Genomic DNA, 206,482 nt, shown 5'->3' on the forward strand with positions numbered 1-206,482 from the left:
CTTTGTGTTGGATTTTAATTCAGTAGTAAAAACCTTCGTATTCTTTTGGTATTTTAGCACTTCAGATGTTTTTGCTCTTTTTAAAACTAAATGTTGCTATTCTTGTTTTTGAGTTGTTTTTATCAAATATTTCAACATACATGTTTGAAATATTTTCTGCTCAGATTCTTAAATAAAAGAAGTGTTTGTTTAAATTAGGAAATAAACCTAAATCTCTAACAAAATGTGTTTGAGAATCAATTCTTTCTACGTTTTGAGCAATTTGTTGATATTGTCCTTTGTATTTGATCATAATATTCTCCTTTTCTTATTAAATATAATAATACTTTTTTTGATATTTTAGCACATATTTTTGATTTTTTTGTAATTACAAGAAAAATTATAACTCTTGGTATAAAAACGCCTAAAATATGCATACAGCACATTTTTTAGCAAAAACAGAAAAAGAAAAAATGACTCTTTATTGAGTCATTTTTTAGTTTCCGCCACCATCTGCAATCATTTCTTTGGCTTTTGCTAGTTCAACGCTGAAGAAGGATGTAACCCCTCTTTTTTGCATTGTTGCTCCAAATAAGTGATCCACTTTTGTCATTGTTCCATGACGGTGTGTAATAACGATGAATTGTGTTTCTTTTTTGAGTGATTGCAGGAACTCTGCATAACGAATAACGTTTGCTTCGTCAAGCGCCGCTTCTACCTCGTCTAAGATACATAGAGGGATTGGTTTTGCTTTAATGATAGCAAATAACAGTGAAATAGCAATAATTGCTTTTTCTCCCCCTGAGAATAATTTAAGGTTTTTAACTGATTTTCCAGGAGGTTGTGCAATGATGTCAATTCCTGTTTCAAGGATGTTTTCAGGGTCTGTGTATTGAACTTGAGCATCCCCTCCACCAAACATTGTTTTAAACACTTCTCTGAAGGCTTCATTAACAATCGCAACTGTTTCTTGGATTTTATTAACAATGATTTTATCCATTTCAGCAATCGCTTCAAGAATTGTGTTTTTAGCCTCTGATAACTCAGCTTCATTTTCTTTTAGTGTGTTGTATCTTTCTTCAACTTCTTCACACTCTTGAATTGAGTCTAAGTTAACATGTCCTAGTTCCTTGATTTCTTTTTGTAGTTGATCTACAAGAATTCTAGCTTCTTCAATTTCTACTTCTAATTTAAATGATTCTTGAGCCATTTCAAGTGTCATTTGATAGTGTTCAGAAAGTCTTTTTCTGTTTGATTCAATTACATAAATCGCTTGGTTTTTTTCGTTTATAGCTTTTGAGTTAGCTTTTGAAAGGTTGTATAAGTGATTATCAACTTCAATTTTTTCTTTTTGTAGAGGTTCTAATTCAGCATTGATGCTTGTAATTAGATTTCTCTTCATTTTAACTTGAGAATCAAGTTCTGTTTTCTTTTGTTCAAGGTCGATGATACTTTGAGTAATTTCATCAACTTTTGAGTTTTCTAAATCTTCTTTTGAGAATGATTCAACTTGAGTTACTAAAATATCTACTTTGTCGTTTAAATCAGCTCTTTTTGCTTTAGTTTCGTTTAGTTGTGACTTAAGAGCTGCAAGTTCTTCAATAAGTTGTTTTTTCTTTGTTTCTAATTCAACAACAGAAGTTTCGAATTTTTCTTTTGCAGCAAGAAGTTGTGGAATAATCTTTTTAAGTTCATCCATGTTTTTGTCAAGTTGCAATAGTGAGTTTTTGTTGTCGTCTTTTGCTCCTCCTGACATAACTCCACCAGGTCTGATTAAGTCTCCATCAAGAGTAACAATCATGTATCTTTGTTGTAGTAATTTAGATAGTTTGTTAGCATCTTCAATTGTTTGAGCAACAATGATGTTTCCTAATAAGAAATCTCTAACATTTTTGTATTCATCTTCTGTATCAACTAATTTAGAAGCTAAATCAATAAATCCTTTTTGTGTTTTAAGAGCCATGTAGTGCTCGTTTTTAAACTCTTTTGGTTGAACTGAAGACATTGGAATGAATGTAGCTCATCCACCATTGTTTTGTTTTAGGAAATTAATTGTTTTAACAGCTGTTTCTGAAGTATCAACAACAATGTGTTGTAGAGCATTAGCTAAAACTGCTTCAATTGCAGGAGCAAATTCTGATTCAACTTTAATTAAATCAACAACTCTTCCTTTGTATCCTTTGAATAAAGAAGAGTTTTCCATAATTGTTTTTGTACCTTTGAAAAGGTTTGTTTTGTTTTCTTTGTGTTCTTGGAGCATGCTTAATCTTGTTCTTGATTTTTCTAGCTCACTTGAAGCATAAGAAGTTTTGCTTTTTAGTTCATTCAATTCTTTTTCAATAGAAAGGGAATTTTCTGTCTTTTCGGCAATTTCTGCACTAATTTTTGACTCAAAAGATTTGAAAGCTTCAATTTTAGCATTTGCTGAAGCAAGCTCTAATTTAATAGCTTCCATTTTTTCTTTAGGTGTTGCAATAGCACGACCTTCGATGATATCTTGTCTTCTGATTGTGATTTTTGAGTGTCTAATTTGTAATTGGTTTAGTTCTTCTGAAATTTGCTCTAATTTAGATCTAATAGCAAATTCTTCTGTTTCATATTGAAGCTTTTTAGAGTTACTTTCTTTCATTTTAGTATCAATTAAGCTTCTTCTTGATTCTAATCTTTCGTTTTCATCAGCTGTTTTTGAAAGTTGATCATTTAGATATTCTAATCTGTTTGTAAAATCATGTAAATCGTGAACGATTAAACCAACTTCAACTGATTTAAGTGCTTCTGATTTTTCGATGAAAATTTTAGCTTTTTCAGCTTGCTTTCTTAAAGGAGCAAGTCTTTTGTCAAGCTCAGAAATAATTGTTCTAACTTTGTCTAAAGCTTCTTCTGTTGTGTCTAATTTTCTTAGAGCTTCAACTTTTCTAGCTTGATATTTAGATGTTCCTGCAGCTTCTTCAATAATTGCACGTCTTTGTTCTGGTGAAGCTTCTGCAATATCTGAAATTGTTCCTTGAGAAATAATAGCTAATGAGGATTTTGAAATCCCTGATTCCATTGCTATTTCTTTGATGTCTCTGAATCTTGCTAATTCTCCATTAATGTAGTATTCATTTCCACCTTTTCCTCTGTGCATTACACGGGAAATTGTGAATATTTGGTGTGGAACAGAAACTGCTCCATCTGAGTTATCGAATGTTAAAATAACCTCTGCTTTGTCTAATTCTTTAACAGTTTTAGAACCAGCAAAGATAACATCTTCCATTTTGTCTCCACGAAGAGCTTTTGATGATTGTTCCCCTAAAACTCATCTGATGGCGTCGTTGATGTTTGATTTTCCTGAACCGTTAGGTCCAACAATTCCAACAACTCCTCCATCGAAGTTTAAAACAACTTTATCAGCAAAAGACTTAAAACCGTGTGCTTCAACTTTAATTAATTTCATAATTACTTACCTTTCCTAAAAGTCTCAAGAGCCCTAGTTGCAGCAGCAACTTCAGCTTCTTTTTTGCTTTTTCCTTTTCCTTTTCCAAAAATTTGGCCATCAAAGATTAATTCTGCATAGAATAAATCTTTTTCTTTTTTTACAACATATTCTCCTGTTTGTTTTGTAAGAGATTGCATAATTTCTTGAAACTCTGTTTTTGGATCTTTTTTAAGTTCTTTTCTTTCTTTTCATATTAAATTATAAAGGGTTTTTTCCAAGAAGTAATCTAATTTTTTTTCTCCTTGATCTAAATAGATTGCGCCAGTTAGTGCTTCAAATAAATCAGCACACACTTTTTTGTTTTCAATTATTTCTAAAGACCCTTTTGAAACTCTCATAAACTGACTCAATTTGAGTTGTTGAGAGATTCTGGCAAGAGCGTTTGTGTCAATGATTTGCGATCTTTTAACACTTGCTTGTCCTTCATCAAAAAGTTTTAGTTTTTGAAAAATAAAGAGCGTGGCTTTGAAGTTAACTAATGCATCCCCTAAAAATTCAAGCATTTCATAATGTTTTTGATCTTTGTGTTCGTTTGAAAAAGATTTGTGAGTGAATGCTTGGATATAAATTTCTGGATTTTTGGGTTTTATTTGAAATTCTTTTTCCAGAAAAGCCATCAAATCAGCCATTATTTTAGCGCCTCTTTAACTTCCGCTAAAACATTTGATTCAACAGCAATTTTAATTTGATTTAGAGCACCTGTATAAGCTTTAGTATCTGAAGAACCGTGTGCTTTTAAAACAACACCATTAACTCCGATTACTCAGGCAGCTCCTACATTTCTGTAATCAAATTTTTCTTTTACTTCTTTAAAAGCCTTTTTAAGCATTAAAGCAGCTATTTTTCTAAAGAAGCTTGAAGTAATTTTTTCTTTTAAAAATCTTGAAAAGGTTAAAACAGTTCCTTCAAGACTTTTTAGAGTGATATTTCCTGCATAACCATCAGCTAAAGCGATTTCAATATCACCTTTAAGAATGTCTCTTGGCTCAATAAATCCTTTATAATTGATTTTTGAGTTTTGTTTTAATAAAACATTAGCTTCTTTATGGTAATCAAATCCTTTGTAGTCTTCTGTACCAATATTAATAAGTCCTACAGAAGGATTGTCATATTTAAATAAGTGTTTGTAGAAGATTGAAGCAATAATTCCTCATTGTTCGAAGTACTCAGGTTTTACTTCTAAATTAGCACCTGAATCTAATAATAAAAAGAATTTATCATCTTTTGCTGTTGGAATCATTGGCATAAAAGCTGGCCGAGATACATTTTCTAATCTCTTTAGTTTTAGTGTAGAAAGACTTAAATAAGAAGCTGAATCACCAGAAGAAAGGATAGCATCAACTTTGTTTTCAAGCAATAAATCCATTGTAACAGACATTGATGTAGTTTCTCTAGCTAAAGCTCTGATGTTTGTTTCATTTTTTTCAACAACTTTTTCAACATTTATAATTTCGATTTGCTCGCTATCTTGTGTTAAATATTGTTTGATTTCTTGTTCGTTTCCTACTAAAAATATTTTATAATCAGGGTTTTTTTGAATAAAAAGCAAAGCCGATTCAACACCTGGCTTTACTCCGTTATCATTTCCCATTAAGTCAAAAGCAATTTTTTTCATTATAAACTCCTATTCAATAGCAATTAAGAAGTGGTATAGTTTTTGTTCACCGTTGTTAATTTCCACTTCAACGTCGTAATTTGTTTCAATATAGTTAGCAACTTCTTTGGCATCCACTTTTGTAGCATCAGTTCCAAAGTAAATAGTTACTAATTCACTGTCCTTTTTGATCATTTTGTCCACAACTTTTTTAGCTGCATCAATAAATGATTCAACAGAAGCAACTACTTTTCCATTAGCAATAGACAAGAATTGTCCTTCTTTAATTTTAACTCCGTCTAGCTCTGTTGTTCTTGAAGCTGTTGTAACTTCTCCTGAATCAACAGATCTAATAGCATCTTCCATTAATTCTTTGTTTTCTTTTCAAGAAGATTCCTCATTGAAGTTGAAAATAGCACTAATTCCCTGTAGTTGTGTTTTTGTAGGAATAATTACTACCTTTTTATCTGTAATTGTTTGTACAGCTTGTTGTGCACTTAACATAATGTTTGAGTTGTTTGGTAAAACAAACACACACTCAGCATTTACAGACTTAATAGCTTGAATAATATCGTTAATAGAAGGGTTGTTTGATTGTCCACCTTCTATAATAAAGTGCGCTCCATTTTCTTTCATGACATTGATGATTCCTTGCCCTGTATTACATGAAACAATACCTGATTTAACCTTTTTAGCATTGTTTTTAGAATCATCTGCAATGTTTTTAGATTCATTAGCTTGCAGTGTCATGTTTTCTGATTTTATTTTAATAAACTCACCGTATTTTTGAGCAGCATTTAATAAATTACCTGGTTTTAGAGCGTGTCCATGAACCTTAACTCAATCACCATCTTGCACAACTACTAAAGAGTTGGCATATTTTGAAACTTGAGCAACTAAATCATCCTTAACGAATTTTTTAGGGTTTTTTAACTCGATAATAAACTCTGTACAGTAACCAAATTCACCATCATAAATTTCAGTATCACTAACAAATTCAGAAATATTTACCGCTTCATCACTGATTTCAACAGGAGAACCAATTAAATATTTGTGCATTCCTTCAAGAACTAAAATAAATCCTTCACCACCAGAGTCATTAACCCCAACTTGTTTTAGAACTGGTAGTAAATTTTGTGTGTTGTTTGAGCTTTTTTTAGCAGCTTTAATTGCTAACTCAAAAATTCCTTCTATAGAAGTTTTTGGTGTTATTGTTTTTTCAAGAGTCTCTGTAGTTTCTCTAATAACTGTTAAAATTGTTCCTTCAATTGGCTTTAAAACTGAAGAGTATGCTTTTGTTGTTGCAGCTCTGAAAGCTTCAACTAATTGAAATCCGTTTACTTCGCTTTTTGATGCAAAGGAATCGGCAAAACCTCTGAAAATTTGAGAAAGAATAACTCCAGAGTTACCGCGAGCACCTAAAAGCATATTACGAGAAATTGTTTGAGAAATCTCTCCAAGATTTGTGTTTGTTTTTTGTTCTAATCCTTTTACACCTGAAGAAGCAGTAATCGCCATATTGCTTCCTGTATCACCATCTGGAACTGGAAAAACATTTAGTGCATTAATTTTTTCTTTTCCGTTAGTTAGGTTATTAACCCCTGAAACTAACATTTTTAAGTATAAATCCCCGTTAAGCATATTCATTTATATCTTAACCCCTTTCACTTGAACATTTAAAGTTCCTAATTTTAGTTTGTTTTGTTGAAGATAAAAATCTAACAATGATCTAATTTCTTCAATCACAGTTCTGGCATTTGCTGAAAAAACCAAAATGATACCTAAATTAATTTTTAAACCATTAATTCCGTCCATAATCACAATTGATTTATCTCAATCTTCTTTTGCTAAAACTTGAGACTCGTTTTGATCTGAATAATCGATTTCTGAAAATCCATAAACACCTGGAATAGATGATATTTTTTCTAAAATCTGTCTTCTTAGTTCTTCAATCATAGTGTCTCCTTCTTTATAAATGATTTTTAAATTATACTAAAAAAATTTATAATTGGGCATTTTTATTAAGAAAAAATTCTCACTTCTTCAAGCCTAAGTTTGAAAATAGTGAGAATTTTTAGTTTTAGTTGTTGTATTTTTGGTCGATTTTTTTCATCACTTCATCATCACAAATGATGTTTAAAGTAACTTTTTTAAGATCATCTTTAACAAAAATATCTTTGATTTTAATTGAAAAATGTTTGTTTTCTGTTAATTCTTTTAGTTCATTAATTGTTTGTTCTAGTGAGTCTTTAAGACCTAAACTGAAGGTAATATCACGAGATTTTAGAGGGTCGCTATTGTATTGTTCAAAAACAGCAACTTTGGACTCAAAAGCATCTAAATTAATTTCTGCAAAATAAGCATCTGAAACATTTAAATATGGAGAAATTTTTCCGATTCACCCCACTAATGTGTCATTATAGAAAATTTTTGCACTTACTCCTGGGTGGAATTGTTGTTCTGTTGCTCTTTTGAAAACTAGTTTTGAAGAAACATTATTAATTAAAACTTGTTTTAGATCATTAAATGATTTTGTTGTTGAAGCAAGAGCTAAAACGTTTTTGTATTCATTAACTGTTCCAATTTCAAAAATGTTGATATCTTCCATTTTTCTTTTTTGATTGTATTCAATAACTTCAGCTAATGAAATTGCAAGTGAGTTTCTAATTTCTTCTCTTTCTTTAGAAACGAAAGTTTGAAGGCTAATGTTGTTTTTAAAATCAAAAGGATTGAAAACATTTTTTTCTTTTGAAATTAATGTGTAAGTTCAAACTTCTTGGAAACCACATCCAGAAATGATTTCTTTAGTATCAATTCTTTTTTGAACTTTGAATGTTGTTAGAGCAGGTTGAGAACCTTGTAGTTCATAACTGTAGAATCTCATAACTTCTTCTAACATATCATCCATATCTTCAATATCATGACGATATGAAGGGATAAACACTTTGTCATCTTGGAATTTAAATCCTAAAATTTGCAGTGAATCAAGAACTTTTCTAAATTTCCCCATTCCTGAAATGTTAAATCCTGTTAGTCTGTCTAAAAATTCTTTGTCAAAAATAAAGGATTTTTGTGTATTTTGCTCAAAATTAATAGGAGCAGAGAAGTCGCTTAAGCGGTTTGATAAAAACTTGTGAGCTAACTCCATTGTTCCATAAGAAATCTTTTTAGAAGATTGTTTAAAAGCATTTGAGTCAAGTTTTAGTTGCTTTTGAGTTGCTCTAACGTCTTTGATTGGGAAGTTTCCGATTTCAAAAATAACTTCTTTTGAATTTGAGTCAATTCCTGTTTTTTCCCCACCCATAACACCAGCTAAAGAAACTACTTGGTTTTTAGAATCGACAATTCCTAAAGCATTTTCAAAGTTTATTACTTTTTTACCTAAAATCTCAAATTCTGATGAGAATAATTGAGGTTTAATTCCTAAGTTAATTTTTGATTTGTCATAAGCATGCACAGGCATTCCTGTCATGATTAATGTTAAGTTAGTTAAATCAACAATTGGGTTAATTAGTTTGATGTTTGATTTTGTTAATAATAAAGAATCTTTTAAGCATAATTTGAAACTTGGATCAACTTTTGCTTCTAAACCGCTTAATTTTCCGTGTCCATTTTCGATTTTGAAGTTTGATTCAAAAGTTGCTTTTGTAAATTCTAAATCATTGAAATTTTCAAGGAAATAAGCGGCTAATTCTCTTGCCATAACTAAATAAGAATTAGCATCTGAACGGTTAGAAAGGATTTTAATATCAATTAAATAATCATCAATTGAGAAGTATTTAACGGGGTCTAAATTTAAGTCAACTTCACCAAAAGTAAAGATTCCTTCTTTATATTCGTCTCAAACATATTCTGGATTAAATCCAAGTTCATTTAAAGAAACAAGCATTCCTTCAGACTCGATTCCCTGAAGAACTTTTTTGTCAAAAACCATTTTTCCATTTGTTGAACCTGGAACAAAAGCCATTAAATAATCACCTTGTTTAACATTAGTTGCAACTGTTTGAATCACACGATCTTGATCTGCAAACTTAATTTCACAAACGTTTAATTTGTCTGCATTAGGATTTTTGTAGATGTTTTTTACATAACCAAATTTAATACCTTGAACTTCGCTGAATTTTCAGTAGTCTTCAACCTCAAAACCAATTGAGTTAATGGCTTTGATGATGCTTTGAAGTTCAACTTTTTCAATGTTTGCAAGTTGTTTTAGTTTATTTAAAGAAAAAATCATTATCTATCCTTTCTGAATTGATTTAAAAATCTTAAATCGTTTCTGTATAGTTCTCTAATGTCTGAAATTTGGTATTTGATCATTGCAATTCTTTCAAGTCCGATTCCAGCTGCAAATCCGTTCATATCGTTTGTGTACCCTGCTTTTTCTAAAACTTTTTTATGCAGCATTCCAGCACCTAAAATTTCGATTCATCTGTTTTTATAGAACACATCAACCTCTACAGAAGGCTCTGTAAAAGGGAAATAAGAAGGTCTCATTCTGATTTCAACATCAGATTCTAAAACGTATGATAAAAAGGATTTTAGGGTTCAAACAAGGTTTTTGATGTTTAAATAACCTACTGAAACAAAGTCAACTTGAGTAAATTGGTGAGAGTGTGTTTGATCATCTTCATCATTTCTATAAACTTTTCCAATTGAAAATTGAGAAAAGGCTTCATTTTTAAACATTTCAAGTACTTTTGCACTTATTCCTGTATTGTGAGTTCTTAATAGTGTATTTTCATCGATGTAAAGAGAATCTTGCATTTCTCTTGCTGGGTGATCTTTTTCGATGTTTAGTCTTTCAAAGTTGTATTCATCACTCACGATTTCGCTGTCATAAAATCTAAAATATCCATTTTCTAAGAATCAAGTTTCAATTCTGTTTGCAACTAAAGTAATTGGGTGTAGAGATGAAGAAGAGCTTAATGGCTCATTAACATCAACTCATTCATTTTCAATTTTTTCTTTGATTTTTTGTTCTTCAATTCTTTTTAGAGCATCTTGAAACTCTTGTTCCGCCTCTTCTTTTAGTGCTTTAATTTTCTTTCCAATTTCAGCTTTTTCAGGACCTGAAACTGTTTTTAGTAAGTTTGTAAGTTTAGAAATTTCACCTTCTGGACCATAAAACTTGTTTTTAGCAAGCTTTAGATCTTCAAGTGTTTTAATGCTTTTGTAATCCATAATTCCTCCGTAATTTCTTTAATTATACTTTAATCTCAAAGCTAAAATCTCATTTCTTTTCTTAATTCTCTTTCTTGGTCTCTTTTTTTGATAGTTTCTCTTTTATCTTGTTTGTTTTTTCCTTTTGCAAGAGCGAGTTCAACTTTAATTTTACTTTTAGGAGTTCAATAGAGACTTAAAGGAACTAATGTAAGTCCTTGTTGTTGCTGTTTGTCTTTGATTCTCTTTAATTCTTGTTTGTGTAAAAGGAGTTTTCTTGATCTGATTTCATCACCTTTTACAGCCATATAAAGGGAAACGTGCATGTTTGATAAATATAATTCGTTGTCTTTAAAATAAGCAAAAGACCCTTTTAAATTAACGTTTTGAGCTCTAATTGATTTAACTTCTCAGCCCATTAAAGAGATTCCACACTCATATTTATCTAAAATTTCATAATCAAAATTAGCTATTTTGTTTTTGGTAATTATTTTCATTTTATTCTGATTTTAGTTCCCTTTGTCAGATTTTTTCTGTAACTTCTTTGAAAGTCATTCTAAAGTTTAAAACTTCATTTAGAGCAAAAACGATTGGTAAATCAATGTTTTTTCTTTTTGCAATTTCAATAACTGAATTAATTGCTGTTAAACCTTCAACTGTAGTTTGTGTTGAAAGTGCTTCTTTTCCCTGTTCAATGAATTGTTTTCCAAAACTAAAGTTTCTTGATAGAGGTGAAAGTGCTGTAACAATTAGATCTCCAATTCCTGTAAGACCCATCAGTGTTGTATCTTGACCACCTAGTTCTTTATTAAATCTTCTTGCTTCTGCAAGTCCTCTTGTCAAAAGAGCGGCAGCTGTGTTAATTCCATAACCAGAAGCATGTAGCATTCCTGAAGCAATCGCTAAAATGTTTTTATAAGCTCCACCAACTTCTGAACCAATCTCGTCTGTTTGTAAATAAGTTCTAAAATAGTCGTTGTTAAATAATTTTTGTACCTTTGAAGCCTTAGAAAGATCATTTTCTACTAAAGCAACTGCTGTAAGTTGCTCTCTAACGATTTCTTCAGCATGTGAAGGACCTAATAAAGAAACTACAGCTTCTATATTTTCATTTCCTTTTGCTTCCATTTTTAGCCCTTCTTGTAAAGAAAGATTAGTTCCTGGATAGAATCCTTTTGCAGCATTTATAACACTTACTTTAGAATTTAAATTAGCTAAAATATCTTTAAAAACAACATTAGCAAACTTAGATGGAATTGCAAAAACAATATAACTCACACCATCTAAAGCTTCTTTTAGTGAAGTTGTTGTATTAAATTCAGGTAATTTTGTTGTTTCTGGGAAATATTTTGTGTTTTTTCCTTCTTTTAGATCACTTAATTCCTTTTGATCAATTCCATAAATTAAAATATTTTGAAAACCTGAATCATAGATTACTTTTGCAAGAGCTGTCCCCATAGCCCCTGAACCAATAATTGTTATTTTTTCCATATTTTCTCCTTTATAAATATATTTATAATATTATAAACTAATTATTGATTTAAACTAATAATGACGCTATTTTTTATTGCAAATTTTAATCTTAAACACAAATAAATAACAATTGTCTAAAAATACTTTATTTTTACTAAAATACAGGATTTATGCATATTTTAGTTAAAATAAAAGCGTGCTTTTAAACCTAATTTGTCTTATTTTTTCACTTTTAATAAGATTTATTTTTCTTATTTTTTCTTTATTTATTATAATTTAAATTAATATGTTAGATTTTTTAGGAAAAAGAATACAAAAAGCTATGGAAAAAGCTTCTGTAAAAACAGTTTTACAGGAAGAAGATATTTTAGCAATTACAAGAGAAATTAAGTTAGCTTTATTAGAGGCTGACGTTAATTTAAGTGTTGTAAAAGAATTTATAAAGGAAGTAAAAGAAAAAGCAATTGGTTCAGAAATTATTGGTAAATTAAACCCTGGACAACAAATGGTAAAAATAGTTCATGAAGAGCTTGTTAAGATTCTTGGAGGTAAAACCAAAGAACTTAAATTATCAACTCCAAGAACTGTAATTATGATGACTGGGCTACAAGGTTCTGGTAAAACAACATCAACAGCAAAATTAGTTCACTACTTTTTAAAGAAAAAAGCAATTCAAAAACCTTTAATGATTGCAGCAGATATTTACAGACCTGCAGCGATTGATCAATTAATTGTTTTAGGAAAACAAATTAACATTGATGTTTATAGTGAAAAAGATAACAAAAGTGCTGAAGACATTGTAACAAACGGACTTAAAAAAGCCAAAGAAGAAAACTATGATTTTGTAGTAATCGATACAGCAGGTCGTTTATCTATTGATGAAAAACTAATGCAAGAATTAATTAACATTAAAGAAATTGCAAGACCAGATGAAATCTTTTTTGTTAGCGATTCGCTTTCAGGACAAGACATCATCAATGTTGCAAAAACTTTTGATGAATATCTAAAACTTACAGCATCAATTATTACAAAATTAGACTCTGATGCAAGAGGTGGAGCTGCCTTTTCAATTGCAAAAATAATTAACATCCCGATCGCATTTATTGGTACTGGAGAAAAAATTTCAAACTTCGATCTATTCCATCCAGACAGAATGGCAGACAGAATTTTAGGAATGGGAGATGTTTTAAGCTTAATTGAAAAAGCTGAAGAAGTAATCGATAAAAACAAAGCTGAAAAACTTGGTAAAAAGTTTTTAAGCGGAAACTTCAACCTTGATGATCTTCTTGAATCACTTGGACAAATGAAAAAAATGGGTAAATTCTCAAAATTACTAAAACTAATTCCAGGATTACCAAAAAACATTGACCTAACCAAAATGGACGGAGTTGATGACAAAATCAGATTATATGAAATCTTAATTTCTTCAATGACAATTGAAGAAAGAAAAAACCCAAAACTTCTTAAAAACGCTTCAAGAAAAAACAGAATTATTAAAGGTTCTGGACGTTCAAACCAAGAATACAATCAACTTGTAAATGAATTTGAAATGTTTTCAAAAAGAATGAAAGAAATGTCTAAAAACGGTGGCGGAGGTTTAATGAATCTGTTTAACAAATAAACAGGCTAATAAAATTTATGAGATTTGAAACTCTTTCTTTAGCTATAATTTGTGCTTTAGCAAGTTTAGCTCTCTTTATCTTTTCAACAAAAAGAATGTCAACTTCTTTAAAAACTTTAGGAAATACAAAGTTTAAAAAGATTCTAAAGTCTTTATCAAAAAATAACTTTATTGCTCTAATTATTGGAGCATTAATTACAACACTCATTCAGTCTTCTGATGGTGCTGTAGCCCTGATTATGGGGCTTTTAGCAGCTAAATTCATTGGTTTAAGAGTTGCTATTGCCTTTTTATTAGGAGCAAATATCGGAACTGCAACAACTTCTTTAATTGTTTCGTTCCAGTCAGCCTTTGCATTCACTGATTATTTCATTTTATTCATGGTAATTGGTGTGTTTGGTTGAATATTAGTTAAAAAAGATAATTTAGTAAATGCTTTCTTAATTATCTTATCTATTGGTATGATTTTCTTTTCACTAAAAGTTCTTTCAAGTGCTTCTAAAGAAATTGTGAAATCAGATGGCTTTAGAGATATTATTAGTGTAGTTGCCAAAAACCCTTGATTATCCTTTATTTTCTCTTTTGGACTTACAGGAATATTGCAATCATCATCAGCAACTGTAACACTTTATCAAATAATTTATAACGAAAGCACATCAGTTTTAAGTCTTAATTCAGCAATTGCTCTTGTGTTTGGTTCAAACATTGGAACAACTGTCACAGGGCTAATTGTAGCGTTTGCATCTGGTAATGCAAACTCCAAAAAAATTGCTCTTGTTTGAGGATTGACCAATCTCTCAATATCACTATTATTACTTCCTTTCTTATATCCATTTAGCTACTTTGCAGATCTAATAAGATTAATGATTCCTGATAGCCAAAAAGCACTTCAGTTATCTATTTCTCACTTACTATTCAACATTTTATTAGTAGCAATTTTCTTCTGATTAATTAAATATCTTGAATTGCTAGTTAATAAAATTGTTAAAGACAAAAACGCAGGTGATGAGTTCAATATTATTCTTCCAGTTGAACTAATCAAACAAAACACCTTTTTAGCCCTTAGTTCAGCTAAAAAAGCACTTTATACACAAGCTTTAATTTCTAAAGAAGGTATTTCTTTAATTGAAGAATACATTGAAACAAGAAGTTCTAAAGCAACAAAGCGTTATCAATACTTAGAGCAAGTAATTGAAAACACAAGAACTTCTATTTATGATTATTTAATCAAAATCAGCTCAACAAATCTAACTAAAGCAGAAGGAAAACTTCACCTCTCACTTATTTTATCAGCTCGTTCAGTTGATAAAATAATGGGACTTGGACAAAAGATTATCGAAGAGTTTGCTAAAGTAGAAAATAGCAAATCAGAAAACGGTTTTGAACTTGAAGAAGAAATTCTCACAGAATCAAAAGAGTTACTCAAAATCATTAAAACACTTCTTTCTAATGCTGTTGATCAATTAGATGAATACACAAAAGAAAAAGGCGACTTCATTGACAAACTAAAAAACAACCTTGATGCTTTAAGTCTTGAATTTTCAAAACTAAATATTGAAAGACTTAAAACAGAAATAGGTCAAAAACAGTTAGAAAAAGATTTTGATTACAGTCGTCTTTTAAGAACTTTTGAAAGGATTGCTCACCACTGTCAAAGAATTAATTCTTACATCAAAGACACTCCAATCAAAATTAAAAAACTTTCCAAAAAAGAGGAAAAATCCTTTATTGAAGAACAAAATCAATAATCAAAAAAGTGCTTTTGTAGCACTTTTTTCTATTTGTTTCAGTCGATTATTTCTCTGTTGTTTTGCTCTAAAATCTCGTTGATCTTTTTGAAAACACGTGAGTTTTCAAAACTTCTACGATAGCTCAATGGCGAAGGATGGGAAAGCTTAATTATTATTTGATTAGACAAATCAATTTCTTTTTCAATTTCCTGTGCTTTAGCACCTAACAAAAGGAAAATTGTGTTATTTTGGTTTTGAACAATGAAGTCTAAAACAGCCTTTGTAAATACTTCTCAACCTAATTTATAGTGGCTTCCTGGTTGTGATTCACTAACACTCATAACTCTGTTCAAAAGCAAAACACCTTGTTTTGCTCAGTTGGATAAATCAGCATCTTTTTTAGAAAAATCGCTGTAATCTTTCTTTATTTCTTTATAGATATTAAAAAGGGATTTTGGTAATTTTGTGTCTTGAGAAGAAAATGCTAAACCATCAGCTTGATTTGGCTGGTGATAAGGATCTTGACCTATAACAACGACTTTAAGATCATCAAAATTAGTAACCTCAAACACTCTTAATAAATCCTTTTGTAAAGGAAAAACAGTGTGTTTTAGTCTAATTTGGTTGATTTGAGCAAGCAAATCAATAAAGTATTTTTTTGCGTATTCTTGTTCTAAAAAGTCTTGCATTGTTTGTTTTGTAATCATTTTTATCCTTTTGTAAATTATATAACTTTATCTAAAATTTAAAAAAAGAATAAAAAAGGAAGCAGTAGTCAACTGCTCCAAGTAAAATTTATAAACCTTTATTCATACACGACCACATCGATAGCTAGTCGATGTGTTAAGTCGGGATTTCTCCAAAGACCTTGCTTATGACTACACTTTTCCTGATTCTCAGTCTTGCCCTAGCACAGAAATGTTATATTACTCTCACGAGTTGTCAACAGGAAATCACAGTTGGTATCGTCCCAAAGTTGCCACCACAGCAATCAATAGACCTGCAACCCATTTTGCTAAGCTATTTAAGATCTATAAACCTTAGTTCCACTATATACTCTTCGACAATACAATGCCTATGAAGCTATTCCAAACTCGAGCATACATGCCTTATACGCTAAGACGTATTATTCAGCCACTTTTTATACTAATAACCCATTTTCTTAAGTTCTTTTTCTTTATTTACTCAACCTTTATTAACTTTAACATTTGTTCTTAAAATGATTTTAGTTCCAAAAGATTCTTCTAGTTCCGCTCTTGAATTAGCTCCAATTTTTTTGATCATTGAAGCACCTTTTCCAATTACAATTCCCTTTTGAGAATCTCTTGCAACATAAATTGTACAATCAATTTCAATCACATCTTCTTGTGATTCATTAAAATCATCAATCACTACAGCAATATTGTGTGGAAGTTCATCTCTTAAAAGATTAATTGCGTTTTTTCTAATAATTTCTTTTGCAATAAAACGCATACTTTTATCTGTGATGTCTTCTGTAGAATAATATGCATTATCTTCATAAGCATACTTTTTAATTTCTTCAATTAAGTCTGTTAGTGTTTGTTTGTAGTTAACAGAAGTACCTAAAATTGTTTTGAATCCAAGTTCTTTTAGTTGAGCTGCTTTTTGATCTAGTTCTTCTTTTTGATCAACTAAATCAACTTTTGTAATTAAAGCAATTTTGTTTTCAATACCGTTTAATTTTTCAATAATTAAACGATCACCTTTACCAATTTCTTCGTTTGCTGGTTGTAAAAATAAAACTAAATCAGTTTCTTTAATTGCATCAAAAGAGTTTTTGTTTAGGATTTCACCTAATTTTTGTTGGTTTTTGTGAATACCTGGAGTATCAACAAAAACTATTTGATAACCTTCTTCATTATAAATTCCATTAATTTGATCTCTTGTTGTTTGTGGTTTATCTGTAACAATTGAGAGGTTGTAGTCTAGAATTTCGTTTAACAAAGAGGATTTACCAACATTAGGTCTACCAACGATTGAAACAAAGCAAACTTTCATTATTTAATATCTTCCTCTTGGATTGGGAATGGAACAAGTTCTAATACAGTGTTTAGTCTGTATTTTCCATCATTTGTGTATTGATAAACTTTACCATCTAATGGCATTAGTTCTGTCATTACTTGTCTACATCCAGCACAAGGAGAGATGTAGTTATCGCTTTTGGAAATGATGTGAATTTCTGTTATTTCTTTAGCTTTGAAACCATATGAAATAGCTCCAAAAAGTGCGCTTCTTTCAGCACATAATCCAGAAGGATATGCAGCATTTTCAACATTAACACCATTTCATTCTTTACCGTCTTTGTCTTTTAAAATGGCTGCAACTGCAAAGTTTGAGTAAGGTGAATAAGAATTTTTTAAAAGTTTTATTAGTTTTTCGTACATTATCTGTAAATCTCCATTTTTTTCATCATATTATCAACATGACGATTCATTTCGTCTTCTTCTTCTTTTGTTAAGTGATCAAACCCAAATAAATGAGTTAATCCATGAGCAAATAAATAGCAAAATTCTCTTTTAACTGAGTGTCCATATTCTTCAGCTTGCGCTCTTACTTTTTGATGAGAAATGATTATTTCGCCAATTGGGGTAAAATCAAGGAATTTAAAGTCATCAAAGTTTGTTGGAAAAGAAAGAATATCTGTTGCTTTGTCTTTGTTTCTTGTGTTTTTTGAAATCTCTCTAATGTGTTCGTTGTCTGTTAATAAAACGTCAACAGAGATATTTTTTTTGTGCTTAAATTCCTCTTTTGCAAGGTTAAGAATCTGCTCAAATTCCTTTTTGTATCTAAAAGGATAGCTTGTTTTATTGAAGAAGTTTAATGTGTTTGTTTTCATTATTTAAATTATAGCATTTACAGACAATAAACAGCTTATTTTTTATCAAATAATGCTTTGTATTCTGAATATCCTCTTGCATCTAGCTCATCATAAGCAACAAATTCTAATGATGCAGAGTTAATGCAGTATCTTAAACCGCCTTTATCTTTTGGTCCATCTGTAAAAACGTGTCCTAAGTGTGAGTCTGCATTTGTAGATCTAACTTCTACTCTTGTCATGTTGTGGCTGTAGTCCATAACTTCGCTTAAAATGCTTTTGTCAATTGGTTTTGAAAATGCAGGTCATCCACATCCTGAATCAAATTTATCATCTGACATAAATAGTGGTGTTCCATCCACTATATCTACATAAATACCTTTTTCAAAGTGTTTATCATATTCGTTACTAAAAGGTCTTTCCGTATATGATTCTTGAGTTACTTTGTATTGTAATTCACTTAATTCTTTTAGTCTTTTTTCTTTTTTGTCTTTATCCATAATGTCTCCTTAAATTAAAATATAGTTATTTAATATATAACACAAAAGCAACTAAAAGTAACTAAAAGAACAAAAAATAGCCAAAAACACACAAAAAATGCAACTTTTGGACTACAGCAAGCTCAAGTACTAAAAAAACAGCAAATTATGCTTTTGCTGTTTTTGGTGTGTTGTGATTGTTTTTAAGAACTAATTCTTTGACTGTTTTAGTAAGTTCAACTCCAATAAATGGAATGATTCCAAAAATAAATGGAATTCAGAAAATTCAGTTATTTGATGTTTTAACATAGAAGTTCATGTTGAAGACACTTGAAAGTCCTGGAATGTAGCTTACTGGTAATAAAACAATAATGCTTACTACAAAGGCAAATAAAACGAATTTGATGTCATTTCATTTTTGTTTGTATAGAGACTCTGAACTTCTTAAAATAATTGAGTTTAGTGATAATATAAATCCTAAAGTCATAAATGCTGATAAAGAAGCTAAATGATAAGCATCTTTACCAAGTTCACTATTAATTGAATCTTTGATTACATTAAAATCAAAGCTTGATAATCCACTTGCTGCTCCTAAATAGAATGCACTAAGTGTTAGTGTTGTTGTAATAATTGATAATAAAGCAATTTTAATAATCATCTGTTTATCTAAAATGGAAGCATTTTTAGAAACGGGTGGTTGATTCATTAAATTGTGTTTTGCTTCATTAAGACCCAGTGCAATTCCTGGAAATGTTTCTGAAATAACATTGATTCACAGGATTTGCAGTGAGGATAGTGGATTTGTGTTGAAAATCAACATTCCTAATAGTGTTACTAATAGAGCTGTTAGGTTTGTTGTAAATAAGAAGATCATCAATCTTTTAATACTATAAAGGATTGATCTTCCTTCTTTAACAGCCCCTACAATTGTAGAGAAGTTATCGTCTGTTAAGACCATATCTGCTGCTTGTTTAGAAACATCAGTTCCTGTGATTCCCATTGCACAACCAATGTCGGCCGCTTTTAGTGCTGGAGCATCGTTTACACCATCTCCAGTCATTGAAACTACTTTGTTTTTTGATTGTCATGCTTTGACTATTCTGATTTTGTCTTCAGGACTTACCCGAGCAAAAACAGCATATTTTTCAATATTTTGAGCAAGTTCTTGATCGCTCATTGCTCTTAGTTCTGCTCCTGTAAGAACTAAATCATTTTCATCTTCAATGATTTTAAGATCTTTAGCAATTGCTTGAGCTGTGTTTTTGTAGTCTCCTGTGATCATCACGGTTTTAATTCCAGCTTCTTTTGCAATTCTAATTGAGTCTCTTACTTCTTCACGAGGAGGATCAATCATTCCGATTAATCCTACAAATTGCATGTTTTGTTCTATGTTATCTGAACTAAGATCGCTTGGAATTTGATCTCATTCTCTAATTGCAAGAGCAAGCACTCTTAGAGCTTGGTCTGCAAATGAGTGATTAACTGTTTCATAATCATTTTTAAAGTTGTTTGAGCGTCCAAAAATAACATCTGGAGCACCTTTTGTAATTGAGATATATTTATTATCTTGTTTAATAAACACAGTCATCATTTTTCTATCTGAATCAAAAGGTAGTTCAGCTAGTCTTTTGTATTGTTGTATCAATTGATTTTTGTCAATTGAGTTATCAAGTCCATATTGTACAATGGCTGTTTCTGTTGGATCTCCAACTAAAACAACTTCATTGTTTTCGTTTTTGTTGTAGTTGGCATCTGTACATAAAATAAACTTTTCAAAAAAGTCTTTTTGATTAGTTGTATCTGTTGTATAGAAATCAACAACTTTCATTTTGTTTTGAGTTAGTGTTCCTGTTTTATCAGAACAGATAATTGAAACATTACCTAATGTTTCTGCTGCTGGTAGTTTTTTAACTAAAGCATTTTGTTTTGCTAGTCTTTTAACTCCAAAAGAAAGAATAACTGTAACAATTGGAACTAAACCTTCAGGGATTGTTCCAATTGCAAGAGTAATCGCAATAATTATTGCTTTTGATCATCCAGTTGCTCAATTTCCTGAAGCAACTAAGAAAATGTAAATAAAGAATGTTAAAACACATAATAAAGCTGATGCAATACCAATGTTTTTAGATAGCTTTGCAAGTTTTGATTGCAGTGGTGTTAATTTTTCTTGTTCTGCATTTAAAAGGTTGGCAATGCTTCCAAGTCTTGTTTGCATTCCAATGTTTGTAACAAGAACTTTTGCACGTCCATTGATTACAAAAGTTCCTGAATAAACTTGTGTTTCTTCTGAAACTTCTCAACTAAATTCATTAGGTGAGATGTTCTTTTTGTAAACACTTAAGGATTCTCCTGTTAGAATTGATTCTTCAACTTCTAATTGGGCTGAGTTGATTAAAATTCCATCAGCTCCAATTGTATTTCCTGCTTCTATTAAAAGAATATCACCAACTGTAACATCTTTTGTGTCAACAATGATATCTTGGCCATTTCTGATTACACGTGATGTTGGGGAACTCAGCGACATCAGCGACTCAATTGATTTTTCTGCTTTATTTTCTTGTATTAAACCAAAGATTGCGTTTAATACAACAATAAAGAGAATTACAAATGGTTCTACATAACTGACAACTACTTCAATTAGTGGTCTTGGATGTCCATAAATTGATTCATAAATTGCTATTCCTAAAGCAAGTGCTGAAGCAATTAATAATAAAATAATCATTGGTTCAACAAATTGCTTAAGAAACTTAATAATTAAAGGGGTTTTCTTTTTATTTGTTAATTCGTTTTTACCATATTTTTGAATTTGGTTTTGATATTGATTTTGATTTAGACCTTTATCTAAATCAAAATCTTTAAAACCATTTATATTTAAATTATTTTTTTCCATTTTTTCTTTCTGCTGCTTTTAGTAAAAAAGCACTGAATAGTTTATGTGGGTTTAGTGGTCTTGCTGTAAATTCTGGGTGGTATTGAACTCCAATATAGAAATCTTTTGATTTGTCTTCACAAGACTCAACCAGTTTTAGTTCTGGATGGTATCCAGAAAAACTGAAGTTTTCATCTTCTAATAAAGGAATGAATTTTTCTTGAATTTCATAACGGTGACGGTGTCTTTCAAACACAGTTGTAGTTTGATAGTATTTTGCTATCAAACTATCTTCTTTAAACACTGTTTCAGAAGCACCTAATCTCAGCGTTCCTCCCATTTGATCATCAGCGTTTTTTCCTTTGATGAAATCTAAAACATAAACTTCTTCTTTGTTATCTGTTGCAAATTCTTTAGAAGTTGCATATTTAAATCCTTTTAGTCTTGCTTGAGCAACTGACATTGCTTGCATTCCTAAACATATTCCAAATGTTGGAATATTTTTTTCTCTTGTGTATGTTGCTCCTAAAACTTTACCTTCAAATCCTCTGATTCCAAATCCAGGAAGGATTACAACTCCATCAGCATCATCTAAGATTGCTGATTTGTTTTGATCACTTAAATCGTTTGAGTCTACATATTCAAGCTTAATATCATAACCTAAATCAATTGCTGATATCTTAAGAGCTTCATTAATTGATTTATAAGCATCAGAAAAACTTGTGTATTTTCCAAGCATTTTAATTTTAAGTTCTGCTTTTTTATCTTTTTCTACCTTACTTGCAAATTCACTTCAAGCTTTTAGATCTGGTGTTCTTTGTTCTAGATTAAAATAATCTAAAACAATTGAAGCAGCATTTCTTTTTTCAAGATATAGAGGCATTTCATAAACATTTTTAAGATCTGGTGCAGCAATAACATTTTTGGAATCAATAAATGTTGCTGTTGCAACTTTATCTAAAATTGCTTGATCTACTTCACTATCTGCTCTAAGCAGAATCATATTTGGTTTAATACCCATTCCTCTTAGTTTGTTAACAGAATCTTGTGTTGGTTTGGTTTTGAAATCACCTGATGTTTGTAAAAATGGCACATATGTCACATGAATGAAAAATGTGTTTTTTCCATCATTTTCATTCCCCATTTGTGCAATTGCATAAATAAATGGATTTGATTCAATATCTCCAACTGTTCCACCGATTTCAACAATAACAAAATCTGTATTGTATGTTTTTTCAATATTTTTAATTACTGAAATTATTTCATTTGTTACATGCGGAACATATTGAACTGTTTTTCCACCATAAAGTCCTTTTCTTTCTTTTTCAAAGATGTTAGAAAGAATTCTACCACTTGTGTAGTTTGATTCTTTTGAAAAGTTTTCATTAATAAATCTTTCGTAGTGTCCAAGATCTAAATCTGTTTCACCACCATCAGCTGTAACATACACTTCTCCATGTTCATATGGAGACATAACACCTGGATCGATGTTTAAATAGGGATCTAGTTTTAAAACAAAAACACTATATCCTCTTGATTTTAATAAATTACCTATTGAAGCTGCAGAAACCCCTTTACCGAGTCCTGATAAAACTCCTCCTGTTATAAAAATAAATTTTGACATTTTTCCCCTTTATAAAGTAATATTTAAATTATACAAAAAAAGAGCAATAATGCCCTTTAATTGATGGAATTTAGATGTTTATGTTTTTAACTATAAAAATAGTTAAAATATTAATTATTATTTAAAGAATAAAATTCTTTAAATCTATTATAAGTTTAATTGCTTTGTTTTGGTCTGACTGTTATTTGAGTTTTTGATTTATCGAATGTTCTATTAGCTCATTTACTTAAGTGTTCAGGAACTGATATTGAAGTTAGGTTGTTATCAGCAAAAGCAGATTCGTCTATTGTTGTTACTGAATTCGGGATTTCGACTGAAGTTAATTTGTTATTAGCAAAAGCATATGGGGCTATTGTTGTTACTGAATTCGGGATTTTGACTGAAGTTAGGTTGTTATGAGCAAAAGCAGATCAGGCTATTGTTGTTACTGAATTCGGGATTTCGACTGAAGTTAATCCGTTAAACTCAAAAGCATATGAGGCTATTGTTGTTACTGAATTCGGGATTTTGACTGAAGTTAGGTTGTTATGAGCAAAAGCAGATTCGGCTATTGTTGTTACTGAATTCGGGATTTCGACTGAAGTTAATCCGTTAAACTCAAAAGCATATGAGTCTATTGTTGTTACTGAATCTGGGATTTTGACTGAAGTTAGGTTGTTATCAGCAAAAGCAGATTTGGCTATTGTTGTTACTGAATCTGGGATTTCGACTGAAGTTAATTTGTTGTTTTTAAAAGCACTTTCTTCTATTGTTGTTACTGAATCTGGGATTTCGACTGAAGTTAGGTTGTTATAAGCAAAAGCAGATTTGGCTATTGTTGTTACTGAATTCGGGATTTTGACTGAAGTTAGGTTGTTATAATCAAAAGCAGATTCGGCTATTGTTGTTACTGAATCTGGGATTTCGACTGAAGTTAATTTGTTATTAGCAAAAGCAGATTTGGCTATTGTTGTTACTGAATTCGGGATTTCGACTGAAGTTAATTTGTTGTTTTTAAAAGCACTTTCTTCTATTGTTGTTACTGAATTTGGAATATGAACTTTTTCTATTTCTTGATTCTCATATTTATTTTTCTCTATTGTTAGTGGTAAATACTGATTATTAATTGAAACTCTTAAACTAAATTCTTGAGTCGCCTCTACTCCATGTCTGTCTCTGATTCAAACTATTAATTTGGTTTTATCTTCATTTAGATCAAATTTAAGGTATAAATCGTTTGGGCTTGGATATTTTTTAGTTTTGGAAATAAAACCTGTGTGATATAAATATTTTACATTTATTGTTGGCTTGAATGAAAATAGTTGATTACTTGGGGAATTGCCTTTATTTGCAATCCCAAGTGTTTGGGTTTTCTCAAAATATGCCAATCGATAAGTATGTGGTTTTAAGATTACATTTAAGTTATTAAATGAATTTTTAAAATGTTCTTGTCAACCACCTATAGGTACTAATGAATTCGCTAATTCATTTGAAGTGTAAGATCATTCTTTTGAATCTGCAAATTTTAATCTAACTGTTATTTTTGTCTTTGTTTCATCAAAATTTTCATAAGCTCATCCACCTAAATGTTCAGGGACTGATATTGAAGTAATATTGTTATTAGCAAAAGCATTTTTGCCTATTGTTGTTACTGAATTCGGGATTTCGACTGAAGTTAATTGGTTATCACGAAAAGCATTGTCACCTATAGAAATAAGGCTTTTTGGAAGAAACAGTTTATTTATTTTTTTTCCTAGAACACGTAAAGCATGGAATTCAATTTTTTTTACTTCGATTTTACTTAAATCTAATTTATAAAATATTTCATTTTCTTCAGTATATCCAATGAGATAATCTTTAATTTTTCCAGTTTGTATTTGTTTTTCTAATCATGTGTCATTTAAGCTGTCAATTTTGTTTTGTGAACACGAAACAATAGCCATTGAACTAATTGCCATTGTTGGAATAATAAAGTTTATTAATTTCTTTTTCATAGTAATCCTTTAAATTTAATTTTTTATGTTTAATGTCTTGAAAAAATCAAGAGAGCTTTTGATCAGTGGTGCATCAAAAGTTATGTTTTCTTTTATATCTTCTACAATTTCTTCCCAATTTTTAATTTGATTCTCTTCTTTTTTTAATCTTTTTGTTTTCATAACAAATAGTGTTATAAAAGGGATTAAGAAAATAAAAAGAAAAGCTGGTAATATTATTTCTATATAGAAATTTGGGACAATATGTACAAATCAAAATAATTTAAAATTCGGAAAATCTCAATATGTGAAATTCATGTTTATCCTTTCTTTTAATTAGTTTTAATCTTTATTCTTCATTTCTATTTCATATAAAATTTCAGCAATTTCTTCAATGGAATTACACTCAATAATTTGATTTTTAATATTATCATTTTCAAATTTAGAAAATAAAAACCTTTTATAATCTTTTAAATTTTCACGATATATTTCAATTAGACCTTGATCTCCGAATTCAAGCCTTTTATCTACACTAAGGTTTTTTTCAAATTCCATTTTGAATTTTTCTATTAAAACTTGTTTTGATATTATGTTTTTTATGACTTTTTCATTTTCTTTTTGTGAAAAGTATAGAAGTCTATTTTGTTGTCAACTTGTTGAACTTTTGAAATATTGTGAATAATTTTTTGTGTTTAAAGTACCTCTTTTTATGCTTTTTCTAAAAAGATAGACAAACTTTGTGTAATCAAAATTTACACTCTCTTTTTTGCATCTTTTAACTTCTTCCTTCAAAAGAGGGTTTCTAATAATATTCATTCAAACTTGATTTATTAATATGTAAAAAAACATAATTATAAATATTACGATTGCAACTTGAAACATGTAATCTTTTGCAAATATGTTCTTAATATAAAACGATCGTACGACATTGACCGAAAAAATAATAAAAACCGGCAGAAGAATTAATATGTAATAAATCGAATAAATTCAATTAACAGTTCCAAGCGGTAATCTTATTAAAAGCAATCACACAGGAATTAGCTTTTTTGATTTTTTTTGTTTATTTTTCATAATTCATAACCTTTCATAATTTTTTGCTAATAAAATTTTGCGTTATCTAAAAATAAGTTCATTATAATCTAATGTGTCATAAATAATTTTAATATCTAATTCTTTTAAATATATAGTTAATTCTTTAAATACAATTACACAAAAAGTAAGAACAGATACAATAATAAATAAATACGCTACATAAGATTTAAGTTTATGAATTAAGTAATTAAAATTTTTTTGAGTTTTTTTATTAGACATGAAATGCCTCCTTTTATTTTTATAACTTTAAATGTTTTTAAACATTAATAAGAAATTAATGTAAGTATTAATTTCTTTAATTCAATGTATTGATTTTAATTGCCCGTAATTTTATAGTAAACTCTTGGCTTTGACGGTATAAAATAGTAGTTTTACCATTTTACATCTTCTGAATTTTCTGATTCACTTTGATTTTGAGTATATGTTATATATTCACTAACTTCTTCTTTTTTTTGATTGTTGTTCTTTTTTTTCTTTAAAAGATATGACACAACAATTATTCCTATAATAATAAATGTAGACACTATTGAGCCTACTATCACAATATAAAGAAGTATTTCATCTATTGTCATAATTTAATCCTTTTCTGTTTCTTTTTTATTTGTGTTTTCCTCTTTTTGAGTATCTTTATTTTCTTGATTCTCTATTAAAACTGGTAAATAAAAATCAGGAGAAATCAATATAAAACTACCTTTTTCTAAGAAGAATAAATCATTTTTAACCTCATCATTGAAAAAATATACATTTTCACTAACTTGCTTAATATCTTTTACATTTGTTGTTCTGTGCAGCAGTACATTTTTTAATTGCGAAATAATTGTACTTTCTATTTGATGCGGCCGTTGCGAAGCAACGATTAAAAATAAGTTATATTTTCTACCTTCTCTTGCTATTTTTTTAAATAGTTGAGAAATCTTATTTATAAAATCATTTGTATTATTTTCTATACCCTCAAATAAATTCTGGAATTCATCTATTATAATGTGAGAGCTCTTTTTATTAGTTTGATCGGTTGTTTCGAGTTTTTCTTTTAATTGCCATAAGCAAATCAAGTATGTAATTATTTGTTTCATACGTCAATTTTCATTTGCTAAATTAAAAACTATTTTATTTTCATTTTTAAGAATAAATTTTTCTTTTAAATTTCAAAATTCCTCTAAATGTTTATAAGTTTGAATTAATTCCTCAAATATAAGAAGTGTTTTATGATCATAAAAATAATCTGTAATATAATCATTATCTTTAATTCTTTTCATTTCATAAGATATAAAATTTAAAAGTATATTTAAAATTTTTAGGAATATGGTTTTTTCTATTTTTTTATCTAATATTTCACGTTCTAATTTTTCATAAATTGACTTTAGGTATTTTTGTCATTGTGCTTTACTTGTTTGAAAATCCTTGATTTCTTCATAGCTTACTTGTTCTATATTTTCAGAATTATTAATATAATTTAATAATTTATTAGCAAAATCATTTACATTAGAATCATAAGGATTACCGAATATTAGATTTAGAAATTCACTACTTATTGCTGAGTTTTTTATATTTTCTAAATCTTCTTTATCAACTTCATTTTTTTCACTAGATTCTAAATCAGAAAATTCGCCTGTAGTATCAATAATAATAAATTCTGTGTTCTTCTTAATTTCGGCTTTTTTGTTTGCTTGTTTAATTAATTGCTTAATAGTTGTTGTTTTTCCACTACCCGTAACTCCGAAAATACCAATATGTGACAAAAGGAAATTTTGGTAATTTAGAGTTAAATTACTATTAAGTTCCTTTATTATTCCAAATTCAAAATCATAATCACTATTTCCTTGATTATTTCTTGTATATATTTTTTTAACTTCTTCTGTTTTTATAGGGACAACATTGTCAAATAAAAATATATTATAATTATTCCCTAATCTGAAATTTCCTTTTTCATCTATTTCTCCAATTACTTCTGTAAATATTTCTCTTTGTGAATCATAAAAATATTCATAAGAATCTAATTCATATTTTTTGTTTCCCTTTATATAACTCTTAAGAATTTTCAAAACGACTATTTTATAACCATGAGTAATTCCAATGAATCCGCCAACTTTTAAAGACGAAAACCTTTCACCTTTATATATAATGTGTCATGCTGATGAAAACTGTTTTTTTACTATTAAAGTAACATTTCTTGCTTCAAGGTAAGAGACTCTACCTATTATTGGTCTGTCTTGATTGCTCATTTAAAAATATTCCTCATATTTTTGTTGAAAGAAATTAATTAAGCACTTAAGAGTTGAACCTCTAATGTGAGAGCTATGCACTTTACACTTAAAATGAGATTTATTAATTTTATCTTCATCTGGAAAATAATGAATAATAAAGTTTTTGTAAATTGAAAATTCATTATTAACTTTAAGATAATCACTTTCAGAATAAGCGAAAAAATAAACAGTAATGGAGTTATTTTGTAATGATTTTTTTATAATATCTTTTATATGAATATCATCCATGGAAAATCCAAAAATTATTAATATACTTTGTTCTTTTTGTATTTCATAACTAAATTTCCTTATTATTTGATAAAACTCATTTGTTAAAGTTGTATCTTTAAATTTTTCAACAGAAGGAAATACAATTGCTTGTTTTTGTAATCAATCATTTAATTTATCGATATCCTTTTTAATTTCAACAATATTTTTTATTTTTTGTTCACTATTAGAAATAAGTCCGTTTTCATCTATTTCATTAATAAGTGATATTACTAATTTTTTATTGATATATTCACTTTTTAATTTTGAGTTTATTTTTTTTAATAGTTTTTCAAATTTCTTTAGTTGTTCTGAAGTACTATTATCATATTTTACTTCTATTAAATCATTGTCTTTTTTTCAAGATAAAGAACCATGCATTTTATATAAATTTATTGTTGAAACTTTGTTAAAAAATAAATCAAAATCGCTTTTCAAATATATTTTTATGTCATAGTTTTCTATTTTAAAATATTTTTTAGATATTCCATAACCACCATCATTAAATTGTAGATAACTATATTCTCTTTCGATTCTACTAAATTCATCTTCAAATCACAGATCATAATTTGTAGTAAAAATATTTATTTCTTTTGGCGAAAAATTATTTTCAGTTCTCAAGAGTTTGATTAATGAATTAATAAATTCCCTTCTATCCTTTTCATGTTCACATTCATTTTTTTCATTTTCTGTTTTGCCTTTTCAATTTTTATATGAATTTGATATATATAAATAAAATGCAATTTTTATTAATTTTAAATTATATTCACTATCACCATCTTTGTTATTCGCTTTGTTGATTACAATTTTATTTATTTTTTGTTCCAAAGATTCTAATATCTTTTTTGTATTTTTATTATCATCATCTTTTTTTATAATAAGAGTTGGAATAATATCAGCTAAAAACCCAGAACCTATTAATAAATTTATATTCTTGCCTCTTAACAGGTTCGAAGAATCTCTCTCATGCTTAAAATCAATATTTTTTTCTTCACTTGGCATAATTTTCAAAATAAATCTTAATTCATGGTAAATTAAAATTCATCTCCTTTCACTTCTTTGAGAAAATCATACAAAAAAAAAAAAAAAACAAAGCAATAACTTAATATAACTAATTATTGTGTTTCTCTTTATTCCCTTTTTTCTAAAAAACAAAAAAGAGCATTGATGCTCTTTAGTGTTATATTGTTTAGTTATTGATTCTCTATTTGTTCTGTTTTAGCAATCATTTTAGATATTAATTCTTCAATCTCTTGTTTGCTTAGAGGTTTGAAGTTATCATATGCTTCTTGATATTGTTTTTCTTCAAGTTCATTTTCTAATAAATACTCTCAAGCAGTTATTAGATCATCTCACATATAATCAATAGGAGAAGAAAACTTCTCTTTTAATTTCATTAATTTATTAATTTTGGTTTGGTTTGTTGTTTTAGAAATTAATAAATCAATTAATTTAACTGAAACATATTTGAGTTGGGACTCAAGTTGTGAATCAACTTCAAATAAAGCGAAGCGATCGTTTTTGATGTTATCGATTACTTTGTGAGAGATATTGATAATATCTTTTTGTCTTAAGATATTACTTTGAAAAAACTTATATGGATCAACATCAGTTTTTTCAAATTGTGATGCATCACACATATATATTTTTGAAGTATCTACATATGAATCATTAATAAATAAACCATTGATGTTTTCTTTATTATCACTCTTTAAAACTTCATATTCAAAATCAAAATAATCCTTTTGAAGTATTGAAGTTCTAGCGCTAATAAAAAATACTTTTGATGTTGGTTCATGATAGAAAATTGCAATTAAGCAATTTTCTATAGATGATTTATCTAAATCCTTGAAAATCAAAGGATTTAAAATAACTAAAGGTTTGAGATAAATTTTGTAATTTAGCTCTTTTGCAATTTTTTTAATATCATAAAGTTTCATATTTCCTCCAATTAAATTATAAAACAAAAACAATAACTTCTTGATTTAAGAAGTTATTGTTAATAGATTATTTTTTAATTAAATTGATTTCTGTTTTTGAATCAAAAGCAGCTTCAAATAATATTGTTTCATTTGTATCTGTATTGGTTTTGATAATAGTTTTATAGTTTTCTGTTTCTATTACTTTGCAATTTTCATTTTCATTTAGTTTAATATCAACAGAAGAAATGTTGTTGTTAATAAAAGCAAAAGCATCAATTCTTTTCAAGTTATTAGGAATATCGAGGCTGGTGATTTTATTGTTATAGGCTTATTAGTTAGAATTTCTTGTTATTGATACGTCTTTGTCAAAAGCATATTCTTCTATTGTTGTATTTGCTGAAACGGAAATATTTTTAATTTGATTGTTAGCAAAAGCTGATTTTTGAATTAACTCAACTGAATTAGGAATATCTAATGATGATATTTTGTTATTTTCAAAAGCAGAATATTCTATTGTTTTTACTGAATTTCCTATTTTTAATGAAGTTATTAAGTTATTAGAAAATGCACCACTTCTAACGATTACTACATTATCTGGAACTTCAATTGATGATAATTTGTTATCTCTAAATGTTGAATCACCTATCTCTTTAAGAGAACTTGGCAGTTTTATCGATGTTAATTTATTATTAGAGAATGCACTATTTTCTAATTTTTCAATTGTTTCTGGTAGTTCAACTGAGCTAATTTCATTATTAGAAAATGCAGAACCTTCGATTTTGGTTATTGATTTTGGCAATACCAATTTTTTTATACTATATCTATCATTTGATTCAAAAAAGTTATTTTGACTAAGAAAATCAGAAACATTAAAATCAATTACTTTTGTGTCTAAAACACTTAAATCAAGTGTAAATGTTTTAGAATTATTGTCAACATCTTTAATAATTTGATTTTTTAAATTGTTTTTCTCTTTTAAAAGAGTTCCTTTAAGAAATTTTATTTCTCCATTTTTTCATCTTATAGATGCAAGTTTGTCATTATTTAAGAAGGAAGAAGTTGGATCTTTTTCAATTGAATTAGACATTTTAACTTCTTCTAATTGATTTTGAGAAAACGCTGATTCTCCTAAACTAACAACTGAGTCTGGAATGTTTAAAGTCGCTATTTGGTTACCGCTAAAGGCAAAGTCTTTGATTTCTTTAACCGAATCTGGGATTTCAATTGTTGATATTCCAGCATATGAAAAGGCACTTATTCCTATTTTTTCTACAGAATTAGGAATTATAAGTGTTGAAATTTGATTCTGTTCGAATGTTCTATCCTTTATTTCTGAAAGCGAAGATGATAGTTTTAGATTTGTAATTCTATTACTTAAAAAGGCAGATTCTCCTAAGTTGGTTAAAGTATCTGGTAATTTTAATGAAGTTATTAAATTACTTTCAAAAGCTTTAATTCCAATTGTTTTAATTGAATTAGACATTTTTAAATTAGTAATTCTATTTCTACCAAAAGCTTGATTACCTATGCTTTGCAGAGAATTCGGCAACACCAATTCTTTTATTTCATTATCAAAAAACGCTTGTTCACCAATGTTTTCTAATCCTTCAGGTAAAAGCAATTTATCAATTCTTCATAATCCTTCTCAAGGATTTGAAAAAGGCGTTTTTATATAATCTGAAATTTTGAAATCGATATTTTTTATGTTTAAATTAGATAAATCGAGAGTGTATCTTTTGTCTCTTTTGTTAATATCTTTCACTATATCTCGAGTATTGTTTTCAAAATCAATTGTTTTTAAAATGGATTTAAGTATCGTTTCTTTATTTTCTCCTCTTGTTACAGATTCAATAACTTCAGAATCAGATATTGAAGAAATTTTATTTCAATCTTGCAATTGTCAATTTGGAATTTTTATATTTATTAACGGATTTTTAAAAAATACTTCATTTCCAAGAAAAATAACAGAATTTGGGATAGTTATAGATGATAAATTATTATTTTTGAATGCAGAAGCGCCTATTGTTTTAACACTTTCTGGAATCTCAATAGTTTCAAGTTTATTATCAGCAAAAACATTGTTTCCAATCTCTTCAAGTGTTTCTGGTAAAATAACTTTTTTCATACTATAAACAATTCTTTGATTATTTTTGTTATCATCAATATATGTTTTTAAAACATCTGATATTTTAAAATCAATAGATTTCACATCAACACTTGAGAGATCTAATGTAAAGGTTTTTTCTTCTTTATTTTTATCCTTTATAAAATCTTTATCTGTTCTGAAATTTATATTTTTTAAAATTTGTTCTAAATCGGTTTCTTCATTTTGATTCGAATCTGCTTTTTCAATTTTGTTTATAAAATTACAACTCATTGTAGATAAAACAGAAAATGTAGTTAATGATAAAAGAGTTAAAGATAAATTTCTTTTTATTTTTGTTTTTTTCATATTTAAGTCCTTTTTATTAATATATAAAGATTATTTGTGTTTGTAATAAAGTAGATAATATCTAATTTTGTTTAATAACCAAAATTGCAATAGACTATTGCAACTCTATTCGGTTTTATTAAATCAATTATCTAAAATTGCAATAATTTCATTTTGAACTCTGAGGGTTCTTTCTTCAATATCACTTATAGTTCATATGTCTTTTTCTTTATTTTCTCTGTTAAATTTTAAAACATATAGAATTGAGCTTTTTTCATACTTTTCATGTTTTCCACTTAAAAAGTGATTACTTGCTTTTGAGTTAACTGGTTTTTCTAAAGGTAGTAGATTTCCTATTTTTTTAATACAAGCATCTACTTCTTTCTTTGTATTTGCTCCTAATTTTTCAACAGATATTCCATCTCAATTTCTTGGTAAAATATGCTCAATTTGTGTTTTTTTAGGTAATAGTTCTAATTGTTCTTCAGAACTATATGCAAAAATTCTTAAAATTAGTGATGTTATGTTTATGTGAGGAACAATTATTTTTTTCTTGAAGTCTTCGTTACTTTCAAACGTAAAAGCAAAATCTGGCTCCATTGAATTTACTATATTTGCATTTAGTTTTAAAATGCCAGCTTTTATTCCGTTTAAAGATGGAACTTCAACATATTTTCTAACTACTGTATAAATTAGTTTTCCTAAAAATTTATCAAACTTTTCTTCAAATTTTTCGTTTGAAGAATGTGTTAAATAGAATGTTATTACAGGATATTTTCAAAACTCATTTGGATATAAATATAAAATATCTAATTTTTTTAATATTTCCAAATTGCTTGTTCAATTCTCTCCTTCAATTTCTTCATTTTGAACAATAACATCAAAGAATTTACTTATTCTTTTTAGTGTTTCTAGGACATTTTTGTCATACAATCTAACATTTCCATCATTTTTCTTTTCAAGGAAATATTTTCTGAGACCTGGTGTTGTTGTACTTATATCATTTTCTAATGCTCTAGAATAAAACATGTAGTAAATAAATAATTTTTGAATTGTTTCGCCGGACTCTCTTGCACTTTCATTTAAACTTTTTCAATCTTTCAGGAATTTATCTTTTTCTTCGCCATTCTCTTTGTTTTTAAATATATTAGCTTTAAAAATATCTTCGTCGCTTAAAGGTATTCCTCTATCATTTAATGTTGAAAAGATTAAAAGAGCGCTTTCTAAATTATTTACTTCAATTGTAAAAAATCTAGTGTTTTGGATAATTATTGTATAGAAATCAATAAGTCCTTGTTGATTTTCTGATGATAATTCTTTTATTCTTTTTAGAAAATGAAGATAATTTCTTGTGTAATTATCTTTGCTCTTTTCGTCTATTTTTTTGCCATTAATTATGGATTTAAAAATAGATATATTCTTTTCTTCCATTACATTTTCATCAAGATTTAAAAGCATTTCTTTTGGTTCTTTTGGTTCGTTTGTTAAATTATCAATAACTCATAGAATTGATGAAATCTTTTCCATTAAGGTATCAATTTTTTTGTCTTTTATCTCGTTCTCTTCTAAAAGTGTATAAATTGCTCTTGCCAGTAAAGTTACAGTTGTAAGTCTTTGTTGACCATCAATAATTTCTAGTTGAGTTTTTTCATCGTTTAGGAACATGACTAAACTACCTAGGAAATAAGTGTTTGTCCCTTTTGGATCACTATTATTTTGATAAAACGATCAAAGATCTTCTAATAATTGGTCGGCGTTATCAACATCTCAAGAATAAGGTCTTTGATAATTAGGAATGAATAATTTTCTTTCCTCTTTTAGAGATTTAAATAAATCTAAAATTGAATATGTTTTAATATTACTAAAATTTTCGTTCATTTTTGTTTTCCTTTTTTGTTTTTTTGTTTATTATAATTACACCAGAAACAAAAAAAAAAAAAAAAACAAGTAATGTAAATTACTTGTAATAACATTTTGATTTTTACGGTATTAATTTTGTATTGATTTTGTTTTTTGTTAGTTAAAATTATTCTTCGTCTTGTTCTGTTTCTGTGTCTGTTTCGTTTTCTTGTTCTTGTTCTTCATTGTCATCTTCTATTCAAAATTGAGGTTTTTGGATTTCTGGAGCACCTGCTCTAGTTAAACCTCCTCTGTAAAGCATTCTTAGTCCAAATCAAGGCATACCAGTCGGGAAATCTTGTCCTCTATACGCCCTTTTGCAAACGGCTTCTGCAAAATCCACACAAGCATCACAGATATATTCAACATTTGATGAAATAGTTTTAATTAAGCATGTTGATTTTGTTTTTTTGCCAATTTTGTCTCTACCGCAAAAATCACATTTAAACATTTCGTTCATTTTTCTCCTTGTTTATAATTTGATTTTTACTTTAAAGTTATACCACAAAATTTTAAATAACCTTAAATTTTGTGTGTTAACAACTCAAAAACGCTATTTCAACAACTGCAACAAAAAAACTTAACAATTGCTTGTTAAGTTTGTATTAGACTTAATTTAGTAAATTTAGTGATACTTTTTGTTGTTCTATGTTTATATCTTCTATTTCTACATCGATTGTTTGATTAATGCTTAAAACATCTTCAATGTTTTTAGCATTTAATTTAGAGATGTGTAAAAAGGCATCATTTTTTAGACCTATTTCAACAAAAGCACCAAATTCTGTAATATTTCTTACTATTCCTTTGAATTTCATTCCTTTAGTAATTTGATCAATTGTTTTTGTATCATTTCTTAAGATTGGATCTTCAAAATCATCTCTGTAATCTCTTAATGGATTATTAAGAGATTCAACAATTAATTTAGTTTCAAAGAACTCAATTTCTGTTTCTTTTGATAACTTCTCTAAATTCTTTTGTGAAGAGTCAATATTGATTTTGTCTTTATTAAAATCAATATTGAGGTGTTTTAGTAATTTATATGTGTTTGCATACATTTCAGGGTGAATTGAAGTTTTGTCAAGAAATTCTTTTGATTCTTTAATTCTTAAGAATCCAGCAGCTTGCTGGAATACTTTTTCGTTTATTCCCGAAACTTTTAGTAAATCTTGTCTGTTTGTAATTGGTTTTTTCTCGACATATTCTCTTAATTTTTTAGCTATTCTTAAATTAAATCCTGAAATGTGAGTTAGTAGCTCAACAGAAGCTGTGTTGACATCGACTCCAACTTTGTTAACACTACTTTGAACTACATAATCAAGCTTTTCTGAAAGCACTTTTGGAGCAATATCGTGTTGGTATTGTCCAACACCAATGCTTTTAGGATCAATTTTAATTAATTCAGATAAAGGATCGATGTTTCTTCTTGCAATATTGATCGCAGAACGCTGTTCTACTGATAAATCAGGAAATTCTTCGATTCCTTTTTTAGATGCAGAATACACAGAAGCACCTTGTTCTGGAGTGATTATGAATTGAATATTAAGTTTTTGTTCTTTGATTAATTTTGCAATAAAATCAGCACTTTCTCAACTTGCTGTTCCGTTTCCTACAGCAATTAAGTCAATTTTGTATTTATTAATTAGTTCTATAAGTTTTTGTTTAGCTTGCTCTAAATCTGCTGCATTTCTTGGTTTAGTTGGGTAAATAACAGCAATTTCAAGTACTTTGTTATCTTGATCAACTACAGCAAGTTTACATCCAGAAACATAAGCTGGATCTCAACCTAAAATAACTTTGTTTTTGATTGGTTTTTGTAATAAAACTTTTTCAAGATTAAAAGCAAAAATTGAAGCACTTTTGTCATGCGCTTTTTGAAGTAGTTCTGAATAAACTTGGTTTTCAATGCTTGGAATTAAAAGTCTTTTCAGACCTGATTTAACAGCATTTTCAATGTGTTTTGCACCTTCTCAATCAACTTTTTTAGTGTATTTGTTAATTGCTCATTGTTCTAAAAAGTCTTTTTTGTACTCAAAAGAAAAAGAAATTACTTTTTTATCACTAGCGCGATCAATTGCCATTATTTGATAACTTTGAATAAAGGCAATTGGTTTTGAAAAAGCATAATAAAGCTTATATTTGTTTTCTTCATCTTTTTGTTGATCTTTAAGTTTAGTAACCAATTTAGCATGCTTATAAAGCAATTCTGCTCATTTATCCCTTAAAACAAGATCATTAGAAACAACTTCTGAAATGATGTCTTCTGCTCCTTCAAGAGCTTCTTCAATAGTATTAACTTCTTTTTGAGGATCAATGTATTTTTTAGCTTCTTGTTGAAGGTTGATGTTTCTTGGGATTTTGAGAATAATTTCAGCAAGTGGTTTAAGACCTTTAGCAATTGCTACTGCTGCACGTGTTTTTCTACCTGAAGCATAAGGTTTATAAAGGTTTTCTAACTCAACCATTTTTTTGGTTGCAATAATGGCATCTTGAAGTTCTTTTGTTAATAATTCTTTTTCTTTTAAAGAATTAATAATTGCTTCTTTTCTTTCTTCAAGTTTATAAATATAGTGATAACGATCAAAAATGGTTTTGATTTGAACTTCATCTAAACCATTTGTAAAATCTTTTCTGTATCTGGCAATAAAAGCAATTGTGTTATCTTGCTCTAATAACTCAATTACTCTATTAATGTATTTGTAATCAATTGAAATTTCTGCTGAAATTTCTTTGATTACTGCTTCTTTTAAAGTTTCATTTATTTTCATTTATACCTACTTTTTCAGTTCTAAAAGGAAATAGTTTCTTTTTCCTTTTTTAATTAATGCATATTTAGACTCAAACATTGAAGAATCAACTAATTGGTCTTCTGTTTGGATTTTTTGGTTGTTCATTGAAAGAGTTCCAGCAGCCAAAAACTCCCTTAATTCCCTTTTAGAAGAAACAATTTTGTTTTCTAAAAGGATGTTGCAAATTAAATCAGTTGCTTTAGCTTCAAAAACAGGAATTGAGTTTTTTAGTTGATCTAAATCACTTGCTTCAAGTTTTGAAAAGTCGCTGTTTGCAAAGAGAATTTCTGTAATTTTTTGAGAATTAAGTGCTTCTTTTTGTCCGTGAATATCTTTAATAACTTCATAAGCTAAAGTTTTTTGAGCTAATCTTTGAGCTTTGTTTTGATTGTGATTTTCTAATAGAGAATTAATTTCTGATAAATCTAAAAAGGTTAGTCTTTTTAGTAATGTTTCAATTTCTTGATCATCAGAGTTTAAAAGAAATTGGTACATTTGGAAAGGTGAAGTTAGGTTTTTATCTAATCATAAAGAACCACCGCCTGTTGATTTTCCATATTTTTGACCATTTTTATCAACTAAAAGGTTAGTTGTAAAGGCGAATGATTTGTTGTTTTCTCCGTGTTTTTTTCTGATGATTTCTGTTCCAGAAACAATGTTTCCTCATTGATCAGAACCACCCATTTGACCCACAACATTTTTAGTTTCATATAAAACATTAAAGTCTCACCCTTGGATTAGTTGGTATGAAAATTCAGTAAAAGAAAGTCCACTTTCAAGTCTTGTTGCTACAGAATCTTTTGAAAGCATATAACTTACATTTAAGTATTTTCCTACAACTCTTAAGAATTCTAAAATATTCATATTTTTATAAAAATCATAGTTATCAACTACTTCTAGTCCAAATGATTCAAGTTGTTTGATAATTGCTTTTTTGTTTTGCTCTACTTTATCAAAATCTAATAATTGTCTTTCTGCATTTTTAAAAGAAGGATCACCAATCATCGCTGTTGCTCCACCAATAACTGCAATTGCTTTAATTCCTGCTTTTTTCAGTCTTAAAAGAGTATTGATTTGAACGTAGTTTCCTAAATGCAATGAAATGGCAGTAGGATCAAAACCTCCATAAATTGCTTCATTTTCTTTTATTTCTAAAAATTTTTCTTCACTTGTAATGTTATTTAATATTCCTCTTTGTTTAAATTCTTCTAATAGTGCTTTTTTCATATTTGCTCCTTTATTTTAAATTATAAAATAATCCTCTTTGTCTTAAAGATAAAAAATTGCAGTTAGCTGCAATTTATTATTTTCCAAGACAGAAATTTTTAAACATCGAATCTAATAATTCTTCGTTATCTGCTTTTCCTGTGATGTTAACTAAATCTTCTCAAGCTTTTCTTAAATCGACAATTACAACATCGGGTTCAAAACCAGACTCAAGACCTTCTATTGTTCTTTCGATAGCTAATAAAGAAGATTTAATTAGTGATAATTGTCTTATGTTAGTAATTACTTTTTCATTGTTTAAGTCAATGTTTTTGTAGTTTTCAATTAGCTTTGTTTCAAGCTCTGAAATATCGTTATTTTTTGCTGAAATACAGGTAATTCCTGTATTTTCAACATTTTGTAGTAAGTCTTTTTTATTAATTACTTTGATGTATTTTTTGTTTTTTGAAAGCTCTTGGATTTGTTTATCAAAATCGTTTTCAGATTTAGTTCCATCAACTAGATGAACAACAATTTCTGAGTCTTTGATTTGTTTTAGAGATCTCTCGATTCCGATTTTTTCAACAACATTAGTTGCATTTCTGATCCCTGCTGTATCTTTGACAATAAAAGGGATATTTTGGAGTAAAAAAGAACCTTCAACAACATCTCTTGTTGTGCCTTCTTCATCAGTAACAATTGCTTTTTCTTCGTTTAATAAAGCATTTAATAAAGAGGATTTACCGGCATTTGGCTGTCCAACTATTGCAATTTTGACACCATCATAAATTAAACGAGATCTTTCAGATAACTCAACAGTTTTTTGTAGTTCTTGTTTGAGATTTTTAAGTTCTGGAAGTAGTGTTTCTGTTGTAAAAACATCAACATCATCATATTCTGGGTAGTCAATATTAACTTCAATTGTTCCAATTAATTGCAGCATTCTTGCAATTAATTGATTGATGTAATTACTTGTTTTACCATCAAATTTTTTGATTGAAGCCTGTGTTTGTGCTTTTGTTTTAGCATGAATTAGATCGTTAATTGCTTCAGCTTTAACTAAATCCATTTTTCCATTTAGAAAAGCTCTTCTTGAAAACTCTCCAGGTTCTGCAAGTCTTGCTCCATTTGCTAAAACTAGCTCAAGAATTAGATTTGTGTTAACAATACCACCATGAGCATTAATTTCTACTGTATCTTCACCAATAAAGTTGTTTTTTCCTTTGAATCAAAGAACTAAAACTTCATCAATTAGTTCATCTCCATTTTTGATTCAACCATAAGTAATTTCTTTATCTTGGCCAACTTTTCCGCTAAAGATTTTTTTAACAATTTCAAAAACATCAGGTCCTGTTAATCTGATGATTGAAATTGCTTGATTAACTTGACCTCCTGAAGAAATTGCAGCAATGTTATCAAACATTTTAGTATCCCATTTTCTTTTCGTATTCTTCTAATGTTCCTCTAAAGATAAAAGAAGAATCTGATTTGATTTCTAAAATAACATTAGAAACATTTTTAACTAAAGCTCTGTTGTAAGTTGTAAAAATCATTGAAGCTTTGTATTCTTGCAATCCTTCAATTACAGAGTCGATTGATTCTGCATCAAGGTGATCGAGTGGTTGGTCGAAGATTAAGAAGTTAGATTCTTTAAGCATCATTCTTGAGAACATTAATCTAGCTTTTTCGCCCCCTGATGTAACTTTAACGTTTTTGAAAACTGAGTCTCCACCAAAAAGCATTCTTCCTAAAAAACTTCTCATTCTTTGATCGGAATTATCTTTGTTTGCTTCTTCTGTGTTTTCAATTGGTCATTTTGACAATCATTCCATTAAGTTTTCATCTTTTTCAAAGTATTTAGCATTGTCGTTTGGGAAGTATTCTGGAGTAATTGTAGAACCTCAAATAACTTCTCCTGAAGTAGGTTTTTCTTTACCCATTAAGATTTCTAATAGTTTTGTTTTTGCAATGTCATCTTCTCCTAAAAGAACCATTTTTTCTCCAGGTAAAATATCAAATGACAGATTATCAAATAAAACTTCTTGTGTTTCTGGATTTGTGTATGAAAGATTTTCAACTCTTAAAATTTGTTTTCCAGGTTGTTTGAAAATATCAAATCTGATGAATGGATATTTTCTTGATGAAGGTTTGATTTCTTCAAGAGTAATTTTTTCTAGTGATTTCTTTCTGGAAGTAGCTTGTGATGATTTAGAAGCGTTAGCTGAGAATTTAGCAATAAAGGCTTGAAGTTTGGCAATTTGCTCTTCTTTTTTAGCATTTGAGTTCTTTTGCATTTCTCTAATAAGTGCTGAAGATTCTTTTCAGAAGCTGTAGTTCCCTGTAAACATCTTTGCTTCTCCAAAGTCAATATCAACAATATTTGTACATACTTGATCTAAAAAGTCGCTGTCGTGAGAAACGACAATAACAATATTTTGGTAATCAACTAAAAAGTTTTCTAATCACTTAATTGCTTTAAGGTCTAAGTGGTTAGTTGGTTCGTCCATGATTAAAATATCAGGATTTCCAAATAAAGCTTTTGCTAAAAGTACCTTAACTTTTTGTGAAGCTTTAAGCTCGCTCATTTTTGCATCTCATTTTTCTTTTGGGATGTCAAGACCTGATAGAAGGATTTGAGCATCATTTTCAGCATTTCATCCACCCATCATTCCGAATTTTTCTTCTAGTTCTCCAGCTCTTGTGTAGTCTTCTTCAGTTGCATCTGGATTTTCATAAATTGCATTTTTTTCTTGTTGAATCTTGTAAAGGTCTTCATTTCCCATAATTACAACATCAGTAACATTAAAGTCATTGTACATGTTGTGATCTTGGCTTAAAACAGAAATACGTTGGTTTTTTCCTTTAACAATTTCCCCTGAACTTGCTTCAACTTGTCCTGAAATAATCTTTAAAAAAGTAGATTTTCCAGCACCATTTGCCCCGATAATTCCGTATGTATTACCTTCTGTAAATTTTAAATTAACATTATCAAATAATTTTTTGTCATAAAAGATTTTAGACAAATTTTTAACTTCTAACATAATAATCTCCTTTGTTAAATATTAATAAAAATTGTACTACAAAAAGCACTAAAAGGTTAATAAATGCTTCTTTTTTATATTTATAGAGCAAGTTTTAAAACTTCAGGCTAAAAAGTAGTATAATTTATTTGATATAAACACAAGGAGAAAATATGAAAAAAGTTAAATTTTTAAGCATTATTTTAGGATTAAGCCCACTTGCTTTAAGCAGTTGCTCTGTTCCTGCACTTTTTGCACAACAACAAAATCCAGGAACTAAAAAAGATGATGATGAAATAGTTTACGACAAGTCAATAGATGACAAAATTAAACCTGATTTTATCATCAATTTTTCACCAAAACATTATGAAGAACATAGATGAAATTCATTTTATTCAAATTATGAAGATTTTGAAAGAGACATTATAAATTTTGATAGAAATACTCAAATTGATGAGGATTGATTCTCTAAAGATAAAGGAATTGGAGACAAAAATAGTAGAAAATATGAAAAATGAAAAGAAATTCAAAAACAACTTTCAACAAGATTTAATAGAAAATTCTTTGAAACTAATTTCTTGATTCTTGATTGATTTGATAGATATAATAGATTAACTGACTTAACAAAAGATGATAAATCTATTTCAATAACAAAAACCACTTTCTTTAGATCTCCATATGTAACAACAGACATTAGAACTGTAGATCCTGATTATTCTACCAACTTTGAAAATATCCACATCGATGATAGACTTAGTTCAACAGCTTTTTATTCATTCAAAAAATCTGATTTTAAATCAAATAAAATTAAGATTAACAAAAAAGGAATAGATTATTTTTATAAAGATGAGGACTCTATAGGTAAAGCAGAAGATGAAGGAAGTTTTTACGCTTACATCACCCAACCAGCAAGAAAAATAGAACAATATAATTTCGAAATAAAACCAGACGGAGTTTTAAACTTTGTAATTCCTGATTGATATCAAAATCCAAATTTACAAATAATTAGAGATTTTAATACTTTTAAAGAAAATATAGCAAACTTCAGCGATCAAATCAATAGAGAAGATGCGTTTTTAAATTCACTAAAAGGTACAGAAAATTCAGAAAAAGTAAAACAACAACTTCTTGAAAAATTCAATGAGGATTTCTTTAAAAAGAATTTCTTAGTATTATCTTTCCAAAACTACAATAAAAGAATTACTTCTTTAAATACAGAAGAATACAGAATTTCACTTGCAGAAACTAAATTTGAAGGTTATTTTGAAAATTCAAATAAAAACATTTTAACCGAAGCTAAATTCGATACATCGCTAAGTTTTGTACACGATCAAAGATTTAATTATACTGTATTCTATGCACTCAAAAAAGAAGACTTTGATTTCGAAAATCTTCACTTTGTAAAAGAATATATTGCTTATAGTCAATATAGAAATGAAAATCGTTTCGAAACATTGTTTGACTTCTGAATTAAAGACAAACCAGCGCCACAAGTAGAATTAGATGGAAGTGTTGACAATAAAGACACAAAACAAAAACAACCAGAAACAGAAGACAAAAACAAAGATCAAAAATCAAACGAAGATTCAAACACAACTACTGATATCAAAAAAGAAGATGTTGAGTCCAAATAAACAAAAATACAGGATTTTCCCTGTATTTTGTTTTTTAAATTGTTAATTTATCATAAAAGCAACAATTCCTGGAATAATAAAACTTAAAGGATAAGCTGATAAAAATATTCAATTAAATAACCAGAACTTATGTGGTTTCTCAAAAGAATAGAGTGCAAATAGAAAACAAGTAACTAAACTATAAATTTGTATTTCTGGCATCAGCTTAAACAAATAAACTCAAACAAAATTAATTATTATAAAACCTAAAATAAAGAAAATTTTAAACAAAATTTCTTTATATTTTAGTTTAGAAGCAACTAAATAACAATAGAAACCAAAGATAATTATTGCATATCCATATGACTGATAATCAATATTAAACAGATAGTTTAGTGAAGAAAGTTTAGAAATATTAAACTCAAAAGCAAACAGACAAACAAAGATCGCTAAAGAAACAATAATTCCCAAATACAGGTTTTTTCTGTGTAAATAGGCACTAAACACGCCCAAAAACAGAATAAACATAATATTTAAATATTGTGGTCTTAATCCGCTTACTGCATTAAATTTTGACAAAATCAAAATCACAAGCTGTATTGCAACTGCTAAAAACAGAAATCTTAAAACATAATAAAGTGGCCTTGAAGAATTATTAATTGCTATTATTGATAAAAAAGCAAAAATAGGAAATGCAATTCTTCCAACAATTCTTAATCACTCTAATTCAGGATAAACTATATAACCAAAGTGATCAATAAACATTGTCACAACAGCAATTCATCTTAAAATTGTTGAGCTTAAAAACTTTCAAGAAAATGTTTCAACATCAAACTTAAAAATGTTGAAAAAGGACTTAATAAACGCGTTTTTTAAGTCAATTAAATCACTTGTAAACATTTTAGTTATCTTTTGTTTTATTGAAATTTTCATTTAGCACTCTTTCTATTTTATTCATTTTTGAAATTCTGCTTCACTAATTATTTCGATTTTATCACCATTCAATTCTAATACTTTTTTGAGTCTTGGAGATATTTTACATTCTAAAAAATTTCAGTATTCTTTCATTCCGAGAATTAAGATATCAATTTTAGGTCTAACATAAGAATCGGGAATTGCTCCTAATGAGTTCACTATTTGAAGAGCTTCCATTTCAGACATTGTATAAAATTTTTCTCCAAAAACAACACGTTTTCCTTTTCAAAATTTTTCAAGTTCCTCTTTTGTTTCAAAACTCCTTTTCTTTTTTTGTTTTAGGAAAGTTTTAAAATTAAAGAATTTTTGAGTTTCTTCAATTAAAATGGAATTTTTATAAATTTCTGGACCTTTTTCTTTTTTAAGAATATCAAACAATTCTTTAGTTGAAATAACATCATCTAAAGCTCTATGGGTGTTTTGCGATAATTCAAAATAATTAACTAAAGTAACTAATTTATGATTTGGTAAAAAATCAAAATACCTTCTTGCATACTTTAAAGTATCTAAATGTGAATTTTCAAGTTTAGGTTCTAAATAAGAATTTATAAATCTAATATCAAAAGTAACATTGTGTCCAATTAAAATATCTCCTGAAATAAAATCAATAACTTCCTGTTTTAGATCTTCAAAGTGCTTTGCATTTTTGAGCATCTGATTTGTTATTCCGGTAATTGATGTAATCATTCATGTAAGTGGTTTTTTGGGTTTAAATAATTTACTATAGCGATCAACAATTTCATTATTTCTAACTCTTACAATTCCAACCTCAATTATCTCATCTCTTCCTGCAACAATCCCTGTAGTTTCTGTATCGATAACACAATAGTCCTTAATTTCGGATAAACTAATTAAAGTCTCTGCCATATTTTTTCTCCTTTATAATCACTTTAGTGCTCTTTTTGCTTTGCACAAAAATTCTTCTAATTTAATTTTAACAAATCTAACCATCTATTTAGTTATTTTGGTTATTTATATTAAAATTAAATAATGAAAAACAAAGAGTTTTGAAAAGTATTTTGATTTATTATCAAGTGTACATTTATTGGATTTGGTGGCGGAAACGCAATAATGCCAGTTATTAAAAAATATGCTGTGGATCAGTATAAATGGTTAGATGATGAAGAATTTAACAATGCAATAGTTGCTGTAAATTTAATTCCAGGACCTGCAGTAATTGAAATGATTTCTTATATAGCAATCAAAAAGTTAGGAAAAGTTTTAGGAATTATTGTAACTTTGTTAGCAATAATGCCTCATGTTTTAGTTGTAATGGTGCTTTTTGTTTTAAGTTCACTATTACCTAATAAGTATTTATTTGTTTTAAATATCGGAGTTATGCCTGCTTTAATAGGTGTTGTGTCTGCTTTTGGTTATCGTTATTTAAAAACATCTCAAAAAGCACTTTCTTTACCGATTTGAATTTCTTTATTTTTAATTACTGCTGCATTTTGTCTTTTTGTTCCAGCACCTTTTAATCTGCCTGCAATTCCTTTAGTTGTTGTTATTTTAATTGTCTTTATAACAGAATTTATTAGATCTAAAAGGAACAAAAAATAATGATATTAGCAATTTTAGTTTCTTTATTAAGTGTGTTTATTATTGGTCTGATTGTCTTTGGTGGCGGACAGGTTTTTATGCCAATATTTAGTTCCTTTTGAAGCTTTATTTCAGACACATTTAATTTAAATATTACACAAGAAAAAATCGATTTAGTTTTTACAATTTCCAACTCAACTCCAGGTGTTGTTTCAACCAAATTTGCAGCATTTACAGGGATTTTAGTATCAAATGGAGCTTGATGAGGTTGAATAGTAAGCTTATTTAGTTATTTAGTTTTCTGTCTGCCTTCAATCTTTATGATGCTTTTATCTATAAAGCTAATTTCAAAAAGCAAACAGAATAAATACCTTGCAAATATGATGAAATTTATTAACCCTGTAGTTGCCGGAATCTTGATCTCTTTAGCAATTCAGTTGCTCATTTCAACCATCTTTGTACAAATGCAATTTAACAGCTCTTTTGGAAACTATATAAGTTTCAAAAATACAGAAAAATCGCAGTTTTTCAGTGGTTGAAGATTTATTGCTCTGTGTATTTGAGTGCCTGTTTTTGCTGTATTTTCCTTTATTTACTACTACAAAAAGAAACCTTTATACTATTTATTTATTGGCGGAATAATAAGTGCCTTTATTATTTTTGAACCTTGATTATAGGAGAGTTATGCACGACTTTTTTAAACAAAGAATTAAAAATGAAGTCCCAGATCTTCCTGGGGTTTATTTATGAAAAAATGCACAAAATAAAATCATTTATGTTGGTAAAGCATTAAGTCTTAAAAAGAGAATGAGACAGTATTTTGAAGGTTCAAAAAACTCAAGATGAACACCAAAAATGGTTGAAGAAATAAAGGACTTTGAAATCAGAATTGCAAAGAATGAAAAAGAGGCTTTTTTATTAGAAATCAAGCTAATAAATCTTTATAATCCACCTTATAACATCCTTCTTAAAAACAACAACAAATACCCTTATTTACAAATCAAAAAGAATCCAAAAAACATTGAAATTGATATTAAATTCAACTTCAATAAAGCAGAAAATGTCTTTAGTTATGGCCCTTTTCCTCCTGGCTATGGACTTAGAGTTATTAGAACCTTTTTAGAAAGTGAATTCCTTTATAAAGATGGCTTTAAAATTAAAGACACAGACTGAAAAGATGCTGAAATAGATACAGTTTTCGAAAACATTAAAGACACCTTAAATCTCAAAGATAAAGGATTTATAGGGCTTTTAGAACAAAGAATCAAAAAATTTGAAGAACTTGAGTTATATGAAAAAATCATTGATCTCAACAAAATAATTGATTCACTAAAGAAAAATCAAGAACAGATTCAAAACATTCAACTCGAAACTGATAAAGACTTTGATGTTTTAGTTTTTAGAGAAGACTCAAAAACTTTCTTTGCTTTTCTTTATTCTTATCGTTTAGGTGTTTTTAAAAATACCTTCAATGAATCTTTTTCTAAAAACACAACTTTCGAAAGTTTCTGTGCTCAGTTTGTTGAAAAGTACTATGAAAGAAATTACATTCCTGATAAAGTCATTTTAGAATCAAGTTTAGAAGACTTTGAGTTTGAGTTTTCAAACATTAAATCCAAAATAACTTTTCCAAAACAAGGTAAGTTTAGAAATGTTTTGGATTTTGTTATCAAACAAGTTGACTCAAATGATTTAGAAAGCATACAACAAAACTCAACAAAACAACAAAGTGTTTTTAATGAACTTAAAGAACTTCTTTCACTAAAAAAACTTGAGAAGCTTGTTATTGTTGATAATTCCTTCCAAATCAACAATAAAGCCGTAACTTTTGTAATGGCAATGGATGTTTTCGGAAATATCTCAAGTAAAAATTTCTTTTATTACCATCCTACTTCAGAAGTTGCTGCAGATATTAAACTTATGGAAATTGGACTTGATAAATATATAAATTCAAATAAATTTATTAATCCTGATTTAATAATTGTTGATGGCTTTGATTTACAAATCAACACTGCTGCTTCTGTTTTAAGTAAAAACAAGATTAAAAACATTGCTCTAGCGGGTTTAGTAAAAAATGAAAAACATCAAACAAGTCATTTAATTGATGAATTTGGGTACAAAAAAGAAATTTCAGATGATCTTTTTAGATATTTATCATTTATTCAAATTGAGGTTGATAGAATAGCCAAAGCTGCCTACAACAAAAGAAAAAATCAAACAATGCTTAAATCCTAGAAATAATCTAGGATTTTTGTTTTGTTGATAAATCAAATAAAAAATGCAAAATTATACTCCAAAAATCTAATTTTTTTCACTTTTTTTAATTTTGGACAAAAAAATTGCAAAATTTAGCATATTCTAATGAACAAAAAACCAATTTTTTTAACTTTTTTGGTTCAAATACTATAATTTTCTTAAGGTTTTCAAAATTTTGAGTATATCTTTTGAGGCCTGAATAATTTATCAAATAGATAAAAGGAGACAAAATGAAAAAATTACAAAAAAGTTTATTAGTTTTAAGTAGCTCATTTGCAGCAGTGCCATTAGTAGCATTTTCATGTTCACCAACCGCACAAGCTTCAAAACCTGGAAATACACAAACACAAAAAGCTACAAATCAAACAATAGACCCAACACAATATGGAGTTGCTAAATTAGCTGAAAATATTAAAGCAAGAGAATTTTTATACCCAGCAGCAACTATTGAAAACTTTTTAGATAAGGATGGAGTATTCACTTTTGGTTTACACGAAAAACCATTAGAAAATGCTAAAGGAGAATGAGTTGCATTAGCTACTGAAGTAAAATCATATAACAATAATGAATTAGTAGCAGGTTCAACACCAATTAAAGCTGAAGCAACAGCTGATGAATCAAAAGATCCATTAAAACACGAACCTCGTTTAACATTTAAATGATCAAAAGCAACAAACAACGAACTTAAAGCTGGTTCTTACTACACATTTATTTTCTACAAAAAAGATGGAACAGAAAAAATCGTTTACAGTAAAGCTAACCTTGATGGAAATAAAGACATTTTCCCAGTTAAATACACAAACCACTCAATCGACTTAAAAGCAAATGGAATTAATCTAAAACCAGGATTTAAAGAAAGAACTTTCTTATATCCAGCAGCAACACCAGAAAACTTCTTAAATGAAGACGGAGTGTTTAAATTTGGATTACATGAAAAACCATTAGAAGGAGCTGAAGGAGAATGAGTTGCTTTTGCTACAAAAGTTAAATCAGCAACAGACAACACAATTTTCTCTAAAGAAACACCTGTTGTAAAAGCTGAAGCAACAGCAGATAAAACAAAAGATCCATTAAAACACGAACCACGTTTAACATTCGAGTGATCAGCGGCTAAAGGAAATGCATTAGAAAACGGAGCTTTCTACACATTTATTTTCTACAAAAAAGATGGTTCAGAAAGAGTTGTTTATAGTGCAGAAAATCTAGCAGGAAATAAAGACATTTTCCCTGTAAAAGCTTCTAACCAAAACATTGATCCTACAAAACACGGAGTTGCTAAATTAGCAGAAAACATCGATGTAAGAAAACTTCTACACCCAGCAGCTGTTGAAGAAAACTTTTTAGACTCAAATGGCGTATTTAGATTTGGTCTACATGAACAACCATTAGTTGGCGTTGCAGGTGAATGAGTTGCTATTGCTTCTGAAGTTAAATCAGCAACAGACAACACTTTAGTAGTTCCTCAAACTGTAAAAATTGCAACAGCAACAGCTGATGAAACAAAAGATCCAATACAACACAAAAGACGTTTAGACTTCGTTTGATCAGAAGCTAATGGAAACAAATTAGAAGAAAACAAATTCTACACATTTGTATTCTATAAAAAAGATGGAACACAAAAAATTGTTTTCGGAGACGAAAACATTAAAACAAACAAAGATATCTTCCCAACAGACAAAAAAGCAAAAGCACATGAAGAACTTCCTGCTGCTAAAACAACAACTACTCAATCCTAATAAATTTTGTATAATGAAAAACTTAACAACCAAGCAGTTGTTAAGTTTTTTAATTGAGAATTTCTTCCTTCGAAATCCTGATGTATTGGCCTTTTTGTAAATCATTTGGCAATTCTAAATTATGAAATTTAATTCTTTTAAGAAATAAAACGGTGTAATGAAAAGCACTAAACATTCTTTTTACTTGATGAAACTTGCCTTCTGAAATTACTAAATTACAGGTTTTTTCTGTAATTATCTCTAATTTTGCTGGTTTTGTTAATTTGTCTTCTTTGATGTCAATTCCTTTTGCAAAAGCATCTATTAATTCTGGTTTTAGTTCTTTATCTACTTCAACATAGTATGTTTTTTTTACGTGTTTAGATGGTGACAATAAATCATGACTTAACTCACCATCGTTTGTGATTAATAAAAGACCTTCTGTATCTAAATCAAGTCTTCCTACTGTGTGTAAATCTGAAATATTTCTATCTTCTGGATTAAGCAATTCAAAAACAGTTTCGTGCAAATTATCTTTATTTGCACAAACATATCCTTGTGGCTTATTCATCAAAAAATACACATTTTTTCCTTTATAAAGAATTTTATCGTCAATTGCAATTTCATCTTGTTGTTGATCAACAACAACTAATGATGAAATAATGTTTCCGTTTAGTTTTACTCTTTTTTGCTTTATTAAATCCTTTGCTTGTGAGCGGGAAAATTGAGTTTTAGAAGCTATTACTTTTTCAATTCTTTCTTTTTTCATTAACCAACTAAAGCCTTAAGTATTTCTTCTCTTTTTTGTTTTGATTGCAGTCTTTCAATGATTTCAAGAGCAAAATCAATTGAGTAATAAGCACTTCTTCCTGTAATTACTTTGTTATCAACCACAACTCCATTGTCTTTGTAATTTTGCCCTTTTAAAGATGCATTAGGAAAAGCTGTGTAGTTGATTGTTTGATCAAAAACTTTCTTTTCAAAAAGAGCATTTGGAGCATCACAAATTGCAAAAACTCATTTGTTTTCATCCAAGAATTTCTTTAAAAGATCTAAACTTTTTTGATCAGTTCTTAAGTGAGTTGCACCTTTTCCGCCAGGAACAAAAATGGCACTAAATTCACTAAAATCACTTATTTTCTCTGTTTGCAGATTTACAAGTTTGTGCTGTCCTGTGTATGTTTTAGTTGTGTTGGGGTTATAAAATACAATTTGATCAAAGGTTTTTGCTCTTTCTAAAGTAGAACATACAGCAATCATTTCATAATCCTGAAATTCATCTAAAACTAATACTAATAATTTATTCATTTTTCTCCTATAAACTATCTATTACTTTTTTAAGTTGTTTATAAAGTGCTTTATCAATTGTTGAGTGTGAAGCTTCATCAACTAAAAATAGTTGTGAGTTTTTAAGTTTTTTATGTAAATCATAAGCTGCTTTTGGTTTACACACAACATCTTGTCTACCGTGAATTATAAAAGTTTTTATGTTCTCTATTTTGTGTGCATTATCCAAAATGAAGTTATCACTTTCTAAAAAACTTCTATTAACAAAATAATGAGATTCTAAAAGAGCAATATCAAGCATTTCCTGTTGAACTTTCGAAGTAACTTCAGGGTGTTTGTATGTTTTAATTGAAACTAAACAAGACTCTCAAGAAGAAAAGATTTCAGCCGCTTTGTGTCTTTGTGGGCGTTTTGGATCTTTGAGAATATTGTAGTAATTTTCAATGATGCTTAAATCCGGATTGTATTCTTTTTGATTCTTTATGAAACTGAAATAGTGATCAAAATAATCAGGATAAAATGTTTCAGCCCCTTCTTTTTCATACAGAAAATCAACATCTTCTTGTCTTGCTAAAAATACAGCTCTTAATAAAAGAAAATTAGTATTTTGAGGGTATTTAATTGCATAGAGTAAACTTAAAGTTGTGCCTCAACTTCCGCCAAAAAGCCCTATTTTATCGATATTTAAGTGCTTTCTTAATTTTTCGATATCTTCGATAAGCTCTTGTGTGTTATTGTTTTTAAGTTCATTTTGAGGCAAGCTTTTACCACAACCTCTTTGATCAAATAGAACAACTCTGAATTTATTGAGATCAAAAAGTTTAATTGCTTTTTGACTCATTCCTCCACCAGGTCCACCATGGACTACAAATACTGTATTTTTGGCATTTTTGCCATAAACTTCATAGTAAATTTTGTGTAATGAATCGACTTGTAAATAATTTTTTTCTACTAAATTAGTCATATGTTACATTTGTTAGCTTTCTTAAGTATATAATGAATCATTGCATTGTTTTTTCTAAGTCTGGTTGGTTGTTTTTTACTAAAAAGTTTTTTTCTTTAGCAAGGTTGTATAAATTATTGTAAATTTCTGTTTCGTCTGTAGTTGGTTCTAGATTGAGTTCTCTTATTTTGTGAGGATAGTACTCAGAAAGAAGTTTATAACCGAAGTTAAAAAACTCTTTTTTAGGTATTATGTCTGGCTTGATTGAACCAATTATTGCAAGCTTAATTCCAATTAGTTGATCCTCAAATTTTGGTCACAAAATTCCTGGTGTATCTAATAATTGAATATCACCTGCATTTATTCATTGTTGCCCTTTTGTAACCCCTGGCATGTCTCCTACTTTTGTTTTTGAACCTGAAATATGGTTAATTAAAGTGGATTTTCCGCTGTTTGGAACTCCCATAATAAAAACTCTTAAACGAGGTTTTAATAATCCTCTTTTTAAATCTTTTTCTCTTTTTTCTTTTAGTTGCTCATTAATTGAGTTTAAAATTAGTTTTTTAGATGAACCTTCTTTTAAATTAACAAAGACAACTTTAGAATTAGAGTTAGAAAATCTTTGTTGAATTTTGTCAATCTTTGAGGCATCTGCCATATCTTTTTTCGTCACAACAAAAAGACGAGGTTTCTCTGGCGAAATCTTGTCAAATTCTTCGTTGTAGGAGCTAATTGGTGCTCTTCCATCTAAAACGATAATAAATAAATCTGCTAAAACTTGTTTTTCTTTTATTTGTTTGAGTGCTTTGGCCATGTGGCCTGGAAATCATTGTATCATAACTTAAATTATACTATGTTGGTCTCAAAAAAGTAAAAATACAGGAACGAATTCCTGTATTTTTGTTTGTTTTGGTTGTTTGAATTACTGAATTATTTAATAATTTCTGTAACTGATCCGGCACCAACTGTTCTTCCACCTTCACGGATTGAGAATTTTGTACCTTGTTCAACAGCGATAGGAGCGATTAGTTCAACTGTTAAGTCAACGTTGTCTCCTGGCATAACCATTTCTCTACCAGCTTCAAATTTAATTCCACCTGTAACGTCTGTTGTTCTGAAGTAGAATTGTGGTTTGTAGTTTTGGAAGAATGGTGTGTGACGTCCACCTTCTTCTTTTTTAAGAGCATAAATAGCTGCTTTAAACACTGTGTGAGGAACGATTGTTTTTGGTTTAGCAATAACTTGTCCTCTTTCGATTTCTGTTCTGTCTACTCCACGTAGTAGAACTCCGGCGTTATCTCCGGCCATAGCTGATTCAAGGTTTTTTCTGAACATTTCAATCCCTGTAACAACTGTTTTCTTAGGTTCAGCTTTGTATCCAACGATTTCAACTTCTTCGTTAACTTTAACTTGTCCTCTTTCAACTTTACCTGTAGCAACTGTTCCACGTCCTGTAATTGTGAAAACGTCTTCAACAGCCATTAAGAATGGTTTATCCATTTCTCTAGCAGGAGCGTCGATGTATGTGTCAACTGCGTCCATTAGTTCGTAGATTTTTTGTTCTCATTGAGCTTGTCCATCTAGAGCACCTCTAGCTGATCCTCTAATAACTGGAGTGTTGTCTCCATCAAAATCATATGAAGATAATAGATCTCTAATTTCCATTTCAACTAGATCAACCATTTCTTCTTCACCAGCTAATAAGTCTACTTTGTTTAAGAAAACAACGATTTTTGGAACTCCAACTTGTTTTGAAAGTAGGATGTGTTCTCTTGTTTGAGGCATTGGTCCATCTGTAGCAGCAACTACTAAGATAGCACCGTCCATTTGTGCAGCCCCTGTAATCATGTTTTTAACGTAGTCAGCGTGACCTGGACAGTCAACGTGTGCGTAGTGTCTTTTTTCTGTTTCGTATTCGATGTGAGCTGTGTTAATTGTAATTCCACGTGCTCTTTCTTCTGGAGCAGCATCGATTGAAGCGTAGTCTTTAGCTTCAGCTAGTCCTTTTTTAGATAAAACAGTAGCAATAGCAGCTGTTAAAGTAGTTTTACCGTGATCAACGTGACCGATTGTACCGATATTTACGTGTTCTTTAGATCTATCAAAATTTAATTTTGCCATATTTCTAATCCTTTCATTTTTAAAAAAATTGTTATTTTAAATGCATTTAAAACCAACCTTAGAATAGTCTTTCAGCTATTTCCCATCCATATTTAAATGCTCTGTAATGTCCTTATTTGTAATTACATTATATATTTTACCAAAAAAAGCAAAATTCAAAAATTAATAACAAAAAAGCTACCCGTGGTAGGGGTAGCCTTTTTCTGTTATTTTATTATTATCTTATGAAAATATTTAATCAAGTTTTGAATTTTAATTCTGATAGTGAATTAAATTATTGTAAGCATGAAGTAAAAAGGAGTTAACAAAACTTTATTATATGAAACTTCAATTTGATAATGAACTAAATAAAACAAATCTATATGTATATGTATAAGTAATTATGATATTTTGCATAGAGTTTTAATCTATGCGAAATTATTATAAAACTTTTTTTTTTTTTGCAAAAGAAATTAAAAAAAGTTGTTTTTTGGCCTAAAATTGCACTTTTTGGAAAAATGAACTTTTCTCAAAGTTGCTAATTATCAGAGTTTTCATCCATTTCAGCTCTGTATTCTAAAATCAGATCTCTGATCTTGATTGCGTTTTCATAATCTTGTTTTTCAACGTATTCTTGTTTTTTGATTTGTAGCTGTTCAATGATGTTTTCAATGTCTTTGTTTGATTGAATATGTTTGCTTTTTTTCTTTTTAAGAATCTCATTAACAAATGGATTTTCAATTGGATCTGAAATTGGCTTGATGATTGTTTTTGGCACAATATTGTTTTTGGTGTTGTAAGCGATTTGAATCTCTCTTTTTTCTTGATTATCTTTGATTGTTTCTGCAATTGCTTCGTTGATATTATCAGCAAATAAAATCGCTTTTCCATGATCATTTCTAGCAACACGCCCAATCATCTGAATGAGTGCTGTTTTAGATCTTGAAAAACCAGCAACATCAGCTTCTGTGATCATAATCAAAGAAACTTCAGGTAAATCAATCCCTTCTTTTAAAAGGTTAACTCCAACAACAACATCATAAATTCCTTTACGCAGCTTTCTTAAAATTTCATTACGCTCAAAAGTTTTTAGTTCAGAGTGTAAATAAGCTGACTTGATTTTTTTAAGCTCAAGAGCAGCCGATAATTCTTCAGATGCTCTTTTAGTTGCTGTCATGATCAGTGTTCTTTCTTTTTTGTCAATTTGACTTTGCAGTTCTTCAAAGATTCTGCTAAATTGATTTTCTGTTGGAGCAACTTCAATAACAGGATCTAAAAGACCTGTAGGACGAATAATTTGTCTAACGATCTCACCGTTTGTTGTTTCGAGTTCGTATTCTCCCGGAGTCGCTGAAATAAAAATAGTTTGATTCTTAATTTCTTGAAATTCAGCAAATTTTAAAGGACGGTTATCAAGAGCTGAAGGAAGTCTGAATCCATAATCCACTAATTTTCTTTTTCTTGAGTAATCTCCTTCATACATTCCATTAAGTTGTGGAACTGTAATGTGAGACTCATCAATAAAAATAAGGGCATCTTCAGGTAAATAGTCCATTAAAGTATAAGGTTTTTGACCTTCTGATCTACGATCAAAGTGCCTTGAGTAGTTTTCGATTCCTGAACAAAATCCAAATTCAGCTAAAGAGTCTAAATCTGTTGTAACTCTTTCTCTAAGTCTTTGTTCTTCAACTAATTTGCCATTTTGCTTGAAATATTCTAGCCGCTCTTTGAGTTCTTCTTTGATTGTTTCAATAGCAATATTCAGTGTGTTTTGGTTGACTGTGTAGGCTTCTGCAGGATAAATTGTGTAATTAAAAAATTCACCTGTGATTTTTTTAGCAGATGGTTCGATTGTTGAAATTTTTTCAATTTCATCACCAAAAAAGTCAATTCTGACATTGAAATCGCTACTTCAAGAAGGAGCGAGTTCAACAACATCGCCTTTGACTCTTAAAAATCCTGGAGCAGGATTTTCAAGTGTTCTTTGATAACCTATTTTGATTAGTTTTTTGATGAAATCACTTCTTGAGATCTTTTCATTTTTTTCTACATAAACAAAGTTTGAAGCATATTCTTCAGGATTAAGTGCACCATAAATTGCAGCAACAGAGGAGACAATAATTGTATCTCTTCTTGTTTTGATTGCATTCATCGCTGACATTCTCATTGACTCTAAATCTCAGTTTGTTTTGGAACTTTTTTCACGATATTGATCAGTTGCAACAGAGTAATATTCTGGACGATAAAAATCGAAATGCGAAACAAAATACTCAACTTTGTTGTTTGGGAAAAGTTGTTTCATTTCTGAAAAAAGTTGCGAAGCTAAAGTCTTGTTGTGAGAAAGAATAATTGCAGGTCTGTTTGTTTCTTTAATAATGTTGGCCATTGTGAAAGTTTTTCCACTACCTGTTACCCCTAATAAAACTTGGTGTTTTTTATTTTGGTTTATTCCTTCTACAAGTTCTTTGATTGCTTTAGGTTGATCCCCTTTAGGTTCATTTTTTGAATTAAGTATAAACATAAATAAATTATAAAGAAAATTGCTTTTTTAACTAATAGTTAATAAAAAAATCAAAAAGATTAGGATCTTTTTGATTTTTGTGATTTTCTTCATCTTTTGAAGTCTTTAATGTAGCATGTTTCTTTGTCGTATTTGATTCTTAAAACTGCTTTTCAAAATAGTGAAAGACCTAAAGGAATTGCAAACGCTAAAACAAACATTAAAATGTCTAAAACAACTACTACACCGATATTTCCGCCTTTGTAGAAGAAAGGTTTTAGGAAATTACCAAAGGTATAAACTACAACTCCCTCGTTTAATGTTCCTTTGTAGTATGCATATGTTGAGAAATAAAGCACTAACATAAACACAAAGTACAGAAAGACATAAAGGCCAATGTAAAATAAAACTTTGTTGTTAATTGTAATTTGTTTTCTTACTAAAATTAAGATAATAAATCCTAATATTGGGTTAATTGCGTGTGTAATTAAAGAGTTAATTGATTGATAAACGTTTTTTCAATCTGATGTAAAAGCAATTAGTGTTCAGTAAATAATGAAAGTAATTGTAATCAGTGTTACAGTACCAAAAAGTGCTTTTTTGATTCACTCATTATTATAAAGACCAAAACACACAAGTGCTGTTCCTAATAAAAAGTTTGATTGATAAGTAAAGTAGAATAAGCTGCTTAAGTTTAAAAATACAACTTGCATTCTTAATGGCTTAACACCCGCTCTATCGAAACTGAAGATATCGATAAAAGTGAATATTGTTGTAATTGTTAAAACAAACAATCCAAAGATAAAAGAAAGTAATTTAACTTTGCTTAATTTTAGATTGTGAAGACCAAAATTTTTTGTCATATTTCTCCTTATTTTTTTGCAGAGAATTTATTCTCTGTTCCTTTAAATAGCCTAATTATATTAGATTTGTGAGAAAAGATTACAAAAAAGTGTGAAATTAAGACTACTAATGGATTGATTCAATAAAGATTTTCGTGTCCTAATGGTCTTCAGTTGAATCAACCTAAAGGTCCTAAAATAAATCAAGGAGCAAAGGAAATTGCGATTAAAACTATTGGTACAAAGATTGATCCAACTGAAATGTATCTTGTTCAAAATACAACAGCCAAAAAGAGAATTACTCCAATGATTGTAACAATTAGGTTCATTGAGATGATTAGACCTAATAAGCTTGCAGCACCTTTTCCACCTTTAAATTTAAAGTATAAAGGTCAAATGTGGCCAATTACAACTCCAAGACCTCCAATTTGAGGCACTAAATAAATTAGTGAGCTTGCATAAATTGGTGAGCTAGTTGCGTATGTGTTTACTAAAGAAACACTAACAACGACTATAAGTGCCTTCAAGATATCAAATATAAAGATTGGTAAAGCAAACTTTGCTCCATAAACTCTGAGTGCATTTGTTGAACCTGCATTGTAAGAACCTTTTGTTCTGATGTCTTCTTTTCTTTTCTTTCTACTGAAGATAATTGAGAGGTTAATAGAACCAACTAAATAACCTATTACTAAAGCAACGAAATTTGCTAATATCATTCCTAAAATACTCATTTTTTCCTTTCTAACCTATTGCAAGGTCTTCTTCTAAATAACTGTATTTACTAAATTTGTGATTATTGCTTCCTCATACAAGTACTGTTGATGAAATTCCTAATTGTCCAAAGAACATTACTGAAACTAAGATTAGCTTGCTTGCTAAATTGAGTTGAGATGTAAGACCAGTTGTTAGTCCGGATGTTCCGAAGGCTGAAGAAACTTCAAAGAAGATGTGAATTGAGTTGTAGTGTCTTTGTCCATCAATTGGTTTTCAAGGAATGTTTCCTCCTAAAATGTCAAACGATGTACTTAAGACAATTACAGAAATAAAGCACATAATCAGCGAAACAAACAGAACTATTGAAGCCTGATTTACTGTTTTTTCATTGATTTTTCTTTTGAAAACGTGTGTGTAATCCCTTCCTCTCATTCTTGAAAGTAAGTTTAAGAAAATAAGGGCTAAAGTGGTAGAACGAATTCCTCCTCCTGTTGAAGATGGTGAAGCACCAATGAACATCAATACAGATAATAAAATAACTGAAATGTCATTTAAATTATAAAGATCCATTGTTGCAAACCCAGCACTTCTTGTTGAAAATACAGCAAAAACCAGTGCAAATATTTTATCAAAACCACTTCCATAATTATAACCTTTTGTACCATTTCCTCAGTATAAAGGATCTGAAGAAGCACTGTGTCAAAAGGAGCTTGGTGATTTATCTAATAGTTCTGAAGGAATTATTAGAGCAATTCCTACAAATGCAACTAAGAAATAAGTTAATAGTCCAACTTTTGAAAACAGAGAAAACTTGTGTCTGTTTTTGTGTCTTTTGAAAAGAGACACAAAATACATATAAATATCAAACACAACTGGATAACCAATTCCACCAATAATTAATAATCCTAATAATCAAATTTGAATAACGTGATTTGAGTAATAAGGTGCTAGCGAGTGTTCTCCAATAATATCAAAACCTGCATTATTAATTGCTGTAATTGAGTGGAAAATTGCAAATCTTAAAGAAAGATTTAAGTCCCCTTTTGGATTATTAACAAAAGAAGCAGCTTCAAAATTTCCATCCATAAAATAAAACATAAATGTTAAAGCGATTGAAGAAAAAATGATTAATACCAAAATAACACTAACAGAAACCAAAATTACTCTTTTGATCTCTCCTAAACTATTGGAACTTCTTTCTAAAGCTAAAACATCCCTTTGGAAGATTCCGAGCTTAACTCCAAAAATATAGTTGATAATATAGACTTTGATCGCAAATACACCTATACCACCAAACAAAATTAAGATGGCAATGACGGCCTGTCCAAATATCGTCCAAGTTTTTCCTGTTGCAGCAACCACTAACCCTGTGTCACTAAAAGCAGAAGCTGCTGTAAATAAAGAATCTCAGTAGCTTACTGAATTTTTGGAAACTTGAGATATATCAGATCAAAGCAATAAAGAACCGGTTATAGTTATTAAAAAATAAACAAGAAACACATATCAAATTTTTCCAACCTTACGGTGAAACTTATGTCTTAAATTGACAAAAAAATAAATAAGGTCTCTAAACTTGAAACGATTTAGTTTTCTTGTTTTAGTTTTTCTATTTCTTTTTCTTATTTTTCTCATATTGTTTTAAAATTATATTAAAATTAATAAAATAAAGCAAAAAAACATCAAAAAATTGAAAATAAGCTTTAATTTTTTGTTTTTTATAAAAGTTTATTGGCTTTTTGCTTTTTTTATTAAAATTAATTAGAGGTTTATATGAGAAGAAAAAATCAGGGAATATGTGTTATTGGAGCGGGTCGTTTTGGACAAGCTGTAATTTCACAACTTTTTAAATTAAATAAGCAAGTAATAGCCATTGATAAAGAGGAAAAGAATTTAACTTTTGTTAAAGATTCAACAGTTGCTACTTATGTAACTGATGCTGCTGACTTAAAAGCTTTAGAAGCTTTAGGAATCGGAGATATTGATACAGTAATTGTTGCTCTAACAGATAACATTGAAATTATTGCAGCTCTTTTAGAACTTGGAATAAAAAATATTATTGCAAGAGCTAACAACCACAGACATGCACGTGTTTTACAAAAAATCGGAGTTCATATGATTGTTAGACCAGAAGAAGAAGCAGGAATTCGTACAGCTCTGTTTGCTACTAACAAATCATTCTTAAAATACACAAATGACCTACAAGAACTTGGAGATGGTTATGTAGTTGGTTCAGCAACCTTAACCTCTTCAAAACTCTTTGGAATCAGTCTTAAAAAAACTAATTTCACTTCTTTAAATGTTATCGTTGTTATGGTTAAAAGAAAATCAAATTCTTTCTTACCAGATGGTAACTTTAAATTAGAAAAAGATGACTTGGTTACTTTTATTGGTAAAGTTGACGATGTTATTTCAGCCTTTGAAATGATTTCAGATCCAAATATTGAAAAAAATACACAAAAAAGCGAAGAAAAAATCTAGTGCAAACTAGATTTTTATAATACGATTTTTTCTATTTCAACATCAGATTCAAAGCTTGCTGAGTCTAAAGTACTATTATCAAAGTTAATTTTTAGTTCTTCGTTTTCTCCATCTTCAGACTCAAAAACAATCTTTTGTACATTGCTAAATTCTTTAAATCCAAAAAGATAATTTAAGTTAAAAAATTCAAATTCCACTGTGTGCGTGTTATTTTTGAAATCTTTATGATTAAGTTCAATTGTTTTAAATGTGGTTTCTTTTTGATTTAAAAACACAAGATTCTTTGTGTTTTTAAAGATTAGTGTGGTTATGTTTTTATTTTCTCAAAAAGGATTTGAATAAAGCTCAATATAAGGATTCTCAAAGGTTATTGTTTCAATTTCATTAGATATAAAAGCATCTTCTTCAATTTCTGTGATGTTTTCTTTAATTACTAAATTTTTGATTTTATTAAAACCAAAAGCAGAGTTTTCAATCACACTAATTTTTGAGTTTAAATTAAGTTGTGAAATCTTATTAGACTCAAAAGCGGATGTTCCAATTTTCTTTAAATTAGAATTAAATACAACTTCTGAAATATCATTGGACATAAAGGCTGAAAACTCAATTTCTTCTAAGTTTTTAGGAAGGATCACTTTAAAAATCTTTTGTTTTAGTTGTGCTGCAAAGGCAAAAGCTTCAATTTTTGTGAGTTGTTCTAAAGAACTTAGGTCTAAAACTCCTTGTTTATAAAATTTGCTGTTTGATAACAATTCTTGAGAATTTTCTTTATTTATTACTTTCATTTTTGCTCCTTTTTTATTGTTTTAATAAATTGTAGCACTTTTTATTTGATTAATCAAAAAGCTGTAGTTATTGACATCTTTTGACAATTTTTTTATGGACTAAATTAGGAACTTTTCTGTATTTTTTCCCATATTTTTCCTTTTTAGGCCTATTTTGGCAAAAAATTTCTATTCTAGAGAGAAAGGAGGTGAAAAATGGATACAAGCAAACTTAAAAAACTATCAGAACAAGACTGCAATGAAATCGGCGGAGCTGGTTTTGCTGCTATCGTTCCTTTTATTCCTTTAATCGTTAGTTCTATAGCTTCTTTAGTTGGTAGTTTTAAAAGTTTAGTAAGCTCTTCTGGAGAAATCAAAACAAAAGAAGGATTGACTCAAAAATGAGATAATCCTTCAAATGCTCCAAAAGAAGCAAAAAGCTCTGTTACACCAATATATTTCATTTATTAATCAGCTTTAGAGTCCTTTTTTTGTAAGTTTTTGTATAATTTAAATATGTTTAACAAAAAGATAATTAAAAACATTGTTTATTTCTCTTTTTTAGCAATTCTTGCAATAATGTTTGCGCTGCTGCTTTTTGCTTTTGTAATGTACATTATAGATAGCCCTAGAAAATGAACTATAATCGTTTTATCAGTTTTATATATCATTAATATTAGCTCAATTGTTTTCGTTTTTTTACAACACAGAAATAGTGAATCAAAATTCTCTTGAATCTGTGTAATGGTCATTCTTCCCTTTCTTGGACAACTACTCTTTTTAATTTTCGGTAGAAAATATCCCCTAAGAAAATCAGAGCTAAAATACTACAAAGACAGACAGGAATATCTTAAAAAAGATTCACCACACCAAGACGAACTACTAAACAGATTTTCTAACTTAACACAAAGAGAAATCAAAAGTTTCAACAGTAAACTAATTAGCGATGGTTTTGAGTTTTTTGAAGATCTTTTCAATGAAATTCAAAATGCTAAAAAGTATATTTTTATTGAAATTTTTATTATCAAAAAAAGCTTTGTGTGAAAGGTGCTTAAAAAACTTCTTTTAGAAAAAGCAAAAGAAGGTTTAGAAATAAGATTGATCTTTGATCACTTTGGAAGTTTATTGGTAACACAAAAAGAAATAGAGCAACTTGAAAAAGCAGGTATCAAAATTACTATTTACAATAAAGTCTTCTTACCTCTAATCAACTCAAATTCCTTTTATAGAACACACAAAAAGATTTTTATTATAGATGGTAAGACTGCTTACATCGGCGGAAACAACATCAGCGATGAATACATTGGTTTTTCAGGCAAATACGGTTATTGAATGGATACTACAATTAAAATTGAAGGTGAGATCATTCAAGAAGTTATAAATTCTTTCATTAAAGACTGAAACAGCTGAAAACCAAAAGTTTCAAAAGACACAATGGATATTGAAAATTATCGTCAAAGTTATGAACCACAAAATTCTAATTTAGGTCTTGTTATTGATGGTGGTCCTGATATAGATTTTTCAGTTCTTGAAGTCTTTTTATTACAATTAATTTCAGGTGCAAAGAAAAGTATTAAAATTTTCAGTCCCTATTTAATTCCTACACAAAGATTGTTTTTAGCACTTAAAGAAGCTCTTTTAGTTGGTGTTGAAGTTGAAATCTATATTCCTGGTTTGTTTGATAAAAAATATGTTAAACCAGTTACAATACAATTTGCAAAACAACTTCAGTTTTTTGGAGCAAAAATATTTGAATACAATAATATTTTTGCTCACTCAAAATCTTTAATTATAGACAACGAACACGGTTATATTGGTACTATGAATTTAGATTTCAGAAGTTTATTTTCTCAATACGAAATAAATATTTTATCTAAAGGTTCTTTAATAAATGATTTCATTGATTATGTTGAAAAATTAAAAAACGAAGAGGTTATAAAGGAAATATCCCTTAAATCAACTAAGAAAAGTTCTCTTTTACAGAAATTAATAATCGAGATTTTTAAACCTTTACTATAAATGTGGTAAAATTTTTATATATTTTAAAAGAGAGGTTTATATGGAAAAATTAACAGTAGTTATTACTGACCCTGTTGGATTACACGCAAGACCAGCATCAAAAATTGCAGGAATTGCAAGTAAATTCAAATCAGACATTAAATTAATTTCAGGAGAACAATCAGCAAACGCTAAATCAATTATGAACATTATGGCTCTTGCTGTTAAACAAGGACAAGAAATCACTCTTGAAATTTCTGGAGACGACGAAAAAGAAGCTCTAGACAAAATCAAAGAAGCAATGGTTGAAAACAACCTAATATAATTTCAAAAACTTTCAAAACCCAGTCAAACTGGGTTTTTCTATTATCGCAATAGAAAAAATCAACACGATTTTGTGTTGATTTTAAATTTTGATCATTTCAAATTTTGAAGGATTTGTTTTTATTGCTTGTTCCAGTTTTTTCTTGAATGAATTTGGATTGTTGTCTGTTTCAAAACCAAAGTAATCATAGTCAAATGAGCTTAATAAACCAAAACCATAAGAATCATCTCCTACATTTTGCATAAATAAAGCAACCATTTTTCCGTTTTCATCATAAACAACACTTCCAGAACCTCCAGAGATTAGATCATATTTAAGTTTTCTTGAAGCATCATCGCTTTGAATGAAAGTTCTGAAGTGTCCGTATTTAGCAAATTCTGCTGCTTGATCGCTAAGTGTTATAGATTCAATTCTGTTAACAATATGTTCTCTGTATCTTCTTCCTGAAAAACCTGCATGTGCATCTAAAGGGAAACTACCTAAGTAAAGCTGTACATAGTCATTTTCATTTAAATATTTGGTTTTTTCACTTAATTCAAGCGGTTTTAGATTTTTTCAGTTTTCTAAATAATTTAAAACTCTTGTGTTGTTTGAACTTTTTGCACTTTCAATTAAAGGAGCAATGTCGATTATTGAGATTGAAATATCAGCATGTTGACGACCATCATTTTGCTTTGTTCCATCCCTTTTTGTTTGGTCTTGTGATTGTCAGAAGTTAAACTCAAATGAGCTTTTATTTACAGGAATTGAAATTTCTGAACTTGCATTTCTTACTTTTGAGTCCTCAAAATCCGCAATTAAGAATTTTTTAAGAACTTGAGAATTATCTCAACGAGTTTGGAGAATGTCACTAACGTGTCTATTTGTTATAAAGTAATATCTTTGATCACTTGGATCGGATGGTTTTACTTTTGAGAGCATTGTAGATGTTCCTCCACCCACAACAAATACTCTTTTTCTAATTTCTTCAAAGAAAGAATTAGATTCATTTGGAAGCACTCTTTTTCCATTTGCAAAGGATAAATCAGTGTTTAAAGAATAAAAGTTTCCGTTTGAAGACAGTTTAGCACTTGGATCATTTTCATAAATTACAGATGATAAAGAGAAGTTTTCATCCTTATCTTCATCACACATATAAGCAATATCAACAACAGTTCCAAACTTAGATAAAACAAAGTTATTTGCTGATTTATTTGAATCAAAATCAAACCCTTTGTTTCCGGCATGAGAACTTAATTTAACCTTAACAACAAGCTCGTTTTTGTCGTTTATAAAGGATTTATACTCTACTGGAAGTTGAATTGAGTAATCTTGAGTATAAGTTGTTGGTTCTGTATTTTTAGTTTTTAATAACTCTTCAATATCGTTTTCAATTCTAAAAATCTTTTTTTCTTCAAAATCAAAACCATAGTCATTATTTCTAGATAAAGAAATAAAGTTTAGATTAACTTTTCTATCTCTAAAATCTTTTTCTATAAAGGAATTTATGTTCTTTTTGAAAATAAATTCATTTGAGTTTACAAGATTAATTTCATTGTCTTGAGCATAAGAAAGCATTATTTTTTGTGAGTATTTTTCTAAATTATCAGCTGATTTAAATCTTACTTTTAGATCAGGAATTATTGAAGATGAAGGTGCTTTTTGAGAATCATAATTATATTCAGCTCATTTTGGTAAGTTTTGCTCTGGAATTGCTGAATAAAAGCTTTTAATTACTTTTCTCATTTCTGTATTAAAGTAGTTTTTTATTTGATTTAAGTTGTTTTCAGACTTTTGAACTACTTCGTTGGCAGGAAATTCTTTTCTATCAAAAATTTGTTTAATATTTGATATTTCGCCAGAAATACTTGTTGCACTTTCTTTTGAAAAAGTCTGTGGTTTAGGAAATTTATACAGAGTTTTTTCGTTTGATTTTGTTTTAAAATCAATTGTCTCAAAACTTAAGCTTTGACTATTGAAAAAGACTTCTCTAATAGAATAATTTGTGTTAGATTCTAAATTTGGTAAATCAAAATCAATGAAGTTTCCAGAACTATATTGATTTTGAAATTCAATTATTTCATTTGAGTTATCCTTTTTAGAAATTACTAATCTAAAGTTTTTTGTTTTTTCATTTTTGACATCTGCTTGAGCAAAATTCAGTCTTAATTTAGCGCTATTAGTTTCAGTTTCTAAAACTTCAAAATTCTTAACTGAAAATACATCTTCTTTTGAATCTTCTTTTGTAGTGAAATTTTTGTTTAGGTTTTCTAAAGAAACTTCTGTTGTATTTACAATTAGATTTTTGATTACATATTCTTTTTTAGCTTCTAGTTGATTAAACTCAAAATTTAAGAAGTTATTCCCTTGAGAATATTGAGCTGTTGCTGTAAATTCAAGATTTTGATCTTCAGCGGGTGAGATTATTAGTTTAAAAGTGTTTTTTGATGCATCTTTTAAGTTGTGTTTACTAAATACAAAACCAACTTTTGCACTTCTTGATTCGATGTCGTAAACTGAAAGTTTTTCAACCTCAAACGAGTCTTCTTGCACAACTTCACTTTGTTCTTTTTTAGCTACTTTAATAGCTGGAATTGTTTTTAGGTTTTCAAAATTAATTGTTACACTTTGATTTTGAATTGAAACGTTTTGGATGCTAAATGTTTGTTCTTGCTCTTTAGAAAGAGAACTTAAATCAAAGGTTGCTTTATTATCTAAAATAAGTGATTTTAGATCTGTGTTTTCCTTTGTTGTTGTGTTTTGAAGTGTTATTTCAATCTCAAGTCCATTTAGAGAATCGTCTGATTTCAAAGTTAAATCAATCTCTGTTTTTGGTTGTTCTGGATTTGCAGATAACTTGTCTGCAGCTAAAACAACAATTATCTCTTCTTTTGTTTTAAAAGACTTGTTTTGAGCGTTTACAAAGGAATAAAGTGTATTATTCAACTTAATTTCTTTAATTTCATATTCGCTATTGGAATCTAAATTAAATAGACTAACTTCGATTTTGTTGTTTGCTAACAAACTAAAACTTTCAACAACAAATGTTCTAGTTAAATCGCCTTTTTTGTAGTAACTTAAATAAAATGGTGTTTGTTGAGTGATTGTATTTTGAGTTGTTGTAAGTGTGATTTGTGCTGATTTTGTTGTTGTTTCAAAAGAACTTGAAGTTATTTCGTACTTCTCTGTTATTATTGGTTCTGGTTGTTTTTGTTGCTGTGTTTGTTGTGAATTACAGGATAAAACAGCACTAATCGGAAGTGCAATGATTGGCATAGCTCATAGTTTGATGTGTTTTTTATTCATTTTTCTACCTCTAATTTATTAAAAAATTCCTTTTAGTTTTTCTATTTTACTAAAAGGAATTTAATTATTTATTTGAAATTTAATAACTATTTTATCTTAGTTTATGCTGATGATTCTAACTGTGAATTTATCTCCTGAGTATTTATCACCAGAATCCATTTCAGTTGTATCTCCAACTTTTTGTCCTAAAATAGATTGAGCTAACGGAGAAATGTTTGAGATTTTGTTTTCAAATGGGTTTGCATCTAAAGAACCAACAATTTTAACTTCAAGTTCTTGTTTTTCTAATGTTTTTGTGTTTGTTAATTCAATTCTAACTAAAGAACCAATTGCAACGGAACTTGAGTTACTTTCTGAAATAACTTTAGCTCTTGAAATAATGTTTTCAAGTTCGTGAATTCTTGATTCAATTTGCCCTTGTTTTTCTCTAGCTGCATCATATTCAGCATTTTCAGAAAGGTCACCTTGATTTCTGGCGTCTTTAATATCCTCAATAACTTTTGGACGTTCAACCTCAATTAAATGCGCTAATTCCTTTTGTAGCGACTCAAGACGATCTTGGGTTAATAAAATGTCATTTGTTTCGTTTTTGTTTTTCATTATGCTCCTTTATGATCATTTATTTTATTTAGACAAAATAATATTATAATTTTACCAAATTTAAGCAACTATCAATAAAAAAGTATCACTTAATTTTTGAAAGTGGTATTTTATGTTGTTTTGTTTTAGTCAATCTTGAATTTCTTTTTTATCTTTTTTGTGGAAATTGTTTCTAATCATTAGCATTCCGCTTGTTTCTAAAGATGAAAAATATTCTTTTATTTCTTGAGTATTAGTGTGTTTATCACAGAAAATAAAATTTCATTTTTGAGTACTAAAATCACTTGTGATTTTTTGCGAATCAAAGGGAAAATCAGTGTTTTTGTATAAATCTGTAAATATTTCTATGTTGTTTTTAATAGCTATTAATTTGTTGTTTAGGTTTGAAAAATGGAAATCACTTACTCCAAAAGCTAGAGGATTTTCTTCAATAAAAAGATTGTTTTTGTAATTATTTTTATTAATTGTATTTAAAATAAATTCAAAATCCTCAACAACTCAAGAATTGGTTTTGATATTGTCTTGAATCTTTTCATCTAGAAGAATTTCTTTTTCAACACTAAATTCTTTTTCAAGTTCTTTAAATTTTTTAACATCTTGAGATACTTTTCATCTTAAAAATCCTCATGTTCCAAAACCTATAAACAGAACAATAAACATTGAAGCAATTAAAGTGTATCTTAATCACTCAGGCATTATTACTCTTCATCCTCTTCTTCTGGTTGTGTTATTATTTCTGTGTAAGGATCAAATGGTTTTCCATTTAAAATAAAGTTATTTTCAGCAAAATAAGCTTCAAGAAGTTCAGAAGCTAAGTCAACCATATCTTCTTCGATGTCTAACATTGTTTCACCATCTGGAGCAGCTTGAAGACAAATAACTTCTTTTGTTTTAGTTAAAAAGAAACTAAGAGTTTCACCCACTTCTTCATAGCTAAATAAGATTATTAACTCTTCGCTTGAGTTTCTTCCTTGTCCTTCAAAATCAATAACAATTCTTCTGTCTTTGTCATCTAAATTAATTAATTCTTTTTTTTCTACATTCATTTTTATAACCTCATTAAATAGTCGTCCAAGATTAGTTGGGCAGCTAGTTTATCTTTGTGTTTTTTTCTTTTTTTTCTAGAAAGTCCTGCTGAAATCATTATTTCTTCAGCTTTTTTAGTTGTTTCTCTTTCATCAATCAAGACAACTTTTTGTTCAAAGTTGTCTAATAGTTTTTGATGAAAATCCTCAACCATTAGTGTTCTTTCGCTTTTAGCTCCTGTCATTTTGGTTGGATAACCTAAAACAAAAACATCAATATCGTATTCTTGTACATACTTTTTGATTCTTTGGATTACTAAATCAAACTGATTTTCTTCAAAAAAGAAATTTTCAAGTGCGCTTGAAATAATTCCTAAAGGATCTGAAATTGCAAAACCACAAGTTTTAGTTCCTAAGTCAATTCCTAATTTTCTTTTGATCATTATTTAATAGCTTGCTTAATTAGTGATTCGAGATTTTGTGTTGTTGATGATGAACCTTGAGAAATGATGGCATTTCCTCCACCATTTCCACCTACAACAGCAAAGATTTTGTTTAAGAATTCTTTTGAGTCGTATTTTTTAGATGCAACGCAAATCAGTGATTTTGCTTCTGAAACAGACACTAAAACAATTAGAGAATCTGGGTGTTTTTCTCTTAGTGTTGCTGCAAGTGATTTTAGAGCTCCTGCAGGAATTTCTAAGTTTAAATAAGTTTGAATTCCGTTGATTTCTTCAAAAGAGATATTTGAGTCATCTAAATCAAAAGAAGATTCTTTTTTGGATAATTCTTTGTTGTCTTCTCTTGCTTTATTAATTAGTTGTTTAAGTTCAGCTAATTCTTTTTCGCTGTAGTCAACAAGTTTTAGTTCTAGTTTATAGTTTGAGTCTAATTTTTTGTTTTTTTCAACAATTGCATCAAATAGTTCTTTTTCTTTTGCAATTTCTTGTTTTATGTATTCATTAATTACAGCATCTGATGTGATAGCTCTAATTCTATAAACCCCTGTACCTTTGTTTTCAACATTTGTAATTTTAAAATTTTGAATTAATTCTGTGTTTGGAATGTGTGTTCCTCCACAAAGATCAACTGTAATGTTTTTAAATTCTACAAGTCTAACTTTTTCTGGGTCCATGTACTCTGTTTCTTCAAGAGTCATAATTGCATTCATTTTTTCTGCTTCTTTGATTGAAGTTTCTAGATATTTTCTGTCTGTTGCTGATGCAATGTATCCTTTGATTCTGTCTTCAATTTCTTGAATTTCTTGTTCTGTTGGTTTTGAGTCAAGAGGGAAGTCAAATGTTAATCTGTCTTCGTTGTTGTCAGAACCTAATTGTTTAATAAAGTCTCCATATTGAACTCTTAAAGACTTAAATAATAAGTGTGTGGAAGAGTGGTTTCTTTCAAGGTTAAGTCTGTTTTTCTTTAAAACAAAGATTTCAACTTCATCTTCTTTGTTTAGCTCACCTTTTATGATGTGAACGTTGTTTCTGTATTTGTCTTTAAAGATTTCAATTACTCTGTATTCTTTTCCGTTTTGAATAACAATTCCTTGGTCATGTTTTTGACCTCCGCCTGTTGCATATAAAACAGTTTGATCGAATATAACATAACTAATTTCATCTTCATTTGTTTTTTCAACTTCGTGTTCTGAATTTGCTAAAAACACTATTTTAGCCTTTGTAGAGAAGTTTTCATAACCAATAAATTTAGAAATTTCTCCAGGAACTAAAGCTAGTGAATTAACCACTTTTTTCATTCCTTCTTTTTTAGCACCTCTTGATGCTTCAGCATGTTTTTCTTTATAAATTTCAAATTGTTTAATGTCTAAAGAAACGCCTTTTTCAGCAAGAATTTCTTGAGTAAGCTCGATTGGGAAACCGAAAGTTTCAAATAACTTAAACGCTACAGCAAAATCAAATTCTTTTTTGTTGTTTTCTAACTCTTTTTCAAGTAATTTTTGCCCTTGTTCAATTGTTTGAGAGAATAAAATTTCTTCATTTTTAATAATTTCAGAAACTTTTTCCACATCAATATCATAAGGTAAAGAATCTTTAACAACACTTGTTAGTGTGTATAAAAATGTTTTATCTTTGATTCCAAGTTGCAATCCAGATCTGTACGATCTTCTGATTAGTCTTCTGATGATGTAACCTCTAGAAACGTTTGAAGGTTCAACTCCATCATTTATAGCATTAACAATTGCTCTGATGTGATCTGCAATAATTTTGAATTTAATATTGATTTTTTCTTGTTCAGGATCTTTTTTGAAGTAGTTTTCTCCATCGTATTTGTAGTCTGAAATTTTTTCAATTTCTTTAATAATAGGTTGGAAAAGGTCAGTGTCGAAGTTTGTTGGAACGTCTTGTAAAATAGAGACAAGTCTTTCAAAACCAGCACCAGTATCGATATTTTTCTGTGCAAGTTCTGTGTAATTGTTTTCTCCATCGTTATTAAATTGAGAAAATACTACGTTTCAGATTTCAATAAATCTGTCGTTTTCAATATCTTCTTTTAATAACTCAATTCCTCTTTTATCAAACTTTTCTCCACGGTCATAAAAGATTTCTGTACAAGGTCCACAAGGTCCTGAACCAACGTCTCAAAAGTTTGTATCTCTTGTTCCTTTAATTAAATGAGAAGGATCAACTCCTAAAGACAGTCATTTTTCTTTTGTTTCTTGATCTTCTTCAAAGTAAGTAAAGTAAATTTTGTCTTTGTCAAATTTTAGAACATCAAAAATAAACTCATAAGCCATCTCGATTGCTTCAGGTTTAAAATAATCACCAATAGAGAAATTTCCAAGCATTTCAAACATTGTGTGGTGTCTTGTTGTAACTCCGACGTTTTCAATGTCGTTTGTTCTTAGTGATTTTTGAGAGTTTGTTAGTCTATTTTTTGGTGGTATTTTTTTACCTGAAAAATAGTCTTTTAAAGTTGCTACTCCTGAGTTGATTCATAAAAGAGATGGATCATTTACAGGTACTAATGATTTTGTTTCAACGATTAAGTGTCCTTTTGATTCAAAGTATTTTAATCAGATATTTCTAATTTCTTTTGAAGATAACATTTTTGCTCCTAAACGTATGTAATTTGTTTGTTTTTTCTATATATTTTATTTATTGTAGCTCCTCCGATACATTGTTCACCATCGTAAAATACGATTTGTTGTCCTGGAGTTACAGCTTCAGAACCTTGAGGATAAAATACTCTAATTTCATTATTTGGCAGTAATTCAACACTAACCGGAACATCCTCTTGTCTATATCTAAATTTTGCACTTAAATTATTTGGATTAAAGTTTGTTTCGTTTAAATTTAAATTAATGGCATCAAGTTGATCTGAAATTAATCACTCTTTTTCACTTGCTGGTGCTACGAAAATTTGTTTTTTAGAAATGTCATGACCTACAACAAAATAAGGTTCTTTCATTCCTCCTAAATTAAGCCCTTTTCTTTGTCCGAGTGTGTAATACATTGCTCCAACGTGTTCCCCAACTTTTTCTTTTGTTCTAATATCTAAAATATTGCCAGGTTGTGAAGGGATGTAGTTTTGTAAAAAGTCTGTGAAGTTTCTTTCTCCAATAAAGCAAATTCCTGTAGAATCTTTCTTTTGAGCTGTTATTAAACCTAGTTCTTCTGCAATTTTTCTTACTTCTGTTTTTTCTAAATCAGCAAGTGGGAAAATTGTTTTTGCAATTTGAAAATTATTTAATTGAGCTAAGAAATATGTTTGATCTTTTGATTGATCTTTTGCTCTGTATAATTTTCCACCTTTGCTTTTTGCATAGTGTCCCATTGCAATATAATCTGCATCAAATTCTTCTAAAACATAGTTTAAAAACTTGTCAAATTTAATGTATTTGTTGCATAAAATATCAGGGTTAGGAGTTCTTCCAACCTTGTATTCTTCAATAAAATAACTAAAGACTTGATCTCAATATTCACTCACAAAATCCTTTCTGAAAATAGGAATATTAAGCTTTTTAGCTACCGCTTGAGCATCTACTCAATCTTCTTCTTGCGGACAATAATCTGAGGGAAGATTATTTCCTAAAATGTCGTTATTAACAATAGAATCTCAGTTTCTCATAAATACTCCAATGACTTCATGTCCTTGTTTTTTGAGTAAATGTGCAGCAACTGAAGAATCTACTCCCCCTGATAAACCTATAATTACTTTTGCCATAATTAAAATTATATAAAAAAAGCAAAAAATACTGATTTAATAATATAAAAATTTCACTTTTGATAATTTTTGAGATTTTTTAGCGTCTTATTTTAATTTTCTTTGTTTGAATTACAAAATTTAAAAACACACAAATTAATGTGTGTTTATAAATTAATGAAATAGTAGAAAAGCAATCAATCCACTTGAAACAACAAATCACACAAGAGCAGCATTTTTAAAGAAAGTTGTTTTTGTTCTTGTGTATTTTGAAGCCAATTTGGAATCAATTTTGATAATTGATTGAATATTTCTGTATTTATCAAGCCGTTTTTCTCCTAAATAAACTGTTAATAAAACAGCAGAAGAGAAAATGTTTGGAATAATTCAGAACAGAACTTTTTGAGAGAAAGTTAAGATTTTTAGTGAGTTTGTAACTACTAATTGATCGTTTGTAGAGAAAATTCCTTTGAAAATAACTGTTGTTAGTCAATCAGATGAACCGACTCCTCCAGGAGCTGGAGAAAGGTTGTTAGCCATGTTTAAGAGTGCTTGAGCAGACTGGAATGAGAAGTATCACTGAATAATTTCTCATGTACTTTTATTTGAAATAATTGAAGGATTAATTAAGATAATCATCGGAACTGAAAAAGCTACTAAAAATGGGAAGATTTTGTAAAAAATCATACATTCTAAAAAGAATTTTCAGTCTTTAAATAACTTTGTAAATCCTGCTTTGAATTCCTTAAATTTATTAATTAATAAATATCTTTGTCTTTCTAGATTTAAATAATGATATCTAGGATCATTTCGTTTGATAATGATTACCAAATTAATAATTCAACGTTGAAGTGTTTTAAAAGTAGAAATAAAAAGAATAATCAAAAATAAAACAACATTCAATAAGATACCGAGAACTATAAAAATAAGTGTAAATATTTTTTCTGTATTTAAATCTGTAAATAAAACATCATAAAACTCAAAAATACCAATTGGAATAAATATTAAACTTATTAATAAAACTGCAATTTGATGATAAGTCCCTGATACAGCAAGAGCTGATGCTATTTTAGGTTTATAATAACCTTTCTTTTGTAAATATCAAAACACCCCTAAATCACCACCAAATGAAAAAGGAGTAATTGATTGGATGATCGTAGTAATAAATGAAGAGATGAGTGCATGTCTATATTTTATGTGTTCATTTTGCTTTGCAAACATCCTTTTAAACATTAATGAACCAAGTAAATAATAAAAGAACATTGAGAAAATAAAAATCAGCGTTATAAAGCGTTTTTTATAGTCTTCTAAAAATATTTTATAGAAAATTTGAAAAATATCTTTTTCTGTTCCTTTTTCACCATCCACTTTATAGATTGTAAAGAATAAAAAGACAAAAATACCAATTATTATCAATAAAAAACTTGAAAATTTTAAAATATTTAAAAGTTTGTTTTTATCATTACTGTAGTTATTTTTAGTTGCAAAAGTTTTAAAGTAATTAAATATTTCTTCTTCTTTTTTAACTATTTTAACAAGCTCATTTTTTTCTGAAAATACAGAAAAAACCTGTATTTTCAACTGATTTTGCAGCTTATTGTATAAAACAATAATTGTTTGTCCGTTTTCTAAAACTAAAGAAAATTCAGTTCTTCTTTTGTTTGTGTTTAAGACTTCTCTGTTGATGTTTGTTCTTTTAATTTTATGTCCAGCAATTTCTTTTTTCTCTTTAATTTCTTTAATGAAATTTGTAAAGGAACTAAAGGAAACTTTGAATTCCTCAAAGGTATGAGATTCTCTTTGATGATTTTCATAAAATTCGTTTATTACATCAAAAACATTTTTGTTTTGAGAATCAAAATATTCAATTGCTTTAAGACTTAAAAGTGTTGAATAGATATCGCTGTGTCCTTCAATTTTGTCATCTTTTTTAGAGAGTAGGTGTATTTTGTTTGCATAAACTAAAACATCTCCATCTCTAATTTCATCTTTGTTTTCTGCAATTCACTGATTTACATCATCAAATTCAGCGCTTTGAACAATAAAATCGCCATCTTTTTTGAGTAATTCTCTTAAGTAATTTGTTTTGTGGTTCTTAAAGAAAACATGAATTTTAGTTCTTTGAGTATCTTTTAGTAATTGTGCTTTAATTTCTTTTATATAACTCAAAGCAATTGCGTTTTGTTCATTATTTAAAATTTCAAGATATTTTTGTTTTTTGTCTCTGGCAAAGATGATTTTTTCTCTTCTGTATTCATCAATAAATACAAACAAATCACTTTTATGCTTATTTTCTTTATAGACTATGGTTCTCAGTGTTCTTTCAAGTTTAATAACTTTTTTTTCTTTTTTTGAGACTTTAAAGTCATTAAAAGAAACATTAGGAGAGTAAGATAAAAGTTCTTTGTATTCATCTTTACTATCTGTGTAAAAAGAAGTTTTTTTTGCAAAAGTAGGTAGATAGTCTTTGTTAAGTTTAATATCTTCTACTTTTATTAAATTAATTGTTTCTGTAATTTTTTCTAGATGTTTATTTTGTTCAATTTTTAAGAATGTTTGTAAGTCTTTTGTGTTAAGAAATTTTTGTAGGTTTTGAGAAATTTTATTAATTCCATCTTCATAAAAACGAATTTCATAAAATTGACTTATTTTGTTTTTAACAATCGAAATTGAAAATGAAAATTTGTTGTTAAAGATAATTTCTTCAACAAATTTTTTGGAGTATTCTCCTGTTCTATTTAGCTCAAATAAAGAGATTTCAGCAATATCAGAGAGAACATTAACAAAAATTTCTTTAAAAGCATAACTAAAATCATCTTCATCACTATAAATAAAGATGTTTTGATTTTTCAGTTCGTTTTCTTCTATAAATTTCTTTAATAAAAGTGCTTTAAAATAAATAATATTTTCATTGATTTGTTCTTCGTTAATCCCTAACTCAGCCATTAGTTTTGATGAGATAATATCTACATTTTTAAATTTGTTAGTAGTTAATAAAATTGAGTCATCAATTGAAATGGTTTGAGTTTTAATTAAAGGATTTAATTCATCTCTAATTCCGGTGTCATCCATCTATTTTACTTCCCTTTGTGATCCGAAAAGATCAAATGCTTCTTCAAGTCTTTCTTCATCCATTGCTTCAGCTGTTTCTTCAACAAATTGATCAAACTCTGTAAACTTTGGTAAATCTTGTAGTGATTTTAGTTTGAAGTAGTCATAAAATCTGTTTGTAATTCCGTATAAAGTAGGTTGTCCAATTGTTGGTGAAATCCCTACTTCTTCAATAATTCCCATTAGTAATAGAGAAGCCATAACTTGATCAGAAATAACACCTCTAATTGCACTAACCATTGAACGTGTAACTGGTTGTTTGTAAGCAACAATAGCAGCAACTTCAATTGCAGCATTTGATAATTTACGTTTTCTTGTTACTGTAACAAGTTCTGAAAGAGCGTTTTTAACTTCTTCATCATCTCTTGTAGCAAACTTAAAGACATCATTAAATTCAACAACAAAGATTCCTCTTTCAATTTGGTTAAATTTTTCTAAAAAGCTTTTTAGCAGTCTTCTTGCTTCGTTTACTGTATTTAATTTAAACACATGTTGTAGTTGTTCAGAAGATAAACCTTCTTCACCTTGCATATATAATAAAGCTTCAATAATTTTATTTTTCATAGTTTGGTCCTTTTTCTATTTTGATAATTCCGAATTGTTCTTCTTGAGTTAAGATAATTTCTTCTTTTCTACTCATATCTAAAAGAGCGATTAAAGTAATAACAAAGTGTTTAATTGAAGGTACTGAGAAAATCATTTCAAAAGTAACTTTCCCGTGTTTTTGGAATAATTCTCTAATCATATTCATTTGTTCTCCAGGAGTAACACTTACACTGTCAATCTTGATTTGTCTTAATTTTTCTGCATGAAGTCTTTCGAACATCATTGTAAGAATTTGTGTAAGTTTTGTTTTTGAGGAGTTTCCATCAACTTTTGTTCTGTCAATAGGTCTTATGAAAGGATCTAAATCAGAAGGTTTTTTGATGTGAATGTTTTGACGCAGAGTTTCGTGTTCTCTAAGTAGCTCAAAGATAGGCTTGAATTGTTGGTATTCAGCAAGTAGTCTCAATAGTTTTGCTTTATCCTCTTCAATTTCTTGCTTAATAACTTCATCTTTTTCAGCAAGTAGCATTTTTGCTTTTAGTTGAATTAGTGTAGCAGCCATAACTAAATAATCAGCAGCTATTTCAAAGTGAGAATCCTTTATGTTTTGAATAACACGCAGATAGTCTGTTGCTAATTCAGCTAAGTTAATATCGAAAATATCAACGTTTTTGTCTTTAACTAAAGTTAAAAGTAAGTCCAGAGGTCCATTAAAGTTTTCGATGTTAATATCAGCGTTGTTTAATGGTTTTGCTTCTTGTTCAGCGTTTTCAATTAGTTCTGGATTTTCAATTTCATTACTTATTTCTTGATTTGTTAAATTAGTCATAATCTATTTTTTCTTTCTTTCTGGTGTTGAAACTTTGTGTTTAGTTAAAATAACGTTTTTAGTTCTGTCAGCAATCGCTTCGTTTGTTTGAGCTGAAAAAGTAGAAGGTTTAATAGTTGGATGGAAAATAACTTCAACTTTTAATTTTCCTTTTCTTTTTGAATCGAAAACTTCACCACTATTGTTAATTGTTACAGGAACAATTGGTAAAAACATTTTTCTTGCAACTCTAAAAGCACCTGCTTTAAACTCTTGAATATTTCCATCTTGAGTTCTTGTTCCTTCAGGGAAAATAACTCCATAAGTCTTATTTTCTTTTACGAAGTTTCCAAAAGCATCAATTGTTTTTAGAGATTCTCTTGGTTTAAGTCTGTCAATGAAAAATGTGTCAATTAAGTTTAAAACGCTTCTTGAAACTCAATTTTCTTGAAGTTCTGTTTTAGCAAGAAAAGTTAAAATTTTTCTTGGATCATCTTTTGTTTCAAGATTTTCTTGTAAAGCTTTAAACAGTAAAAATGAATCAGAATTTGAAACGTGGTTGGCAATTATTAAGCAACCCCCTTTGTTTGGAATGTTTTCTTTTCCTTGTATTTCAATTTCTACATTATGCATTTTAAGTGCTTTAATTGCGTATTTTAGAATTAAATTGTTTCTAAATTGTGGTGTTAATTCGATTTTTCCTTTTTTGTACTTTTTAGCCATTCTTTTTAGCTTCAATAAACGAACTAATCAAACTGGACTAAGAACTATTCTTTTCAGTGTTATTGGCATCTTTAATCTCCTTTTTGATTACAAAAGCAATTACAGTGTCATTTTCTTGCGATGTTGAAATTTCAAAATTTTTAAAGGTATAAATTCTTTCTTTTTTTTCTATTTCAATTTTGCTAAATTCATAGAAAGAATTGTCAGCTTTAAAAATCGCTTCCTTGATTGCTCATCTTTTTGCAAGAAACTCTTCTTTATGCTCTGTTTTTTTGTATTCTCTAATTTCTTTTTCTGTAAGGATTTTTTCAATAAATCTATCTGTTTTTCCTTTGAAACGAGAAATTGAGGTAATATCTACTCCTATCATAACTATTTTTAAATTATATACTTTTTTTAGTAAAAAAGTTAAAAAATACATATATACAGTTAATATTTTTGTAATTAAAGTTTGCAATTTTTATTGACAAAAAGGCCATTTATTAACATAGCAAAATCAAAAAAACGCGGAATTTTTTAGGAACAAATACAGAAGTTTTCCCAAATTTTTCCTTTTTAGGCCGCTTTTTGCGATTTTTTTCTATTCTTATATGTGCAAAGTAAAAATAGAGGAATGATACTGGAGAATATAATGAATAAGACGATTAAGTTTTATGAAGACAATGATATCGGGGTTTTTCACAAGAAAAATCTTGATGTTCAGTTTTCAAAAGTTAGCTCAAATAACGAGCTAAAAAATGCTGTTATTTCTAAAAAAAGCACCGTGGACTATTATGGAGTTCATAAAGGTATTTTTGTGTGCTTTGAGGCCAAAAGTACAAACGAAACAAACTTGCCTTGACAAAACATTAAAGAACACCAATTTAATTACTTAAAAAAAATACACAAACACGGAGGCTTGGCATTTTTCATTATATTGTTTAAAAATTTAGAGCGGTTTTTTATATTACCTATACAAAAACTGGACGAATACAAAAATGAAGGGAGTTTAAGTTTAAATTTTATCGAGCAAAATTCGATTGAAATGGAACTAATGTTTCCAGGGATTATTGATTTTGTTTCTGTAATCGATAGTTTATTTTAAATTATCGTTGTCAAATAATAGATCTTTAAATTGCTTGGATGCCTTGAATTTAGGCACTCTTCTTGGAGGAACTTTGTATACCTCTCTTGTTTGTCAATGAGTTGTTTCTCTTTCTCTTTTTATAACAGAGTCAAAAGAACCAAATCCAGCAATTAACACTTTTTTGTTTTTAGCAACCTGAGAAGAAATGGTTTCTAAAAACATATTTACACAGGTTTCTACTGTTTTATAATCTAAATTTGTTTTGTTTGAAATTTTTTGGAGAATATCTTTTTTATTCATTGTTATCTTCCTTCGTTTTTATTTCTTAGAATAAGCTTGATTGGAGTTCCTTTGAAATTAAAGTATTGTCTAAGTTGATTTTCAATATATCTCATGTATGTAAAGTGAGCATAATCTTTGTTATTAACAAATAAAAGGAAAGTAGGAACTTTGGCTTCAACTTGTTTAATGAAGGAAATTTCAAGTCTTTTACCTTTTAATGAAGGGGCAGGTTGAGAAATTTGAATTTCAACAAGAACTTCATTTAAAAGGTTTGCAGGGATTTTTCTTTCAAGATTTTCTTTAACACTCAGAATTTCTTCTTTTAATTTTGAAAGTCTATCTGAATTAATTGCGGAAATAAAAACAATTGGAGCTCAATCTAAAAATTTATAGTTTTTTCTCATTTGTTTTTCAAAGTTAACCATTGTGTTTGTATCTTTAGAGATTAAGTCTCATTTGTTTACAACTAATATTATTGGTTTATTTTCTTCAAAAGCATATCCTGCTAAACGAGAATCGAAGTGACTTAATTCTTGTGTTGCATCAATAACAATAAGTGATAAATCAGATTCTTCTAAAGAACTCATCGCTCTCATTAGTGCGTAGTGATCTACTGATTCAACAAGCTTAGATTTTTTAGAAATACCAGCTGTATCAATTATTGTGAAGTTTTGATCACCAATAGTTAAATCAGAACTAATAGAATCTCTTGTAGTTCCTGCAATAGGAGAAACTATTGATCTATTTTGTTGTAAAAGAGCATTTAATAAAGAGGATTTACCTGCATTAGGTTTTCCAATGATAGAGAGTTTAAAATTGCTATCGCTTTCTTGGTCAGAAAAATCTAGATGATTTAAAACTTCATCTAAAAGATCTCCAACTCCTTCACTGTGCATTGCAGAAATAGGGAAATAATTTTCAAATCCTAATTTGTAAATTGAGTAATCAAAATCTTTATTTCCTTCTAATTTATTACATGCAACAATGATTGGTTTACCACTTTTTCTTAGTAAATTAACTACATAAAAATCATCTTTATCTATCTCTACACGACCATCAAGAATCAACACTATTACTTTAGCTTCTTCAATCGCAATTTGTGCTTGTGTTCTTATTTGTGTTTGAAAGTCTTTTTCTTCAACTTCAATTCCACCTGTATCAATAACTTTAAATTTCTTTCCAGATCACTCAACTTCTTCATATAAACGATCACGAGTAACACCAGGTTGATCATAAACAATTGAAACTCTTTTTCCAATCAATTTATTAAATAACGTTGATTTTCCAACATTTGGTTTTCCAATAATTGCAACTACATTATTTTGCATTTTTCATTCTTTCTTCAACTAATTCAGATATTTCAGCAACAACCTCTTCAACTGTTTTAAAGCTTGTATCAACCCTTATTGCATCTTCTGTTTGATGTAAAGGATCTACAGCTCTGTTCATATCTTGTTGATCTCTTAATTCTATTTCTTCAAGGATTTTTTCAAAATTACACTCAAAACCTAATTCTTCATTTTGTTTAACTCTTCTTTGTGCTCTAACTGCTGGGTCAGCTCATAAAAAGATTTTTAGTTCTGCATGAGGTAAAACAACAAAAGTCGTGTCTCTTCCATCCATAATTACACCTTTGTGTGTTTTTGAGTAATTTTGTAAGAATTTAACTACTTGGACTCTGATTTCTTTGTATCTTGCAATTAAACTTGCACCTCAAGAAATTTCATCTTTTCTTAAATCTCTTGCAACATTTTCGTTGTCTAAAAGAACATTTCCCTCTTTATCAAGTGAAATATGTTCTATGTTTCAGTGACTTAAAACAAATTGCTCGTCTGCAATACTGTCATAATTTTCTTTACCGTATCTTTTGTAAAAATACAGAGCAATCGCTCTATAAAAAGAACCTGTGTTAATAAAATTTAGGCTGTATTTTTTTGCAAGAATTTCAGCAACTGTTGATTTTCCTACTCCAGATGGTCCGTCAATGGCAATATTAATTTTTTTCATTTTTCTCCTTCTCATAAATTTCTATTTTTTGAATTTCCTCTATTTCTTCATCGAATTGGTTGATACTAAAATTATATTTATCTATAAAACTGAAATCCTCATTTTTTATTTGTTCCAACTTATTTATTTGATCTAAAAGTTGATCTTCAAAATCAGTTGATAATTCTTGAAAAATGAAATTTCTAGTGTTTGTATTTTTAATTTCTAAATCATTTATTTTGTCTTCAATAGGAAAATTTTTGATGTTTGTTTGTAGTTTTTGTAAAATCGTTTTTACTTCTTTATCTTCATTTATGATAGAGTTGAAAAAATAAGAATTTCCATATATTTCTTTTCTGTATTCATCTCATTTTTCAATTCTAGAAGCAAACTCTTTTTTCATATTTTTAATTATATAGTAAATTTAAAAAAATCCCTTTATTTAGGGATTAAATTTTAAAAATTAGTTTTTGTTAAATAAATAAATTGCTTTTTGTTCTAAAGAATCCAATGTTTTTTGTGCATCTTTTTCATTTTTGTTAATTGAGAAAATATAAAGCTTGATTTTTGGTTCAGTTCCAGAAGGTCTTAAAGCAATTCATGAATTGTTTTTAAACATGATTTGAATCATATTTTCTGGCTCAATATCTTTATAACCTCTTCTATAATCAATTACACTTTCTGTTTCTAAATCAAATTTAATGGCTTTAAATTCTTCAAGGTATTTTGCTAATTTTTCTTTGTCTGAAGTATCAAAAGACACAGAAATTACTTTACTTTTTACAAAACCATATTTTTTATAAATATCATTTAAGTATTTTACAAAGGAAATTGCTTTATTTTCAGAAAGCATTTTGTAAATTGCAACAATTGATTGGAAAGCATCTTTATCATAAGACACATTATAATCAATCAATGATCCATAGCTCTCTTCAAAAGCAAACACTTTTAAGTCTTTTGTTTTCTTTTTGTATAAATCAATTTTAGGTCCAACTCATTTAAAACCTGTAGGAATAATTTCAACATCAATGTTATTCTTTTGAGCAATAATTGCTGGCAAGTTAGTTGAAACAAAGGAATAAACTAAAAGATTTGATTTTGCACTGAAGTAATTATTTGAAACTAAATAATCAAAAATTATTGTAGCAAGCTCATTTCCAGTGAAATAATAGAAAGAATTATCATCTAGTTTTTCAACTAGTCCAACACGATCAGCATCTGGATCACTTACAATTCCGTATTTAATGTTTTCTTTTTTCATCAATGCAACTAAATTATCATAAGCACTTTTAACTTCTGGATTAGGATTGTGTGCAAAAGCAAAGAATTTACCATTTTTCATTTCTTCTTTAACATAAAGACTGTTTATGTTAGCTTTTTTATTAAATAAAGGGATAATCTCTGTTCCTGTACCATGAAGTGGTGAATAAGCAACTTTGAAATCTTCTTTTTTGTTAGTTCCATAAAATTCTAATAAGCAATCAACATAGTTTTCAAAGTAGTTATCAATGTTGATAACTTTTTTGTTATCAAAAACGATGTTTCTGTTTTTGATATTTTTTTCTTTATATTTTGAGTAATCTTTGAAAAATGGAACCAACTCTTTTACTTCTAAAGGAAGAATTTGAGCACCTGTTGAGTTATAAACTTTGATTCCATTGTACTCTTTTGGATTGTGAGAAGCAGTGACATTAATAGCACCTCTTGCTCCTAGTTTTTTAACTAAATAACTTACAAAAGGCGTAGCCATTGGTTTTTTAGAACTATAAACCTTAATTCCAAACTTTTTAGAAAGAATTCAAGCTGCTAATTTCACAAACTTAAAAGAAAGATTTCTGTTGTCTCTTCCGATGACAATTCCTTCTTTTTGTATGTCTTTAAAGTTCTTAATTAAATATCTTCCATATCCCTCAAAAATTCTGTAGGCATGAAAAATATTAAGATTTTTTTCAGAGTCTCCAATAACTCCTCTAATTCCTGCAGTTCCAAATTCTAACATTTTAGTTCTCCTTTTTAAATAGTGATTCGTATTTTTGTTTTGATGGATTAATTGTTAAATAAGAACCAGAAACTAAAAGATCTGCCCCAGCTTCAAAGGCTCTATAACCTGTTAAATTATTGATTCCACCATCAACTTGAATTACTATATTAAGATTATTTTGATCAATAAATTCTCTTGCATTCTTAATTTTTTCTAAAGAATTCTCTATGAATTTCTGTCCTCCAGCACCAGGCTCAACAGACATTATTAAAAGTAAATCAAAGTCTTTAAGAACGTCTTTAATCTCTTCAAAATCTGTGTTAGGCTTAATTGAAATTCCTAATTTAATTTTGCCTTTATTTTCTTTTATAAAGGATTCAAGGGCATTTTTGTTTTCAAACACCTCATAATGAACAGTTGCATAATCTACAACTCCGATCATTTGATCAACGATTTCTTGAGGATTATAAGCCATGATATGAATGTCCATTGTGTGCTTTTGTGTGTTATTTTTTATGTTAATAATTTCTTCAAGCTCGATTGCTCTGTTTGGCACGAATTTTGCATCCATGTAATCATAATGGATTCACTCAACACCAAGATCAAACATTTCTTTTGCTGATTTAATTCTGTTATCTTTATCAATACTTAAAAGTGATGGACTAATTTTTTGCATTTTTCTCTCCTAATTTTTCTTTTAAAATCGATATGTAATTTTCATATCTCACTATTGAAATTATATTCCTTTTTACCATTTCTTTTATATTACAATCTTCATTTTTTTCTTGGTAGTGAAAACAACTTCTAAATTTACATCCTGAAGCATATTTATCAAAGATATTAAAAGCTCTGGATAAATCATATTTATCGATTTCAATTTCCAGCGAGCTAAAACCTGGAGTATCAATTAATTGTCCCCCATTTCATTCAACAATTTGAGTTACTCTTGTTGTGTGTTTTCCTCTGTTGAGTGATTTTGAAATCTCTTGTGTTTCAAAATCACTGTTTGATAGTTTATTGATTGTTGTTGTTTTTCCAACTCCGCTTTGACCTAAAAAAACACTTAATTTATTTTTGAAAACTTCTTTGAGTTTTTCAAGATCATCGCTTGTGTGATCTTTGTGATTTAAAAAGAAAATTTCATAGCCCATTTTGACATAATCTGCCACAATATCCCTGTAATTTGGTTCTAAATCAACTTTTGTAATACAGATAATTGGCTTGATTCTTTTGGACTCAATAATCATTAAATACTTATCCAAAAGAAGTGGTGAGAAGTTAGGTTCTTTGATTGACATCACAACCAAAACCTGATCAACATTAGCTATTTTAGGTCTTACAAAAGAATTTTTTCTTTCTAAAACTTCAAGCACGAGTCCTTGTTGATCAAAAAGAACTCAATCACCAACTACAGGACTTTGATTAGCGTTTCTAAGTTTTCCACTACCTCTAAGTCTGTGTTCTTTGTTGTCTTGGTCTAAAACATCATAAAAACCTGAAATTACCCTTAAAACTTGTCCTTTCACTAAAACACCCCTTTAAAAGCTAAAATTGCTAAAACTAAAACAAGTGCTACAACTAAAAAAGCACAAACAACAATTATAGTCCCTGTTTTTCCTGAAATAACATCAACAAAGCTTTTTTTCTTTTTCTTTGAAAAATCAACTTCAGGTTCATTGAGTCTTTTCGGTGAGTTTGCTGTAGTTAAATCTTTATAAAAGTCTTCTAAAGTTTTATATCTGTTTCTTGGATCTTTTGCAACAGCTTTTTTAATAACATTTATTAGTCCCTGAGGAACATTTTCTCTTAATGATCTGATGTTTGGAATTTCGGAGGATTGCTGCATTTCTTTGATTCTAACCATTCCACTCATTGAGTTTTTGTCATTAAAAGGAACTGAACCAATTACCATTTGATAAAGCAGAATTCCAATAGCATAAATATCAGCTCTTTGGTTTTTGTGTAATTCTTCTTCTGCATCTAAAGAAGATTTTGAAAAGAGTTCTGGAGCCATGTATTGCACACTTCCAATTACGCTAGTTTCTTTTGTTAAATCTGGAGTTTCTAAATCTTTAGCAATCCCTAAATCGATTATTTTAATCTCTTTTAGGCTGTTGATCATAATGTTTGTGTCTTTAAGATCTCTGTGTGCTGTTTTTTGTGTATGAATCGCTTTAACTCCTGCAATTATTTGACAACCTAAAGAAATAACTTCGCTAATGGTAAAAGAACCAACACTTTCTAGTGCTGATTTTAAGACTGTACCATCAATAAATTCAAGAGCAATTCAGTATTCTTCTTCTTGTGTATCCAAACAGTAATCAAAGACTTTCATAACATTTCTTGAGTTAATTTTTTTTGTTAATCTTATTTCATTTTCAAGTCTTTTAAGTGCTTTTTCATCTTTTGATAATTTAGAATTCATCACCTTTATAGCAACTTTTTGTCCATTTTCTTTGTTTTTAGCTAAATAGATTGCTGACATTCCACCGGCACCTATTTGACTTAAAATTTCATATTTTTGCGCTAAGTTTTTATAATTTTCTATGATTTTCATTTTATTCAACTTCCAAAATTGCAATTGTCATGTTGTCTGATGAATTGTTGTTGTAAGCAGTTTGAATTAGTTGCTGTGCTTTTTGTACTAAATTAGAATCTTTTTGAAAAAGAATATTTTCCATTATTGGCTTTTGAACATAATCATGAATTCCATCAGAACTTAAAAATATGTATTTAATATTATTAACATTTTCGTATTTACTAAAAACAGGTTCATATGTTTTTTTAGGTCCTAAAGAAGAAGTTAAATAGTGTGCGCTCGGCATTCCGCTCGCTTCATCATAAGTCATATTTTGTTTGTTTATAAAGAAATTAAGCATGTTTTGGTCTTCTGTAATTTGATAGAAATAATCACTGTATAAATAAGCTCTAGAATCGCCAACATTACAGAAAAATAGGCTATTTTCGTCTTTTATAAATAAAGCACTCACAAAGGTTGTTCCCATATCAAAAAGGGCATAATCCTTAAGAGCAAACTCCTTCATTCTGCCGTTTGCTTCAGAAAGTCCATCCATAAATCATCTTCTCAAATCAGCATCATCTTCAGGAATTTGGTCATCTTCAAATTTTTCTTTAAAGGTTTCTACAGTTATTTTAGAAGCGTACTCGCCACCTTCATGTCCACCCATTCCGTCGCAAAGAATTAATAAAATTGCCCGTTCATTTTCTAGAACGATCGCATTATCTTCATTATTTTTTCTTCTTCCTTTTTCAGAAATAACTAAAGTACTAATTTTCACCTAAAGCTCCCAAAATAATCTCTTTAATTTCTTTTGCAGCTTGCTCAGGAGTTTCATTAATAACTACATATTTGAATTTTTCTATTTCCATCATTTCTTGTTCCGCTTTTGCAATCCGGATGTAAATTTCTTCAATGTCTTCAGTTCCTCTGTTTAAAATTCTTCTTTTTAATTCTTCCATTGAAGGAGGTGCTAAAAAGATTGAAATTACAGAATCTTCCATATTTCTGTCTTTGTAGTATTGCATAACGTTTAGAGCACCAATTGTTTCAACTTCTAAAAAAGGTAAAAAACCTGCATTGTGAATGTTTACAATTTCAGACTGCAATGTTCCATAACGATTGTTAAAGTGTTCGTTTCATTCAATAAACTCTTGGTTGTCAATTCTTTTTTGGAAGTCTTCTTTAGTAATAAAATAGTAGTGAATTCCGTCTTTTTCACCTTCGCGAATCTTTCTTGTAGTTGCAGAAACAGAAAACTTAAGGTTAAGTTGTTTATCATCAAAAAGAATTTTTTCAATTGTTCCCTTTCCAACTCCTGAAGGGCCAGCTAAAATAACTAATTTGTTTGCCATAGTTTTACCTTTCTAAAAAATAAATAATTGTTTTTCCGTACTTTTTAATTTTTGTAACATTAAAGAAATTACTGAAATCTAGTTTTTGATCGTTTGTTTCAATAATTATTTTTCCAGTTTGTTGAAGAATATCATGAGCCTTAATTAATTCAAGAGCTTCAAAAATCAATTCCTTATTTTCATAAGGTGGATCGATAAATACAAAATCAAATTTTTTGTTTGTATTCATTCTAATTAAATCTACAGCAGCAACATTAAAGAGTTTTAAATTATCAACCTTGATTTTTTCTATTTCTTGTTTAATAAAAGAATAGATTTTTCTGTTTTTTTCAGAGGCATAAACTTCTTTAGCTCCGCGAGAAATAAATTCAAGAGAAATTGCTCCTGAACCAGCAAATAAATCAAGCACACTTGAGCCTTCGATTTCAAATTGGATTGACGAAAAAACAGCTTCTCTTGTTTTATCTGTTGTTGGGCGAACTATTTTTAAATCGGGTTGTTCGATTCTTCTTCCTCTTAATGATCCTGCAATTATTCTTAACATATTAAAAAATAATACCACAACTATGCAACATTTTCTTTAAGAAAATGCTTAATTTCTTCAAAAAGTGTATAATTTGCGTCATCTGTAGCAAAAGTTATGTAATTTTCGACATCAAAACCCAAATAAAAGAACCCTTTTAGCTCATTGATGTTTCTGCCTGGAAAATTTTGAGTATGCAACTTACAGGTGAAACCTCCGTTGAAAATTTGAAAATCACGCAGATCTTTTGTTGTTCCACAGACTACACAATTTTTAAAGTTTTGTTTATATCCAAGACTTTCAAGCAGCTGATATAAAACAAAAGTTTTTGCTTTTCTGATGTTTTCAAAAGTCGCTTTTTCAATCATATATTTAAAACTTTCAAAGGTTTTTTGAGTGATTTTTTCAGCTTTTGAAATTCAAAAAGAAACTTCAGAAACTTGATTTATCATCTGCATTGTTTTTGTGTAATCAACTTGTGAAATAATGTGTCCCTTTTTTAGTTTTGAGACTTTATCAGAATATCTGGAAACAAAAATCTCGTATTCTCCATAAGTAAAAGGGAGAATTGCGGCTCGATTTTTGCTAATCGGTTTTCTCACACCTTGAGCTAAAAAAGTAATAAAATGACGTTTAAAATTTTCTGTAACTATTGTAACAATTTGATCAAATTCACCATAGTCGTAAGCTTTAATAACTATTCCTCTAATTATTGTTTCCATTTTTAGACTCGAATCATCTTTTTGTATAAGCTGGATCATCAATGTGTTTTGCCCAGTCAACTTTTAGATACACAAACTCAAAAACAAAGAATTTAACAATGTCTGCAATAAAGAAAATTCAGTATGTTTGGTAAAGTTGAATTCCTTTAGGTTGAGGAACAATTACAAAGGTAATAAAGACTAATCATAGAAGAGCAAATAGTTCCATAGAGAACTCTAAAAAGGCTGTTAAATTAGTTTTTCCACCTGAAGCAATTAATCTACTTGAAGTTGCAAATCACACTCAAATAGGGTTAAATACAGCAATAACAATTAAAGTTTGTTGTAGTTGTTTTAAATAGAAGATTTGAGCTGCTTTATCACCGTTTCCAACCTCTGTAGCAAAGAATGACATTTGAGGCACAAAAATGATGATTATTGCAAGTATAGAAGATAAACTTAGTGCAACTACTGTGTGGAAACCTTTTAGCTCATTAGCATTCTTTTTAGCTGTTTCGTATTCTTTTTGTCCTAAATATTTTCCAACAAACACAGAAACATTAGAACTTAAGGCGCTGAATACAGCTAAAAAGGTTTCTCCAATTGCCCCTGCAAGTCCTAAAACAGCTGCAGCACCTATTGCTCAATCTATATTCCCCATTGTACCTTGTGGGTAGTTTTTGTTAAATAAAATATTTCTTAAAACAATTAAAATAACATTAGCAGAAAGCATTGCTGCACTGTGTAATCTTGTTAAAATCTTAATTCAAGTATCTTTTGAAATTTTAAACAAACTAAAAGGATTAATCAGTGTTTTTCTAACTTTTAGTCAAACAAAGAAAGTATCTCCAAAAATACCAAAAATCCTTGCAGCTATTGAAGCATACGCCGCTCCTTTAACTCCTAATTTAAACACATAAATTAAAAGGATGTTTAATAAAATATTAATTAATAAAGAACCTACAGAAGAAATTAATGCTTGTCTTCCATAACCGGTTTCTCCTAATAAAGAACTCATTGGTGAAGTTCATGAAAAAATAATTCAAGTAATTACAATTAATCTTAAATAATCAACAGCTTGTTGTAGTGTCTGTGGATCTTGAGTGTTTTGATAAAAAACAGAGATCATTTTTTCTGTAAAAATAAGCGAAAATACAGAAAAAATAGTGGTTACAACTAAAGTTAGCAATACACGAGCACGCATTACTTCTTTGACTTTTTCATAGTTTTTAGTTCCGTAATACTGGCCAACTAAAACAGAACAAATAATAGAAATTCCACCCATAACACCTGAAACAATTCCTGTTCATGAGTTAGCATAAGATAAAGAATCAACACCATGTTTGACTGTTGCGACCATGAAATTATCAATAAATCCGTTTAGAGAAAACAAAATACCACTCAGAATAATCGGAATGGAGAATTTTAGGTATAGTTTTCATCTTTGTTTGTTTTGAGGAAAATGCTCTTTTAAAAAAACAAAGAAATTCTTCTTTTCTTTTGTTTTCATTGCTTAATATTTTAACACAATAAACGTTTTTTAGTGTCTATAAACTCAAACATCTGCAATAAAAATTCTTTGTTAAATTTTCTTTTTGATTGTATAATTAAAAATATGAAAAGAAAAAAAGTAAAAATAGTTAAACTTCCAGATACAGTTTTAAGAGAAAAATCACAAGATGTTCCTTGACCTTTAAGTGAAGAAGATATTAAATTAGCAGAACAAATGATCGATCACATTGATTATTCTCAAGAAGAAGGACAAACAATGTACAGACCCGGAGTTGGTGTTGCAGCTGTTCAATATGGAATTCTAAAAAATATGTTTTATGTTAATGTAAACAACGGAAAAGATGACATTATTTTTAGAGATGTAATTATCAATCCTAAAGTTCTAGCAATGTCTGAAGCAGAAGTTGCTCTTCATCATGGAGAAGGTTGTTTAAGTGTCTCTGAAAAATGACCAAATCAAGAAGGTTTTGTAAAAAGAAAAAAAACAATCAAAGTGCAAGGTTATTCTTATTTTGATAAAAAAGAAAAAACTTGAACAGTTGGTGGATATGTGGCAATTGTATTCCAACACGAATTAGATCACTTGCAAGGGAAGTTATTTATTGACAGAATCGACCAAAAAAACCCTTGAAAAAAAGATCCAAAACTTGAGACATATTAAAAATGGCTTGCGCCATTTTTTTATTCAAATTCTTTAAGTCATTTATCTTTTGATTTGTCGTTGATGTTTTGGAATATTTCTGAAAAGGCTTTTCTTTCGTCTTTAGACATTTCTGGGATGTAAAGATTAATTCTAATCTTGAAGTCTCCTTTGTGTTTAGATTTGAAAGAAGGGTTTGAAGTTCCTTTACCTTTAAGAGTAATAATGTCTCCTGTTTTGTATGTTTTTAGTAACTTAATTGTTTCTAGACCATAAGGAGTTGGTACTTTGATTTCGTTTTCTAAAATAACATCAACAATTGAAACAGGAACTACAAGGTTAATATCATTTCCTGTTCTGATGTAATGTTTGTGTTCTTTGACATGGATTTCAATGTAGAGATCTCCACTTGGACCTCCATTTTTACCCATTGCTCCATAACCTGGAAGAGTAATTCTTTGCCCTGTTGCAATTCCTTCTGGAATTGTAATAGTAACTGTTTTTTCTTCTTTTGTAGCACCATTTCCACTACATTTATGACATTTTTTCTTAATTTGTTTTCCAGTTCCTTGACATCTTGAACACTCCACAGTTTGATTTATTGAACCAAAAAATGATTTAACAGTTTGATTTACATAACCAGAACCATGACAATCAACACACTCAATGATATCTTGTGGAGTTTCCGCTCCTGAACCTTTACAGTGATCACAAGTTACAAATTTATCAATTTTTCTTTTTAGTTCTGTTCCTAAAATAGAATCAATGAAAGAAATTTGGAATGTAGTAACATAATCAGCACCTCTCATTGGTCCTGTATTTCTTTTCTTTCTTCTACCTCCTGAAGAAAAGAAGTTTTCAAAAATATCGCTAAATCCAAAATCTCCAAATCCTCCAAAGCCACCAAAACCACCTTGATTCATCCCTTGATTTGGATCAAAAGCAGCATGACCAAATTGATCATATTGTTGTCTTTTTTGTGCATCAGATAAGATTTCGTAAGCTTCTTGAACTTCTTTAAATTTTTCTTCTGCTCCCGCTTCTTTGTTTCTGTCTGGGTGGTATTGACGAGCTAATTTTCTATATGCATCCTTTATCTCTTTTTCAGTTGCATTTTTTGAAATTCCTAGTACTTCATAATAATCTCTTTTATTCATAAAAAAAATTTTAGCACAAAAAGGTCTAGAGTGCTAAAATTTTTTTAATTAATTATCTACATCTGGTTTGTCAACATCTAAATCAACAAAAACAAGAGTATGATCACTGATTTTACGAACTCACTTAATTAAAGGAGAACTTTCAGATAGTTTTGTTTTGGTTTCTTGATTGATTTTATTTTTTCATTCTTGCTCGTTTAAAACGCCTTGCTCAAATACTTTAAAAATATCGTATTTTTGAGCATTTGAAGTTTTTAAGTCGCCTTTATAAAAAATCTTGTCATAAGGTTGGGATCAAGGATTATTTTCATTTGTTCCTAAACTTGTTTTGTCTTCTTGATCTAAAAGACTTGAATAGCCGCTTTTTATTAAAGGATCAAATGCTTTAGGTCCGTTTGGAGATTTAATATTAGTATCACCCATAAAGAATAAATCATTGTTATTTCCGTCTTTTTGATCAAATCAATCCATAACAGCTTTTGTTTCTAAAGCATCATTAATCTCAAACTCGCCTTGAGCTTTAAAACCGTTTCTTGCACTTTCCTCTCCTGCCTTCTTTTTAGCTCCAGGAGAATCAAAGTGTGCAAAAACTACACTAAAATCGTTTTTATAAGAATTTTTTACTCTAAATTTTGCACCATAAGGAGGTCTTGAGTAAACGTGCTTTTTAGCTTTGTTTGTGTGTGAAACTACTTCTGGGTTTGGATAAGCCATTCCTAAATCATAAGGATTTTGTGTAGCAGTATAACCAGCTAAAGGGACTTGCTCAAGAAGTTTACTTTTATAAATAATTCCTATTCTTTCTTTTTGAGACTCTCTTCCTTTTCCAAAGTTATTTTCACTTAAAATAAATCTTCATAATCCATTTGGATCATATTCTTGAAGTTTTTTAATTATATTTTCAACACCAGCATAAGAATTTTCACCTTGAATCTCTGTTAGACCAACTAAAGAAAGTTTATTATAGTGAATTATTTTTGCAAGTGCTTCTGTTTTTGCATCAATATTTCCAGCTTGATTTAAAACATTTCAGTGTCCGATTCTAATCTTCGAAAATTCTTCAGTTTTTTGGTCTTGCCCCTGTGCTGGATTGTCTTTTGAGTCATCTATTTTGGATGAATCGTCTTTTGGTGGTTCTGTAATTTCTTTGTTGTCTTTGATTTCCGAATTCCCCGAATCCTTTGGAGGTTGTGATGGTTGTTTATTGTCTCCTTTTTCAGGATCATTTGGTTTTTGAGGAATTGGTTGATTTATAGGATCTTGTGTTCTTGGTTGATTTGGTTGTTTATTTCCTTTATCATCTATGTTATTAGAGGGTGGTGGTGTCTGTTCAGGATTGTCATTTTGAGCTGATTTTTGTGTCTGGCAAGACATAAAAATAGTTGGCAAAATAGGAGCAATTGCTAAGACTTTTAGTAACTTTTTGATGATAGCCTCCACGACTAAAGGATGCTTAAGTCAATTTTAAAACTTGCTATAAATTCCTTTTTTTCTGTAAATAAATCATATTCAAATGATTTGTAATTTTCATCCTTTGTGTCGATTTTTTTTAGTAAATAAATGAAATTGATTCAGTTTTGCCCAACATTAAAAGGACAAATATTTTCTTTATTTAGTTCCAAATTAATGCTTGCATGACTTTGAAAAATATTAACTTTATTTTCAGAAAACTCAATTCTGATTTGAATTTTGTTATTTGGATCTTGAAAAATAAAAGCATCAAATTCTTCTCATTTGTCTTTTTCAAAAGCTGAATTAAAGTTAATTATTACAGGTTCTTCACCTGCTTTAGTCATAGTTGACTTAAAATTTAACATCATTTTTTTAGTCTTTCTTTGATTAATTCTTCTCCGAATAATCAAATTGCTTTAGCTAATTCTGGACCGTGTTCTCTGTATGTTGTTGCAAGTCTAATTGGCATAAATAGATTTTTACCTTTTAGCCCTGTTTCTTGTTGTGTTTGTTCGATTGCACTTTGGATTGAACTGAAACTAAATTCATTTTGTTTGAAAATGTGTTTTGTAAACACTTTTAATAACTCATCTTGAGCAGCATCAATTTCAACTTTAGCTGAATTGTTTGCATTTAAATAAATTTCTAAATCATTTCTTAATTCAGAAATTGTAACTGAGTTTTGTTTGTAAGTATCTACAAAGATTTCTAATCAATCATTTGTTTTATCTGTTTTAACATTTAATTTTTCAATTAAAAGGGAATTTTCTGTATTTTTAAGATATTGTTTTGAGAATCACTCCATTTTTTTAATATCAAATTTTGATGGAGATTTTGAAAGTCTGTTTTCATCAAACTTCTCAATAATTTCTTCATGAGACATTACTTCTGATGAATCTGCTGCTGTTCAACCTAAAAGAGTTAAAAAGTTAAAAATAGCTTGTGGTACATAACCTTCGTTTTTGTAATCTTCAATAAATTGTTTTACTGAATTATCTCTTTTTGAAAGTTTTTTACCTTCCATGTTTGTGATGATTGTTAAGTGACCAAATTCTGGTGTTTCTCAACCAAAAGCTTCATAAACTGCTAATTGTTTAGGTGTGTTTGTGATGTGTTCTTCACCTCTTAAAACATGAGAAATTTCCATATCATGATCATCAACTACAACAGCAAAGTTATATGTTGGATAACCATCTGATTTTTTAATAACTCAGTCACCTATATCATTAGAGTTAACACTTATTTCTCCTCTAACAATGTCGTTTCATTTGTATTCTGAATTTGGTTTTAAAGCTAATCTTACTGAATATTCGTTATTTTTAAATCTTTTTTCTTTTTCTTCTTCTGAAATTTTTAGTCAATTTCTATCGTATCTAAAACTAAAAATTCCTTTCTTTTCTTGCTCTTCTTTTTGTTGTTGAATCTCTTCTGAAGTATCGTAAGCTATATAAGCTTTGTTTTCTTTAATTAAAAAATCTACTAGTTCATTGTAGCGATCTAGTTTTTCACTTTGTCTGTATTTTCCGTATTTTGGATTTGGATTAATTGGTGATTCGTCAGGAATTATTCCTAATCAAGCTAGGTTGTCTAACTGAGATCTTTCTCCGCCTTCAACATTTCTTGAAATATCTGTATCTTCAATTCTTAATACAAAATCACCTTTATAATGCTTTGCAAAAAGATATGAAAATAAGGCTGTTCTAGCTCCTCCGATGTGTAAATAACCCGTTGGACTTGGTGCATATCTTGTTCTAATCTTTTTCATTTTACTCCTTCATTATCGCTATATAATTATATATGATTTAGTTCGTTTTCAGTGCGTATAGAACTAAAAAAGCTATTTTTCAATTTAAAATAGCACTTTTAATTAATTTTGATTTTATAATTTTATTAAATTATAAACACATAGCAACAAATTCAGGTGAGAAAATGGAAGATAATATTTTAGAGATAAAAAAGTTTGATCCTAAATTAAAACAGGAACTACTAGACATTAGAAAAGAAGACGAGTGATTTTACATAAATCAAGCACCTATTGAACTAATTAGATCAAAAGGTGTTAAATATAATAAAGCACTACACAAAAATGCAAAAGGAATCTACGCCTTTATAATCAAAAATACCTTTTACATTGGTAAAACAAACAGTAAAACAGGCTTTTATGAAAGATTCTATAGACACAGAAGTTCAATAAATGAATTTCATAAGGATGTTGAAATATCAGGAAGTTGATTTGAAACTTTTAAAACTGACAAATGAGCTGGAAAACACACGTATTCTAAAATGACAAGTGCAATTATTATCTTTGATGCTGATGTTGAAATTTACATATTAGAACACTCTCAAGAAAAGTACGATCCTTACTTTTTGGATTCTTTAGAAATGAAATGAATTCAAAAAACAAGTGCAATCATGCACGGAATAAATCAATTTAGAATTATTCAACTCTACTATTGAGCAAGAACTGTTGGTTCAGAATTTCTTGATAAACAGGAAAATAAGGATCTTTATGATTTAGCAGCTAAAGAACTTGAAGAAGCTGATAATAAAGTAGCAACAAATCCTAATTCTTTTTGACTAACTTTTAATTTAAGTAATGCTAAAAGTTTTAAAATGGGATTTGATAATTTATTTGGTATTGAAAACAACGAAAGTTTATTACCAAAATATTTAGAAAAAGAAAGAAAAGAACTAGCAAAAATAATTAAAAGTATGAAGGCGAACAATTCATCTAATGTTAAATCATCGATTTATAAAAGAGATTCTAAAAAAATAAATATTTTAGAAAATAAAGCAACAGAAGCATCACATAAAATAAACTCCAAACAGAGAAAAAGTGAAGTTAATGTTGCCAATAACCACCAATCAGACTACCGTAAAAGCGATTCAGATAATAAAGACAACAAACAAGCGCAAAGCAATCAAACACAAAAAGATAAGAGCTTTTTCAAAATATTTTTTTCTTTTTTCCTTTTATTGGTAATAATTTTGATAATTTTCTTTATTACTCAAGTAAGCAACCTTCACTAAAAACACACAAACAAAGAGCAAAAATTAAATATTATTATATAATTTAAAATACATTTAAAAAGGGAGAAAAAGATGAAATTTATAGATGAAGTCAAAATAAAGGTGCAAGCTGGAAAAGGTGGAAACGGAATGATTGCCTTTAGACGTGAAGCACACGTTGATAGAGGAGGCCCAGACGGTGGAGACGGAGGAAATGGTGGTTCTATTTACTTTGTCGGTGATTCTGGAATGAACACTCTTTTAACCCTTTATTTAAGAAGAATAATTAAAGGAAATGACGGGGAAAACGGAAGAAGAAAGAATCAATACGGAGCTGCTGGTGAAGATATTTACATCAAAGTGCCTATTGGAACTCTTGTGTATGATGGAAATAAATTATTACACGACATTATCTCTGAAGAACCTTATTTAATTGCTAAAGGTGGAAAGGGCGGTAGAGGAAATACTAAATTTAAATCTTCTAAAAATACAGCACCTAAAATTAGTGAAAACGGGGATTTTGGTGAAAAATTTAATTTAACACTTAATCTAAAAGTGCTTGCTGATGTTGGTTTTTTAGGAAAACCTTCAGCTGGAAAATCCACTGTTCTTTCTAAAATTTCAAACGCAAAACCAAAAATTGCTGAATACCACTTTACAACATTAGTTCCTCAATTAGGGCTTGTTAAAGTTTTTGAAGATTCCTTTGTTGCAGCCGACCTTCCAGGTCTAATTCAGGGGGCTTCACAAGGAAAAGGATTAGGAACACAGTTCTTAAAACACATTGAAAGATGTAGAGTTATTGCTCACATTGTTGACTTTGGAGATCCTTTAAAAAATCCAATTGAAGACTTTATTCAAATTAATGAAGAACTCAAAAGCTACAATTTACAACTTGAAAACAGAAAACAAATTGTAGTTGCAAACAAATGCGATTTAGAGATCTTCCAAGAAAATCTTTCTAAGTTTAAAAAAGAGTTTTCTGATTTAGAAGTTGTGGAAATAAGTGCTTTAGAAGAAAAGAATATTGATCTACTGAAAATTAAGCTATTTGAAGCTGTTAAAAAGGAAAAAACCCCTATTTTCGAAAAAACTTTCTCTGAAGTTACTATTACTTTAGAAAAATTCCACGAAGTTAAAAAGGTACATGCGGGACTTTATGAAGTAACCGGAACTGAAGTAGAAGATATCTACAACAAAATTCCAATTGTTTCACACGACAACTTAATGAGATTTAACCAAAAATTAAGAGATCTTGGTGTTTGAAATGAACTGATGGAACTTGGAATTATGCCAGGAGATACAGTTAGAATTTTTGATTATGAATTTGTTTGAGAAGACGAACAATAATTTAAGAAAGGAGACAAATGAATAACTTATATACTTTTGCACAAGAAAGCTCTTCATCAAAAGAACAAAATGGTTTTATAACCTTTATGGAAAACGTTGCAAGCTTCTTTGCAAAGCTGCAAGGAGCAGATATTTGAGTACCTATTTTATTTGTGGCACTTATTGCAATATCATTCTTAATTGGTTTTATTTTTAAACTTAAGTGAACCATTTTCAAGCTTGCTGCAATCATCTTAACGATAATTGGATCAGTGATTTTCAGTGTTTCAATTAGCAATTATTTAGGAAACAGAGAAGGGCTAAAAGCAGTTGTTTCACTTGCTACAACACTTTTTGCTTTAATACTTTATTTATCACTCAGAGCTTTCTTTTTTGTAATAAATTCAATTATTGCAACATTAGGAAAAATCTTTAAGTTTGGTAAAAAGAAAAACAAAATCAAAAAGGTTGTTTGAAGAAGTATTACAGGAGCAACAAACGCTGTATTAACAATCCCTGGAATACTTTTATTTTCTAACGTTTTATTAATAGGTTCAAAACAAACAGAAGGTGGAGGTTTCGCTTCATTTAGTAAAATTGGAGTTGGACTACTTACAGGATTTAAAGGACAAAACATTGCTGGTCTTTTAGGTGGTTTCCCTGATTTAAGTCAATTATTACAAAACTACGAGAAAATCACAAATATCATCAACAAAAAACCTTCAGAGTGAACTAAAGAAGAAAGAGAACTTGCTCAAAAACTTGCAACTGGAGTTGCTTCATTGCTAAATGACAACAGAGTAAGAGGAGTAATTATTGAAGAAGCTAAAAAACTAAAACTTAATGAAAGTGCTAAACAACCGCTTAGTGATCTATTTACTTTAGCTACAGTAAGAGTTCAATTCGAAAAACCAGAATACAACTTAGCAAACGAACAAGACAAAAAAGAAATTGCAACTAAATACTTTGCAGAAAACATTGCAAGAACATACAATGAATTAAAAACAACAAAACCTACTTTAGATGATGATGTTCAGTTAGCAACTTGACTATATACACCATTAAACGAAAAAGCTAGAGAAGAATTTAATTTATTTGTTTCTTCAGCAATTACAGATCAACAATTAAGATCAAAAATTGATGTTGATAAATCAGTTGCTGTAATCATGGATTATCTAAAAGAAAAAGAATTAGCCAAAACACAAACCAAATAAACAAAAATCCCATAAAGGGATTTTTATTTTATTCAGGGCCATAAATTATCAGTGTTCGTCTACCATCGAGTCTTTTTTTAGTGCTAAAGTCAACTGCATTTGAAGTAATTTCCAATAAATTAGATTCAAAATAATCCGGATTAGTAACTTCTTCTTTTGATTCACTTAAGTTATAAAGTGTATTAAATTCTACTTCTGAATCTATTGAAAAAGTTTTATCTAACTCGATTAAATATGAGTTTTTGATTTCATCTTTAAAAATTGCTAAATCGGAATTTTCTTCATGCGTTGTAAATTTGTTTTTTGTACCTTTTTCAAAACGACCAATTTTGTTTTCTTTATCTTTTGGCAAGTCTTTTTTGATTTTGAAATCAAATAAACGATTGAAGGAGATTTTGTTCTCTACATATCTAATAAATAACTCGCTGTAATCTGCATTATTTCCTGCAATAAACTCTTCTCTTGGCGATTCTTGAAATGCACCTCTTGAGATTCCTCTTTTAATTAAGAGTAGTTTTTTAGTTTTGAAGTATTCTTCATTGTATTTTTTGAGTAATTCTTCTTTTTCTTTTTCAAATTTAGATTTGAAGTTTTTTTCTCAAGCATCAATTAATTTATCGTACTCTTGTTTTATTTGAGGATCTGAAAAATCTTCATTTTTAAATGCTTCTGTTATTTTTCTATATTCTTTATAATCAAAATCAATCATTGATTTATCATAACCAAAAAGAGAAACAGCAGTTTTTGGTGTCTCTTCGCTGAATTTAATAATTTCTTTTAGTTCATTTAAAGTAAGAATTTCTATGTAATTTGTGTGTCCTTGTCAAACTAAAAAGCTTGTTCTAAAATCTTCTTTTTTCAATTTAATGTCATAATCACGATTGTCGCGATAAAAATCTTCATCTCTTTTTTCATAAATTGTTTGAGAAGGAGTTGGTTCAATAGGAGATCTATCATACGGCGGGGTTGGTAGCGGAATAATATCCTTTGGAGGTTCTTTTTTGTCCTTTATATATACAAAAGGTAAACAAGAAGTTAATATAGTTGGAGAAAGAATAATAGTAGCTGTTGTTAATAATTTTTTATGGATTTTCATATTTTTGCCTCCGTTTTTGATTTTGTTGCTATTGTTTTTTTATATAAGGTGAATTAATACTTAATTATTCTCTTTGCATAAATTCACTATTTTTAATCTAATATCAAAATAACAAAATTTGTGTTCTTTTTCATTTTTTGCTCTTTAAAGTTCTTTATTTGTTTAAAGTAAAGTATTTATCATTAAGAAAATATAATTAATTAAGGTAGTACAGAAATACACACAATGCATTCTTAAGATTTTTATTTAAGTTTATAAATAATTGTATATAACTTCTCCCTAACTTAAAACTCATTATTTGCAGTGGTTTTGTTATTTTTTATCTCATTCAGGAGGAACTACAGATCTGTCAGGGTCCGCAAATATTTGAACACTTCTCGGACTAAGCAATCATAAATCTTCTTTTGTTAATTTGCTAGGATAATATCCTTCATAATAATATTTTAATTTAGTGAATTCTTGTTTAGAATAAAAATCTATTGCATTACTAAAATAATTGTAATCATTTAATCCTCATTCATAATCTGAATTTTCAACATTTCATTTAAAACCATAAAGAATATTAAAAGAATAATTTGCCTTTTCATCAATTTCAAAGTTTTTATCTAATTCAACTGCAAAAGAATTTGTATTATTAATTCTAAAAATATAGTTTTCTCCAGGTTTGTCAAGAGCAGTTACTTTACCAAAGAAATAATTATCATTTAATTTTGCTGGATTTTTACTTTTGTGCAAAGCATAATCATACAACTTATTAAAACTAATAATTTTCTTTTTGTCGAAAGTATAAGTTCTAATGAAAAAACGAGAATAAGCTTTATTGTTACCTTCATAAAATTGTTTTAAAGCTGGTTTTGTGTCAAAGAATCATCTTTCTAAAAAATCATAATATTGAGATGTACTCACCCCTCTATTAATTAGAAGAATTTTTTTATCTTTAAAGTAAGAATTATCAAACTTTTTTATCAAGCGTTTTTTTTCTTCTTCTCATCTCTTTTTATTTTCTTCTAATTTGGTTTTATCTAGAGGAACAGGTTCTCTTTTTAGGTAAATTAATGTTTCTTCATTTCAAAGTTTTTCATAAGTCTTTTTAGATTTATCAGTATATTCAATAATTTCTTTAAGTTCATCTGTTGAAGAAATAACTTTAGGTTTATCCATATCTTCTCAAACTAAAAGACTATTAAATGTTGTTGTTTTGTCTAATTCCACATCATTTTTGTCAGAATCATAAAAACTTTTATTTTGATAATAAAGTCTTTCATTTTTATAATATTTTTTCTGTTCTTGTTCCTTTTGTTTACAAGCGAGTGTTAGAAATGGAGATGATAATACACATGCAGAAACTAAAGATAAAGAAATTATTTTTTTACTTTTTTTCATATTTTTTTTGCCTCCGTTTTTTGATTATATCAAATAAATTATACTACTAAATTGATGATAATTGAACTAAAATGCCTTAAAATGAATTTATTAGTTTAAAAAAATGTTAAATTTTGGTCTTTTTTTAACTTTTTGAGATTATCAAAAAAGAGAATAAAAAAAATGAAGTTTTAATAAACTTCACTTATTATTTAATTCTTTCAAAAAGGACATTTCCTTTTTGAACTACAACTTCATCGAATTTAGATCAATTTTCAAGATCTTCCATTGATAATTCTTTAATGCCTAATTGGGAAATTACTTCTTTTGATTTGTCTTTTAAGATTGGTGACATCATTGTTGCCACTGCATAAATTCCGTTTAGTAATGTATTTAAAACCACTTCTAAACGTTCTTTGTTTTCTTTTAGTGTTCAAGGAAGCGTTAGATCTACATAACCATTTAGTTGTTTTGAAAGCTGAACTACAGCTTTGTAAGCTCTATCAACTCTGAAATCATTCATTTCTGAAATAAAAGTTGCTTTTGTTTCAGAAATAGCTTTATAAATATCTTTTTCAAAATCGCTTAATTTTGATTCATGATATTTAACAGATGACTCAAATGATTGTTTAATCATTGAAATAGTTCTTGAAAGCAGGTTTCCAAAGTTGTTTGCTAAGTTTGAGTTATAAACTGCTTTAAAGTTTTCAAAATCAAAGTTTGCATCTTGTCCTACTATTATTTGTGTTGTTAAATAGTATTTAACAACTTCTGGATCGAAGTTATTTAATAACTCAATTGGATCAACAACATTATTTAGACTCTTAGACATTTTTCTACCTTGAGCATCCCTAATTAGTCCGTGTGAAAGGATTGTTGTTGGTAATTTAATATCAAGAGCTTTAAGCATTATTGGTCAGTAAATACAGTGAAAACGTGTAATTTCTTTACCAACAACATGGACAATTTCGTCTCCATTTTCTCAGTATTTTAAGTAGTCTTCGTTTTGTTCTAAAGAATAACCTAAAGCTGATACATAATTAAATAAAGCATCTAATCAAACATAAATAACGTGTTTTGGATCTTTTCTTAAAGGAATTCCTCAACTAAAAGAAATTCTTGTTACAGATAAATCTTCAAGTCCTTTATCTAAGAAGTTGTTTTCAAGTTCTCTGATTATTTGTTCTGGAAAAACAAATTTTGGATTTGTTTTTCAGTAATCCAATAATCATTCTTGAAATAAAGACATTTTGAAAAAGTATGATTCTTCTTCGATTTCAACTAATTCATCTTCGCTGACAGGGTGGTAATATTTACCGTTTTTTTCTACAGCTTGTGTTGGTGTTAAAAATTCTTCAGCACTTACTGAATAAAGACCTTTGTATAATCCTTTGTAAATTATTCCTTTTTCAAGCAACTTATCAAAAACATTAAGAACTACTTCTTTGTGTTTTAGTGAGGTTGTACGGGAAAAATAGTCATAATCGATCTTTGAAAGATTTCAAAGGTCTTTGAATTTAGCAACTTGCATATCAACAAATTCTTGTGTATTCATTTTAGCTTGCTCAGCTTTTTGTTGTATTTTTAGACCATGTTCATCTGACCCTGTTAAAAATTTAACATCATATCCCATTAGTTTTTTGTAGTTAGCAATCACTCATGCTAATGATGTTGTGTATAAATGACCTATGTGTAAATTACCTGATGGATAATAAATAGGTGTTGTTATAAAGAAAGTTTTTTTATTTTTCATATTATCTCTCCACTTTTATAGGTTTATATAATTCTTTTACTTCTTCTCTGTATTGATGTGTGTTTTTATCAAGTACATGTAAGTAAATATTTTTTTCAAATTCTGTTCCCCAGCCAGTTGCAAAACGAGCTTCAATTAAAACCAAGTTCGATTTAGCATCTTCTCTAGGATATATAAATTTTACTCTTTTTGGCTCAAAATTGTATTTTCTCATTAAAGTTACACAATCTATGAAGCGTTCTGTTGGTAAAACAAGGCTTAAATAACCTTTTTGCTTAATTATTTTAGATGATCCCATTATTAATTGCTCTAAAGTTAGCTTAATTTCATGAGTAGCAATTAATAACTCTTCTGTAGTTGCTGTTCTTGGGATATTTGTATTGACTTTGTAAAAAGGTGGGTTGCAAACAATTGCATCATATTTTAGAGCTTGCTTTTTGTTGTGTTCTTTGTAAAAATCATTGAAGTCTTTTAATAAAAGACTGATTTGATTTTGTTTGTTATTGAGTTCAACATTCATTTTAGCAAGCTCAAGTGCTCTAGGTTGGATTTCAATTGCATCAATTTTTAGTTCAGGATCTCTTTCTGAAATAAAAATTGATAAAGCTCCATTGTTTGTTCCGATTTCCAAAAGACTGTTTACTTTTCTGTTTAAAGAAACAAAGTTTCCTAAAAGAATTGTATCAACTGAATAATTAAACATTTCTTTATCTTGATAAACATAAAGATCTGAATCATAACCTAATGAGTTTTTTACTATTTTTCTATTTTTCATTTTTAAATTCTATTAGTCTAGGGTTGTGAGAATATTTTCTTCCTTCTTTTGCAAGAAGTTTTCCATTTATTTTTGTTGCATCAGCGCTGAAAGTGTTGTTGATTGTAAGCATAAATTCACCAACTCCATAAGAATCAACAGGGGTGTTTTCTGCTTCAAATTTTTTGATTTTTTCAGGCGTAAATCCTGAAGAAACAATGATTTTAACGTGCTGTCCACCATTTTCATCAAGTGCTTTTCTTAGTCTTTTGATTTGGTTTGGTGTCACACCTCATTCGTTTTCATCTTCTTTAAACATTTTATCTCTTACAGCTTTAGAAGTATCAACTCTAACTCCGTATAATTTGTCTTTAAATTCAGCTAAAACTTTTAGTGAATCATCTATAACATTGTTGTGAAAATCAACAAGAGCAATTAAAGGTTCATTTGGGAAAAGCTCATAGTATAACTTCATAACCTTAACTAAATCTCCTTCAAAGTTTTGGATTAAAGCATGTGGAATAGAACCAAAAACTACTTCTTCATTTCCTCTTGCTCCTGCATTTGTTGAGTGTGCTTTAATTCCAGCAAGTTCAACAGCAATTCCGTCTCTTTCTTGGTTTGAGTAGTGATCTGAACGATCTCCCATAAAGACAATTTCTTTTCCATTCGCTGCATCTAAACATCTTTTGGCATTTGTTGCAATTGATGTACTTCTTGCTAAAACTCCATCGATAATTCCTTCATAAACTCCGAAGTCTTTATATTTTCCTTCAAGTTCTAAAACAACTTCTCTGTTTTGAATGATTGAACCTTCTGGCAAGTATCTAATTGTGTATTTTGATGTGTCTGTTTGTGTTTTTAAAATTTCTAAAGCTTCATTCATTCCACCTAAAATGGAATCGTCGTGTCTTTGAAAAAATTGCAGTGTAACTATTGAATCTGGGTTAAAAGTTTCAATTATTTTTTCTGCTTTGAAAAAATAATTAGCTGCATAGTAATCTAATTTTTTATTCATGTTTTCCTCTTTAAAAGAATATTAATAAGTTTCACTGAAATTTAAGATTAAAATAACATTTCGTAATATCTATATTCAGACTTTACTGTCGGCTCAGGAATTCCACCTGCTCATGCTCTTAAGAGTACGATGGCTTTTACATCCGGTAGGGAAACAAACCCTGTCAGGAAACTACAAACAAATGTTTGCTCTAAAATTTTACTAAATTATTTTTATATTTTGTAAAAAAATAAAAAAACGCCCAAAGGCGTCCACAAGGGCTTGCGAATTTACAATTCGCTTAATCTCAATGATAAGTAACCTTGTGATTTCATAGCGTTCATATTAAACCTACATTATTATTATACAGCATTTTTTGTAGGATGCTCAAAAATAAACAAATTTGGCAGCATAATTTCTTGATTCTTGTTAATCTTTCTAAACATATAGTTAGCTAAAATATCAGCCATTCTAATATATGAGTTATTTTTGGAATCACAGTATTGCACAGTGATATTCCCTTTTTTATCAAACAAAGGAGGAGTGAATCAAGACTTTGAAGATTGACTAAAAATCCCTGAGAAAAAATCATTTTCAATAGTTTCTTTAAGATCATAAATTCCATTTGTTGATGTTGTGTGTTGATCTACAAAAAAATAGAAATTATATTGACCTGTTTGTGAGATTTCCTTTTTAAAAATCAATTCCTCAAAATAACTTCTTAAACCAGATTTAAAAGCAAAATCTAAATATCTTCTTTTAGATTTTTTGTTGCTCATAATTGAGTCATAAATCATTTCAACATTTACCTTTACACAGATTTTATCTACATCTTTAAGTAAAGACATAATTTGAAGTTGTTGGTTTTCTCTTAATAAACTTCCTTTTAGTTCTGTTGTATCTTCGTCGCTGAAAATAATCTTTTTAAATCTCTTTTCTCTATCTTTGAATAAAGTCTTGATTTTTGATCTCTGATTTAGATCTTTAAAAACTATTAAAGAAAAAATGAAATACTTATTTTTAGTATCTAAAACACCCGATTCATCGCTGTATATAAAAAAATTCATAGTCCTCCTTAAATGATTATACAACCCTTTTATTTTCTTAAATTCAAATAGGAAAAATTTAGGAAAACACACAGAAATTTTCCTAAATTTTTCCACTCAAATAAATCCAAAAACAGAAATTGGTGCAATTTTACTCCTAAAATTATTTTTTAGTTAATGTTTTTGGATATATATTTAAAAATTGCGTTTTTTTGAAAGAAATTATTTATATTTAGTTTTCTTTTATTTGTTAGTTGGTATTTTGATAAAATTAATACTATGAAAAAAACAACATTGAGAAATATTACAATAATTGGAGCAGTAGCTGCTTTTAGTATTCCTTTAATTGCAGTAGGTAGTTATCATTTTGCACAACAAAAAGATACAATCCATGAAATTCTGAAAAAAAATGAAGATGATAATAAAAATAATATTCTAGATGGATTTATTGGCGTTAAAGTAAGAAATGAAAATAACCCAAACAACTTCTTTCCTTCACAAGCAATTTCAGAAGAAAACAAAATTAACTTTAGAAGTTATTTATCTTATAGCATTAGCCCAGAAACTAATTTACAGAAAATATTAGAAAAAAGAGATGTAACTGTTGAGCCAATTGAAAATACAGCAAATGACTATTATGGAACTTTAGGAATTAGAATTAAAGGCTTTCAAAAAGGAACACAAACTCTTTTAGAAACAAGAGAGTTTATTGCTTCTGGTTTTAAATCTACTTCTGTTGGTGATATTAGATTTAAAAATAGAACTAAAAACAACTTTGATATCCTCCAATTTACTAAAAAAGCAAACTTAGATCAAATTGAATTAAACAAACTAAATAGTGAAAACTTCTTTAGTTATTTTAATCCTTCAGAAAACTTTGAATTTAAAGACAATAAGGTTTTATTAAAAGAAAATGAGAACTATGAACTTAAAGTAGATGTGGATACTAAAAACTACAATAAACAAGATAATTCATTAACTATTTTTGCAAGATTATCTCACTCTGCTTATCCTGATTTTTATGTTTCTAAAAAGTTTGAACTAAAAAATCTTGATTTCAAAAATAGTGCTAATATACAGCAAAATCCTTTATATTCAGCAAATATTAAACTCGAAGTAGATAATGCTTACAAAACAATTTTCCCAAGTTCACTAGCTACTTCTACACAACAAAATCTTAAAACAATTTTTCGCGTAAGTGGTTTAGAAGCTGATGATTATCAAATCGAAATTATTAAAGAATCACTTGATGATCAAACAGGAAATATTGATATTAAATTAATTGATAAAGATAAAAACACAAGAATTTTTAGTTTTAAACTCTTTTCTTTCGATGACATAAGTGAAAATATTTATACATTAACTCACATAAACAAAGAATACATCGAAAAAGCTTTTAATGTTCAAACAAACAAAGAAGAAGTTGTTAAACCTCTAAATTCAGATTCAGATTCAACACTGCGTTATAAATCAATTGGAAAAGAGTTGTCAGCTTACTTAAATACTTCTTCTTTCTGAAATCACATTTATGCATCAAATCAACAAAATATTAATAATTATCAATATTATGATCTAAAGAACTTTAAGATCATTGATAATAAACTAACTTTTGTTCTACACACCTGATCAGGTCAAGAATTTAATTTATATATTAAGTTTTCTCAAGAAGCTTCAGACACAAACAACATCACTCTTGATGCCCCAAGAAAAGATGGAAGCAATGAGCTTGCGGCTTCTAAAACATCTCAAGAAATTTTAGAAGACATCAAAAAAAGAACTCTTTCAATTCAATATTCATACTATGTTGATAAAGATTCTGTAAGAATTATCAGCGGGACTGCATGAATTTTTGATAGAGAACTTGATGAAAATGGAAAAGGCACAAATACTTACTATATAGCAACTAACATGCACGTTGTTTCTGATCTAATTAATAACTACGACAAAGTAAATTCATTTGCTTATACTTACTCAAACAAATACGATCAACTACCTTCTATACAGTCTAGAACAGCTGATGGAACTTCATACAACGAAGTATTTAGAAGATTCGATCGTCCTATTAAAACTGCAGATCCTTTTAGTAATGTAAATAATTCTCGTTATATAACTAAAGAATCTATTGAGTTCTGAAAAAATCTTGAAGTAATTCCTTTAGGACTCGATTCTCCATCTAAAGATAAAATTCTTGATTTTGCTTTAATTAAAGTAACTTTCCCAGATGACAAAATCGTACAAACAAATCCTTTCTTTTCATTCTTTAGTCCTCAAACTAAGAAAATTCAAAACATCCCAGATCAAGTAAATTACTATAACGAACATAAATTAGACTTCTTTATTAGTGACAAAATTAAGTTCCCTAAAAATGAAAGCGATCCTTTAAACTACATGCCACTACCTACTGAGTTGCACCTTGGAGGATATTTAGGGGGAGATACTTGAGTAGAAGTTTCAAGAACTCCTTATGTAGGTTATAAAAAACTAACAAAAGATGGTGCATATAATAATAAAATTTACAAACCTATTGATACTTTAATTAATTTACCAAACATCAGAAGTGGTAAAGGGATGTCGGGTTCACTTGTTTTAAATCAATATGGTCAAGTGTTCGGAATTTTCTGAGGTGGTTTCTTTGATGATGATTTCGATAAACAAGGTTTAAGCACAGGAACAGGAATTGTTGATCCTATCTCTGTTAAATTAGGAGAAGGAACAACTTCACTCTTAAGAAAATGACTTGATGAAACAAAAGACAAAAAAACAGACTTAGATGCCTTTGAAAACAAGATTAAATTCTAAAAAATATGCTATAATAATTACGTTCATATAAAAAAAGAATAAAAAATATGAAAAATTATTTTAAGTTTCTTAAAATTAGTGTATAATTTATAAGAAACTTAAACGGGGGGGTAGCGAAGCGGCCAAACGCGGGTGGCTGTAACCCACTTTCTTAGGATTCGGGGGTTCGAATCCCTCCCCCCCCACCATTTTGCCCCATGGCCAAGCGGTAAGGCAGCGGTTTTTGGTGCCGCGATGCGTTAGTTCGAATCTAACTGGGGCAGCCAATCACGAAAGTGACCTAAAGTGCTTAGGCACTTTTTTTATTCAATAAAAAAACCTGTATCAGTGTGATACAGGGATTTTTTTAAAATTTGAAAAAGAATAATCAATCGCTCTTTTTCTTGGTTCGGTTATCTCCAATTCAAACCTGACATATTTTTCTGAATATGAATAACATAGGAGAAACGAAGTATATGGAATCGAATAGTAGAAAAGCTGTAAATAAGGCGTCTTGTTTTGCGATTGGAAATCATGTTCCTATTGAAGCAAACATGAAAAAACCACTAAGAACAAAGGCAAAAATTAGAATTAAATAAAGAAAAGAAAATGTGACTTTAATTAACAAAATTTGTTTTTGACTAAGTTGTTTTGTATTTTTGACTTTATCCTTGTTTACAAAATAGAAAACATATTCATAAGTTTTTCTATCAAGAGGTGGTTCAGCTTTTTTTCTCGTTGCTAAAAATAATAAAAATATGGGTTGAATTGTAATTGAAGTTATTGCTAATAGACCAAATCCGAAAATCATGAAGGTATTTAAACTCATTCAAATTTTTTGAGTTATTCCAATAACTAGAAAAGAAAAACCTATTATTAAATATAAACTAAGTAGAGATATAAAAAGGAATTTTATTCTTTTGTTTTCTTTGGTGATGACCATAAACTAAAATACAGGTATTTTCTTTATTTTTGGAATTTGTAGTCGTTAGGAATTTCTGTGATATTTTCAAATAAGTTTGTTTTTACATTGTTTCCATATTTTTCTTTTAGAGCTTCTCTGAAAGAAGATTTTTGATTTTTACCACCACCATAAATTAAGTCATATTGTGGTAATTCATAATTTCCATATAATCCATTATAGCTTTTTCCTTCAGATCTAAATGCTGTTGATAAACCGATACGACCAGCAGCAGTTGCTGCATGGAAAATTGAAACAATTTCGTTATTTTGATTTCTTACAGAAGAACCTGAAGAACCTCCATTTGGCACATAACTTTTTGGCGCATAGTCAAGTGTCATTGGTAAGTATTTTTCTTTGTTAAAGGTTGTAAATACTCCATCTCCAACAAAGTTAGCTGTTAAGAAACTATCGATAACTCCTCTTTTATCTTTGAATGTTCTATAACCTATTTGATTACTTAAATAAGTTCCTTTATCTAGAACTTCTTTTGAAAATTCATATTTAGATTTGTTTTCTTCTTTGTTTCATTTATTGTATAAATAACCTTCTTGGTTTACTCATAAAGAGAAAGTTTCCTTAGCTGATTCATTAATATGATATGCTTGATCTGATGTTAATCCTTCAGTTAAAAAGTAATCTGTTGGACCACTTCCAGGATATCCTAAAGCATATAAACTATCTCCATTAAATTTGTAGTTTTCACTCTTATAACTAAATAGTTTTGGAGCTACTTTTTCATAGTTTTGTAAATAAGAAGTTTTTAAGAATTTAATATGATCTTCTTTTCTGTTTGCATAGTCATTTGTGATGAATTGAGCTATTTGCTCTTTTGTTCTGTTTTCTGTATCAGGATATTCCTCATAACTTGAACTCTTACTTTTTTTTCTATGAGCTACAAAAATAGAATCATAACCATTTTGTTTTTTGATTTTTTCTCTATTAGCTTGCAGTTTATCAAAATCAATTTCAATTACAGCAAAATCAGCAAACTCTTCAATTCCTTTAACGTCTTTTTTTCTTGCTTCTGCAACATAATCTTCTGGTTTAGTATTTAAAAAGTCTGTTGCTTTATAAACAATACTAATTGCACCAGAATCAAGCGCAGGTTTGTGGAATCATAGTAAATTAAATCTTTCATCATCTCTAACGAGATCAAAAGTTTTATCAAGATCTTTATCTTTGTTAATGATGTTTAATTGCACTGTTTTAAGTTGTCTATTTAAGTTATCAGCAACGTGTAAGTTAGTTCCAAAATATCATTTAGTTGGATAACTATTTGAATGAGCTGGTTTTTGGTAGTCAAGAATTCAAATAGTTCCTCCGGAAGTTCTCCCTACAGTTTGTCCATTTTTATCTTTTTCATCATAACTAATTTCCATTTGGAGAGTTTGTTTAGCTATTTTTTTGTACATATCGTTTGGTAGTGTTCTTGCTAATCCTTCAAATCTATAGAAATCGTGTCCTATAGCATCTGTAGTATTCCCTCCTTTACCAATTTCTTCACCTAATCAAGGGAAAAATCCTTTATTTTCACCTTTTTGTAATAAAGGAATATTAGAACCTTTTATATAAGAGTTTTCAAAAGTATCAAGTTTTAGAGCTGCCGCTTTTTCATTGTATGCTTTTTTGTCATCTTCAGAAACATTATTTAATTCAGTTCTATATTTTTCTAAATTTGTACCTTTTGTATTTGCATAGTGTGATTTTAAGCCTCTGATAACGATTCTATTATCAAATTCGAATTTTTGCTCATCTGTTAGTGTTTTGTATCTAAAGTAGTTAAATTCCATTTTGTCTGCTTTTAATACATCTTTTTGGTAATCATCATAGACAACAGATTTATCTGCTTCAAATCCTTTATTATTTCTTCTAAAATCTGTGTAAATAAGTCTTAATTTTTTGGATTTGCTTTGATCGCTTTTGTGTTTTAAATTTGCAGTTAAAACAAGAGAACCGAATCAGTTTGTGATATTAATTCCTTTTTGATCAAGAACAGCATCCATTTCAACGTTTTCAAGTGTGTAATCTTTTTCAAGTTTAGAATCCAGCTTTAATTGAATATCTTCTTTTTTGATTTCTGTAGGATAAATCTCTTCTTTTTTCTTTGTTGAATCAGCAGAGAATTTAACAAGATCAATTTTGTAATCATCTGATGTGTTTACAACTACTGTAAAATCACCATCAACAAAAGAACCGTGATAGTTATATTTTTGATCTACTTCATTATAAATTTTGTCAAATTCAGTTTCTTTTTTATCTGATTTGTCTTTAGAGTCTCCGCCACCGTGTTGTCCGCCGCCAGGTTGTCCTCCAGGATTTGAACCATTATCTTTATTACAAGCTACTAATAAAAAAGGTGTAGCAACTAATGGACTAGCTAAAGCCAGTAATTTATTAAATCTTATCTTCTTCATATTTTAATTATATTCCTTTATAAAATGAATTTAACAAATTAAATTTTTAAGACGATTTTTTAGCAAAAAACAGGGTCAATTCTTTATTTTTGGTTTTTCGAAGTTGATTTATTTTAAATTTTGGCACTCTTTATGCTTGAGTGCCAAAAAATGTGCTATAATATCTTCAGATAAATAAAATTAGGAGGTTATTATGAATTTTCAATTTAACGAAAACAAAAAACCATTAGAAGAGTTTGGAAGAAATTTAAATGAGCTAGCCCTTCAAAATAAATTAGATCCAGTTATCAATAGAGATGACGAGATCAGAAGAATTATTACAATATTATCTAGAAAAACTAAAAACAATCCAGTTCTTGTAGGAGAGCCTGGAGTTGGTAAAACAGCAATTATTGAAGGACTTGCAAGAAAAATTGTTGAAGGTCAAGTTCCTGAAGATCTAAAAAACAAGCAAGTTTGAGAAATCGATCTTTCTGCAATTATTGCAGGAGCTTCATACCAAGGACAATTTGAAGACAGACTAAAAAAACTGCTTAAACAAGTTGAAGAATCAAATGGTGAAATAATTATTTTTATTGATGAGATTCATATGCTAATTGGAGCTGGTAAAAACGGAAATTCAGCAATGGATGCTGCAAACATTATTAAACCTTTAATGGCAAGGGGGCAAATTAAGTTAATTGGAGCAACAACTCTTGAAGAATATAAACTTTACATCGAAACTGATGCAGCTTTAGAAAGAAGAATGCAAAAAATTGATGTAAGCGAACCTTCTGTAGAAGGAACTATTCAAATCTTAAGAGGTATCAAAGAAAGAATGGAAAACTTCCATAATGTTAAAATAGATGATGATGCTCTTATTTCTGCTGCAAAACTTTCAGCAAGATACATAAATGATCGTTTTTTACCTGATAAAGCAATTGATTTAATTGATGAAGCGAGTGCAAATGCAAAAGTTGAAATGAATTATGTGCCAGAAATCATCGAAAAACTTAACAAAGAACTTTCAGCTCTTGAGATTGAAAAATTCTCTTTAAATGCTCAAAAAAATGAAGCAAACAAAGAGAAAATAAAGGAAATTGACGCAAACATAAAACTAATTAGAGAAAACATTTCAAAGCACCAAGAACTCTTTGAAAAAGAAAAACAAAAAGTAAAAGAAATAGCGCAATTAAGATCTAAAAGAGATGATTTAAAAAATAAATTACAAATTCTACAATCAGAAGCAGAATTTGAAAAAGCTGCTAAAATTATGCATTTAGACATCCCACAAGTTGAAGCAAAAATTAGTCAGCTCGAAAACGAAAATACAACTTCTTCCCTTTTTATCGGTGATAAAGTTACAGAAAGTGACATCGCCAGAGTTGTTTCTAAATGAACTAAAATTCCTTTAGAAAAACTTGTTGAAAAAGAAAAAGATAAGGTACTAAATTTAAATAAACATCTTCAAGAAAGAATAAAAGGACAAGATGAAGCTGTTGAGTTAGTTTACAACGCTGTATTAAGATCTAAAGCAAATATTAATGATCCTTCAAAACCTTTAGCTTCATTTATTTTTGCAGGACCTACAGGGGTTGGAAAAACAGAATTAGCAAGATCGCTTGCACTAAATCTGTTTGATTCAGAAAAGCAGCTTATTAGATTAGATATGTCTGAGTATATGGAAAAACATTCGGTTTCTAAATTAATTGGTTCTCCTCCAGGTTATGTTGGTTATGAACAAGGTGGGCAACTTACAGAAAAAATTCGTCAAAACCCTTATTCTATAGTGCTTTTTGATGAAATTGAAAAAGCACACAGTGATGTTGTTAACATTCTTTTACAAATATTAGATAATGGTTATTTAAGCGATTCAAAAGGAAGAAAGATTAACTTTAGAAACACTATTATTATAATGACAACAAACATTGGAGCTAATGAGATCTTAAACAACCCTAAATTCTCTATTGATGATCTTAAACAAGAATTGCTAAACTTCTTTAGACCAGAGTTTATTAATAGAGTTGATGAAATAATTAAGTTTAATCACTTAGACAAAAAAGAAATTAAAAAAATAATCAATATTGAGTTATCAAGATTGATTCAAAGAGTTTATGAAACAAGTTTTATTACAATAAAATACAGCGATTCAATAGTTGATTATATTGCTAATAAAATCAGCGATTCTCAATTTGGAGCAAGACCTATTAAACACTTTATTAAAAGGGAAATCGAGACCTTTTTAGCAACTAAAATTATTAATCAAGAAATAAAAGCTCAAGATAATATAGAACTTATAGTTACTGAAAACAAAGTTGATTTTAGAAAAAATTAATAAAAAAAATGGCAGAGGTGACAGGACTCGAACCCATAACACACGGGGTTGAAGCCCGTTGTTCTACCATTGAACTACACCTCTACTCGGTAAATATAAAGATATTATACTACAACATTGTTTTTTTAGCAAGAAAATTCAAAAAACGAAAACAAAAACACCTGTATTTAGGTGTTTTTTGTGTTTCTATTTTTTACACTCACTTGAAAACATTAAATAAAAACTTGGAAAAATAAAGATTATTGCAAATAACAGAGATAAAGAAGTTATTTTGTAATAAGGATTTAAAAATCATTTATAACCTAAATAAACACATGTTATCAAAACAATAAAATAAACTAAGGATAAGTTTATTTTATTTCATTTGTGATCTATTGCTTTGCAAAAATCTTCTCTAAATCTTGGGTCTTTTAAGAAATGTCTTTTTAGTTTGTGATCTCTGATGTATTTTATTAAATAAAATAAAGGAACTAATATTGAAAGAAATATTAAAGCACCTAGATTTAGACCTCAATTAAGAAGTGCAATTTTGTTTTCTTGAATTAAAAAGGATAACTCAATAATTGTGCCAATGATTGATAAGGCAAATAATATTAAAAAGAAATTTCTAGCTATTTTCAGTTTCATTTTGTTTTGTTTCTGTTCCGGATTCTACACTATTTCCTGTATTTTCGGAAATATTTTCGTTTTGAGGAACTTCTGATTGTGCATCTGATTCGCTGTTTTGTTGCACTTCTTTATCTAATGCTTCTTGTTGTCTTTTCATTTCTGAACGCACAATTTCTTCATTTTGTTGCTGAATTATTTTTTCATGTTGCTCAAAAGGAATATCGTTTGGTAATCTGAAAACTGTTCCATTAATCAGTGTGTACTCTTTGTATTGTGGAACTTGCTCAGCTTGTCTTCTGGCTTCGATTTGTTGCTCTAAGTTATCAATCACACTTTGTTTGTATTCTGGAGTTAATTGAGAGTCTAAACGAACTGTTTCACCGTTTGATAAAGTGTGATATTCATAAATGATTTTCATTGCTTTTCTGTTGGTGAATAAGTGAATTGTAGCCATATCAGCACTTTCATTAATAAACTGTTCAAACTTTTTAGAAGCTTCTTCAGTAAAGATTTGGTAAGGATTCTTTTGTGAATATTGAACCAAGTTTGCTGAGTGTCTTAGTCTATCTAAAATATCAATATGACTTTGTCATTGATTATCTAGCGAAGTTAAAAGAATTTCTCTTTCTAAATTAATTGCAAGTTCTTGAGATTCATTTTCAATCATATTTACACGTAGAACATTAAAGTAAATATCATTAAATCTCTCGTATAAATATTCTTTTAGTTCATCAAAGTGGTGTTGTGATAATTCTTCATAACTAAATTCCACTAAACTAATTTTTGAGAAGTTGTCATTTAAGAATTTTGTTAGTGCGTGATAGTCAACTTCGTTATTAGCTTTTAAAATAAAACTAAAGGACATGAAGTTATCAATTGTTCTTTTGAAAATTCTTTGAATATAGTGGTCTAACACATCATTTTGAAGAATAATATCTCTTTGAGTATAAACTAAATCTCTTTGTTGTCTGATAACATCATCGAAGCTTAAAACACTCTTTCTGTTGTCGTAGTTAAATCCTTCGATTTTCTTTTGTGATCTTCTGAAGTGTCTGTGAATTGCTTTTCCTGGAATCGGATTATCATCAGCTGTTGCAAATGTTTCTTTAATTAGTTCATAGTTTGAAAAACGAGCCATTAGTTGGTCTTCGATTGAAAGGAAAAATCTTGAATATCCAACATCTCCTTGTCTTCCTGCACGCCCTTTTAGCTGGTTGTCAATTCTTCTACTTTCTGCACGATCTGTTCCTAAAACATACAATCCACCCTTTTCTAAAGCTGCAGGAGTAGGTTTGATATCTGTTCCACGACCGGCCATGTTAGTTGCTATAGTGATAGCTCCAACTTCTCCAGCTCTCGAAATAATATCAGCCTCTGATTCGTTTTGTTTAGCGTTAAGAACTGTATGTGGAATTCCTTCTTTTTTAAGCAATTCATGCAGATATTCAGATTCATTAACTTGAGAAGTACCTACAAGAACTGGTTGTTTTTCTGCATATTTTTTCTTAATTTCTTCAACAATTGCTTTGTATTTAGCTTTGAATGAACCAAAAATTAAGTCTTCGTCATCAATCCTTTGGATCGGTCTGTTTGTGTCAACAACATTAACTCTAATGTTGTAAATATCAATAAATTCCTGTTCTTCAGTTTTAGCTGTACCTGTCATACCTGCTAATTTCTTGAACATTCTAAAGAAGTTTTGGTAAGTAATTGTAGCTAAAGTTTTTGTTTCAGATTCAATCTCGAGCATTTCTTTGGCTTGTAGTGATTGTTGAAGTCCTTCTGAGTAACTTCTTCCTTCCATAACCCTTCCAGTAAAGGTATCAACTAACTCAATTTTTCCTTCTCTAACAATATATTCAACGTCTTTTTGCATTATTTTGTGTGCTCTAAGTGCGTTTTGAATTCTGTGAACTAATTCTGAATTTTCAATGTCATAAAGGTTAACTAAATTAAAGAAAGCGTTAGCTTTATTAATCCCAGAGTCTGTTAGTTTAACACTTTTTGTTTCTGCATCAATTAAATAATCATCTGGAACTAAAGTTCTTACAAATTGATCGGATGCAAAGTACATATTAGAGCTACTTTTTTCTCCACCAGAAATGATTAAAGGGGTTTTAGCTTCGTCGATTAAAATAGAATCTACCTCATCGATTAAAACAAAGTTAAGTCCTCTTTGTACCTTTTGGTGTTTACTTTTAACCATGTTATCTCTTAGATAGTCAAACCCAAGTTCTGAGTGGACAGAGTAAGTAATATCACAAGCATAAGCCTGTTTTTTTAAGAACGGATCCATTTGAGCTTTGTTAATTCCTACACTAAGTCCCATTCATTTGTGAACTTCACCCATTTCAACAGCATCACGTTCAGACAGATATTCATTAACTGTAGATACAATAACACCTTTTCCACTTAGTGCATTTAAATAAACAGGAGCAATGGAAGTAATAGTTTTTCCTTCCCCTGTTTTCATTTCTGCAACAGAACCTTGATCAAGTAATAATCCCCCTAAAATTTGCACATCGTAAGGGAATTTATTCAATACTCTTTTTGTTGCCTCTCTAACTGCAGCAAAAGCTTCGACTCTAATGTCTTCTAGTGTTTCTCCGTTCTGTAATCTTTCTTTAAATACATTTGTTTGATTTTTTAGCTCCTCATCACTCATTTGAGAATAAATTCCTCTTTTAAAATTTATTTCTTGAAGTAATTTTTGAGCAATTTTCATCTCAGTTGATGTTGTAAAAAATTTCTTTATCTTCTTTAGCATAAATTATATTTTACAACATTAGAGCTTTTTTTGTGTATTAAAAAAACTAAAAGCAAGGCTTTTAGTTAATATATATTATTTTTTAGCTGTTTCTTTTTTAGCAGCTGGTTTTTTAGCTGTTGTAGATTTTGCTTTTGATTCAGCTGGTTTTTTAGCAGCTGGTTTTTTAGCTGGAGCTTTTTTCTCAGCTTTAGCAGGAGCAACTTTTTTGTCTGCTTTTGGTTCTGCTTTAGCTGAAGTTGATTTTTTAGCAGCTGGTTTTTTGTCTTTTAATTCTCCACCTGAATATTGGATTAATCTATCGATAACTTTTCTGTTTGTAATAGGAATTTGTAGTTGTGCTTTAGAAATAACTTGTTGTGCAGCTTCTTTTGTTGTACCGTAAACTTTTGCAATTTTTTCATATTCTTGTTCGTAGTCATCTTCGTTTGCAAGAATTTTTTCTAATCTCGCTACTTCAGCAAAGATAAATGCATCTTTAAGGTTTTTAATAGCTTCAACTTCTAATTCTTTTTTGATTTGTGCGTCATCGATTTTTAGTAAGTTTTTGTATTCTTTAACAGTAAATCCTTGTTGTTTTAGGTTTGCTTCAAATTGTTTGAAAAGTCTGTCTGTTTCTGATTGAACAATTTGTGCTGCTAAAGGAATTTCTGTTGTTTTTAGAATTTCTTCAAATGCAGCTTTTTTAAATTCTGCTTTTGCTTTTTCTTCGTTTTCTCTTGCTGAAATTTCTTCGAATTTAGCTTCTAGTTCTTTAACTGTTTTAGCATTAGGAATGTTTAATGAAGCAACGAATTCATCTGTCAATTCTGGTTTATCATATTTTTTAATATTTTTAACCTTGATTTTGAAAACAGCAGGTTTTCCAGCATATTCTTTGGCGTGGTAGTCTTTAGGGAATTTAACATTAATTTCTTTTTCTTCACCTTTTTTAAATCCGATCATTGCATCTTCAAATCCTGGAATAAAGTTTCCTGAACCAATTTTTAGTTCGAAATCTTCTGCTTCTCCACCTTCAAATGGTTTTCCATCGATGAATCCTTTAAAATCAAAAGTAACGATGTCATCTTTTTTAATAACTTTTGTTTCAACTAACATTGCGTTTTGAACTAGTAGTTTGTCTACTTGAGCTTTAATGTCTTCTTTTGAAACTTTAGCTACTTTGTAAGGAATTTTAAATTGTCTGTAGTTTGCAATTTCGATTGATGGATAAACAGGGTATAAGAAAGCGATTGATAATTCATCTTTGTTTAGTTTAACAATTTCTGCTTTTGGTCTACCTAAAATTTGGTCTGTTTCCATTATTTGTTTTTGTGCTTCTTCTTCTAATTTAGGTGCAATTAAATTAAATGCATCTTCTAAAATTCTTCCTTGATTTAAGTATGATTCAACTTTTGCTTGAGGAACATGTCCTTTTCTGAATCCAGGAATTTTTAGTTCTTTAATGTTTTTTTCTCTAGATTTTGTTTGAGCTTTTTTTCACTCAATTTTATCAGCTTCAATAGTAATTTTTAGCTCTGAAGTATTTTTAAGAATTTCTCTTTTTGCCATAATTGACTCCTTCTTTTTTAATCTTTTAATATTATAAATTAATTTTTATTTTTTGCTTAAAAATCATTTAAAATATAGTTAAAATATTTAAAATGCTAGCTTTAAAATTTTAAGCTAAAATTGGTTTTAATTTAAATAAAAAAATTAAAAAAGTGTTATAATTTGAAAGTCAAGAAAAACATTGATTAAAAATATCATTTTTTTGATTTTAATGCTATAATTTAAAAACTAAACAAAACATTAAGAAAATTAAGGAGAAACATGGCAAATATTAAATCTAAAATAACAAGAATTAAAACAAATGAAAAATCTAGAGTTAGAAACAGTGCTATTAAATCAAGAGTGAGAGGAGCAATTAAAAAAGCTAAATTAGCTGCAGTTGCAAACGATGCTAACTTACAAGAATTAGTATCAAAAGCTCACAAAGAAATTAATACTGCCGTTTCAAAAGGTGTTCTACACAAAAATAATGGTTCTAGAAAAACATCAAGACTTGATGCTTTTGTTGCTAAACAGCTAAATTCAAACGCTGCCTAAGTTTTAAAACCTACTCGAAATTGAGTAGGTTTTTTAGTCCAATTTTGTATAATTTAATAGTAAAAAAGGAGTATTAAAATGAAGAAAACTAATGAATTTCCACAAGAGCTAATAAATACAATAAAGGTAGGAGACACAATCGAAGTTTTAAAAAGCTTACCAGATAACTCTGTTGATGTTATTTTTGCTGATCCTCCCTACAATATGCAACTTGAAGGTTCTCTAAAAAGATTTGATGGAAGCGATTTTAAAGGAATCGAAGGTGTTGACTGAGATTCTTTTGAAAGCGTAGAAAAATACAAAGAATTTACAAGAGAATGATTGATAGAGGCTCAAAGGGTGCTAAAAAAGGATAAATCCTCCTTTTGAGTAATTGGTTCTTTCCAAAATATTTTTATTGTCGGAAGCATTATGCAAGAATTAGGATTTTGAATAATTAATGATATTATTTGATCTAAAACTAATCCTACACCAAACTTTATGGGTACAAGATTTACAAACAAACAAGAAACACTAATTTGAGCTGTTCCTACAGACAAAACAAAGTACCACTTTAATTACAAAACAATGAAGGCACTAAATGACGGAAGACAAATGACCAGTGTTTGAGAAATCCCTGTATCAACTGGTCGTGAAAGACTAAAAGATGAACAAGGTAATAAATTACATCCAACTCAAAAGCCTGAAAAACTGCTGTACAACATCATTATTTCTTCATCTAAAAAAGGCGACTTAATTCTTGATCCATTTTCAGGAACAGGAACAACTCCAGCTGTTGCAAAAAGATTGCAAAGAAACTTTTTTGGAATCGAAAGAGATCAAAGATATGTTGATTTCTCTCTAAAAAGAATTGAAGAAGAGCAAATTATTGATGATGATTATGTTAATGCTAAATTAGATATAAAACTTCCTGTTGTAAGATTTAGAGAACTTGTAAATGCAGGTTTTATCTCCCAAGATGAAAAAATATATTTTAAAAACACAGAAATTTTTGCTTCAGTTTCAAAAGACTATGAATTAGTTTATGAAGGTAAGGAATACGGAATTTCAAAACTCGGCGGGATATTAAGCAACTTGAGTTCTAATGCGAATGGATGAGATGTTTGATTTGTTGTCAGAGACGGTCAAAAAGTTCCTTTATCAGCCATAAGAAAAGAATTTGTTGCCAAAAACTACTAAAAAACAGAGTCGCTGACTCTGTTTTTTCTATAACTCTAAAGTGATTTTGCTTTCTTCTAATTTTCTGGTTTTAACAAATGAATCTTTGAAGATTTTTCTTGCAATTCAAGCATCTTCTGTGTCGTGGTATTTATCTTCAAAATAGACAATTTCTTTAACTCCTGATTGCACGATTGTTTTTGCACAACTTGAACAAGGGAAAAGAGAAGTGTATAGAACTGAATTTTCAAGAGAAGTAATTGAGTTTAAAATTGCGTTTATTTCTGCATGAACTACATAAGCATATTTTTTGTCTTTTTCTGAATCACCTTCTCTTGTTCAAGGGAAATCTTCGTCATTTCCCGAAGGCATTCCATTGTATCCAAGAGCAATAACTCTTTTTCTTTCGTTAATAATGCAAGCTCCAACTTTTGTGTTAGGATCTTTAGATCTAAGTGCACTAAGCTTTGTTAAAGCCATAAAATATTGATCTCAGTTAATAATTTTTTCCATAAATTAAATTATAAAACAAAAAACGCAAGAACAGCGCACCCTTCTTGCTATATTAACTCGCGAAATAACACTTTTTGTGTCGGAAAATATTATCGTATGAAACATTTAGTTTCGATAATCCTCTTCTAAAAGAGAACTGTATAAATTATAGCATAAATTTATTTTTCATCAAGTGAAATCTCAATTTTTTGTTCGCTACCTTTTTTGTTTTCAACTACCTTAAATGATAAATTTTCTTCTTTGTAATTAAATTTTAAGGTTAGTTTTTTATTTGTAAGTTCTTCGAGATACTTACCAATTATTTCTTTGTCTTCTGGAATTTCTGTTTTAAGAACTTCATTGATTTTTTCTATTTTGGTTGAGTATTTAGCAATAACTTTTGTTTCTTCGATTTCATATAAATCAAGCTCATCTCTGAAGTCGTGTTCATCATAAATCTCTCCAACAAGTTCTTCTAAAACATCTTCAAAAGTTATGATTCCGACAACAGATTTATCATCGTTATTCTTTGTGACAAAGGCAAATTGTGTTCTATTTTCCTTCATCTTTTTAAGAGCTATTTTTAAAAGTGAGTTTGCAGAAACATAAGGGACTTCAACGATTAATTCATCAATATTGAAATCTTCTTTAGTTTTGTGATAAACATCTTTTAAAAGCAAGATTCCTACAAATTGTTTTTTCTTTTTGATTGGAAGACGAGAAAAACCACTTTCAATAAATTTCTTTTGAATTTTATCTAGTGAATCATCATGGTTGATGTAAGTAATATTTTTTAGTCTTACATAATGTTTTTGAAGTTTTATTGAATCAAAATCAAGAGCATTTCTTGCAAGAATTGATTCCTCTTTTTCTAAAACTCCTTCTTTATAACCGATATCTAAAATTTGTTTTAGTTCATTTTCTGTGTTTGTGACCTGATTTTCTTTTACAAATTTTGAGATTAAGAAAGTTAGAGGTCAAAATAGTAAATAAAAGAAATAAATAATTAAATAAGTTCTTTTTAAAAAGGCTAAAGGTCTTTTTCTAGCAATAACTTTAGGAATGATTTCTCCAAAAATAACAATTATTGGCGTCATTACAGCTGTTGATACAATAATTTCAAGAACATTATCTGTAATTAAGCTTGCTAAAATCGAAGAAAGTAATAATGAAGCTGCGATGTTAACGATATTATTTCCGATTAATATTGTTGAAAGAGTTGAAGAAAAAGACTCGTATCTCTTTTTAATAACTTTTTTAGCAAAGGTTTTTTTAGGATCTAAATTTTCTTCGATTTTTGCTTTTGTTACTGAAGAAAAAGCAGTTTCAGAAGCTGAAAAAAGAGCTGATAAGATTAATAAAATGAATAGTAAAATCGAAAAAACTATATAACTGACCGTGTCCATTAAAATTCCTTATCCTCTTCAAAGAATAGACCGATTTTGGCATCGAATTGCAGTGTAATTTCTCCAATTGCCCCATTACGATGCTTTGCAATTATTAATTGAGTTTCTTGAACTTCAGTTGGTGAAACTTCTTTTGTATAGTAGTTTTCTCTGTATAAAAATGTTACAATATCAGCATCTTGCTCAATAGCTCCGGAGTCTCTAAGGTCTGAAATAATAGGTTTTTTGTCTTCTCTTTTTTCAACCTCACGAGACAGTTGGGCAAGTGCAAGAATTGGACAATTAATGTCTCTAGCGAGCTGTTTTAGTGTTCTAGAAATTGTTGAAACTTCAAGTTGTCTGTTTCCATTTCCTTGACCAGAACCAACATTAACTAGCTGTAAATAATCGACTACAATTAAGTCGATTTTTTTCATTTTGGTTAGAAGTTTTTTAGTTTTTCAAACCATTTCATGAAGCTTAATTCCTCCAGAATCAGCTAAAAACAGATTGTATTTTGAAATTCTGTTTTTAAGACTGTTAGAAATCTTAACTCACTCTGCGTCTGTAATGTATTGTGGGTTTTTTAAGTGGTAAGCTTCAACAGCAGAATCAGCGGATAAAATCCTTGTTACAAGTTGAATTGAAGGCATCTCAAGGGAGAAAAAGACAACAACTTTATCTTCTTGTTCAGCAACGTTTTTAGCAATGTTAAGAGCAAATGCTGTTTTACCCATCGCAGGTCTAGCAGCAAGGATTATTAAATCACCTCTTTGTAAACCGGATGTGATTTTATCAAGGCTTTTGATTCCTGTGGAAATCCCTTTTATGCCATCTTCTGATCTTCTGGCTAAAAGATCTTTTAATAACTCTTCAGCTACTACTCTAATTTCGGCAAAGTCTTTTTGTTCTGTTCCCCTACTGATTTGCACCATTTTAGACTCAAATTCATTTAAAACCTCATCTGCTGTTTTATTTTGTTGAGCAATTTGCTGTTGTGCAAAATCAAGTGCAACTTTTGCTTTTCTTAAATTTGACTTTTCAACAAGCTCTGTCATAAAGTCATTTACTGTAGAAAATAAAGGAACGTTAGCTTCTCCGATGCTTGCAATATAAACAGCACCACCAGCTTTTTGTAAAATGTTTAGTCTGTGTAATTCGTTTGTAATTGTTACAAGAGAAATTTCTTTTGCATTGTTAAAAAGGTCTTCGATTGCTTCGAAAATAATTTGATTATAGCTAAAATAAAAATCTTCCTTTTCTAAAAAAGGAATTATTTTTGCACGATTTTCTTCTGTTGAAATTATATAGTTTAAAATCGATTGTTCAGCTTCTTCTGAGATATGGAGATTAATATTATTCATCTTTTTCTACCTTAACTCTCAGATGAGCTACTACGTCTTTATGTAATTTTACATTTAATACTGTTAGTCCCATTGAAACGATGTGTACATGGTCTTCTAAAGTATGTTTTGGAAGTTTAATTCCTAAGTCCTCAAGGGATTTTAGAACTTTTTTAGCTGTAATTGAACCATGAACTACATTATTTGTTTCTTTGAGTTTGAAGTGTAAAATCACTTTGTTGATTTCTTCGCATAGCTCTAAAGCTTTTTGTTTTTTTTCTGCTTCTTGTTTTTCAATTTGCTCAATTTTTTTGTCTAAAAATTGAGATGTTGTTTTATTTACTGGAATAGCAAATCCATTTTTGATTAAAAAGTTTTTTGCATAACCATCAGCAACTTCGATTACTTGGTTTGCTTTTCCATCTTTACAGTCTTTAATTAATATTACTTTCATTTCTCACACTCACTATTGCTTGTCTTATGTTATCTACAAATTCTTCTAAATTTTCTGTTGTGCTTTCTGCAGCTGATGCTGAGAAGTGTCCACCACCTCCAACAGCTTCAGCAATGATTTGCACGTTTGTGTTGTTAATTCCTCTGGCTGACATTTTGTATCTGTTTTGGCCTACTACTTTAGCAACTACAAAGGATGCTTTTCTTCCTTGGATGTTTAATAAAGTGTCAGCAGCCATTGATACAACGTCAATATCTACTTCTTCGTTTGTGTAGGCTAATAAAAAGCCAGGAATAACTTCTTCTGTTTTTTTAATAATCATATTAATTATATTAAAAATTTCTTCAGTCATCTTCAATGTTTCAATTGATTTAGAACTTTGTCCACCTCATTTGATTAATAAAGATGCTGCATTAAAGGTTTTCATTGATGTTGATTTTTTAAATTGGTTTGTATCCATGTACACACCATTTAGCAGCATTTGAGCTGCAAATGCATTGATTAATTTTGTGTCTGCTGTCGAGTGCAGAGCAATTATTTCTGTCACTATTTCTGAAGTTGAAGATGCTGTTGTGTCAATATATTCATTTCCTTTGTCTAAGAAGTTTGGTTTTGTTCCAATTCTGTGGTGATCAAAGATAAACACTTTTTTAGGATCACTTCCACTAAAAGCATTAGGGTTTTCAATCCTGTTTGCATCTGCTGTATCTAAAATAATTATTAGTGTATTTTTGTCTGTTAATTTATTGGCACTTGAAGGCTTGATTAGTAATTCTAAATCAATATCGCCTTTGTTATTGTTTATAAAGTGGGTTGTTGTTGCATCGTATGTGATGTTTTGAACATAAAATTCTTTTTCTTGATTTAATTTAGTTTTTGCATAGTTTTTTAGAAACATTCCTAAAGCATATGCAGAACCAATAGCATCTAAATCAGCATTTTTGTGTCCATAAAGAACAATGTTTTTAACTTCTTCTTTTGCTAAAACATCAAGCATTTTCTTAGCAACATAGTTTATTTCTGAACGACTTGAGTTTGAATCAATCTCACTGTTTGAACCGTATGTTATCGGTTTTGAACCGTATTTTAGTGTTGTAATCTGATTTCCACCACGAGTTTTAGAATATAAAAGAGCATCTTTTGCAAGTTGGTTTAATTTTCCAATTTCTCTTGCTCCATAAACAAATCCAGCTGAAAAAGTGATAACTTGCTTTGTTTCTCCTTTTGTTAAATAAACTTCTTTTTCATTGAAATGAGAAAAGTTTTTAGATCTTAATTTTTCAAAAACTTCATAGTTAGTAATTATTCAGAAACGTCCGTCAACATACTGTCTGTAAGTAAAGTTCATTGAGTTAGCAATTTCATCTAGCATTGAAACTACTGCTGTTCTGATGTTGAAGAAATCCTCTTCTCCTAAAGAAGAAAGAAGTAAGTGGTAGTTATCAATTTCAATCTCACCAATCACTATTTTTTCTTTATCATAGTTTTCAAGTAGGTTTTGATACATTGTAATATCCCTAATTGAAATAACGTTTTTTTCTCTGTATTTTTTAATTGAGTAGTTGTATCCTGAATCCTGGAATAAAACTCCATCTCCAGAAAAGTTTTCATCATCAATCTTGATTTTTTCATTAAAAATTGAGTTAATATTTTTTCCTAATCACTTTTTGGAGAAACGTTTTTCAATAAAGGAAGAAACTCAAATTATTTTTCCGTTTGTAGTGTGTAAAATAAGTCCTAAATTGTTTTCTTCAACAACTTCATTGATGTAGTCATAAAGAGAAGACTGAATTTTGTTTGATTTCAATAGAAACAATCAAAAGATTCAGACAATTAATGAAAAGATAACAATAAGGAAAAATACTGTTCCAAAAAACAGCAATTCTGCAGCTACATATTCCAATTTATATAAAATTACAAATATTGCAATTAAAATTGAAAATAGCACTATTCCCGAAAAGGAAATTGTTAGTCAAGTCTTTTTATTATTCATATATTTTAAATTATATATTATTTTGCTTTTAAATTCACAAAGTTGTTAAATTAGATTTTTGCGACTTAGTTTATTTTTTGTGTTTTTGTTGTAAAATTTTTATTATGAAAAAAATACACTTTTTATATGCTTTACCTGTAGTTTTTGCTCCTGTAGCAGCATTTTCATGCTCTTCAACTACACCTAAAGCAACTGACTATTTAAATAAAAAAGATGAACAAGGTAACTATGTAAATATTATAGATCTGAACGATGAAACACACACTTTCACTTTAGATCTTTCAAAAGAAAAAATAACACAAATTCCAGCTAAAATGTTTTTAGACAACAAAAACAAAGAATACACCAAAAAAATTAAAGTTGATGGTGCTGAAAAAGAAGTTAAATATACTCTAAATAAAATTATTTTCCCTGAAACACTTGAGTCAATCGGAAATTACGCATTTACAGGGGTTTCAGTTAGTGGTTATATTACAGAATTAGACTTTTCAAAAGCTACAAAATTAGTTTCAATTGGTGAAAATGCTTTTGAAGGAAATGAAATTAAAAAACTAAGTCTTCCTGCTTCACTTAAAAACATTCAAGCTAATGCTTTTGCAAACAATTCAATTGAAGAACTAACAATCCCTGAAAATTCATCACTAGAAACCATTTCTATCGGTGCTTTTAACAAAAATAAATTAACAACACTAAACTTAGCAAACTCTTCTTTAAAAACAATTTCTAGAGCAGCTTTTAAAGACAATGAAATTTCAAGTATAACTTTAGCTCAAAATTCACAACTAGCATTTGTTGGAGATGAAGCTTTTGCAAAAAACAAACTTTCTGCTGATGCTCAAAAAGTTCTAGAAAAAGAATCAATCAAACTTGGAAACAACGTTTTCGCTGAACAAAAACAATAAACAAAAATAGACAAAATAACTTGTCTATTTTTTATTTTCTTATAACTCAATAACTTTATCAAACTTTTGTTTTTGTTCTGTTTTTAAGTGGTGTGAGATGTAAATTATTGTTTTTTGAGTTTCTAAAAGGGTTTCTAAAATTTTTGAAGAAAGTTCGCTATTTAAGTTTGAGAGAGATTCATCGAGTAATAAAACTTCAGAACCATTATAAAGAACTCTTACTAATGCAACTCTTTGTTTTTGACCTTCTGAAAGAGAATTAGAAGCATCTAAATTAGTGATTTCTAGTTTATCTTTTAGTTCTTGATCTAAAGAGACCATTTCTAAAATTTGTTGTAATTTTTCTTTTTGTTCTTTTGAATCAAGGAGGATATTTTGTTTAATATTAAGATCAAATAAGAAATTATCAGAACCTAAATATGAGATATTTTGCTTAATAGAATTATTACTAAATTCTTTGATGTCTGTAGCGTTTAAAAGGATTTTTCCTGTATATTCGTCAACATTTTTAAGAATTAAGTTCATTAAAGAACTCTTTCCTTTTCCTGATTCTCCTGTAATTAAGACCTTTTCTCCTTTGTTTATTTTTAAACTGAAATCTTTTAGAATTTCTTTATTTTCAAAAGAGAGATTAACGTTTTGAAACTCGATTGTTTCAATTTCTTTGAGTTCTTTTGTAGCGTGATCTTGTTGAAGTTTCATATCAAATTTATCTATAATAAATTTAGATGTTAAGTAAGTTTGAAAATCACCAAAGAGTGCTTTAAAGTTATCTTTTGAGGAGTTAATTGTTTTTTGGAAAATATAAATTAGACCTAAATTTACACCAAATCTTTTGTCAAAAAATAGAAGAGCTAAAACAATTATTCCTAATAACTCCACAACTTTAACAACTGAATTGATGGAGTTTTCACTCAGCGATTCTAGATTTTCTTTTTTGTATATTGAGTTATATAACTCAAAAGTTTCTTTTTGAAATTGAGATATAAAGTAATTTTCTTTGTTATTAAAATAAAATAACTCAAATCTATCAATTAAATAAATGGCTTTTTCAAAAAATGATTCATAAGCTTCTTGTGTTTTTTGGTTCGCTTTAGCTTGCTTTTTATAAAATAGATAATTAACTAAAATGTTGATTGACATAATTAAAAAGATAATTACAAAAGCAACTCAAGTGGTTGATAAAAAGAATGAAAACAGAAAGATCATGTAGATAAAATTACTAAATATGTTAATAATTGGAAATAGCAATTTTTGACTCAAATTACTTGAGTTAAAAATAATTTGAGTGTATGCATCGGAAGCTGAAAAAGAAATTAGGGATTTGTGGTTTGCTTTTTTGAGTTGCTCTAAGACATTGAGTGATGTTGATTTAGCAATGTATAAAAACATTTTATTTTGCATTTTGTAATAAAAGTAATTAGATATTAAGTTGCTCAAGTGAGCTAATGCAATTATGGCAACAAAAATAGAAAATAAAGCAAATTGATTTAAATTAGCAATTGAAAAAGTTCCTAAAATTGAATTAATTGCATAACCTTCGCCAAAGGAGATTCACAAAGGAAGTGAAGTAACAAGACTGACTATTACAAAATATATAATGATTTTTGATTTGTCAGTTTTGATTAATTTATTCATTATTAACCTCCTTGTCAAAGTTTATTACATAATCGTAGTTATGCGAATCGTTTAGGTGATGAGTTACATTAATTAAGATTAGTTCTTTATCGCTAAAGATATTTTTTAGAATTTGATCACAATTTTCTTTATCAATATTTGATAATGCTTCATCTAAAACTAAAAGATTTTTAGATCTGAAAAAGTGTCTTGCAATGTTTAACCTTTGTTTTTGACCAGAAGAGAGATTGCTGTCTTGATCTATTTGCATTTCTAAAGGAAATTGTTGTGTATTTAACATTGCTAATTCAAGGGCTTTTTCAACTTTTTCTTGTTTATTTTGTTCTCAAAGTGCTACGTTGTTATAAATGCTTTCATTAAGTAATTTAGCTTCATTGTTTAAGTAACTTAAAGAGTTGTTTAGTGTTTGATTATCAATTTCTTTTAGATTAATATCATTGATTAAAACATCCCCTTGATAATCATTTTGTTGCTTAAGTAAAATAGAAATTAAACTACTTTTTCCACTTCCTGATTTTCCGACGATTGCATATTTTTTACCTTTTTCAAACACAAAACTAAAGTCTTTAATAATCTCTTTTTGTTCATAATTAAGACTAATATTTTTGAGTTCAATTTTGTCGATTATAAAGGAATTTCCCTGTGTTTTAGATTCTAAATCAGGCGCTTTTGAAAAAGTATTAATGAGATTTTTAAAGGAACTATAGTACTGCACAAAGTACATTATGTATCTAATTTCGTTTGTTAAAGAAACAAAGATATTAGGGAATACAAAAATTATTGCTATAGGCTCTTTTAAGAAAAATATGAAATAACCAATCAAAAAGAAATAAAGTAGATCTGCAAAGATATTAAAAGAGGAATTTATCACCTCAAGCAAAATAACTTTTGATTTTGTTGTGTCTAAATCTTTAATTCATCTTTCGATTACTTTAACAGTTAGTGTGTTTAAAGTTTCTTTTTTAGCTAAATAATAAAGAACTCTAAATCCGTTGAAAACACTCATTAAAGAAGAACTAAAATCCTCTTGATTATTCATATATTTTTGATTGATTTTTCCTGCTAAAACACTTAAAAATAAAGGAGCAATAAAGGAAATTAAAGTAATTGCAAGACCTATTAGTGATAATTTTCAACTTAAGAAAAACAGTATAGAAATATAAATAACTGAAGAAATTAAGCTAAAAATACTATTGAATCCAAGTTCAAAAATAACCATTTTGATCTCTTGAACTCTTTCTTTGAGTCAAACAAGGTATTTACCTTCTTTATTCTTTTCAACTTCAAAAGAAGGAGTTTTTGATATTGTTTTTAAAATATCATTATTTAGCTCTATACTAAATTTTCTAGATAATTTGTTGAAAATTCATTTTTTCAAAAAAGAAGCAACTACCAAAACAAAAGTTGCTATTGATAAAATAATAACTTTGTTTCAAAAATCTGAAGCATTTGATGAACTTATTGATTCAATAAAGGAATAACCAAAAAAGACTTCAACTGAAGAAGCTGCTAATACAATTGCAGAAATTAAGCTCAATAATATTACTAAACTTTTATTTGAATTTATGTATTTTTTCATTTTATCTCCTTAATTAATTAAAAAACTCTCAACCTTTTAGAAGTTGAGAGTAAATTATTTTATACCAAAATCTCTACTTAAAAAAGGTGATGAAAAATATTATTATCTGTTTTGATAATACGTTTATTCATAATAAACTTATTAATATTTTTCATTTTATCTCCTTTTGTGTAATTTAATTGTACCAAAGTTTCTTTAGTTATGAAAAAAAACTGAGAAAAATTCCCAGTTTTTTGTGTTTGTTGTTAATTATTTAACGTTTCTTTTTAGGTTGTGGAATGTTCTTTCTCCATCGTATTCAGCAGCTTCTGCTAATTCTTCTTCAATAGCTAGAAGTCTGTTGTATTTAGCAACACGATCTGTTCTTGAAAGTGATCCAGTTTTGATTTGTCCTGCGTTAACTGCAACAGCTAGATCGGCGATTGTTGTGTCTTCTGATTCTCCTGAACGGTGAGAAACAACAGCTGTAAATCCTGCTTTGTGAGCTAATTCGATTGTGTCTAATGTTTCTGAAACTGAACCGATTTGGTTTAGTTTAATTAAAATTGAGTTAATTGAACCTTTAGCAATAGCTTCTGAAAGAATTGAAGCATTTGTAACTGTTAAGTCATCTCCCATAATTTGGTGAGTTGAACCAAATCTTTCATTGAATTTTTTGAATCCTTCTCAATCTGATTCTGCAAATCCGTCTTCTACTGAAATAATTGGGTATTTTGCAAATAATTTTCCGTAGTAGTCTACTAATTCATCTGTTGTAAATTCTACTTTGTCTTTTAGGTCTGCAAATCCTTCTTTTTTAGCATCGATTGCAGCTTTTAGTTTTCCGAATGTGTATTTTTTAGTTGCTGAATCGTATAGTTCTGAAGAAGCAGCATCTAAAGCAATAGCAACTGCATTTTGTCCTGAAGTAGCTGGTGTAAATCCTGCAACTTTAATAGCTTCAACTAAGAAATCTAAAGCTTCTTCGTGTGATTTTAAGTTTGGAGCAAATCCACCTTCATCACCAACTTGTGTTCCGTGTCCTGCTTTTTTAAGTAGTTTTGCTAAGTTGTGGAATACTTTGTTTGCAACTTGTAGAGCTTCTCTAATTGATTTTGCTCCTAAAGGCATAACCATAAATTCTTGGAAGTCGATTGTGTTAGATGCGTGTTCTCCACCATTAATAACGTTTAGCATTGGAACTGGTAGTTTTCTTGCGTTTGTTCCACCGATGTATTTGTAAAGTGGTAAGTCTAGTTCATCTGCAGCAGCTCTTAAAACAGCTAGTGAAACTCCTAGAATTGCATTAGCTCCTAAATTTTTCTTAAATGGTGTACCATCTAATTTAATCATTGCTAAGTCAATTTTTCTTTGATCTGTAACTTCCATTCCTTCGATTTCTGGAGCAATAATTTCATTTACGTTTTTAACTGCTCTCATAACACCTTTTCCACCAAATCAGTTTGATGCAAATTCGTTATCTTGATCTCTTAATTCTAGAGCTTCTCTTGTTCCTGTTGAAGCACCAGAAGGAACGATAGCTGAACCAAATCCTCCTAATTCTGTTTGAACCTCAACTTGAACAGTTGGGTTACCTCTTGAATCTAAAACTTCACGTGCGTGAATACTTGTAATTCTTGACATTTTTCTCCTTAATATCTAATCTTATTAATACAATATTTTAATTATAGCACTTTAACTTTTTTTTATTGCAAAAACGTAATAAAAAAATAGGCAGCCAGAGCTACCTATTGTTATTATTTTACGAAAATTATAATAATAAAAAGAAAGGAGATTATATACCCAAACTTAGGATATTACATAAGAGGTAGAATATGTTGTTCTTTTTTAAAACTAATTTACGAAAATAAACGATAATACATATATAAAATAAATAAAATGAAATATACAATATATAAAAATATTAAAATAAAAACATCAAACAAATTTTCAATTAAATTGTGGCCTTTCGACCATTATTATTATACAACTATTTTTTCCCTTTTGTTCAAAAAAAATGATTTTTTTTGCTTTTTAGTGCTTTTAAAGTTGTTATATCACTATTTTGTACCTTATTTTTTCATTAAATATTCAAGTTTTTGAATTTTTTCTAACAAAAGCAACTCCAAAAAAACTAAACAAAAAAACAACCTGTTTTTTGAAGGTTGTTTTTTGAACTAAAGAAAACTGAAAAATTTTTGAGCACGATATTTAATTTCATCTAAAAAACCTATTATTTTTTGAACTGAGATATTTGTTATTTTTGCAATATCAATTGCACTTTTGTTTTTTAGATAAAAGAGTTCTAAAATTAAACGTTCTTCTTGATTTAGAGTCTTGAGAAATTTTTTGCAGTCTTCTTTGTGAAGAGTTCTTTCAATTTCTTCTTCACCATTTGGAATTAGTAATTCATCATTATAAGAATAGCTGAAGTTTAAGACTGTGTGTTTCTTAAGACTATATTCTTTACAATAGCATAATAGTTTTCTGTAAATATAAGTGTATAAAACATTTGAAATATCTTTTGTTGTATAGTTAACTTTAATGTGATCGATTGTTGGCTTAAGATTTTCAAATGCTACCATCAATAAATCTTCTCAAGTTAATGGAATTGATGGAAATTTTTTGAGAGCATTTCTGGACGCTGCCGTAAGTACGCCATTGTATAAATTATATTTAAATGATTTCACTTGCCTCCTAAATTTTAAATAGCACGATTCCTGTAGCTACAGAAACATTTAGAGATTGCACGCTTCCTTTCATTGGAATATAAATATTTACATCACAAAGATTTTCAACACTTTTTGAAATTCCTTTTGACTCAGAACCCATAACTATCGCTAAAGGATAATTAAAGGTTGCTTCATGAATACTTTGAGAATTGTCATTTAGTGTAGTTCCATAAATTCAAATTCCTTCTTTTTTCATTTTGGTGATTGCAGCTGATATTGAAGATACTTTAATAAATTTCATATTAATAAAGCCTCCTGAAGAAACTTTTAAAACAGTTGGTGTGATATCTACTGCTCGATCTTTAGGAATGATAATGTGATTAACACCAGCTGCATTTGCTGTTCTGATGATTGCACCAAAATTGTGAGGATCTTGAATATGATCTAAAATTAAAATTTTTTCTGGTCTGTCCTTAAAAATTGTATTTAAATCAAAAAAGTCAATATTCTTAATTTCAGCAATAAAGCCTTGATGGTTTTCCTTTGTCATTTTATTTAATGTTAATAAATCGCAAAGTTGGATTTTACTTTTTTCAAAGTTAGCAATCTCGTTTGGTCTATTTGTGTAAATTTTAATAATTGGGAAATTATTCTCGATTGCTTCTTGCACTGAATTCTTTCCGCAAATTAATTTTTTCATCTTTTCTCCTTTATACAAGTTTTTTAGTCTTAAGTTTTTCCGCTATATTTTCTTTTAATTTGTTTTCCTAAAGTTTTCCTATTTTAGCAATTTGATCTCTTAATTGATCAGCTAATTCAAAGTTTTTGTTTTGCCTAGCTTCTTTTCAGTTTGCATAGATTTCTCTGTCTTTTTGTGTTATTTTAATGTTTGTGAATTTAAAACCGAGTGTTTTTAGCAGATCAACAAAGGTTGATATTTGTTCTTTATTTTTAGATAGTTCATTAATTTCTTTGTTGGCTTGAGAAAAATTTTCTTCTTTAATTAATTCAAGAATTGTTTTAATTAGTTCTGAGTTGATTTGTTGATTAAGACCTTCAAGTTCATGATTTAAATAAATTTCTTTGTATTTATTTACTTTAGATAAATTAGATTTAAACAACTCATCACTCAGATTTACAGGTGAGCTGATACTTGTTGTTAGAACGATTTGTCTAAAAGTATCAGAGCCGTATTGGTTGCTAAAATCCTTTGCAAGCAATATGTTTTGGAGTGATTTTGACATTTTTTGTCCGTCTTTGTTTATAAAGCCTGTGTGCTTTCAGTTTTTAGTTATATTTTTGTTTTCTAAAGCGAAAAACTGGATGTTTTCATTTTCGTGGTGGGGAAAAATTAAATCGATTCCACCACCATGAATATCAATTGTTTCACCTTTAAAATAATTATGAATCATTGCAACGCACTCTGTGTGTCATCCAGGACGACCTTGGCCAAAAGGACTATCAAAAACTATTCCTTCTGTTGTCTTTTTTCAAAGCACAAAGTCTTGTGGATTTCTTTTTTGATACTCAAATTCCGAGTTTAGAGCATCATCTGTTTTTCTGTTTGAAACTGAACCATAATTGCTAAATTTTGAAACATCAAAAATCACATTTTGATCAAGGATATAAGCACTTTTATTATCAATTAATTTCTGTATAAAATCTGTAATTAATGTAATATTTTCTGTAACTTTCATGATTTTTGAAGGTTTTTGGATGTTAAAATCTTCAAGCAGATTCATGTATTCTTTATAATAAAATTCACTTATTTCTTTTTCACTTTTGTTTGTTTCAATTGCTCTTTTGATAATTTTGTCATCTATATCTGTAATATTGTGGAGAAAATCAACTTCAATACCTAAAGCTCTTTTAACTCTGTTTACAATATCAAAAAACATTATAGGACGCATGTTTCCGATGTGAATATCATTGTAAACTGTAGGACCACAAACATATAATTTTTCTATTTTCATTTTTCAAACCTCTCTTTATTTAATTCTTTTGTTAATTCATGATAATTAGGGCAGTATTTTAAAAGTAGATTATAAAAACTTTTTTTGTGATTACGATAAAAATGGTGGCTTAATTCGTGATAAATTACTGAATCAATTATTTCTTTAGACATTGGAAGAAGGTTACTATGAAATCTTAAAACATTGATTTTACCTTTTGAATTGCTTCCTCAAACATTTCTGAATAAACCGATTATAACAGAATAATCTCAATCAATTTCCATTTCTTTTTTAATTTCTTCTACTCTTGTTTTAATGTAATTTTCAAGTTTTAAAAGCATTGCTTCATAAATGTTGTTTTTAATTCCGCGGGCTGTTTTTGATTCAAATTTTAAGAAAAATCCTGGAGCAAAAAGCATATATTCATGCTTTTTAGGATCTAATTTATGTAGTTTGTATTCTATTTTTTTACCAAAAATAGTGATGTAGGATTCTTCTGTATTAACAATGTATTTCTTTTCTTTTTGACTATTGTAAATATATTGCGAGATTTGTTGTCATTCAGATTCTATTAGTATTTTTATTTCTTGTTGAGTTAGTTGTTTGTTTCAAATTATTTCTACAATACCCTGTTTTACCTTTATTTTTGAATATTTTGTGTTCTTAACTGAAAATATAACTTCTACAACTTTATCTTCAATTTCTATTTGTAGTTTTTGCATTAGTTCTTTTCAGAAAATCTTTTTAGAGTAATGTAGTCTTTACGGTCTTTTGTGATGTTTTCTTCTATGCTGTTTTTTAGTGATTGCAGTGTTTGTTCGCTGAATTTGTTTTCAAGTTTTGAACTTATGTCATAAAGCGTTTCTTGGATGGCGTTTTCTTTTATTAAAGCAACGTGTGAAGGCTTGTTTATAACTTCGATTGATTCAGTTCTTTCTGTGTAAATAATTAAAGAAATTACAGGAAAATTCCCGTTTAACATTCTTTTTATGTGTTCGATGTGCTTGTCGTTTTGTTTGATTGGATTTGCAATTTCGTATTCTTTTTTAGCTATTATTTTCTTAAATTTTTGATCTTCTGAATTACCCTTAATTACTCCATTGATTGACTTAATTTCAATTACATAAACAACTTTTGGTGTTAGTAAAATTCCATCAACTTCAAAAAGTTGATTTTTGTTGTATTTATAAAGTGCTGAAGGAATGAAAAAAGATTGATTTTTTGAAGCTCATGAACTCAGAGATTCATTAATTCTTATTTCAGCTTCTTTGCCTAACCTTTCTTGAATTGAAAGGTTTTTACCGTATTTGAGTTTTATTACTAAAAGGGAGATAAAAAATGCTAAAGTAAAAACAGCTCCAAATGTAATCAGGATTGCCATTCAAATTTCTTGATCACTCATTTTAACCTCCTTTTTAAATAATAAAATTATAGCAAAAAGAGAGCTATTTTTGCTCTCTTTTAGGTTATATTATTATTAAATAATTTTATGTAATTATTTGTGTTTTTGTAATTGGTGAACAGCTGTTCTTGCTGCTTCTCAAAGAACTTCACTAAATGTTGGGTGTGGGTGAATTGTTGAAGCAATGTCATAGATTGTTGATTCTAGATCCATTGCTAGAACAACTTCAGAAATTAAGTCAGTTGCTGATCCACCAATGATGTGGCAACCGATAATTTCTCCAAATTCTTTATCGATGATAAATTTAGCAAATCCTTTTGATTCGTGAGCTGCTAATGCTTTACCGATGAATTTGAATTCGTGTTTTGCAACAATGAAGTTTCTTCCTTCTGCTTTAGCTTGTTCTTCTGTTAGACCAACAACAGCAATTTCTGGGTGTGTATAAATACATGCTGGAACTGTTTTTGAAGAGTATTTAACTTGTTTTTTAAGAATGTTTGAAACTGCAACAACTGCATGTCTGTATGCAACGTGAGCTAACATCGCTTGCCCAACAACGTCTCCAATTCCATAAACACCTTCAACGTTTGTTTCACAGAATTCATCAACAACTAATTGTTTTCTGTCTCCAAGTTTAATTCCAACTTCTTCAAGTCCTAGAGATTCTGGAACTCTACCCACTGAAACAAGAACTAAATCAGATTTAATTGATTTTTCTTCTCCATTAACTTCATAGAAAATTTTGTCTTTTTCAAATTTTGTTGTGTTTGCGTTTGTAATAACTTCAACATTTAATTCTTTTAAGTCTTCTGAAACTTGTTTAATAATGTCTTTGTCAAGCATTGCTAAAATTGTTGGTAAGTTTTGAAGGATTGTTACTTTTGTTCCTGCTGAAGCAAAAACTTGAGCAAACTCAACCCCGATAACCCCTCCACCAATAATAGTAATTGATTTAGGTTGTTTTTCTAAATTAATTGCTTCTTTTGAAGTAATTAATTTACCTTTTTCATATCCTTCCATAAATCCTGGTAAAGGAATTTTTCTATCGCTTGAACCTGTAGCAATAATAATGTTTTTTGCTCTATAAACTTCGTTTTCAACTTTAACTTCGTGTGAACCAACAAAAGAAGCTTCACCAAAAATCATTTTAACTTTGTTCATTCTCATTAGAGCTTGAACACCTGCTGTAAGTTTTGAAACAACTTCAGTTTTCTTACCATGCATTTTTTCTCAATCAATTTTTGGTTCGAATTTTCCTAAAACCCCAAATTCATGAGCGTGTTTAATTGTGTGGTAAACTTCTGTAGTTTTTAGAAGAGCTTTTGTAGGAATACATCCAACATTTAAACAAACTCCTCCTCAGAATTCTTTTTCAATAATTAATGTTTTAAGTCCAGCTGCACCAGCTTCTTCAGCTGCTAAATAACCACCAGGACCTGAACCGATAACAATAACATCAAATTCTTCTTTTACTGAACCTTCGTATTTTTTACCTTGTTCTTTTGAAGAAGATTTTGGAGCAGATTCAACTACTGGAGCTGCTGCTTCTTGTTTTGAAGCTTGAGCTGAAGGCGCTTTGAATGCTGATAAATCAAATAGTTCGTTTGAAACTTTTACTTCACCAACAACAGATGCTCCACCTTCTGCAGGTGCTTCTTCTTTTTTAGCTTCTGGAGCAGGTGCTGAATCGGTATCTCCTGAACCATCATCAATGATGTAAATTTCTTGACCAACGTGAATAACATCACCTTGAGCCATTAAAACCTTAACAATTTTTCCTGTAGCAGGAGAAGGAATATCAGAAGTTACTTTATCAGTTTCAACAGAGAACAGGCTGTCCCCTTCTTTAACTTCGTCCCCTTCTTTTTTATAAATTTCAGCTACTGTTCCTTCATGTAAACCTTCACCGATGTCGGCAAATTTAAATTTAAACATACTATAATACTCCTAAAATTTCTGGTTTTTCTAATAATTCTTTAACTCTTGACATGAATCTACCTACTGTAGCTCCATCAATTCATCTGTGGTCAGCTGAAACAGTTAAGTTCATAACTTTTCCTGCAACAAATTGTCCGTTTTTAACTAAAACTTTGTCAATAATAGCTCCAACTCCTGCGATTGCAAGTTCTGGGTAGTTAATAACTGGTGTTCCAAATAAAGCACCTACTGAACCGTAGTTAGTAATTGTGAATGAACCACCTTGCATTTCATTTGGTTTGATTTTTCTATCTCTAGCTGCTAATGCTAATCTTGAAATTTCTTGTGCTAAATCAACAATTGTTAGTGCGTGAGCATCTTTAACAACTGGCACCATTAATCCAGCTTCTGTGTCTACAGCAATTCCTAAATTTAGAGTTGTTGGATAAACAATTTCTGAATTTGCTTCATCATATTTAGCTGCTAATACAGGAAATTCCTTTAGAGCAACTAAAATTGCTTTTGAAATGTATGGTAAAAATGTTAATTTTACACCTGTTGTTTTTTGAACATCTTCAACGATTGATTTTCTTAAATCTCATAGTCTTGTCATGTCGATTTCGTTAACTAAACTGAAGTAAGCTACTGAATCTCTTGATGTTGTCATTGCTTTTGCAATAGCTTTTCTAATAGGTGTAATTTTTTCTCTTTTTCCATCTAAAGCAACAACATTTTGTGCTTTAGCTGGAGCAGGTTGTGCAGAAGTTTGTGGATTTGCTACTGCTGGTGCATTTTTAAATGCTTCAACATCAGCTTTTAAAATTCTTCCAAAAGGACCTGTACCTTTAACTTGTGTAATATCAATGTTTAATTTTGCAGCAAGTGCTCTTGCTAATGGTGTTGAGACAATTTTATTCATGTTTTTCCTTTCTAAAATTTAAATCCTACAACTTCTTTAATTTTTGCAATAATTTTATTTTCATCAATTGCGTGGTATTTTTCTCCACGTGCTAAAGGAACTGTAATGTCGTATCCTGTTAGTCTTGTTAAAGGAGCTTTTAAGTATTCAAATGCTTTTTCGTTTACTCTAGCAATGATTTCTGCAGAAACTGAGAATGATTTAACAGCTTCATGCACTACTAAAAGTCTTCCTGTTTTTTTAACAGAATTAATAATTGTTTCTGTATCAATTGGTTTAATTGTTCTTAAGTCAATTAGTTCTACACTAATTTCTGGGTTTGTTTTTCTTAATTCTGTAAGAGCTTTAAGTGAATCGTGAACTTGTGCTCCATATGTAACTAGAGTTAAGTCATTTCCTTCTACCATCACGTTTGCTTTACCGATTTCAACTTCATAAATTCCTGCAGGAACTTCTTGTTTAAATGAACGGTAGATTTTTTTAGGTTCTAAAAATACAACTGGATCTGGGTCGTTAATAGCTGCAATCAATAGTCCTTTTGTGTCATAAGGTGTTGAAGGCATAACAACTTTTAGTCCTGGAACATGTGCAAACATTGCTTCGATAGCTTCAGAGTGGTGTTCTAGAGCTCTAACTCCTCCAGCCATAGGCATTCTTAATACCATAGGAACTGTGAATCTTCCTCTTGATCTGTTTCTGTATCTTGCAGCATGTGTCATTAATTGTTGGAAAGCTGGATAAGAGAATCCTTGGAATTGCATTTCAACTACAGGTCTTAAACCAAAAATAGCTGCTCCAACTCCAATCCCCATCATTGATGCTTCAGCAATAGGAGTATCTCAAACTCTTTCAACTCCGTGTTTTTTCTGTAATCCTTCTGTTGCTCTGAAAACTCCACCTTCAAATCCGGCATCTTGTCCTCAAAGTACAACTCTTGGATCTTTTTCCATCATTAAATCAAGTGCATCTGTTACAGCACCAATATTATTTAATGCTTTTTTTGCTTCCATTATTTAACTCCTTTTTTGTAGTAAGCTAGAGCTTCTTCTTTTTGTTCTTTTAATTCAGGTGTTAATTCAGCATATGTGTAATCAAACACTTCTTCAACATCAACGTCTAATTCTTCTAGAGATTGGTTGTAAGCTACTTTAACTTCTTCTAAAGCGTTATTTCAAATTTCTTCTTTTTCTTTTTCACTTAAGTATTTTTTGTCGTATAGATATTTTTCAATACGGTGCATTGGTTCTCATTTTTCATTTTCTTTTTCAACTTCTTCAGTTCTGTAGATTCTTGGGTTATCTGAAGTTGTGTGAGGCCCTTGTCTTCAAGTTACAAACTCAACAACAACTGGTCCTCTTCCGCTTCTTGCGTATTCTACAGCTTCTTTAATTACAGCATAAGAAGCTAAAAGGTCGTTTCCATCTACTCTAACCCCAGGAATACCTGCAGCAGCAGCTTTTGCAGCAATAGTTGCAGAACCTGTTTCAAGGTGTTCTGGTGTAGAAATTGATCATTGGTTATTGTTTACACAGAAAACTGAAGGTCATTTTCAAATAGAAGCTGTGTTAATTGCTTCATAAAATTCCCCTTCTGCAGTTCCACCATTACCAATAAATGACATTGAAACCACTTTTTTTCCTGTTAATTTAGCAGCATAAGCAATACCTGCAGCATGTGAACATTGTGTAGCAATAGGAATGTTTACAGGTAGTAAATTAATTCCTTCAGGAGTAACACTTCCTCTTTCATTACCATTTCAGTATAGCATTTGGTTTTTAACTGGCATTCCCATGTAAAGCATTGTAGCATTTGATCTAAATGCAGGAACAAATCAGTCATCTTTTTGTAGTGCCATCGCAGAAGCTACTTGAAGTGCTTCTTCACCAAAGTTAGGTGCAAAAGTAAGCATTCTTCCTTGTCTTTGTAATTGAGACATGTATGTATCTTGTTGTCTTGACAATACCATAAATTTATAAGCTTTTAATAATTCTTCTTTTGTTAATTTTGTATCGTGTCCTTTGATTAAGTTTCCGTCAATGTCTAAAAAACGAATGATTTCGTCTTTATTAAACATAACGTGACCATCTTTTATGAATTTAAAATCCATTTGTGCTCCTTATATATTTAAAATTATTAAAATAATTATATAGCATTTAACAAAATAGACGCACTATTAGAATAAAAATGCTTTATTTTGTAGTTTTTTTGAACATTTTCTTTTTAAGTTTGGACTTTTTTATAATTTGTGGTATTTATAAGCGATTAAAATAGTATAATTTAAAATAAACAAAAAGGAGATATATGAAAATTGCAATTACAGTTATTTTAGTAATCATCGGACTAGTTTCTATGGTTATTTCACTACTAATGTCGCCTGATTCAAACGGATTCTCAGGTGCGCTAGTTGGTTCATCAGATTTAGATTTATTTAAAGTATCAAAAGAGAGAGGATTTAAGAAGATTTTAAAATGATCGATGTTCACTTGTGGATTCTTATTGATTATTTTTTCACTCCTTATTAGGTTATTTTAATGTCTAATTCGAAATTCAATCTTAAAGCAATTCAAAAGCTAGTTTCACAAAGTCCAAGAGACTATATTTTTATTGCAAAAACTTTAAATATCGCAAGATCTGAAAACAAAGAATTCAGTATATTTTTAAACCAAAAACTCAAAGAATTTAAATTATTTGTTGATCGAGACTCAAAATATTACTATCCAAAAGAAGTTTTAGAGACTCAAGGAGAAATGAAACTAAATCCAAAAGGTTTTGGTTTTGTTGATCAAGATGAAGAAACATCTTTTTTTATTCCTAAACCTTACACAAACACAGCACTTGATGGCGATGTTGTCAAAATCACAGTCTTTGAAGATCCAAAAAGGCCAGGCGACTTTTTTGCTGTTGTAAATGAAATAATACAGAGAAAAGCAAGTGAATATGTAGGATTTATAAAGCAAAATGGTGACTTTTTTGACTTTGTTCCAATTGATGCAAAACTAAAAGGAAGATTTAGATGAGATCAAAAATACAGCTTCAAAGATGGCGAAGTTGTAAAAGTAAAAATAAAGGAATTTCAGAACGAAAGACTGGTTATTTCTTTAGTTAAAAGAATGGGAATGATGAGCGATGACTTCAAAGACATAGAAATGGCTGTTGAAGCTTCAGGAGTTATTCACACTTTTAACGAGCAAACTTTACAAGAAGCAAAACAAATTCCGCAAGAAGTTTCTGAAAAAGACTTGATTTCAAGAGTTGATTTAAGAAATGAAGTTATTGTTACAATTGATGGTGATGACACAAAAGATTTCGACGATGCAATCAGTGTTAAAAAACTTGACAACGGAAACTTTGTTTTAGGTGTACACATTGCTGATGTTAGTTACTATGTAAAAGAAGGTGACACAGTTGATGCTGAAGCAAGAAACAGAGGAACTTCTATTTATTTAGCAAACAAAGTTATTCCTATGCTTCCTTTTGAGTTGTCTAATGGAATCTGTTCACTAAATCCAAAAGTAGATAGACTTACTTTAACAATGGAGTGTGAAATCGACAAACAAGGAAACAATGTTTGAGTTAAATTCTATCCATCTGTTATCAATTCATATGCAAGACTTACTTATAAACAAGTTAACAGATTTTATAACAATGATCGCGATCAAATAATTGATGACAACATTGCAGAGCTGCTAAAAAATGCTCTTGAATTAACTGAATCAATTAGAAAACTAAAGAAAAAACAGGGATTTATTGATTTTGAGTTTGATGAACCAAAACTAGTTCTTGATGAACATGGAAAAACAATTGATGTTGTAATCAGAGAAAGAGATCTTAGTGAAAACATGATCGAAGATTTCATGGTTAGAGCCAATGAAAACGTCGCTGAATACATGGCTAAAAAGGAACTTCCCTTTATTTACAGAATTCACCCAGTTCCAGAAATGGAAAAAATTCAGCAGCTTAACAACGTCCTAAAATTACTAAAAATAAACGTCAATGTGCCTTTTTCGGAAGATCCAGTAGATTTCCAAAAAGCAATTGAAAAAGTTAAAGCAATTAATTTTGATAACTTTATTAAAATTAATCTTTTAAGAACTATGCAAAAAGCTGTTTATTCAGAGCAAAACGTTGGACACTTCGGATTAGCTTCTGAATTCTATACTCACTTCACAAGTCCAATCAGGCGTTATCCAGATCTGATTGTTCACCGTTTATTAAGAGAATTTGTGTTTGAAAACAACTTTAAAAATATTGACTTTTATAAAGAGAATTTACAGGAAATTGCTCTCAAAAACTCAATGAGTGAACAATCTGCACTCAGCCTTGAAAGAGAAGTATTTGCAATCAAAATCTCAGAATACTATGCAGAAAGAACTGATCAAGTCTTTAAAGCACAAATCGTTTCAATTAAAAAATTCGGTTTCTTTGTTGAACTTGAAACAGGAGCTAGTGCTTTAGTTCATGTGTCAACACTTCCAAATTCAGCAACAGATGAATATAACTGTGATGAAAATGAACTCTATTTACAAAATTCAAAAACCAAATTTACTTTAGGTCAGTGGGTTGACATCAAAATCGAATCAACAAGTAAATTTGAAGGTAAAATTAATGCCATTCTAAACTTAAATTAAGGAGAAAAATGAAAATAACAACACAAAAACTTGAAAATTTTTATCTTTTAAAAGCTGTTTTTGAAAATAAAGATTTTCCTCAATTTGTAGCTCAAAAGAATTTCAAAGTTACAGATAATCACTCTACAAAAGAATCTTATGTTTATTTTGATTCTAAACACACAAGTTTTTTAGAACTAAAAAAATGATTTAGCTCTTTTGCTTCAGCGCACTTACAAAACTATCAAATCGATTTAGAAAGCTTCAAAGAATTTGCTTCTACACAGCAACTACTAAGACTTTTCATTTCTAAATATGCTTTTGCAAAAGCTGAATTATTCAAAATGACAAATGAAAAGAAAGAAGAAGACCAAGAACAAAAAAGTGAAATCGCTTTATTAGTTAATGAAGAACTACACCAAAATCACGAGCTAATTGAAAAACTTAAATTAGTTGCTCAAAACGTTCAAAAAACAAGAAATTTACAAATCATGCCTGAAAATTTCTTAAATTCAGAAATTTTAGCTTCTAAAATTACAGAAGACTTTTCAGGAATCGAAAACCTTAAATTAACCGTTTTAACTAAAAAGGAAATCAGCGATTTAGGAATGAATCTTCTTTTATCAGTAAACAAAGGAAGTACACACGAACCAAGAGTTGTAATAATTGAATACAAAGGAAATCCAGAGTCTTCAGAACACACTTCAGTTGTTGGTAAAGGAATTACTTTCGATACAGGAGGAGTTAACACAAAAGGTTATCATATGGATGGAATGAAATATGATATGTCAGGTTCTGTAATTGCTGCTTATGCAATCAAAACATTAGCACAATTAAAAGCAAAAGTTAACGCAAGTGCAATTATGTGTATTACAGATAACAGAATTAATGGAGACGCTTCATTACCTGAAAACGTTTATCAATCAATGAGTGGTAAATGAGTTGAAGTTGTTGACACAGATGCAGAAGGTAGATTAGTTCTTGCAGACGGAATTTTCTATGCCGCTGATAAACTAAAACCAACAACAATCATTGACGTTGCAACTTTAACAGGTTCTATTGTTAGTGTATTTGGAAATGTTTATACAGGAATTTGATCAACAAACGACAAAAAATGAGAAGCATTCCAAAAAGCATCTCAAGAAGCTCAAGAAAAAACTTGAAGAATGCCTCTACACGAAGACTACAACAAAGGAAACAAAGAATCAAAAGTTGCAGATCTGGCTAGCTGATCAAAAACTGTTTCTCAAGATTCTTCACAGGCTGCAATGTTCTTAAAAGAATTTACAAAAGATATTGATTTTATTCACTGTGATGTTGCAGGAACTGCTGATAAACAAGGTGAACCACAGGGTGAATTAGTTGCAACATTAGTTGAGTTTATTTTAAATCATGAAAACAATAAGGAGCAAAAATAATGTCTTTAAAATTAGTTTCAAAAATTGACAATACAAAATTAACTATTAAAGCCTTTTTCAAAGAAGATAATCTTTTTGAAAACATTAAAAAAGAAAAATTCTCTATTATAGAAGATTTTGAAAATAATGTTGCTTATTTCTATCTTGAACAAAAAGAAAAATTCAATTTAGAAGCACTTAAATCCGCTTCTAAAAAAGTTGTTTCTTCTTTATACCGTGATTTCTTTTTAGATGTAGATTCTTTTGTGGTTAATGATATTAAACAAGAAAATGTAGTTGAATTTTTAAGCAGTAATTTCCTTTATAATGACTTCGAGTTATACAACTTAAAAACAGATAAAAAAGACAAAAAATACACATTATCCCTTTATTCAGAAAATTTTTCTAAAGAATCAAAAGATGCATTTGAAAAAACAAACATCATTATGGAATCTGTAAATTATGCAAGAAATTTACAGATTATGCCACCTAACATTTTAAATTCAGAGGTGCTTGCAGAAGAAGTTAAAAACAATCTTTCAAAATACAAAAACCTTAAAGTTACTGTTTTAAACAAAAAACAAATTGAAAAACACAAAATGGGACTATTACTTTCAGTTAACAGAGGTTCTATGTATGAAGCAAGAGTTGTTGTTATTGAGTACACAGGAAATCCAGAATCTAAAGAAAAAACAGTATTAGTTGGTAAAGGAATTACATTTGATTCTGGTGGATACACAATGAAAAGCGGAAGATCAATGCTTGGAATGAAATTCGACATGTCAGGTTCTGCCGCAGTTGCTTCAGTAATGAAAGCTGTTGCTCAACTAAAACCAAAAACAAACATTTCAGCAATTATGTGTATTACAGATAACAGAGTAAATGGCGATGCTTCTCTTCCTGATTCTGTATGAACTTCAATGAATGGAAAAACTGTAGAGGTTAATAACACAGATGCTGAAGGTAGATTAGTTATGGCTGATGGTCTAACTTATGCAAAAAGAATTTTAGGTGCTACTCGTTTGGTTGATCTTGCAACATTAACAGGGGCAATGGCATATTCTTTAGGTAAAACTTACACAGGAGTTTGAACTACAACAGAGCAAGCTTGAGAAGAAATGCAAAAAGCTTCTAAAGAACAAAATGAGCCAATTTGAAGACTTCCTTTTGATGAAGAATACACAGATGGTCTAAAATCTTCTAAAGTTGCTGACCTTAAAAACGCTGATTTAAGAGGTCTTGGTGGTGGAAGTATCGTTGCTGCAATGTTCTTAAAAGAATTTACAGAAGACACAGAATACATCCACATTGACATCGCTGAAACTGCTGATTCTTCGGAAGTTCCAACCGGAGTTATGGTAAAAACACTAATTCAATTAGCTCTAAATTCAAAATAATTACAAAAAATCGCACATTTTGCGATTTTTTCTTTATCATTTAATTATAGAAATAAAGGAGACACATGAATAAAGCTAACATTAAAAATTTTTTCTTCGATTTAGATGGAACACTTTTAAATAGCCAAAAAGTTATTTCACAGCAAAATATCGACTCAATCAATAAATTAAACAAAGAATCAAAAAACGTTTTTATTGCAACGGGAAGACCTTATTACTTTGCTAAACAAGAGGCCTTCTTAACACAAACTAAATTTCCAATTATTGCCTGCAACGGTGCAATTATTTATGACTTTCAAAAAGATGAGATAGTTTATCAAAATCCAATTGTTAAAGAAGCAGCAAAAGAAGTTTTTGATTCATTACAACAAAATAATACTACTTTTTTAGTTTACACAACAAAACAAATCTTCGGTTTTACAAGAGCTAATTACAATCCAGAATGATTTGAGTGACTTGAATCAAGCATTAATCAAAGAGAATCACAATTTAGATTTGGATTTGATTGAAAAGATCTTAATAACTTCGATATCAACAAACATGATGTAATTAAATTCTTAGTAATCAAGAGTGATAGTTTAGAGCAAGATATAGAAAATGCCCGTAAATCCCTTTTAGAAATCAAAAATATCTATCTTTTAACTTCTCAAACAAGAGTAATTGATATAATGCCAGTTGGTAGCTCAAAAGGAAATGGAATTAAAATTCTGTCTGAAAAATTTAACTTAAATTTAGATGAATCGATTTCTTTTGGAGATGAAGATAACGATGTTTCAATGTTCGAAACAACTAAATATTCTGTTGCTATGGGTCAATCAAAAGATTCAATAAAACAAAAAGCAACTTTTACAACAACTTCAAATAACGAAAGCGGAGTTTCACACTTTCTAGAAAAACACCTTAAGTAATTTAGGGTGTTTTTTTATGCAAAAAAAGCAATAAAAAACAAGCTTTTCAGCTTGTTTTCGATCGTTTCCGAAATGGTACGCCCTAGAGGATTCGAACCTCTGACCCAATGGTTAAAAGCCATTTGCTCTACCTGCTGAGCTAAGGGCGCATAAATGGTGCTCGAGACTGGACTTGAACCAGCACGGTATTGCTACCGAGGGATTTTAAGTCCCTTGCGTCTACCTATTTCGCCACTCGAGCATCTATATAATTATACACTTTTTTTTAAAAAAACAAAATATTTTTTTAATTTGCTCTTTGACTATAAATATTATAGACTATTTTCATTTTTTTCAAAGCATTTTTACATTTTTTTAACTTAATAAAGTATATAAAAAAACAGAAAGAAATTCTTTCTGTTTGCATTATTAGAAATTGTAAGCGGCTTTCTTAATTTGTTCTTCAATTGAAGCAACTCTTTCTTCTTTTGTCATTTTAGATAGAGGCTCAATGTTTGTTCCATTTAACTCAATTGAAGGAGCTATTTCCATTCCTAAAAATCCTAAAACACCTTCTAATGCTTTTGTATGATTTGCAAAAGGATATCAATCACTTGGTGCACCTTTTGTTGTGATCACTTGAGCTTTTAAATTATTTAAAAGACCGATTGCATCCCCTTTTTTAGAGTATTTGTAGCTAAAAGTTACATTAGCAATTGAAATTGCATCTAAAAAGTTTTTAAGAGGTGCTGAATAGTTGAAGTTGATCATTGGTGAAGAAATAACTATTTTATTTGCTGATTTTAATAATTCAACATATTTAAGAGCTTCTGTTTGTTCTCAAAAAGAAGGTCTTGTTTGTGAACTTAAAATAGTTTGTGCTGTTTTTTCTTTGTTTAAGTCTAAATAGACAATTTCGTGTGTTGGGTTTTTTTCTTTGTAAAATTCAATAAATTTATCTGAAAGTGCTTTAGATGTTGAAACACTTTCATCAATAATTGAACCATTAATTACTATAACTTTCATTTTTCTCCTTTATTTTGTGAAATTACTAATTTAATATTATCACAAAAGTGAAAAAGTTAATTTTAAGCACTAAAAAAGACTAAAAAACAGCTTTTTTAGTCTTTTTTCTATTTTCAAACGATGATTCTATCGTCTTTTTGCTCAATGTAATAGTCTGTTTCATCTTTTAAATACTCGCTTAACAATAAATTGAGTGTTCCAGTTCCTTTTCCTGTTATTATGACTATTCTTTCTGCAAATTTATTCATGTAAAAATCTAAAAGTGTGTGTTGGATTTCCATTCTCGCTTCACTAAAACTAAAGCCATGAAGATCAACATAGTATTCTGTTTCTCAACTATTTGACATTTTGACATCTCCTACAAATATATGTTCCACGGCCATTTACCTTTATTTTATCAATTTCCTGAGAGCATTCTGGGCAGGCTTTGCCTTTTTTAGTATGAACTTGTAAAAAGTTTTGGAAGCTACCTTTCTTTTTATTTAAAGAGGTATAGGAATTTATACTGCTTCCCCCAAGTTCTGTTGAGCGATCTAAAATGTCTGTTGCAGCTTCTAAAATCTCTTTTGCTTGTTTTTTTGTAATTTCATTTGCTGGTGTTAGTGGGCTAATTTTAGTTGCAAATAGAACTTCATCCACATAAATATTTCCTAAACCTACAACAATTGTTTGATCCAAAAGAACTGTTTTGATTGCCTGTTTTCTTTTTGAAAGTGATTTTATAAAATCATTTAGGTCTGTTTCAGCAGGAATTTTAGCAAGTTTTGAAAGTGGTAGTGTATTTAAGTAATTCTCTTTTGTTCTTAAATGAAAAGTTCCAAACATTCTTGTGTCGTTGTAGTGTAAATTTGTGTTGTCTTCAAACTCAAAAATCACATAATCATGGAATAAACGTTCTTTTCTAGGTTCATAGAAATTGTATTTTCCTTCCATTCTCAAATGACTTAAAACAACAATGTTTTCGCTGAAATGAAAGGCTAAAAATTTACCTATATTTTCGACGAATTCGACTGTTTTTCCCTTTAAAACATCTGCAAATTCACTTGCTTCAATCTCTTGAATAAACTTATCTCTGAAAATTGAAACTTCTTTTATTTTTCTGTTTTGAACATATTTATTTAATTCTTGTCTTACGACTCTGACTTCTGGTAATTCTGGCATAGTATTTTAATTTTACAACAGATAGTTTAAAATTACAAAAAAATGTGCAAATGCACATTAATTTAGTTTTTGAAATAGATAGCTATTGCTCTTTGTCCTTTTGAGTGAGTGTGATTTGTGTGTTGAATAATTATTTGAATCAAGAAAGAAAACTTTTTATTTGTTTCATCAACTTTAAGATTAAAAACGAAACTTTCATTTTCTTGAGGTTTTAAAGAAAGAATTTGGTCTGAAATAACTTTTTCTTTTGCAAGTTCGTTTAGAGCTTTTAAAATGTCTGGATTATCCTTTTGTTCAGCAGGGATTTTTTTTCTAAATTTATCTCTAAAACTTTCAAAAGTTTCAGATTCATTTAAGATTTTTATCTCAAGATTTTTAAAGACTTCATTTTCTTTAATTGTTTCACCTGGAGCATAATCAGAATTGTTATAAGTTTCTTTATAAACGAAATTTTCTCCTTCTTTAAACTTTACATCTTCTTTTTTAGGTTCTTGTGGTTGCGAATTACAAGACAAAAAGGAAAAGGCAGGAATTATCAAAGTTGAGCTAGTGATTGCAATCTGTTTTAATAACTTTTTCATAGAATAACTCCTCTAATGTTTTTTCGTTTTTTGGTCCGTGATAGTAAATTTTTCCTTTGTGAATTAAAGTAACATATGAAGTAAACTCATCGATTTCTTTTAGGATGTGAGAGCTTATAAAAATGGTTTTTCCTGCTTTATTAAGATCTGTAAGAATCTTAAATAACTCATATCTTGCTGAAGGATCTAAGTTAGCTGCAGGCTCATCCAAAATTAAAATTTCAGGATCATGAATTAGAGCTTGAATTAGCAGTATTTTTTTCTTTTGACCTGAAGAAAAACTGTAAGGTTTTTTGTTTTTTAGTTCTAAAATACCGAATTTTTCGAGTAATTCGTCAATTTTTTGTTTTGCATCTTGTCTTTTAATTTTAGACAATTCTGCTAAATAAACTAAGTATTCAAAACTTGTTAGTCCTTTTGGGAAAAGAGCATTTTCAGGCACATAACCGATTTTTGATTTTGCTTCTTCACTTCTGTGATCTTTTCCATCGATTAAAACTTCACCTTGATAAGAACTAAAAGCATCTATTATTGTTTTAATTGTTGTTGTTTTTCCGGCTCCATTTTCTCCAATAAAAGCATGGAAAGTACCTTTATGAACTGAAAAAGAAATGTCTTTAACTCCTTGATCAGATTTAGGGTAAATTTTAGTTAGATTTTTAAGTTGAAGAATGTGATTATTTTCCATTATTTATAATCCTTTCTTCTAAATTTTTCAAAAGTAATTCCACCTAAAATAGAAATAATTACTAATCAAATTATAATGTTTAGATTTCTTGAAATTACTACTTTTTGATTTTCATGGTAGCTATATACTTCATCAACGCTTTGGAATAAGAAGTTATTACTGTTTTCTAAACTAAAACGATAAATAACTTTGTTATCAACTGTTTTTTGAATTGCTGAATAAGAAGAATAACCACCTAATGTGTATTTTTTGTCATCAATTTTGATGTCAAATTTTGCAGGGTCGTAAGTTTCATTAATTGAATTTTCTGTTTTTAAAAGAGTTTTTAGTAAATCATTGTATTCAGTGTTAAAGTATAAGAAATAAATTAGTGCTGTTGCAAAGTAGATTTTTTTCTCTGTGATATTTCTAATTTTTTGAGTATCGATAACTTCTTTTAATAGCTCAACATTATTGTCAATTACACTTGAAAAGTTTAGTTGATCATCACTTACATTTGTTGAAACTGCAGAAGTAATTAAATTAAGAATTTGTTCTTTTGTTGCTGTTTTTTCTGTATTTTTGAAAAGTTTGTGAGCAAAGTCGCTGAATGCTTTAGACTCTAAAGCTTGTGAAATAATGCTTCATTTTAGTTTTCCGACTAAGTCATCAGGAACTGCAATAACTTTTTCATCTTCAGGGAAACTAACATCAAAATTAGAAGCATTTTCTCTTGCATAAACTATTTCTCTGTCTTTAAGATCGCTGAATTGAGAATTGTTTTTTAGTGAACCCGGAACAATAAATTTATTAATTGTTTCTAAAGGATTATCTTTGTCTTGTGTTGGTAGTTTTAACAGATTTCCTGTATTTAAAGAAAGTTTATAACTTTTTTCTCCTGATTCAAGATTATTATAGTAAAGATAATTGTTTAAATTGTTATTATTTGCTTTTGAAAGCAGAGATAAAGCATCTTTATCTTTTGTGTTGTAAACATCTAAAAATTGATAAGGCGTTGCTAAAAGTGCATAGATTTGTCAAGCAGTTGATGAGTTTTTGGCACGACTTTGCGCAAGTTCTAAAAACTCTTTTTCTTTTGCACTAAATGTCGCATTATCAACTTTTTTAGGAATGATATAAAATTCATCTTTATTGTTGTTTAAATAGAATTTTTCAACATCAAGTAATCTACCTGAGTCGTAATTTGGATATTCAATGTTTAAGTCTTGGGCAAACTTATTTGCACTTGATGTTGAATAACTGGATAATAAGCTTCCTCCAATTGTAATAGGCATAAAGAATAAAAGTGGTACTGAAATTGCAATTTTAGATGAGAATTTTAAGCTTACTAAAATAGAAACAAGTCCAAAAAATAAATAGATAAATAAAGGGCTGAAAAATGCTCAAACAAAAGGTAAATTCAGTGTTTGTGAATAAATTAAGTTAAAAAATAAAGGAATAATAATTATGAAATAAGAAACTAAAGATCAACAAATTCCTCAAAATAGGAAATTGACTAATTTAGTTGTAACAATTTGTTTTCTTGTGATGCTTTTTGAAAAAACGATGATTTCAATTCCTTCTCCTTGCAGGTCTTTAAAGATGTTTAAACCCTTTAAAGAACCGAAGATACTTGAAAGGACTCCATTAATCAAAATATTTACATAAAAGATTGAAATAAAGCTTTCAAAACTTTGCTGCAAGCTAAAATTAATAATCAAAATAGGAATGATTATTAATAAATTAATTAACGGAATAAAAATTGTACTTTTCTTTTTTCAAAGCAGATGATTTAAAAAAATAAAATATGATTTATTCATTTTGTCTTTCTACATAACAACAACTTTATAGAATACTATTTAAATTATATAAAATAAATTCTTTTTTAGTGTAAAAAGACAAAAATAAAAAGCACAAAAGTGCTTTGTTAAAGGATTTTTGGGTTTTTATTAATTACAATTTCTGAAATTTTCCCTAATTTTAGTTTAATAACTTTGTTGCAAAGTTCAGCAACTGAAGGATCGTGAGATACCATGACAATTGTTGTTCCATAAGTTTTATTGATGTATTGAAGAACTTTCAGAACAGCTTTTGAAGTCTTTTCATCAAGCGCACCTGTTGGTTCATCAGCGAAAATGATGTTTGCATTTTTTGCAAGCGCTCTCAAAATAGAGATTCTTTGTTGTTGACCTCCTGACATTTGAGAAGGATATTTATATTTAATATCTTCGATCTCAAATTCTTTAAATAAGTCTTCAATATTTAAAACTTTGGATTTATCTTTTTGTAAATAAGCTCCTGTTTCAACATTGTCATAACCATTTAGGTTTTGGAGAAGGTTGTAACTTTGGAAAATGAAACTTACATTATTTCTTCTAAATTCTGTGAGTTTTCTGTCGCTGTAGTAAGTTAAGTTATTGTTAGCTACTATAACTTCTCCTTCAGATGCACGATCTAAACCAGAAATAATGTTTAGTAAAGTTGATTTTCCTGAACCGGATTTTCCAAATAATACAGCAAAATCCCCTTTTTCGATGTTTAAAGTAATTCCTTTTAAAACAGGAGTTACAACATAACCAGAAAGATATGATTTTTTAAGATCAATAACTTCAATGATGTTGTTTGATGTGTTTTGAGTTACTATATTTCCCGTTTTCTTTTTTGGTCTGTTATTGGCTTTTTTAATTTTTCTAATTTCTTTTTTAGTTAAAACTACTGCTTCTGTTGTTGCTGAAACATCTGTTTTTTCTGTATTTTTGTTATTTTTTGAAAACAATGCCATTATTTTCCTTTCAGCAAGTAAATTGCTTTTATTTTATTTAAATTAAATCATGCAATTACAGAAGTTACAACAAAGACAAAGATTAAGATTGCTAAAGAAATTAGCACGTGCCATCATTTAAGTGCCATCAATAATACAATCGAACTTGATGAAATTAAGAAGGCATTAAATAGAGCGATAGCACCAATAACAAAAGGAATTGCAATTAGGGTTGAAATTATAATTAAAGGTAAATAAACACCAAAGAATAGCTTAATTTTTTCTCAGTTATTGTAACCTAAAATAGAGAAAATTGCTATATTTTTTTCGTTTTCTGTAATGATCATATTTGAGATCATAATTAAGATAACAATTGAAACAATAAAGAGAATAATTACAGTTGCTAAAGTTAATTTAGAGACTGTTGTTGAGATGTTTTGCACAAATCCTATTTCAATATCTTTAGCATCTACTTGTGTTGAGATTGCTTGATAAACATTTTTTGAATAAAGCTTAATAAAGTTATTTACAGCTTGTTTAATCAGCTGTGAGTGTTCTTGTTTAAAGCTTGCTTTTGTGATGTTTTCATAAGATAAATCAATGCTTGAGTCAACTTTATTGTCTTTGATTTCTCAGTTGATTAAGTCAATTACTTGCTGTTCGCTGTAGCCAGAAAGCACCAGAGAACCAACTTGAGAACCTTTTGTTGCAAAGAGTTGTGCAAAGTAATTTTCGTATTCTTCTGGAGTTTGAGGGTTGATTGTATCAGCACCAAATCAGTATCCAGAAACTGAATAAAGTCCTGTAGATGCGATTGTTTGTTTTGGAAGTTCATCATTAGATAAAATTCCATTGAAAGCATCTGGTCCTTTTAGATCTAATAATCCTGTAAGTTTGTTTGCGACTTCTTTAGTTGTCGCAAGCTCACTATTAATATAAGTGTCAATTAGACCAATAATTCTAAATTTAGCTCTTGGAACTGCTTGATCAGAAATTTTGTTGAGATATCTTTGAGTTGAGTTTCTAATTTCAAGTTCAATTTGGTCTCCTAAATTTAGATTGTGTTTTTGTAAGAACACATAGTTAACTAATAAAGGATAGACATCGTCTTTAATTTCTGTTTTTTCTGCAACTTCTAAAAGGTTATTTTGGTATTTATCTTGAATTTGAATGTATTTAGATTTGGTTTCATAACCATAAATTTTTAGTTGTTGTTCTGAACCAAATCCTGTTTCAATATAGCTGTAAGTTTCGTTTGTTTTGTTATCAAACTGAACTCCGTTAAAGGCTATATAGAAATCATCTGAGTCAATTTTTGAATAAGCATCAACAAGGAATTTTCTGTATTGATCTCTGTATTGTTTTGTTGTAATTGCTTCTTTTTGGTACTCTTTTGTTTCAGGATTGTAAGACATGTATCAGAACTTACCAATGGTTGAAACACTTGAGTCATTAATGTATTTAAAGTAATTTTGAGGATTTTCTAAAGTTCCTACATACTCAAATTCATATTCAGAATTCTCTGTTTTTATCTTTTGAGTCTGTATATTTTGTGTTTTTTCAATCTTTTTAATAGTGTCTTCAGAAATTTTGAGTGTTCTGATTCTTTGACTATCAGGCATTGAGTTTAAAACAACATCTCATGGCGAAATTGATAAAGAAGATTCTACTTGAAGTTGTAGTGAAGCCCTTGTTAAAATGTGTGGGCTAAATTCTTCTGGATTTCCGTTTTTATCTGATTCTCCGTTTACAAGAGATCTACCAGGTCTGAAATATGAGTTGTTTTCAAGGTTAGATTCTGAAGCTTCTCCTAAAGGAACATACAGTAAGTTTTGGAGTTCGTCTTTAGAGAATTTAGAGTAAGCTCCACCTTCTTTTGTAGGCGTAATTAAGTCTAATTTGTATTTGTATTTTCTGTTTTTGTAGGTTGTATTAACTGTTGATTCAAAAATTCCATTTGAAGCAATTGAGAATAAAGAAATAAAGGTTGTTAAAACAGTTGAGATCATTAGTGACATTAATTTTCAGAATGAGTTAATTGTCAGTGAGATTCCGAATTTTGTTTTAATATTTCTTTTTCTAAAGGCTGAAGTAATTGTTTGTGAAACTTTTCCAACACTAATTTCAGCAATTCCAGACATTAACTCAATTGGTTTTTTTCTTAGAATAATTAAAGCAGAAACAATAACTACAAAGGATAAGATTACAAAAGGAACTAAAGTTGAAAACATAAACGGAATTAACTCAAAACTTAAGTTTTCTGTAGGAAGCGTTCAGTAACTTGAGAAACTCTGTTTTAGCGGGCTTTGAAGAATTAAACCAAGGGAATAACCGGCAATTCCTCCTAAAATCGAAGTTACAAAAGGGAACGAAATAAATGAAAAGGCAATTTTAAGTGAGCTATAACCTTGAGCCCTTAAAATACCAATTACTTTATTTCTAGTTGCTATATATCTTTTTGTAATGAAAACTGTAGAAATTAAAACAAGAATTACAAGAATTAAAACAATGTAGAAGTTGGCAGAGTTAATTGCTAAAATCATTGAAAAAGCTGTTGAAATTCTTAGTGTTCTTTCAGGATTGATAACATCGAATTCGTCTGTAGTAAAGGCTTTTTTAACACTTGCTTCAGCATAGTTTTGTGAAATTTTAAGATTTATATCATTGTTAAACTCTTTAGCCTGTGTTTTGTCTTTTAGTTTGACTAGATAGTAGTTTTTAATAGCGTTTCCTCTAAAGGATTCTCTTACACGGTCAAATCCGTATTTATTAACATAGACAAGACCTTGTGTTTTTGAGTTTACCTGTAAGTTTTCTTCGTTGATTACAGGGAAAATGTAGTCAATTGTTGTATCAGTTCCTACTATTAAGAATTTAGAACCATTAACATTAATTACGTATTTTTCATCTAAAGAATCAATTAGTTTGTTAAGTTCTAAATAGCTTGTTGGCAGTTTTTCTGTGTAAACATTTTTACCATTTTCATTTAAGAAACTTTGATTTACTTTTGCAACAAGTGATCTGATATCTTTAAAAACAATTAATTTGTTTTCTTCTCTGATTACAGTTGCTGCATCAATAAATTTATAGAATAGATTATTAAGATTTATATCAAAGATTTTAAGATCTTTTGTTTGGTTGTTTTCTGTTGTTGAGAAGATTTTTTTGTCAAGATGACTTACAAAAGCTAAGTCCAGTGAAAGCTCGCTGCTTGAGTGATTTTCCAGTTTGTAATCATAAATTTGATCACCTAATAAAACATGGAATCTGTCTCTAATATTTTCTCTTCAGTCTTTGTTTGTTGTAATAATTTTTGAAAAATCTACAATTCTTGAATCAAGCACTTAAGTTAAGTTAGCGTTGTTTTCTTCACCATTTTGAGCACTTGGGTTTGTTGTAAATCAAGCTGCTACTGTTGGGAAAATTACACCTTGGTAAGTTGAAGCAACAACATCAGAAAGACCTAAAGCTTGCATAATTGAGCTTTGTTGTGAGAATGTTTTTAAGACATTTTCAATGATTTCTTTTTTAGAATCATTTTCTAAAAGTTTGTTGATGTTGCTGAAACCTTTTTTAAGATAATCAAAGTATTTACTTGCTCCATGGAATTTTCTAAAGTGAGCAATTTGTGCAATTGAAGAAACAAATTGTGCTTTGTTTTTGGAAATTCAAATGGCCAGTGTTTCTTTATGTTGCTCTGTTTGTTTTGTAAATAGCTCGCTTGTAAATAGTTTATTTACTTCTTGAGCAAGCGCACTGTTTTGAGAATTGCTTGAAAAGATTTCTTGTGAAGTTTCAAAAGGTTGAAGAATTCCTCTTCCCAGTGGTTGAATATCTTGACCAAAAGCCAATGTTGCTTGTGAGAAGTTTGCTTTATTATCATATAAAGTAGTGTTGTTTAAAATTTGGTATAACTGACTTGATTTGTTGTTAACTGTATCAAAAATTAAATTAAAGGCTTCGTTGAGTTCTGCTTGTGATAGTTGTGGATTTTCTGTAATAAATTTAATTCAGAAATCATAGAAAACAAGTGAGTTGACAGCTGCTGAAAATTCAGAGGTATGAACAACATCAGAAACAATTGCTTTTGCTTTGTCTTTAGCTTGAATTAGCGCTGTGTTTCCGCCTGCATCTTGAAAACTTTCATTAAATAAAGCATATAAATTATCAGCAATTGATAAGTTATCATTTTGTTTTATAAAGTAATTTCCTTGCTTTTTATAAGCGTTTAGCTTAAAGAAATTGATGATTGTTTTTAGTTCGTTCAGTCTCTTTAAAATCTCTGTTTTATTGTCATAAATTTCGCTATTTTTAAAGAGGTTTTTCTTGATGAAAGCAATGTCGGAATTATCTAAAACAAAGGAATTTTGTGTTATTTTAGAAATTAATTGGTCTGTTTTTGTTTCAAGATCTTCATAGTTTGCATAAGAAAGAATTTCAAGGTTTTGCAAGCTAAATAAATCTAGTTTTTGATCATCTTTGTCAGGTACAGAATAATAAACAGTGAAAGCGCCTTCGTATTTTGTTTTCCCTGAAAGATTTAAAATACTTTTAATAGCATTATTCACCTGAACTCTTGTGTTAGAGTCTTTGAATAAAGCAGCAATAAAAGAAACTGCAAGTTCTGTGTTTTTGAGTGTTTTTGTAACAAAAGTTACTTTTTGAGGGTTCTTGGAGTTTGCTACAGTTTTATAACCTTCAAAGTATGTGTTATTTAAAGATGTTTCTACAACTGATAAGAGTTGTTTTTTATCAAAATTGTTGATTAATGTTTTAATCCCTTCTTTGACATTTGAGAAGTTTAGTTCTGTTTTTGTAAGATCTTTGTTTGCATTAATCTTATTAAAAATTTCTTTTAGTGTGTTTGTTAGTTGGTCTTTGATTTTTGATTGAGCATAATTTTTAATTAGTTGATTAAAGATTATCCCTTTGTATCTGTTTTCTGAGTTGTCATATAGTGTTGAAAATAAAGAATCGAAATTGATTTGATCAACAATTTTAATTGCCCCTTGTTTAAAGGTGTCATAATTAATTGATTTTAATAAAGGAACAACTAAGTCAGCTTGCCCGAAGTAGTAATAAGCTTTAAGTTCTGAATTTTCTTGTGTATCTCATTTTTGAATGTATCAGTTATGAACTTCGCTTAAAAACTGTTTAAAATCGAAGGAATCAACCATTATTCTAATTCCTTCTAGAAACTCAATAGGACTGTTTATTGTTGTTTTTAGATAATTTAGAGGGGCAATTTCGATTAGGTTTTTTCAGAATGAAAGTCCGAAATTATCAAGCATTTTTCCGAGTTTTTCAAACTCTTCAAAGAAATAATCTTTTTGTTCTTGAAGTGTTGGTTTTAGAGAGATTTTTTCTTTGATTTTGGAAATGAAATCACTGATAATATCGTTTAAGAAACCATCATTATTTTGGTTAGTTGCAATATAAAGAGTTTCAAAAATCATTTTTTGCATTAAAGCAAAGTCGTTTTTACCGTTAATAAAGATTTGGTAGTATCCTGTTTCAGCTCAAGCTTGCTCCATTGCACTTAAAAGTTTTTCGATGTTTTCAAGTTGAATGTAGTGTTCTGAAATTAAGTCACTATTTACAATAGCTTTTTTGATGCTATCAGTTAAGCTTTTAATTGTTTTATTTGTCTCAATTTCTTTTAAAAGTTCTGATGAAGGAGTTCTGTATAAAAATGGCACAGAGTATGAGTTTGAGAATTCATCATTTTCTTTAAATCAACCATTTTGTCCAATTTTAGCATCTAAAATTAAGTCGTTTGAAGCAATGAATTCATTAAGTTCATAGATGCTTAAAGATGATTTTGTTTTGTAATAAAAAGGTTCTCAATTTTCGTTATTTTTTACGAAAATACTGTAATTTCCTTTATTTTCGCCTAAAGCATACTCTAAAGAAGGGGTTGTTTTAGACTTTAAAATTACTACTTTTTTATTTGTTTCTTCAGTTTCAAAGATTGAGTCTTTATCTTTGTACATTATATTGATAAACTCAATTCTTGGATCAATAAAGTTTTTATTAGGTACATAACCTTGGAAGATTGCTGCAATTATTTGAGTTGAAAAATCAACATTAATTTCGTTTTTTTGGATTGAAGTATCTTCAGGTAAAAATAGGTTACTTTTTTGTAAAGTTTCATTAAAAAGCTTACCAACGTTTTGTGCCTGATTTTCTCTGTATAAATCATTAGAAATACCAGAATCAATGAATTGGTAGATTTTGTTTTCTCCAGTTGAATCGTTGATTGAGTTAACTGTAATAAACTTTCTTTCCCCAATTTCTAAAACTCTTTTGTCTTCGTTTATGTCTTTATAAATAGCTTCTTTTACTGTTTGACTAACAGCGTTTTTTAGTTTTAGATAACTCAATTCAACTATGTCACTGTTAGATAGTTGATAGAGTTGCTCATTTGTAAGCTCTCTAATGTTTAATTCATTTCCGAGGTTTTCTAAATCCTTTATAAAAACTGTTTTTGAAGGGTCTTTTTTGTCTTTGAGTTCAATCACTAAATCATCTTTAGAAAGTCTTTGTGAGATTGTTTTAGATTGATTTTTAGCATCTGTTGTAACTATTTCTTTTTGTCAAAAACTTAAGGACTCAATTTTAGTAAACTCTTGTGGTTGTTCTTCTTTTAGTCTTTTTAAATAGATTGAAAAGGCGTTTGAGAATCTGTGTTTGTCAGAAATATCATAAAGTTTATAAGTAACTTTTTTGTATTTGATTTCAGTTGAAGTTGTAGAAATTCAAGCTTTATTTAGTTTGTATGTATTTGCTTTTGCAAAAGAAAAAGTTTGCGGAAATTCTACAGAATAATCATTTGCAATTGAAAGATTTTTAATAACTGGTGATGTGTTATTTGAAACTTTCATTTTTCCTTCAGGCTTATAAACTGTGTTATAGTTTCAGGCAATGGTTGGTTGAGCTCATTGTGCTATGTCATCTCAATTAAAAAGATCGGAAGAATAATCTCTTCTTCTAATAATTTTTCAAGAAGATCCATTTCTTTCAAAACCTAAAATTCTTGCTGTATCTTCTTCAGAAACTAAATAAAGTAAACCAAAATTATCTCAAGTATTAATTTTAGCAGCATCAAAAGTTGCCTCACGTGTTTCAACATTTATAGCAAGTCTATTGATGGCAGAAACCTGACCATCAGAACCAGCATTAAACAGACCTCCGACTTCCCCTCTAGAAACTATTGTAACAACATCATTTAGTGTGTATTGTTTGTCTAAAACTATAGTAGAATCCTTTTTTAAAGTAACAACTGATTTAGCTTCTGTATATGAACCATCTGCATTTAGTTTGTATTTTTTAAAGAGTTTTGTTTTGTCTTTAAGGACACTAAAAGTTGCATTAGCTAAATCGTAACTAAATTCTTTTTTGCTGAGATCATAGGTGTTTTTGTTAATTTCGTATTGCACCTTAAATTCATTTGCACTAATATAAAAGTTACCTTCTTCTCCTTGAATTCCAAGTTCAGAAAGCTTAATGAAGTTTGATGGCAGTCTTAAATTTGTGTTTGAAATAACTTCATTATTAGCAATAGTATATTCATTTTCTTGTGATTTATAATAAATGCTATTTTTATTAGAATTAGCAAAGTTGATATCTAAATCCACAGTAGAATCGTGTAGTTTAGATACCTGACTATATCTATCAACCTCTCTTCTAAAAGATTCTTTAACACTAAAAAGAAGTGAAAAAACTCCTGTAGTCAAAAAAAGTAAAATAGATAAACTTATAACGGTAATTTTGTTTTTAGAAAGTGATTTAAAAATTTCTTTTAATAACTTAAACAAAGCAAACCTCCTGTTAATAAATATTTTTAAATTATATACTAAAATCGCTTAAGTGTTATTTTTTAGGCCTTTTGGCACAAAAAAATATATAAAAAATATCAGGTTGCCCTGATATTTGTTATTAATCAAATTTGATTTTGATTGATGGCCCCATTGTTGATGAAACTGTTAGGTTTAAGATGTAAGCACCTTTAACAACGCTTGGTTTTAATTTCTTAATTAATGAAATTAATGTTTGAGCGTTTTCTGCTAAAGCTTGAGTTGACATTGATGTTTTCCCGATTAATGAGTGAACAATACCTGATTTGTCAGCTCTATAGTTAGCTTTTCCTTTTTTGATTTCTTCAACTGCTTTTGCAGGAGTTGGAGTAACAGTTCCTGTTTTAGGGTTAGGCATTAATCCTTTAGGCCCAAGTTTTTTTCCGTATTTTCCTAAAACTGGCATCATTTTTGGATCAACTACCATTACATCAAAATCGAATAAATCATTTTTAAGCGCTTCTTCTAATTCTCCAGTTGTGTAAACTAAGTCAGCTCCTGCTTCTTTAGATGATTTTTGCATTTCTGGGTTATCTGTAGCAACTAATACTCTAACTGTTTTTCCTGTACCGTGTGGTAGAACAACAGCTCCTCTTAATTGTTGGTCAGCTTTTCTTGTGTCAAGGTTTAATCTAATAGCTAAATCTACTGAAGCATCAAATTTTGCATAAGAAGTTTTCTTTACAAGTTCCATTGCTTCTTCTAATGTGTAAACTCTGTCTTTTTCAACAAGAGCTTTAGCACTTTGAAGTTTTTTACCAATTTTTCTCATATTAATTTTCTTCACTTTCTGCTTTTTCTGTAATTACTTCTGCTTCTTGGAATCCTTTGTTTTCTGCTGCTGATTTAGCATCTTCTTCTAATTTAGCTGCTTTTGCGTTTGCAACAGCTTCTGCTTTAGCTGCTGAGTTAGCTGCTTTTTTAGCTGCAGCAACGTCATCTCATCCTTCCACAAGAACACCCATGTTTTTAGCAGTTCCAGCGATTGTAGCCATAGCTTTATCAACTGAATCTGTGTTTAAGTCAACTAATTTGTATTCCGCAATTTCTCTTAATTGTTGTAATGAAATTGTTGCAACAATTTTTGTTTTTGAGTTTGAAGAACCTGATTGAATTTTAGCTGCTTGTTTAATTTTGTATGAAGCTGGTGATGTAAATAATTTAAAATCAAATGATTTATCTTTGTAAATTGTAATTGCGACAGGAACTGGTTCACTTCCTCTGTCTCTTGTTTGGTCGTTAAATTGTTTTGTAAATTCAGGCATAACAATACCTAAACCTGCTAAAGCTGGTCCTGGTTTTGCTTGTCCGGCATTAAATTGCAATTTAGCAACACGTACTATTTCTTTTGCCATGCGAGCATCCTTTCTAATCTCTTGGTGGTATTAACGATTTTCTCTTCCACTGAGGCAATATAAATATTGCTTTTAAATTCTACTACATTTTTGTTTTTTTAGAAGCATATAATCGTTTTTTGACTAAATTTTAAAATTATTAAAGGGAATAATCTATTTTAAGGTGATTTTGAAGTAAAATTTAATAGAGGTAATAAATGTCAATTATAGATAAAAAATTTTTAGAAATATTAGTCAAAGAGTTGAGGCTACTAACAAAAGAAAACGAATGAGTTGAATTTAAAGTAAATAATGTAGAACCATTTTTAATTGGAGAATACATTTCTGCACTAAGCAATTCTGTAGCTCTTTTAAAGAGAAATAAAGGATATTTGATTTGAGGAATCAATGATATTACTCATGAAATTGTTGGAACTTCATTTGATTATAGAAATGCTAAAAAAGGTTCTGAAAACCTTGAACTCTGACTAACAAGAATGTTAACTCCAAAAATAAATTTCGAATTTCACGATATTTTTATTGAAGATAAAAAAGTTGTTATTTTAATAATTGATCCTGCTTCTGGACAACCTACTCAATTTGAAGGAAAAGAATTCATAAGAATCGGAAGTTCTAAAAAACCACTAAAAGACTTTCCTGAAAAAGAGAAAAAATTGTGAAAAGTTTTTGATAATGAAGTGGAAGAATTAAAAATAGCAAAACACAATAATAACTTTGAAGATCTTAAATTTTTTCTTGATATTGAAAATTATTATAAAAAAATTAATCACCCATTGCCAGAAAATAAAGACAAAATTATCGATGACTTGATTAATGAAAAATTCATTAAAAAATCTGATGCAAATCTTTATGACATAACGAATATGGGAGCGCTTTTAATTGCAAAAAATATAAAAGATTTTGAATATCTAAATCACAAAGATGTAAGAGTTATTTGATACAAAGGAAATAACAAATTAGAAACAATAAGAGAAAGAAATTTTACACAAGGATATGCATTGTCATATGAAGAAATAATAGAATATATTATGACGATAATTCCTCAACAAGAAGTTATTGAAAATGGTATAAGAATTTCAACTACTTCTTATCCAAGAATTGCAATTAGAGAAATCGTTTCAAATCTTTTAATTCATCAATCAATTGAGCAAAAGGGAACAAACCCTATGATCGAAGTATTTGAAAATAGAATTGAATTTTCAAATGCAGGTTCTCTATTAATAAGTGTAGATAGAATAATCGACAGTGTTCCTGTTTCAAGAAATGAAAATATTGCTGGCTTTATGCATAAGTGTGGTATCTGCGAAGAACGTGGAAGTGGTTATGATAAAATTCTTTTTGAAACAATTAAAGAGAGAATGATGGCTCCAAAAATCGAAAATCAAGATGACAAATTTACAAAAGTAACTTTATTTTCTAAAATCCCTTTTGACTTAATGTCTAAGGAAGATAAAATAAGAACATGTTATATGTTTGTGTGTTTATCTTACATTATGGAAAATAAGGCAATAACTAATAATTCAGTAAGAGAGACATTTGGTCTTGATGAAAAAGATAAGTATAAAATATCGAGAATTTTAAAGGATTTAGTTGACTTACAACTTATAAAAATAATTGATAACAATGCACCAAAACACACTAAGTACATCCCTTTTTGAGCTTAAGTCCTAAAAATGGTTCATTTTAAGTTGCGGTAAGTTGCAAAATTGCTGTTTTTAGCAAGATTAAAAATTTTAAAACCCCTATAAATAGGGATTTTTTATTTTTTGAAGTTCAATTTTAACTTGCAGTAAGTTGCGCAAGTTAAAAATTTAAGCCTTTTTTTGATGATTTTTAGTCGATTTTTAGTTTAAGTTGCAAATAGTACTATTTTTCAAAAATGCCTATTTATAGGGATTTTTTTAAAATGCTTACTTTTATGTGCGATTAAAACAGTGTTTTTTAGTGAAAAAATGCAAAAATAAGGGAGTTTAAGTTGCGGTAAGTTGCAAAATTGCTGTTTTTAGCAGAATTTAAAAATTAGAAAGTCCTATAAATAGGGATTTTTAATTTTTGAAACTGAGAATTTAACTTGCGGTAAGTTGCGCAAGTTAAAATTTTAGGGCTTTTTTGGGCTGTTTTTTCTCAATTTTAAGTTTAAGTTGCAATAAGTGGTGCTACTGAAAATTTGCTTTGTTTTAAGCTTAAACAAAAAGAACAGAAATATTTCTGTTCTTGAAATTATTATAGGTCGATGTTTTTTACAAATTTTGCGTTTTCTTCAATAAATTCACGTCTTGGAGCAACTTCTTCGCCCATTAATTGTTCAAAAACTTGAGAAGCAATCATTGCATCTTTAATTTGAACTTGGTACATTTTTCTGGCTGCTGGATCCATTGTTGTTTCTCATAATTGTTCTGGGTCCATTTCTCCAAGTCCTTTGTATCTTTGGATTCCGAATCTTGCATCACCAATTCTTTTTAGAATTTCTTCCTTTTGAGCATCGTTGTATGCATATTCATCTTTTTTACCATATGAAATTTTGTATAAAGGCGGTTGAGCAATGTAAATGAATCCATATTCAATTAGAGGTTTAAAGTATCTGTATAAAAATGTTAATAGAAGAGTTCTAATGTGAGCACCATCGACGTCGGCGTCAGTCATGATAACAATCTTGTGGTATCTTAGTTTGTTGATGTTGAATTCTGGACTAATTCCTGTTCCAAATGCAGTAATTAAAGAAAGAATTTCTTCATTTCTAAATACTTTATCATCGCTTGTTTTTTGGGAGTTAATTACTTTCCCTCTTAAAGGTAAAATTGCTTGATAGTGACGATCACGCCCCATTTTCGCACTACCTCCAGCGGAGTTCCCCTCAACGATGTATAATTCAGCTATTTCAGCATTTTTTGTTGAACAGTCAGCTAATTTTCCTGGTAGTGAACCAATGTCGCTTGAGCTTTTTTTCTTTGTAGCTTCTCTTGCATTAGCAGCGGCTCTTCTTGCTTTTTGAGCTAATAAATTACGCTCAATAATCTTTCTTGCATCACCTGGATTTTCGTTTAAGAATCTTTCAAAAACTTCAGAGAAAATTTTGTTTACAGCAGGTCTAACATCTTTGTTGATTAATTTTCCTTTTGTTTGTCCTTCAAACATTGGATCGCTGTGTTTTACTGAAATAACAACAAACATTCCTTCTTTTAGATCATCTCTTGAAAACTTATCATTTTCAGATTTTAGAAGTTTGTTTTCTAAGGCATAGTTATTAAGAATTCTTGAAAGGGAATCGAAAAGTCCTGTTTCGTGTGTTCCACCTTCTTTGTTATAAATGTTGTTTGCGTAAGTTAGAATTTCTTCTCTATCTTCAGTTACATATTGTAAAGAAACTTCAACATTGATGTCTGTTGATCTTTCTTCCCCTAAATTAAATACACCTTCTGCATAAATTGGGTGTTCAATAACTTTTTCATATCCTTTTGTTAGCTCACTGATGTAGTCAATAATTCCACCTTCAAAGCAGAATTGTTTTTTAACACCTGTTCTTTCGTCTTCAACAACAAATTTTAGTCCTTTTGTTAAGTAAGCTGTTTGTTTGATTCTATCGATGATTGTGTCGAATTTAAAATCATGTTCTTCCATGATGCTAAAATCAGGTTTGAACATAATTGTTGTACCTGTTTCACCTTCAGCACATTCACCGATAACTTTAAGATCATCAAGTTTTTTTCCACCATCTACATATTCTTGGAAATAAACCTTTTTATCTCTTTTGATTCAAACTTTTAGATTAGAACTTAAGGCATTAACAACAGAAGCTCCAACTCCATGGAGTCCTCCAGAAACTTTATAAGCACTACTGTCAAATTTACCACCAGCATGTAAAACAGTTAAAACAACTTCAGCAGCTGAAACCCCATGTTTTGGATGAATTCCAACAGGAATCCCACGTCCATTATCACTAATTTTTGCATAGCCATCTTTTGTAATTGTTACATGAATCTCGTTTGCAAATCCCGCTAAAGACTCATCAACTGAGTTGTCAACAATTTCTCAAATTAAGTGGTGTAGAGCAACAATTCCTGTTCCTCCAACATACATTCCAGGACGTTTTCTAACAGCTTCTAAACCCTCTAGGGACTGTATACTACTTGCACCATATTCATTAGACATAATTACCTCCATACATCAAAATTTGTATTTAATTTATATTTTAAATTATACCACATTTCCCCTTTTTTGCCTTGTTGAAGCTGTATAATAATTTTTTTGCATCTTGAATAATCCTAAAATTTCTTTATATTACTAAACAATCTTAATGCTTAAATTATTAAAAAATAACCCACTAGTAAGCTAATGAGTTATTTGTATTATTCATGTTTAAATTTAATTAGATCTTTAATTGCATATACATATAAAAATCCTGAATAAAGTGAAAATCCTAAAGCAACTATCATTAATGTGTTAAATAATCAATAAACAATCACAAAAGCATTTCCCTCAACTAAAGGTAATACTAACATCATTAAAATTAAAACGATGCTTTGAATCATTGTTTTAATTTTACCTCAAATTGAAGCAGCAACTTCTCTGTTTGATTTTGCAGCAAGATTTCTAGAACCATCAACAATGATGTCTCTTGCAATAAATAAAACAACTATTCAGATTTCAATTCAACCAAAGTATGCTAAGAAAACCATTGCAGTTGCTGTCATAACTTTATCGGCAATTGGATCAAATAGTTTTCCGAAGTTTGAAACTACATTGTATTTTCTTGCTAAAAATCCATCTAAAAAGTCTGTGATCATAGCAGAAATAAAGATTACAAGAGCAAGTGTTAAAGCTCAATAAAGATTGCTTTTTACACTGTAGGCCGGCTTTGAAAAGCTAAATACTAACATGAAAATCAAGAACGGAATAAAGGCAATCATTCTTGAAATTGTAAGAATATTAGGTAAATTCTTTTTATTCATATTTCTCCTTCATTTCTAAATATTGTTTTTTATCTGTTTCATCTGATAAAAATAATTCTTCTAATTCTTTAAAATATTTTATAGTATCTTGACATCTTTTTTGTCATAAATTTGATTTTGTTGTAATTAGATCGTTTAGTTTTTCTGGTAATAAATCATTTTTTTCATAAGGATTATTAACAAAAATTCTTTTGTAACCGTCTAGTTCAAAAAAACTTTTTAGACCTTGTTGTGCTCAATGGTTGATGTCTTTCATTTTTTCATCACCAATTGAAACAACGAAGTGTTCTAGTTTATAATCATTTTTTTCAATTATTCAGTTAGCTTTTGAAACTATGTGAAGCATTAATTCTTTTTCTTCTTTAGCTAATTTTTCTTTTTCTAATTTGATTTTCTTTCTTTTTTTTCTATCACTGATGTATTGGAAAAGGAAGATACCAATTAAAAGAGCAACGATCACAACGATCATTATTATTAAAACAACTGTACTATCCATTTTAACCTCCTAAATTAATAAAAATACTAATATTGTAATTCCAAAAAATATAAATGTTGATGTTGCATCTGTTAGTGTTGCAAGAATTGGAGCTGACATAACTGCTGGATCTTTTCCAAATCTTGCAGCAATTAAAGGAATGATTGAACCCAAGATTTTTGAGAAGACAATTACAAGAAACATTGCGATTGATGAAGCTGCAGAAATAATTAAAATATATGCGTATTTTGGTAATTTTGTTGTAATTCCATCGTGTGTAATTGGTTCAGCTATAAAGATATCTCGTGTTGCCATAAAGTAAATAACAAGTCTGATAAAGTTAATTAACATCAATATAGAACCAATTGTCATCCCAACATTAAGTTCTTTAAAAAATACTTTTCGCATGTATCCACGTTTTTCAATTTCGCCAAGCGATAAAGCACGTGTAATTGTTGTTGCGGACTGTGAACCAGCATTTCCAGCAGAACCCGAAATAACAGGAATAATAGAGACAATTGTTGATATAAAGATTCCTAAACCAAGGGATTTTAGGGAATCATTGTGTTCTAAAGTATCAGTAAATAGCTGTATAACAACTTGCGAAAGTGTTGATCCAAGCATCAAAATAATTAATCAGAAAATTCTGGATTTAACTATTTTCATAACGCTTGTTTTTAGATATTCTTCTTCTGAAACTTCTGAATTAATTCCGGCCATTTTATACATATCTTCTGTGGCTTCTTCTTGGAAAATATCAATAATATCATCCGAAGTAACCATACCAACAAGCCTGTTTGAAGAGTCCATTACAGGAATAACTGACATATCATGTTCAGCAAAGACATTAGCAACCTTTTCTTTGGCGTCTGTTGTATAAACAAAAGGTACAGCGAACATTATATCTTTTAGTTGGTATGAAACTTTAGAGAAAACAATGTCCTCTAAAGTTAGCGCTCCAACGAGTTTTTTGTTTTTGTTTACAATGTAGTAGTAGTGAGTTAGCTCAACATCGTCTTTTTTAGCTCTAATATACTCAAGGGCTTGTTTTGCTGTTCAGTATTCTTTTAGAGCAATGATGTCAACAGACATCACAGAACCGATGTGATCTTCATCATAACGCAGAATCTTGTTAAGTGCCTTTCTTTTTTCAGGATCGATATTTCTTAAGATTCTTGTAGAAAGATTTTGAGGCATTTCTTCTATAAGATCTGCAATTTCATCTGTATATAATTCATCAACAATTTGATCAATCATATCATCTGAAAAGTTGTTGATTAATTCTTCTTGAGAATCACTGTCTAAATAAGAAAATACTTCTGCTGCATTTTCTGTATTTAGCATTCTAAAAAAAATAACTCTTTCAACAACTGACAACTCAGATGCCTCAAGAGCTATTTGTGCAATCGGAGTCGTTTTAGAGAAATCTCTTATTCAGTTTATGTCTTTTTTTTCTATTGCATCTTTTAAAGACATAACGACCTCCTAATTTTTAAGTTTTTGTTCTAGTGCTTTTTTGAATTCTTCGATTGAAACATACTCGAATTTTCCGTGTTTTGCAATTGTAATTCCACCTGTTTCTTCTGAAACAACTATTGTTGTGGAATCTGATTGTTCACTAATTCCCATAGCAGCCCTATGACGTGAACCATATTTATTATTTATTGATTTTGAAGTAATTTTATAATAAGTAGAAGCATAAATCATTTTATTTGCTCTTATTATTACTGCTCCATCGTGTAATGGTGAATTTTTATTAAAAATTGAAATCAATAAAGAGGATGAAATATTTGAGTCTATCTTTACACCATCTGTTCTCATGTTTTCGATATTATCACGGTTTTCAATTGTGATAATAGCACCTGTTTTAGTTCTAGATAGCTCTTCAACTGCGTTTTTTAGTTCAATAATAACTCTATTTTTATTAGAATCTGCCATTTCTTGAAATTTTGATTTTTTACTTCTAATGTGCTTTATTAAAGAAATTAATTCCTTTGTCCCGATTAAAATTGTTAAAAGAAGACAAATTATTAGAATAATTCAAATTAGAGCTATAGTCATATCTTTTTCTTTAAAAAACGCATCATATTATTTTATGATGCGTTAGAAAATATTGTTATTTTTATAGATGAGGAAGCACAAAGATTGTAATGATCAAGAATAATGCTGCGAATCATAATAGGAATCATAGAGCATAGTTTGTTCATGTTCAAATTGTTTCTTTTCTGTAAAATTCTGTTTCTGATGAACCAACAACGATTTTATCTTCAGCGTCTGTAATATCAATAACTTCAACTGGAGTTTCTTCTTTAGTTTTCTTGTTAACTAAAACGTATTCATCTGAATTTTTAATATTTTCTTTTTGGTTGTAAGCTAGAATTTTGCTTGAAATACCATCTGCAACATTAACGTGTGTTAGTGTTGAAGAGTTAACAGATTCTACATTTGTTGTAGAAGTTGTAGATGAAACAACTGGAACAACAGTTGGTTCTGGTTTTTGTGATAATTCTGATTCTCATTTAGCAATTTCTTTTTCAATTTCTTGGCATTCTGCACATTTATCAGCTTCATCTGATTTGTGTGTTGAAGCTGGTTTAGAAGTTGATGAAGCCATTGCTGGTGAAACTGTTGAAACTTCAAGAGCTGTAGCACATCCACCACATGATTCTTTTTCTAGTTCTTCACTTTCTTTTGCAATTAATTGGCATTCTTTACAGTCGTGTGAAACTGCTTGAGCTTGTGTTGAAGCTTGTTGTGAAGGAGTTGCAGTAACAACATCTTTTAGTTGATTTTGAGCAACTTCATTTGAAGGTTTTGCTGCTACTACATTAAATACAGAATCACATTGTTCACAACCGTTAATTAATTGACTTTGTTCTTCTTGAAGCATTTTGTTGCATTCTTCACATTCTATAGATGAAAGAACGATTTTTTGTTCATTTGTGTTTTTCATTGGTGATGTTGAAGTAACAATTTTGTTATCTTCTGCTTCAAGTTCTTTGTTTTCAAGTTCAGCTTCTTTGCATTCTTTGCATTCTTGTGTAGTTTCTACATTTTCTGCAACAACTGGTTCTGCTGGAGCTTGTGAACATTCGAAGCAATCATCTCCTAATTCGTTCTCTAGAGCAAATCTACATTCTTCACATTCATAGTCAAATTCCGCAACTGGTGCATGTTGAGCAACTGGAACAACTTCAACTTTTTCCATTGTTGCAACTTTTGGTTCTTCTTTAACTTCTTCTTTTTTCTCTTCTGCTTTAACTACTTCTTTTACAACTTCTTTTTCTTCTTTAGCCATTAATGGTGCTCATGTTTTAACATCTTCGTCAAGTTTAGCACATTCATCACACTCATCTGTTACATCTCATTCTGGTTCAACAGCTTTTTTAGGTTCAAAGTGAATGATTTCTACTTCAACTTCATCTTCTGGATTTTCACCAATTCTTGTTTTGATTGAGCTAACGAAAACTCCATTTTCTCTTAATCACATTGTTGCATTAAGTTTTAGAGATTTGAAGTGTTCGATACATTCTTCAAGAGAATCAAAAATTTTGTATTTGTTTATTTTAGCTTTTTTAAAAGTAAATTCAGTTTTTTTTGTTTTTTTGTTAGTTCTTTTTGAACAATAAAATTTATCAATCATAATTCCTCTTTTTAATAATTTTTAATTTATTTTTGTCTATACAGCTTCTGTGCTAATAGTAAAAAAATTTTACAATATTTTATAATAAAAAAAAGAAAATAAATATAAATATGCATAAAAAATGTAAAATTCATAGCTTTTTTCAAAAATTTGAGTATATTTTCTGTATTTTTTCTTTATAAAAAGGAAAAATTCCTTTTAAAAGAAAAGACCAAACATCTCTGTTGGCCTTTGTTTATTATTGAGTTTCTTTGTTTAATTCTTGGTGTTTTTGTTTAATTTTGTTTAACACAAAGTTTAATCATCAATTGCTTGCAACTCCTGTTTCATAGAAGTATGCAGGAGATGTAGTTGGTCCAAAAATTGCAATAAAGATGTCTGAAAGCATTTTTGTTTCTTCATTTTCAACTCATTCTCCTGTTGCTCAAGATTTGGCAGTTTTTCTAATTTTTGACAGTTTTAGATATTGTTCTACATAGTTATATGTTTTTTCTGCATCGTCAACAACTGTTGAGTAGCTTGCTTTGTTTTCATCTGTAATGTTTAGTTTTTCAAACTCATCGATTTTTTTGTCAATTTCATCTTTGATGTAAGCTCAGATTTTTTTGAACGTTACTTTAAAGTAATCGTAAGCTTGAATTGCTTTTTTCATGTTTTCATAGCTTGTTAAGCCTTTGTTTTCTTCAAAGGATTGACGATAAGTGTTGAAGTCAACAATACTAAACCCTTCTACCCCTTTAAAAGGCTGTGCTTTACCGAATGAAACATTACTAATTGCTAAAATTGAAATATCAGATTCGGGGTTGTATTGAGAACTGTTTAGTCCAACGTTTTTAACAATGTTTTCTTTTTCTTTGTAATCTTCTGTTCCTTTTCAAACTTCAACTACTTTTTGTTTAATTTCTTGTATTTGCTCATCTGTAATGTTTGAAGAAGAATCGTTTGCTTTTTGTTTTTCTAGTTCTTCAATTTTCTTAATAGAATCGCTTACAAACACTGCGGCAGTTTCTTCTCCTGATTTATAAGCAGTTTTTAGATCTACTTCAAGCTGTTTTAGTTTTAGTTGTTCAAGACTTGATATTGCAGCTATAGTTTCCTTGAGAGCTTTTAGCTCATTTATTTTTGCTTCAAGTTCTTTATATTTTTCTTCGCTTGGATTATTTTTGTTTAATTCTTTATATAAAATAGAAATTGCATTATCAATTTTATCTTCTTCTATTTTCTTTAAAGTTTTTAGAGTTTGAATAGATACTTCATTGTTTTTATCGGCTGAAGCTGTTTTTCTGGCGAGTTCTATATAATCCTTTGTAAAAAAATCTAAAAGACTAAAGAATTCTTCTTTTTCAAAGTCTTTTAGATTATTGTTTTTTGTATCTAAAAGATCTAATTCTGCTTTAAGTTGAGTATATAAATCATTATTATTGTCTTTTAAAGACTCGATTTGAGTATTTAGAGCATCTAAATAAGCTTTGTTTTGTTTAAGAATATTTTCTTTGGATTGTTTAATTAAATTATCCTTTTGATTTTCTTTGTTATCTTGATTTTGTAGTTGTTTTTGTAGTTGCTTATTTTCAGCGTCCTTCTTGTATACAAAAACACTACTTAGTGTTAAAGCCGCAGCAATTGTTGTACTAAAAACAAGAACTGCAGCCAGTTTTAAATGTGACTTTTTCATTTTTGTTCCTTTTCTTTTGTAACTTACAATTAAGTTTTTTTAACTTACTAATACAAAATTATATTATTTTTGTGTATTTGTGCAAATATATTGACAAAAAGCAACAAAAATTGCTTAAATTTAGACAAAAAAGTGCATTTTTGAAATATATCAAACTTTTTCACAAAAAAACTTTTTAGTCTAAACAAATGTGATTTTTTAAGTTTAATTAAGTTTTAAAATTCTTTTTTATAAAAAATAAATATGCTAATTTTAAAAAAGTTTTATAATTTAACTATATAGATTAGAAGGAGATCTCATGGAATTAAAAAACAGAAAAAAAACAATTAACGATCTACAACTTAAAGGAAAAAAAGTTCTTGTTAGAGTTGACTTTAACGTTCCTATTAAAGATGGAAAAATTACTTCAACAAAAAGAATTGTAGCTTCATTACCAACACTAAAAAAAGTTATTGCTGAAGGTGGAAAAGCAATCGTTTTCTCACACCTAGGTAGAATTAAAGAAGAAGCTGACAAAGAGAAAAAAAGCTTAAGACTTGTTGCTGAAGAATTACAAAAACAACTAAACCAAAAAGTTGTGTTTGTTGACCAAACAAGAGGACCAAAACTTGAAAAAGCTATCAATGAGCTTAAAGAAGGAGAAGTTCTTTTATTTGAAAACACAAGATTTGAAGACTTAAACGACAAAGCTGAATCAAAAAACAACCCAGAACTTGGAAAATACTGAGCTTCTTTAGGTGACGTTTTCATTAACGATGCTTTCGGTACAGCACACAGAGCACACGCTTCAAACGTTGGAATTGCAAGCAACATTAAAGAATCTGCAATGGGTTATCTATTAGAAAAAGAAGTAAACGCACTTTCAAAAATCGTTACAAACCCAGAAAAACCATTTATTGCTATTATTGGTGGAGCTAAAATTTCAGATAAAATCGGTGTTGTAAGTTCTCTACTACAAAAAGCTGACAAAGTTATTATTGGTGGAGGAATGGCTTATACATTCAACAAAGCACTTGGATTTAACATCGGTACTTCATTAGTTGAAGAAGACAAAATTGAATTAGCAAAAGAATATCTACAAAAATTTGGAGACAAAATCGTTCTTCCAGTTGATCACGCTATGGCAAAATCATTCGAAGATCAACCAAGAATTCTAAACCCTGAAAACCCTCTACAAATTTTAGAAGGAACAATGGGATTAGATATTGATAAATACTCAATCGAATTATTCAAAAAAGAATTAGAAGGTGCTAAAACAGTTCTTTGAAACGGACCAATGGGAGTTACAGAATTCTCAAACTTCAAATATGGTACAGAAGAAGTTGCAAAAAGCATTTCTAAATTAACAAACGCTTATTCAGTTATTGGTGGAGGAGACTCTGTAGCTGCTGTTGAAAAATTAGGATTTGAACAAGCATTCAGTCACATTTCAACAGGTGGTGGAGCTTCTATTGAATTCTTAGAAGGTAAAGAATTACCAGGAATTGCATCAATTCAAAATAAATAATCAAACAAAACAAGTTTAAGCGGTTGCTTAAACTTTTTTGCTCTTAAAATGAAAAACAAAAAATCTTTATTTTTAAGTTCCTTAATTACAATTCCCGCCCTTATTTCAACAGCAATTTCCTGTCAACAAAGTGACCAAAAAGATCCTAACAAAGACACAAATAATACACCACCAAGCACTCTTTCTCCACAAAACCCTCCTGAAGACAAACCAAAACCAGAACAACCATTAAAACCAACAACTCCAACAACTCAAAGTCTTAGTCTCGAATCTTTAGAAACAGAGAAAATAACACAAAATAGTGCAACTATCAAACTTAAGTTCAAAAATGCAGACACTAAATTTTCTGCACAAACAAAGTTTGAAATCGGACTTAATAATGCTCAAGCAACTTCAGCATCAAGCTATGATTCTCAAAGTCAAACTGTAACATTTGAAGTTTCAAATTTAAACCAAAACACAGAATACACTGTATCTTATATAACTTACAACGGAACTTCCTTTAAAATCAAAGACAAAAAATTTAGCACATCAAATTCAAGTCAAACACCACCAACTAAACAAAAAGATGACAAAAAAGAACAACCAACACCACCTGCTTTTCCTGGTGTTTTAGATCTTGAAGCAATTACAAAAGGTATTGAAGAAGCTAAAAAACGTAGAGAACAAGAGAATGCAATTACAAAAGAAAGTGCACCTAAAAACACAAATCTCGAACTTTCAGAAACAGAAGTTTATACTCAATTAAGAGATAGATCTTTTGCAATTTCATTCAATGCAAAAGGTGTTGATCCAACAGATAATTCTCTTAGTTTAGTTGCAACAGAACCAACTGGAACTGCTTGACTTTTAGACTATGCTTGAAAAAACAATCAAGAAAATTCTGATGAACTAATACTATTTTTAGCAACTAATGCACACGTTTACTCAAGAGCATTTAACACCCTTAATGCAAAATGAAAAACAAAATTCCCAGAATATTTTTCAGAACAAAACACAGCTCTTGAAAGCTTTAATATTGGTGTAAATAAAGAAAATACAGATATTTCAGCTCATCCAAATGAATACAAACCTTCAAGTGATTCTAAACCTAAATATTTTACAAATGCAACCGTTTCAAACGACGCAGCTGTTTATGATTATAAATTTAAGCAAAATCACACACAAACAGCAGGAATTTTCGATAATCCTAAAACTGTCTTTGTAGCTTCTAATTTCTATGATGATGCTACAAATAAAGCTATTATAGACAAAAAACACTTATCAGAAAAAGATAAAGAATACACTGTTGGAAAGGATTTTGCTGTATTTTCACTCAAAATTCACTACAAAAAACTTGCTGAAGAATCTAAAACAAATACTGATTTAGAAGTTCTTAAAAAAGCAATTGATAGAGCTACAAAATCTTTAAAAGACTCAATTAGTTCTATTAAATCTAAAAACAATATTCCAAACCATGACAACGGTTCTTCACCTTTTATTTCTGTTGATTATCCTTCTAAATGATTTAAAAATGAAGATGCTAATTTATCAAAATACAGCTCAAATTCTAATTCTTACGCAAACACAAGATCTATTTATATTGCAGGTTTCCCATCAGAAAGCAATTCTCAATACTTCATGCGAAACTATCCTTCTGGTCTTCAAAAACCCGAAAACGTCTTTAAACAAGGAAACTTTATTCAAAGTTCAAATGTTTCAAACAGTCTAAAAAATAATAGAGAAATTTTAGGAATAGGAACTGTTGGAATGATTGATAATAGTTCCCTTTACTTTGGAGCATCTGGATCAATGGCTCTAAATGAATATGGATTAATTGTTGGAATTTTCTCTACTGTTGCGGGTTCTGTTTCATTTGGTGATTTATCAAAACAAGGTGGAATAACTTTCTTAAGCGAAGCTGTTGATGATGATCTAAAAGATTCTTATGCACACAATTTAATTGATGGAAGCGACAAAAACAAATATCCAAAACAAGCAAAATCATACAGACAAAACTTAAAAGAATTTAAAGAAGAATACAGTGAGTTTAGTCGCACCGCACTTTTCCCTGAAGGAATCTAAAAAGCCTTATTCACGCATATTTTTGACAAAAAACACTCCTTTTTTAGGGGGTGTTTTGTTTATTTTTCTTTTGAGTTTTTGAGATATATTTCAGCTGCTTTTGCAATCATTGCTCCATTATCGGTGCAGTATTCAAATTTAGGAATTATTACGTTTGAGTGTAGTTTTTGAAACTCTTGTCTTAATAATTTATTAGCTGAAACACCACCAGCTAAAACAATTGATTCAACATTATATTCCTTTATCGCTTTAGAAAACTTTTCTAAAACATACTCAACAACAAACCTCTGAAAAGAAGCTGCTATTTCCTTTACAGGAACTACTTCTTTTCTGTTTTCATAACCATTAATGATGTTGATTACTTGTGTTTTTAAACCACTTAAAGAAAAGTCATATTCATTTTCTGTTTTTGGCTTTGTTAAGCTTAAAAAGTGCGATAATTCTGTATTTTCTCAATAAATTTTATCAATTATTGGACCACCAGGAAAACCAAGTCCCAGCCTTCTAGCAACTTTATCATAAGCTTCACCAACTGCATCATCCAGTGTTTCTCCTATAATTTCTAAATTAGCAGAATCTTTAGCATAAATTATTTGGCTATGCCCTCCAGAAACTAATAACCCAAGTGCTGGAAACTTAATTTCATTATCAATTGCACCAGAGAAAAAATGACCATCAAGATGATTTACAGGAACTAAAGGAACACTAAGTGAAATAGCAATTGCATTTGCAAATAAATAACCAATTTGTAGTGCACCTATTAAGCCTGGTTTTTGTGTATAAGCTACATAATCAATCTTTTTAAGATCATAAAAAGATTTGATTTCTTCTAAAATAACAGCAACATTATTTACATGTTCTCTTGAAGCGATTTCCGGAATTGTTCCTCCGTATTTTGCGTGAATTTCAATCTGACTAAAAATAATATTTTTGATTATTTTTCCATTTTCTAATATTGCTACAGCACTATCATCGTGTGATGTTTCTATTCCTAAAATTACCATTTTTCCTCCTTTTTAGTTATTAAATTATAAACAAACAAAAAGAAAAAATGCAACATTTGTTGCATTAAATTTATTTAAGTTTAAATTCTAATTTTCCTTCTGCAATTACAGAACCTTTGGCTTGGTGTAAATAACTTCCTAAAACATCATAACTTCCTGGATTTTGTCCATTGTCTGGTTCTTGATTTGAAGGTTGATTTTTAGTAAGTTTTTTGTCAAGAGCATAAACTCTAAGAATGTATTTTGATGAATTTTCGTTTGTTAAGTTTTCAAATTTAGCTAAAGCATATTTTTTGATTAATGCAGAGTAGTTTTGTGCACCTGGTTGTTCAAAGTTTTCATTATTTCCTGAATGTAATAAAGCTTGCGCAAAGAAACCGCTTAATGAGTTTTCAAAGTTATTTGTTGTGTCTTCATCTTTGATTTCAACAGACGCAAGTTCAACTTTGTCTCCTGAAGCAGGATTTTCAATGTTAACTTTTCCTCAAAGAACCATTCCCACATTTTCTGAATGTTCTGATTCTGATCAGCTTTCAAGAGCTAATAAATAACTTTTAGCACCTTCAACTTTATTTCATGATAAAGGTAAAGTTTTTCCACTAACTTCATTTTCATTAATACTTGCAACGTATTCTGATTTTAGAATTCCGTTTTCAAGTCCTGTTGTTTCAATGTCAATTTTCTTTAGTTCCTCTGATTTGTATAAAGAACCATTAGATGCATTTGTCCCGTATGAGAAGTTTAAAACACCTTCTGCAACAACTTTGTTTTCAATCGCTTTATAGAAATTGTTTGCAAAGTATTTGTTGTTTCGAGATTCAGGATTAATTGTTTCTGTATTTAGAGCAAAGACTCTTAGTTCATAAATGTGAGCTGCAGGTGGGTTTGGTCCTTCATAAGAGTTTTGTGCTGTTTTTGGTTCACCTGTAAGCACAGAAGATGGATTAGAAAATTCTAATTGTTTGATGTTAGTGTTTGTATTTGTTTTAGAAAAGTCTGCTTCTAAAGTTGTTTGAGTTGCTGGAATGTTGAAAATTCCTCAGTGAGAATAAATTCCTCCAATTACTTCAGTTGCCATTTTATCAACTAAAATAACTGCATAAGATTTAGCACCTTCTACAGCGTTTCAACTTAGCGGTAAGCTTTTTCCTTTTGAGTTTTGACTTGCAGCATATTGAGTATCGCTTAAAACTCCATTTTGGATTGCACTTGAGTTAATTTTAATTGAATACACTTCGTTTTTGTTTTCTGTAACAGGTTGGTTTCCTGTTTTTGGTTTTTCTTCAGGTTTACCTGGTTTTTGTTCAGGTGTTCCTGGGTTATTTGGTTCAACAGGTTGTGTCATATCTTCTCCTGTTGATGGTTTTGCTGGATTACATGCAACCACTCCAAAAGTAGCTACAGCAACAGCAGGTAAAGATAATAGTAAGCTTTTAATTTTTTTCATATATTGTTCCTTTTAATTTATGTGCGATAAATTATATAGAAAATTTCTTTAATCAAAAGAAAAATCGCATATTTTTTGTTTGTTTAGTAAACAAACTTAAAAAATCTTTTAGTATTATTTTTGCAATAATATATAATTAAATAATATGGAAAATTCAATGTACAAATCACTTTCTGCAATTAAAGAAAAGTATAAAGAACTTAATGATAAATTAATGGACCCAAAAGTAATGGAGGATATTAAAAAATATACTCAAATAAACAGAGAAATCTCTTCAATTAGAGATATTGTTGAAACTTTTGAAAAGTATCAACAATACGAAACAAGCTTAAAAGATGCAAAGCTTCTTTTGGCTGAAAAAGATGAAGAACTTGTTGCAATGGCAAAAATGGAAATTGCAAACTCCGAAGAGCAAATGCCAATCTTAGAAAAAGAATTAATTATTCTTTTGCTTCCTAAAGATGAAAACGATGACAGAAACGTTATTATGGAAATCAGAGGGGCGGCTGGTGGAGATGAAGCTAACATTTTTGCTGGAGACCTTTTCAAAATCTATTCTAAATGAGCTGATGCAAATGATATGAACATCAAAATCCTTGATTCAACTTTTGCTACAGCTGGAGGATTTAGTCAAATCGTTTTCTCTGTAAGCGGTGAAAAAGCCTACTCAAAACTTAAATTTGAATCTGGAGTTCACAGGGTTCAAAGAATTCCTGAAACAGAAACACAAGGAAGAGTTCATACATCAACTGTTACAGTAACTGTTATGCCTGAAGCTGATGAAGATGTAGAAATCGAAATCAATCCAGCGGATTTAAGAATTGATACTTTTAGATCTTCTGGAGCTGGAGGTCAATCAGTTAACACAACAGACTCCGCTGTTAGAATTACACACATTCCTACAGGAATTATCGCAAGTTCACAAGATGGAAGAAGTCAAATTGCCAACAAAGAATTAGCAATGAAAATTCTTAAATCAAGACTTTATGATGCTGAAATTCAAAGAAAGCAAGAAGTTGAAGGAGCATTTAGAAAGCTTGCTGGTTCTGGAGCAAGAAGTGAAAAAATCAGAACTTACAACTATCCTCAAGACAGAATCACAGATCACAGAATTGGTTTCTCTACTTCTTTAAAAACAGTTATTTCTGGGCAACTTAACCCAATCATTGAAGCTCTTTTAGCTGAAGAACAAGCAGAAAAAATCCAAAATGCAGGACTATAATAAAAGAAAGAACGAACTTTTGCATGAAAAAGTTCGTTATTCTTTACCTTTAGAAATTTCTAAACAAGAAGAAGAACTTTTAAAGACCGATACACCCATTCAAAAGATAATTTCCTTTGTAGAAATGCAAAACGTAAAGATTAACGTTAATCACAAAGTATTGATTCCTAGATATGAAACAGAGGAAGTTATTTTAGAAGCTTATAAATATATAAACAAAGAATCTAAAGTATTAGATCTTTGTTGTGGAAGCGGTTTTATAGGAATAGTAATTTCCAAAAATACAGGTTGTAGTGTGGTTTTTGGTGATATTGATGATCAAGCAATAGAGCAAACAAAAGAAAATGCACTACAAAACAAAATAGAAAATTATCAAGTTTTTAAAAGTGATTTGTTTACTCAAATTCCTAAACAAAAATTTGATTTAATAATTTCTAATCCACCTTATATTCCTGAAAATATAACTCTTGATTCTTCTGTTTTAAATCATGAACCTCATCATGCACTTTTTGCTAAAAATAATGGAAATTATTTTTATCAAAAAATAGTTGAGCAAGCATGTGAATATCTAAATAAAAATGGTGCTTTAATCTTTGAAATCTCACATTGAAACTTAGATTTTTTTAATAGTTTAAAAGACAATAAAAATCTTTCCATTGAAATCAAAAATGATATCAATCAAAAAGAAAGAATAGCGATAATTAGATTCAATAATTAACAGAGGGAATAAATATCCCTTATCTAATTTAAATTAAACAGAAAATTTAACAATGCATTTGTTGAGTTTTCTGTTTTTCTTTAGATTTGTTGCTGTGTCATTTATTGAGAAAATTACTCTAATTTCGTTCTATAGTTAACACTATAAGTAGTGTTGATGATTTGATAGAAAAATATGAGAGAATCATAGGTGAAATAGCCAATTTCAGTGATTTTATTTACAATAAATATGAAAATGAAATAAAGGATAATTTAGTTTTAGGAAAAGATGCGCTGTCAATTCAAACAGGAAAATTAAATGCAAATCAGGCAACAGATAAAGGGGAATATCCATTCTATACCTGTGGAAAAGATGTGTTGAAAATTGATAATTATTCCTTTGATGGAGATTCAATAATCTTAGCAGGAAATGGCGAAATTTCAGTTAAGTACTATGATGGAAAATTTGATGCATATCAAAGAACTTATGTAATTAAGACAAATTCCTTTTTCTTTCTTTTTCTCAAAGAATTTGAAAAGAGAGTTGATGAATTTAAAAACGGTTCTCAAGGTTCTGTTATTAAATTCATAACAAAAAGCATGATTGAAAATGTTAATATTGAAACAAATGAAAACTCTAATACTTTCAATAATAATTTAAAGTTATTGTATAAATTAAAAATTAATTATCAAAAAAATATATCTACTTTGCAAAAAATCAAATCAACACTTTTATCTAAATATTTCTAAATAGTTAACACTATAAGTAGTGTTGATGATTTGATAGAGAAATATGAGAAAAAGTTGTCTCTTCTAGATAAAAACGGAAGTCTTTACTATCAAAAACAATTGTTGTTAAAAACTAAAGAAATTCCAGTTGGACAAACAAGTATTTCATATGGAAAGTCAATAACACAAAATAACCGAAATAAAGGAAAATTCCCTTTATTTGGTTCAAATGGAATTATTGAGTACATTGATGAATGAAACACTAAAAAGGCTGTTATTTTCGGTTGCAGAGGAACTTTAGGAAATATATTTTTCAATAGCGATGAATGTTTTGTTCTTAATACATCATTTTACATTGAGGACAGTGAAAATTATGGGAATATTTTCTTTTCGTTAAAGAAACAAAAAGGATTTGTGGACTTAGCAACAGGAGCAGCACAGCCTCAATTAACTATCGAAAATATAAAAAACGAAAAACTTCTTTTTATTGAAAACAACAGGTTAAATACTTTTTTAGAATTGATGAGCAAATATCAAAAAACGATTAAATTACTAAAACAAATTAAAGAAATTTTGCTCAGCAAATACTTTTAAAATACCTCCAAAAAAGGAGGTATTTTTCTATCAATCCACTATTTGATCAACAATTTCTTGTTGTTCTTCACTTGTTTTTCTTAAATAAATTCTAGTTGTTTCTATTGATTCATGTCCTAATAAATCAGCTAATAGAGCAATATCTTTTCTTTTTTCAAGGAAATTCTTTGCAAATCTGTGTCTAAAAGAGTGTGGATACACTACTTTTAGATTCATTTTGTATCTTTTTGCAAAGATTTTGAGTTGATGTGCAATTCCTCTTGCACTTATTCTCTCTTTTCATTTATTTAAGAAAATATAACCATCTGTTCTTCCTATATTCTCATAATACTCAAGAGCTTTAGTCTTGAGTTTTTTGGGAATAAAGATTCTTCTGATCTTTCCTGATTTTGTGTAGATATCTATGTAACCTCTTTTGATGTGTTCAAATTTGAATTGCACTAATTCAGAGATTCTGGCTCCTGTTGCTCCTAAAAACCTAACAACAAAGTATCAATCATACTCTTTGTTTTTTCAGAGCTTATTTTTTAAAAATTCATAATCAGCATCGCTGATTACATTTTCTAAAAATTGCTTATTTTGAATTTTGATATACTTTAATTTTAGTTTTTCTTTATTCAAAAATTCAAGATATTTATTGATGCCTTGAATTCTTAAATTAACTGTTTTTCCTTTATATTCATCAACTAAAATTGATTTAAAGCTTAGTAAATTCTGTTTGTTAATTTCCTCAAAATGGGAGCAATAGAAGTCAACAGACTTTAAATAAGAACTAATGGTGTTGATAGATAAATTTTGATTTAATAAATATTTTTTAAAATCTTTCATAAAAAATATACCTCCAAAAAAGGTATATCACATACTAAAAATATTTATTTAACAACTGATTTTTTATCTTTTGTAAATTTTCTTTTTTATCTTTTAAACTTAATTCTAATTTTAAAAAGTATTCTATTGATTTTTGATATTCTTTCATTTCATCATTAGAAAGAGTTGCAATTTTCAAGGATGAAAATATACCTTCATTTAAAGATGGTCTTGTTGAAGCTTGCGATGATTGATAAAGATGTTCTTGAATTTCTGACTGGCTTAAAAAATCCCTTAAATATTCTTTGAAATCGTTTGAAAGTGGAATAATTTTCAATAAAGCAACATTATAAGCCCCATATAAACCATATCGAACTTTTCCAGCTTCACCATATTTATCAATCATGATATCATCTTTATTACAGATGTGATTTTTCTTTGAAACAGGAATAAATGTTAAGTGATTATCGTTGCTGTAATCTCTATTTTGTATAAATCTTACATAATTTTCTTTTTCCTCATAAATATGAAAATTCTTCGGTGGTTGCCAACCGTTTTCAAAAGAAACAAGATCAACAAAATTTAAAACATTAGTTGCAATATAGTTTTTGTTCTTAAAATTTAAACTTCTAAAGTCCTTGATTTTCCCTATGATTCTCTCATATTTCTCTATCAAATCATCAACACTACTTATAGTGTTAACTATGTGTTGTTGAGTTTGGAGATCCGGGACTGATATTTCAATATTATAGAGAATAGATGTAGTCAAGGATGGAACGGCTGTTCCTTGAGAAAAACCGTTTAGATTTATATTTTGAATTGCATAGAACAAAAATTTTGTTATAACCTTATCAGAAATAACTTTAGTATAAAACATAGTATCTATCGTTCAAAATTTATTATTAACATAAAGCGGTTTATTCAACGTTCCTTTTCTAGCTATAAGAACACTTTCTCCATCATATAAAAAATCAGTGGAATAACCTATTCTGCCGCTAGATCCATATATTGGTATATCCCCTTTTTCATCTTCAACATCTTTTTGATTTTTACCGTAATATATTTTTATAATCTCTTTTAATTTCATAAAATATGGTAAAAGAAAAATTAATAACATTTTTAGAATCAATTACAGATGGAACTCACTCTAGCGTTCAAAACAGTAGTTCTAACACCAATATTTTCCTTTTAAGTTGTAAAAACATTAAGGATGGAAAAATTTTTATTTCTTCTTCCGATAGACAAATAGATCTATCAACTTTAAATAAATTGAAAAAAAGAACTAAACTTTCTTTTGAAGATGTTGTATTAACAACTGTAGGTACAATTGGTGAGGTTTCTATTATAAAACACAGAGAGCCCAATTTTGACTTCCAAAGAAGTGTAGCAATATTAAAAACAAAGAAAAATCTCTTAAATCCTTATTTTTTAGTCTACTACTTAAGCTCAAATTCAGGAAAAAATGAATTAATATCAAGAATAAAAGGTGCTGTTCAACCTTGTTTATTCCTTAATGATATTAAAAACGTTTTAATTAACGTTCCCGATCTCCAAACTCAGCAACACATAGTTAACACTATGTTTTGATTTAATTTATAGTAATTCTGATTTTAAAATATTTTTAACTTTTTCTTCTAATTCTTTTGTCTCCTCCATTAGTTTTAATAATTCTTCAGATGTGGCTTTTAACTCCACTTTTATTTCTTCTGGACTTAATTTATTGCTTTGATCTGTTCCTACATATCTTCCGGGGTTTAGTGAATAGTCATTTTCTTTAATTTCTTCGATTGAAGCAGATTTAACAAATCCCGGAACATCTGTTAAGGTGTTGTTTTTGTAATCTTTATAAGCTTGAGCAATTTTTTCTATTTCATGAAGTTCAATTACTCTTATTTTTCTTGAAATAAGAGTTCCCATTTCATCGGCATTTATAAAGAGGACTTTGTCATTTGTTTTATTTTTGTTTAAAATTCAACATTGAACAGAAATTGAAACATTGGCAAACAGTTTGTTTGGTAGAGCAATAATAGCTTCCACAGAGTTGTTTTCAATCATTTTCTGTCTGATTTTTATATCATCTTTTGTGTTACTTGTTGTCGCTCCATTAGGCATCAAAATAGCAGCTTTACCATTTTCTGTTAATTTTGAATACATCAATGATAGTCAAGCATAGTTTCCGTTTTTTTGATCTGGCATTCCAAACACTCAACGAGAATCGTTTTCGAGTGATGGTTGTCAAAACTCCTTGAGGTTATAAGGAGGGTTAGCAATGATGAAATCTGCTTTTAGGTCTTTGTGTAGATCATCATTGATTGTATCAGATGCTCTGTCTCCTAAATTACCATTTAGCCCTCTTATTGCTAAGTTCATTTTCGCCATTTTTCAAGTACCTGGATTAATTTCTTGACCATAAATAGAAATGTTGTTTACATCACCTTGATGTTCTTTGACAAATTTTGTACACTGTACAAACATTCCTCCAGAACCACAACAAGGATCATACACTCTACCTTCATAAGGCTCAAGTAATTCAACCATTAACTCAACAAGACTTTTAGGAGTAAAGAACTCTCCTCCCTTTGTTGGAATGTGTCTCGCAAAAGCTCCAATATAAAATTCATAAACTTGCCCAAAGAAATCGCCATCAGATTCTTCCATATTTAAATTGTCGCTAAAGAAATCAACTAATCATCCTAAAGTAATTTTATCTAAATCACTTTTTGAATAAGTTTTAGGTAATATTCCAGCAAGCTGTTTTGGGTTCTCTTTTTCTAGTTGAATAAAAGCTTCATCTATTTTTTGACCAATGATTTCTTGTTTAGAAAAACTAGAAATATAGCTTCAAGAAGCCTCCTTTGGAACTAAAAACACATTATCAGCTTTATAAAAATCTGGGTCTTTTTCGTTTCCTTGATTTTCTGCTTTTAATTCATTGTATTTTTTGTTGTATTTATCATTTACATACTTTAGAAAAACTAGACCTAAAACTATGTTTTTGTAATCTGCAGGGTCACATTTATCTCTTAGTTTTTCTGCGGCACTTCATAAGATTTTTTCATCTATCATTGCATTTTCCTTTCTTTATTCACTGTATTTTGCTTGTTCTACAATTTGATTTGTAGCTTCTTCACGATACTCTGGTGGATAGTTATATTTCTGTAAACACTCTTTAATTTTTGTACGCATTTTGCTGATTAAGTTTTCCTTTTTAGCTCAATCAACCATTGAAGAAATTTCAGAAATTATAGGCACTAACTCATGGGCTATAACTTTTAGAGTTGCATCTTCAAAATTCAGGTGTTTATTGTGAATCAGGGCATCATAGAAAGCCTTTTCTCTTCCTGTTATTTGTACTGAAAAACCTGTTTGAGAATTTACCATTTCTTGAGCAAAATCAATAAGAGTTTCAATTACTGGTTCTGCTTCAAAAGTAGCTGTTCTACCGTTATAATCGTCTAAAATTCTTAAGAGTCTTTCGGAGTATTGTTCAGATTGAAATATGTTGTCTTTTCTTGCTTCTCTAATTGCTGTTTGAAGCATCTTTTTGATAATTTCAATAAAAATTGAAGGAGGATTAGATTCTCTTAATTCTTTGATTTTTTCAGGATTTAATAACTCAACCAAGTTTGTGTTTGTTTCTTTATTTTCAGTTAGAATTTCAACTTCATCACCTTTTATAGAATCCTCTAAAAGAAGTTCTACTTTTTTGTTCATTTCAGAAGTTGAAAAATAAGAATTATTTGCTTTGAGTCTTAAAATGAAACTTCTAATTGCTAAATAATATTCTATTTGATCTTTTTGTTGTTCAGAAATAACTCCAGAACAAACTTGAAAAGATTGTTTAAGCTGTAATGAGTGGTTTTCAATAAATTCCTTTTCAACAGAATCTTCTCTTTGAACAAAAGCAACTCCTTGTTTAATTGCGTTTATTCTCTTTAGTGGATCATGATCATAAAATCCGCTTGCATCAACTCCTTTGAAAATTGTATTTAGTTCATTTAGTTTTTCAACTAAAAGTTTTAATATTTCTTTTTTAACGTCTTGGAAAGTTTCCTGTTTATCACGTTCTGTATAACGATTTAGAGCGTCTTTTAGGTCTTTGTCAATTCCTATATAATCAACAACTAAACCTGCATTTTTCCCTTTATAAACTCTATTTACACGAGCAATTGCTTGCATTAAATTGTGAGATCTTAATCTTTTGATAAAGTAAATTACTTCAAGATCTGGAGCATCAAAACCTGTTAATCACATGTCACAAACTATAGCAATTCTGTATTTTGAGTCTTTTTTCTTAAATTCAGTCGCCAGCTCTTGTCTGTATCTAGAATTACCAAAAAGATCTCTTTCTTCTTTAGAGTCTTTGTTTGTTTCTGTAGCAACTAAAATTGTTGCAGTTTCAAACCTAGAATCTAATTCACAAATCTTTTTATACAGTAAATATGCGGCTTTTCGAGTTTGACACACAACCATTGCTTTGCCATTTATAAACTTATCATTAACAATGTGTAATTGTGAAAAATGAGCAATTATGTCTTTTGCAAACATCTCTATAATATCAATATCTTCGAGTATAACTTTCAGTTTTGACATTTCTTGTTTTGATTTTTCAATCGATAAACTGCTTATATCACTATTGGCTTCTCAAGAATTATAAAGCATATTAATTTCTTCAAGTTTTTGAGGATTTACAATTGCTTTTGCTTTTCTAGATTCATAATACAACTTAACTGTTGAACCATCAATTATTGATTGAGTTATATCGTATGTATCAATGATTTCTCCAAAAATTTTGGTTGTTTGTTTTTGTGCGGTTGATACAGGAGTTCCTGTAAAACCAATAAAGGTTGCGTTAGGTAGTGCATCTCTAATGTATTTTTCGATTCCGTAATTAAAAGTTGCTTTAAGCTCATTTGTAACTTCATCTTTTTTGTATTTAATAACTTCATCAATTCCATAGTGACTTCTGTGTGCTTCATCAGTCATTACAATAATATTGTTGCTTGTGTTTTCTGGTAAGTTATTTTTATCAAATTTACCAATAGTTGTAAAAATTACAGCACCTTGCTTTGCACTATTAATAATTTTAACCAATTGATTTCTTGAAGATGCTTTTTTAATTTCTTCAAGTCTTAAGTATTTTTTAGCACTTGAAAAAGTTGAATAAAGTTGATCATCAAGATCAATTCTGTCTGTTAAAACAACAATAATAGGAACACTAAATTCTCTGGAAGTCAATAGTTGTTTTGCAAGCATTAGCATAGAAAAGGATTTACCACTTCCTTGTGTGTGTCAGATGATTCCTGCTCTTCCATCTCCTTGTGGTTTACGAGCTTTTAGAATTGCATCATAAGCCTTTTTAACTCCAAAATACTGGTGATATTGACTAATTATTTTTATGTATTTATTATCTTTTTCAATAAAGAAAAGATTGTTTTTTAAAACATCTAAAAATCTTTTCTTTTCAAATAAACCATCAATTAAAACGTTGATTTTATCAGGAAAATTAGAGTCATAACCTCTTTCACCATTGACACTTTTTCACTCTGAAAATCTGTTAAAGTCAGAAGTTATTGTTCCAACTTTAGCACTAACTAAATCTGACACAACTAAAAAGGCGTTGTAGATAAAAAGAGACTCAATATCATATCTGTATCCTGAATCTTCTTTATTTTGTCCTAGTTGCTCAAATGCTTTATCTAAAGTAGCATCTTTATTATTTTCATCAAAAGACTTAAATTCAAAAACAACCAAAGGAAGTCCGTTTACATAAATTATTGCATCAGGAATTCTTTTTGAACCAAGGTATTGAATCTCGAGTTGTCTCACAACTTCAAAAACATTATTTTCTATGTTTTCAAAATCGATCAGATTAATATAAGGGTTAGTTCTGTATTTTTTGGAATCAATTGACATTCCGTTTATTAAGTATTTGTGAAAATCGTGGTTTTTTTGAAAGAGTGTCCCATTTTCAAAGATTTCTATTTTTTTGATAACATCTTTGTAAACTTCATCTCCATAAATAGTATTTTTATTGTTTATTCTTTTTAAGCTATCTAATAACAACTCTTTGTTAATAACTTGTCTTAAGTCATTATTGATTTCTCTTTCTTGTAGTCATTTGCTATTAGATTTATTAATTTCTTTATAACCTTTAAGTTCTAAAAGTTTTACAATTGCTGCTTCTAAATCATTTTCCAATATCTTCATAAAAACCTCATTTTTCTTTATTCAAAAAACTATTTATATTTTTAAATTATACCACTATTTTCCTTTAAAATCCCTGTATATAATATGGATCAGCAATTTTGAACTTACAATTTAAAATCAAACATCCACTTCTTAAATTTCTGAAATTGATAATTTTAATCACTTATTAATTTCAAGAAATTGTTTTATTTTTAGTTTTCTATTGATATATAATAAAATTGATTAAATTAAAAGGAGATAAAATGGTATTGTTGATAATCTTTTTCATTTTGTTAAACTGCTTTATGTCTGCTAATTTAGTAACTTCAGTTTATACGCTTTATAAACTAAAATCTTTTAAAAAGCTATTACCTAATTTTTACTACGCACTTGTCTATAAACAAAAAACAAATATCTTTATGAAAATCTTGATGATAGCTTCAATACTGATAGGAATCATCGATGTTATAATTAGTTATTTTCTTTTTAAATTAAATAATATTATATCTTTTTGAGCTATATATTTAGTCTTATTTAATGTCAGTTATTTAATTATTAATGTATTTTATCTCTTTTTAGTCTTCTTTAAAAAGCAACCAGAATTCACTGTTGATAACTTTTTAAAACAGATTAAAGATAAATACAAAAATAATTATTGAAAAATAGAAATATTTGCAAACAACAAAGACCAAACACAGAAAATAAAAGAGCAATTACTAAATTTATACTGTCTAAAAAGATTCAAAAAAGATGAAAATTACAAACTCTTTTACTCATTTAATGGTGTATTTAGTCTTTATTCAAAACTCAAAAAGAAGAAAACAGAAATAATGATCAATTCTTCTAAAAATAGCGATATTCCTTTATTTGAAGCACTTATTTACATTTTTATAAATTGAACTAATGAATCAAAAAGTTGTAAATTAAGTTCAAGTGATTGACTTGCTATTTTATTAGATTTCTTTTCCTTTTTATAAGTTGCTTTTTGCATAAAAAAATCGACAGATGTCGATTTTTGTTTTATAAAATATTTACTTCTCCGTGTTGGAACACAAAGTAATCTGGGTGTACAACGTATCTTGAAGCAACTGAAATACCTGATTCGTCATATCCTCAAACATAAACTACAGCAAGTTTTTCATAACCTCATTTGTTAACTGTTTCATACACAACTTTGTATGTAAGTGTTAAAACAGAATTTTCTTCATTGTGAATTAAGTGTTCGTAAATTGAGAAGTGTTTGTCCATGTTTTCTGGAAGTTCATATTTTTTAGATACATAGTGATCTGCAAACATAATTTCTTCATTTTTGTCATTGAAGTAAGTTTTTTTGTAAGTTTTGTATCCCACTAAAAATACTACTGTGTTTTCTTCGAATCATGCTGGATCTGTTGATTCTAAAATTCTTCTTTGAGCTTGTGTTGTTGAGTATTTGTAATTAATTAATGATGAGTATGATTTTGTGAACCCATAAAAGTGTTCAGCAGCATATCTACCGATTTTGTTTCTTGTATAAATTGCTCCTACAGATTCTAATTCTGAAAAAGCGTTGATCATTGTAATTCTTGAGTAATCAAATTTATTCATTAAGAAGTGTTCTGAAGGCATCACTTCGTTTGGTTGAATTTTTCCTGTTGTAATAAGTGATAAAAGATAACGCACTACTTCTTTTTTCTTTGTTATGGCTTTGTCTTGTTTATTCATAGTAATTTAATTATATTATAAAAATGCAATTTTTTTCAATTTTGATATAAAAAGAATTAAACAAGCTTTTATTAACACTAAAAATTTGTTTTTTATATAATATTAATACTATGTTTTTAGTTTGATTTATTTATGGTATTTTTCACATTATTGCAACAATAATAATTAAAAAGAAAGAAATTAAAAAAGATTTTGAAATCAACCATGATTTCATAAGTTTTTATCAAAACAACAAACTTTCAATTGTTTTTCTCAAAAACTTCTTTTTAAACAAGAATTCTCTTTTATTTGGAATCTCTTCTGTTATTTCAGGAATCCTTGGTTTTATTCTTTTTGTTCTCAATTTTTCTTTTATTCAATCACTTAATATCTTTGAGTTTTTTGCAAACAACTTTCCCAAAATCGAAAATAATCAAATCAACAAACAAATCCTTTCTTTTCTCTTTTTTATCTTTATTACTTCCTTTGTTAACTTAGTAATTTTTATTGTAATAATTGCTTATTTTGCTTTTTATAAATTCCTTCAAAAGCTTTTACACAAAGAAATCAAAAAGCAAAAAAGTATGCTTCAACCAACTGTTTTAGAAATTTTGATTTATATAGCAAAATCAGTTGCTAAATCTCTGTTTTATTTCGGAATCTTTTTTGCTTTTTATTGATTCTGTTTAAGTCTTAATTCAGGTTTTGAGTGAATCTTTGCTTTAGTTTTATTATTAATTTTTATTATTGGTCTTGCAATTCTTTTATTTAGAAAAGTAGGTACATTTAAGAAAAATAAATTTCAGGATGACAATGATATAGAATACTTTGAAAACAACTTACTACAAAGTGTTCAGGAGGAATTTGTCTGTGTGTTTAATTATGCTTTTTCAAAGAATAAAAAGGAATTTTTGAAAAACAAAAAAGAGATTTCAAAGCAATGAAAACACTTTAAAATCATTTATCAAACTAAATTTTCAAGCTCTGGTTTTGTTCTATTTGGCTTTAAAATTAAACAGTTTTTAAACTATTTTAAGAACATTGAAAATCTATTTTCTAAATCTGATTTTTAAAAAAGTACAATAAATCCCTTATTTTTAGTCGATTTTCAAACTAAAAATAAGGGATTTTGCTTTTTTTGGTAAAATTTAAATATTATTAATTATACGAAAGGTAGTTATGAAAAAAGAAAAATTATCTAAAAAAATTGCTAGAATGAATTCTAAATCCTCAAAACCTAAAAAAGAAAGAACTCCAGAGCAACAAAAAAGAGCTAAAATCATCAAATGAACAGTTGGTGGTGTAGTTTTTGCTTCTCTTTTAGGACTTGCGATTGGATTGCCTTTAGGAATTTCAACCAACCAAACAACAACAGTTTCAACAAGAGATCCAAAACAAACAGTTGTTACAATTTCAACACCAAATAAAGGAATCGATTTAAGTGTTGAAGACATCTTAAACGGAGTTAAAACAGAACAAGTTCTTTCACAAGAACAATTTAATGAAGCTAAAAAAACTTTAACTAAATATCTTTACGAACAAGAATATGATGCTGAACAATTATTTAAGAAAGCTTGAGACAAATCAAAAGTTGAAGGAACAACAAGTGACAATAGTAGATTCTATACAAAACTAAAATCTTATGATGACATTAAAGCTGAAAAAGAAAAATTCTTAAAAGATGAAAGAAGACGTTACCAAAGAAGTTATGGTTATGATAACTGAGAAAGTGAATTTAACAAATATCTAACAAACGATGCACAATTTGGTGGTGCAACAACTATAGAATCAGCTGTTGATTATTTAGTTTCAAAAGAAATTGAGCAAAAATCACTTGCAAGATTTAGTCCTGAATTTTCTACAGAATTCCTTTACAAAGATGTTAAAAACCGTGTGTTAAGCGAAGATGTTAAAGACAAAAACGGAAATGTTGTATTCAAAAAGGGAGACAGACTATTCAAAGGGATTATCGTTTTAGAAGATGATGCTGATAAAGGCGACTTAAAAGCAAACGCTTCAATTCCAAACATCGACAAAAAAGACGATGCACAAAAAACTCCAGAAGAAAAAGAGAAAAGCAAGCTTGAAGCAAAAGTTTCTGCATTTTTAACTAAGTCTTTTGTCAAAGAATACATGAATGCAAACAATGTAGTAAACAAATTCTACTTTGCAGACAATGCTCAACTAAAAGATCGTTTCAAATTCTTTAACGTTTCACAAATCACACTAAACATCAAACCAGCAACAGACAACTCACAAACAGCTTGAACTATTTCAAAAGACGTTCTAAAAGAAATTTTAAAATACTCAATTACAGAAATCAACCAAGCAGATCAAACAAACCCACAACCTACAACAAAAGAAGTAAAAACAACTCTTTCAGTACTTGAAAACTTCAAAGGTGCTTTTTCTGATGATAAAGCACAAAATGACATGGACAAGCAACTTCTAAACTTCATTAACTCATCAACAAACAAATCAAACTCAAGATATTTGGGACAACAACCAATCAGAAACCTAAACCAATTATTTAGCGAATCTACAGAATATGGTCTTTCATTTATCGATAACCTATTCACAAAACATGAAGCAACTAACATCCTTTCACAAACACTATTTAATAAACTAAAAGAAGTTTTATTTGTAGATGAAAATGCAAATCTTTTACCAGAAGCTTCAACACTTGCAAACAAACCTCTAACAGAAATTAACGAACTAAACAGAAAAATTACTGAATTCATTGACAAAATGAGTGATGGAGATCTTAAAAAAGCAGGTGGGGTATTCAAAGAAGTCTTTGGAGAGAAAAACACAAACGCTCAAGATACAAATTCATACAGAATTTACTCTGTATACAAACTAAGAGATGATGCTAACATTGTCTTTTCATCAAAAGGAATGCAAATTATTGTTTCACAAAAAATTGACTCAGCAGACTCTCTAAACGACATAATCAAAAAACAACTACAACTAAATGCAAACAACCAATACGACCAACAAATCAACTCAACAATCAGAGTAAATGATTTATTTAAAGAACTTTCAAACGATAACTTCGTTCTAAATGGTCTATTTGAAAACAATGACTTCACTAACAAACTACTTGAAGAACAAAAAGCAAACAAATCACAAGAAGAAAAAGATAAATACATTCAAGAGCTAAAAACATTAGTTTCAAACAATATTTCTTCATTCTACATTAATCAAATTCTTGATTTAAATTCAAAAATTCAAACAACTACCGATACTATTAAGAAAAATAATACAAATGCAGACTTTAACTTTGATGCTCAAAAAATTCAGTGACAAATTAAAGGAAAAGAAACACAAAGTGACCAAGAAGCAGTTTATGAAGCACTAAAAACACACTTTGGAATCACAAACAAATAAGGAGAAAACATGAAAAATAAAAATTTAATTAAACTTGCTTTTAGCTCAGCTGCTGTTATTTCTCCCGTTGCAATATTTGCTTCTTGTACAACAACTGTTAATTCTGCAGACAGAACAAAAGAAGATACAGATCTAAACTCCGCTGAATCTAAAAACTTCATTGAACAAAAACTAATCCAAACTATCCTTGTAGACAACTGATACAAAGAAGCTACAGCAGGATTAGACAAAGAAATTGACAAAGCAGACTCAAAATTCTATGCTGCTGCAAAACAAGCTTTTGATTTCTATCAAAATGCAGAACTAAAGAAAAACTCTTCATTTACAACTAAATTAGTTAGTGATCTAAAAGCAAAAAATGCTCTAAATTCTACAGAAATTAAAGCATTTGAACTAGAAATGGGTCCAAACAAAACTTTCAGCGAAGATTCCTTTAAACTACTTTATAAAAACACTCTAACAGGAATCAGATCTCAAGTTGACAAAATGGTTCTTTCTCTAAACTTCTTAACAAACCAAGAAAACATCAAAAACTCAAAAAGATATAAAGATTACATAAAACAAGAACACTCAAATTACACACAAAGACGTGCATATCAATCAACAAACCCAGAAACAAAAGACTTTTTCTTAAAAACTCTTTTATTAGAAAAACAACCAGCTCAAGTTTGAAAATTTGAGTCTTCAAACAACCAAAATGACATTTCAACTTATGCTGCACTTCAACTAAAAGACGAAACAACATTTAATGCAATTGTTTCTGTTGATCCAAGAAATACAGCAAACACTCAAGTTGTAAAAGACTTTGAACTATTAGGAATTAAAGACAACGCAGAAATCAAAAAACTGCTTTCTTACAAAGGAATTCTTTATAATCAAGGAAGCAACTCAAAAGGTGACTTAAGCTATGATGTTGACACACTAAAAAGACAAGCTGACGTTAAAACAGGATTTGTAGACGAAATCAACAGACTCGTTTATTCAAAAGAAGATTTAGCTGCTGCTTCTGAGTGAAAAGGCAAAAAACAACTTTCAATCAAGCTAAAAGATTCATTTAACAAAAAAGATTCTTCAAAATTCCAATTAACAAAAGATGATCTAGAAGTTGTTAAAGCTTCAGAAAACCCTGATGTAACTTACACAATCGAAAGAGTAAGACCAAACGAAACTACACAACTAAAAAGAGCTGAAGTCTTAGTTAAAATGGTTCTAACCAAAGATAAAGACAAGAAAAACGCTTCTGCAAAATACTACTGAATAGACATAAACTGACAAAGTGAACTAAATCCTACTTATTCCCCTTCAATTCCTGAAGAAGGTAGAGAATTACAAACATATCCAGAATATGTAAATGTAATAAACGAGAGCTACGACAAAATTACATCAACTTACATCAATAAAATCGTTCCTTTATTTGATGAAGTTCAAACAACAGGAGAAGGAGCGAACATTGAGAAAAAACTTTATTTCTCTTTAGATAACACTCCTTGAAACACAGCAGAACAAAAAACAATTCTTGCTTATTCTCTATATCTAGCTGACTCTTCAAGTGTTTATTCAGACATCAAAAAATTCTTTGAAGATGCTGGTTATAAAATTGAATATAAAGATGAATTACTAAAGGAAACAACTAAATAATGAAAACAGTTTTTCAAAAAATTATTGACAGAGAAATTCCTTCTAATATTCTTTATGAAGACGATAGAGTTATTGCTTTCTATGACATTCAACCAGAAACAAAAGGACACTTTTTAGTAGTTCCTAAAACCTTTTCAAGAAACCTGTTTACAATCGAAGATCAAGATCTAGAATACTTAATTAAAAAAGCAAGAGAATTAGCTCTTTTAGAAGTAAAAAAACTCAACGTAAAGGGATTTTCTCTTTTAATCAACAACGAACCAGAATCAAATCAATCTGTTTTTCACACTCATGTACACATAATTCCAAGTGAAAAATAACTAAAATCCCGTTTGGGATTTTTTATTTTCAGTTGCTCTGTTTTAGTACTTTTACACAACTCCTAAATCCTCTTTGTTGATATTATTAGAATTACTTTTTTGTATTTTTTTGAAATATTTATTTGAAAAATCTTGTAATAGTATTAAAATATAATTAGGAGGAATATATGACAAGTAAATTAGACTTAGTAAACAAAATTAAAAAGTTATCTTTAGCAAAAATTTTTCTTTGAATTGGATCAATAGCACTTATTGTGTTTTTAGCGGTTATTTTAGTAATGTTTATTCTTGTTCAAAACTCTTCTGGAGAGAAAGATATAGACTTTAAGAAAATGAATTTCAGTTGAACTGAATTACTACAATTTTGAAGATTAGGAATTATTGGAATTTTCATTATAATATTAGCAATTGGTATTCAAATCGCCAACTTCTTAATCACTTTATTTACTTATTTAACCATTAAACAATTTGGAGCTGATGCAAACAAAGAAACAAAAAAACTACACGACTTTTGACTATCACTCACAATTATCGAAGGAATCAATATTGCACTGCAATTTGTTCCGGCTCTCAATATTTTAGTTGGTCAAGCTGTATTTATTTTATCTATCATCTCACTAACATTAAGCTTAAGTTGAGCTTCAAGAACTAAAGAAAAACTAACTCAAATTATTAAACAACAACAAAACAACGAAATTAATCAAAATTAATTTATAATAATAAAAAAAGAAAGGAATATATGTGATCATTTCCATCACTCAAAACACTTAAATCACTTGCAATAACGCTTCTAGTGTTTTCAGCTATTGCTGTAGGAAAGGAAATTCTTTTTTGATTATTAGTTACATTTTCAGCAATTAGTTTCCAATCAAATTCTACATCTGTAAACGAAGCAGTAACTACAGGACTTGCAATTTCATTTGGTATTGTATTATATCTACTATTTTGACTATTTGGTGCAATTGCAATCTTGGTAATTTCGATAATTGCATTTGTAAAATTTTTAGAAGCACACAAAGAAAATTTATTAATGGAATTATATGGTTTATGAATAGCAACATTAGTTTTAAGTATACTATTCTTAGTTTTAGGTTGAATACCTATAATTAAGGTTTTCTTCTTAATAGTGCCTATAATAACAGCATCATTGACAATTTCAAAAATAAACAAATTACTCGTTTAAATCAGCTTAAATGCTGATTTTTCTTTTGTTTTAGGAAAGCCTCAACCGAAGGCTTTTGAGCTACTATAAAGCTTCAAAAACACCTATTTAAGCAATAATTGTAATATAGTGATAAAATTAAAAAGAAAATTAAAAAAGCCGCTAAAAGCGGCATTAGGTCATTTTGATATGGTGCCAACAACAGGAATCGAACCTGCGACCCCATCCTTACCATGGATGTGCTCTACCTACTGAGCTATGATGGCATTAATAGTATTATAACAAAAAGGAGAATAAAAAGATAAAATGATGCGTTTTTTTGTTGATAAAAAAGAAGGAGATTACTTTATCCTTTCTAAAGATGTACTTCAACACATCAAAGTAACAAGAGTTGAAGAAAAAGAATTTATATGTGTTTTTGAAGGTAAATTCCACAAATGTAAACTTGAAGGAAATGTTGCCAAAATAATTGATATAATCGATGAAAATCACGAATTCAATGAAGAAGTAGTAGTTGCTGCTGCAATCATTAACACAAAAAGATTTGAGTGATTAATTCAAAAAGCAACCGAGCTTGGAGCAACTAAATTAATCCCTTTAATTACTGAAAGAGTTGAACAAAAACTTGGAAATGACATTGACAAAAAAGTTCAAAGATGAAATGAAATTTCAAGAAATGCAGCTGAACAATCATTCAGAAACTATTCAATGGAAGTTACTTTTCCAACATTTTATAAAAATGTTTTTGATCATTTTTATAAAAATAAATATATTGCTCATGAAAAAGAAATAGACTCAAAAGTGCCAATCAGCATTCCTCAAAACTGCATTTTCTTAATTGGTCCTGAAGGTGGATTTAGTGATCAAGAAGTTGATTTAGCAATCTCAAGAGGTTATATTCCAATATCATTAGGAAAGCGTATTTTAAGAGCAGAAACAGCTCCTTTATTCTTACTTTCAAGAGTAGAACAAAACTAAAATCATCAACAATTTTGTTGGTGATTTTTATATATTTTTTTTGTTAAAACTGCTCAAAAAATATTAAATTTTTAGATGATTTTTGCCTTCAAAAATTTCAAAAAAACAGGCCAAAAAAATCGCAAAAATTCTTGATATTTCATAGCTATTTTTTCTCAAAAAATCGATAAAAAAACAGAATGATCACAAAATTATTTTGATCATTCTGGAAACATTTTTTTTCTATCTACCACATAGAAAAGTCAAAAAATTCTAGATTTTTTGTCTCTGTGCAAAATTCATATATTTTACATATTTACACGCTAGGATTTTTAAAAAGGTGCGTGAATCAGTCTTTTTTGAAAAATTTACTCTTTTATCATTTCGGTTCTACTCCTTGAAAATTTTGATGAAAAAACTTTACAATTTTTTCACATTTTCAAACAAAAAGTGAATTTTTCTATTAAATTATACCACCTTTTTTAACTTTTTGAGAAAATTTTTTAAAAATTTTATTTTCGACAAAATTTAAATCAAATTTTTTGTTGTTTTTTAAGAAATTTTGGTATCATTATTAAGCTAAATACATACAGAGTCACGGAGTTGAGAAACTATGATGTGTGCCAACCTGTTTAAGAAAAAAACAAGGTGGAAATCGAGAGGGAAACCTAACATGTATATCCCTAATTTCTCTGTCCTTTTATTTAGCACGAAAGGAAAAGAAAATGTCAAAATTTACATATAAAAAATTATTCACTTCAGAAAGTGTTGGGAAAGGTCACCCCGATAAAATTTGTGATCAAATTAGCGATGGAGTTTTAGATAATATTTTAAAACAAGATCCAAATGCACGTGTTGCTTGTGAGGTTATGGCCTCAAACCGTTTAATAATAATTGGAGGAGAAATAACTACATCAGCTTATGTTGATGTTGTTCAAACTGCTTGAGATGTCTTAAAGAACATTGGATATAGCGAGAATGACTTCACAATCATTTCAAACGTTAACAGCCAGAGTCCGGATATCAATCAAGGAGTCGACAGACAAGATGGACAAATAGGTGCAGGAGACCAAGGAATTATGTTTGGTTATGCAACTAAAGAAACACCAGAATACATGCCACTTGCAATCACTCTATCGCACGCTTTAGTTAAAAGAGCTGAAGAACTTAGAACTTCTGGAAAATTCAAATGAGCTAAAGCTGATATGAAATCCCAAGTTACAATTGACTACACAGATTTAAATAATAAAAAAATTGACACTATACTAATGTCAATTCAACACGACGAAAACTACAATGAACTTGAATTTAAGAACTTTATAAAACAAGAAATAATGAACTATGTTTCTAATAAATATAATTTGAATAATGACTACAGAATTTTAATTAATCCAACAGGAAAATTTGTTATTGGTGGACCAATCGGAGATGCTGGACTAACAGGAAGAAAAATTATAGTTGATACCTATGGAGGTGCTGCACCGCATGGTGGTGGAGCTTTCAGTGGAAAAGACTATACAAAAGTTGATCGTTCAGCCGCTTATGCTGCTAGATGAGTTGCTAAAAACTTAGTAGCTGCAAATGTTGCAGACGAGCTTGAAATTCAACTTTCTTATGCAATCGGTGTTGCTGATCCTGTTTCAATCGGAATCAAAGCAACAAACTCAAAATACAGCGACAAAGACATTTTAGAAGCTATTAGCTCTATTTTTGATCTAAGACCTGCTGGTATCATCAGAGATCTAGATCTTAAAAAACCAATCTACCAACAAACAGCAACTTTTGGTCACTTCGGAAGAAACGATTTAGATCTTCCTTGAGAAAGACTAAATAAAGTTGATGAAATAAAAAAATTCTTAAATATTAAATAATTTAAGAATGATATGATAATTTTGATGAGAACTTTCGAACCTGTGTTCGAAATATAAAAGAAATAAAAAAACCACTAAACATAGCACTTCTCGATTCGGCTGCTCCATTTCTGTCCTGACCGGGTTACAAGGTTACTATTTTAATGGCTAATTAATTATATAAAAATATACTCAAAAAGTCAATAAATTGAGTATATTTTTTATTTTGTTCTTTAATTTAGCGTGCTTTTTTAGACTGAAAAAGGTTAAATTTTGCCATTTTTTAAATATTTTTATTTCTAAAAGCACTGTTTGATGCATACTTTGGTATAATTTCTATACTTTTAAGAAAGGAAATATATGAACTTTTTTTATTGAAGACACAATCAAGCAAGTTTTGAGGAATCAAAACCTTTATTTTTAGGAATTTTTGGTGTTGTAATGTTTATTTTGATTTTAAGTTGACTATTTAAATCAAAAATTCAAGCATACTTTAATTCAGATCCAAACAAAAAGTATTTATTTAAGACGTTATCTAAAGACAATCTCTTTGTTGTAATAGGTGTTTTTGCCTTTGCATTTAACCTTTTAAGAATTATTTTAATAGGAGTTTGGGACTATCCTTGAAAGTACGAAATGCTACCTTTACACCTTTGTAGATTGCTACTAGTAACAACTTCTTTAATCTTCATTTTTAAAAGAGCTTACTTTGTTAAATATTTCAGTATTGTAGCTTTTTGAGGTGCTGTTGCAGCCTTTGTGTTCGCAAATATAGGAGTAATTCCAGAATATGTAAAATCAGACATAATTTACAACAACATCCAACCAGATTCACCACTTTACAAAAATGCAGGACTAAATTTAGGTTATGATAATATGCTTTATTGAGACTTTATTTTAGCTCACTCATTTGTATTATATGTACCTGTTTTAGCTCACTTTGCATACAAAGAAAAATCATTTATTGATCTTAGATCTATTTTAATTGGAACATTTGTTTTAACAGTTGCTGCTGTTGTAATATTCTTCTTAAACTGAATTTTCAATGCAATTGGAAACAGCAGTTCAAATCCAAAAGTTAAAATTGCTTTAGATGCTAACTGATTCTATTTAGGACAAGAAGGAATTGGCTCACTTGGTAAATTAAGTAGATGACCTCAATCACTCTTCTTTATCCCGCTAATATTTGCTGTTTTGGTTGCTATTTCTTATTTAGGACTTATCGCAATTAATTTATTTGAAATTCAATTTAACAAATACTTTTTACCTGTATCAGTTCAAACAAAATCATATGCTTCAGATCTTAAAATAAGAATTAAAAACAGCAACTTTTTCAAAGACTGATATTTAAAATTAGCAAATAAATAAAATTTCCTAAAACACCTGTGTGGGTGTTTTTTTAGTCAAAAAATTACTTTATTTTTTTCGCTTTTTTAGACTTTATGTTTATAATAGAAAGACACAAAAAGAGGGAGAATATAAAGCATGAAAATAAACAAAAAAATATTTAAAACACTAACATTAACTACAGCATCAGCAGCAGTGCTAACAAGCACTATTTCCTGTGAAGTTGTTAATAAATTCCTAAAAGATCCATCAAAACAAGATAATACTAATCCAGGTGAAAGTACAAACAAAAATCCAATAACCCCTCAATCAAGTGAACAATACAAAAAACCAGAAGGATTAAGTCGTATTGGACACTGAAATATCTTAAATTTTGGAGGAGATAAATCAACAAAATTAGGACTAAAAGTTACTGCCATCACAGAAACAATTCTCAAAACAGATTTAGATATTGTAGGACTTACAGAAATTAATTACAAATCAGGAGATAAAGTAAATAGAATTGTTGAAAGACTAAATGAATCTTCAAGTTCTAAATGAAAAATGGTTGTTCAACCAATCGAAGACTCTAATCCTAATGTAAATAAAGAAACAAAAGAACAAATAGCAATCCTTTATAAATCCGAGTTATTTGAAGCACTTCCTTTTAGCAACTCAAAAATAGGTGCAAGTTGAGGAACTCAATTTGGAAATGATGAAAACAATGTAAAAAGAAACTTCAAGAGACCTCTATTTGCAACTCTATTTAAAGACATAAAGAAAGATAAAAGAATAATCACTGTTTTTGGACATCTCGACAGTCCAGGAGTAAAAAAGGGAAGCGATGAAGAAAACTCATCATTCAAAGAACAAGGAACTCAAGAAGTTTTTGAAGCAAGAAGTATTCCAAAAGCTTTTGATTACTTTAGCTCACTAACAACAGAACCTGCAGCAATTGTTTTTGGTGGAGATACAAACATAAAAACAAAGAATCAATCTCTTTTTGATGAAATGATTACTAAAAAACTACTTTATGGTTATACATACAAAAACTATTTATTTAAATCAAAAGGCAAAGATCCTTTTGAATACTATGAAACAAGTTTAGGAGCAACAACCGGATACGCAAACACTTATGACAAAATGCTTTTTAGAGAAAATAATACCCTTGATTTTATAACAGAAACTGAAAAACAAACATTTAACAATTACTATAAAAATCAACACTTTAAATTCGATATTTTAAGTGCCTACAAAGACGGCGTTTATAATAAACAAGAGCATTATAAATTATGAAAACAAAATTATGGAACTACCAACGGAATTAGTGACCATGAACTAATAAGAACAGGAATTTCAGACCATACATTAGTCTGAATTGACTATAAATAAACTTAATTCACTACTTAAAAAGTGGTGAATTTTTGTTTATTTTAGTTGTTTTTGTAAACACAAAAATAGCAATTTTTCTGTGTTTTCAGCAATCTTTTAGTTTCTTTATAAGCTTCATTAAAATTCACAAAAAGCTCATTTTTTGCCCAAAAAAGCTCATTTTTTTTTTTTTTTGCAAATAAATGAAGAAATAAAAGATGTTTTGTTAAAATTAAAATATAGAAAAAGGAGAAATTATGTCAAAAAACAAAAAAGTATTTTTATATCTAACAAGCACGATAGTGACTGCTGCATTTGCAAACTTTGCAGCTATATCATGTAACCAACAAGACAACACAAAACCAGAACTTCCAGCAAATCCACAAAATCCTGCTCAAACAAAAACAGAGTTTGAAGCACCAAAAGCTACAGTTTCATTTAGCTCTGCTTCTGACAATTCTGCAGTTGCAACTATAGATTTTTCAGATAAATTTATTTTAAAAAGTGAATGAAACAAAGAACTTGCAAAGGATAAACAAGTATTTAATGCAGAAACTGAAGTTGAGGCAGTTTTAGTTTTAAGAGACACAGAACAAAAAGGTGAAAACACCAAATACTCTACATTTTCAGCTAAAGTATTAAAAGTTGAAAAAGATAATAAAAAACCTAGAACCACCGTTTCTTTCTCTCTTAAAAATTTAGAAGCTAATACAAAATATTTCTTTAATTTACTACAAGTTGATGATGTTGTTTACAAAGAAGGAACACAACTTTCAAACACAGATAAAACAACTCTTTCATTTACAACAAAACAAGAAACTCCTGTAGTTAATACTACTTGAAAAGCACCTAAAGCTACAGTTTCATTTAATGCAACAGCTTGAAATACAGCAACCGCTACAGTGGATTTAGAAAGTCCTTTCATTCTAAAAAGCGAATGAAACAGCGAACTTGAAGAAAACAAACAAGTATTCTCAACAGAAAACACTGTAGATGCTCTTTTAATTCTTTCTAATACAGAGACAAACACAGACAGTTCTAAATACATCACTGTATCTGCTAAACTTTCAAACACAGATGCTCAAGACAAAAAAGCAAGAACTCATTTAACATTCGATATTGATAAACTTCAAGCAACAGCAAAATACTACTTTAATTCGCTACAAATTAATGGCGAAACTTATCTATTCAATGAAGTTGCTGAAAAATCAATGATCAAAAATACAGATAAATCAACACTTTCATTTACAACTCTAACAAAATCAGGAGAAGAAGCTAAACCGGAAATTTCTTCTTGAGAAGCACCAAAAGCTACAGTAACATTTGATGGAATGACAGAAAATTCTGTAATGGCACATGTTGTTCTTGATTCTCCATTTATTTTAAGAAGAGAATGAGATAAAACAAAAGAGAAAAAGGCTCAAGAAATTGCTCAAGCTAATACAGTAAATCTAAAAATGACATTAGTTACTTCTCTTGATGAAAATGAGAAAAAACAATACATTACAACAAGCACCACTTTATCTAATTCTGCTGCAGCGGAAGGTGAAAAACCAAGAACAAAAGCAGACTTTTCAATTTCAGGACTACAACCAGGAACTACTTACTATCTAAAATCATTCGAAATTTCAAGTGCAAGCTATACTTTTGATAAATCAGACGAAGATTCACTAATTAAAAATGATACTCAACCACAATTCTCAACAACAGGGACAAAAGTAAAAGAAAATATAAGTGAATGATCCGCTCCTAAAGTAAATAAAATTGAATTCAACGACAATAAAGAGGCTCTTTCAGGGGTATTAAAAATTCATTTAGAATCACCTTTCATTTTACAAAAAGAATGAGATAAAACAATTGCAAAAGAAAATCAAACATTTAATCCAGAAAATTCACAAATAACTGTAAACCTTGTTGCTGTAGCTCTCGAAAGTGAAAACGGAGCTGAAACAAATACTATTCTTAATGTTTCTGGACAAATAACAAATGCAGATCAAAATGGTGATAAAGCTAGAACTTTAATTACTGCTACATTTACAAACTTGATGGAAAACAAATGATACAAACTTAAATCACTACAAATAGATTCTACAAATTACAATTTTAGCGATACATCAGAACAAAAACTATACACAGATACAGTATCAGGTCAAACTAAATTCATTATAATTAAAAATGTTGACGGTGATATTAGTATCGGAGACGAAGAAGACGAAGAATAATACTCAAAAATGCAAAACTTAAGTTTTGTATTTTTTTATCTAAAAAAAGCAAAAAGCTTATTTTTACTGTATTTTTTCAGATATAATTCAAAAAATAGCAGAAATCTCCAGTTTTAGCTTGTTTGTTGTATTATAATTAAATTAGACACATTTTAAGGAGCTTTATTATGAAAGATAAATTTAAAAAAGTTATTTTAGGAGTTTCAGCAACAGCTGTTTTACCTATTGCAACAGTTGCTACTGCAATCTCATGTAATCAAAACACAGCAAGTCAACAAAGTGCATCATCAGATGATACTTTAAGTCCAAAATACCTGTGTTTCCCAGTTTAGGCAAGAAACAAGAAATATCACTTTTTTACAAAAGTTGATATTTTTTTATAACAGCACTTTAGATAATATCTCCATAAATTCTTTATACAATAATTCTTCTTCAAGGTC

174 protein-coding genes, 6 tRNA genes and 1 other RNA gene are annotated in these 206,482 nt (G+C 29.0%); 49 read left to right on the forward strand and 132 right to left on the reverse strand.

Features of this window, described 5'->3' with window-relative positions; all coding sequences use genetic code 4:
* The 10 genes from JV122_RS00005 to JV122_RS00050 all read right to left on the reverse strand — a co-directional run.
* A partial coding sequence (locus tag JV122_RS00005) for an early set domain-containing protein (RefSeq protein WP_373422595.1) occupies window positions 1–292 on the reverse strand: 292 nt, incomplete at its 3' end.
* 183 nt (window positions 293–475) lie between these two features.
* Window positions 476–3,415 carry an SMC hinge domain-related protein gene (locus JV122_RS00010; RefSeq protein WP_205842282.1) on the reverse strand — a complete coding sequence of 980 codons (2,940 nt, stop codon included), beginning with the start codon at window positions 3,413–3,415 and terminating at the stop codon, window positions 476–478.
* Between the two features lie 2 nt (window positions 3,416–3,417).
* A complete protein-coding gene (gene rnc / locus JV122_RS00015) occupies window positions 3,418–4,086 on the reverse strand; it encodes a ribonuclease III (RefSeq protein WP_205842283.1) in 669 nt (222 codons plus the stop codon).
* Window positions 4,086–5,072 (reverse strand): phosphate acyltransferase PlsX, encoded by a 987-nt coding sequence (gene plsX, locus JV122_RS00020; protein ID WP_205842284.1) that lies wholly within the window; start codon window positions 5,070–5,072, stop codon window positions 4,086–4,088. The genes rnc and plsX overlap by 1 nt, the downstream gene beginning before the upstream one ends.
* A 9-nt stretch (window positions 5,073–5,081) precedes the next feature.
* Window positions 5,082–6,698, reverse strand: a complete 1,617-nt coding sequence (gene fakA / locus JV122_RS00025) for a DAK2 domain-containing protein (RefSeq protein ID WP_205842285.1) — start codon at window positions 6,696–6,698, stop codon at window positions 5,082–5,084.
* The gene (locus JV122_RS00030; RefSeq protein WP_205842286.1) at window positions 6,699–7,007 is read right to left on the reverse strand and encodes a hypothetical protein; all 309 of its coding nucleotides are present in this window, start codon (window positions 7,005–7,007) and stop codon (window positions 6,699–6,701) included.
* A 124-nt stretch (window positions 7,008–7,131) separates the two neighbouring features.
* The gene (locus tag JV122_RS00035) at window positions 7,132–9,285 is read right to left on the reverse strand and encodes a phenylalanine--tRNA ligase subunit beta (protein ID WP_205842287.1); all 2,154 of its coding nucleotides are present in this window, start codon (window positions 9,283–9,285) and stop codon (window positions 7,132–7,134) included.
* Complete coding sequence (gene pheS, locus JV122_RS00040; RefSeq protein ID WP_205842288.1) at window positions 9,285–10,232, reverse strand: phenylalanine--tRNA ligase subunit alpha; 948 nt, start codon at window positions 10,230–10,232, stop codon at window positions 9,285–9,287. The genes JV122_RS00035 and pheS overlap by 1 nt, the downstream gene beginning before the upstream one ends.
* Before the next feature lie 41 nt (window positions 10,233–10,273).
* Complete coding sequence (gene smpB, locus JV122_RS00045) at window positions 10,274–10,708, reverse strand: SsrA-binding protein (RefSeq protein ID WP_205842289.1); 435 nt, start codon at window positions 10,706–10,708, stop codon at window positions 10,274–10,276.
* Between the two features lies 1 nt (window position 10,709).
* Window positions 10,710–11,702, reverse strand: a complete 993-nt coding sequence (locus JV122_RS00050) for an NAD(P)H-dependent glycerol-3-phosphate dehydrogenase (RefSeq protein WP_205842290.1) — start codon at window positions 11,700–11,702, stop codon at window positions 10,710–10,712.
* Between the two features lie 268 nt (window positions 11,703–11,970).
* On the opposite strand from JV122_RS00050, the gene ffh reads away from it, so the two are divergent.
* Entirely contained in the window at window positions 11,971–13,305 is a 1,335-nt protein-coding gene (gene ffh / locus JV122_RS00055; RefSeq protein ID WP_205842291.1) for a signal recognition particle protein, read from the forward strand.
* Between the two features lie 17 nt (window positions 13,306–13,322).
* Window positions 13,323–15,053, forward strand: coding sequence for a Na/Pi cotransporter family protein (locus tag JV122_RS04795; protein WP_205842292.1), 1,731 nt, complete (start codon window positions 13,323–13,325; stop codon window positions 15,051–15,053).
* A 29-nt stretch (window positions 15,054–15,082) separates the two neighbouring features.
* Here JV122_RS04795 and JV122_RS00065 read toward each other — a convergent pair whose 3' ends face one another.
* The 23 genes from JV122_RS00065 to JV122_RS00175 form a co-directional block, all read right to left on the reverse strand.
* The gene (locus JV122_RS00065) at window positions 15,083–15,742 is read right to left on the reverse strand and encodes a uracil-DNA glycosylase (protein ID WP_205842293.1); all 660 of its coding nucleotides are present in this window, start codon (window positions 15,740–15,742) and stop codon (window positions 15,083–15,085) included.
* A 439-nt stretch (window positions 15,743–16,181) separates the two neighbouring features.
* A complete protein-coding gene (era, locus tag JV122_RS00070) occupies window positions 16,182–17,054 on the reverse strand; it encodes a GTPase Era (RefSeq protein ID WP_205842294.1) in 873 nt (290 codons plus the stop codon).
* On the reverse strand, window positions 17,054–17,440 hold the full coding sequence (gene cdd / locus JV122_RS00075; RefSeq protein WP_205842295.1) for a cytidine deaminase: 387 nt from the start codon (window positions 17,438–17,440) through the stop codon (window positions 17,054–17,056). The genes era and cdd overlap by 1 nt, the downstream gene beginning before the upstream one ends.
* Window positions 17,440–17,892, reverse strand: a complete 453-nt coding sequence (gene ybeY, locus JV122_RS00080) for an rRNA maturation RNase YbeY (protein ID WP_205842298.1) — start codon at window positions 17,890–17,892, stop codon at window positions 17,440–17,442. The genes cdd and ybeY overlap by 1 nt, the downstream gene beginning before the upstream one ends.
* A gap of 35 nt (window positions 17,893–17,927) precedes the next feature.
* The gene (msrB, locus tag JV122_RS00085; RefSeq protein ID WP_205842301.1) at window positions 17,928–18,371 is read right to left on the reverse strand and encodes a peptide-methionine (R)-S-oxide reductase MsrB; all 444 of its coding nucleotides are present in this window, start codon (window positions 18,369–18,371) and stop codon (window positions 17,928–17,930) included.
* Window positions 18,372–18,516: 145 nt separating this feature from the next.
* Window positions 18,517–21,240: a cation-translocating P-type ATPase gene (locus JV122_RS00090; RefSeq protein WP_205842302.1), complete on the reverse strand. Its 2,724-nt coding sequence runs from the start codon at window positions 21,238–21,240 to the stop codon at window positions 18,517–18,519.
* Window positions 21,227–22,843: a CTP synthase gene (gene pyrG, locus JV122_RS00095; RefSeq protein ID WP_205842304.1), complete on the reverse strand. Its 1,617-nt coding sequence runs from the start codon at window positions 22,841–22,843 to the stop codon at window positions 21,227–21,229. Before pyrG ends, JV122_RS00090 begins: the two co-directional genes overlap by 14 nt.
* A gap of 155 nt (window positions 22,844–22,998) precedes the next feature.
* On the reverse strand, window positions 22,999–24,816 hold the full coding sequence (locus JV122_RS04800) for a leucine-rich repeat domain-containing protein (protein WP_205842305.1): 1,818 nt from the start codon (window positions 24,814–24,816) through the stop codon (window positions 22,999–23,001).
* Between the two features lie 15 nt (window positions 24,817–24,831).
* Window positions 24,832–24,978 carry a hypothetical protein gene (locus JV122_RS00105; RefSeq protein ID WP_205842307.1) on the reverse strand — a complete coding sequence of 49 codons (147 nt, stop codon included), beginning with the start codon at window positions 24,976–24,978 and terminating at the stop codon, window positions 24,832–24,834.
* Window positions 24,979–25,137: 159 nt separating this feature from the next.
* Entirely contained in the window at window positions 25,138–25,866 is a 729-nt protein-coding gene (locus tag JV122_RS00110) for a hypothetical protein (protein WP_205842309.1), read from the reverse strand.
* A 42-nt stretch (window positions 25,867–25,908) separates the two neighbouring features.
* Window positions 25,909–26,106 carry a hypothetical protein gene (locus tag JV122_RS00115; RefSeq protein WP_205842311.1) on the reverse strand — a complete coding sequence of 66 codons (198 nt, stop codon included), beginning with the start codon at window positions 26,104–26,106 and terminating at the stop codon, window positions 25,909–25,911.
* A gap of 152 nt (window positions 26,107–26,258) precedes the next feature.
* The gene (locus JV122_RS00120; RefSeq protein ID WP_205842313.1) at window positions 26,259–26,459 is read right to left on the reverse strand and encodes a hypothetical protein; all 201 of its coding nucleotides are present in this window, start codon (window positions 26,457–26,459) and stop codon (window positions 26,259–26,261) included.
* A gap of 3 nt (window positions 26,460–26,462) precedes the next feature.
* On the reverse strand, window positions 26,463–28,109 hold the full coding sequence (locus tag JV122_RS04805) for an ATP-binding protein (protein WP_205842314.1): 1,647 nt from the start codon (window positions 28,107–28,109) through the stop codon (window positions 26,463–26,465).
* Complete coding sequence (locus JV122_RS00130; protein WP_205842316.1) at window positions 28,110–29,399, reverse strand: SIR2 family protein; 1,290 nt, start codon at window positions 29,397–29,399, stop codon at window positions 28,110–28,112.
* Window positions 29,400–29,590: 191 nt separating this feature from the next.
* Entirely contained in the window at window positions 29,591–30,337 is a 747-nt protein-coding gene (locus JV122_RS00135) for a hypothetical protein (protein WP_205842318.1), read from the reverse strand.
* A gap of 67 nt (window positions 30,338–30,404) precedes the next feature.
* Entirely contained in the window at window positions 30,405–30,605 is a 201-nt protein-coding gene (locus tag JV122_RS00140) for a hypothetical protein (RefSeq protein WP_205842319.1), read from the reverse strand.
* 45 nt (window positions 30,606–30,650) lie between these two features.
* Window positions 30,651–32,771 carry a leucine-rich repeat domain-containing protein gene (locus JV122_RS04810; RefSeq protein WP_205842321.1) on the reverse strand — a complete coding sequence of 707 codons (2,121 nt, stop codon included), beginning with the start codon at window positions 32,769–32,771 and terminating at the stop codon, window positions 30,651–30,653.
* 105 nt (window positions 32,772–32,876) lie between these two features.
* Entirely contained in the window at window positions 32,877–34,628 is a 1,752-nt protein-coding gene (locus tag JV122_RS04815; RefSeq protein ID WP_205842323.1) for a DUF262 domain-containing protein, read from the reverse strand.
* Window positions 34,629–34,776: 148 nt separating this feature from the next.
* Complete coding sequence (locus JV122_RS00155; RefSeq protein ID WP_205842325.1) at window positions 34,777–35,109, reverse strand: hypothetical protein; 333 nt, start codon at window positions 35,107–35,109, stop codon at window positions 34,777–34,779.
* 151 nt (window positions 35,110–35,260) lie between these two features.
* Window positions 35,261–37,414 carry a Tex-like N-terminal domain-containing protein gene (locus JV122_RS04820; RefSeq protein WP_308699315.1) on the reverse strand — a complete coding sequence of 718 codons (2,154 nt, stop codon included), beginning with the start codon at window positions 37,412–37,414 and terminating at the stop codon, window positions 35,261–35,263.
* Between the two features lie 6 nt (window positions 37,415–37,420).
* Window positions 37,421–38,662, reverse strand: a complete 1,242-nt coding sequence (gene tyrS / locus JV122_RS00165) for a tyrosine--tRNA ligase (protein ID WP_205842327.1) — start codon at window positions 38,660–38,662, stop codon at window positions 37,421–37,423.
* A gap of 76 nt (window positions 38,663–38,738) precedes the next feature.
* Window positions 38,739–40,064 (reverse strand): tRNA uridine-5-carboxymethylaminomethyl(34) synthesis GTPase MnmE, encoded by a 1,326-nt coding sequence (gene mnmE / locus JV122_RS00170; protein ID WP_205842329.1) that lies wholly within the window; start codon window positions 40,062–40,064, stop codon window positions 38,739–38,741.
* A 1-nt stretch (window position 40,065) separates the two neighbouring features.
* Entirely contained in the window at window positions 40,066–41,682 is a 1,617-nt protein-coding gene (locus JV122_RS00175) for an ABC-F family ATP-binding cassette domain-containing protein (RefSeq protein WP_205842335.1), read from the reverse strand.
* Between the two features lie 152 nt (window positions 41,683–41,834).
* Here JV122_RS00175 and JV122_RS00180 point away from each other — a divergent pair, with 152 nt between their 5' ends.
* On the forward strand, window positions 41,835–43,295 hold the full coding sequence (locus JV122_RS00180) for a hypothetical protein (RefSeq protein WP_205842337.1): 1,461 nt from the start codon (window positions 41,835–41,837) through the stop codon (window positions 43,293–43,295).
* A gap of 42 nt (window positions 43,296–43,337) precedes the next feature.
* Here the strand turns inward: JV122_RS00180 and JV122_RS00185 are convergent, their stop codons facing one another.
* Complete coding sequence (locus JV122_RS00185; protein ID WP_205842339.1) at window positions 43,338–44,207, reverse strand: TraX family protein; 870 nt, start codon at window positions 44,205–44,207, stop codon at window positions 43,338–43,340.
* Between the two features lie 12 nt (window positions 44,208–44,219).
* Window positions 44,220–45,116: an exonuclease domain-containing protein gene (locus JV122_RS00190; RefSeq protein WP_205842341.1), complete on the reverse strand. Its 897-nt coding sequence runs from the start codon at window positions 45,114–45,116 to the stop codon at window positions 44,220–44,222.
* Between the two features lie 123 nt (window positions 45,117–45,239).
* Here JV122_RS00190 and JV122_RS00195 point away from each other — a divergent pair, with 123 nt between their 5' ends.
* From JV122_RS00195 to JV122_RS00210, 4 genes are all read left to right on the forward strand, one after another.
* Window positions 45,240–45,809 (forward strand): chromate transporter, encoded by a 570-nt coding sequence (locus JV122_RS00195; protein WP_308699316.1) that lies wholly within the window; start codon window positions 45,240–45,242, stop codon window positions 45,807–45,809.
* Window positions 45,809–46,465: a chromate transporter gene (locus JV122_RS00200; protein WP_240463332.1), complete on the forward strand. Its 657-nt coding sequence runs from the start codon at window positions 45,809–45,811 to the stop codon at window positions 46,463–46,465. Before JV122_RS00195 ends, JV122_RS00200 begins: the two co-directional genes overlap by 1 nt.
* A gap of 7 nt (window positions 46,466–46,472) precedes the next feature.
* Entirely contained in the window at window positions 46,473–48,023 is a 1,551-nt protein-coding gene (locus JV122_RS04825; RefSeq protein WP_205842342.1) for a GIY-YIG nuclease family protein, read from the forward strand.
* A 251-nt stretch (window positions 48,024–48,274) separates the two neighbouring features.
* Window positions 48,275–49,780 carry a hypothetical protein gene (locus tag JV122_RS00210; RefSeq protein ID WP_205842344.1) on the forward strand — a complete coding sequence of 502 codons (1,506 nt, stop codon included), beginning with the start codon at window positions 48,275–48,277 and terminating at the stop codon, window positions 49,778–49,780.
* Between the two features lie 49 nt (window positions 49,781–49,829).
* On the opposite strand, the gene JV122_RS00215 is transcribed toward JV122_RS00210, so the two are convergent.
* The 9 genes from JV122_RS00215 to JV122_RS00255 all read right to left on the reverse strand — a co-directional run bounded on the left by JV122_RS00215 (window position 49,830) and on the right by JV122_RS00255 (window position 59,777).
* Window positions 49,830–50,528: a pseudouridine synthase gene (locus JV122_RS00215; RefSeq protein WP_205842346.1), complete on the reverse strand. Its 699-nt coding sequence runs from the start codon at window positions 50,526–50,528 to the stop codon at window positions 49,830–49,832.
* Complete coding sequence (locus tag JV122_RS00220; RefSeq protein ID WP_205842347.1) at window positions 50,528–51,067, reverse strand: DJ-1/PfpI family protein; 540 nt, start codon at window positions 51,065–51,067, stop codon at window positions 50,528–50,530. The genes JV122_RS00215 and JV122_RS00220 overlap by 1 nt, the downstream gene beginning before the upstream one ends.
* Window positions 51,068–51,074: 7 nt before the next feature.
* The gene (gene pip, locus JV122_RS00225) at window positions 51,075–52,010 is read right to left on the reverse strand and encodes a prolyl aminopeptidase (protein WP_205842349.1); all 936 of its coding nucleotides are present in this window, start codon (window positions 52,008–52,010) and stop codon (window positions 51,075–51,077) included.
* Window positions 52,003–52,827, reverse strand: coding sequence for a ribosome biogenesis GTPase YlqF (ylqF, locus tag JV122_RS00230; RefSeq protein ID WP_205842351.1), 825 nt, complete (start codon window positions 52,825–52,827; stop codon window positions 52,003–52,005). The genes pip and ylqF overlap by 8 nt, the downstream gene beginning before the upstream one ends.
* Before the next feature lie 92 nt (window positions 52,828–52,919).
* On the reverse strand, window positions 52,920–54,110 hold the full coding sequence (gene tuf, locus JV122_RS00235) for an elongation factor Tu (protein WP_205842353.1): 1,191 nt from the start codon (window positions 54,108–54,110) through the stop codon (window positions 52,920–52,922).
* Window positions 54,111–54,627: 517 nt separating this feature from the next.
* Complete coding sequence (gene uvrB / locus JV122_RS00240; protein ID WP_205842355.1) at window positions 54,628–56,610, reverse strand: excinuclease ABC subunit UvrB; 1,983 nt, start codon at window positions 56,608–56,610, stop codon at window positions 54,628–54,630.
* 59 nt (window positions 56,611–56,669) lie between these two features.
* On the reverse strand, window positions 56,670–57,452 hold the full coding sequence (locus JV122_RS00245; RefSeq protein ID WP_205842357.1) for an MAGa3780 family membrane protein: 783 nt from the start codon (window positions 57,450–57,452) through the stop codon (window positions 56,670–56,672).
* A gap of 8 nt (window positions 57,453–57,460) precedes the next feature.
* Window positions 57,461–58,147 carry a glycerol-3-phosphate 1-O-acyltransferase PlsY gene (gene plsY, locus JV122_RS00250; RefSeq protein ID WP_205842359.1) on the reverse strand — a complete coding sequence of 229 codons (687 nt, stop codon included), beginning with the start codon at window positions 58,145–58,147 and terminating at the stop codon, window positions 57,461–57,463.
* A 25-nt stretch (window positions 58,148–58,172) separates the two neighbouring features.
* Window positions 58,173–59,777: a TrkH family potassium uptake protein gene (locus tag JV122_RS00255; RefSeq protein WP_205842361.1), complete on the reverse strand. Its 1,605-nt coding sequence runs from the start codon at window positions 59,775–59,777 to the stop codon at window positions 58,173–58,175.
* Window positions 59,778–59,915: 138 nt separating this feature from the next.
* Between JV122_RS00255 and JV122_RS00260 the strand changes: the two genes are divergently transcribed.
* A complete protein-coding gene (locus JV122_RS00260) occupies window positions 59,916–60,623 on the forward strand; it encodes a potassium channel family protein (protein WP_205842362.1) in 708 nt (235 codons plus the stop codon).
* A gap of 14 nt (window positions 60,624–60,637) precedes the next feature.
* Here the strand turns inward: JV122_RS00260 and JV122_RS00265 are convergent, their stop codons facing one another.
* Window positions 60,638–61,408 (reverse strand): leucine-rich repeat domain-containing protein, encoded by a 771-nt coding sequence (locus JV122_RS00265; protein WP_205842364.1) that lies wholly within the window; start codon window positions 61,406–61,408, stop codon window positions 60,638–60,640.
* Between the two features lie 195 nt (window positions 61,409–61,603).
* Here JV122_RS00265 and JV122_RS00270 point away from each other — a divergent pair, with 195 nt between their 5' ends.
* Genes JV122_RS00270 through JV122_RS00280 form a run of 3 tightly spaced genes read left to right on the forward strand, consistent with a single transcriptional unit; the run spans window position 61,604 to window position 63,710 of the window.
* A complete protein-coding gene (locus JV122_RS00270) occupies window positions 61,604–61,858 on the forward strand; it encodes a hypothetical protein (protein ID WP_205842365.1) in 255 nt (84 codons plus the stop codon).
* Between the two features lie 45 nt (window positions 61,859–61,903).
* Window positions 61,904–63,406: a phospholipase D-like domain-containing protein gene (locus JV122_RS04830; protein WP_205842367.1), complete on the forward strand. Its 1,503-nt coding sequence runs from the start codon at window positions 61,904–61,906 to the stop codon at window positions 63,404–63,406.
* Between the two features lie 40 nt (window positions 63,407–63,446).
* Window positions 63,447–63,710 (forward strand): HPr family phosphocarrier protein, encoded by a 264-nt coding sequence (locus JV122_RS00280; RefSeq protein ID WP_205842368.1) that lies wholly within the window; start codon window positions 63,447–63,449, stop codon window positions 63,708–63,710.
* An 81-nt stretch (window positions 63,711–63,791) separates the two neighbouring features.
* On the opposite strand, the gene JV122_RS00285 is transcribed toward JV122_RS00280, so the two are convergent.
* The 12 genes from JV122_RS00285 to JV122_RS00340 form a co-directional block, all read right to left on the reverse strand.
* Window positions 63,792–66,995, reverse strand: a complete 3,204-nt coding sequence (locus JV122_RS00285; RefSeq protein ID WP_205842369.1) for a hypothetical protein — start codon at window positions 66,993–66,995, stop codon at window positions 63,792–63,794.
* A gap of 96 nt (window positions 66,996–67,091) precedes the next feature.
* Window positions 67,092–67,595 carry a transcription elongation factor GreA gene (gene greA / locus JV122_RS00290; RefSeq protein WP_205842371.1) on the reverse strand — a complete coding sequence of 168 codons (504 nt, stop codon included), beginning with the start codon at window positions 67,593–67,595 and terminating at the stop codon, window positions 67,092–67,094.
* Between the two features lie 60 nt (window positions 67,596–67,655).
* Complete coding sequence (locus tag JV122_RS00295) at window positions 67,656–68,291, reverse strand: BC85_0335 family putative methyltransferase (protein ID WP_205842372.1); 636 nt, start codon at window positions 68,289–68,291, stop codon at window positions 67,656–67,658.
* Window positions 68,292–68,293: 2 nt separating this feature from the next.
* A complete protein-coding gene (locus JV122_RS00300; RefSeq protein ID WP_205842374.1) occupies window positions 68,294–68,641 on the reverse strand; it encodes a hypothetical protein in 348 nt (115 codons plus the stop codon).
* 2 nt (window positions 68,642–68,643) lie between these two features.
* Window positions 68,644–69,063: a Holliday junction resolvase RuvX gene (gene ruvX / locus JV122_RS00305; protein ID WP_205842376.1), complete on the reverse strand. Its 420-nt coding sequence runs from the start codon at window positions 69,061–69,063 to the stop codon at window positions 68,644–68,646.
* Window positions 69,063–71,690 carry an alanine--tRNA ligase gene (gene alaS, locus JV122_RS00310; RefSeq protein WP_240463333.1) on the reverse strand — a complete coding sequence of 876 codons (2,628 nt, stop codon included), beginning with the start codon at window positions 71,688–71,690 and terminating at the stop codon, window positions 69,063–69,065. The genes ruvX and alaS overlap by 1 nt, the downstream gene beginning before the upstream one ends.
* 8 nt (window positions 71,691–71,698) lie before the next feature.
* Window positions 71,699–72,811, reverse strand: coding sequence for a tRNA 2-thiouridine(34) synthase MnmA (gene mnmA / locus JV122_RS00315; RefSeq protein WP_373422597.1), 1,113 nt, complete (start codon window positions 72,809–72,811; stop codon window positions 71,699–71,701).
* Between the two features lie 150 nt (window positions 72,812–72,961).
* Entirely contained in the window at window positions 72,962–75,859 is a 2,898-nt protein-coding gene (locus tag JV122_RS00320) for a lysylphosphatidylglycerol synthase transmembrane domain-containing protein (RefSeq protein ID WP_205842380.1), read from the reverse strand.
* Complete coding sequence (gene scpB / locus JV122_RS00325; protein WP_205842381.1) at window positions 75,860–76,462, reverse strand: SMC-Scp complex subunit ScpB; 603 nt, start codon at window positions 76,460–76,462, stop codon at window positions 75,860–75,862.
* Complete coding sequence (locus JV122_RS00330; RefSeq protein ID WP_205842383.1) at window positions 76,452–77,273, reverse strand: segregation/condensation protein A; 822 nt, start codon at window positions 77,271–77,273, stop codon at window positions 76,452–76,454. Before JV122_RS00330 ends, scpB begins: the two co-directional genes overlap by 11 nt.
* 3 nt (window positions 77,274–77,276) lie before the next feature.
* The gene (locus tag JV122_RS00335; protein WP_205842385.1) at window positions 77,277–78,044 is read right to left on the reverse strand and encodes a lysophospholipid acyltransferase family protein; all 768 of its coding nucleotides are present in this window, start codon (window positions 78,042–78,044) and stop codon (window positions 77,277–77,279) included.
* Window positions 78,013–78,345: a holo-ACP synthase gene (locus JV122_RS00340; protein WP_205842387.1), complete on the reverse strand. Its 333-nt coding sequence runs from the start codon at window positions 78,343–78,345 to the stop codon at window positions 78,013–78,015. Before JV122_RS00340 ends, JV122_RS00335 begins: the two co-directional genes overlap by 32 nt.
* 222 nt (window positions 78,346–78,567) lie before the next feature.
* On the opposite strand from JV122_RS00340, the gene recU reads away from it, so the two are divergent.
* The gene (gene recU, locus JV122_RS00345) at window positions 78,568–79,059 is read left to right on the forward strand and encodes a Holliday junction resolvase RecU (RefSeq protein WP_205842388.1); all 492 of its coding nucleotides are present in this window, start codon (window positions 78,568–78,570) and stop codon (window positions 79,057–79,059) included.
* Here the strand turns inward: recU and JV122_RS00350 are convergent.
* The 13 genes from JV122_RS00350 to JV122_RS04835 are packed head-to-tail and all read right to left on the reverse strand — an operon-like array spanning window position 79,051 to window position 89,897.
* Window positions 79,051–79,341, reverse strand: a complete 291-nt coding sequence (locus JV122_RS00350) for an HU family DNA-binding protein (RefSeq protein ID WP_205842390.1) — start codon at window positions 79,339–79,341, stop codon at window positions 79,051–79,053. The two genes, recU and JV122_RS00350, sit on opposite strands and share 9 nt — an antisense overlap.
* Window positions 79,342–79,343: 2 nt before the next feature.
* Window positions 79,344–80,651, reverse strand: a complete 1,308-nt coding sequence (gene der, locus JV122_RS00355) for a ribosome biogenesis GTPase Der (RefSeq protein ID WP_205842392.1) — start codon at window positions 80,649–80,651, stop codon at window positions 79,344–79,346.
* Window positions 80,641–81,330 (reverse strand): (d)CMP kinase, encoded by a 690-nt coding sequence (gene cmk, locus JV122_RS00360; RefSeq protein ID WP_205842394.1) that lies wholly within the window; start codon window positions 81,328–81,330, stop codon window positions 80,641–80,643. Before cmk ends, der begins: the two co-directional genes overlap by 11 nt.
* The gene (locus JV122_RS00365; RefSeq protein WP_205842395.1) at window positions 81,317–81,712 is read right to left on the reverse strand and encodes a hypothetical protein; all 396 of its coding nucleotides are present in this window, start codon (window positions 81,710–81,712) and stop codon (window positions 81,317–81,319) included. The genes cmk and JV122_RS00365 overlap by 14 nt, the downstream gene beginning before the upstream one ends.
* A gap of 60 nt (window positions 81,713–81,772) precedes the next feature.
* Window positions 81,773–83,308, reverse strand: a complete 1,536-nt coding sequence (locus JV122_RS00370; RefSeq protein ID WP_205842397.1) for a phospho-sugar mutase — start codon at window positions 83,306–83,308, stop codon at window positions 81,773–81,775.
* A gap of 1 nt (window position 83,309) precedes the next feature.
* Complete coding sequence (locus tag JV122_RS00375; protein WP_205842398.1) at window positions 83,310–83,966, reverse strand: ribulose-phosphate 3-epimerase; 657 nt, start codon at window positions 83,964–83,966, stop codon at window positions 83,310–83,312.
* Window positions 83,953–84,816: a ribosome small subunit-dependent GTPase A gene (gene rsgA, locus JV122_RS00380; protein WP_205842400.1), complete on the reverse strand. Its 864-nt coding sequence runs from the start codon at window positions 84,814–84,816 to the stop codon at window positions 83,953–83,955. Before rsgA ends, JV122_RS00375 begins: the two co-directional genes overlap by 14 nt.
* Window positions 84,816–85,847 (reverse strand): serine/threonine-protein kinase, encoded by a 1,032-nt coding sequence (locus JV122_RS00385; RefSeq protein WP_205842401.1) that lies wholly within the window; start codon window positions 85,845–85,847, stop codon window positions 84,816–84,818. Before JV122_RS00385 ends, rsgA begins: the two co-directional genes overlap by 1 nt.
* A gap of 1 nt (window position 85,848) precedes the next feature.
* The gene (locus JV122_RS00390; protein WP_205842403.1) at window positions 85,849–86,589 is read right to left on the reverse strand and encodes a PP2C family protein-serine/threonine phosphatase; all 741 of its coding nucleotides are present in this window, start codon (window positions 86,587–86,589) and stop codon (window positions 85,849–85,851) included.
* Window positions 86,579–87,163: a guanylate kinase gene (gene gmk, locus JV122_RS00395; protein WP_205842404.1), complete on the reverse strand. Its 585-nt coding sequence runs from the start codon at window positions 87,161–87,163 to the stop codon at window positions 86,579–86,581. Before gmk ends, JV122_RS00390 begins: the two co-directional genes overlap by 11 nt.
* A 4-nt stretch (window positions 87,164–87,167) precedes the next feature.
* Window positions 87,168–87,707, reverse strand: coding sequence for a 16S rRNA (guanine(966)-N(2))-methyltransferase RsmD (gene rsmD, locus JV122_RS00400; RefSeq protein ID WP_205842406.1), 540 nt, complete (start codon window positions 87,705–87,707; stop codon window positions 87,168–87,170).
* Window positions 87,708–87,727: 20 nt separating this feature from the next.
* Window positions 87,728–88,408 carry a DNA repair protein RecO gene (gene recO / locus JV122_RS00405; protein ID WP_205842408.1) on the reverse strand — a complete coding sequence of 227 codons (681 nt, stop codon included), beginning with the start codon at window positions 88,406–88,408 and terminating at the stop codon, window positions 87,728–87,730.
* Entirely contained in the window at window positions 88,392–89,897 is a 1,506-nt protein-coding gene (locus JV122_RS04835; RefSeq protein ID WP_205842409.1) for an MATE family efflux transporter, read from the reverse strand. The genes recO and JV122_RS04835 overlap by 17 nt, the downstream gene beginning before the upstream one ends.
* Window positions 89,898–90,002: 105 nt before the next feature.
* Between JV122_RS04835 and def the strand changes: the two genes are divergently transcribed.
* A complete protein-coding gene (gene def / locus JV122_RS00415; RefSeq protein WP_205842411.1) occupies window positions 90,003–90,560 on the forward strand; it encodes a peptide deformylase in 558 nt (185 codons plus the stop codon).
* Between the two features lie 20 nt (window positions 90,561–90,580).
* On the opposite strand, the gene dnaJ is transcribed toward def, so the two are convergent.
* The 4 genes from dnaJ to gltX form a co-directional block, all read right to left on the reverse strand.
* Window positions 90,581–91,696, reverse strand: coding sequence for a molecular chaperone DnaJ (gene dnaJ / locus JV122_RS00420; protein ID WP_205842412.1), 1,116 nt, complete (start codon window positions 91,694–91,696; stop codon window positions 90,581–90,583).
* A 48-nt stretch (window positions 91,697–91,744) separates the two neighbouring features.
* Window positions 91,745–93,070, reverse strand: a complete 1,326-nt coding sequence (locus JV122_RS00425) for an endonuclease/exonuclease/phosphatase family protein (RefSeq protein WP_205842414.1) — start codon at window positions 93,068–93,070, stop codon at window positions 91,745–91,747.
* A gap of 68 nt (window positions 93,071–93,138) precedes the next feature.
* A complete protein-coding gene (locus tag JV122_RS00430; protein ID WP_205842416.1) occupies window positions 93,139–93,492 on the reverse strand; it encodes a hypothetical protein in 354 nt (117 codons plus the stop codon).
* Window positions 93,493–93,506: 14 nt separating this feature from the next.
* Window positions 93,507–94,913, reverse strand: coding sequence for a glutamate--tRNA ligase (gene gltX / locus JV122_RS00435; RefSeq protein WP_205842418.1), 1,407 nt, complete (start codon window positions 94,911–94,913; stop codon window positions 93,507–93,509).
* Window positions 94,914–95,077: 164 nt separating this feature from the next.
* Here gltX and JV122_RS00440 point away from each other — a divergent pair, with 164 nt between their 5' ends.
* The 3 genes from JV122_RS00440 to JV122_RS00450 all read left to right on the forward strand — a co-directional run bounded on the left by JV122_RS00440 (window position 95,078) and on the right by JV122_RS00450 (window position 98,700).
* Window positions 95,078–96,178 carry a hypothetical protein gene (locus tag JV122_RS00440; RefSeq protein ID WP_205842420.1) on the forward strand — a complete coding sequence of 367 codons (1,101 nt, stop codon included), beginning with the start codon at window positions 95,078–95,080 and terminating at the stop codon, window positions 96,176–96,178.
* A 72-nt stretch (window positions 96,179–96,250) separates the two neighbouring features.
* On the forward strand, window positions 96,251–97,507 hold the full coding sequence (gene obgE / locus JV122_RS00445) for a GTPase ObgE (protein WP_205842421.1): 1,257 nt from the start codon (window positions 96,251–96,253) through the stop codon (window positions 97,505–97,507).
* A 17-nt stretch (window positions 97,508–97,524) separates the two neighbouring features.
* On the forward strand, window positions 97,525–98,700 hold the full coding sequence (locus JV122_RS00450) for an energy-coupling factor transporter transmembrane component T family protein (RefSeq protein ID WP_205842423.1): 1,176 nt from the start codon (window positions 97,525–97,527) through the stop codon (window positions 98,698–98,700).
* A gap of 28 nt (window positions 98,701–98,728) precedes the next feature.
* Here the strand turns inward: JV122_RS00450 and JV122_RS00455 are convergent, their stop codons facing one another.
* From JV122_RS00455 to JV122_RS00480, 6 genes are all read right to left on the reverse strand, one after another.
* The gene (locus JV122_RS00455; protein WP_205842424.1) at window positions 98,729–99,796 is read right to left on the reverse strand and encodes a hypothetical protein; all 1,068 of its coding nucleotides are present in this window, start codon (window positions 99,794–99,796) and stop codon (window positions 98,729–98,731) included.
* A 312-nt stretch (window positions 99,797–100,108) separates the two neighbouring features.
* Window positions 100,109–101,179 (reverse strand): hypothetical protein, encoded by a 1,071-nt coding sequence (locus tag JV122_RS00460; protein WP_205842426.1) that lies wholly within the window; start codon window positions 101,177–101,179, stop codon window positions 100,109–100,111.
* 187 nt (window positions 101,180–101,366) lie between these two features.
* Window positions 101,367–102,911: a methionine--tRNA ligase gene (gene metG, locus JV122_RS00465; RefSeq protein ID WP_205842427.1), complete on the reverse strand. Its 1,545-nt coding sequence runs from the start codon at window positions 102,909–102,911 to the stop codon at window positions 101,367–101,369.
* Between the two features lies 1 nt (window position 102,912).
* Window positions 102,913–103,686 carry a tRNA1(Val) (adenine(37)-N6)-methyltransferase gene (locus JV122_RS00470; protein ID WP_205842429.1) on the reverse strand — a complete coding sequence of 258 codons (774 nt, stop codon included), beginning with the start codon at window positions 103,684–103,686 and terminating at the stop codon, window positions 102,913–102,915.
* Window positions 103,676–104,683 carry a nicotinate phosphoribosyltransferase gene (locus JV122_RS00475; protein ID WP_205842431.1) on the reverse strand — a complete coding sequence of 336 codons (1,008 nt, stop codon included), beginning with the start codon at window positions 104,681–104,683 and terminating at the stop codon, window positions 103,676–103,678. Before JV122_RS00475 ends, JV122_RS00470 begins: the two co-directional genes overlap by 11 nt.
* Before the next feature lie 341 nt (window positions 104,684–105,024).
* On the reverse strand, window positions 105,025–105,729 hold the full coding sequence (locus JV122_RS00480) for a DUF3800 domain-containing protein (RefSeq protein WP_205842437.1): 705 nt from the start codon (window positions 105,727–105,729) through the stop codon (window positions 105,025–105,027).
* 258 nt (window positions 105,730–105,987) lie between these two features.
* Here JV122_RS00480 and JV122_RS04840 point away from each other — a divergent pair, with 258 nt between their 5' ends.
* From JV122_RS04840 to JV122_RS00495, 3 genes are all read left to right on the forward strand, one after another.
* Complete coding sequence (locus JV122_RS04840; protein WP_205842438.1) at window positions 105,988–108,507, forward strand: DUF31 family putative serine protease; 2,520 nt, start codon at window positions 105,988–105,990, stop codon at window positions 108,505–108,507.
* Window positions 108,508–108,611: 104 nt separating this feature from the next.
* A tRNA-Tyr gene (locus JV122_RS00490) sits at window positions 108,612–108,695 on the forward strand.
* Between the two features lie 3 nt (window positions 108,696–108,698).
* Window positions 108,699–108,773 (forward strand) — tRNA-Gln (locus JV122_RS00495).
* Window positions 108,774–108,853: 80 nt separating this feature from the next.
* On the opposite strand, the gene JV122_RS00500 is transcribed toward JV122_RS00495, so the two are convergent.
* Both JV122_RS00500 and mip read right to left on the reverse strand, forming a co-directional pair.
* Window positions 108,854–109,315, reverse strand: coding sequence for a hypothetical protein (locus JV122_RS00500; RefSeq protein ID WP_205842439.1), 462 nt, complete (start codon window positions 109,313–109,315; stop codon window positions 108,854–108,856).
* A 137-nt stretch (window positions 109,316–109,452) separates the two neighbouring features.
* Window positions 109,453–111,864 carry an Ig-specific serine endopeptidase MIP gene (gene mip, locus JV122_RS04845; RefSeq protein WP_205842441.1) on the reverse strand — a complete coding sequence of 804 codons (2,412 nt, stop codon included), beginning with the start codon at window positions 111,862–111,864 and terminating at the stop codon, window positions 109,453–109,455.
* A 193-nt stretch (window positions 111,865–112,057) separates the two neighbouring features.
* Here mip and JV122_RS00510 point away from each other — a divergent pair, with 193 nt between their 5' ends.
* The gene (locus JV122_RS00510; RefSeq protein ID WP_205842447.1) at window positions 112,058–114,178 is read left to right on the forward strand and encodes an ATP-dependent Clp protease ATP-binding subunit; all 2,121 of its coding nucleotides are present in this window, start codon (window positions 112,058–112,060) and stop codon (window positions 114,176–114,178) included.
* A 9-nt stretch (window positions 114,179–114,187) separates the two neighbouring features.
* Here JV122_RS00510 and JV122_RS00515 read toward each other — a convergent pair.
* The 4 genes from JV122_RS00515 to tig all read right to left on the reverse strand — a co-directional run bounded on the left by JV122_RS00515 (window position 114,188) and on the right by tig (window position 119,105).
* Window positions 114,188–114,262, reverse strand: a tRNA-Trp gene (locus tag JV122_RS00515).
* A 102-nt stretch (window positions 114,263–114,364) separates the two neighbouring features.
* Window positions 114,365–114,805 (reverse strand): hypothetical protein, encoded by a 441-nt coding sequence (locus JV122_RS00520; RefSeq protein ID WP_205842449.1) that lies wholly within the window; start codon window positions 114,803–114,805, stop codon window positions 114,365–114,367.
* Entirely contained in the window at window positions 114,786–117,554 is a 2,769-nt protein-coding gene (gene secA / locus JV122_RS00525; protein ID WP_205842451.1) for a preprotein translocase subunit SecA, read from the reverse strand. The genes JV122_RS00520 and secA overlap by 20 nt, the downstream gene beginning before the upstream one ends.
* A gap of 75 nt (window positions 117,555–117,629) precedes the next feature.
* Window positions 117,630–119,105: a trigger factor gene (tig, locus tag JV122_RS00530; protein ID WP_205842456.1), complete on the reverse strand. Its 1,476-nt coding sequence runs from the start codon at window positions 119,103–119,105 to the stop codon at window positions 117,630–117,632.
* Window positions 119,106–119,366: 261 nt separating this feature from the next.
* Between tig and rpsT the strand changes: the two genes are divergently transcribed.
* A complete protein-coding gene (rpsT, locus tag JV122_RS00535; protein WP_205842458.1) occupies window positions 119,367–119,642 on the forward strand; it encodes a 30S ribosomal protein S20 in 276 nt (91 codons plus the stop codon).
* 78 nt (window positions 119,643–119,720) lie between these two features.
* Window positions 119,721–120,821 (forward strand): site-specific DNA-methyltransferase, encoded by a 1,101-nt coding sequence (locus JV122_RS00540; protein ID WP_205842460.1) that lies wholly within the window; start codon window positions 119,721–119,723, stop codon window positions 120,819–120,821.
* Between the two features lie 27 nt (window positions 120,822–120,848).
* Here JV122_RS00540 and JV122_RS00545 read toward each other — a convergent pair whose 3' ends face one another.
* The 5 genes from JV122_RS00545 to JV122_RS04855 all read right to left on the reverse strand — a co-directional run bounded on the left by JV122_RS00545 (window position 120,849) and on the right by JV122_RS04855 (window position 126,467).
* A complete protein-coding gene (locus JV122_RS00545; RefSeq protein ID WP_205842461.1) occupies window positions 120,849–121,313 on the reverse strand; it encodes a deoxycytidylate deaminase in 465 nt (154 codons plus the stop codon).
* 158 nt (window positions 121,314–121,471) lie between these two features.
* Window positions 121,472–122,698 (reverse strand): CNNM domain-containing protein, encoded by a 1,227-nt coding sequence (locus tag JV122_RS04850; RefSeq protein WP_205842463.1) that lies wholly within the window; start codon window positions 122,696–122,698, stop codon window positions 121,472–121,474.
* Entirely contained in the window at window positions 122,698–124,041 is a 1,344-nt protein-coding gene (dnaB, locus tag JV122_RS00555) for a replicative DNA helicase (RefSeq protein ID WP_205842467.1), read from the reverse strand. Before dnaB ends, JV122_RS04850 begins: the two co-directional genes overlap by 1 nt.
* Window positions 124,034–124,474, reverse strand: coding sequence for a 50S ribosomal protein L9 (gene rplI / locus JV122_RS00560; RefSeq protein WP_205842468.1), 441 nt, complete (start codon window positions 124,472–124,474; stop codon window positions 124,034–124,036). The genes dnaB and rplI overlap by 8 nt, the downstream gene beginning before the upstream one ends.
* Window positions 124,455–126,467: a GGDEF domain-containing protein gene (locus JV122_RS04855; RefSeq protein WP_205842470.1), complete on the reverse strand. Its 2,013-nt coding sequence runs from the start codon at window positions 126,465–126,467 to the stop codon at window positions 124,455–124,457. Before JV122_RS04855 ends, rplI begins: the two co-directional genes overlap by 20 nt.
* A gap of 104 nt (window positions 126,468–126,571) precedes the next feature.
* Here JV122_RS04855 and JV122_RS00570 point away from each other — a divergent pair, with 104 nt between their 5' ends.
* Entirely contained in the window at window positions 126,572–127,369 is a 798-nt protein-coding gene (locus tag JV122_RS00570) for a leucine-rich repeat domain-containing protein (protein ID WP_205842472.1), read from the forward strand.
* A gap of 39 nt (window positions 127,370–127,408) precedes the next feature.
* Here JV122_RS00570 and JV122_RS04745 read toward each other — a convergent pair whose 3' ends face one another.
* From JV122_RS04745 to pdhA, 12 genes are all read right to left on the reverse strand, one after another.
* Window positions 127,409–129,007, reverse strand: coding sequence for an ATP-binding cassette domain-containing protein (locus JV122_RS04745; RefSeq protein WP_205842474.1), 1,599 nt, complete (start codon window positions 129,005–129,007; stop codon window positions 127,409–127,411).
* Window positions 129,000–130,586 (reverse strand): ATP-binding cassette domain-containing protein, encoded by a 1,587-nt coding sequence (locus tag JV122_RS04860; protein WP_205842476.1) that lies wholly within the window; start codon window positions 130,584–130,586, stop codon window positions 129,000–129,002. Before JV122_RS04860 ends, JV122_RS04745 begins: the two co-directional genes overlap by 8 nt.
* 249 nt (window positions 130,587–130,835) lie before the next feature.
* Window positions 130,836–132,209, reverse strand: a complete 1,374-nt coding sequence (gene eno, locus JV122_RS00585) for a phosphopyruvate hydratase (RefSeq protein ID WP_205842477.1) — start codon at window positions 132,207–132,209, stop codon at window positions 130,836–130,838.
* A 533-nt stretch (window positions 132,210–132,742) separates the two neighbouring features.
* Complete coding sequence (locus tag JV122_RS00590) at window positions 132,743–133,255, reverse strand: sigma-70 family RNA polymerase sigma factor (RefSeq protein WP_205842479.1); 513 nt, start codon at window positions 133,253–133,255, stop codon at window positions 132,743–132,745.
* Window positions 133,256–133,262: 7 nt separating this feature from the next.
* Entirely contained in the window at window positions 133,263–133,937 is a 675-nt protein-coding gene (gene rlmB / locus JV122_RS00595) for a 23S rRNA (guanosine(2251)-2'-O)-methyltransferase RlmB (protein WP_205842480.1), read from the reverse strand.
* A 67-nt stretch (window positions 133,938–134,004) separates the two neighbouring features.
* Window positions 134,005–135,210 carry a cysteine--tRNA ligase gene (gene cysS, locus JV122_RS00600; protein ID WP_205842482.1) on the reverse strand — a complete coding sequence of 402 codons (1,206 nt, stop codon included), beginning with the start codon at window positions 135,208–135,210 and terminating at the stop codon, window positions 134,005–134,007.
* On the reverse strand, window positions 135,201–135,911 hold the full coding sequence (locus JV122_RS00605) for a M48 family metallopeptidase (RefSeq protein ID WP_205842483.1): 711 nt from the start codon (window positions 135,909–135,911) through the stop codon (window positions 135,201–135,203). Before JV122_RS00605 ends, cysS begins: the two co-directional genes overlap by 10 nt.
* The gene (locus JV122_RS00610; protein WP_205842484.1) at window positions 135,911–136,591 is read right to left on the reverse strand and encodes a nuclease-related domain-containing protein; all 681 of its coding nucleotides are present in this window, start codon (window positions 136,589–136,591) and stop codon (window positions 135,911–135,913) included. Before JV122_RS00610 ends, JV122_RS00605 begins: the two co-directional genes overlap by 1 nt.
* A gap of 93 nt (window positions 136,592–136,684) precedes the next feature.
* Window positions 136,685–138,526, reverse strand: a complete 1,842-nt coding sequence (gene lpdA / locus JV122_RS00615) for a dihydrolipoyl dehydrogenase (protein WP_205842485.1) — start codon at window positions 138,524–138,526, stop codon at window positions 136,685–136,687.
* Between the two features lies 1 nt (window position 138,527).
* Window positions 138,528–139,427, reverse strand: a complete 900-nt coding sequence (locus tag JV122_RS00620) for a 2-oxo acid dehydrogenase subunit E2 (protein WP_205842487.1) — start codon at window positions 139,425–139,427, stop codon at window positions 138,528–138,530.
* Between the two features lie 11 nt (window positions 139,428–139,438).
* The gene (locus tag JV122_RS00625) at window positions 139,439–140,437 is read right to left on the reverse strand and encodes an alpha-ketoacid dehydrogenase subunit beta (RefSeq protein ID WP_205842488.1); all 999 of its coding nucleotides are present in this window, start codon (window positions 140,435–140,437) and stop codon (window positions 139,439–139,441) included.
* Window positions 140,437–141,534: a pyruvate dehydrogenase (acetyl-transferring) E1 component subunit alpha gene (gene pdhA, locus JV122_RS00630; RefSeq protein ID WP_205842490.1), complete on the reverse strand. Its 1,098-nt coding sequence runs from the start codon at window positions 141,532–141,534 to the stop codon at window positions 140,437–140,439. Before pdhA ends, JV122_RS00625 begins: the two co-directional genes overlap by 1 nt.
* Window positions 141,535–141,728: 194 nt before the next feature.
* Here pdhA and secG point away from each other — a divergent pair, with 194 nt between their 5' ends.
* The 5 genes from secG (at window position 141,729) to JV122_RS00655 (ending at window position 147,736) form a co-directional block, all read left to right on the forward strand.
* Window positions 141,729–141,959 carry a preprotein translocase subunit SecG gene (gene secG, locus JV122_RS00635; protein ID WP_205842491.1) on the forward strand — a complete coding sequence of 77 codons (231 nt, stop codon included), beginning with the start codon at window positions 141,729–141,731 and terminating at the stop codon, window positions 141,957–141,959.
* Window positions 141,959–144,055, forward strand: a complete 2,097-nt coding sequence (rnr, locus tag JV122_RS00640; RefSeq protein WP_205842493.1) for a ribonuclease R — start codon at window positions 141,959–141,961, stop codon at window positions 144,053–144,055. The genes secG and rnr overlap by 1 nt, the downstream gene beginning before the upstream one ends.
* An 8-nt stretch (window positions 144,056–144,063) precedes the next feature.
* Entirely contained in the window at window positions 144,064–145,452 is a 1,389-nt protein-coding gene (locus tag JV122_RS00645) for a M17 family metallopeptidase (RefSeq protein WP_205842495.1), read from the forward strand.
* Window positions 145,452–146,828 carry a M17 family metallopeptidase gene (locus tag JV122_RS00650; RefSeq protein ID WP_205842497.1) on the forward strand — a complete coding sequence of 459 codons (1,377 nt, stop codon included), beginning with the start codon at window positions 145,452–145,454 and terminating at the stop codon, window positions 146,826–146,828. Before JV122_RS00645 ends, JV122_RS00650 begins: the two co-directional genes overlap by 1 nt.
* A 65-nt stretch (window positions 146,829–146,893) precedes the next feature.
* Window positions 146,894–147,736, forward strand: coding sequence for an HAD family hydrolase (locus JV122_RS00655; RefSeq protein ID WP_205842498.1), 843 nt, complete (start codon window positions 146,894–146,896; stop codon window positions 147,734–147,736).
* Window positions 147,737–147,809: 73 nt separating this feature from the next.
* Here the strand turns inward: JV122_RS00655 and JV122_RS00660 are convergent.
* The 13 genes from JV122_RS00660 to rplK form a co-directional block, all read right to left on the reverse strand.
* Window positions 147,810–147,885: transfer RNA gene (locus tag JV122_RS00660), tRNA-Lys, on the reverse strand.
* A gap of 5 nt (window positions 147,886–147,890) precedes the next feature.
* A tRNA-Leu gene (locus JV122_RS00665) sits at window positions 147,891–147,977 on the reverse strand.
* Window positions 147,978–148,144: 167 nt separating this feature from the next.
* Window positions 148,145–148,741, reverse strand: a complete 597-nt coding sequence (locus tag JV122_RS00670) for an FMN-dependent NADH-azoreductase (RefSeq protein WP_205842500.1) — start codon at window positions 148,739–148,741, stop codon at window positions 148,145–148,147.
* Between the two features lie 107 nt (window positions 148,742–148,848).
* Window positions 148,849–149,088: a Smr/MutS family protein gene (locus JV122_RS00675; RefSeq protein ID WP_205842501.1), complete on the reverse strand. Its 240-nt coding sequence runs from the start codon at window positions 149,086–149,088 to the stop codon at window positions 148,849–148,851.
* Window positions 149,078–149,902, reverse strand: coding sequence for a bifunctional DNA-formamidopyrimidine glycosylase/DNA-(apurinic or apyrimidinic site) lyase (gene mutM / locus JV122_RS00680; RefSeq protein ID WP_205842503.1), 825 nt, complete (start codon window positions 149,900–149,902; stop codon window positions 149,078–149,080). Before mutM ends, JV122_RS00675 begins: the two co-directional genes overlap by 11 nt.
* Before the next feature lie 62 nt (window positions 149,903–149,964).
* A complete protein-coding gene (locus JV122_RS00685; RefSeq protein ID WP_205842504.1) occupies window positions 149,965–150,483 on the reverse strand; it encodes a hypothetical protein in 519 nt (172 codons plus the stop codon).
* Window positions 150,449–151,171, reverse strand: a complete 723-nt coding sequence (locus JV122_RS00690) for an ABC transporter ATP-binding protein (RefSeq protein ID WP_205842506.1) — start codon at window positions 151,169–151,171, stop codon at window positions 150,449–150,451. The genes JV122_RS00685 and JV122_RS00690 overlap by 35 nt, the downstream gene beginning before the upstream one ends.
* On the reverse strand, window positions 151,171–152,970 hold the full coding sequence (locus JV122_RS00695) for an ABC transporter permease (RefSeq protein WP_205842508.1): 1,800 nt from the start codon (window positions 152,968–152,970) through the stop codon (window positions 151,171–151,173). Before JV122_RS00695 ends, JV122_RS00690 begins: the two co-directional genes overlap by 1 nt.
* A gap of 107 nt (window positions 152,971–153,077) precedes the next feature.
* Complete coding sequence (locus JV122_RS00700) at window positions 153,078–153,932, reverse strand: ABC transporter ATP-binding protein (RefSeq protein WP_205842510.1); 855 nt, start codon at window positions 153,930–153,932, stop codon at window positions 153,078–153,080.
* Window positions 153,932–157,255, reverse strand: a complete 3,324-nt coding sequence (locus JV122_RS04865) for an ABC transporter permease (RefSeq protein WP_205842511.1) — start codon at window positions 157,253–157,255, stop codon at window positions 153,932–153,934. The genes JV122_RS00700 and JV122_RS04865 overlap by 1 nt, the downstream gene beginning before the upstream one ends.
* On the reverse strand, window positions 157,256–161,728 hold the full coding sequence (locus JV122_RS00710; protein WP_205842513.1) for a hypothetical protein: 4,473 nt from the start codon (window positions 161,726–161,728) through the stop codon (window positions 157,256–157,258).
* Window positions 161,729–161,849: 121 nt separating this feature from the next.
* Window positions 161,850–162,539, reverse strand: coding sequence for a 50S ribosomal protein L1 (rplA, locus tag JV122_RS00715; protein WP_205842591.1), 690 nt, complete (start codon window positions 162,537–162,539; stop codon window positions 161,850–161,852).
* Window position 162,540: 1 nt separating this feature from the next.
* Window positions 162,541–163,122 carry a 50S ribosomal protein L11 gene (gene rplK / locus JV122_RS00720; RefSeq protein WP_205842515.1) on the reverse strand — a complete coding sequence of 194 codons (582 nt, stop codon included), beginning with the start codon at window positions 163,120–163,122 and terminating at the stop codon, window positions 162,541–162,543.
* A 197-nt stretch (window positions 163,123–163,319) separates the two neighbouring features.
* Between rplK and JV122_RS04870 the strand changes: the two genes are divergently transcribed.
* Entirely contained in the window at window positions 163,320–164,786 is a 1,467-nt protein-coding gene (locus JV122_RS04870) for an RNA-binding domain-containing protein (RefSeq protein ID WP_205842516.1), read from the forward strand.
* Window positions 164,787–165,345: 559 nt separating this feature from the next.
* Here the strand turns inward: JV122_RS04870 and JV122_RS00730 are convergent.
* From JV122_RS00730 to JV122_RS00760, 7 genes are all read right to left on the reverse strand, one after another.
* A complete protein-coding gene (locus JV122_RS00730) occupies window positions 165,346–167,271 on the reverse strand; it encodes a DNA topoisomerase subunit B (protein ID WP_205842518.1) in 1,926 nt (641 codons plus the stop codon).
* Window positions 167,272–167,468: 197 nt separating this feature from the next.
* Window positions 167,469–168,071, reverse strand: a complete 603-nt coding sequence (pgsA, locus tag JV122_RS00735; RefSeq protein WP_205842520.1) for a CDP-diacylglycerol--glycerol-3-phosphate 3-phosphatidyltransferase — start codon at window positions 168,069–168,071, stop codon at window positions 167,469–167,471.
* The gene (locus tag JV122_RS00740) at window positions 168,064–168,567 is read right to left on the reverse strand and encodes an MHJ_0274 family protein (protein WP_205842522.1); all 504 of its coding nucleotides are present in this window, start codon (window positions 168,565–168,567) and stop codon (window positions 168,064–168,066) included. The genes pgsA and JV122_RS00740 overlap by 8 nt, the downstream gene beginning before the upstream one ends.
* A gap of 9 nt (window positions 168,568–168,576) precedes the next feature.
* Window positions 168,577–170,022, reverse strand: a complete 1,446-nt coding sequence (gene mgtE, locus JV122_RS00745) for a magnesium transporter (protein ID WP_205842524.1) — start codon at window positions 170,020–170,022, stop codon at window positions 168,577–168,579.
* A gap of 9 nt (window positions 170,023–170,031) precedes the next feature.
* On the reverse strand, window positions 170,032–170,484 hold the full coding sequence (locus tag JV122_RS00750; protein WP_373422596.1) for a diadenylate cyclase: 453 nt from the start codon (window positions 170,482–170,484) through the stop codon (window positions 170,032–170,034).
* Window positions 170,485–170,668: 184 nt separating this feature from the next.
* Window positions 170,669–172,189 carry a hypothetical protein gene (locus tag JV122_RS00755; RefSeq protein WP_205842528.1) on the reverse strand — a complete coding sequence of 507 codons (1,521 nt, stop codon included), beginning with the start codon at window positions 172,187–172,189 and terminating at the stop codon, window positions 170,669–170,671.
* A gap of 238 nt (window positions 172,190–172,427) precedes the next feature.
* Window positions 172,428–173,864, reverse strand: coding sequence for a coiled-coil domain-containing protein (locus JV122_RS00760; protein ID WP_205842529.1), 1,437 nt, complete (start codon window positions 173,862–173,864; stop codon window positions 172,428–172,430).
* Between the two features lie 298 nt (window positions 173,865–174,162).
* Between JV122_RS00760 and JV122_RS00765 the strand changes: the two genes are divergently transcribed.
* Together JV122_RS00765 and JV122_RS00770 are read left to right on the forward strand one after the other, a co-directional pair.
* Window positions 174,163–175,371, forward strand: coding sequence for a phosphoglycerate kinase (locus tag JV122_RS00765; protein WP_205842531.1), 1,209 nt, complete (start codon window positions 174,163–174,165; stop codon window positions 175,369–175,371).
* 48 nt (window positions 175,372–175,419) lie between these two features.
* Window positions 175,420–177,435 (forward strand): MIP family Ig-specific serine endopeptidase, encoded by a 2,016-nt coding sequence (locus tag JV122_RS00770; protein ID WP_205842533.1) that lies wholly within the window; start codon window positions 175,420–175,422, stop codon window positions 177,433–177,435.
* A gap of 59 nt (window positions 177,436–177,494) precedes the next feature.
* On the opposite strand, the gene tsaD is transcribed toward JV122_RS00770, so the two are convergent.
* Together tsaD and JV122_RS00780 are read right to left on the reverse strand one after the other, a co-directional pair.
* Window positions 177,495–178,439 (reverse strand): tRNA (adenosine(37)-N6)-threonylcarbamoyltransferase complex transferase subunit TsaD, encoded by a 945-nt coding sequence (gene tsaD, locus JV122_RS00775; RefSeq protein ID WP_205842535.1) that lies wholly within the window; start codon window positions 178,437–178,439, stop codon window positions 177,495–177,497.
* Window positions 178,440–178,509: 70 nt separating this feature from the next.
* Window positions 178,510–179,886: a YbhB/YbcL family Raf kinase inhibitor-like protein gene (locus tag JV122_RS00780; RefSeq protein WP_205842537.1), complete on the reverse strand. Its 1,377-nt coding sequence runs from the start codon at window positions 179,884–179,886 to the stop codon at window positions 178,510–178,512.
* A 145-nt stretch (window positions 179,887–180,031) separates the two neighbouring features.
* On the opposite strand from JV122_RS00780, the gene prfA reads away from it, so the two are divergent.
* The 4 genes from prfA (at window position 180,032) to JV122_RS00800 (ending at window position 183,127) form a co-directional block, all read left to right on the forward strand.
* Window positions 180,032–181,108 (forward strand): peptide chain release factor 1, encoded by a 1,077-nt coding sequence (gene prfA, locus JV122_RS00785; RefSeq protein ID WP_205842539.1) that lies wholly within the window; start codon window positions 180,032–180,034, stop codon window positions 181,106–181,108.
* Window positions 181,095–181,826: a peptide chain release factor N(5)-glutamine methyltransferase gene (prmC, locus tag JV122_RS00790; RefSeq protein ID WP_205842541.1), complete on the forward strand. Its 732-nt coding sequence runs from the start codon at window positions 181,095–181,097 to the stop codon at window positions 181,824–181,826. The genes prfA and prmC overlap by 14 nt, the downstream gene beginning before the upstream one ends.
* 161 nt (window positions 181,827–181,987) lie before the next feature.
* Entirely contained in the window at window positions 181,988–182,554 is a 567-nt protein-coding gene (locus JV122_RS00795; RefSeq protein ID WP_205842543.1) for a restriction endonuclease subunit S domain-containing protein, read from the forward strand.
* 54 nt (window positions 182,555–182,608) lie between these two features.
* The gene (locus tag JV122_RS00800) at window positions 182,609–183,127 is read left to right on the forward strand and encodes a restriction endonuclease subunit S (RefSeq protein ID WP_205842545.1); all 519 of its coding nucleotides are present in this window, start codon (window positions 182,609–182,611) and stop codon (window positions 183,125–183,127) included.
* A gap of 27 nt (window positions 183,128–183,154) precedes the next feature.
* Here the strand turns inward: JV122_RS00800 and JV122_RS04875 are convergent, their stop codons facing one another.
* Window positions 183,155–183,955 carry a tyrosine-type recombinase/integrase gene (locus JV122_RS04875; protein ID WP_205842547.1) on the reverse strand — a complete coding sequence of 267 codons (801 nt, stop codon included), beginning with the start codon at window positions 183,953–183,955 and terminating at the stop codon, window positions 183,155–183,157.
* Between the two features lie 34 nt (window positions 183,956–183,989).
* Window positions 183,990–185,021: a restriction endonuclease subunit S gene (locus JV122_RS04880; RefSeq protein ID WP_205842549.1), complete on the reverse strand. Its 1,032-nt coding sequence runs from the start codon at window positions 185,019–185,021 to the stop codon at window positions 183,990–183,992.
* A 5-nt stretch (window positions 185,022–185,026) separates the two neighbouring features.
* Here JV122_RS04880 and JV122_RS00815 point away from each other — a divergent pair, with 5 nt between their 5' ends.
* A complete protein-coding gene (locus JV122_RS00815) occupies window positions 185,027–185,533 on the forward strand; it encodes a restriction endonuclease subunit S (protein WP_205842551.1) in 507 nt (168 codons plus the stop codon).
* On the opposite strand, the gene JV122_RS00820 is transcribed toward JV122_RS00815, so the two are convergent.
* Together JV122_RS00820 and JV122_RS00825 are read right to left on the reverse strand one after the other, a co-directional pair.
* The gene (locus tag JV122_RS00820; RefSeq protein WP_205842553.1) at window positions 185,528–187,000 is read right to left on the reverse strand and encodes a type I restriction-modification system subunit M; all 1,473 of its coding nucleotides are present in this window, start codon (window positions 186,998–187,000) and stop codon (window positions 185,528–185,530) included. The genes JV122_RS00815 and JV122_RS00820 overlap by 6 nt on opposite strands.
* Window positions 187,001–187,015: 15 nt before the next feature.
* A complete protein-coding gene (locus JV122_RS00825) occupies window positions 187,016–190,144 on the reverse strand; it encodes a type I restriction endonuclease subunit R (protein ID WP_205842555.1) in 3,129 nt (1,042 codons plus the stop codon).
* Window positions 190,145–190,386: 242 nt separating this feature from the next.
* Between JV122_RS00825 and JV122_RS00830 the strand changes: the two genes are divergently transcribed.
* Window positions 190,387–191,100, forward strand: coding sequence for a hypothetical protein (locus tag JV122_RS00830; protein WP_205842557.1), 714 nt, complete (start codon window positions 190,387–190,389; stop codon window positions 191,098–191,100).
* Between the two features lie 43 nt (window positions 191,101–191,143).
* On the opposite strand, the gene JV122_RS00835 is transcribed toward JV122_RS00830, so the two are convergent.
* Window positions 191,144–191,827 carry a GntR family transcriptional regulator gene (locus tag JV122_RS00835; RefSeq protein ID WP_205842559.1) on the reverse strand — a complete coding sequence of 228 codons (684 nt, stop codon included), beginning with the start codon at window positions 191,825–191,827 and terminating at the stop codon, window positions 191,144–191,146.
* A gap of 110 nt (window positions 191,828–191,937) precedes the next feature.
* On the opposite strand from JV122_RS00835, the gene JV122_RS00840 reads away from it, so the two are divergent.
* From JV122_RS00840 to JV122_RS00865, 6 genes are all read left to right on the forward strand, one after another.
* Window positions 191,938–192,879, forward strand: a complete 942-nt coding sequence (locus JV122_RS00840) for a hypothetical protein (protein ID WP_205842561.1) — start codon at window positions 191,938–191,940, stop codon at window positions 192,877–192,879.
* A gap of 106 nt (window positions 192,880–192,985) precedes the next feature.
* On the forward strand, window positions 192,986–195,196 hold the full coding sequence (locus JV122_RS00845; RefSeq protein ID WP_205842563.1) for a HinT-interacting membrane complex protein P80: 2,211 nt from the start codon (window positions 192,986–192,988) through the stop codon (window positions 195,194–195,196).
* A gap of 9 nt (window positions 195,197–195,205) precedes the next feature.
* A complete protein-coding gene (locus JV122_RS00850; RefSeq protein ID WP_205842565.1) occupies window positions 195,206–196,834 on the forward strand; it encodes a HinT-interacting membrane complex lipoprotein P60 in 1,629 nt (542 codons plus the stop codon).
* On the forward strand, window positions 196,834–197,154 hold the full coding sequence (gene hinT / locus JV122_RS00855) for a histidine triad protein HinT (protein ID WP_205842567.1): 321 nt from the start codon (window positions 196,834–196,836) through the stop codon (window positions 197,152–197,154). Before JV122_RS00850 ends, hinT begins: the two co-directional genes overlap by 1 nt.
* A gap of 167 nt (window positions 197,155–197,321) precedes the next feature.
* Window positions 197,322–197,864: a hypothetical protein gene (locus JV122_RS00860; RefSeq protein ID WP_205842568.1), complete on the forward strand. Its 543-nt coding sequence runs from the start codon at window positions 197,322–197,324 to the stop codon at window positions 197,862–197,864.
* Window positions 197,865–197,893: 29 nt separating this feature from the next.
* A complete protein-coding gene (locus JV122_RS00865) occupies window positions 197,894–198,337 on the forward strand; it encodes a hypothetical protein (RefSeq protein WP_205842570.1) in 444 nt (147 codons plus the stop codon).
* Window positions 198,338–198,506: 169 nt separating this feature from the next.
* Here JV122_RS00865 and JV122_RS00870 read toward each other — a convergent pair.
* A tRNA-Thr gene (locus JV122_RS00870) sits at window positions 198,507–198,582 on the reverse strand.
* 40 nt (window positions 198,583–198,622) lie between these two features.
* Here JV122_RS00870 and JV122_RS00875 point away from each other — a divergent pair.
* On the forward strand, window positions 198,623–199,294 hold the full coding sequence (locus JV122_RS00875) for a 16S rRNA (uracil(1498)-N(3))-methyltransferase (RefSeq protein WP_205842572.1): 672 nt from the start codon (window positions 198,623–198,625) through the stop codon (window positions 199,292–199,294).
* Window positions 199,295–199,998: 704 nt separating this feature from the next.
* Complete coding sequence (gene metK / locus JV122_RS00880) at window positions 199,999–201,144, forward strand: methionine adenosyltransferase (protein WP_205842574.1); 1,146 nt, start codon at window positions 199,999–200,001, stop codon at window positions 201,142–201,144.
* Window positions 201,145–201,209: 65 nt separating this feature from the next.
* On the opposite strand, the gene ffs is transcribed toward metK, so the two are convergent.
* An RNA gene (gene ffs / locus JV122_RS00885) (signal recognition particle sRNA small type) lies at window positions 201,210–201,294 on the reverse strand.
* Window positions 201,295–201,483: 189 nt separating this feature from the next.
* On the opposite strand from ffs, the gene JV122_RS00890 reads away from it, so the two are divergent.
* The 4 genes from JV122_RS00890 (at window position 201,484) to JV122_RS00905 (ending at window position 206,374) form a co-directional block, all read left to right on the forward strand.
* The gene (locus JV122_RS00890; RefSeq protein ID WP_205842576.1) at window positions 201,484–202,491 is read left to right on the forward strand and encodes a TMEM164 family acyltransferase; all 1,008 of its coding nucleotides are present in this window, start codon (window positions 201,484–201,486) and stop codon (window positions 202,489–202,491) included.
* A 117-nt stretch (window positions 202,492–202,608) separates the two neighbouring features.
* Window positions 202,609–203,841, forward strand: a complete 1,233-nt coding sequence (locus tag JV122_RS00895) for an MnuA family membrane nuclease (protein WP_205842578.1) — start codon at window positions 202,609–202,611, stop codon at window positions 203,839–203,841.
* Window positions 203,842–204,077: 236 nt separating this feature from the next.
* Window positions 204,078–206,042, forward strand: coding sequence for a hypothetical protein (locus tag JV122_RS00900; RefSeq protein WP_205842580.1), 1,965 nt, complete (start codon window positions 204,078–204,080; stop codon window positions 206,040–206,042).
* Between the two features lie 167 nt (window positions 206,043–206,209).
* Window positions 206,210–206,374, forward strand: coding sequence for a hypothetical protein (locus JV122_RS00905; protein WP_205842582.1), 165 nt, complete (start codon window positions 206,210–206,212; stop codon window positions 206,372–206,374).
* Window positions 206,375–206,482: the final 108 nt, after the last annotated feature.

The organism is Mycoplasma procyoni, assembly GCF_017052595.1.
Taxonomy (GTDB): domain Bacteria; phylum Bacillota_I; class Bacilli_A; order Mycoplasmatales; family Metamycoplasmataceae; genus Mesomycoplasma_A; species Mesomycoplasma_A procyoni.